Origin of the sequence: Halorubrum sp. Atlit-26R, assembly GCF_003666015.1 — an archaeon.
In the GTDB taxonomy this organism is placed as follows: Archaea; Halobacteriota; Halobacteria; order Halobacteriales; family Haloferacaceae; genus Halorubrum.
Genome location: NZ_QPLT01000001.1, coordinates 1 through 228396, shown reverse-complemented (window position 1 = coordinate 228396; position 228396 = coordinate 1). Strand labels below are relative to the sequence as shown.

Annotated in this window: 207 protein-coding genes, 6 tRNA genes and 2 pseudogenes (1 of these 215 only partly in view); 116 read left to right on the top strand and 99 right to left on the bottom strand. The window is 69.5% G+C overall.

All coding sequences use genetic code 11. The features are described from left to right. Positions 1–168: the 3' end of a 3,4-dihydroxy-2-butanone-4-phosphate synthase gene (gene ribB / locus DVK07_RS01060; RefSeq protein WP_121595315.1), read on the top strand. The gene continues 627 nt to the left of window position 1, outside the view; 168 of the gene's 795 nt are visible here — the last part of the coding sequence; its start codon lies beyond the left edge, outside the window; it ends in the stop codon at positions 166–168. A 665-nt stretch (positions 169–833) separates the two neighbouring features. Then, positions 834–1763, top strand: coding sequence for a branched-chain amino acid transaminase (locus DVK07_RS01055; protein ID WP_121595314.1), 930 nt, complete (start codon positions 834–836; stop codon positions 1761–1763). Positions 1764–1802: 39 nt separating this feature from the next. Here DVK07_RS01055 and DVK07_RS01050 read toward each other — a convergent pair whose 3' ends face one another. Further along, complete coding sequence (locus DVK07_RS01050) at positions 1803–2531, bottom strand: DUF502 domain-containing protein (protein WP_121595313.1); 729 nt, start codon at positions 2529–2531, stop codon at positions 1803–1805. An 86-nt stretch (positions 2532–2617) separates the two neighbouring features. Beyond that, the gene (locus DVK07_RS01045) at positions 2618–3457 is read right to left on the bottom strand and encodes a proline dehydrogenase family protein (RefSeq protein ID WP_121595312.1); all 840 of its coding nucleotides are present in this window, start codon (positions 3455–3457) and stop codon (positions 2618–2620) included. 105 nt (positions 3458–3562) lie between these two features. On the opposite strand from DVK07_RS01045, the gene DVK07_RS01040 reads away from it, so the two are divergent. The 6 genes from DVK07_RS01040 (at position 3563) to DVK07_RS01020 (ending at position 9123) form a co-directional block, all read left to right on the top strand. Further along, complete coding sequence (locus DVK07_RS01040) at positions 3563–4105, top strand: CDP-2,3-bis-(O-geranylgeranyl)-sn-glycerol synthase (RefSeq protein WP_121595311.1); 543 nt, start codon at positions 3563–3565, stop codon at positions 4103–4105. A gap of 152 nt (positions 4106–4257) precedes the next feature. Further along, positions 4258–4440, top strand: a complete 183-nt coding sequence (locus DVK07_RS01035) for an HVO_0416 family zinc finger protein (protein WP_017341975.1) — start codon at positions 4258–4260, stop codon at positions 4438–4440. Positions 4441–4526: 86 nt separating this feature from the next. Beyond that, on the top strand, positions 4527–4685 hold the full coding sequence (locus DVK07_RS23185; protein ID WP_004598729.1) for a hypothetical protein: 159 nt from the start codon (positions 4527–4529) through the stop codon (positions 4683–4685). Between the two features lie 139 nt (positions 4686–4824). Beyond that, the gene (locus tag DVK07_RS01030) at positions 4825–6669 is read left to right on the top strand and encodes a UvrD-helicase domain-containing protein (protein WP_121595310.1); all 1845 of its coding nucleotides are present in this window, start codon (positions 4825–4827) and stop codon (positions 6667–6669) included. After that, on the top strand, positions 6666–8030 hold the full coding sequence (locus DVK07_RS01025) for a Xaa-Pro peptidase family protein (protein WP_121595309.1): 1365 nt from the start codon (positions 6666–6668) through the stop codon (positions 8028–8030). Before DVK07_RS01030 ends, DVK07_RS01025 begins: the two co-directional genes overlap by 4 nt. 223 nt (positions 8031–8253) lie before the next feature. Then, positions 8254–9123 (top strand): BGTF surface domain-containing protein, encoded by an 870-nt coding sequence (locus tag DVK07_RS01020; protein WP_233565356.1) that lies wholly within the window; start codon positions 8254–8256, stop codon positions 9121–9123. Between the two features lie 82 nt (positions 9124–9205). Here the strand turns inward: DVK07_RS01020 and DVK07_RS01015 are convergent, their stop codons facing one another. Then, positions 9206–9505, bottom strand: a complete 300-nt coding sequence (locus tag DVK07_RS01015) for a hypothetical protein (protein WP_121595307.1) — start codon at positions 9503–9505, stop codon at positions 9206–9208. A 147-nt stretch (positions 9506–9652) separates the two neighbouring features. Here DVK07_RS01015 and DVK07_RS01010 point away from each other — a divergent pair, with 147 nt between their 5' ends. Further along, positions 9653–10279 (top strand): riboflavin synthase, encoded by a 627-nt coding sequence (locus DVK07_RS01010; protein WP_121595306.1) that lies wholly within the window; start codon positions 9653–9655, stop codon positions 10277–10279. A gap of 11 nt (positions 10280–10290) precedes the next feature. On the opposite strand, the gene DVK07_RS01005 is transcribed toward DVK07_RS01010, so the two are convergent. The 3 genes from DVK07_RS01005 to DVK07_RS00995 form a co-directional block, all read right to left on the bottom strand. Then, on the bottom strand, positions 10291–11574 hold the full coding sequence (locus tag DVK07_RS01005; RefSeq protein WP_121595305.1) for an RNA-guided endonuclease TnpB family protein: 1284 nt from the start codon (positions 11572–11574) through the stop codon (positions 10291–10293). Positions 11575–12477: 903 nt separating this feature from the next. Next, the gene (locus tag DVK07_RS01000; RefSeq protein WP_121595304.1) at positions 12478–13185 is read right to left on the bottom strand and encodes a phosphoglycerol geranylgeranyltransferase; all 708 of its coding nucleotides are present in this window, start codon (positions 13183–13185) and stop codon (positions 12478–12480) included. Positions 13186–13275: 90 nt separating this feature from the next. Beyond that, entirely contained in the window at positions 13276–14355 is a 1080-nt protein-coding gene (locus DVK07_RS00995) for a tubulin/FtsZ family protein (protein WP_121595303.1), read from the bottom strand. Between the two features lie 74 nt (positions 14356–14429). Here DVK07_RS00995 and DVK07_RS00990 point away from each other — a divergent pair, with 74 nt between their 5' ends. The 12 genes from DVK07_RS00990 to DVK07_RS24165 all read left to right on the top strand — a co-directional run bounded on the left by DVK07_RS00990 (position 14430) and on the right by DVK07_RS24165 (position 27264). Next, the gene (locus tag DVK07_RS00990) at positions 14430–15140 is read left to right on the top strand and encodes a hypothetical protein (protein WP_121595302.1); all 711 of its coding nucleotides are present in this window, start codon (positions 14430–14432) and stop codon (positions 15138–15140) included. A 7-nt stretch (positions 15141–15147) separates the two neighbouring features. Beyond that, positions 15148–15609, top strand: coding sequence for a hypothetical protein (locus DVK07_RS00985; protein ID WP_121595301.1), 462 nt, complete (start codon positions 15148–15150; stop codon positions 15607–15609). A gap of 74 nt (positions 15610–15683) precedes the next feature. Further along, positions 15684–17624 carry an ATPase, T2SS/T4P/T4SS family gene (locus DVK07_RS00980; protein WP_121595300.1) on the top strand — a complete coding sequence of 647 codons (1941 nt, stop codon included), beginning with the start codon at positions 15684–15686 and terminating at the stop codon, positions 17622–17624. Next, the gene (locus DVK07_RS00975) at positions 17621–19453 is read left to right on the top strand and encodes a type II secretion system F family protein (protein WP_121595299.1); all 1833 of its coding nucleotides are present in this window, start codon (positions 17621–17623) and stop codon (positions 19451–19453) included. The genes DVK07_RS00980 and DVK07_RS00975 overlap by 4 nt, the downstream gene beginning before the upstream one ends. An 84-nt stretch (positions 19454–19537) precedes the next feature. Next, positions 19538–20038: a hypothetical protein gene (locus tag DVK07_RS00970; protein ID WP_121595298.1), complete on the top strand. Its 501-nt coding sequence runs from the start codon at positions 19538–19540 to the stop codon at positions 20036–20038. A gap of 21 nt (positions 20039–20059) precedes the next feature. Continuing rightward, positions 20060–20518: a hypothetical protein gene (locus DVK07_RS00965; protein WP_121595297.1), complete on the top strand. Its 459-nt coding sequence runs from the start codon at positions 20060–20062 to the stop codon at positions 20516–20518. Beyond that, positions 20509–21105: a hypothetical protein gene (locus tag DVK07_RS00960; RefSeq protein WP_121595296.1), complete on the top strand. Its 597-nt coding sequence runs from the start codon at positions 20509–20511 to the stop codon at positions 21103–21105. The genes DVK07_RS00965 and DVK07_RS00960 overlap by 10 nt, the downstream gene beginning before the upstream one ends. Continuing rightward, on the top strand, positions 21099–24332 hold the full coding sequence (locus DVK07_RS00955) for a hypothetical protein (protein WP_121595295.1): 3234 nt from the start codon (positions 21099–21101) through the stop codon (positions 24330–24332). The genes DVK07_RS00960 and DVK07_RS00955 overlap by 7 nt, the downstream gene beginning before the upstream one ends. Positions 24333–24391: 59 nt before the next feature. Further along, the gene (locus DVK07_RS00950; RefSeq protein ID WP_121595294.1) at positions 24392–24844 is read left to right on the top strand and encodes a DUF5791 family protein; all 453 of its coding nucleotides are present in this window, start codon (positions 24392–24394) and stop codon (positions 24842–24844) included. Beyond that, complete coding sequence (locus tag DVK07_RS00945) at positions 24841–25743, top strand: NAD-dependent epimerase/dehydratase family protein (protein ID WP_121595293.1); 903 nt, start codon at positions 24841–24843, stop codon at positions 25741–25743. Before DVK07_RS00950 ends, DVK07_RS00945 begins: the two co-directional genes overlap by 4 nt. Before the next feature lie 124 nt (positions 25744–25867). Then, the gene (locus DVK07_RS00940; RefSeq protein WP_121595292.1) at positions 25868–27043 is read left to right on the top strand and encodes a bifunctional oligoribonuclease/PAP phosphatase NrnA; all 1176 of its coding nucleotides are present in this window, start codon (positions 25868–25870) and stop codon (positions 27041–27043) included. An 89-nt stretch (positions 27044–27132) separates the two neighbouring features. Further along, on the top strand, positions 27133–27264 hold the full coding sequence (locus DVK07_RS24165) for a hypothetical protein (protein WP_255410457.1): 132 nt from the start codon (positions 27133–27135) through the stop codon (positions 27262–27264). A gap of 61 nt (positions 27265–27325) precedes the next feature. Here DVK07_RS24165 and DVK07_RS00935 read toward each other — a convergent pair whose 3' ends face one another. Beyond that, the gene (locus DVK07_RS00935) at positions 27326–28543 is read right to left on the bottom strand and encodes a proteasome-activating nucleotidase (protein WP_007995214.1); all 1218 of its coding nucleotides are present in this window, start codon (positions 28541–28543) and stop codon (positions 27326–27328) included. 193 nt (positions 28544–28736) lie between these two features. Here DVK07_RS00935 and DVK07_RS00930 point away from each other — a divergent pair, with 193 nt between their 5' ends. From DVK07_RS00930 to rad50, 4 genes are all read left to right on the top strand, one after another. Further along, complete coding sequence (locus DVK07_RS00930; RefSeq protein ID WP_004598708.1) at positions 28737–29000, top strand: helix-turn-helix domain-containing protein; 264 nt, start codon at positions 28737–28739, stop codon at positions 28998–29000. Between the two features lie 82 nt (positions 29001–29082). Then, complete coding sequence (locus DVK07_RS00925) at positions 29083–29469, top strand: hypothetical protein (protein WP_121595291.1); 387 nt, start codon at positions 29083–29085, stop codon at positions 29467–29469. After that, positions 29466–30821 carry a DNA double-strand break repair protein Mre11 gene (gene mre11 / locus DVK07_RS00920; protein WP_121595290.1) on the top strand — a complete coding sequence of 452 codons (1356 nt, stop codon included), beginning with the start codon at positions 29466–29468 and terminating at the stop codon, positions 30819–30821. The genes DVK07_RS00925 and mre11 overlap by 4 nt, the downstream gene beginning before the upstream one ends. Further along, positions 30818–33511 (top strand): DNA double-strand break repair ATPase Rad50, encoded by a 2694-nt coding sequence (gene rad50 / locus DVK07_RS00915; protein ID WP_121595289.1) that lies wholly within the window; start codon positions 30818–30820, stop codon positions 33509–33511. Before mre11 ends, rad50 begins: the two co-directional genes overlap by 4 nt. Before the next feature lie 572 nt (positions 33512–34083). On the opposite strand, the gene DVK07_RS00910 is transcribed toward rad50, so the two are convergent. The 3 genes from DVK07_RS00910 to DVK07_RS23180 form a co-directional block, all read right to left on the bottom strand. Beyond that, positions 34084–34551 (bottom strand): hypothetical protein, encoded by a 468-nt coding sequence (locus DVK07_RS00910; protein WP_121595288.1) that lies wholly within the window; start codon positions 34549–34551, stop codon positions 34084–34086. A 26-nt stretch (positions 34552–34577) separates the two neighbouring features. Beyond that, the gene (locus tag DVK07_RS00905; protein ID WP_121595287.1) at positions 34578–35015 is read right to left on the bottom strand and encodes a hypothetical protein; all 438 of its coding nucleotides are present in this window, start codon (positions 35013–35015) and stop codon (positions 34578–34580) included. A 67-nt stretch (positions 35016–35082) separates the two neighbouring features. Beyond that, positions 35083–35256, bottom strand: coding sequence for a hypothetical protein (locus tag DVK07_RS23180; RefSeq protein ID WP_199719389.1), 174 nt, complete (start codon positions 35254–35256; stop codon positions 35083–35085). A gap of 102 nt (positions 35257–35358) precedes the next feature. Here DVK07_RS23180 and DVK07_RS00900 point away from each other — a divergent pair, with 102 nt between their 5' ends. From DVK07_RS00900 to DVK07_RS00875, 6 genes are all read left to right on the top strand, one after another. Next, complete coding sequence (locus DVK07_RS00900; protein WP_121595286.1) at positions 35359–39390, top strand: DNA polymerase domain-containing protein; 4032 nt, start codon at positions 35359–35361, stop codon at positions 39388–39390. 146 nt (positions 39391–39536) lie between these two features. Beyond that, positions 39537–40463 (top strand): ABC transporter ATP-binding protein, encoded by a 927-nt coding sequence (locus tag DVK07_RS00895; protein WP_121595285.1) that lies wholly within the window; start codon positions 39537–39539, stop codon positions 40461–40463. Between the two features lie 52 nt (positions 40464–40515). Then, on the top strand, positions 40516–41946 hold the full coding sequence (sufB, locus tag DVK07_RS00890; protein ID WP_121595284.1) for a Fe-S cluster assembly protein SufB: 1431 nt from the start codon (positions 40516–40518) through the stop codon (positions 41944–41946). Between the two features lies 1 nt (position 41947). Next, positions 41948–43162, top strand: a complete 1215-nt coding sequence (gene sufD, locus DVK07_RS00885; RefSeq protein WP_121595283.1) for a Fe-S cluster assembly protein SufD — start codon at positions 41948–41950, stop codon at positions 43160–43162. Between the two features lie 136 nt (positions 43163–43298). Continuing rightward, complete coding sequence (locus tag DVK07_RS00880) at positions 43299–43784, top strand: ferritin family protein (RefSeq protein ID WP_121595567.1); 486 nt, start codon at positions 43299–43301, stop codon at positions 43782–43784. 43 nt (positions 43785–43827) lie between these two features. Continuing rightward, complete coding sequence (locus DVK07_RS00875; RefSeq protein ID WP_121595282.1) at positions 43828–44271, top strand: metal-dependent transcriptional regulator; 444 nt, start codon at positions 43828–43830, stop codon at positions 44269–44271. A gap of 30 nt (positions 44272–44301) precedes the next feature. Here the strand turns inward: DVK07_RS00875 and prf1 are convergent, their stop codons facing one another. The 4 genes from prf1 to DVK07_RS00855 form a co-directional block, all read right to left on the bottom strand. Beyond that, entirely contained in the window at positions 44302–45552 is a 1251-nt protein-coding gene (prf1, locus tag DVK07_RS00870) for a peptide chain release factor aRF-1 (RefSeq protein ID WP_121595281.1), read from the bottom strand. A gap of 496 nt (positions 45553–46048) precedes the next feature. Next, a complete protein-coding gene (gene argS / locus DVK07_RS00865) occupies positions 46049–47857 on the bottom strand; it encodes an arginine--tRNA ligase (RefSeq protein ID WP_121595280.1) in 1809 nt (602 codons plus the stop codon). A 1047-nt stretch (positions 47858–48904) separates the two neighbouring features. Further along, positions 48905–49840, bottom strand: coding sequence for an NAD-dependent epimerase/dehydratase family protein (locus DVK07_RS00860; protein WP_121595279.1), 936 nt, complete (start codon positions 49838–49840; stop codon positions 48905–48907). Positions 49841–49906: 66 nt separating this feature from the next. Continuing rightward, positions 49907–50347 carry a DUF302 domain-containing protein gene (locus DVK07_RS00855; RefSeq protein ID WP_121595278.1) on the bottom strand — a complete coding sequence of 147 codons (441 nt, stop codon included), beginning with the start codon at positions 50345–50347 and terminating at the stop codon, positions 49907–49909. A gap of 160 nt (positions 50348–50507) precedes the next feature. Here DVK07_RS00855 and DVK07_RS00850 point away from each other — a divergent pair, with 160 nt between their 5' ends. The 7 genes from DVK07_RS00850 to DVK07_RS00825 all read left to right on the top strand — a co-directional run bounded on the left by DVK07_RS00850 (position 50508) and on the right by DVK07_RS00825 (position 55243). Continuing rightward, positions 50508–50927, top strand: coding sequence for a helix-turn-helix domain-containing protein (locus DVK07_RS00850; RefSeq protein ID WP_233565355.1), 420 nt, complete (start codon positions 50508–50510; stop codon positions 50925–50927). 82 nt (positions 50928–51009) lie between these two features. Next, positions 51010–52296: a M20 family metallopeptidase gene (locus tag DVK07_RS00845; protein ID WP_121595277.1), complete on the top strand. Its 1287-nt coding sequence runs from the start codon at positions 51010–51012 to the stop codon at positions 52294–52296. 84 nt (positions 52297–52380) lie between these two features. Next, positions 52381–52518, top strand: a complete 138-nt coding sequence (locus DVK07_RS22590; protein WP_158603120.1) for a hypothetical protein — start codon at positions 52381–52383, stop codon at positions 52516–52518. A gap of 2 nt (positions 52519–52520) precedes the next feature. After that, positions 52521–53114: a class I SAM-dependent methyltransferase gene (locus tag DVK07_RS00840; protein ID WP_121595276.1), complete on the top strand. Its 594-nt coding sequence runs from the start codon at positions 52521–52523 to the stop codon at positions 53112–53114. A 127-nt stretch (positions 53115–53241) separates the two neighbouring features. Next, entirely contained in the window at positions 53242–53478 is a 237-nt protein-coding gene (locus DVK07_RS00835; protein WP_121595275.1) for a sulfurtransferase TusA family protein, read from the top strand. Next, positions 53475–54620, top strand: coding sequence for an NAD(P)/FAD-dependent oxidoreductase (locus tag DVK07_RS00830; RefSeq protein WP_121595274.1), 1146 nt, complete (start codon positions 53475–53477; stop codon positions 54618–54620). Before DVK07_RS00835 ends, DVK07_RS00830 begins: the two co-directional genes overlap by 4 nt. 2 nt (positions 54621–54622) lie before the next feature. Next, on the top strand, positions 54623–55243 hold the full coding sequence (locus DVK07_RS00825) for a DUF1641 domain-containing protein (protein ID WP_121595273.1): 621 nt from the start codon (positions 54623–54625) through the stop codon (positions 55241–55243). Between the two features lie 67 nt (positions 55244–55310). Here the strand turns inward: DVK07_RS00825 and DVK07_RS00820 are convergent, their stop codons facing one another. Continuing rightward, positions 55311–55928 (bottom strand): DsrE/DsrF/DrsH-like family protein, encoded by a 618-nt coding sequence (locus DVK07_RS00820; RefSeq protein WP_233565354.1) that lies wholly within the window; start codon positions 55926–55928, stop codon positions 55311–55313. Between the two features lie 2 nt (positions 55929–55930). Next, positions 55931–56176: a sulfurtransferase TusA family protein gene (locus tag DVK07_RS00815; protein ID WP_121595272.1), complete on the bottom strand. Its 246-nt coding sequence runs from the start codon at positions 56174–56176 to the stop codon at positions 55931–55933. 248 nt (positions 56177–56424) lie between these two features. Here DVK07_RS00815 and DVK07_RS00810 point away from each other — a divergent pair, with 248 nt between their 5' ends. The 4 genes from DVK07_RS00810 to DVK07_RS00795 all read left to right on the top strand — a co-directional run bounded on the left by DVK07_RS00810 (position 56425) and on the right by DVK07_RS00795 (position 59955). Beyond that, the gene (locus DVK07_RS00810) at positions 56425–57618 is read left to right on the top strand and encodes an MBL fold metallo-hydrolase (RefSeq protein WP_121595271.1); all 1194 of its coding nucleotides are present in this window, start codon (positions 56425–56427) and stop codon (positions 57616–57618) included. 8 nt (positions 57619–57626) lie between these two features. Further along, positions 57627–58184: a YeeE/YedE family protein gene (locus DVK07_RS00805; RefSeq protein WP_121595270.1), complete on the top strand. Its 558-nt coding sequence runs from the start codon at positions 57627–57629 to the stop codon at positions 58182–58184. 121 nt (positions 58185–58305) lie between these two features. Next, complete coding sequence (locus tag DVK07_RS00800; protein ID WP_121595269.1) at positions 58306–58767, top strand: YeeE/YedE family protein; 462 nt, start codon at positions 58306–58308, stop codon at positions 58765–58767. 12 nt (positions 58768–58779) lie between these two features. Beyond that, positions 58780–59955, top strand: coding sequence for an inorganic phosphate transporter (locus DVK07_RS00795; protein ID WP_121595268.1), 1176 nt, complete (start codon positions 58780–58782; stop codon positions 59953–59955). Between the two features lie 653 nt (positions 59956–60608). Here the strand turns inward: DVK07_RS00795 and DVK07_RS00790 are convergent. Beyond that, positions 60609–61460, bottom strand: coding sequence for a universal stress protein (locus DVK07_RS00790; protein WP_121595267.1), 852 nt, complete (start codon positions 61458–61460; stop codon positions 60609–60611). 284 nt (positions 61461–61744) lie between these two features. On the opposite strand from DVK07_RS00790, the gene DVK07_RS23175 reads away from it, so the two are divergent. Both DVK07_RS23175 and DVK07_RS00785 read left to right on the top strand, forming a co-directional pair. Beyond that, a complete protein-coding gene (locus DVK07_RS23175; RefSeq protein WP_198945726.1) occupies positions 61745–61909 on the top strand; it encodes a hypothetical protein in 165 nt (54 codons plus the stop codon). Beyond that, the gene (locus tag DVK07_RS00785; RefSeq protein WP_121595266.1) at positions 61899–62957 is read left to right on the top strand and encodes a sulfite exporter TauE/SafE family protein; all 1059 of its coding nucleotides are present in this window, start codon (positions 61899–61901) and stop codon (positions 62955–62957) included. Before DVK07_RS23175 ends, DVK07_RS00785 begins: the two co-directional genes overlap by 11 nt. 77 nt (positions 62958–63034) lie before the next feature. On the opposite strand, the gene DVK07_RS00780 is transcribed toward DVK07_RS00785, so the two are convergent. After that, positions 63035–64645, bottom strand: a complete 1611-nt coding sequence (locus tag DVK07_RS00780) for an iron ABC transporter permease (protein WP_121595265.1) — start codon at positions 64643–64645, stop codon at positions 63035–63037. A 116-nt stretch (positions 64646–64761) separates the two neighbouring features. Here DVK07_RS00780 and DVK07_RS00775 point away from each other — a divergent pair, with 116 nt between their 5' ends. The 3 genes from DVK07_RS00775 (at position 64762) to DVK07_RS00765 (ending at position 67955) form a co-directional block, all read left to right on the top strand. Continuing rightward, complete coding sequence (locus tag DVK07_RS00775) at positions 64762–65337, top strand: gluconate 2-dehydrogenase subunit 3 family protein (protein WP_121595264.1); 576 nt, start codon at positions 64762–64764, stop codon at positions 65335–65337. Beyond that, positions 65334–66974, top strand: coding sequence for a GMC family oxidoreductase (locus DVK07_RS00770; RefSeq protein WP_121595263.1), 1641 nt, complete (start codon positions 65334–65336; stop codon positions 66972–66974). The genes DVK07_RS00775 and DVK07_RS00770 overlap by 4 nt, the downstream gene beginning before the upstream one ends. 327 nt (positions 66975–67301) lie before the next feature. Continuing rightward, a complete protein-coding gene (locus DVK07_RS00765; RefSeq protein ID WP_233565364.1) occupies positions 67302–67955 on the top strand; it encodes a dolichyl-phosphate hexose transferase in 654 nt (217 codons plus the stop codon). A gap of 176 nt (positions 67956–68131) precedes the next feature. Here the strand turns inward: DVK07_RS00765 and DVK07_RS00760 are convergent, their stop codons facing one another. The 5 genes from DVK07_RS00760 to DVK07_RS00740 form a co-directional block, all read right to left on the bottom strand. Then, complete coding sequence (locus DVK07_RS00760; protein ID WP_004598672.1) at positions 68132–68413, bottom strand: hypothetical protein; 282 nt, start codon at positions 68411–68413, stop codon at positions 68132–68134. Between the two features lie 182 nt (positions 68414–68595). Then, the gene (locus DVK07_RS00755) at positions 68596–71076 is read right to left on the bottom strand and encodes a glycosyltransferase family 39 protein (RefSeq protein WP_233565352.1); all 2481 of its coding nucleotides are present in this window, start codon (positions 71074–71076) and stop codon (positions 68596–68598) included. 49 nt (positions 71077–71125) lie between these two features. Further along, complete coding sequence (locus DVK07_RS00750) at positions 71126–72283, bottom strand: extracellular solute-binding protein (RefSeq protein ID WP_121595260.1); 1158 nt, start codon at positions 72281–72283, stop codon at positions 71126–71128. Between the two features lie 39 nt (positions 72284–72322). Then, positions 72323–73504, bottom strand: a complete 1182-nt coding sequence (locus DVK07_RS00745) for an alpha-1 4-glucan-protein synthase (protein WP_121595259.1) — start codon at positions 73502–73504, stop codon at positions 72323–72325. Between the two features lie 22 nt (positions 73505–73526). Further along, complete coding sequence (locus DVK07_RS00740; RefSeq protein ID WP_121595258.1) at positions 73527–74657, bottom strand: lysylphosphatidylglycerol synthase transmembrane domain-containing protein; 1131 nt, start codon at positions 74655–74657, stop codon at positions 73527–73529. A 131-nt stretch (positions 74658–74788) separates the two neighbouring features. Between DVK07_RS00740 and DVK07_RS00735 the strand changes: the two genes are divergently transcribed. Together DVK07_RS00735 and DVK07_RS00730 are read left to right on the top strand one after the other, a co-directional pair. Next, positions 74789–75091 carry a hypothetical protein gene (locus tag DVK07_RS00735; protein ID WP_121595257.1) on the top strand — a complete coding sequence of 101 codons (303 nt, stop codon included), beginning with the start codon at positions 74789–74791 and terminating at the stop codon, positions 75089–75091. 70 nt (positions 75092–75161) lie between these two features. After that, positions 75162–75722, top strand: coding sequence for a rhomboid family intramembrane serine protease (locus tag DVK07_RS00730; RefSeq protein ID WP_121595256.1), 561 nt, complete (start codon positions 75162–75164; stop codon positions 75720–75722). Between the two features lie 83 nt (positions 75723–75805). On the opposite strand, the gene rpsJ is transcribed toward DVK07_RS00730, so the two are convergent. The 4 genes from rpsJ to DVK07_RS00710 form a co-directional block, all read right to left on the bottom strand. Further along, the gene (gene rpsJ, locus DVK07_RS00725; RefSeq protein WP_004048854.1) at positions 75806–76114 is read right to left on the bottom strand and encodes a 30S ribosomal protein S10; all 309 of its coding nucleotides are present in this window, start codon (positions 76112–76114) and stop codon (positions 75806–75808) included. 3 nt (positions 76115–76117) lie between these two features. Beyond that, positions 76118–77383: a translation elongation factor EF-1 subunit alpha gene (gene tuf, locus DVK07_RS00720; RefSeq protein ID WP_121595255.1), complete on the bottom strand. Its 1266-nt coding sequence runs from the start codon at positions 77381–77383 to the stop codon at positions 76118–76120. Positions 77384–77603: 220 nt separating this feature from the next. Beyond that, positions 77604–78611 carry a homoserine dehydrogenase gene (locus DVK07_RS00715; RefSeq protein WP_121595254.1) on the bottom strand — a complete coding sequence of 336 codons (1008 nt, stop codon included), beginning with the start codon at positions 78609–78611 and terminating at the stop codon, positions 77604–77606. Further along, positions 78608–79234, bottom strand: coding sequence for an amino acid-binding protein (locus DVK07_RS00710; protein ID WP_121595253.1), 627 nt, complete (start codon positions 79232–79234; stop codon positions 78608–78610). Before DVK07_RS00710 ends, DVK07_RS00715 begins: the two co-directional genes overlap by 4 nt. Before the next feature lie 410 nt (positions 79235–79644). On the opposite strand from DVK07_RS00710, the gene DVK07_RS00705 reads away from it, so the two are divergent. Next, complete coding sequence (locus tag DVK07_RS00705) at positions 79645–80133, top strand: DUF3592 domain-containing protein (protein WP_121595252.1); 489 nt, start codon at positions 79645–79647, stop codon at positions 80131–80133. Between the two features lie 79 nt (positions 80134–80212). On the opposite strand, the gene DVK07_RS00700 is transcribed toward DVK07_RS00705, so the two are convergent. Further along, positions 80213–82402 carry an elongation factor EF-2 gene (locus tag DVK07_RS00700; protein WP_121595251.1) on the bottom strand — a complete coding sequence of 730 codons (2190 nt, stop codon included), beginning with the start codon at positions 82400–82402 and terminating at the stop codon, positions 80213–80215. Positions 82403–82641: 239 nt separating this feature from the next. On the opposite strand from DVK07_RS00700, the gene DVK07_RS00695 reads away from it, so the two are divergent. Then, positions 82642–83286: a bifunctional 4-hydroxy-2-oxoglutarate aldolase/2-dehydro-3-deoxy-phosphogluconate aldolase gene (locus DVK07_RS00695; protein ID WP_121595250.1), complete on the top strand. Its 645-nt coding sequence runs from the start codon at positions 82642–82644 to the stop codon at positions 83284–83286. Positions 83287–83753: 467 nt separating this feature from the next. Here the strand turns inward: DVK07_RS00695 and polC are convergent, their stop codons facing one another. The 13 genes from polC to rnz all read right to left on the bottom strand — a co-directional run bounded on the left by polC (position 83754) and on the right by rnz (position 102509). Then, positions 83754–88874 carry a DNA polymerase II large subunit gene (polC, locus tag DVK07_RS00685; RefSeq protein WP_121595248.1) on the bottom strand — a complete coding sequence of 1707 codons (5121 nt, stop codon included), beginning with the start codon at positions 88872–88874 and terminating at the stop codon, positions 83754–83756. Between the two features lie 37 nt (positions 88875–88911). Further along, positions 88912–89331 (bottom strand): PPC domain-containing DNA-binding protein, encoded by a 420-nt coding sequence (locus DVK07_RS00680; RefSeq protein ID WP_017341912.1) that lies wholly within the window; start codon positions 89329–89331, stop codon positions 88912–88914. 274 nt (positions 89332–89605) lie between these two features. Beyond that, positions 89606–89995, bottom strand: coding sequence for a NifU family protein (locus DVK07_RS00675; protein ID WP_007995326.1), 390 nt, complete (start codon positions 89993–89995; stop codon positions 89606–89608). Between the two features lie 89 nt (positions 89996–90084). Next, positions 90085–90414, bottom strand: a complete 330-nt coding sequence (locus DVK07_RS00670) for a DUF5783 family protein (RefSeq protein WP_121595247.1) — start codon at positions 90412–90414, stop codon at positions 90085–90087. 319 nt (positions 90415–90733) lie between these two features. Beyond that, positions 90734–92863, bottom strand: a complete 2130-nt coding sequence (gene katG, locus DVK07_RS00665) for a catalase/peroxidase HPI (RefSeq protein WP_121595246.1) — start codon at positions 92861–92863, stop codon at positions 90734–90736. 341 nt (positions 92864–93204) lie between these two features. Next, a complete protein-coding gene (gene lpdA, locus DVK07_RS00660) occupies positions 93205–94632 on the bottom strand; it encodes a dihydrolipoyl dehydrogenase (RefSeq protein ID WP_121595245.1) in 1428 nt (475 codons plus the stop codon). After that, positions 94632–96293: a 2-oxo acid dehydrogenase subunit E2 gene (locus DVK07_RS00655; RefSeq protein WP_121595244.1), complete on the bottom strand. Its 1662-nt coding sequence runs from the start codon at positions 96291–96293 to the stop codon at positions 94632–94634. The genes lpdA and DVK07_RS00655 overlap by 1 nt, the downstream gene beginning before the upstream one ends. Positions 96294–96338: 45 nt before the next feature. Beyond that, positions 96339–97325, bottom strand: coding sequence for an alpha-ketoacid dehydrogenase subunit beta (locus tag DVK07_RS00650; protein ID WP_121595243.1), 987 nt, complete (start codon positions 97323–97325; stop codon positions 96339–96341). Continuing rightward, complete coding sequence (gene pdhA, locus DVK07_RS00645) at positions 97326–98429, bottom strand: pyruvate dehydrogenase (acetyl-transferring) E1 component subunit alpha (RefSeq protein WP_121595564.1); 1104 nt, start codon at positions 98427–98429, stop codon at positions 97326–97328. It lies immediately after the preceding gene. A gap of 332 nt (positions 98430–98761) precedes the next feature. Further along, positions 98762–99166 (bottom strand): hypothetical protein, encoded by a 405-nt coding sequence (locus DVK07_RS00640; protein ID WP_004598641.1) that lies wholly within the window; start codon positions 99164–99166, stop codon positions 98762–98764. Between the two features lie 163 nt (positions 99167–99329). Further along, on the bottom strand, positions 99330–99995 hold the full coding sequence (locus DVK07_RS00635) for an RPA family protein (protein ID WP_121595242.1): 666 nt from the start codon (positions 99993–99995) through the stop codon (positions 99330–99332). After that, positions 99996–100922, bottom strand: coding sequence for a replication factor A (locus DVK07_RS00630; RefSeq protein WP_121595241.1), 927 nt, complete (start codon positions 100920–100922; stop codon positions 99996–99998). It lies immediately after the preceding gene. 654 nt (positions 100923–101576) lie between these two features. Continuing rightward, positions 101577–102509: a ribonuclease Z gene (gene rnz / locus DVK07_RS00625; protein WP_121595240.1), complete on the bottom strand. Its 933-nt coding sequence runs from the start codon at positions 102507–102509 to the stop codon at positions 101577–101579. A 116-nt stretch (positions 102510–102625) separates the two neighbouring features. On the opposite strand from rnz, the gene DVK07_RS00620 reads away from it, so the two are divergent. After that, positions 102626–102904 carry a hypothetical protein gene (locus DVK07_RS00620; protein ID WP_121595239.1) on the top strand — a complete coding sequence of 93 codons (279 nt, stop codon included), beginning with the start codon at positions 102626–102628 and terminating at the stop codon, positions 102902–102904. Positions 102905–103102: 198 nt separating this feature from the next. Next, a complete protein-coding gene (locus tag DVK07_RS00615) occupies positions 103103–105046 on the top strand; it encodes an ABC transporter ATP-binding protein (protein WP_121595238.1) in 1944 nt (647 codons plus the stop codon). 47 nt (positions 105047–105093) lie between these two features. Here the strand turns inward: DVK07_RS00615 and DVK07_RS00610 are convergent, their stop codons facing one another. Beyond that, on the bottom strand, positions 105094–105432 hold the full coding sequence (locus DVK07_RS00610) for a DUF5789 family protein (protein ID WP_199719387.1): 339 nt from the start codon (positions 105430–105432) through the stop codon (positions 105094–105096). A 107-nt stretch (positions 105433–105539) separates the two neighbouring features. Between DVK07_RS00610 and DVK07_RS00605 the strand changes: the two genes are divergently transcribed. Next, a complete protein-coding gene (locus tag DVK07_RS00605) occupies positions 105540–106304 on the top strand; it encodes a creatininase family protein (RefSeq protein ID WP_121595236.1) in 765 nt (254 codons plus the stop codon). 20 nt (positions 106305–106324) lie between these two features. Here DVK07_RS00605 and DVK07_RS00600 read toward each other — a convergent pair whose 3' ends face one another. The 5 genes and pseudogenes from DVK07_RS00600 to DVK07_RS00580 all read right to left on the bottom strand — a co-directional run. Further along, a complete protein-coding gene (locus tag DVK07_RS00600) occupies positions 106325–106741 on the bottom strand; it encodes a DUF5790 family protein (RefSeq protein WP_121595235.1) in 417 nt (138 codons plus the stop codon). Positions 106742–106899: 158 nt separating this feature from the next. Further along, a complete protein-coding gene (locus DVK07_RS00595) occupies positions 106900–107079 on the bottom strand; it encodes a hypothetical protein (RefSeq protein WP_121595234.1) in 180 nt (59 codons plus the stop codon). Positions 107080–107152: 73 nt separating this feature from the next. Further along, positions 107153–107686 (bottom strand): annotated as a pseudogene (locus tag DVK07_RS00590) (aldo/keto reductase); the annotation flags it as partial. Beyond that, entirely contained in the window at positions 107673–108929 is a 1257-nt protein-coding gene (locus DVK07_RS00585) for an RNA-guided endonuclease TnpB family protein (protein WP_121595233.1), read from the bottom strand. The gene DVK07_RS00585 and the pseudogene DVK07_RS00590, both read right to left, overlap by 14 nt. Before the next feature lie 126 nt (positions 108930–109055). Next, positions 109056–109367 (bottom strand): annotated as a pseudogene (locus tag DVK07_RS00580) (aldo/keto reductase); the annotation flags it as partial. A gap of 131 nt (positions 109368–109498) precedes the next feature. Between DVK07_RS00580 and DVK07_RS00575 the strand changes: the two are divergent. The 3 genes from DVK07_RS00575 (at position 109499) to DVK07_RS00565 (ending at position 112641) form a co-directional block, all read left to right on the top strand. After that, positions 109499–110053 carry a DoxX family protein gene (locus DVK07_RS00575; protein WP_121595232.1) on the top strand — a complete coding sequence of 185 codons (555 nt, stop codon included), beginning with the start codon at positions 109499–109501 and terminating at the stop codon, positions 110051–110053. A gap of 130 nt (positions 110054–110183) precedes the next feature. After that, complete coding sequence (locus DVK07_RS00570; RefSeq protein WP_121595231.1) at positions 110184–111869, top strand: methyl-accepting chemotaxis protein; 1686 nt, start codon at positions 110184–110186, stop codon at positions 111867–111869. 1 nt (position 111870) lies between these two features. Continuing rightward, entirely contained in the window at positions 111871–112641 is a 771-nt protein-coding gene (locus DVK07_RS00565; RefSeq protein ID WP_121595230.1) for a bacteriorhodopsin, read from the top strand. A gap of 32 nt (positions 112642–112673) precedes the next feature. Here the strand turns inward: DVK07_RS00565 and DVK07_RS00560 are convergent, their stop codons facing one another. The 3 genes from DVK07_RS00560 to DVK07_RS00555 form a co-directional block, all read right to left on the bottom strand. Next, the gene (locus tag DVK07_RS00560; protein WP_121595229.1) at positions 112674–113753 is read right to left on the bottom strand and encodes an Lrp/AsnC family transcriptional regulator; all 1080 of its coding nucleotides are present in this window, start codon (positions 113751–113753) and stop codon (positions 112674–112676) included. Between the two features lie 87 nt (positions 113754–113840). After that, positions 113841–113999: a hypothetical protein gene (locus DVK07_RS23170; RefSeq protein ID WP_199719385.1), complete on the bottom strand. Its 159-nt coding sequence runs from the start codon at positions 113997–113999 to the stop codon at positions 113841–113843. Between the two features lie 220 nt (positions 114000–114219). Then, positions 114220–114711, bottom strand: coding sequence for a hypothetical protein (locus DVK07_RS00555; protein ID WP_121595228.1), 492 nt, complete (start codon positions 114709–114711; stop codon positions 114220–114222). 127 nt (positions 114712–114838) lie between these two features. Between DVK07_RS00555 and DVK07_RS00550 the strand changes: the two genes are divergently transcribed. Then, entirely contained in the window at positions 114839–115960 is a 1122-nt protein-coding gene (locus DVK07_RS00550; RefSeq protein WP_121595227.1) for an anthranilate phosphoribosyltransferase, read from the top strand. 28 nt (positions 115961–115988) lie between these two features. Here DVK07_RS00550 and DVK07_RS00545 read toward each other — a convergent pair whose 3' ends face one another. From DVK07_RS00545 to DVK07_RS00520, 5 genes are all read right to left on the bottom strand, one after another. Continuing rightward, on the bottom strand, positions 115989–116342 hold the full coding sequence (locus tag DVK07_RS00545) for a type II toxin-antitoxin system PemK/MazF family toxin (protein ID WP_121595226.1): 354 nt from the start codon (positions 116340–116342) through the stop codon (positions 115989–115991). Next, the gene (locus DVK07_RS00540; protein WP_199719383.1) at positions 116343–116729 is read right to left on the bottom strand and encodes a winged helix-turn-helix domain-containing protein; all 387 of its coding nucleotides are present in this window, start codon (positions 116727–116729) and stop codon (positions 116343–116345) included. Positions 116730–117379: 650 nt separating this feature from the next. Further along, on the bottom strand, positions 117380–118219 hold the full coding sequence (locus DVK07_RS00530) for an NAD+ synthase (RefSeq protein ID WP_121595224.1): 840 nt from the start codon (positions 118217–118219) through the stop codon (positions 117380–117382). 69 nt (positions 118220–118288) lie between these two features. Then, positions 118289–118936, bottom strand: coding sequence for an NUDIX hydrolase (locus DVK07_RS00525; RefSeq protein ID WP_121595223.1), 648 nt, complete (start codon positions 118934–118936; stop codon positions 118289–118291). Then, positions 118933–119316, bottom strand: a complete 384-nt coding sequence (locus DVK07_RS00520) for a hypothetical protein (protein ID WP_121595222.1) — start codon at positions 119314–119316, stop codon at positions 118933–118935. Before DVK07_RS00520 ends, DVK07_RS00525 begins: the two co-directional genes overlap by 4 nt. Before the next feature lie 123 nt (positions 119317–119439). Between DVK07_RS00520 and DVK07_RS00515 the strand changes: the two genes are divergently transcribed. The 3 genes from DVK07_RS00515 to DVK07_RS00505 all read left to right on the top strand — a co-directional run bounded on the left by DVK07_RS00515 (position 119440) and on the right by DVK07_RS00505 (position 122324). Continuing rightward, a complete protein-coding gene (locus DVK07_RS00515; RefSeq protein WP_121595221.1) occupies positions 119440–120396 on the top strand; it encodes a DUF5787 family protein in 957 nt (318 codons plus the stop codon). 34 nt (positions 120397–120430) lie between these two features. Then, the gene (locus tag DVK07_RS00510; RefSeq protein ID WP_121595220.1) at positions 120431–120838 is read left to right on the top strand and encodes a cyclic nucleotide-binding/CBS domain-containing protein; all 408 of its coding nucleotides are present in this window, start codon (positions 120431–120433) and stop codon (positions 120836–120838) included. A gap of 121 nt (positions 120839–120959) precedes the next feature. Next, positions 120960–122324, top strand: a complete 1365-nt coding sequence (locus DVK07_RS00505) for an LLM class flavin-dependent oxidoreductase (RefSeq protein WP_121595219.1) — start codon at positions 120960–120962, stop codon at positions 122322–122324. 372 nt (positions 122325–122696) lie between these two features. Here DVK07_RS00505 and DVK07_RS00500 read toward each other — a convergent pair whose 3' ends face one another. Next, positions 122697–123170: a deoxyuridine 5'-triphosphate nucleotidohydrolase gene (locus DVK07_RS00500; RefSeq protein WP_121595218.1), complete on the bottom strand. Its 474-nt coding sequence runs from the start codon at positions 123168–123170 to the stop codon at positions 122697–122699. Between the two features lie 275 nt (positions 123171–123445). Here DVK07_RS00500 and DVK07_RS00495 point away from each other — a divergent pair, with 275 nt between their 5' ends. Beyond that, on the top strand, positions 123446–125431 hold the full coding sequence (locus tag DVK07_RS00495; RefSeq protein ID WP_121595217.1) for an aconitate hydratase: 1986 nt from the start codon (positions 123446–123448) through the stop codon (positions 125429–125431). 671 nt (positions 125432–126102) lie between these two features. On the opposite strand, the gene DVK07_RS00490 is transcribed toward DVK07_RS00495, so the two are convergent. The 9 genes from DVK07_RS00490 to DVK07_RS00450 form a co-directional block, all read right to left on the bottom strand. Next, positions 126103–126756, bottom strand: a complete 654-nt coding sequence (locus tag DVK07_RS00490) for a 30S ribosomal protein S7 (RefSeq protein WP_121595216.1) — start codon at positions 126754–126756, stop codon at positions 126103–126105. Beyond that, positions 126753–127181, bottom strand: a complete 429-nt coding sequence (locus DVK07_RS00485; RefSeq protein WP_004599087.1) for a 30S ribosomal protein S12 — start codon at positions 127179–127181, stop codon at positions 126753–126755. Before DVK07_RS00485 ends, DVK07_RS00490 begins: the two co-directional genes overlap by 4 nt. 212 nt (positions 127182–127393) lie before the next feature. Next, on the bottom strand, positions 127394–128206 hold the full coding sequence (locus tag DVK07_RS00480) for a hypothetical protein (RefSeq protein ID WP_121595215.1): 813 nt from the start codon (positions 128204–128206) through the stop codon (positions 127394–127396). 44 nt (positions 128207–128250) lie between these two features. Beyond that, the gene (locus tag DVK07_RS00475) at positions 128251–128670 is read right to left on the bottom strand and encodes a NusA-like transcription termination signal-binding factor (RefSeq protein ID WP_121595214.1); all 420 of its coding nucleotides are present in this window, start codon (positions 128668–128670) and stop codon (positions 128251–128253) included. Further along, complete coding sequence (locus tag DVK07_RS00470; RefSeq protein WP_233565363.1) at positions 128670–131324, bottom strand: DNA-directed RNA polymerase subunit A''; 2655 nt, start codon at positions 131322–131324, stop codon at positions 128670–128672. Before DVK07_RS00470 ends, DVK07_RS00475 begins: the two co-directional genes overlap by 1 nt. Before the next feature lie 22 nt (positions 131325–131346). Beyond that, positions 131347–134274 carry a DNA-directed RNA polymerase subunit A' gene (locus tag DVK07_RS00465; RefSeq protein ID WP_121595212.1) on the bottom strand — a complete coding sequence of 976 codons (2928 nt, stop codon included), beginning with the start codon at positions 134272–134274 and terminating at the stop codon, positions 131347–131349. 6 nt (positions 134275–134280) lie between these two features. Continuing rightward, positions 134281–136110 carry a DNA-directed RNA polymerase subunit B gene (rpoB, locus tag DVK07_RS00460; RefSeq protein WP_121595211.1) on the bottom strand — a complete coding sequence of 610 codons (1830 nt, stop codon included), beginning with the start codon at positions 136108–136110 and terminating at the stop codon, positions 134281–134283. 2 nt (positions 136111–136112) lie between these two features. Further along, a complete protein-coding gene (locus DVK07_RS00455; RefSeq protein ID WP_008444332.1) occupies positions 136113–137678 on the bottom strand; it encodes a DNA-directed RNA polymerase subunit B'' in 1566 nt (521 codons plus the stop codon). Next, complete coding sequence (locus DVK07_RS00450) at positions 137675–137905, bottom strand: DNA-directed RNA polymerase subunit H (protein WP_004599097.1); 231 nt, start codon at positions 137903–137905, stop codon at positions 137675–137677. Before DVK07_RS00450 ends, DVK07_RS00455 begins: the two co-directional genes overlap by 4 nt. 276 nt (positions 137906–138181) lie before the next feature. On the opposite strand from DVK07_RS00450, the gene DVK07_RS00445 reads away from it, so the two are divergent. Further along, positions 138182–138254, top strand: a tRNA-Asp gene (locus DVK07_RS00445). Between the two features lie 29 nt (positions 138255–138283). After that, positions 138284–138356, top strand: a tRNA-Asp gene (locus DVK07_RS00440). Positions 138357–138547: 191 nt separating this feature from the next. Here the strand turns inward: DVK07_RS00440 and DVK07_RS00435 are convergent. The 3 genes from DVK07_RS00435 to DVK07_RS00425 form a co-directional block, all read right to left on the bottom strand. After that, positions 138548–139552 (bottom strand): histone deacetylase, encoded by a 1005-nt coding sequence (locus tag DVK07_RS00435; protein WP_121595210.1) that lies wholly within the window; start codon positions 139550–139552, stop codon positions 138548–138550. Further along, positions 139553–139984 carry a histone family protein gene (locus DVK07_RS00430; protein ID WP_121595209.1) on the bottom strand — a complete coding sequence of 144 codons (432 nt, stop codon included), beginning with the start codon at positions 139982–139984 and terminating at the stop codon, positions 139553–139555. Positions 139985–140081: 97 nt separating this feature from the next. Then, positions 140082–141584: a single-stranded DNA binding protein gene (locus DVK07_RS00425; RefSeq protein ID WP_121595563.1), complete on the bottom strand. Its 1503-nt coding sequence runs from the start codon at positions 141582–141584 to the stop codon at positions 140082–140084. 248 nt (positions 141585–141832) lie between these two features. Here DVK07_RS00425 and DVK07_RS00420 point away from each other — a divergent pair. Next, positions 141833–141905, top strand: a tRNA-Arg gene (locus DVK07_RS00420). 539 nt (positions 141906–142444) lie between these two features. On the opposite strand, the gene DVK07_RS00415 is transcribed toward DVK07_RS00420, so the two are convergent. Beyond that, positions 142445–144280, bottom strand: a complete 1836-nt coding sequence (locus DVK07_RS00415; protein ID WP_121595208.1) for a cation:proton antiporter — start codon at positions 144278–144280, stop codon at positions 142445–142447. Positions 144281–144742: 462 nt separating this feature from the next. On the opposite strand from DVK07_RS00415, the gene DVK07_RS00410 reads away from it, so the two are divergent. After that, positions 144743–145021 carry a hypothetical protein gene (locus DVK07_RS00410; RefSeq protein ID WP_233565351.1) on the top strand — a complete coding sequence of 93 codons (279 nt, stop codon included), beginning with the start codon at positions 144743–144745 and terminating at the stop codon, positions 145019–145021. A 169-nt stretch (positions 145022–145190) separates the two neighbouring features. Then, the gene (locus DVK07_RS00405) at positions 145191–145877 is read left to right on the top strand and encodes a hypothetical protein (RefSeq protein WP_121595207.1); all 687 of its coding nucleotides are present in this window, start codon (positions 145191–145193) and stop codon (positions 145875–145877) included. 42 nt (positions 145878–145919) lie between these two features. Here the strand turns inward: DVK07_RS00405 and azf are convergent, their stop codons facing one another. The 4 genes from azf to DVK07_RS00385 all read right to left on the bottom strand — a co-directional run bounded on the left by azf (position 145920) and on the right by DVK07_RS00385 (position 150825). Further along, positions 145920–146822 (bottom strand): NAD-dependent glucose-6-phosphate dehydrogenase Azf, encoded by a 903-nt coding sequence (gene azf / locus DVK07_RS00400; RefSeq protein WP_121595206.1) that lies wholly within the window; start codon positions 146820–146822, stop codon positions 145920–145922. 169 nt (positions 146823–146991) lie between these two features. Further along, on the bottom strand, positions 146992–147342 hold the full coding sequence (sepF, locus tag DVK07_RS00395; RefSeq protein ID WP_121595205.1) for a cell division protein SepF: 351 nt from the start codon (positions 147340–147342) through the stop codon (positions 146992–146994). A 70-nt stretch (positions 147343–147412) separates the two neighbouring features. After that, positions 147413–150190: a DNA mismatch repair protein MutS gene (mutS, locus tag DVK07_RS00390; RefSeq protein ID WP_121595204.1), complete on the bottom strand. Its 2778-nt coding sequence runs from the start codon at positions 150188–150190 to the stop codon at positions 147413–147415. 80 nt (positions 150191–150270) lie between these two features. Beyond that, positions 150271–150825, bottom strand: a complete 555-nt coding sequence (locus DVK07_RS00385; RefSeq protein ID WP_121595203.1) for a hypothetical protein — start codon at positions 150823–150825, stop codon at positions 150271–150273. A 307-nt stretch (positions 150826–151132) separates the two neighbouring features. On the opposite strand from DVK07_RS00385, the gene DVK07_RS00380 reads away from it, so the two are divergent. After that, entirely contained in the window at positions 151133–152029 is an 897-nt protein-coding gene (locus DVK07_RS00380; protein WP_121595202.1) for a hypothetical protein, read from the top strand. A gap of 64 nt (positions 152030–152093) precedes the next feature. On the opposite strand, the gene DVK07_RS00375 is transcribed toward DVK07_RS00380, so the two are convergent. After that, on the bottom strand, positions 152094–152624 hold the full coding sequence (locus DVK07_RS00375) for a hypothetical protein (RefSeq protein WP_121595201.1): 531 nt from the start codon (positions 152622–152624) through the stop codon (positions 152094–152096). Positions 152625–153016: 392 nt separating this feature from the next. On the opposite strand from DVK07_RS00375, the gene DVK07_RS00370 reads away from it, so the two are divergent. The 9 genes from DVK07_RS00370 to DVK07_RS00335 all read left to right on the top strand — a co-directional run bounded on the left by DVK07_RS00370 (position 153017) and on the right by DVK07_RS00335 (position 162813). Continuing rightward, positions 153017–154516: a VWA domain-containing protein gene (locus tag DVK07_RS00370; RefSeq protein WP_121595200.1), complete on the top strand. Its 1500-nt coding sequence runs from the start codon at positions 153017–153019 to the stop codon at positions 154514–154516. Positions 154517–154637: 121 nt separating this feature from the next. Then, a complete protein-coding gene (locus DVK07_RS00365) occupies positions 154638–155963 on the top strand; it encodes a choice-of-anchor W domain-containing protein (protein WP_121595199.1) in 1326 nt (441 codons plus the stop codon). Positions 155964–156102: 139 nt separating this feature from the next. After that, positions 156103–157812, top strand: coding sequence for a SipW-dependent-type signal peptide-containing protein (locus DVK07_RS00360; protein ID WP_121595198.1), 1710 nt, complete (start codon positions 156103–156105; stop codon positions 157810–157812). 216 nt (positions 157813–158028) lie between these two features. After that, positions 158029–158817 carry a hypothetical protein gene (locus DVK07_RS00355; RefSeq protein ID WP_121595197.1) on the top strand — a complete coding sequence of 263 codons (789 nt, stop codon included), beginning with the start codon at positions 158029–158031 and terminating at the stop codon, positions 158815–158817. Beyond that, the gene (locus tag DVK07_RS00350) at positions 158814–160070 is read left to right on the top strand and encodes a SipW-dependent-type signal peptide-containing protein (RefSeq protein ID WP_121595196.1); all 1257 of its coding nucleotides are present in this window, start codon (positions 158814–158816) and stop codon (positions 160068–160070) included. Before DVK07_RS00355 ends, DVK07_RS00350 begins: the two co-directional genes overlap by 4 nt. Continuing rightward, entirely contained in the window at positions 160070–161173 is a 1104-nt protein-coding gene (locus DVK07_RS00345) for a signal peptidase I (RefSeq protein WP_121595195.1), read from the top strand. The genes DVK07_RS00350 and DVK07_RS00345 overlap by 1 nt, the downstream gene beginning before the upstream one ends. Beyond that, positions 161173–161769 carry a hypothetical protein gene (locus tag DVK07_RS00340; RefSeq protein ID WP_121595194.1) on the top strand — a complete coding sequence of 199 codons (597 nt, stop codon included), beginning with the start codon at positions 161173–161175 and terminating at the stop codon, positions 161767–161769. Before DVK07_RS00345 ends, DVK07_RS00340 begins: the two co-directional genes overlap by 1 nt. Further along, entirely contained in the window at positions 161766–161924 is a 159-nt protein-coding gene (locus tag DVK07_RS22585) for a hypothetical protein (protein WP_158603119.1), read from the top strand. Before DVK07_RS00340 ends, DVK07_RS22585 begins: the two co-directional genes overlap by 4 nt. Positions 161925–162015: 91 nt before the next feature. Continuing rightward, complete coding sequence (locus tag DVK07_RS00335; RefSeq protein ID WP_121595193.1) at positions 162016–162813, top strand: ZIP family metal transporter; 798 nt, start codon at positions 162016–162018, stop codon at positions 162811–162813. Between the two features lie 490 nt (positions 162814–163303). Here the strand turns inward: DVK07_RS00335 and thiD are convergent, their stop codons facing one another. Further along, positions 163304–164155, bottom strand: coding sequence for a bifunctional hydroxymethylpyrimidine kinase/phosphomethylpyrimidine kinase (gene thiD / locus DVK07_RS00330; RefSeq protein WP_121595192.1), 852 nt, complete (start codon positions 164153–164155; stop codon positions 163304–163306). A gap of 123 nt (positions 164156–164278) precedes the next feature. On the opposite strand from thiD, the gene DVK07_RS00325 reads away from it, so the two are divergent. Then, on the top strand, positions 164279–164938 hold the full coding sequence (locus DVK07_RS00325) for a DsbA family protein (protein WP_121595191.1): 660 nt from the start codon (positions 164279–164281) through the stop codon (positions 164936–164938). A gap of 24 nt (positions 164939–164962) precedes the next feature. Here DVK07_RS00325 and DVK07_RS00320 read toward each other — a convergent pair whose 3' ends face one another. From DVK07_RS00320 to DVK07_RS00305, 4 genes are all read right to left on the bottom strand, one after another. Beyond that, positions 164963–165823, bottom strand: coding sequence for a phosphatase PAP2 family protein (locus tag DVK07_RS00320; RefSeq protein ID WP_121595190.1), 861 nt, complete (start codon positions 165821–165823; stop codon positions 164963–164965). Then, positions 165820–167757 carry an ABC transporter substrate-binding protein gene (locus DVK07_RS00315; RefSeq protein WP_121595189.1) on the bottom strand — a complete coding sequence of 646 codons (1938 nt, stop codon included), beginning with the start codon at positions 167755–167757 and terminating at the stop codon, positions 165820–165822. The genes DVK07_RS00320 and DVK07_RS00315 overlap by 4 nt, the downstream gene beginning before the upstream one ends. Positions 167758–167869: 112 nt before the next feature. Then, entirely contained in the window at positions 167870–169060 is a 1191-nt protein-coding gene (locus DVK07_RS00310) for a hypothetical protein (RefSeq protein ID WP_121595188.1), read from the bottom strand. Between the two features lie 83 nt (positions 169061–169143). Further along, a complete protein-coding gene (locus tag DVK07_RS00305; protein WP_121595187.1) occupies positions 169144–169446 on the bottom strand; it encodes a hypothetical protein in 303 nt (100 codons plus the stop codon). 86 nt (positions 169447–169532) lie between these two features. Here DVK07_RS00305 and DVK07_RS00300 point away from each other — a divergent pair, with 86 nt between their 5' ends. Together DVK07_RS00300 and DVK07_RS00295 are read left to right on the top strand one after the other, a co-directional pair. Then, positions 169533–169964: an HIT family protein gene (locus DVK07_RS00300; protein ID WP_121595186.1), complete on the top strand. Its 432-nt coding sequence runs from the start codon at positions 169533–169535 to the stop codon at positions 169962–169964. 77 nt (positions 169965–170041) lie between these two features. After that, positions 170042–170896 (top strand): ParA family protein, encoded by an 855-nt coding sequence (locus tag DVK07_RS00295; protein WP_121595185.1) that lies wholly within the window; start codon positions 170042–170044, stop codon positions 170894–170896. Positions 170897–170920: 24 nt separating this feature from the next. Here the strand turns inward: DVK07_RS00295 and DVK07_RS00290 are convergent, their stop codons facing one another. Then, on the bottom strand, positions 170921–171442 hold the full coding sequence (locus tag DVK07_RS00290) for a hypothetical protein (RefSeq protein ID WP_121595184.1): 522 nt from the start codon (positions 171440–171442) through the stop codon (positions 170921–170923). A gap of 163 nt (positions 171443–171605) precedes the next feature. Between DVK07_RS00290 and DVK07_RS00285 the strand changes: the two genes are divergently transcribed. Next, positions 171606–172652, top strand: coding sequence for a transcription initiation factor IIB family protein (locus DVK07_RS00285; protein WP_121595183.1), 1047 nt, complete (start codon positions 171606–171608; stop codon positions 172650–172652). Positions 172653–172961: 309 nt separating this feature from the next. On the opposite strand, the gene DVK07_RS00280 is transcribed toward DVK07_RS00285, so the two are convergent. Next, the gene (locus DVK07_RS00280) at positions 172962–173807 is read right to left on the bottom strand and encodes a DUF6293 family protein (protein ID WP_121595182.1); all 846 of its coding nucleotides are present in this window, start codon (positions 173805–173807) and stop codon (positions 172962–172964) included. Between the two features lie 128 nt (positions 173808–173935). On the opposite strand from DVK07_RS00280, the gene DVK07_RS00275 reads away from it, so the two are divergent. The 6 genes from DVK07_RS00275 to DVK07_RS00250 all read left to right on the top strand — a co-directional run bounded on the left by DVK07_RS00275 (position 173936) and on the right by DVK07_RS00250 (position 182169). Continuing rightward, a complete protein-coding gene (locus DVK07_RS00275; RefSeq protein ID WP_121595181.1) occupies positions 173936–175591 on the top strand; it encodes a GTPBP1 family GTP-binding protein in 1656 nt (551 codons plus the stop codon). A 285-nt stretch (positions 175592–175876) separates the two neighbouring features. Continuing rightward, positions 175877–177526, top strand: coding sequence for an ABC transporter substrate-binding protein (locus DVK07_RS00270; RefSeq protein ID WP_121595180.1), 1650 nt, complete (start codon positions 175877–175879; stop codon positions 177524–177526). 174 nt (positions 177527–177700) lie between these two features. Further along, positions 177701–178696, top strand: a complete 996-nt coding sequence (locus DVK07_RS00265; RefSeq protein ID WP_255410454.1) for an ABC transporter permease — start codon at positions 177701–177703, stop codon at positions 178694–178696. Further along, positions 178696–179685 (top strand): ABC transporter permease, encoded by a 990-nt coding sequence (locus tag DVK07_RS00260; RefSeq protein ID WP_121595178.1) that lies wholly within the window; start codon positions 178696–178698, stop codon positions 179683–179685. The genes DVK07_RS00265 and DVK07_RS00260 overlap by 1 nt, the downstream gene beginning before the upstream one ends. A 1-nt stretch (position 179686) precedes the next feature. After that, the gene (locus tag DVK07_RS00255) at positions 179687–180808 is read left to right on the top strand and encodes an ABC transporter ATP-binding protein (protein ID WP_121595177.1); all 1122 of its coding nucleotides are present in this window, start codon (positions 179687–179689) and stop codon (positions 180806–180808) included. Continuing rightward, a complete protein-coding gene (locus DVK07_RS00250; protein WP_121595176.1) occupies positions 180805–182169 on the top strand; it encodes an ABC transporter ATP-binding protein in 1365 nt (454 codons plus the stop codon). The genes DVK07_RS00255 and DVK07_RS00250 overlap by 4 nt, the downstream gene beginning before the upstream one ends. Before the next feature lie 62 nt (positions 182170–182231). Here DVK07_RS00250 and DVK07_RS00245 read toward each other — a convergent pair whose 3' ends face one another. From DVK07_RS00245 to DVK07_RS00235, 3 genes are all read right to left on the bottom strand, one after another. After that, a complete protein-coding gene (locus DVK07_RS00245; RefSeq protein WP_121595175.1) occupies positions 182232–182729 on the bottom strand; it encodes a hypothetical protein in 498 nt (165 codons plus the stop codon). Between the two features lie 69 nt (positions 182730–182798). Next, positions 182799–183197: a dihydroneopterin aldolase family protein gene (locus DVK07_RS00240; RefSeq protein WP_121595174.1), complete on the bottom strand. Its 399-nt coding sequence runs from the start codon at positions 183195–183197 to the stop codon at positions 182799–182801. Between the two features lie 79 nt (positions 183198–183276). Continuing rightward, entirely contained in the window at positions 183277–184494 is a 1218-nt protein-coding gene (locus tag DVK07_RS00235; RefSeq protein ID WP_121595173.1) for an LEA type 2 family protein, read from the bottom strand. 152 nt (positions 184495–184646) lie between these two features. On the opposite strand from DVK07_RS00235, the gene DVK07_RS00230 reads away from it, so the two are divergent. From DVK07_RS00230 to DVK07_RS00170, 11 genes are all read left to right on the top strand, one after another. After that, complete coding sequence (locus DVK07_RS00230; protein WP_121595172.1) at positions 184647–185963, top strand: amidohydrolase; 1317 nt, start codon at positions 184647–184649, stop codon at positions 185961–185963. A gap of 731 nt (positions 185964–186694) precedes the next feature. Further along, on the top strand, positions 186695–188110 hold the full coding sequence (locus tag DVK07_RS00220; protein WP_199719382.1) for a DNA primase: 1416 nt from the start codon (positions 186695–186697) through the stop codon (positions 188108–188110). Positions 188111–188215: 105 nt separating this feature from the next. Further along, complete coding sequence (locus DVK07_RS00210) at positions 188216–189505, top strand: adenosylhomocysteinase (RefSeq protein WP_121595170.1); 1290 nt, start codon at positions 188216–188218, stop codon at positions 189503–189505. Positions 189506–189563: 58 nt separating this feature from the next. Beyond that, on the top strand, positions 189564–189800 hold the full coding sequence (locus tag DVK07_RS00205) for an antitoxin VapB family protein (protein WP_121595169.1): 237 nt from the start codon (positions 189564–189566) through the stop codon (positions 189798–189800). Between the two features lies 1 nt (position 189801). Continuing rightward, a complete protein-coding gene (locus DVK07_RS00200) occupies positions 189802–190191 on the top strand; it encodes a type II toxin-antitoxin system VapC family toxin (RefSeq protein ID WP_121595168.1) in 390 nt (129 codons plus the stop codon). 147 nt (positions 190192–190338) lie between these two features. Continuing rightward, a complete protein-coding gene (locus DVK07_RS23165; RefSeq protein WP_199719380.1) occupies positions 190339–190488 on the top strand; it encodes a hypothetical protein in 150 nt (49 codons plus the stop codon). A gap of 53 nt (positions 190489–190541) precedes the next feature. Continuing rightward, positions 190542–191303, top strand: a complete 762-nt coding sequence (nucS, locus tag DVK07_RS00195; protein WP_121595167.1) for an endonuclease NucS — start codon at positions 190542–190544, stop codon at positions 191301–191303. Between the two features lie 130 nt (positions 191304–191433). Beyond that, a complete protein-coding gene (locus DVK07_RS00190; protein WP_096394174.1) occupies positions 191434–191964 on the top strand; it encodes a 50S ribosomal protein L16 in 531 nt (176 codons plus the stop codon). Between the two features lie 141 nt (positions 191965–192105). After that, a complete protein-coding gene (locus DVK07_RS00185) occupies positions 192106–194160 on the top strand; it encodes a DEAD/DEAH box helicase (RefSeq protein WP_121595166.1) in 2055 nt (684 codons plus the stop codon). Between the two features lie 63 nt (positions 194161–194223). After that, positions 194224–194294: transfer RNA gene (locus DVK07_RS00180), tRNA-Pro, on the top strand. Between the two features lie 309 nt (positions 194295–194603). Then, positions 194604–195755 carry a group I intron-associated PD-(D/E)XK endonuclease gene (locus DVK07_RS00170; protein ID WP_147441067.1) on the top strand — a complete coding sequence of 384 codons (1152 nt, stop codon included), beginning with the start codon at positions 194604–194606 and terminating at the stop codon, positions 195753–195755. Positions 195756–195811: 56 nt separating this feature from the next. Here the strand turns inward: DVK07_RS00170 and DVK07_RS00165 are convergent, their stop codons facing one another. Further along, on the bottom strand, positions 195812–197014 hold the full coding sequence (locus DVK07_RS00165) for a DNA cytosine methyltransferase (protein ID WP_121595561.1): 1203 nt from the start codon (positions 197012–197014) through the stop codon (positions 195812–195814). Between the two features lie 172 nt (positions 197015–197186). Here DVK07_RS00165 and DVK07_RS00160 point away from each other — a divergent pair. Next, a tRNA-Phe gene (locus tag DVK07_RS00160) sits at positions 197187–197260 on the top strand. A gap of 180 nt (positions 197261–197440) precedes the next feature. Here the strand turns inward: DVK07_RS00160 and DVK07_RS00155 are convergent. Continuing rightward, positions 197441–197734 carry a zinc ribbon domain-containing protein gene (locus DVK07_RS00155; RefSeq protein ID WP_121595163.1) on the bottom strand — a complete coding sequence of 98 codons (294 nt, stop codon included), beginning with the start codon at positions 197732–197734 and terminating at the stop codon, positions 197441–197443. Between the two features lie 108 nt (positions 197735–197842). Next, positions 197843–198013 carry a hypothetical protein gene (locus DVK07_RS23160; protein WP_199719378.1) on the bottom strand — a complete coding sequence of 57 codons (171 nt, stop codon included), beginning with the start codon at positions 198011–198013 and terminating at the stop codon, positions 197843–197845. Positions 198014–198072: 59 nt separating this feature from the next. Here DVK07_RS23160 and DVK07_RS00150 point away from each other — a divergent pair, with 59 nt between their 5' ends. Together DVK07_RS00150 and DVK07_RS00145 are read left to right on the top strand one after the other, a co-directional pair. Beyond that, the gene (locus DVK07_RS00150; RefSeq protein ID WP_121595162.1) at positions 198073–198804 is read left to right on the top strand and encodes an HAD family hydrolase; all 732 of its coding nucleotides are present in this window, start codon (positions 198073–198075) and stop codon (positions 198802–198804) included. After that, positions 198801–199871 (top strand): phosphotransferase family protein, encoded by a 1071-nt coding sequence (locus DVK07_RS00145; protein ID WP_121595161.1) that lies wholly within the window; start codon positions 198801–198803, stop codon positions 199869–199871. The genes DVK07_RS00150 and DVK07_RS00145 overlap by 4 nt, the downstream gene beginning before the upstream one ends. A 53-nt stretch (positions 199872–199924) precedes the next feature. On the opposite strand, the gene DVK07_RS00140 is transcribed toward DVK07_RS00145, so the two are convergent. Continuing rightward, positions 199925–200515 (bottom strand): hypothetical protein, encoded by a 591-nt coding sequence (locus DVK07_RS00140; RefSeq protein WP_121595160.1) that lies wholly within the window; start codon positions 200513–200515, stop codon positions 199925–199927. 185 nt (positions 200516–200700) lie between these two features. Between DVK07_RS00140 and DVK07_RS00135 the strand changes: the two genes are divergently transcribed. Continuing rightward, positions 200701–200895, top strand: coding sequence for a cold-shock protein (locus DVK07_RS00135; RefSeq protein WP_004599158.1), 195 nt, complete (start codon positions 200701–200703; stop codon positions 200893–200895). Positions 200896–201081: 186 nt separating this feature from the next. On the opposite strand, the gene DVK07_RS00130 is transcribed toward DVK07_RS00135, so the two are convergent. After that, entirely contained in the window at positions 201082–201396 is a 315-nt protein-coding gene (locus DVK07_RS00130) for a 2Fe-2S iron-sulfur cluster-binding protein (RefSeq protein WP_121595159.1), read from the bottom strand. Positions 201397–201555: 159 nt separating this feature from the next. Here DVK07_RS00130 and DVK07_RS00125 point away from each other — a divergent pair, with 159 nt between their 5' ends. The 4 genes from DVK07_RS00125 (at position 201556) to DVK07_RS00110 (ending at position 204870) form a co-directional block, all read left to right on the top strand. Continuing rightward, entirely contained in the window at positions 201556–202686 is a 1131-nt protein-coding gene (locus DVK07_RS00125) for a hypothetical protein (protein ID WP_121595158.1), read from the top strand. A gap of 90 nt (positions 202687–202776) precedes the next feature. Beyond that, positions 202777–203160, top strand: a complete 384-nt coding sequence (locus DVK07_RS00120) for a DUF5611 family protein (protein WP_121595157.1) — start codon at positions 202777–202779, stop codon at positions 203158–203160. Positions 203161–203343: 183 nt separating this feature from the next. Continuing rightward, positions 203344–203802, top strand: coding sequence for a universal stress protein (locus tag DVK07_RS00115; protein ID WP_121595156.1), 459 nt, complete (start codon positions 203344–203346; stop codon positions 203800–203802). A 90-nt stretch (positions 203803–203892) separates the two neighbouring features. Further along, positions 203893–204870, top strand: a complete 978-nt coding sequence (locus tag DVK07_RS00110) for an ROK family protein (protein WP_121595155.1) — start codon at positions 203893–203895, stop codon at positions 204868–204870. 33 nt (positions 204871–204903) lie between these two features. On the opposite strand, the gene DVK07_RS00105 is transcribed toward DVK07_RS00110, so the two are convergent. Next, positions 204904–205914 (bottom strand): PrsW family intramembrane metalloprotease, encoded by a 1011-nt coding sequence (locus tag DVK07_RS00105; RefSeq protein ID WP_121595154.1) that lies wholly within the window; start codon positions 205912–205914, stop codon positions 204904–204906. 120 nt (positions 205915–206034) lie between these two features. Between DVK07_RS00105 and DVK07_RS00100 the strand changes: the two genes are divergently transcribed. From DVK07_RS00100 to DVK07_RS00090, 3 genes are all read left to right on the top strand, one after another. Next, positions 206035–206427: a hypothetical protein gene (locus DVK07_RS00100; RefSeq protein ID WP_121595153.1), complete on the top strand. Its 393-nt coding sequence runs from the start codon at positions 206035–206037 to the stop codon at positions 206425–206427. A gap of 2 nt (positions 206428–206429) precedes the next feature. Further along, complete coding sequence (locus DVK07_RS00095; RefSeq protein WP_121595152.1) at positions 206430–207884, top strand: DUF402 domain-containing protein; 1455 nt, start codon at positions 206430–206432, stop codon at positions 207882–207884. 182 nt (positions 207885–208066) lie between these two features. Continuing rightward, the gene (locus DVK07_RS00090; protein ID WP_121595560.1) at positions 208067–211945 is read left to right on the top strand and encodes a glycoside hydrolase family 97 catalytic domain-containing protein; all 3879 of its coding nucleotides are present in this window, start codon (positions 208067–208069) and stop codon (positions 211943–211945) included. 47 nt (positions 211946–211992) lie between these two features. On the opposite strand, the gene DVK07_RS00085 is transcribed toward DVK07_RS00090, so the two are convergent. The 3 genes from DVK07_RS00085 to DVK07_RS00075 form a co-directional block, all read right to left on the bottom strand. Next, positions 211993–212328, bottom strand: a complete 336-nt coding sequence (locus DVK07_RS00085; RefSeq protein WP_004599172.1) for a NifU family protein — start codon at positions 212326–212328, stop codon at positions 211993–211995. Positions 212329–212463: 135 nt separating this feature from the next. Continuing rightward, the gene (locus tag DVK07_RS00080; protein WP_121595151.1) at positions 212464–212802 is read right to left on the bottom strand and encodes a hypothetical protein; all 339 of its coding nucleotides are present in this window, start codon (positions 212800–212802) and stop codon (positions 212464–212466) included. 97 nt (positions 212803–212899) lie between these two features. After that, entirely contained in the window at positions 212900–213514 is a 615-nt protein-coding gene (locus DVK07_RS00075) for a 2Fe-2S iron-sulfur cluster-binding protein (RefSeq protein WP_121595150.1), read from the bottom strand. 145 nt (positions 213515–213659) lie between these two features. On the opposite strand from DVK07_RS00075, the gene DVK07_RS00070 reads away from it, so the two are divergent. Both DVK07_RS00070 and DVK07_RS00060 read left to right on the top strand, forming a co-directional pair. After that, complete coding sequence (locus DVK07_RS00070; protein ID WP_121595149.1) at positions 213660–214142, top strand: RNA-binding protein; 483 nt, start codon at positions 213660–213662, stop codon at positions 214140–214142. Positions 214143–214602: 460 nt separating this feature from the next. Then, positions 214603–215448 (top strand): endonuclease/exonuclease/phosphatase family protein, encoded by an 846-nt coding sequence (locus DVK07_RS00060; RefSeq protein WP_121595148.1) that lies wholly within the window; start codon positions 214603–214605, stop codon positions 215446–215448. A gap of 10 nt (positions 215449–215458) precedes the next feature. Here DVK07_RS00060 and DVK07_RS00055 read toward each other — a convergent pair whose 3' ends face one another. Further along, positions 215459–216205, bottom strand: a complete 747-nt coding sequence (locus tag DVK07_RS00055) for a DUF1028 domain-containing protein (protein WP_121595147.1) — start codon at positions 216203–216205, stop codon at positions 215459–215461. A 476-nt stretch (positions 216206–216681) separates the two neighbouring features. Here DVK07_RS00055 and DVK07_RS00050 point away from each other — a divergent pair, with 476 nt between their 5' ends. From DVK07_RS00050 to DVK07_RS00030, 5 genes are all read left to right on the top strand, one after another. Then, positions 216682–218754, top strand: coding sequence for a PrkA family serine protein kinase (locus tag DVK07_RS00050; RefSeq protein WP_121595146.1), 2073 nt, complete (start codon positions 216682–216684; stop codon positions 218752–218754). A gap of 1 nt (position 218755) precedes the next feature. Next, positions 218756–221185: a kinase anchor protein gene (locus tag DVK07_RS00045; RefSeq protein WP_121595145.1), complete on the top strand. Its 2430-nt coding sequence runs from the start codon at positions 218756–218758 to the stop codon at positions 221183–221185. Then, positions 221176–222564 carry a DUF444 family protein gene (locus DVK07_RS00040; RefSeq protein ID WP_121595144.1) on the top strand — a complete coding sequence of 463 codons (1389 nt, stop codon included), beginning with the start codon at positions 221176–221178 and terminating at the stop codon, positions 222562–222564. The genes DVK07_RS00045 and DVK07_RS00040 overlap by 10 nt, the downstream gene beginning before the upstream one ends. Further along, positions 222561–224645, top strand: a complete 2085-nt coding sequence (locus tag DVK07_RS00035; RefSeq protein WP_121595143.1) for a SpoVR family protein — start codon at positions 222561–222563, stop codon at positions 224643–224645. The genes DVK07_RS00040 and DVK07_RS00035 overlap by 4 nt, the downstream gene beginning before the upstream one ends. Before the next feature lie 82 nt (positions 224646–224727). Then, on the top strand, positions 224728–225441 hold the full coding sequence (locus DVK07_RS00030) for a hypothetical protein (RefSeq protein ID WP_121595142.1): 714 nt from the start codon (positions 224728–224730) through the stop codon (positions 225439–225441). Positions 225442–225473: 32 nt separating this feature from the next. Here the strand turns inward: DVK07_RS00030 and DVK07_RS00025 are convergent, their stop codons facing one another. The 5 genes from DVK07_RS00025 to DVK07_RS00005 form a co-directional block, all read right to left on the bottom strand. Continuing rightward, positions 225474–226196: an alpha/beta hydrolase gene (locus DVK07_RS00025; RefSeq protein ID WP_121595141.1), complete on the bottom strand. Its 723-nt coding sequence runs from the start codon at positions 226194–226196 to the stop codon at positions 225474–225476. Position 226197: 1 nt separating this feature from the next. Further along, a complete protein-coding gene (locus tag DVK07_RS00020; protein WP_121595140.1) occupies positions 226198–226812 on the bottom strand; it encodes a VOC family protein in 615 nt (204 codons plus the stop codon). Between the two features lie 124 nt (positions 226813–226936). Continuing rightward, positions 226937–227143: a hypothetical protein gene (locus tag DVK07_RS00015; protein WP_121595139.1), complete on the bottom strand. Its 207-nt coding sequence runs from the start codon at positions 227141–227143 to the stop codon at positions 226937–226939. A gap of 74 nt (positions 227144–227217) precedes the next feature. Next, entirely contained in the window at positions 227218–228042 is an 825-nt protein-coding gene (locus tag DVK07_RS00010) for a hypothetical protein (protein WP_121595559.1), read from the bottom strand. A gap of 104 nt (positions 228043–228146) precedes the next feature. Then, positions 228147–228222 (bottom strand) — tRNA-Cys (locus tag DVK07_RS00005). Positions 228223–228396: the final 174 nt, after the last annotated feature.

The window sequence follows — 228396 nt, the reverse complement described above, 5'->3', positions numbered from 1 at the left end:
GGCCTCGCGATGGCCGAGGCCGTCGGCGCCGCGCCCGCCGCCGTCGTCTGCGAGATGCTCGACGACGAGACCGGCGACGCGCTCTCGCCCGCGGACGCCGCCGCCTACGCGGCCCGCCGCGACATCCCCTACGTCGAGGGCGCAGCCCTCGTCGAGGCGCTGAAGTAGGACCTCCCACGCTGCTGTCGGCGCGCGCCTCCGAGCGGCCGTTTTTAAACGGCCGCGAGGAGCGCGTGCGAGGGAGTCGGCCGACCGGAGCGAAGCGGAGGGAGGCCGACAAGGCTGGGGAGGCGTGAGGTGCGGTGCGGTGCGGAGCGGTGCGGGGCGGGACTCAAAGGGGCAGTCGCGAGGACGGCGCAGGCGACGCAAGCACTGGAAGGAGCGAACGAAGTGAGCGACTGAAGCGCGCAGCGAGCGTGCGCCGTCCTCGCGACTGGGGCTTTGGAAGTGTTTTCCGCCGATCAGTGGTTGTGTATTTATAAATGAGCGACTGGGGCTTTGGAAGTGTTTTCCGCCGATCAGTGGTTGTGTATTTATAAATGAGCGACTGGGGCTTTGGAAGTGTTTTCCGCCGATCAGTGGTTGAATATTTATAAATGAGCGATTGGGGCTTTGAAGGTGTTCTCCGCCGATCAGTGGTCGTGTATTTATAAACGAGCGACTGGGGCTTCAACGGTGTCCGCCGTCGATCCGCAGTCTATTATTGATAAATGAGCGGCTGGAGCTTCGGAACGGTTCCCCGTCGCTCCGTCACCGGAGTCCGATCTCGCTTCCTCGCGGCAGTCCCCGACCGGTTGTCACAGTTTTAAGCCCGCCGGCCGCAACCACGCAGTATGGGATTCGATGAGATGGACGTCGACACGATCTGGAAGAACGGGGAGTTCCTCGACTGGGAGGACGCGACGACCCACGTTCTGACCCACGCGCTCCACTACGGGAGCGGCGTGTTCGAGGGCGTCCGCTGTTACGACACCGAGCAGGGGCCGGCGATCTTCCGGTGGGAGGAGCACCTCGACCGGCTGTTCGACTCCGCGAAGATGTACGACATGGAGATCGAGCACTCTCGGGAGGAGATCACCGAGGCCACCCTCGAACTGCTCGACCGGCAGGACCTCGACTCCGCGTACGTCCGGCCGATCGCCTACTACGGCTACGACTCGCTGGGCGTCTCCCCGAAGGACTGCCCGACCGACCTCGTCCTCGCCGCGTGGCCGTGGGGGGCGTACCTCGGCGAGGAGGCCCTCGAGGAGGGCGTCGACGTGATGGTCTCCTCGTGGCGGAAACACGCCTCCTCGCAGGTGCCGACGAACGTGAAGACGACCGGGCTCTACGTCAACTCCATGCTGGCGGGCGAGGAGGCGCGCCGGAACGGCTACGTCGAGGCCATCGTCCTCAACAAGGAGGGGAACGTCGCCGAGGGGCCGGGCGAGAACGTCTTCATGGTGAACGACGGCGAGATATACACCACCGGGCCGGCCCAGTCCATCCTCGAAGGGATCACCCGCGACACCGTGATCACGCTCGCCGAGGAGCGCGGCTACGAGGTCCACGACGAGGCCGTCATCTCCCGGGGCCAGCTGTACACCACCGACGAGCTGTTCTTCACCGGCTCCGCCGCGGAGGTCACCCCGATCCGCTCGGTCGACGACACGGAGATCGGCTCTGGGACGCGCGGCCCCGTCACCGAGGAGCTCCAGCAGGCCTTCTTCGACCTCGTCGAGCGGCGGACGGACGACCACGACGAGTGGTTCACGTACCTCTGAGCCGGGAGGCCTGACCGCGGGCGGACGCCTCGAACCGCCTCACTCGGCCGAACTGCTGCCCTCGGCCGCCGACCCGTCCCCGTCGCCGGGAGTCCCGTCGCCGGGAGTCCCGTCGGTCCGGACGCGTCCGAACCCGTCGGCGGTGTCCGCACCGTCGCCTCCGGCGGGCTCCTCCTCGTGGACGGGGACCTGGTGGGCCGACTCCGCGAACCCCGCCGAGAGGACCCGCGTCATCCCCTCCTCGACCGTCTCGCCGGTCTCCTCAATCCGCTCCGGCTCGACCTCGATAACGAAGCCGGTGGTGATGTTCGGCGCGGTCGGCATGAACAGGACGATCTTGCCGTCGCGGGTCTTCTTCCCGGTCCGGAACGCGGTCATCCGGATGCCGGGCCACGTCTCGATGTACACCGGGCTCTGCAGCTCGTCGGTACCGGAGATCGCCGTCTCGATCGCGAGCTTCGAGGCGTTGTACACCACCCGTAGCGCCGGGATCCGGTTTATCGTGTCGTCGACCGCCGACTCCGCCAAGCGACCGAGCGTGGTCCGCATGAAGTACCCGACCGCGAGGACGACGGTCGCGAACACCGCGAACGCGATCACCACCCGGGAGACGGGCTCTAACGGCGCCGGGATGACCTCGGGCTGGAGCCCCTCGATCAGCGGGATCGACGCGATGTACTGGTAGATCCAGCGGAGGACGAGCAGTAAAACGAGGAGCGGCGCCAGCACGATGAGCCCGCTGGCGAAGTCGCGTTTCCACGTGGACATCTATCGCGTTGGTATGTGTCGGCGACCCTTAAGAGGGCTTCTACGCACGGGGCCGGAACGGAGCGGAGTCGGCGGGGGCGACGCCGTCACCGACCGAGGACGGCCCGCACCGCGAACGTCAGGTTCTCCTTGCGCTCGCGGACGCGTCGGTAGAAGTACGAGAGCCACTTGTCGCCGTACGGCGCGTACTGGTACACGTCGACCCCCTGCGCGGCGAGGTCGCGCTGTGCGTCCTCGCGGACCCCCATCAGCATCTGGACCTCGTAGTCGGCGCCGTGCTCGCGCGCGATCCGGTCCGCCAGCGAGATCATCTCGGGGTCGTGGCTGCCGACGGCGATCCCTCGGTCGCGCCGCTCGAAGAGGAACCGGAGGTCGTCGCGGTACGCCTCGTCGACGCGCGCCTTGTCCGTGTACGCGATCGACGACGGCTCGTCGTACGCCCCCTTCACGAGCCGGATCTTGCCGGGGACGTCGACGAGACGGTCGAGGTCGTCCGCGGTCCGCTTGAGGTTCGACTGGATACACTGGCCGACGCTCCACGGGTAGTCGGCGGCGATGGACTCGAAGGCGTCGAGGGTGGCGTCGGTGGTGTCGGCGTCCTCCATGTCGCACCAGACGAACGCACCGAGTTCGTGGGCGCGGGCGACGATCTCGCGGTAGTGCTCCTCGAACAGGTCCGGCGAGACGTCCATCCCGATCTGGGAGGGCTTCACCGAAACGCAGGCGTCGAGGCCGCTGTCGGCGATGTCGTCGAGCAGTTGGAGGTAGGCGTCGGCGTCCGCGCGAGCGTCGTCGGGATCGCCGTAGTGCTCGCCGAGCAGGTTCAGGATGACCGCGACGCCGTCCTCGTTCGCGGCGCGGGCGTGGTCGAGGGCCGCCGGGACGCTCTCGCCGGCGACGAACCGCCGGGCGATAGGGGGGATCATATGACGACTTCCGGACGGAGCGAACTTTACCTTTGCCGACCCGGCGGCCGTGACCGGGAGCCCCGAACCGAGGTTTATAACACGCCGCGCGTCGCCCGTGAGGACATGATCGGTACGCTCGTTGCGACCGCGTTCTGGGCGATGCTCCCGGCGTACGTCCCGAACAACGCCGCGGTGTTGGCCGGCGGGGGGCGCCCCATCGACGGCGGCCGCGAGTGGCGCGGCGCGCGGCTGCTCGGCGACGGGAAGACGTGGCGCGGCACCGCGGTCGGCACCCTCGTCGGCGTGCTGCTCGCGCTCGCGCTCAACCGCCTCAACGACCCCGCGAGCGCCGCGCTGGGCGCCGAGCTGCCGACGTTCGCGCTCCCGGCGGCGTTCGCGCTCGCGTTCGGCGCGATGTGCGGCGACATCGGCGCCTCGTTCCTCAAGCGGCGGTCCGGGCGCGAGCGCGGCGCCGCGTTCCCCGGGCTCGACCAGCTCGACTTCGTCGTCGGCGCGCTGGGCCTCGTCTTCCTCGTCGACGCCGACTGGGCGCTCGCGGTGTTCAGGCCCCCCGTCCTCGCGGTCGTCCTCGTGATGACGCCCGTCCTCCACGTCGTCACGAACGTCGGCGCGTACGCGCTCGGCGTCAAAAACGAGCCCTGGTAAGCGGAGGCGGGAGTTCGCTCTCCGGTGCCGGCCGCGCTGTGAAGTTGTGTATCGAACTGATTTCTCGCAGAAACTGATCACTCGTCCGCGTAATTCGCAGCGACGAGAACGGCAGAAAGATATATATGCTGGTGTGACATACCATATCACGCATGTCCAGTAGTGCACCCAGCTCGGACGACGACGTGTTCGACGAGTTCCTCTCCGATCACGGCCACGAGACAGAGATCGTACGCTGGGAGCGATCCTATAACAAGCTCCAGTGTCCCGAGTGCGGTGCGCTCCACGAGGAAGGGTCCGCGCGGTGTTCCGTCTGCGACTGGCGGCCGAACTGACGCCCGGGTCGACGCCCGGTTCCGCGAATTTTCTTTCCGTCATACTCCCCGGTAGTATTATGTGGAATTACTCGATAGTGTGTACCATGCCGACCTGTCAGAACTGCGGTTCGTTCGTCACGACAGATTACGTTCGGGTGTTCACGCCGAACGAGGTCGATCGGCCCCGCGTCTGTCCGGCCTGCGAGGACATGGTCCGCGACGGCGCCGACGTCCGCGAAGCGCGCGCGACGCGGAGCAGTTGACGAGCCGACCGAGCGATGAAACGCCGCGCCGACGGGGCCGAACCGGGACTCGGGGTGGTCCAAGCGCCGCGGACCGGTGCCCGGAGTGGACGATCACCGAGCCACGGCGTTTAAGGAGAATGGGAATCTGGGGGTAATAATGACTGATACCACGGTGACGCGGCTGTTCGGGGGGCCCGGCAGCGGGAAGACGACCGCGCTCTTGGACCGCGTCGAGGAGATCCTCGAAAACGAGGACGCCGAGGTTCGCGACGTGCTCGTCGTCTCGTACACGCGCGCGGCCGCGGCGGAGATCCGCGAGCGGCTCGCCGAGCGGCTCGACATCTCGCCGCGCAGCCTTCAGGGGAACGTGAGCACGATGCACGCGAAGGCGTACGAGCTGCTCGACCTCTCTCGGGGCGACGTGGTCGGCGACGACGACAAGGAGGCGTTCTGCGAGGAGTACGGCATCGAGTTCGAGGACCAGCACGGCGGCGCGGGGCGTCGAACCGCCCGGTCGACGACCATCGGGAACAAGATCATCGCCACCTCGCAGTGGCTCCAGCGCACCGAGCGCGACGTGGCCGACTGGTACGACGTCCCCTTCCAGTGGAACGTCGAGGAGGTCCGGCTCCCGCCCGAGGAGGACCCCAACGCCCAGCAGGGGAACAAGTACACCCCGACGTGGCCCTCCGACGACGACCGGATCGACATCCCGGAGACGATTCGCGCGTGGCGGGCGTACAAGGGCGACAACGACCTCGTCGGCTTCGCGGACATGCTCGAACGCGTCGCGCAGCGCTCGCTCGTCCCCAGCGTCGACTACCTGATCATCGACGAGTTCCAGGACATCACGACGCTCCAGTACAACGTCTTCGAGGAGTGGCGGCCGCACATGGAGAAGGTGCTGATCGCCGGCGACGACGACCAGGTCGTCTACGCGTGGCAGGGCGCCGACCCCGACCTCCTCCTCGACACCGACGTCGACGAGGACGTGGTCCTCCCGAACTCCTACCGGCTCCCGTCGGAGATCCTCAACGTCGTCAACGCCGAGATCCGCCACATCGACAAGCGGCAGGAGAAGGACCTCCACCCGCGCAAGGAGGGCGGCACCGTCGAGGCGATCGAGTCGCCGTCGATGATCGAACTCGTCCGGAACGTCCGGTACACCGTCGAAGACGACGAGGGGAGCGTGATGTGTCTGTTCCGGGCGCGCTACCAGATGTTCGACTTCATCGACGAGTTCATCGACCACGGCATCCCGTTCACGATGCTCACCGACGGCCGGATGTGGACCGACCGGGTCCAAGACTACGTCAGCGCCATCGAGAAGGCCGAGGCCGACGAAGCCGTCACCGGCCTGGAGGCGCGCCGTCTCGCCGACATGCTCCAGGAGTCTGCGTTCGGCACCCACGACCGCGAGGAGTTCTACGACTTCCTCGACGACCGCGAGGAGGCGGCCGACGCCGACGACGTCTCCCTGATCGAGATCGCGGCCGACACGCTCGACGAGTATATCCCGTTCATGCCGGACACCGCCAGCGCCGACGACATGGTGCGGAAGGTGACGAGCTTCCAGCGCAAGTCGATGGGCGCGTACTTCGAGGGCGAGCATCAGGGCGCCGACCCGACCCGCGTCCGCGTCGGCACCATCCACTCCGCGAAGGGCCGCGAGGCCGACCACGTGTTCGTCGCCACCGACCTCACGGAGAAGGTGGTCGAGCAGATGGCGGCCTCCATCGACGACCCGACCGACGTCGACGGCGTCGAGGAGTTCACGAAGGCGACGAGCCCCGTGCCGGTCCTCACCGACAACGAGCGCCGCGTCTTCTACGTCGGGATGTCCCGCGCCCGCGAGCGGCTCGTGATAATGGAGAGCCTCATCAGCGGCGCGCCGACGCTCCCGATCAGCGTCCTCCTGTTCAACGAGCTCCGCGACGAGCCCGCCCAAGAGCTCGTCGAGGAGGTCCAGGCGGAGTTGGCGGTGCCCGAACCGGAGCCGTGAGCGGGGACGGCGCGGCGCCGGGAGACGCCGAGGAGAACCTCCGCCCTCTCCGGACCGATCTCCGACCGATCGTCGAGGCGGTCCGCGAGGCCGACGCGGGCGCGTTCGTCGCCGTCGGCGACCGCTTCGACGACGACCTGCGCTACCTGACGCGCTTCTCCGGCCCGGACCGTCCGTACGCGCTGGTCGTCGTGCCGGACGACGAGAACGCCGACCACGCCGGACGCGCCGTCCTCTGTGCCCCCGCGCTGTTCGGCGAGCAGGCGGAGCGGGAGTTCGTCGCGGCCGCCCGCGACGCCGACGCGGAACCGACCGACGACGCTGGCGCGGGACCGACCGACGACGCCGATGTGGAGTTTCACGACGGGGTCGCTCGCGAGGTCCGGACCGAAGGCGTCGGCGACCACGCCGGCGAGCGCGCGGCGGGGGTCGTGGACGACCTCGCCGACGGTGCGAACGCCGCGGCCGAGGGCGACGGTCCGACCGTCCTCGCCCCCGCTTCGATCCCTCACGACGCGGCGGTATACCTGGAACGCGCGGACAACGATCTGACTTCGACGGACGCGGTCGCCGACGCTCGGGCGCGCAAGACGCCGGCGGAGGCCGACCGGCTCCGGCGCGTCCAGCGCGCGGCGGTCGCCGGAATGGCTCGCGCCGAGGCGGTGCTCGCCGAGAGCGGTGTGACCGACACAACCGCCGAGAAGTCGGAGAGAGGCCGCCGACCCCCGCTCCGCTGGGAGGGCGAGCCGCTGACGACGGAGCGGCTCCGCCGCGAGGTGAATCAGGTCCTCGCCGCCCGCGGGGTCCGCGACGCGGGCAACACGGTGATCGGCGCCGGCCCGTCGGCCGCCGACCTCCACTACGTCGGCGACGACCCGATACGGCCGGGGGAGACGGTGCTGCTGGACGTCTCGCCGCGCGGCCCGGACGGGTACTACGGCGACGTGACGCGGACGTTCGTCGTCGACGGCGACGGCGGCTGGGAGCGCCGCGCGTACGTCGCGGTCGAGGCCGCCCGCGAGGCCGCGCTCGCGGAGATCGAGCCCGGCGTCCCGGCCAAGACGGTCCACGGTGAGGCCGCCGCGGAGCTGGCCGCGTACGGCTTCGACCCGAACGCGGACGAGGGCGAGGCCGGCTTCACTCACGGCACCGGCCACGGCGTCGGCGTGAGCCTCCACGAGGGGCCGTCGCTGTCGGGCGCGGGCGAGCTCCGCCCGGGCCACGTCGTGACGGTCGAGCCCGGCGTCTATGACCCCGAAATCGGCGGCGTCAGACTGGAGGACTTAGTCCTCGTCACCGACGACGGCTACGAGATACTGGCGGTGTACCCGTTCGGTATCGTGCCGAGCGAACGCGACTGAGCCGGCGAGCGGTGCGGGAGAATCAGGAGGCGGACCGGCGACCGAAGCGGAGAGGACCTAATTTGACGATGACTACAAGAACCGTTTGAGACACCGACGTTACTTTGATCGAACGGCGAGACCGTTGACGCGCATGCGATTCAGACCCTCCACCTCTGCGAGCCAAGCCGAACGGATCGAACGCGTCGCGAGACGACTACGCCGCGTTGGAACGGGAGCGTTCATGGCTGCTCTCGCCGCCGTCGGAGTCGTCGCTCTTACCGTCGCCGGCGCCGGCACCGTCGCCGCCGACGAACGCGTCGGCCTCAACGAGTCGACCGTCGCGGTGAACGACGGCGGGACCGGCGCGATCGTCGTCGAGTCCGACGGCGTCGAGTCGTTCGAGGTCGTGATCGGCGATGAAGAGGAGTCCGGATACGAACTCCGAGCGACGGTGACGCCGGACGGTGGCGGCGAGACCGCGCTGACGTACGACCACGGAGAAGCGGGGGTCGGCGGTGACCCGCTGACCGCCGACGGCGCCGAAGTTGAAATCGACGGCGAGACCGATCTCGGTGAATCCCCCGCTCCCGGGGCCTACGACGTGAAGCTGTTCGTCGGCGACGAGAGCGAACTGACCGACGTCGGTACGCTGACAATCGACACCAGCGGTGAGAGCGGCGATCACGGTGACGGGAGCGCGGTCGAAGCGGTCAGCGGTGCGGACGTCGAGGACGCGGACCTCCTCGTCGAGCCGCGCGCGACCGTCGTCGCGGTGCCCGTCGAACTCGATGACGGAGCGACCGTCGAGATGCGGCTTCGGTCGGCCGGCAACGCGAGCACGAACTTCATCAAGACCCGAGAGGCGACGGTGACCGACGGGGAGGCGACGGCGACGATCAACGCGAGCGTCGCCGAGGTCGGGGACAGGGCGACACTGACGGTCCGCGGGAACGAGGACCTCGGCGAGTCCGTGACGCAAGACGTGCTGGTAGTCGATGACGTGGATTCGCCCGAGACGGGCGACACCGGAGGCGAGGCTCCCGGATTCGGCTTCGTCGCCGCCGCACTGGGGCTTCTCGGCGCCGCGCTCGTCGCCCGGGTTCGGGGCTGACGACGCGACGACGCCAACGACTACTCGCAGTCAAGCCCGAGCCTCGGCCTTCGGTCGCCGCGGCCGCGGGAACGGCCCGCGGTCAGCGGTCGTCCGAGTCGCTCCCGACCGCGACGGACGGCGAGTCGTCTTCCGTCTCGGGAGCCGCCGCGTCGTCCCCCCGGAGCTGGGACGGGAGGAGTCCGGAGAGCAGCCGCCGGAGGATCTGCGCGGGATCGAGGAAGTACTGCGGGAGGACCACCATCGCGACGGCGACGACCAGCAGGCCGCCGCCGAGCGCTACCTCACCGGCGAGCAGCCGGAAGACGGCGTAGTTCCCGAGCGGGATGGCGAAGATCAGCGAGGCCGCCAGCCCGATCATATCGAGCAGTCCGAGTCGCATTGGTGACCCGTTGGCTGCCGGGGGTCAAAAGGAACGCGGCGCGCCGGCGGCGGTCGCGGTGTGTGCGGCGGGCTCGCACCCGGAACCCGGTCCGCGCCGGGCGCGTCGACCCAGAACCGATAACCGTCGCCCGCCCCCAGTTCCGGTATGTTCACCGGCATCGTCGAGGACACCGGCACGGTCCGCGAACGGACCGAGACGGACGACGGGCTCCGGCTGCGGATCGGCGTCGACGGGTTCGACGACCTCCACCACGGCCAGTCGATAAGCGTGAGCGGGGTCTGCCTGACCGTCGAGGAGTACGGAGAGTCGAACGACGCGGGCGACGACGACAGCGACGGCGGGGAGTGGTTCTCGGTGTTCCTCGCGAGCGAGACGGTCGCGAAGACGTACCTCGGCGACGTGCGCGAGGGCGACGCGGTCAACGTCGAGCGCGCGATGCCCGCGGACGGGCGCTTCGACGGCCACGTCGTTCAGGGCCACGTCGACACCGTCGCCGAGGTGACTGGGATCGAGCGCGTCGGCGAGGACTGGCGGTTCACCTTCGCGATCCCCGAGGGGCACGGCGACTACCTCGTCGATAAAGGATCAGTCACGCTCGACGGGATTTCGCTGACGGTCGCCGAGAAGCGTGACGGGGAGTTCGACGTCGCGATCATCCCGACCACCTACGACCTGACGACGCTCTCGGAGAAGTCGGTCGGGGACCCGGTTCACCTGGAGGTGGACGTGATCGCGAAGTACGTCGAGAACATGCTGGACGGGTACGCGTAAACTACCCCGCCCTACTCGCTCACGGCTTCGCCGTTCGCTTCGTTGAGGGCGGGGCTTTCGCGTGGACTCCCGTTCTGGCCATCGCTGGCAGGCTCGTAATCGCCGTTCACGTTCAACGTCCCGCGATTCAAGCGCACGTTTACGGGTGCGCCTCCACCCGACGACGTTTGCGCCGAGCGGAGATACTTCAGACCGATATTCTTCGCCGCGTTGTAGTCCGCGTGCGGTGAGTATCCACACTTCAGGCACTCGAATACCTCTTGGCCGTCCGAGATCGGGCGGTTGTCCTCATGAGTGAACCCGCACTTGGAACATCGCTGGGAGGTGTAGGCGGGACTCACCTGCTCGACCGAGATGCCGACGACTTCGGCTTTGTACTCGACGTACTCGAACAGGCGCCGAAACGCCCACGCGTGGAACTTCTTGGCGTTCGGCATCCGCTCACGAATTCCCGTCAGGTTCTCGAACGCGATCACGTCGCAGTCGTGTTCGAGGGCTTCTGCGACGAGTTCTTTCGAGACGGTGTGTAAAAAGTGGTCGTAGCGTCCCGTCTCCGTGCGCCCGACCGATTGGATGGTTTCGTGAGCGGCCCGCGTCCCGCGCTGTTGAAGCGACCCGCGTCGCTTCTCGAACTCGCGGCGCCAGTGGTTCAACTCCGACCCGTTCCAGAACGTGCCCGTTGACGTGACGGCGACGTTTTCGATGCCGAGGTCAACGCCGAGGACTGTACTGTGCTCGTCGTTGCCGTCGTCGGCAGTCTCGAACTCTACGTCCGCCTTTGTGCGGACGTGAAGGTAGAACTCGCCGTCTCGGTAGTGAAGTTCTCCGGCTGTCACTTCGTAGTCGTCGTTGAGAAGGTACTCCGAGTAGGGCGTCTCACGGTTACCGTCTGGCACGACGTACTCGGCGGTGATACGGCCTTCGACGGTCGAGAGCGTCGCGTGGTCTTCGTTAAACGTCGCACACCGCTTGTCGTAGACGAGAGTTGAGGCAGTGAAATGCGGCTTCCCTGCGTAGTCACCTTGTTTCCAGCGGGCGACGACGCCTTGGACAGCGTCGGCGGCCTTGTTACGGGCGTTCTGGACGAGATTCGCTTGAAGTCGCGTCTCGGCTCGCACGTCGTCGTAGGTCTCGCGTTGTAGCTCGGCCTTGCTTGTTGTTTTATACTCGCCTTGCCAGGCTTGGTCGACGACGTAGTTGGCGGCCCACAGGAACTCGGAGATAGTTTCATGGAGGAGGTCGGCGTCGCTGTCGGCCATATCGAGCTTGACTGGCACGGTGCGCCGTACCTCCATCCGTACTTCAGACGTATTTTTTACTTTTATATTAGTGACGATTCAGTGAGAAGTCGGCCGACGATCGAACGTGGCTGGTGTAGTGCCTGGTGGGTTTCCTCTCCGACCTACTCGCTCGCTTCGCTCGCTCTCTCCTCACGGGCCGCAGACCCGTTCGGATGGTCAGCGAGACCTACTCCCATACGACTTGAGGTCGGAGGCTCCAACTTGTATTATGCTGAACGCTGTTGCGGTGAGGCGCCGTCTCGCGATTTCTGGTTGCTCGGCTTTGTGACTCCGGAGACGAGACTACGAAATCCGTTTTTAAATTCCGGCTGTTCGCTTATAAATAGTTGACCGCGGATAGGCGACGAACACCTCCAGATTCCAGTCACTCTTTTATAAATTATTGACCGTTGCCGGCGGTGAACACCACCAAAGCCCCAGCCGCTCGCTTTTGAATAGTCAAATCCCGATCGACGGAGAACACCACCAAAGCCCCAGCCGCGAGGCGGGCGCACGCTCGCTGCGCTCCTCACTCGTTCGCTCCGCTCACTCGCTGCGGTGCTTGCGTCGCCTGCGCCCGCCTCGCGGCTGCCCCTTTGAGTCCTCCCCGACCGCACCGCAACCGCAGCCTCACACCTCCCCAGCCTCGCGGTTCGCGCTCTCCGAGCGCTCACCGCGTCCCTCGCGCGTGCTGCTCGGCCGCAAAGCGGCCTCGCAGGCACGCGCCGGCCGCACCGCCTGTCCGCTCAGCCCAACAGATCGACTATCTTCTCCGTACGGAGCGTCCGCGAGCGAAGCGAGCGGTTCACCGACGGCGAGGCGAACGCCGAGCCGTCGGATTTTTTCCCTCCAGGTTTTTCGAGGAGCGGTTCCCGGAGCGAACGAAGTGAGCGAGGGAACCCGACGAGAAAAAGGTGGTTAGGCGTCGTGCGCGTCCTTCGCGCCCTTCACCGTCTCGCGGACGGCGTCGACGCCCTCGTCGTGGAGCAGGTCGCCGACGACGATCACGTCGCTGTGGGCGGCCATCTCGTTGGCCGACTCGTAGTCGTGAATGCCGCCGCCGTAGAAGAGCGTGGCATCGTCGAGTGCGTCGTGGGCGGCCGCGACCTTCTCCGTGTCGCCGAAGGTGCCCGAGTACTCGACGTAGACTATCTCCTGACCGAACATGCGCTCCGCGATCTTCGCGTACGCCGCCACGTCGTCCGCGGCGAGGTCGCAGTCGGCCTCCGTCAGCTGGGCGACCGACGCCTCGGGGTTCATCACGATGTACGCCTCGGTGTGGGTCCGGCTCCAGTCGAGGTCGTCGATGCGGACCCACTCCTTGTGCGCGCCCGTGATCCAGAACGGGCCGCCGGCGTTGAACACGGTCGGGATCAGGTAGCCGTCGAGCGCCGGCGAGTCGATCACGACGCCCGGGTTCGACGGCTCCTGGTACAGCGGCACGTCGTACTCGGCCGCGGCGTCGACGACGCGCGTCATCTTCTCCGCAGTGACGTCGAGGGTCCCGCCGATCTCGATCGCGTCCGTCCCGGTCCGGCAGACGTCCTCGAAGGTCTCCCCCGACCGGAGGTCCTTGTCGGGGTCGACCTTCAGCACGTGGTCCCAGTCGTCCCACGGGTTGGTCATCGGGCGAGACTCCACCGGGCGAGAACAAAAAGGTGCGGAACCTGTCCCGTCGGCCGGGCGCGTCGCCCGGTTCCGGGCGGCGGAGCGCGCTCAGAGCAGGTCGTCGATCTCGTCGTTGTCGAACGCGGCCGCCGGGTCGGGCTTCTCCTCGCGCTCGTCGCGGACCGCCTGCCTGGCGCGCTCCAAGAACGCCTCGACGCGCTGCGAGCGCTCGACTCCCGCGAGGAGGACCAGGGCGGCGATCCGGTCGGAGTCGAGCGGGAAGTCGCCGCCGCGAACCTGCATCGACCCCGTCTCCTCTTGAAGCCACTTCCGGGCCTTCTCCGCGCCCTTCCGGGAGATCCGGTCCGGGTCGCCCGCGACCGCGACGAGGGCGGCGTCGGCGTCGGTCGCGTTCGGCAGCGAGAGGCCGGTCATCACCGCGCTGCGGACCGCGCTCGTCACCGTAGTGACGTTCTCCTCCGGGTCCTCGGCCGCTGGCGCCGAGGCGAACCCGACCGCGGCCATTCCGCCCGCGCGGAGCGTGTTGATCACCTCGCTCGTGTCGACGACGGACTCGCCGACGCCCTCGACCGCCTCGCCGGCGGCTAAGATTAGGCCGATCCGCTTCGCCATCGAGGCGTTGATCGCCTCGTAGCCGCCCTCCATGGACTCCCCCGAGGAGCGCCACGCGTCGTTGTCCAGCAGGATCGTCGCGTCCGCCTCACGGACGAGCGTCTTTAGCGACCGCCCGGCGTTCACCTGGTACATCGTCCCCTCGTCGCGGCCCGGGAGGATTCCGATCGCGTAGACGGGGACGTCGTACACACGGTTCAGCTCGCGGACGAGGACCGGCGCGCCGCCGGAGCCCGTGCCGCCGCCGAGGCCCGCGACGACGAACACCGCCTCGGCCTCCGCGGTGACCTTCGGCGCGAGGGCGTCGAGTACTTCGACGGCGTCCTCGTCCATCACTTCGGCACCCAGTTCGTTGTCGCCGCCGACGCCGTGGCCGTTGACGCGCGACTGCCCGACGAGGACCGTTTCGAGCGGGAGGGGGTCGAGGTCGGCCGCGGCCGTGTTGACGGCGAGCGCGTCGAGGACCGCGCCGTAGCCGGCGTCGGCGTCGAACTCCGCGATGGCTGTCGTCAGCTTGCCGCCCGCCTGTCCGACGCCGAGGAGGACTGCTTTCATGCGGGGACGTACCACTCCCGGCGACAATACCCTTTCCCCGAGATTTAAGAGTGGAGCCGCGGGCAACGGCGCGCATGACCGACAACACGCGGAGTGCGGAGCCGCCGAGCACGGGAGCGGAGGCGACGCGGACGGCGGCGGAAAACGAGGCGATGACCGGAACGAACGAGGCGATGACCGGAACGAACGAGGCGACGACCGGCACGAGCGAAGCGGACGACCGGATCGAGGCCCGCCTCAGCGCCGTCGAGCGCGCGGTGACCGGGAGCGACGCGCGTCCGGCGGACGCCGCCGCGGGGGCGGAGGCGACCGCCGAGCGCGAGCGGCTCGAATCGCGGCTCGACGACCTCGAGGAGCGCGTCGCGGAACTTGAGGCGGCGACGCAGGCGGTCCGCGGCTACGCGGGGGCAGTCAGGGCCGTCAACCGCGAGGTCGAGCGACGGGCCGACCTGGCGCTGGCGCGGGCGACGGAGGCCGGACGGGAGAGCGGCCGAGACGGCGGCGGCAACGGGGCCGGCCGGGGCGCTAGCGACGGGGGCGGTCGAGCCGCCAGCGGCGGGGCCGGGCGAGACGGCGGGAGCGGCGCGCCCGATCGAGGCGCGAGGGACCGGGATGGCCCCGACGGTGCGGTTCCGTCGGAGAGCGCCCTCGACGCCGCCCTGCCGGACGACCGGCCGACGTCCGGACCGCGTACCGGCGACAGCGAGCGCAACGAGGACGGAGGAGACGGCGACGACGGCGCGTGGGCGACGGACGCGCTGGACCGGCTCCGAGAGTCGCTGTGAGCGGCCCGTGATCCGCGTGGTTCTCACCGTGCTCGTGGCGGTCGCGCTGCTGGCGGCGTCGATGCCCGCGGTCGAGACGGCTCGAACCGCGACGACGGCGGAGCGGATCGGCGCGGAGGCGGACCGGTTAGAGCGGGCGATCGGCGTCGTCGTCGCCGGGTCGACGCCCGTGAGCGACCCCGCGATGGCGGCACAGACGACCGTCCTCCTCCGCGTTCCGACGGGGTTCGCCGCGGCCGAGGTTGACCGCGTCGCGCTCGTCGAGTCACCGGACCGATCGGACGGCGTCGCGCTCTCGTATCGGATCGACGACCGGCCGGAGCGCACGCTCCGCGTCGGCACGGGACCGGCGGAGACCGCCGTCGAACTCGTCGGCGGACCGATCGAGCTCCGCCGGGGAGCCAACCGGGTCCGGGTCCGGTACGTCGACGACGGGGGACCGACGGTTCGGATCGGTCGGATCGGGTGAAGCGGATCGGCCGCGGGTAGCGGAGACGAGTCGGGAGGCGATCGTTTATATATCGAACCGCGGCCACGCCCGTCATGAACCTCGACCTCACCGAACGGCTCGCCGGCGGCGACGGCGGGGCGCCCCTCCGACAGCTCCCGTGGGTCGACGACGGTTCCAGCGCGTGTCGGTGCGACCCGACGTTCCGCGAGCCCGTGGGGACGGGCGTCGAGGACCGGGTCGTCCTCGACGTCGACGCCGACGGCTGCCCGGGACGCGGTGACCTCGCCGCGAGCCCGGACTGCCTCGCGACCGTTATCGCGGCGCTCACCGACCGGGACGCGGACGTGATCAGGACTCGACACCGCGGGCGCGAGCGCTCCTACGCCGACCGCGCCGCCGATATTCTCATCGCCGCGGGACGGTTCCGCGAGCGGATCGAGTTCCACGAGGAGCGGCTCGCCGACCGGGTCGTCCGAGACCCGCTGGGCGCGGCGGCGGAGGCGGCCGGACGGGCGGGTCCCGCGAAGCGGATCGCGACCGAGACGGGGCTACTGTCGGCCGCCGAGGAGCTCGCGGGAGACGCGGACGGAGCGGAGAGCGACCTCGACCTGAACGAGCGCCTGCGGGCGCACGTCGGGCCGACGGCCGCGACCGCGCGCGTCGCGGCCGCGCCGCCGCCGGGCGCGACGCTGGTCGACCGCTGGACGGTCTCGACCGGGGCGACCGTCCGGCTCTACGAGGGCGACGGCTCCCTCAGGACGTACCACCTCACGCCGCCGAGCGCCGACTTAGACGCCGAGACCGTGGCGACGCTGGCCGCCGCGCGCGACCGGCTGCTCGACGATCCCCGCGGCGGCGACAGGGCGCCGGGGCGAGCGGTGCGGGCCGTGGCCGACGACGACGACCCGGTCGCGGACCTGACCGAAGTCCTGCGGCGACACACCCACGGCTACGGCGCGTTCGAACACGTCTTCGCCGACGATCGGGTGAGCGACGCGACGGTGACTGCGCCGGTCGCCGAGAACCCGCTTCGCGTGGTCCTCGACGGAGAACGGTGCCGGACGAACGTGCGTCTCCCGCCGGAGGGGGCCGCAACCCTCGCGTCGCGGCTCCGGCGAGAGAGCGGGCGGGCGTTCTCGCGGGCGACGCCGACGCTCGACGCGACGATCGGCTCCGAGACCGGGCGAGTCAGGGTCGCCGCCGCTACGGCGCCGGCGAGCGACGGCCTCTCGTTCACCTTCCGGCGCGGCGACCCGGAGACGTGGACGCTCGCACGGTTAGTGTCCGTCGACACCCTCACGACCGCGGCGGCAGGGCTGTTGTCGGTCGCCGTCGAGCGCGGCGTGACCGGGCTCGTCGCGGGGGGTCGAGCGGCCGGCAAGACGACCGCGCTCGGAGCGCTGCTGTGGGAACTGCCCCCCGAAACCCGGACGATCGTCATCGAGGACACGCCGGAACTCCCGGTGGACGCGCTCGCCGACGCCGGGCGAGACGCCCAGCGGCTCCGGGTGGGGGACGGCGCCGAGCTCGCGCCCGCGGACGCCGTGCGGACCGCGCTCCGCATGGGCGGCGGCGCGATAAGCGTCGGCGAGGTGCGCGGCGAGGAGGCGCGGGCGCTGTACGAGGCGATGCGCGTCGGGGCCGCCGGCGAGACGGTCCTCGGGACGATCCACGGCGAGGACCCGGCGGCCGTCGAGGAGCGCGTCGTCACCGACCTCGGGGTCGCCCGCTCGTCGTTCGCCGCGACCGACCTGATCGCGGTCCTCGACGACCACCGCGTCGAGTCGATCGTCGAGGTCGGCGACCACGGCGACGGGGTGAGCTTCGATCCGCTCTTCGAGCGGACCGAGCAGGGACTCGTCGCGACGGGGCGTATCGACCGCGGCGAGAGCCGACTGATCGAGGACCTCGCGGGATCGAGCGAATCCTACGCGGCGGTTCGAGAGGCCGTCGACCGGCGGAGCGACCGAGTCCGCGACGCGGTTCGAACGGGACGGATCGCGCCGGCGCGGTACGCCGGAGGCGACCGATGACGGGGCACCGGTCGACAGCGTCCGACGAATCCGGCCTTCGCTCGAACGGGGACGACGAATCGGACGTTTCGGAGGAGCTGCGCCGGGCAGTCGCGTTCCTCGGATGGGACGCCTCCGCCGAGCGCGTCGTGGCCGTGGGGTATCGGGTCGGCGCCGTCGCGGGCGCGATCGTCACTGTCGTCGCGGCGCTCCTCGCCGGCGCGGTCGCCGCCGCGCCGGCCGGTCTGGCCGCCTTCGTCGGCGGGGCTCACGCCGTCCACCGGGCGCCGGTCTGGCTCGCGTCGCTCCGGCGGACGCGCGCGCTCGGCGCGGCGCCGGGGCTCGTCGGGCGGCTCGTGTTGCGGATGCGGCTCGACCCCTCGACCGAGCGGGCGGTGCGGTTCGCCGGGCGGACGGGAGACGGACCGCTGGCGGCGGCGCTCTCCCGTCACGAGCGGGGGAGCGCCGACGGACCGACGAGCGGCCTCCAAGCGTTCGCCCGCGAGTGGCGCTCGTGGTTCCCGGCGATCGACCGCGCCGCGGCGCTCGTCCGGACGGCGGCGACCGCGCCGCCGGAACGCCGCGGGCGGTGTCTGGACCGTGCGCTCGACGCGACGCTCTCGGGGACGACCGACCGGCTCGCGTCGTTCGTCGGCGCGGTCCGCGGGCCGGTCTCCGCGCTGTACGCGTTCGGCGTGCTGCTCCCGCTGGCGCTGATCGCGCTGCTTCCCGCGGGCGCCGCCGCCGGCGTCGCCATCGGTCCCGGGCTCGTCGCCGGCCTGTACCTCGTCGCGCTCCCCGTCGGACTGGTGGCCGCCTCGGCGTGGCTGCTCTTCCGGCGACCGGTCGCGTTCCCGCCGCCGGAGATCGGCGGTGACCACCCGGACGTGCCGGATCGGCGCGGCCACGCCCTCCTCGTCGGGTGCGCCCTCGGGGCGGCGGCGGCCGTCGTCGCCGCGCAGGCCGTCGCGCCGTGGGCGTGGCCGGTCGCGGGGGTCGGCGTCGGCGTCGGGAGCGCGCTGTTCGTCGTTGCGAGACCCCGTCGGGCCGTGTTGTCGGACGTGCGCGACGTCGAGCGGGGGCTCCCGGACGCGATGACGGTGATCGGCGGCGACGTGGCGGAGGGCGTCGCGGTCGAGACCGCGGTCGCGAACGCCGGCGAGCGGCTGGACGGCGCGACCGGCGAGCTGTTCGAGCGCGCCGGGCGGCGGAGCGACACGCTGCGGGTCGGCGTCCGCGAGGCGTTCTTAGGACAGGGCGGACCGGCGGCCGCCGTCCCGTCGCCCCGGCTCCGGGGCGCGATCGCGCTGCTCGCCGTCGCCGCGCGCGAGGGCCGGCCGGCCGGAGACGTTCTGCTGGAACTCGCCGACCAGCTGGAGGAGCTGCGCGAGCTCGAACGCGACGCGCGCCGTCAGCTGGCGACCGTCACGGGGACGCTCTCGAACACCGCGGCGGTGTTCGCGCCGCTCGTCGGCGGGGCGACCGTCGCGCTCGCGACGGGGATCGACGCGGTCGACGTGGGCGGTCTCGGCGCCGGGGCGGCCGCGGGGGCCGACGCGCTCGGCGGGGGGCTGAGCGCCGGAGGCGGAGCGACCGCCGGCGCCGGCGGTGCGGCGGGCGGGAGCGGCGCGGCAGAGGCGAGCGGCGGCGCGGGGACCCTGTCGGTGCCGGTCCTCGGACGTATCGTCGGGACCTATGTGCTGCTGCTCGCCGCGCTCCTTACCGGACTTGCGACCGGCTTGGAGCGGGGGTTCGACCGGACGCTGGTGGCGTATCGGATCGGCATCGCGCTGCCGACGGCCACCGCGACGTTCCTCGTCGCGTTCGCCGGCGCCGGCCTCCTGTTTTGAAGTCGGCCGGCGGGGGAACGAGATCGCGTTCGGACCCGACGTCCGCGCCGATCATTTATATACCAAGCCGCGGCCAGCCGCGCCATGTTCGAGACGCACCTCGACGCCACGTACGCGTGGCTCGGTCTGGCCGTCGTGAGCGTCGCGGCCGTCGGCGTGGCCGCCTCGTTTCCGGCCTCGCCGCCGCCGGACGCCGACGGTGTAGCGCGCACGATCGACTCGGTCGCGGACGGGGAGTACCCGGCGACAGCAGAACACGGGATCGCCGCGGAGCGGCTCCGGCTCGCGGAGGGGTCCGTCTCGCTCGGCGACGATCGGGGGACGGCGCGGGCACCGCTCGACGCCCCGCGGATCACGCCGGTGATCCGGCCGGCGGCGGGGGTGAGCCCGGAGGCGACGACGGACGCACGGCTTCGGCGCGTCCTCGCCGGCGCTCCCCCGGACGCCGCGTTCGACGATCCGGCGGCGCTCGCGGCGGCGGCCGAGCGCGCGCGATCGGCGGACGCGGCGTGGACGCCCGCGCCGGAGCGGGTCACGGTTCGACGGGTCCACTACGGCGACGTCCGCGTCACGCTCGTGGGGTGATCTCGGGTGTTACATGCTCTCGTGAGGTCGGACAGATCGGAGACGCCGGATGCGCCGGAGCGATCTGGCGCGACGTTCTCGACCGCCGACCGCGCCGCCGTCGAACCGACCGCCGCGCTCGTTGCGGTTGTGGTCGTCGGCCTCGCGCTGGGGCTGTACGCCGGCGCGTTCGCGGACGCGGCGCCCGACGACGGTCGGTCGGCCGCGAGGGCGGCGCTCGACCGCGTCGAGGAGACGGTCACCGTCGGCGGCGTCGTCGATCCGAGCCGGATGCGGCGAGTCGAAGCGCCGGGGACCGAGACCGCGATCGAACTGGAGGCGGGCGGCGAGCGGTGGCTGGCCGCGTCGGGCCCGGACGCTCCCGGACCGCCGGAGGCCAGGTCTCCGGACGCGGTCGCGGTCGCCGAGCGGCGGGTGACGGTCCGGGTAGCGCCCGGCCGCAACGTCCGCGGGACGCTCCGGGCGGTGGTGTGGCGGTGACCAGCACCGTCCTCGACGTGACCGTGCTGCTGCTGTGCGTCTCCGCGAGCGTCGTCGCGCTCGGCGCGAGCGACGCCGGCGGCCCCGACGGCCCGACAGCGACCGACGCCGCGGACCGGCTCGTCTCCGAGACCGCGACCGTGACGTATCCCGACGACGACGCGCCGAACGGGACGCGACGGATCCACGCGACGCGCGCGGAGCTGCTCGCGCTGATCGCCGACGGGGCAGCCGAGGGAGACGCGAAGGGCGCGTTCGATCGCCGGGCGATCGGTGCGGTCCGAACCGGTGTCGGCCCGCGGACGCGCGTCGACGTTGCCGTCGACGAGCCGACGCGGACGGACGAGCGGATCGCCGGCGTCCCGGAGCGGTACCGGACGCGAGGGGAGTCATCGGCGACCGCCTCGGACGGGACGGCGGCGGATGAGGACCGATGGATAGTCGCCGTCGGACCGGAGCCACCGCGGGACGCCACCGTCGGCGTCGCAGTCGTCAGACAGCCGCTTCCGTCGGACGGGGACGGCGAATCGGCGTCCGATCCCGACGGTCCGGATCCCGTGGTTCGGATCGTCGTCCGGAGGTGGTGACCGTGGGGAGCCGGGACGATCGACGGTCGACGCTCGGTCGGCGGCCGCGGACGTTCGCCGTCGACGAGCGGGCGCGAGTGCCCTTCGCGCTGGTCGGCGTGCTGCTGCTCGTGACGAGTTCGGCGTACGCCGCCGGGCTCGCCCAGCAGGGACTGGTCGGCGAGGACCGCCGCGTCGAACGCGCGGTGGAGCGGGTCGACGCCGACGCCACCGCCGCGCTCAGGAGCGCCGCCCGCGAGGCCGCCCACGACGCGGCGGCGGAGCCGGTGACGCGCGCACCGAAGGGAGCGGGACCGGATGCCGAGGCGGTCCGCGAGGAGTCCGCGTTCGAGGACGCGTTCCGGATTCGGCTCGCGCTCGCCGGGGCCGAGGCGTTGCGCGCGGTCGAGAGCGACCGCGGTACCGTGACGGCGAACGTCTCGCTCCCGTCCGTCGACTCGGCGGAGGATCTCGTCGCCGCACGGGAGCGGGTCCGCGTCGAACCGGCCGCCAACGGGACCGCGACCCGAGTCACGTTCGAGGGCGTCGCGACGACCGCGACGCGGAACGGTCGGACGGTCGTGAACCGGACGCGACCGCGGACGGTCACGGTCCCCGTGCCGACGCTTGCCGCCCACGAGCGGACCGAGCGGTTCGAGCGCCGACTCAACCGCGGACCCGTCGAGGGGCCCGGACTCGGGCGACAGGTCACCGCCAGCCTCTACGCGATAGCGTGGGCACGGGGGTACGGCCAGTACGCCGGCGCCCCCGTCGAGAACGTCGTCGCGAACCGCCACGTCGAGCTGTCGACGAACGCCGGGATCGTCCGCGTCCAGCGGGACGTGTTCGGGACCAGCGACCCCGACGCGCGCGGCGGCGTCGCGCGAGCGACCGCCCGGACCGGCGTGACCGACCTGTTGTCTCCGACCGGCGTCCGCGAGGCCGCCTGGACGGACGCCGTCCTCGGAGCGCCGACCCCGACGGGGACGGGGGACGGCGAGGGGGGAACCTCAGCTTCGACCGGCGACGAGACGGCGAGCGAGGACGCCGCCTTCGATCCGGGCGCGGACGCGACGAGCGAGACCGCGTCGGTCGAGGTCGGGCACGCGGCCGACCGCGCGGCGACCCGCGTCCACGACGACCTCGAATCGATCGTGCGGGCGAGCCACCGCGTCGAGGCGACCGCGGAGACGGAGACGACCCGGGTGGCCGACGGCGGCCCCGTGACGCCGGACCGCCCCCGATCGCTGCTCGACGAGCCCTGGCGGCGGGTCGACACGTCGCGGACGGAGCGCGTCCGCGTGGTCGACGGGAGTGACCTCCGAACGGGGACCGACGGTGAGACGGTGTCGGCCGGCGAGTCCGTGTCGTTCGGCGGCGCAACCCGGGAGGTCCTCGTCGAGCGCGCCGCGACCGCGACGTGGGAGCGACGGGTCGTCGAGCGGGGACCGAACGGAACGGTACAGGACGTGCGCGTCGACCGCGCCGTGACGCGCGACGAGGCGACGGACCGGTACCGCGTCCGCGTGTCGGTGACCGGGACGTACGCGCCGCGCGACGACGCGCCCGACAGGCCGACGGCGACGTTCGGCGACGGTCGCGGCGTCGACGGCCCGGACCTCGCGGACACCCCGGCGGCCGCGAGGTCGGACCTGAACGTCGAGACGGACGGTGACGTGGATCGACTGGCGCGCGACGCCGTCGAAGGGGGCGACGAGACGCGGTCGACGGTCGTGTACGGCGACCGGTCGGACGCGGACGTAGACCGGATCGCGAGGGACGTCTCGTCGCTGTCGGAGCGCGTCCGCGAGATTGAGACCGAGGCGTCGATGGCGGACACCGCGGCCGGGAAGTCGACCCCGTACCGGGACCTCGCCGCGACCGTGCGCGACCGCCGGGACGCGCTCCGCGACGCCCCGTCGAGATACGACGGCGCGGTCGACCGAGGACGCGTCGCCGCCCGCGTCGCGTACCTCGACGCCGTGATCGCGGAGCTCGAATCGGCGTCCGAAGACAGGGAGGCGGCGACGGAGGGCGTGCTCGACCGCGTGAACGACGCGTTCGGGGGACCGCCCGTCGGCGAGGTGATCGCCAGCCGCGAGGCCGCCCGCGACCCGGGGACTTACAGCGTCGGCGACGAGGGGCCGGGCGGCGCCGTCACGTTCGCCCCGGAGGGGTCGCCGGGATACCTCCCGCGGACGGCGGTCGACGGCGAGCGCGTCGAGGGCGTCGACGGCACGACGACGCGACCGCTCGCGACCCGGAACGTGAACTACGTCACGCTCCCGTACAGCGACGTCTCGGGCGGCATCGCCGACCGGATCCTCGGCACCGACGACACGGTCCGCCTCGGCGTCGCCGGGCGGTCGCTCCTCGCGGCCGACGAGGCGCTCGCGGCGGCCGACGACGACGACTTGCGCGCCGACCGACGCGCGCTCGCCGGCCGGATCGACGCCTCGCTTGACCGCGTCAACGACGCGCTGGCGAACCGGCTCGCGGAGCGGACCGACCTCTCGCGCGAAGAGCGGAACGCGGTGTTGGAGAACACTGCGGCCGAGTACGACTCGCTCGGCGAGAGGGCCGTCGCAGTCGGCGACGGCGAGTACGCGAACCGCGTCGCGAGCGAGGCGGCCCGGATCGGGGCCCTTTCGTCGGCCGGGCGGCTCGGGCTCGCGGCGCACCTCCGGGTCGCGACGCGCGAGGAGGCGGGGCGGAACGCGGTCCGTGTTCCGGCCCGATTCGTCGACGAGACGACGGCCGCGTCCCGCGCGGTTCGCCGGAAGAAGGTCGAGTCGAAGATCGAATCCCGCGCTCAGAAGGCTGTCGCGTCGGTGCCGGACGAGCGTGTTCCGAAGCCCGTTCGGACCGTGGGGGCGGGACTTCCGGTCGCGCCCGTCCCCGGCTACTGGGTGGCGACGGTCAACGCGTGGAACGTGGAGGTGCGCGGGGAGTACCCGCGGTTCGTCCTCCGCGCGAACGTCGGGACGCCAGACCGCCCGTTCGAGTACGTCCGGGAACCCGGCGCGGTCAGCGTCGACGTGGACGGCGAGTCGGTCGCGCTCGGGAGGACCGAGCCGGTCGCGTTCGAGACGCGGACGGTCGTCGCCGTCGCCGTCCCCGCCGGGCCGCCGGGCGTCGGCGACGTCGGCGGAACGCGCGACGAGACCTCCGGCGGCTGGCCGTGCCCGGGGGCGCTGACCGCGTCGCCGGCGGAAAGCGACGACTGCGAGGCCGCGCAGGGGGACTGACGGGCGCCGTTGAGGCCGCCGACCGCAGGCGTTTTGAGACGCGGCGACCGAGTGGCGGTATGTTCCACGAGGTCGTCGACGGCCGCGGAGCCGGACCCGACGTCGACGCCGACGAACCGGCGGCGGCGGATCTGCTCGCCGCCTTCGAAACGATGGTCTCGGAGGCGGCGGCGAGCGTCGATGGCGACCGGCTCGTCGACGAGGTCGGACTGTCCGAGACGGACGCGAACGCCGTCCGCGACGGGGACGTCGCGGCGCTCTCGCTCGCGGACGCGGCGGCCGTCCTCGCGGCGGCAGACCCGGACCGCGACGCCGACGCGATGGTGGCAGAGGTGCGCGATCACCTGTTGATGGGGATGGCGACCGCCGTCCTCGACGTCGACGCGATCGCCGCGAAGATCGACGCCGACCTCACCGGTCAGGAGGTCCAGCAGGCGCTGGAAGGACGGACCGAGATGACGCTCGGACAGCTCGCTGAGATCCTCGCGGTCATCGAGCGCCGGAAGCCATGAGGGTCGTCGTCGTCGGCTGCGGCTACGTCGGGCTGGCGCTCGCGGGCCAGCTCGACTCCCGGGGGCACGCAGTGACGGGCGTTCGGCGGTCCGAGGCCGGGCTGGACACGGTCGACGCCGTCGCCGCCGACGTCGAGGCCGTCCGCGCGGACGCGACCGACCCGTCGTCGCTCTCGGCGCTGCCGGACGCGGACGCGGTCGTCTTCGCGGCCAGTTCCGGCGGGCGCGGCGCCGACGCGGCGCGGGAGGTGTACGTCGACGGGCTGGCGAACGTCGTCGACGAGTACGGCTCGCGGTCCGCTCCGCCGGACCGCTTAGTGTACACCTCCTCGACGGGCGTGTACGGCGACCACGGCGGCGGCTGGGTCGACGAGGAGACGCCGGTCGAGCCGACCACGGAGAAGACCGGGGTCCTCGCCGAGGCCGAGCGGATCGCGATCGAGCGCGCGGGCGACGCCGGAATCGACGGGACCGTGGTCCGGTTCGCGGGGCTGTACGGCCCGGATCGATACCGGCTGGAGCGCTACGTGGAGGGGCCGGTGACGGCCGGGTACTTGAACATGGTCCACCGCGCGGACGCCGCGGGGTCGGTCCGACACCTGCTGGAGACGGACCGGGCGCGCGACCGCGTCGTCCTCGTCGTCGACGACGAGCCGGTCGACAAGCACGCGTTCGCCGACTGGCTCGCGGACGCCTGCGGCGTCCCGCGCCCGGAGAAGCTGTCGAAGGACGAGCGGATCGCGGCCGGTGACCTCTCCGCGGCCGCGGAGCGCCGGATCCGAACGAGCAAGCGGTGTTCGAACGCGCTGCTCCGCGAGCTCGGCTACGAGTTCGTCCACCCGACGTTCCGGTCGGGGTACCGCGACGCCGTGCGCGCGTACCGGGCGCGGACCGAGTAGCTCGCCCCGGCCGGACCGCGGCCAGTTCGGTGTGTAACCGCCCGAAAACGGCCGATTTTCGTCGGTTCAACTCCGTCGGAACGGTAACGAACCTTCATGTGTCGGGAGCGATTCGCCACTACCCATGCGAGCGATGAGCGCGGTCGGCGACCGGTTCTCGCAGGCGGAGGCCATGGCCCGAGAGAATCCCGAACTCGCCGTCGCCGCGGCGCTCGTCGTCCTGATCGCCGTCGCGGCCGGGGTGGTAGTGCTGCGGTCCCGCCGCACGCCGGGAGTGCGGTTCCGCCGACTGCTGGCCGACGAAGACGAGATCACGGTGTTGATGCACCCGAACCCGGACCCCGACGCGATGTCGGCCGCGGTCGGAGTCGCCTCGCTCGCCGACCAGGTGGACGTCGACGCGACCGTTCAGTACCCCGGCCAGATCCGTCATCAGGAGAACCGGGCGTTTCGGACCGTCCTCGACCTCGACTTAGAGCCGATCGAACACGTGAGCGACCTCGCGGCGGAGTCGGTCGTCTTAGTCGACCACAACGAGCCGCGGGGGTTCGCCGGCGCCGACGGCGTGTTGCCGACGGCGGTCGTCGACCACCACCCCGGGGACGGCGGCGGCGAGTCGTTCACCGACGTGCGGACCGACTACGGCGCGACCGCGTCGGTCGTCTCCGAGTACTTCCAAGACAACGACGCCGTCCCCGTGCCCCCCGACAAGCACGCGAGCGAGACGGCGAGCGACCTCACGCTGTCGACGGACACGGCGACCGGGCTGCTGTACGGGATCTTGGCCGACACGAAACACCTCACCGTCGGCGCCAGCGAGCCCGACTTCGCGGCGGCCGCCTACCTCTACCCCGGCGTCGACCAGGACCGCCTCGACCGCATCGCGAACCCCGCGGTCGACGCGGAGGTGCTGGAGGTGAAGGCCCGGGCGATCGCGGGTCGGCGCGTCGAGGGGTCGTTCGGGGTCGCCGACGTCGGCGGCGTGAACAACGTCGACGCGATCCCGCAGGCGGCGGACGAGCTGATCCAGCTCGAAGGAGTCAGCGCCGTCGTGGTGATCGGCGAGCGGGACGGGACCGTCCACCTCTCGGGGCGGTCGCGCGACGACCGGGTCCACATGGGCAACGCGATAGCGGCGGTGTTAGGCGACGTCGACAACGGGAACGGCGGGGGCCACTCCCGGATGGGCGGCGGGACGATCGACCCGGAGGTCGACCCCACCGGGGAGGGAGAGCCGGAGACCGTCGACCGCGACGCCCTCGCCGACGGGCTGTTCCGGGCGATGGCGGGCGACGTGTGACCGGGACCGGCGCGGCGGAACGGGGAACCGAGGCGGCCACACCGGACGCGAGCGCCCGGATTTAAGTTCCGAGCCGCGGTTCTTCCGGTATGAACGTCGCTGACGCGCTCGACGACGGATGGCTCGCGCTCGCCGGCGTCGGCGCGGGCTACGCGCTCGCGGCCGGACTGGTGTTCCTGCTGGTTTTCGCGGTCCCGTCCCTCGCGATCGCGGCGCTGTGAGGACGGTCGAGAGAGAAATCGAGTCGACGGCGGCTTCCGGATCGGAGCGAAGACGACCGGATCAGGCGAACGCCAGCGAGTCGTCGGCGCTCGTCTCCTCGTCCTTGCTGAGCTTCTCGTGGGCCTCGAGGAAGTCGTCGAGGGTGACTTCCGTGCGGTCGTCGCGGATGGCGAACATCCCCGCCTCGGTACACATCGCCTTGATATCGGCGCCGGAGGCGTCCGGGGTCAGCTCGGCCAGCTCCGCGAAGTCGACGCCGTCGGCGAGGTTCATGTTGCGGGTGTGGATCTGGAAGATGATCTCGCGGCCCTCGGTCTCCGGCTTGGGCACCTCGATGAGGCGGTCGAAGCGGCCGGGGCGCAGGATGGCGGGGTCGAGCATGTCGAAGCGGTTGGTCGCGGCGATGATGCGGACCTCGCCGCGCTCGTCGAAGCCGTCCATCTCGGAGAGCAGCTGCATCATCGTCCGCTGGACCTCGGCGTCGCCCGAGGTCTTCGAGTCCGTCCGCTTCGAGGCGATGGCGTCGATCTCGTCGATGAAGAGGACGGCGGGCTGGTTCTCGCGGGCGACCTCGAAGAGGTCCCGGACCAGCTTCGCACCCTCGCCGATGAACTTGTGGACCAGCTCGGAGCCGGCCATCTTGATGAACGTCGCGTCCGTCTCGTTGGCGACGGCCTTCGCGAGCATCGTCTTCCCGGTGCCCGGCGGGCCGTACAGCAGCACGCCGCTCGGCGGCGTGATGCCCACGTCCTCGAACATGTCGGGGTGTTCCAGCGGCATCTCGACGGTCTCGCGGACCTCCTGCATCTGGTCTTCGAGCCCGCCGATGTCGGCGTAGGTGACGTCCGGGGAGTGCTCGACCTGCATGACGCGGGCGCGGACGTCGGTCTCCTTCTCCAGCTTCTTGACCACCGACAGCGAGTTGTTGACCGCGACGCGGTCGTCGGGGTCGAGCTTCTCGCGCATCTCGTCGGTGATCTCCGTGAGCGCCTCCTGGTTGTTCCCGTGCTGTTTGATCACGGCGCCGTCGGGCGTGATCTCCTGCACCGTCGCCACGAACAGCGGGGACTGCTTCAGCTTCTTGTTCTCGTGGGTGAGCCGCTCGAGCTTCTGCTGGTACTTGTTGTTCTCCGCGTTGGCGTCGAGGAGCTTGTCGCGCATCTCCTCGTTCTGGGACTCGAGGACGTCGAGCCGCTCCTGTAGGGAGTCGATCTTCTCCTGTTTCGACGCCGCTCCCTCGTCGTAGGGCATATCGACGTCGTCGACCGTGTCGCTCATTGTGTTTATTAAAGCGTCTCGCGGATAAGAGGCTTCGGGTGGGGGCACGAACGGGGCGTTCCGCCAACGAGACGCCGAACGGCGGCGGTCTGCGTCCGCGACTATCGGTATCGTTGGTTTTTGAGTTATAACCAAAAGTAATTGAAATGGATAGTAAATATTATCAGATAGCATGACGACGATCAGACCACGCATGAGCACGACCGACGCCGTCACCGCCGACGACGGGACCGCGGACCGCTGGGCGGCCGTCCGCGACCTACCGCCGAGCGCGAAGCTCGTCGCGAAGGTGTTAGATTACAACGACACGCTGACCCAGAGCGAGCTGGCCGAGGAGACGCTGCTCCCGCCGCGGACCGTCCGCTACGCGCTGTCGCGGCTCGAAGAGGAGGGCGTCGTCGACTCCCGGTTCTCCTTCACGGACGCGCGGAAGCGGCTGTACTCGCTGGGCATCTGAGCGTCGGACTCCGGGCATCAGAGCGTCGCGTCGGAGACGACCGTCCGCGACGATTTATATTCGATACCGCGCCAGTCGGCCCGTGGTCTCGACTACCGCCGTCAAGCGCGCCCTGGCCGCGCTCGCGACGCGCACCGACACCGCGAGACGCCCGTACGTCGCCGTGATCGACGAGGCGGACGCCGCGCGAACCGACCTGCGGCGCGCGGCCGGGTTCGTCGATGCCGTCGGCCTCGACCGGCTGGCGGACGCGGTCGACGCCGCGGAGCGCGCGGGCGATGAGGCCGCCGCCGAGCGCGGACGCGACGCGCTCGCGGCGTACCGAGGGTTTCGGCGGGCGGCCACGGGCGACATCGACGGAAGCGACAACGACAGCGACGGTGATGACGGCGCCAGCGCCGACCCCGACCACTTCCGCTCCGGCCCCGGAATCCCTAAGCCGGACACCGGCCAAGACGCGGACAGATGACACGGGTGATCCACACCGGCGACACCCACATCGGGTACTCGCAGTACCACTCGCCGGTCCGACGCCAGGACTTCCTCGACGCGTTCGAGGCCGTGGTCGACGACGCGGTCGACGGCGGCGTCGACGCCGTCGTCCACGCGGGCGACCTCTTTCACGACCGCCGGCCCGAACTGGGGGATCTGATGGGGACCATCTCCGTCCTCCGCCGGCTCGACGACGCCGGGATCCCCTTCCTCGCGGTCGTAGGGAACCACGAGTCGACCCGGGGCGGACAGTGGCTCGACCTCTTCGAGCGCCTCGGCCTCGCGACCCGGCTCGGCGACGAGCCGGTCGTCGTGGGCGACACCGCCTTCTACGGGCTCGACCACGTCCCCGTCTCGCGGCGCGACGACCTCGACTACGCGTTCGCCGACCACGACGCCGACTACGCCGCCCTGGTCGCGCACGGCCTCTTCGAGCCGTTCGGCTACGCCGACTGGGACACGGAGACCGTGCTGACCGAGAGCGACGTCGACTTCGACGCCATGCTGCTCGGCGACAACCACAAGCCCGACACCGCCGAGGTCGCCGACACGTGGGTCACGTACCCGGGCTCGACCGAGCGCGCGAGCGCGAGCGAGCGCGAGGGGCGCGGCTACAACCTCGTCGTCTTCGACGCCGACGCGGCAGGCGGCGACGATCGCGTGGAGATCCGGCGCCGCGCGCTGGAGACCCGGCCGTTCGTCTTCGTCTCCGTCGAGCTGCGCGAGGGCGAGGGCGAGTCGCGGGTCCGCGAGCGCGTGCGCGAGTACGACCTCGCGGAGGCGGTCGTCCACGTCGAGATAACCGGCGAGGGCGACCCGGTGACCCCGGCGGCCGTCGAGGAGTTCGCGACCGACGAGGGCGCGCTCATCGCGCGCGTCACGGACCGGCGCGAGGTCGACGCCGACGGCGAGGTCGACGTGAGCTTCGCCGACCCCGAGGACGCGGTCCGCGACCGCCTCGACGAGATGGCGCTGTCGACCGCCGCGCGCGACGTCGAAAGCGCCGTTCGCGAGGACACCGTCCCGGACGCCAACGTGCGCGAGACGGTGAAACGGCGGGTCGAGGACCGGCTCGACGAGGAGGAGGACCTCGGCGCGTTCGAGGCCGTCGAGACGGACGACGACGCCGGCGACGCCGATAGCGACGAACCAGAGGGCGAGACCGTCGATGGTGGTAGTGACAAATCGGCCGACGAAACGGTCGATGACGGGAGCGACGAACCGGACCCCGACGGGTCGAACACCGACGTCAAGTCCGACTCCGCGGAGGCGACGGACTCGGACTCGGCGTCGACCGACGGCCAGGTCTCCATGGAGGACTACCTGTGAAGTTCGACCGCGTCCGCCTCGCGAACTTCAAGCCGTACGGCGACGCCGACCTGCGGCTGACGGAGGGCGTCACGGTGATCCACGGGCTCAACGGCAGCGGGAAGTCGTCGCTGTTGGAGGCGTGCTTCTTCGCGCTGTACGGGTCGAAGGCGCTCGACGGCACCCTCGAAGACGTCATCACGAACGGCGAGGAGGAGACGGAAGTGGAGCTGTGGTTCACTCACGACAGCGCCTCCTACCGGGTCGAGCGGCGGCTCAAGTCCTACGACGGCCGGATCGACCACCAGTGTACGCTCGAATCGACAGACGGGAGCGACGTGACTCGCGACGGCGCCCGGGCGGTCCGCGAGTTCGTCACCGAGCTGCTGCGGATGGACGCCGAGGCGTTCGTCAACTGCGCGTACGTCCGGCAGGGGGAGGTGAACAAGCTCATCAACGCCACCCCGCGGGAGCGACAGGACACGATCGACGACCTGCTTCAGTTAGGGAAGCTCGAGGAGTACCGCGAGCGCGCCGGAGACGCCCGGCTCGGCGTCGAAGACGTGCTGGAGAACCGACGCGGGCGGCTCGACCAGCTCGACGAGCAGATCGCGGCGAAGGAGGACCGGGACCTCCACGGGCGGCTCAACGAACTGGAGGGCGAACTGGGCGACGTCACCGACGACATCGACCGGTACGAGACGCAGCGAGAGCAGGCGAAGGAGACGCGCGACGCGGCCGCCGAAACGCTCGAGACCCACGCCGAGAAGCGGGAAGAGTTGGAGTCGGTGGAGTCGGAGATCGACGAGATCGAGGCCGCGATCCGCGAGGCCGAGCGCGAGCGCGACGACCACCGGGACGCGATCCGCGAGGCCCGCGAGCGGATCGGAGAGATCGAAAGCGAGATCGACGACCGGCTCGACGACGCCGGCCTCGACGCGGCGAGCGAGGCGGCGATCGCCGACCGCCGCGAGGAACTCGACGACCGGGAGAAAGCGATCCGCGAGGAGCTCGACGACGAGCGGGTGAGCGCCGAGGCGTTCCGGAACCAGGCGACGAACCTCGCCGGGAAGGCGGACGACCGCACCGAGCGCGCCGCGGAGATCGAGTCCGAGGCCGACGACCTCGCCGACGAGGCGGAGGCGGCGGCCGAGGCGGCCGACGAACGCGAGGCCTCGATCGAGGAACTCTGCGAGGAGGCCGACGGACTCCGAGAGCGGTTCGCGGCCGCCGACGCGGACGTCGACCGCGACCGCGTCGCCGACGAGCGGGACGCGCTGCGCGACCAGCGGGGCGAGGTCCGCGAGCGGATCGCCGAACTGTCGGCGGAGCTGAAGAACGCCCGCGAGCGGGTCGAAGAGGCAGAGGAGCTGCTCGCGGCGGGAAAGTGTCCCGAGTGCGGGCAGCCGGTCGAGGACTCGCCGCACGCCAGCGGGATCGAGGAGGACCGCGAGCGGGTCGAAGAGCTCGAAGCGGAGCTGGAGGACGCCCGCGAGCGCGAGGACGACCTCGACGAGCGGATCGCGGAGCTGGACGGGCTCGCGAGCGCCGCGGACCGGCTGGACGAGATCGACGAGCGGGTCGAGACCCTCGAAGCGCGGGTCGAAGAGAAGCGCGAGGAGACCGAACGGAAGCGGGAGTCGGCCGAGGAGAAGCGCGAGCGCGCGGCCGACCTCAGGGAGGAGGCCGAAGAGACCCGCGAGGTCGCCGCGGAGAAGCGCGACGAGGCAGAGGAAGCCGCAGAGCGCGTCGAGGGGCTCGAGTCCGAACTCGCGGAGATCGACGACGCCCGCGAGGCGGTGACGGCGGTCGAGGAGCGCCTGTCCGCCGTCGCGGACGCGGAAGACGAGATCGAGCGCCGCCGCGAGAAGCGGGAGAACCTCGACGAGGTGAACGACGAGCGGCGCGATCGGCTCGCGGACAAGCGCGAGCGCCGCGACGAACTGGCCGAGGCCGTCGACGAGGCCGCGGTCGCGAACGCGAAGGAGCGGAAAGCCGACGCCGAGCAGTACCTCGAACAGGTCGCCGAGGAGCTCGACCGTCTCGGCGAACGGCGGGAAGAGCTTCAGAACGCGATCGGCGGGGTGAAAGGCGAGCTCAGCGAGTTAGAGGGGCTCCGCGAGGAGCGCGAGGCGCTCGGCGAGCGCGTCGAAGCGCTCGAAACGCTCCACGAGGAGACGAGCGAGCTGGAGTCGATGTACGGCGACCTGCGCGCGGAGCTCCGCCAGCGCAACGTGGCCGAGTTAGAGCGCACCCTCAACGAGACGTTCGAGCTCGTCTACGGCAACGACGCCTACTCGCACATCGAGCTCGACGGCGAGTACGTCCTCACCGTCTACCAGAAGGACGGCGAGCCGCTCGACCCCGAGCAGCTCTCCGGCGGCGAGCGCGCCCTGTTCAACCTCTCGCTGCGCTGCGCGATCTACCGGCTGCTCTCGGAGGGGATCGAGGGCGCGGCGCCGACCCCGCCGCTCATCCTCGACGAGCCGACGGTGTTCCTCGACTCCGGGCACGTCTCGCGACTCGTCCGGCTCGTCGAGGAGATGCGCGGGTTCGGCGTGCGCCAGATCGTCATCGTGAGCCACGACGACGAGCTGGTGGGCGCGGCCGACGAGCTGGTCACCGTCGAGAAGGACCCGCGCTCGAACCGCTCGACCGTCCGCCGGGAGGACGCGGCGGACCTCGACGTCGCGTCGCTCGCGGACGACTGAGCGTCACCGCCGCTGCGCCGGGTCTTTTTATAAATATCAGACGACGGCAGGAGCGGTAGAAGCCCGCGGCGACGCCGCCGCTGAGAGGGACGGCGACGTCAGACCGCCCCTCCATGTCGGCGCGTGCCTGCGAGCGGCCGCCACCGGCGGCCGCGAGGAGCACGCGCGAGGGACGCCGCGAGCGACGTGGGCGACCGAAGGGAGCCCCGAGCGAGCGGCAGCGAGGCGCGACGCGCCTCTGGCAGCCGGCGGCGAAGCCGCCGGCGACGAGGCTGGGGAGGTGTGAGGTGCGGTCGCTGTGCGGGTGGGACTCAAAGGGGCAGCCGGGAGGCGGGCGCAAGCGACGTAAGCACTGGAACGAGGGAGCGAACGAAGTGAGCGACCGAGTGAAGCGCGCAGCGAGCGTGCGCCCGCCTCCCGGCTGGGGCTTTGGAGGTGTTCGCTGTCGATATACGGTCAGTTATTTATAAACGAGCGGGTGGCGCTTTAGAAGTAGTCAACGGCGGTTTACTGTCAGCAATTTATAAGCGAACAGCCGCGGCCGACCGCAGATCGCGGTTATAAGTGAGGTATCAGTCGCCGTCGCCCTCGTCAACCCCGTCAGCCTCGTCCGCCGACCCGTCCCGCAACAGCCCCAGCGCCTCGACCGCGACCGCGGTCGCCTCGTAGCCGCGTCGCCCCGCGACCTCGGTCTCCTCGACCAGTCCGGCCGCGCGGAACTCCGTGATCGTCCCGTGGAGGTCGGACTCGCACATGTCGGCGGCGTCGAGGAGGTCGATCGCGGCGATCGGCCCCTCGTCGACGACGACCGCAAGCAGGCCGAGCGACCGGTCGTCGCGGACCGCGCCGAGCGTCCGCCGGACCGGCTCCGGCACGCCGGAGGCCGCGGTCGCGAGCGGCGACTCGCCGTCGACGACCGAGATCTGGTCGTTATCGACGTACCGCTCCGCGCCGGTCGCCGGGTCACGCACCCGGCTCGACTCGGCGGATCGCTTCACGAGGAGGTACGTCTCGCCGTCGGCGTCGCGGACCGTCTGCATGGTCGGAAAGGGGCGCTCGCCGGACATTACGTTTCCGGGGGCGTCGCGTCGGGGCCGAAGTCGCCCTCGTCGGTTTCGGCGTTTCCGTCGGTCTCGGCGACTTCAGCGTCTGCCTCGGCGTCTTCGTCCCGTGATCGCTCCCACGCCCGGTACGTCTGGTAGGTCCGGATGCCCGCCAGGAGACCGACGACGAACAGCGCCGGACCGATCCGCGACCAGCCCTCGAAGAACCACACCATCGGGCCGAGCGCGACGAGAAGGACGGCGGCGTTGGCGTAGATGACGGCGACGACGAACGCGCGGAGGGTCCCCCGGTCCACGTCGCTGGCGCCCTCGAAGTCGCCCCCGTCGTCGAACGACTTCACCGAGGGCGCCTGGGGGATGTCGGGCGTCATCTCCCGCTCGGCGTCGGAGCTCTCGCCGACGGAGATCTCGCCCTCGTCGTCCTCGTCGAGGCTGAACACGCCCGGGCGTACGCCGCGCCGGGGCAAAGGGGTTCCGTCCGGACGCGGCGGGAGCCGGCCCGCCGCCTCAGAGCGCGTCGGCGAGCCGCACGGTTCGGCTCGCTTCGACCCACGCGAGGGGGTTCGTGGCGTCGAAAAGCACCACGTTCCCGTCGTCTTCGTACGCCTCCACCTCGGCGTCGACCGCGTCGGAATCGGTCGGGCGAGTCCCCCGGGGTTCGGAACGTGGGTCCGAAGACATAGACCGTGGTAAGTAATCACACAATATATGCCTTTCCGTGCCGGGATACCTCGCCGCACCCGAAAGCCGAGTTTTTTAGCCGGGTGCCGCCGAAGGGCGGATATGACTCAGTCGGGGCTGTCGGACTTCTCGTCGACCGGGGACGCGGGCGACGGAACCGACGGCGACACGGAAACCGAACGGGAGGAGCTGGCCGCCCAGGAGGCGGCCGTCGTCGCCGGCGGCGGACGCGGGCACGTCAGCGACGTGGTCGATGTCGACGAGGCGAAGTTCCCGGAGTCGACCGGGACCGTCGAGCTGATGATCACCCAGATCGACTACGCCGTCGAGGGGTACGGCAGCGACGAGTACCCGGTGGTCCACGTGTTCGGCCGGCGACCGGCCGAGAACGTCGAGGACGCCGACCACGACGTCGTCGAACACCTCCGCGTGCTGGGGGTGGAGCCGTACTTCTACGTGCCCACGGCCGACCTCGACCGCGACCCCGTCGAGGAGTACGACGCGGTGATCGGGACCCGCGAAGAGAACCCGGACGGCGAGCCGTACGAGAGCATCCGCGGCGAGCCGCTCACCCGGATCGTCACCCGGACGCCCCGGGACGTGGGGAACATCCGCGACGACTTCGAGACCAGCTTCGAGGCGGACATCCTGTTCCCGAACCGATTCCTGATCGACAACGGGCTCAACGGCGGGATCCGCGTCGAGGAGCGGCGGCTCGACGACGGCGAGGGGACGATCCAGGTCCACGAGGGCCACCTCGAACCGGCCGAGGTCGACGCTGACATGCGGGTGAACACCTTCGACATCGAGGTGGACGACCGGCGCGGCTTCCCCGAGGACGGCGAGGAGCCGATCATCTGTCTCACGAGCCACGACTCCTACGACGACGAGTACGTCGTCTGGCTGTACGACGCGCCGGAGGCCGAGGTGCCGCCGCCCGAGGACCTCCCCGACTACGAGGGGATCGTCGACGGGGGGGACGAGGCGATCGACTTCCGGGTCCGCACCTTCGAGGAGGAGGCCGCGATGCTCGACGCGTTCGTCGAGTACATCCAGGAAACCGACGTAGATCTTATGACGGGGTGGAATTTCGAAGATTTCGACGCACCATATCTCCTCGATCGGATGGAGGTCCTCGACGACGGCAGTCAGTACGACCTCTCCGTCGACCGCCTCTCCCGGATCGGCGAGGTGTGGCGCTCCGGGTGGGGTGGCCCCGACGTGAAGGGCCGGGTCGTCTTCGACCTGCTGTACGCGTACAAGCGCACGATGTTCACCGAGCTGGAGTCGTACCGCCTCGACGCGGTCGGCGAGCGCGAGCTCGGCGTCGGCAAGGAGCGCTACACGGGCGACATCGGCGACCTCTGGGAGCAGGACCCCGAGCGCCTCTTGGAGTACAGCATTCGTGACGTGGAGCTGTGCGTCGAGATCGACCGGAAACAGGACGTGATCGCCTTCTGGGACGAGGTGCGCACCTTCGTCGGCTGCAAGATCGAGGACGCGCCGACGCCCGGCGACACCGTCGACATGTACGTCCTCCACAAGGCGTTCGGGAAGTTCGCGCTGCCGACGAAGGGCCAACAGGAGTCGGAAGACTTCGAGGGCGGCGCCGTCTTCGAGCCGATCACGGGCGTCAAGGAGATGGTGACGGTCCAGGACCTGAAGTCACTGTACCCGATGTGCATGGTGACGATCAACGCCGGGCCGGAGACGAAGGTCGACCCCGACGAGTACGACGGCGAGACGTACGTCGCGCCCAACGGGACCCACTTCCGGAAGCAGCCGGACGGGATCATGCGCGAGATGGTCGACGAGCTGCTCTCCGAGCGCGAGGAGAAGAAGGCGCTCCGGAACGACCACGACCCCGGGACCGAGCCGTACGAGCAGTACGACCGGCAGCAGGCTTCTGTCAAGGTTATTATGAACTGTTTCACGCCGGACACCGAGGTCGTAACCCCGGACGGCGTTCGGTCGATTACGGACTTGGAGGTCGGCGACGCCGTGTACTCGCTCGACCCCGACACGGAGGAGATGGCGGTCAAGACCGTCGAGGAGACCCACGCGTACCCGGACTACCGAGACGAACTCGTCGACATCGAAACGTCGAAGATCGACTTCCGGGTGACGCCGAACCACCGGATGCTCGTCCGAAAGAACGAGACGAACGGGATCACCGAAGACGGGTACAGTTTCGTGGAGGCGGGCGACCTCGACCGGGCGACGAACTACGAACTACCTCACGATTGGGACGGGCCGGACGGCGAACGGATCGACGAGGTCGATCTGACCGAACTCGTCGACGGCGAGTACGAGGTGTGGGTCCGGCCGAGCGTCCACGGTCACACGTTCACCGCCGAACTCGGCTGGACGCCGCGACGCGTGCCGAAGGCGGACGTCGGCGAGACCGGCTACGTGTTCACCGCCTCGGAGTTCGAGGAACACCGTGAGTACGTCGAGTCGGTGTGCGAGACGAGTTTCGTCCACCGCGAGTCCGGGCGGAAGTGGATCCCGCGGACGTTCGACGGCGACGACTTCCTCGAACTGCTCGCGTGGTACGTCACGGAAGGGAACGTATACACCTCCGAAGAGAAGCGGTTCGGCGACAATCTCCGCGGCTCCGCGACGATGATACAGATCGCACAGGACGCGGTAGCCGACGGCGGCGACTCCGACCACGAGACGATCGGCCAGCTCCTCGACCGGATGGGGCTGGACTACTACGTGGACGACCGCAGCTATCAGTTCACCTCGGCGCTGCTCGGGGACCTCCTCCGGGACCGCTGCGGCGACGGGAGCTTCGAGAAGCGGATCCCGGACCGCGTCTTCGAGGCGACGAGGGCGCAGAAACGCGCGTTCCTGGAGACGCTGATCGACGGCGATGGCGACCGGCAACCGGGGTCGTGGCGGTACACGACGTCGAGCGAGACGTTACGGGACGACGTGCTCCGTCTGTGTGCCCACCTCGGACTCACCGCGAGCTACAATCGCGACAGCGGGAGCTGGCGGATCTACGTCACGGAAAGCGCGAAGAACACGCTTCGAATGCACCGGAGCGGAAGCCGAAGCGAGGCCGAAGACGGCGTCTACTGCGTGACCGTCGAAGACAACCACACGCTCCTCGCGGGGCGGAACGGGAAGTTCCAGTTCGTCGGCCAATCACTCTATGGGGTGACAGGTTGGGATCGGTTCCGGCTTTACGACAAAGAGGGCGCAGCAGCTGTCACGGCGACCGGTCGCGAAGTTATCGACTTCACCGAGGAGGCCGCGGAGGAGCTTAATTATCAGGTAGCTTATGGTGATACCGACAGCGTTATGTTGTCATTATCTGACATGTCGAAGGAAGAGGCGATCGAGACTTCCTTCGAGATAGAGGACCACATCAACGAGCGCTACGACGACTTCGCGCGCGACGAATTAAACGCCGAGTTCCACCGCTTCGAGATCGAGTTCGAGAAGCTCTACCGCCGGTTCTTCCAAGCGGGCAAGAAGAAGCGGTACGCGGGTCACATCATCTGGAAGGAGGGGAAAGACGTCGACGACATCGACATCACCGGCTTCGAGTACAAGCGCTCGGACATCGCCGGCATCACGAAGGAGGTCCAGCAGAACGTCATCGAGACGATCGTCACGGGCGACGACATCGACGAGGACTTAGAGGAGGTGAAAGCGTACCTCGTCGACGTCATCGCCCGCGTGCTCGACGGCGACGTCGACCTCGACGAGATCGGGATTCCGGGCGGGATCGGCAAGAAGCTCGACGCCTACGACACGCCGACCGCGCAGGTCCGCGGCGCGAAGTACGCCAACCTCATGCTCGGGACGAACTTCGGGAGCGGGTCGAAGCCGAAGCGGCTCTACATCGAGAAGGTCCACCCCGACTTCTGGGCGCGGATGGAAGACGAGGAGGGGCTCGACCCGCAGCGGGACCACTTGTACGGGGAGTTCAAACGCGACCCCGACGTGATCTGCTTCGAGTACGCTGACCAAGTGCCCGAGGAGTTCGAGGTCGACTGGGAGAAGATGCTGGACAAGACGCTGAAGGGCCCCATCGAGCGCGTGATAGAGGCGCTCGGGATGTCGTGGGAGGAGGTCAAGACGGGCCAAGAGCAGACCGGCCTCGGCTCGTTCATGTGACCGACGGCGAGGCGAAACGCCGCTCGTCGAAAGCAGTTTTCGATTGGTAGAAAATTTCTTGGTCGATCTGCGATTTTTGACGGGGAGATTCGTAACCATTAACCCCCTCAACCCCCACCGTTAACGTACGAGGCACGAGAATACATATGGCTACTCTCGAAATCAACGATCTTCACGCACGAGTGGCGGAAGAGGGCGGCGAACGCATCCTTCTCGGGGTCGACCTGACCGTCGAGTCCGGCGACATCCACGCGCTGATGGGCCCCAACGGCTCGGGCAAGTCGACGCTGGCGAAGGTGATCGCCGGCCACCCGGCGTACGAGGTTACCGGCGGCGAGATCCTCCTCCACCTCAGCGAGGAGGACGTCGCCGACGTCGACGCCGACCTCGACGACGAGGACTACCACTGGGAGCTGCTCGAGCTGGAGCCGAACGAGCGCGCCGCGCTCGGCATCTTCCTCGGCTTCCAGTACCCCGCGGAGATCGAGGGCGTCACCATGACGAACTTCCTCCGCCAGGCCCTCAACGCGAAAGCGGACGAGCGCGAGGAGCTGTTCGAAGAGGAGGACGAGGAGGAGGAAGCCGAGGCCGACGACGAGGACGACGAGGGCTACGAGACCTCTCCGATGGAGGGCCCCGCGGACGACGGCGAGATCGGCGTCGCCGAGTTCCAGGAGATCCTCTCCGAGAAGATGGAGCTGCTCGACATGGACGAGAAGTTCATGCAGCGCTACCTCAACGCCGGCTTCTCCGGCGGGGAGAAGAAGCAGAACGAGGTCCTCCAGGCCGCGATGCTGGAGCCGAGCGTCGCCGTGCTCGACGAGATCGACTCCGGGCTCGACATCGACCGCCTGAAGGACGTCTCGAAGGGGATCAACGCGCTCCGCGACGAGCAGGGCACGGGCATCCTCCAGATCACCCACTACCAGCGCATCCTCGACTACGTCGAACCCGACCACGTTCACGTCATGCTCGACGGCGAAGTCGTCAAGAGCGGCGGCGCGGAGCTCGCCGAGAAGCTGGAGGACGAGGGGTACGACTGGGTCCGCGAGGACGCCTTCGAGGCGGCGTAACCGAATGCGGGCACGCGACACACCTAAACACGGAAATCCGTAACGATACACTATGAGTTCACAACAGGACGACCTCAAGGAGACAGACACCGAGGCCCGCTTCGAGTTCAAGAAGGAGGAGAAGTCCGCCTTCAAGAGCGAAAAGGGCCTCACCGAGGAGACGGTCCGCGTCATCTCGGAGGACAAGGACGAACCGGAGTGGATGCTGGAGCGGCGCCTGCGCGCGCTCGAGCAGTTCCAAGAGATGCCGATGCCGACCGACTGGCCCGGGCAGCCCGATCTCTCCGAGGTCGACGTCGAGGAGATCGTGCCGTACATCCGCCCGGACATCGACAAGCGCGGCGGCGCGGACAGCTGGGAGGACCTCCCGGAGGAGATCCAGGACACCTTCGACAAGCTGGGCATCCCGGAGGCCGAAAAGAACGCGCTCTCGGGCGTCGGCGCGCAGTACGAGTCCGAGATCGTCTACCAGAACATGCAGGAGCGCTGGGAGGAGAAGGGCGTCATCTTCTGTGACATGGACAAGGCCGTCCAGGAGCACGAGGAGATCGTCCGCGAGCACTTCATGACGAAGTGCGTCCCCCCGAGCGACAACAAGTTCGCGGCGCTTCACGGCGCCATCTGGTCCGGCGGCTCGTTCGTCTACGTCCCGGAGAACACCACCGTGGAGATGCCGGTCCAGGCGTACTTCCGGATGAATAGCGAGGGGATGGGCCAGTTCGAGCACACGCTCATCATCGCCGAGGAGGGCTCCGAGGTCCACTACATCGAGGGCTGTTCCGCCCCGAAGTACTCGGCGTTCAACCTCCACTCGGGCGGCGTGGAAGTGTTCGTCGGCGAGGACGCCCACGTCCAGTACTCGACCGTCCAGAACTGGTCGAAGAACACGTACAACCTGAACACCAAACGCGCCATCGCCGAGAAGGGCGGGCGCATGGAGTGGATCTCCGGCTCGATGGGGTCGAAGGCGACGATGCTGTACCCGTCGACGATCCTGAAGGGCCGCGGCGCCTCCGACAACCACATCACCATCGCCTTCGCGGGCGAGGGGCAGGACATCGACACCGGCGCGAAGGTGTACCACAACGCGCCGAACACGAAGTCCACCGTCGAGTCGAAGTCGATCGCGAAGGACGGCGGCCGCACCAACTACCGCGGCCTCGTCCACATCGCCGACGGCGCCGAGAACTCCTCGACGGCCGTGGAGTGCGACGCGCTGATGTTCGACAACGAGTCGACGTCGGACACGATGCCGTACATGGAGATCAACGAGTCGAAAGTCGACGTCGCCCACGAGGCGACCGTCGGCAAGATCGGCGACGAGGACATCTTCTACCTCCAGTCGCGCGGTCTCGACGACGACGACGCCAAACAGATGATCGTCTCCGGGTTCATCGAGCCGATCACGGAGGAGCTGCCGATCGAGTACGCCGTCGAGCTCAACCGGCTCGTCGAGCTGGAGATGGAGGGTTCGCTCGGATAACATGAGCACGCAAGCAATCGAGAGCCTCTCGGAGGACACGGTACGACGCATCGCCGACGAACGCGACGAGCCCGAGTGGCTCCGACAGACCCGACTCGACGCGCTGGCCGCGCTGGAGACCTCCGACCTACCCGACGTCATCCAGACGCCGGGCCGCCGCTGGACCGACCTGGAGGCGCTGGACTTCGAGGCGCTCGTCGACCCGCTGAACCAGGCCGACGAGACCGAGCGGACCGCGGGCGACGACGAGGTCGTCGTCCTGCCGTTCACCGAGGCGCTCGCCGAGTACGGCGACGTCATCGAGGCGAACTTCGGGTCCGTCCTCGACCCCGAGCACAACTACCTCACGGCGCTTTCCGTCGCGCTGTTCACCACCGGCACGTTCGTCTACGTCCCCGAGGGCGTCGACGTCGAGGACGTGACGGTGCGCGCGGAGATGAACTCCCGCTCGCTGTTCAGCCAGACGCTCGTCGTCGCCGAGGAGTCGTCCTCGGTGACGATCCTCGAGTCGATCACGTCCGGTGACGCCGACGTCGACGGCGACCGGTACTTCTCGAACCTCGTCGAGGTCGTCGCGGGCGAGAACGCGAACGTCCAGTTCGGCTCGCTCCAGAACCTCGACGACGACGCGTACACCTACTCGCTGAAGCGCGGCGTGACCGACACGTACGCGACGGTCGACTGGATCGAGAGCAACTTCGGCTCGAAGCTCACGCGCTCTGACATCGAGACCGAGCTCGACGGCGACGGCTCCGAGAGCCAGATCGTCGGGACGTTCTTCGGCACGGACGACCAGCACTTCGACATCAACGCCCGCGTGTGGCACCAGGCCGAGCAGACGACCGCCGACCTGGTCACCCGCGGCGTGCTCGACGACGTCGCCCGCTCCGTCTACGAGGGCGTTCAGGACGTCGGCGAGGACGCGTGGAACACCTCCAGCTACCAGCGAGAGAACACGCTGATGCTGTCGGACGACGCCGAGGCCGACGCGTCGCCGAAGCTGATCATCCACAACCACGACACCGAGGCCTCCCACTCCGCGACGGTCGGGCAGGTCGACGCCGAGGACCTGTTCTACCTCGAGAGCCGCTCGATCGACTCGCGGACGGCCCGGAACATGCTCGTCGAGGGCTTCTTCGTGCCCGTCTTAGAGGAGATCGCGGTCGACGAGTTCCGCGACGACGTCGAGGAGCTCGTCTTCGAGCGACTTCAGTAAGCCGTCCGAGCGGACGATTTTTTCGACCCCAGCGCGTTCTCGGAGCGACCGGCCCGCGAGGGGAATCTCTTAAGACCGACGACGCCCGAGTCGGAGGTATGCGAACCCGCGTATCGCGCCGTCTCGGGTGGTCGCGGTGAGCGTGAGCCAGCGGGTCGCCTCCGACGACCAGCTCGCGCGGCTGCTCCAGATCGGAATCGTGCTCGAAGAGGTCGTCGAAGCGCGAACGCACCGCCACTACCAGCAGCTGGACGCCGAGCTCGACGAGGAGGTGGAGACGCTGCTCGCGGACGCCGCCGAGGAGTCCGCCGACCACCGCGAGCGCTTAGAGGCGCTGATCGAGGGGCTCGGCGTCGACAGCGTCCCGTTCGACGAGATCGAGTCGCTGGTCGACGCCCGCTACGGGCGGACGCGGCCGGAGGACTTCGATGACGTGCTGTACGACCAGCTGTGCAACGAGGAGACGGCGTACAAGTTCTACGACGACCTCATCGAGGCGATCGAGGACTCCGAGGCGACGTTCTCGATCGACCGCGAGGAGCTGATCGCGACCCTGACGACGATCCGCGACGAGGAGGCCGAGGGAGTGCGCGAGGTCACGGAGGTCATGGAGCGCCGATGAACCGGGCAGACGAGTCGCCGACGAGCGCCGACGGAGGACAGCCGTGAACACCGCAGACCAGTACCTCAAGACGATATACGTCGTACAGGACAGCGAAGACGGCCCCGCCTCGACCGGGTCGATCGCCGACTCGCTCGGCGTCAGCCCGGCCAGCGCCAACGAGATGATCGGCAAGCTCGAGGAGCGCGGGCTCGCCGAACACGAGAAGTACAAGGGCGTCACGTTGACCGACGACGGCATCGTCCGGGCGCGGGACGCCCTCCAGACCTACTGTATCATCGAGCGCTTCCTCGCGAACGTCCTCGCGGTCGAGGACTTCCAGGCGGAGGCCCGCGAGCTGGAGGCCGTCATCGACGACACGGTCGCCGAGCGGCTCGACACGATCATCGACCGCCAGCCGGAGTGCCCGGACTGCTTCGACCCCGAGTCCGACGCCTGCGCGTGCCTGGAGGTCGCGGCCGCGCCGGTCGAGCCGGAACAGCAGTAGCGCGGCCGCAGAAATCCCCGTCAGCGGTCCTTAGACGCCGGTCGAGTAGCGTAGGATGCCGGCGATGCCGCCGAACGCGTCGAGCAGCTGCTCGCCCTTCTCGAAGTCCGTGGAGATGAACCGGGTCTCCGTGCCGCGCTGCTCGGCGATGGCCATCAGGTGTTCGATGACGTCCTCGCGCTCCTCGACCGCGGCCTCGTCGCCGCACTCGCTACACTCGTGGTCGGGCGTCGAGTGCCGGGCGTCGACCACCTCGTACTCCTCGTGGTCGTTCGGGCACTCGTAGACGACGACGTCGGAGCGGAGGTCCTCGGAGATGAGCAGCCGGTCGACGGAGCCCATGATCAGGTTCCGACGGGTCTGTTCGAACCCGTAGGTGGCTTCCTGCCCGGTGTTGAGCTTCTCGAAGAACTCCTCCATGTCGTTTTTGTCCTGGACGATCTCCTGGTCGGCGAGCGCCTCCTGGCCCGCGTCGACGAGGTCCTTCAGCCCGGACTCGTCGGTGTAGGCGACGTCGAACTTGCCCAGCACCTTGTCCTGGAGCTCGTGGTGGAGGTAGTCGCCGTCGAGGAACTCGTCTTTCGTCGGCGAGGGGCCGCCGACGAGGATGCCGTCGAGCTCGTGGCGCTTGTCGACGAACAGGTCGTTGGCCATTCCCGCGACCTCCTGGTAGAAGTTGTCGATCGCTTCGAGCCGGAGGCGGGCGAACCGCTGGGCGGACTGGCCACCCTTCCGCTGTTTGCCGGGGACGAGCGAGGAGGCGGACTTGACGGGCTCGACGCGTTTCCCCTTCAGCCAGCCGACGTTCGCCTCGCGGCGGTCCAAGACGATGAGCCCGAACAGCCCGGAGTCTTCGAGCATGTGTTCGAGCGGCTCGGTGAGGAACTCCGAGTCGCAGTGGTATCGGAACGACTCGACGGGCTGCGGGGGTGACTCCAGCGTCCGCGTGACCATGTCGGTCTGGCCGCCGCCGCTGTCGATCGCGCCCGAGAAGATCACGATCCCGTTGTCGGGCGGGAACGTGTCGTAGTAGCGCAGTCGGTCCTTGATCGACGTGAGCGCGTCCTGAACGGCGGTCCGGGTCTGCTTCGACTTGATGTTGGACGCCTCGCTGTGCTCTTGGGTGACGTGGGCCACCACGTCGGAGATCTGCTTGTCCTCGGGGATGTAGATGGTGACGAGCTGGGTGCCGGAGCCCTCGTAGTCTTTGAGCTCCTCGATGACCTTGCGGAACTCGTACTTCCGGCGGTCCTCGTTCGCCTCCTGTGCGTCGCTACTCATTGCCTGAAATACGGTCGCGTGCGTGTAAGTAAGCTTTGACCTCCCGGCCGGCGCGTCGGTAGCGGGTCGCACGGGTCGCTAAGCGCACGACCATTTATAAACACCGTGCGGTGGCGCGTGCCTCCGAGTGGCCGCCCTCGGCGGCCGCGAGGAGCACGCGCGAGGGAGTCGGGCGCTTCGAGGGCGACCGGAGGGAGCCCGAAGGATGCGCCCGACGAGGCTGGGGAGGCGTGAGGCGCGGGGCGGTGCTGTGTGGGGCGGGACTCAAAGGGGCAGCCGTGAGGACAGCGCAGGCGACGCAAGGACCACAGGGAGCGAGCAGGGCGAGCGACCGAGGACCGCAGCGAGCGTGCGCTGTCCTCGCGGCTGGGGCTTTGGAGGTGTTCGCCGCCGATCCGCGATCAGCCATTTATAAGCGAGCGACTGGGGCTTTGGAAGCACTCTCTACCGACCCCCGATCAGCACCCGAAGAAGGCCGAACTCGACAGCCCCGATCCTACATCGACTCCGGCGCCTCGACGCCCAGCACGTCGAGCGCGTTCGCCATCGTGTGCTTCGCGGCCGCGACGACCGCGACGCGGGCGTCCCGCAGCTCGTCGGTCTCGGCGGTCACGACCGGGCACTCGCGGTAGAAGGCGTTGTACGCGTCGGCGAACTCGCGGGTGAACGTCGCGATCGTGTGCGGTTCGAGGTCGTCCGCCGCCGCCTCGATCGCTGCGGGGAATCTGGCGACCTCACGGAGGAGCTCGCGGGCTTCCTCGGTTTCGAGAGCGCTCGCGTCCACGTCGAGCGCGTCGGGGTCGACACGCCCGTCGGCGTCGGCGGTCACGCCAGGCACGTCGACGCCCTCGGCCGCGGCCTCGTCGAGGATCCCGGCGCAGCGCGCGTGGACGTACTGGACGAACGGGGCCGACTGCGCCTCGAAGTCGAGCGCGTCCTCCCACTCGAAGGTGATCGCCTTCGCGGGCTGCTTGGAGACGATGTCGTACCGGACCGCGCCGATCCCCACCTGGTGGGCGATGCGCTCGACGTCCGCCTCGGTGAGGTCGTCGTCGCGGATGCGGTCGTCCATCCGGGACTCGACGGCGTCGCGGGCGCGGTCGATCGCCTCGTCGAGCAGGTCGTCGAGCATCACGCCGGTCCCCCGCCGAGTCGACATCTTCCCGTCGGGGAGGTTGACGTACGAGTAGATGACGTGGCCGAGCCGGTCGGTGTCGTTGCCGAGCAGCTCGAGGGTCGCGTCCAGCTGGTCGGCCTGGAGCTTGTGGTCCTCGCCGAGGACCGTGACCGCGCGGTCGTAGTTCGCGAACTTCCACTCGTGGTGGGCCAGGTCGCGGGTGGTGTAGAGGCTCGTGTCGTCCGAGCGCAGGAAGACGAGGTTCTTGTCGATCCCCCACTCGTCGAGCTCCAGCTGCCAGGCGTCCTCCTCGTAGACGGCCTGATCGGTCTCCTTGAGCCGCGCCGCGATGTCGTCGGTCGAGCCGTCGCGCATGAACCGCGTCTCCTTGACGAACTCGTCGAACTCCGCGGGGAGCCGCGCGAGGCACTCTTTCATCCCGCCGAGGACGGTGTCGACGACCTCGCCGACGCGCTCGTAGGTCGCCTCGTCGCCGGCTTCGAGCCCCTGAAGGATGTCCTGAATCTCCGCCTCCGCGGCCTCGACCGCGTCGGCGTCGGCCTCTTCGAGGAAGGCGTTCCCCTTCCGGTAGTAGCGCACGAGGTCGTACTCCGCGCGGTCGCGCGCGGGCTCGGCGTCGAGGTCGGCCTCGTCGAACCGCTCGTAGGCCCACGTGAACACCGCCATCTGGCGGCCGGCGTCGTTGACGTAGTAGTGACGGTCGACGTCGTACCCCGCGTACTCCATGAGGTTCGCGACGGCGTCGCCGACGATGGGGTTGCGCGCGCGGCCGACGTGGACCGGGCCGGTCGGGTTCGCGCTGGTGTGCTCGACCACGACCGACGCGTCCCGGTCGGGGAGCGCGCCGTAGTCGCCGTCGACGGCCGCCGAATCGAGCGTGTCCGCGAGGTAGCGCTCGTTGGCGTGGAAGTTCACGTACGGCCCGGCGGTGTCGACGCTCGCGATGTAGTCGGCGCCTTCGACCGATACCGCTTCGGCGACCTCGCCCGCCACCTGCGGCGGGGGCGCGCCGACCTCGCCCGCGAGCCGGAAGGCGACGCTGGAGGCGAGCGTCGCGTCCATGTCGTCGGGCGGGCGTTCGATGCCGAGGTCGTCGGTCGGGAGGTCGAGATCGGCGAGCGCGTCCGCGAGCGCCGCCTCGACCTCCGACCGGAACTGCCTGAACATACCGTCCGTTCGACGGGCGGGTTAAAAGGCCCTTCCGAACCGGCTCGAAACGGAAGACGGGAAATCGGTGGGGCGAAACGTGAGACTCTACGAACCGCGGTGGCGCGTGCCTGTGAGGCCGCATCGCGGCCGAACAGCACCGCGCGAGGGACGCCGCGAGCGACCGAAGGGAGCGAGCGGCGAGGCTGGGGAGGTGTGAGGTGCCGTGCGGAGCGGTACGGGGCGGGGCTCAAAGGGGCAGCCGCGAGGCGGGCGCAGGCGACGTAAGCACCGCAGGGAGCGAACCTGTGAGCGACCGAGGAGCGCAGCGAGCGTGCGCCCGCCTCGCGACTGGGGCTTTGGAAGTGTTCACCGCAGGTCTACAGACGATTATTTGCCGCTGTTGAAATCCTATTCTTCAGACAGAGTTCACCTGAAACGTCTAGTCGCTGAAGAGTGCTACCTAATCGGTAGCGGGAGTACGTGTAGTACGTCGTAAGTGAGGCCATTTATAAGTAGAATCTCGGTTTTGCCGTTGACTGTTTATAAATGCTTGAGGCTGGTGGGATGAGGATCTCCAAAGCCCCAGTCGCGACGGCTCGCGCGCCTTGCTGCGCTCCTCAGTCGCTCGTTTCACTCGCTCCTTGCGGTGCTTACTGCGGCGTGCTTCGCCCTCGCGACTGCCCCTTTGAGTCCCACCCTGCCCCGCACAGCGACCGCACCTCACACCTCCCCAGCCTCGTCAGTCGCCTCCGCTTCGCTCCGGCGACTGACTCCCTCGCGGGCTGGCTCGCGGCCTCCGCTTCGCTCCGGCCGCTCGCAGGCGCGCCACCGCCTGCCATTTATAAGCGACCGTCGGTGCCGCTGGCGACCATTTAAACACCGAATCGCTGCTACCGATCTGCGATACTCACTCCCGTTATCGCTCACCGCTAACCCCTGTATTGACCGTTGCTGGGGCAGAATATATCACTTGCTGAGAATTTCACCAGAGCCGACTATTTATAACCGAGCGGCCGGGAGTTCGGAAGCACCTCCCGCAGAACAGCCGAGCCCGGGGTCGTATTCTTACGAGACAATCTCGTCGATCAGCTCGCGCGCGCTGCGCCGCACGGCCGCGTCGCTCTCGATCGACGGCTCCCACCCGAGGTCCGTGAGCTTCTCGATCGACAGGCGCATCTTCGGCACGTCGCCGGTCCAGCCGCGATCGCCGCCGGTGTAGGCGTACTCCGGCTCCACGCCCAGCTCCTCGCTCACGATGTCGGCGATGTCGGTGACGGAGGTGGTCGTCCGCGTCCCGAGGTTGTACACGTTGTACGCGTCGTCCGCGTGCTCGACGACGTGCCGGATGGCGTCGACGCACTCGGAGACGTGCATGTACGACTTCTCCTGGCGGCCGTCGCCGAGGATCTCCAGCTCCGTCGGGTCCTCGTCCAACTTCTCGATGAAGTCGGGGATCACGTTGCCGCGCTGGCGCGGGCCGACGATGTTCGCGAAGCGGAACACCCACGACCGGACCCCGTAGGAGTGCGCGAACGTCGAGATCAGCGCCTCGTCGGCGAGCTTCGAGGAGCCGTAGATCGAGATGGGCTCCATCGGCGCGTAGTCCTCCGGCGTCGGCCGCGGCGCCTCGCCGTACACCGTCGAGGAGGAGGTGAACGCGAACCGGTCGACGCCGACCTCGCGCATCCGCTCCAAGACGTTGTACGTCATCTCGGTGTTCTCCTCGAACAGCTCGCGGTCGTCGTCGTAATTCGTGTCGGTGTACGCCGCGAAGTGGAAGACGATATCGAGGTCGTCGGTGACCGCGCGAGCGACGTCGTCGGCGTCGGTCACGTCCGCCTCGACGAACTCCGCGCCCTCGGGCACCCGATCTCGGGTCCCCTTCGAGAGGTCGTCGGCGACGCGCACGGTCGCGCCGCGGTCGAGCAGGTCGGCCGCGAGGTGGCTCCCGACGAGGCCGGCGCCCCCGGTGACGAGGACGCGCGAATCGGCGAGGTTCATACCGGTCGGTCGGCGGTCGCGGATAAGTACGTGTGGAATCGGGACGGGAACGGAGACGGAGCCCGACTACAGGTTCTCGAACGCCTCGTCGACGATTTCGCCGGTGTCGGCGATAATGTCCGCCATCACGTCGTCGTCCGGCGTCATCCCCACGAGCCGGGCGATGCGCATGATAGAGACGTGGTAGACGCGCTGGACGCCGGGCTCCTCCTCCCAGACCACGACGTTACACGGCATCAGCGCGCCGAGCTTGTTGTCGCTCGCGTCGAGCGCGCGGTCGGCGACCTCGGGGTTACACGCGCCCAGCACGTAGTAGGGGTCGCGACCCGCGTCGACCTTCTCGTTGAGCATCTCGGACGGCGAGAACTCGACGGGGACGCCGAACCCGGCGTCGGTGAACACCTCGCGGACGTGTTCGATCGCCTCCTCGTGGTCCATTTCGAGGGTGGCCTGCTGTTCGCCGATGTCGTCCGGGTCGATCTGCGTCGGGTCGATGGGAAGCGTCATTCGTGTACTGTCTTGGGCCTACGTAACAAAGGCTCTTCGGATGGCACGCGGAGAGAGCGGAGACGCGGCCAGCTGGGCATCGACCGCGCGGCTTCCGGGCGATACAGTATTGTGCTATTCGGGAACAACTTTAACCCGCTCTGCCGCCCTACTGTTCGATATGACGTCCGGTTCAGTGCGCGAGGACCTCGAACGCGACCTGGAGTGTCTGGACCTCTTAGAGTGCGTTCACGGGCTCAACGAGCGGGATCGGCGGGTCTTTCAGGAGCTCCACCAGACGGACGGGGCCCTCACCGTGGACGACGTGGCGGACCGACTGAACTGCGAGCGGTCGACGGCGTACCGGTCGATTTCGCGGCTCGTCGACGCCGACGTCGTCGTCCAGCGGCAGGAGAACTACGACCAGGGCGGGTACTACTACGTGTACCGACCGCGGACCTCGGAGGAGGCCGCTCGCGAGATGCAGCGGCTGCTCAACAGCTGGTACGCGACCGTCGGACAGCTCATTCAGGAGTTCGAAGACCGGTACGGCCGCGAGGCGGAGGAACGCGGGGATTGCCCGATTCGACCCGACCCCTGACGCGTGTACGGCCCCCCGCTCGTGTCGCAGTATTGTACAAAACATACAAATAAATAAATCGCTGGGGACCGAACGGGACACTATGGTCGACGACACGGGAACGGCCCGACCGACGACGGCCGGCGACGACGCTCCCGCCGAGTACGTGCGGGCCAACCGCGAGGCGCTGGTCTCGCTGGCCCTCGATCTGCTCGCGGTCGACACGTCGAATCCGCCCGGCGACACGCGCGAGATCGTCGCCGCGATCGAGCGGTACCTCGACCCGCTCCCGGTCGAGGTCGAGCGGTTCGCGGTCGACCCGGCGAAGCCGAACCTGCTCGTGCGGGTCCCGGGAGCGTCCGACCGCACGCTGCTGTACAACGGCCACCTCGACACCGTGCCGTTCGACGCCGACGCGTGGACGCGCGACCCGCTCGGCGAACGCGCCGACGGTCGTGTCTACGGCCGGGGGGCGACCGACATGAAGGGCGCCGTGGCGTCGCTGCTGTTCGCGGTCCGGGCCTTCGCGGCGACCGACACGGATCCCCCCGTCGACCTGCTGTTCGCGTTCGTGAGCGACGAGGAGGTGGGCGGCGACGCCGGGCTCCCGGCGCTGCTCGACGCGGGAGCGCTCGACGCGGACGCGTGCGTGATCGGCGAGCCGACCTGCGAGGAGGGGCGCCACTCCGTCACGGTCGCGGACCGGGGCAGCATCTGGCTGACGCTCGAGGCGTCGGGCGAGGCGGCGCACGGCTCCCGGCCGACGCTCGGCGTCAACGCCGTCGACCGGCTCTACGACGCCGTCAAGCGGTTGCGCCGGCGGTTCGGTTCCGAGCGGCTCGACATCGACGCCGAGATGGACCCGATCGTCGAGGAGTCGATCGAGTACTACGCCCCGTCGATGGGCGAGGCGACCGCGCGGGACCTGTTCCGGTACCCGTCGATCAACCTCGGCGTCTTCGAGGGCGGCGACGCGGTGAACGCCGTGCCTCAGTCGGCGCGCGCCGAACTCGACGTGCGCCTCACCGCCGGCGTCCACACGCCCGACGTGCTCGCGGGGATCCGCGAGTGCGTCGCCGACTGCGAGGGGATCACGGTCGCCGACGTCTCCTGGAGCATCGGCACCGCGGAGGACCCGGACGGCCCGCTCGTCGAGGCCGTCGCGTCGACGGCGACGGCCGTGACGGGGGACCGCGTCTTCAGGCGGAGCGCCACGGGCGGCGGCGACGCCAAGAAGCTCCGGAACGCCGGGATCTCGACCGTCGAGTTCGCGCTCGGGACCGACACGCTCCACGCCCCGGACGAGTACGTCCCGGTCGACGCGCTCGTCGACAACGCGGTCGTGTACACCCGGCTACCGGCGGCGTGGCGAGCTGAGATGGACGGTTAGCAGTCCGCAAGCGGGCGGGGCGTCTCGCCGCCGACCCGGAACGGGTGAGAAAGACGTATATACCGAAATGACCCAATTGTGGGCATGGTAGACAATATTAGCGTGGCGGACGGACGGCTCCGCGAGGGCGACGGACGTGGGTCTGCGGTCGTCGGGGGCGACCGACGCCGACGCCGAGGCCCGCACCGCCCGTTGGACGCCGACGCGCTCGACCCTCGCTGACGATGGAGCGGTTCCAGAACACCGGCCAGCCCGACTGGGACTGGTGGGGGAAGCTCTGGCCGACGCCGGGCGCGACGCTCCGAGACCTCGGGATCGGGGCCGGTCAGTCGGTGGCCGAGGTCGGCTGCGGGAGCGGCTACTTCGCGCTCCCGGCCGCCCGGATCGTCGAGCCCGCGCCGGTGTACGCGGTCGACTTGGACGAGTCGCTGCTCGGCGAGCTGGAGTCGCTCGCCGAGCGACAGGCGGTCGGGAACGTCGTCCCGGTCCACGGTGACGCCCGGAACCTGACCGAGCTCCTCCCGGAACGGGTCGACGCGCTCGTCGTGGCGAACACCTTCCACGGCGTCGACGACCGCGCCGAGTTCGTCGCGGAGGCGTTCGACGCGATCGAGCCCGGCGGCAGCCTGATCGTCGTCAACTGGCGCGACCGACCGCGCGAGGCGACGACCGTGGGGGGCGAGCCCCGAGGCCCGCCGACGGAGCTGCGGATGACCCCCGAGGAAACGGCGGAAGCCGTCACGCGAGCCGCGGCGTTCGAACTCGACCGGCGGATCGAGCTGCCGCCGTACCATTACGCGGTCGTGTTCCGACGGTAGCCCGCGGACGCCCCTCGCGCTCGGTCGCGGCCGACCCGTGTACACCGAACGACCAGATTATTAGAATAGTGGAATCCACGCACAAGTCTAATATGCCACGCGCGCAACTGCCGCACGTGAGACTGCCATGACCGACATCGAACCCGACGACACCGTCGACGCCAGAGGCGCAGCGTGTCCCGGCCCCCTGATGGACCTCATCGGAGCGATCCGAGGCGCCGAACCGGGAGACGTCGTCCGACTGCTGAGCGACAGCGACGGGTCGCTCACCGACGTCCCCGAGTGGGCCGAGGAGGCCGGCAACGAGCTGCTCGCCGTCGAGGAGCTCGACGACCACAACGCGTTCTACGTGGAGAAAGCATGACCGAGCGAATCGTCGTCCTCGGCGGCGGGACCGGCGGGTCGGTGCTCGCCAACGACCTCGCCGACCGGCTCGAACCCGAGCTCGACGCCGGCGACGTCGAGGTCACCCTGATCAACGACGGCCCCGACCACGTGTACAAGCCGGTCTGGCTGTACGTGCCGTTCGGCCAGCGCGAGCCGGCGGACGGTCGCCGCGCGCTCGACGAGCTCGTCGACGACGCGGTCGACCTCCGGATCGACCGCGTGTCCGAGGTCGACACCGACTCTCAGCGGCTCCGGTTCGACGGCGGCGGACCGCCGATGGAGTACGACTACCTCGTCTTGGCGACCGGGTCGACGCTGAAGCCCGAGCAGATCCCCGGCCTCGCGGAGGGCGGACACGACTACTACAGCGAGTCGGGCGCGACCGCCCTGCGCGAGGAGCTGCTGGAGTTCACTGAGGGCGAGATCGTGTTGAGCGTCATCGGGACGCCGCACATGTGTCCGGCGGCGCCGCTGGAGTTCGTCTTCATGGTCGACGACTGGTTCCGCGAGCGCGGCCTGCGCGAGGACGTCGAGGTCACCTACACGTACCCGATCCAGCGCGTTCACGGGAACCCCCACATCGCCGAGTGGGCCCGTCCCATCATGGAGGAGCGCGACATCAACGTGGAGACGTTCTTCAACGCCGAGTCGGTCGACCCCGACGCGGAGACGATCACGTCGATGGAGGGGACCGAGCTCGACTACGACCTCCTCGTGTCGATCCCGCCCCACGGCGGCGTCGACCTGATCGAGGAGGCCGGGCTCGGCGACGACGGCTGGGTCGACGTCGACAAGCACACGCTGGAGGCCGAGGCCGCGGAGAACGTCTACGCGCTCGGCGACACCGCCGACACCGGCGTCCCGAACGCGGGCAGCGTCGCCCACTATCAGGCCGGCGTCGTCGGGCAGCGCCTCGCGAGCGATGTCCGCGGTCGGCCGGCGACGGCGACGTACGACGGCAAGACGCTGTGTTTCATCGAGACCGGAATGGATTCGGCCTCGTTCGTCGAGTTCGACTACGAGAACCCGCCGTCGCCCGCGCCGCCCTCGGAGAAGCTCCACTGGTCGAAGCTGGCGTACAACGAGTCCTACTGGCTCACCGCGCGGGGGCTGCTCTGACCATGTCCGAGACGGAATCCTCCGAGTCGGCCGACCTCGAAGCGGCGATCGCGGAGAACCCGGAGGCGGTCGCCGCGTTCGTGGAGCGGCTCGACGCGGTCAACGAGCTGCTGGACGTGCTCTCCTTAGGGGAGAGCGCGCTGGACGACGAGATGGTCCGCGAGCTCTCGGCCACGGGGTCGACGCTCGCGGAGTCCGCCGACGGCCTCGCGACCGACGAGACCGTGGCGCTCGCCGAGGCGGTCGGCGAGAACGGCGACGAGCTGCGGGCGGCGCTCGACACGCTGGTCACGCTCCAGCGGAGCGGCACGCTCGACGAGATAGCCGAGATCGCCGAGGTCGGGTCGCTGGCGACCGCGGCCCTCGACGACGAGATGGTCGCGTCGCTGGCCGGGACCGGCGCCGCGCTCGGCGAGGTGGCACAGACCGCGGCCGACGACGACACCCGCGACGGCGTCGAGACGCTGCTGAAGGGCGTCGGCGAGGCGGAAAGCGAGTCGCCCGAGCGGGTCGGCGCCGTCGGGCTGCTCCGCGGCGTGCGCGACCCGGAGGTCCAGTACGGGTTGGGCTACCTGCTCGCGGTGGCGAGCGCGATCGGCCGCGAGCGGTCCGGCCGCGAGTGAACCGCCGCGGAGTCGCTGCGAGAGAACGAGCGTTCGAGAATCGGAACCGGAGTTCGGTCGGCGGCGGTCAGACGAGGAGCTGGATGTCCGCCTCGGCCATGTCCTGAATGGCGGTCGCGGCGCCGACGCCGGTGGTGACGCCGTCGTAGAAGTCGTCCTCGTCGTAGTCCATCAGCTCGATGGTCATCTGACAGGCCTGGAACTCCACGCCCATCTCCAGGCTCGTCTCGAGGAGCTCCTCGATCGTGGCGGTGTCGTTGTCCGTGATCCGCTTTTCCATCATCTTCGTCGTCACGCGGTCCATGCCGGGGAGCGCGGCGACGGCGTTGGGGACGGGCATGTTGGGGTTCCCGACGGAGCTGAGCTGGAGGTTCTTCGACCGCTCCTCGTGGAGCATGTCGAGCCCCCAGAAGGTGGTGAAGACGGTCACCTCGTAGCCGAACGCGGCCGCGGTGCTGGCGAGGATGAGCGGCGGGTACGCCATGTCCAGCGTCCCCTTCGTGGCGATGATGCTCATCTTCTTGCCGCCGTCCTCGGCGGTGGCCTCGGCGAGCGCCTCCTCGAGCTCGTCGACGCGCGCGGCCAGCTCCGCGCGCGAGGGCACTTCGTCGGCCGGCACGTCCTCGGTCGACGCGTCCTCGGTCTGCGCCTCCCCGGCCGACGCGTCGGGTGTGTCCGTGCTCATCGTTACTCCGTCTTGCGGACGTAGTGGTTGTACACGTCGTCGCCCTCCGTCTGGTCGACGAGCTCGACGCCCTCGGTGCCGTCGGCCCAGCCGTCGATGTCGCTCATGCTACCGGGGTCCGTCGCCACCACCTCGAGGACCTCGCCCGGGGCGAGGTCGTCGATGGCGGACTTCGTCTTCACCACTGGCATGGGGCACGATGCGCCTTTCACGTCGAGCGTCTCCGCGATGTCGAATTCGGCACTCATGGGATATCTGCTCCGGTTGTCTGTATTGGAGCTAGCGCACAATACCTCCCGGCACAGTAAAAGATTGTCGATTCTTGTGAAGATCGCCGACTACTGTATAAAGCCAAACCGGTTTAGACGACGTATAACCCGTGTTCGGGGACACCCGGGGCCCACCGGACAAAGATCTCCCTCCATAGTATTGTTTGAAATAGGAAATACTATGAAAATGCTTTTGTGCGTCGACCCGGTAGAACTGAGTGCGAAACATGAATGCCGACGACTTCCCGACTCCGGACGTCGACGTCGACTCCGTCGACCCGGAATCGCTCAAAGACCGAATCGACGCGGGCGAGGACGTCACGATCCTCGACGCGCGCATGCAGTCGGATTACGACGAGTGGCGCATCGACGGCGAGAACGTCACGTCGATCAACGTCCCGTACTTCGAGTTCCTCGAGGACGAGATCGACGACGACGTCCTCGATCGGATCCCCGACGACCGCGAGGTGACCGTCCTCTGCGCGAAGGGCGGCGCCAGCGAGTACGTCGCGGGCACGCTCGCGGAGCGCGGCTACGACGTCGACCACCTCGAAGACGGGATGAACGGCTGGGCGAGCATCTACGAGGCCGTCGAGGTCGACCGCTACGACGGCGCCGGCACGCTCCTCCAGTACCAGCGCCCCTCGTCAGGCTGTCTCGGCTACCTCCTCTACGACGACGGGGAGGCCGCGATCATCGACCCGCTCCGGGCCTTCACCGACCGCTACCTCGACGACGCCGACGACCTCGGCGTCGACCTGACGTACGCCATCGACACGCACGTCCACGCCGACCACATCTCGGGCGTGCGCGACCTCGACGCCGAAGGCGTGGAGGGCGTCATCCCCGACGCCGCCGTCGACCGCGGCGTCACCTACGCCGACGAGCTGACCACGGCCGAAGACGGCGACACCTTCGAAGTCGGCGACGCGGCGATCGAGACCGTCTACACGCCCGGCCACACGACCGGGATGACCTCCTACCTCGTCGACGAGAGCCTCCTCGCGACCGGCGACGGGCTGTTCATCGAGAGCGTCGCCCGTCCCGACCTCGAAGAGGGCGACGACGGCGCCCCCGACGCCGCGCGCATGCTGTACGAGTCGCTTCAGGAGCGGGTGCTGACGCTGCCCGACGACACCCTGATCGGCGGCGCGCACTTCAGCGACGCGGCCGTCCCGGCCGACGACGGCACCTACACGGCGCCGATCGGCGAGCTCGTCGAGGAGATGGACGCGCTCACGATGGAGGAGGACGACTTCGTCGAGCTGATCCTCTCGGACATGCCGCCGCGCCCGGCCAACTACGAGGACATCATCGCAACGAACCTCGGGCAGAACGCCGTCGACGACGAGGAGGCGTTCACCCTCGAGCTCGGGCCGAACAACTGCGCCGCCAGCCAAGACTCGCTCGCGGGTGACTGACGACGCAAATGGTCGCTGACCCAGTACTGCTTCAGGCCGTCGCCGAGCTGTTCCCCAACGGGATCAGCCGGTACGCCGTCGGCGGGCTGCTCGTCGGCCTCGGGACCGTCGTCATCTACGTCGGGACCGGCATCCCGGCCGGGGCGAGCACGTTCCTGGAGTCGACGCTGTCGTACGTCTCCGACCAGTCGCGGTTCCAGCGGTACGTCGGCTCGCGGGACTGGCGGCTCGTGTTCACGGCCGGGATCGTCCTGGGCGCGCTCGCGTTCGCCGCGACGGTCCAGTCCGGCGTGGTCACGACCTCGCTGTACGAGCCCGGAACGACCGGTCAGCTCTACGAGGTCGCCGGCGTGACGCTGTGGACGACGGACGTCCAGCCGTGGCGGCTGTTCCTCGGCGGGATCTTGGTCGGTATCGGGACCCGCGTCGGGAAGGGGTGTACGTCCGGACACGGCGTCTGCGGCGTCGGCTCGGCGTCGAAGACGTCGCTGGCCGGCGTCGCGACGTTCCTGACCGTGGCGATCGGGACCGCGCAGGTCGTCGCCGCGTTGGGGGTGAGTCCGTGATGCGCGAGACGCGAGGGGCGAACGGAGTGAGCGCCTCGGAGGGCGAACGGCGAACGGACGTGAGCCGTGAGCAGCGCGCGTCTCGAACTGCGCGAACGGGAGCGACCGGAGGGAGCGACACGTGAGCGACGACCGTCATCCCCTGTTCAAGCCGCTGGTGTTCGTCGGCGGGCTGATCTTCGGGTTCGGGCTCGGCTTCAGCCACATGGCGCGGCCGGAGGTCGTGGTGAACTTCCTGCTGTTCGAGGACCTCGGCCTGCCGTTCGTGATGTTCGGGGCTGCGATCGTCTCCGGGATCGCGTTCGCGCTGCTGCCGCGGATCCGGGACGCCGCGCCCCTCACGGGGAGCCCGTACGAGCGTCGGCTGAAACCGTTCGACCGGAACGTCCTCGTCGGCGGCGCCGTCTTCGGCGTCGGCTGGGGGCTCTCCGGGATCTGTCCGGGCGCGGCGTACGCGAGCCTCGGGGTCGGCAACGTCACCATCCTCTGGGCGCTCGGCGGGATGTTCGTCGGCGCGTACGCGCAGGGGTACTGGCGGAGCCGGAGCGAGGCCCGCGACGCCGCCCCGGCGGGCGCGGACTGACACGCCCCCTCCATGGACCCCGCTCTCATCGCCCTCTTCGTCGGCGCGGCGCTCGCCAGCCTGTTCATGGCGTGGGTGATCGGCGCCGGGTCGAGCGGCGCGACCCCGTTCGCCCCCGCCGTCGGCGCGAACGCCATCGGGACGATGCGGGCCGCCCTCCTGGTCGGCGTCTTCGGCTTCGTCGGCGCCGTCACGCAGGGCGGCAACGTCTCGGAGGCCGTCGGCAGCGGCCTCGTCGGCGGCATCAGTCTGCCCGTCGCCGGCGTCATCCTCGTGCTCTTGCTGGGCGCGGGGCTGATGGCGGTCGGCATCGTCACCGGGATCCCGATCGCGACCGCGTTCACCGTGACCGGCGCCGTCATCGGCGTCGGCCTCGCGCTGGGCGGGACGCCGGTCTGGGCGAAGTACCAACAGATCGGCGCCGTCTGGCTGCTGACGCCGTTCGTCGGCGGCGGCATCGCCTTCGGGATCGCCTCGGTCCTCCCGCGACCCGGGGTCGCCGAGCGGTACAGCGTCCCGGTCCTCGCCGGCCTCGTCGGCGCCGTCCTCGTGAACGTCCGGTTCAGCTTCCTCGGCGAGGGGGCCGCGCCGGGGACCGTCAGCGGACTCGCGCAGCGGACCCTCTCGGTCGACGGCCTCGCGTCGGCGGCCGCGATCACCGGCCTCGCCGCGCTGGCGATCGCGACCGTCGTCTGGTGGGACGTGAGCCGCGACGAAGCGGGCGGGCTGCGGCGCGTGCTGCTGGCGCTCGGGTCGCTCGTCGCCTTCTCCGCGGGCGGGAGTCAGGTCGGGTTAGCGGTCGGCCCGCTGCTCCCGCTGCTCGACGAAGTCGAGATGGTGTCGGCGACCGCCGTCCTCGTCGGCGGCGGGTTCGGGATGCTGGTCGGCTCGTGGACCGGCGCGCCGCGGATGATCAAGTCGCTCTCGCAGGACTACTCCTCGCTCGGGCCGCGGCGCTCCATCTCCGCGCTCGTCCCGTCGTTCCTGATCGCGCAGCTCGCGGTGCTGCTCGGGGTGCCGGTCTCGTTCAACGAGATCGTCGTCAGCGCCATCATCGGGAGCGGCGCGGCCGTCGGCGGCCGCGACGCGGTGGACGCCGAGAAGATCCTGACGACCGTGGGGGCGTGGGCCGGCTCGTTCGCCGTCTCGTTCGCGCTCGCGTACGCCGTCGCGGCGCTCGCTTTATAAGCGAGCCACGCCGCGGCGTCGTTTCTTTATAAATACCCGAAGCGGTAGCAGCGGCGCGTGCCTGCGAGCGGCCGGAGCGAAGCAGAGGCCGCGAGTCGCACGCGCGAGGGAGTCGCTGGCGGCCGGAGCGGAGCGAAGGCCGCCAGCGACGAGGCTGGGGAGGCGTGAGGTGCGGTCCCGCGAGCGACCGGAGGGAGCGAGCGGGGGCACGGAAGTCGCAGCCCGCGCAGCGAGCGAAGCGAGCGAGCAGGACCGTCTTCCGGCGGTCGCGGTGCCGTGCGGGGCGGGACTCAAAGGGGCAGTCGCGAGGACGAAGCACGACGACGCAAGCACTGGAACGAGGGAGCGAGCGCAGTGAGCGACCGAGTGAAGCGCACAGCGAGTCGCGCGAGTCCTCGCGGCTGGGGCTTTGGAGGAGTTCCCTGCTGATTCGTCACTGATGATTTATGAGCGAGCGACTGGGGCTTTGGCGGTGTCCGTCACCGAGCCGTCAGTAACTATTTATAAACGAGCGGCTGGGCTGTAGCGGTGTTCGCAGGCGACTCACCGGTATCCATTTATAAACAAACTGTAGGAGAGCTACCGAAGTAGCCGCCACGGCAGCGATCGCGTCACCGCGGCGTGACGATCTGCCCATCGAGACGCCTGCTTTTTTAAGTTGCTCGGGGCGGCGGGACGAGGAAGACGTTCCCCGTCGCCCGCGCGACGATCTCCCCGGAGACGCTGCCCAGCAGGAGCCGCCGGACGCGGCTCCGGCCCTTCGAGCCGACGAGGACCGTCGACGGGGCGGTCGCCGCTTCGACGGCGAGGATCTCCTCGGCGGGGTCGCCGCGGCGGACCTCGGTCCGCGTCTCGATCCCCCACTCCTCCAGCGTGCGCGCCCGCTCGGCCAGCCGCTCGGCCGGACCGGCGCCGGCGTCGCCGCCCGCGCCCTCGTCTTTCGGCGAGCGGACGTGGACGAGCGTCGCCTCGTCGGTCGCGTGACGGAGGTACGAGAACGCGTCGAACGCGCGGGCGGCGTGCTCGGAGAAGTCCGTCGCGAAGAGTATCCGCCGAAAGAGGTGCTCGCGGCGGACGTCGGGGTCGTCGACCGCCCGCTCGACGCGGTTGACTAACAGCGGGACGACGGTGGTCCGCGCGAGGTTGCGCGCGGTCGAGCCGACGACCCGGTTCTCCAGCGGGCTCCGTCCCCGCGACCCGACGACCGAGAGGTCGGCGTGGACGGTCTCGGCGATGTCGTTGAGACGGCGGTGCGGCGTCCCGCGGACGACGTGCGTCTCGACGTCGAACCCCGCGGCCTCGATCACCGCCCGGTACCTGTCGAGCCCCCGGCGCCGCCGCGCCTCGAAGTCGACGCCCGGCGTCGCGGCGTGGACGTTCCCCGGAACGACCGTGACGAGGTGGACCGTCCGAACGCCGATGCGGCCCAGACAGTCCAGACACGTCTCGTTCTCGATGGTCGCCTCGCTGGCGGCCGACAGGTCGGTCGCGCACAGGGCCCGCATGTCGACGCCTTGGGCGGGCGGCGACAACACGGTTGCGCTCGACTCGAAAGGCGGGCGGCCGAAGACGTGCGGCCGAAGACGTGGGGCGACCGCAACGCGGACGACGCACGGGGCCGCCGAGCGCGAAAACCTCTCCGTAAGTTATCGGTACTCCGACCGAGGTTACCGGAATATAGTATTGTACAGTCAGCCCAAAACCGTTATAGGCACGAAGCGGGTAGGAGAGAGTGAGCAGAAATGTGCCAAAAGCGAATTTCCGCGTTCGGAAGTCGGAGGGAGAGTCGATGGCAGGACTAGAGATACCCACCTGGGACCCGGAGACGGCCCTGCTTATCGGCGCGATCCTCCTCGAAGCGTTCGTGCTGTACGTGGGCTACGGCGGCCTCGAACGGCTCGTCGGGCCGTACCTAATGGACCTCATCGTCGGGGGTGACGCGAGTGCTCGGTAGCCTTCTCAGCGGGCCCGGATTCCTGGGGACGAGCCCCGAGATGCTCGCCCTGTTCGCCGGGTTCGGCCTCGTCGTCGGCGTCCTGTTCGGGTTCTTCGGCATGGGGGGGTCGTTCCTCGTCACGCCGGCCCTGCTCATGTTGGACTACCCGGCGCCCGTCGCGGTCGGGAGCGGGATGGCGTTCGTCTTCGGGACGGCCGTCATCGCGACGCTGAAACACCACGACCTCGGGCAGGTGGACTACAAGCTCGGCGTGATCATGATTACGGGGACGACCATCGGCATCGAGGCCGGCCGCGCCAGCGTCTACTACCTCGAATCGATGGGACTCGCCGGCGGCGTCATCAGCGTCGCCTACGTCGTCCTGCTCGGCGGCGTCGGGGCGATGGTCACCCGCGACGCCCTGAAGGGCGACGGCGGGGGCGGCGTCGACCACGAGGCCGCCGACAAGGACCTCGACGAGTACGAGATCCCCGAGATCGCGAAGAAGATCCAACGGACCGTCCGGATCCCGCCGATGGTGACGCTCCGCGGCGACGTCAGCGTCTCCGTGTGGGTCATCACGGCCGTCGCCTTCGCGACCGGCGTCCTGTCCGGATTCCTCGGCGTCGGCGGCGGGTTCATCCGGATGCCCGCGATGATCTACGCGATCGGCGTCCCGGTGCCCGTCGCGGTCGGGACCGACCTCTTCGAGATCGTCTTCTCCGGCGGGCTCGGGAGCTACCTCTACGGACAGGGCGGCGGCGTGAACCTCGGCATCGTCGCCCCGCTGCTGTTCGGGAGCGCGCTGGGCGCGCGCGTCGGCTCGGCCGCGACCGCCGTCGTCGACTCCGACGAGATCAAGGTGTACTTCGGCGGGATGCTGCTGGTCGGCTCCATCGCCGTAGGCATCGGCGAAGTGGGCTCGTACCTCGGCAACCCGACGCTCGAACTGATCGGATTAGTGCTCGTCATCGGCGCGGCGGTCGTCGTCGCGTTCGCGGTCCTCTACACGACGGTCACCTCGCTCCGCGTGACGCGGCAACAGCAGACGTCCACCGCGGACTGAAGGGCCCCGCCTCGGTCCGCGAGAGTGGGATTGTGTTTATTCTACAACAGTATCGCGAGTCCGGTCGCCGTCGTCTCTCACAGCCCCTCTTCGCCGCCCTCCTGCGTGAGGATGACGACCATCGAGAGCCCGGAGATGAGGAGTAGGATGAGCGTCGGCACGACCGCGTACTGATAGAGCGCGGTCGACTGCGCGCGCCAGATCTGGGTGACGATCGTGTCGAAGCCGGACGGGCGGAGGACGAGGGTGACCGGGAGCTCCTTCATCGTCGTGAGGAACACGAGCGCGGCGCCGGCGACGATCCCGGACCGGGTAAGCGGGAACGTGACGCGGCGGAACGCGCCGGTCGGCGACTCGCCGAGCGTGCGCCCGGCCTCGACGAGCCGCCGGTCGACCTGGAGGATCGACGTCCGGGTGGAGCCCACCGCCTGCGGGAGGAACCGGACGACGTACGCGAAGATCAGTAGCGGCAGCGTCTGGTAGATCCACGGCGCGTACCCGGAGCCGAAGTACACCAACGCGAGCGCTAACACGATGCCGGGGACCGCGAAGCCCACGTACGTCGCGCGCTCGAAGACGACCGCGAGCGGCGAGTCGTGGTTCGCGGCGAAGTACGCGATGGGGATGGCGGCGAGCGCGGCGACGACCGCGGCGGCCGCCGAGACCGACACCGAGTTGAGCACCTGTATCGGCTCGAACGCGAGCGAGGGACGGCGTCCGGCCTCCGAGTTGACCAGCCACAGCCCGAGGATCCACAGCGGCACTAAGAGCGCGAACGCGGACACGCCGGCGGGGAGCAGCGTCGCCGGCCACCGCCACCGCCCGAGCGACACGCGGTCCTCGGTCCGGCCCGCGTCGTCGCCGCTCGTCTCCCGGTCCGAGCGGACCGCCCATTCCAGCGCGAGCACGAGGACAACCACGACGAGCAGCTGGAGGGAGAGCAGCGCGGCGTAGTCGCGGCCGAACGCGTTGTACTCGACGTAGATCTGCCGGGTGAACACCGGGAGCCGCATGATCGACGGGGTGCCGAAGTCCGAGACCGCGTACAGCGCGGCGAGCAGCGAGCCCGCGGCGATCGCCGGCCGGATCGTCGGGAGCGTCACCCGGCGGAACGCCGCGAGCCGACCGTGGTTCAGCGTCCGAGCGGCCTCTAAGAGCGTCGTGTCGAACGACAGCAGCGCGGCCCGGGTCGTCAGGTAGACGTACGGGTACGTGTACAGCGTGATGACGAGGATCGACCCGGAGAGGCCGGAGACCTCCGGGACGCGCTCGACGCCGAGCGGCGCGAGAACCTCGTGGAACTCCCCCTGCGGCCCGAACGCGGAGACGAACGAGAAGGCGCCCACGTAGCTCGGGACGACGAGCGGGAGCGCGGCCGCGACCGACCAGAAGCGGCGGAAGGGGAGGTCCGTCCGGGCGGTGAGGTACGCGAGCGGGACGCCGATCAGGATCGACGCCGCCGTGACGCCGGCCATCAGGAGGAGGCTGTTGACGAGTACGTCCGCGGTCCCGGCGCTGAAGACGAGGTCGACGGCGCGATCGCGCTCGACGGCGACCGCCTCGATGACGAGCCAGGCGAGCGGGAACACGAGCGTGGCGGCGATCGCCGCGCAGAGCAGCGTGAGCCCGATCGGAAGCCTGTCGTCGCCGTCTGTCAGCCGGTCGCGGATCCGGGTTCCCAGAGACATTGTGCGGGGATGGAGTCGGGTTGTCGACGCGAGGGCGCGCCGAGCGTTAGGGGTTCCGATCGCCCGGCGAGCGCGCTCCGACGGATATATGAATTTAGGGCCACCTAAACCCTTCCATGGAACTGACGCGACGCGACGCGGCGGCCGCGCTGGCCGCGGTCGGCGCGACCGGCGGCGTCGCGCTCGGCGTCCGTCGGGCGGCGGACGAGGGGAGCGGCGGCGAGGGTGCGGAAGACGGCGACGCCGGCCCCGCGTGGGACGGAGACGGTCCCCCGGACGACGAGGCGGTCCGGACGGCGATGACCGCGGTGGCGCGGACCGTGTACCCGGAGGCGGTCTCCGGGATCGACGCGTTCGTCGAGGCGTTCCTCGGCGGCCGGCTCGACGGGTCGACCCACGGCGAGGGGATCCGCGCGGCGGTCGCCGAGGTCGAGTCGGCGGCGCGGTCGTGGTACGACGCGCCCGTCGCCGACCTCGCGCCCGCCGACCGGGACGCGCTGCTCCGCGAACTCGGCGCGGACGTGGCCGAGGAGAACCCGGACGGAACGACCGCGGAGCGGGTGCGCTACTACGTCGTGAACGAGCTGCTGCTCGCGCTGTACGCCTCGCCGACCGGCGGCGAGCTCGTCGGGATCGAGAACCCGCAGGGGTACGCGGGCGGCGCGGAGAGCTATCAGCGGGGCCCGCGATGAGCGGTGCCGAGAGCGTCGCCGACGGGCGATCGGGAGAGGCCGACATCGATCGGACTCCCGTCCCCGACGCCGACGTCTGCGTCGTGGGCGCGGGTCCCGCCGGGGCGCTCGTCGCCGACCGGCTCGCGGGCGACCGCGATGTCGTCGTCCTCGACGCCGGGCCGCGGTTCGACCCGGCGGACCGCCTCGCCAGACAGGAGCGGGCGATCCGTCCCTCCTACGGCCGGCCGGACGTGTGGGGCGTCGGCGGCGCGCGCGACGTCTACGAGACCGCAGGCGACCGCTCGTACCCCCTCAACCACGCCCGCGTGAAGGGCGTCGGCGGCTCGACGCTCCACTGGCAGGGGATGGTGATGCGGCTCCACGAGGACGACTTCAACTCCGCGAGCGAGCGAGGCGTCGGCGCCGACTGGCCGATAGAGTACGCGGACCTGCGGCCGTACTACGCCGAGGCGGAGAAGGAGCTGGGCGTCGCGGGCGCCTCTGATAACCCCTACGCGCCGCCGCGCGAGGAACCGCACCCGATGCCGGCGTTCGAGCCCTCCTACAGCGACTCGCTGTTCGCCGAGGCCTGCGAGGAGTTGGGGATCGACATGCACTCGGTTCCGAACGCGCGCAACTCCGAGCCGTACGAGGGCCGCTCGCCCTGCGTCGGCTACGGCACCTGCCAGCCCGTCTGCCCGAGCGGCGCGAAGTACGACGCGACGGTCCATATCGAGCGCGCGGAGGAGAAGGGCGCGACCGTGGTCGACCGCGCCCCGGTCGAGCGGCTGGAACACGACGGCGACGACCGGGTGACCGCCGCCGTCTACGCGACGCCGGACGGGGAGCGACACAGGCAGGCGGCGGACGCGTTCGTCGTCGCCGCCGGGGGCGTGGAGACGCCGCGGCTCCTCCTTTTGTCCGCGTCCGACCGCTACCCGGACGGGCTGGCGAACGGGAGCGGCCACGTCGGCGAGTTCTTCATGGACCACCTGTTCGCGGGCGCGGGCGGCACGCTCGACGAGGAGACGAGACAGAACCACGTCGGCTTCTACACCAGCGCCTGCGACCAGTTCTACGACGAGGCCGACGAGACGCAGGCGCCGTTCAAGCTGGAGTTCTTCAACTACGCCGGCCCCTCGCCGGTGGAGACGGCCCTCACCGGGGACGACTGGGGCGACGCGCTCCTCGACCGGCTCCGCGACGGGTACGGCAACCACGTCGCAATGGGCGGCCTCGTCGAGCAGCTCCCCGACGCCGAGAGCCGCGTGACGCTCGCCGACGACCGCACCGACGATCGCGGGAACCCGGTCCCGCGCGTCGAGTGGAGCGTCGGCGACCGCGCGCTCGACACGATCGAACGCGCGAACGAGATCCAAGTCGATATCTTAGAGGAGCTCGGCGCGGACGTGGAGTGGGTAGCCGGGCCTGACGCCACCGGCCCCGCCTACCACCACATGGGGACGACGCGGATGAGCGACGACCCCGATTCGGGCGTCGTCGACGCCGACTGTCGGACCCACGACCTCGACAACTGCTGGATCGCCTCGAGCTCCGTCTTCCCGACGAGCGGGGCGATGAACCCCACGCTCACCATCGCCGCGCTCGCGCTCCGCGTCGCGGACGACGTGGACGCCCGGCTCTCCGAGACGTGAGCGGGCGGCCCCGGGACGCGAGCCGGGAAGGCCCTCCGGCGGACGCGGGAACGAGCGCCCGTCGGCGGTGTGACGCCCGTTCACACCTGTTTTAGGTAAACCTAAAAGTTCAAGTGCGTGCGAGCGGAGAGACGGGTAATGAGCGACTCAGCACACGCGACGAACGGGTCCGCGACCGCGGTCGAGAACGGCAGCGAGGCGGCCGCAACGGACGACATCGACGCGACGGGCGACATCGACGCGACGGACGGCATCGACGCGACGGACGAGGCGGACGCCGCCGCCGACGCCTCGGGGCCGTACACCTTCGACGACCTCAGCGTCGTGATGGGGACGTACAACGAGGAGGAGGCGATCGCGACGGTCCTCGAAGACATCGACGAGGTGACCGACGGGAAGGCGGAGGTCGTCTGCGTCGACGGCTCCTCGGACCGAACCCCCGAGATCGCCCGCGAACACGGCGCGCAGGTCATCGAGCAGGAGCCGCAGGGGTACGGCGTCGCCGTCCGCGAGGCAATCTTGACCCCCGACCGCCCGGTCGTCGTCACGACCGACTGCGACGACACCTACCCGATGGAGGCGCTGCCGGAGTTCCTCGCGGAGGTCAACGACGGCGCCGACGTGGTGAGCGGCGACCGGCTCTACCACGGCGCCGAGGCGATGCCGGCGTTCAACCGCTTCGGCAACCACGCGTTCGCGGCGCTCGCGAGCCTGCTGATGGGCGAGCGCGTCCACGACACGACCACCGGGATGCGCGCGTACCGCCGCGACGTGGTCGAGGAGATCGGCTGGACCGAGAACACGGGCCTCTCCGCCGAGCTCCTCATCCGCCCGCTGATGCGCGGCTACGACGTGCGAGAGCGCCCGATCCGCTACGCCGAGCGCCTCGGCGAGACGAAGCTCGACCCGATCGGCGGCGGCGCCGCCATCGCGAAGTCGATCGTCACGGTCTGTCTCGAAGAGCAGCTGCGGCGGTTCTGAGCGAGCGAACCGGGGACGCAGTAGCGCGTCGCCGGTTCCGGACGGTGGAGAGGAACGGACCGCACGACGGTTCGACAGGAGTGGAGTCATAACTGCGCCGGACCGAGAGCGGCCACGAGACGGGTCGAGACGCGTCTCGGAAAAACAGCGAGGCGGGGTAGAGGGGTGGCCGGGGGTTAGAACGGTTGGATCTCCCCGTCCATCTCGCCGTTTAACTCTCCGACGAACTCGGTGCGGAACTCCCCCTCGAACTCACCTTCGAGAACGCCCTCGACCTGTCCCCGGAGGTGCGTCTCCTGACCGTCCAAGACTTCATTGCCGACCTCCGTCTGAATCTCGCCGTTACCCCGGAAGATACCGTCGAACTCTCCGGAGACCTCTCCGTGTATTTCGCCCCTGAACGGTTGGGCGGTAACGACGCCTTCGTACTCACCGCGGACCCTTCCTTGTTTTCTCATAACACATCTCGCGGTATACCTGGCATCCATTTATAATTAACCCAGTGTCACTTGTCGCGGAGAGGCGGTGACAGGCGACGGGCGGAGGTCCGTTGCCGGACCGATCGCGAGCGAGACAGGGATACCGATACTCGCACCGCATCAGCGGCCGGATTGGCCGCGTGCAGAGGAGCAGCGGCGGTTCAGCGGTCACCGGTCCCTGTGGCGTCCGTTTCGAAGACGACCCAGTCGGGGTGCGCGTCGGGCTCGTCGGGGAGGTACGTCCCCTCGTTGCCGCACTCCGTGACGAGCCGGCAGGTCGAGCGCTCGGGCGGCCAGACGGCCTCGACGCGCTCCTCGGCGGCGCCCGCCTCGCCACCCTCCGTCACCCGCACCGTCACCTCCTGCCGGTAGGTGAACGTCGCGCCCGTCGGATCGACGAGCGTCACGGTCACAGCGACCACGTCGCCCTCGGGGTCGAACGGCACGGGTTCGGCCGCGTCGGCGTCGCCCGTGGCCGCCGCGCCGGGCAGGCGGACGCCCTCGGGCGTCACCGCCCAGTCGACCGCGAGCGAGTCGCCGGGGTCGCTCACCGTGTAGGAGACGTGGTCGGGACCGCCCGCCGCGCCCCGGCGCGGGTCGACGCGGACCTGCGCGCGGGCGACGCGGTCGGGCACGCCGACGGTCGTCGTCGCGTCGAGCGTCGGCCCCGAACGGCGGTCGAGCGACTCCAGTTTCGGCGTGACGCGCGCCTCCGGGTCCGCGGTCCAGACCCCCTGATAGCCGTAGCGGTACAGGGTGCGGTCCGAGTACGCGTCCAGCACCGCGAAGTTCTCGACGGGGTCGCGGTCGAGCGCGTACACGACCTCGCCGTCGAGCCCCGGCCCGTTCCGGAGGTACTGGAACGGGTGGTTCTGCCACTCGCCGTACGGCGTGGGGACGAACACCAGCGCGTCCTCGAACGTCGCCTCGTCGATCGGCGCGTACGCGGCCTCGTGTTTCTCATCGACCGCGGCGTTGCGCTCCATCGGGTCCGCGGCCGCGTCGACGGCCGCGACGCCGCCGCCAGCGACCGCGAGCGCGACGACGACCGCCAGCGCCGCGCTCGCGACCATCGGCGAGACGCCGCGGGCCACGACCCGCTCGCGGGCCGCGGACAGCGCCCGGGCGCCGGCCGCGACGCCGAGGCCGCCGAAGACCGACAGCGGGACGAGCAGGTCGAAGTGGTAGAACGGCCCGAACAGCGACGCGAGCCCGTCGGTCGGGTCGGAGAGGTCGGCGAGCGCGTTGTGGGTTCCCCAGAAGTAGAGGTTCCCGACGGCGACGGAGACCGCGACGCCCACGAGGAGCAGCGTCGCCGTCCGCCGGAACGCGGGCGAGCCGGCGGGACCGGGCGAGGACCCGACCTCGTCGCCGCCGTCGACGGTGGCCGCGGCGTCGGCGTCAGCGTCGGCGGCCGCGGCGTCGGCGTCAGCGTCGGCGGCCGCGGCGTCGGCGTCAGCGTCGGCGGCCGCGGCGTCGGCGTCAGCATCGGCGGCGTCGCTGGCATCGGCGACGACAGGCGCGCACGGGTCGCCGCTCGCGCGCCAGCCCCACAGCGCGACCGTGCCGCCGACGAGCGCCGTGATCGTCCCGAGCGGACCGGCCGCGAACCACCGGGTCGCGATCTCCTGCAGCGCGTACCGGTTCGACTCCAGCGCTAAGCCGAGCGTGTAGTCGACCGAGTGGCCGAGGATGCGCCGCTCGCCGAAGCCGGGCCCGTCCATCGGCGCGAACACCTGGTACGGGAACGTGAGCGGCGACCCGGTCATCCGGACGTTGTACGCGAGCGTGACGCCGACGAACAGGGTGCCGAACAGCGCCGTCAGCCCCTGGCGCCGGATCGGGCCGGGGAGCTCGCCGGACCGGCCGACTCCAAGCGCGCGGCGGCCGAGGACTGCGAACGCGCGGGCCGTCGACTGACCCGTCTCAGCGCCGAAGCGGCGGACCGCCGACCACACCCGCCACAGCGCGTGGCAGATGAACGGCGCGGCGAACAGCACCGCGGTGTACGGCCGCGCGAAGAACGCGAGCCCGATCGCGACGCCCGCGACGCCGGCGGCCGGGAGCGACCGGTCCCTGACGCTCCGGAGGTACGCGACCGCGAAGACCAGGTTGAGGAACGTCGTCGGCGCGTACGGGAGGAACGCCGACGAGGTCGCGACCGCCATCGGGGACGCGGCGAAGCAGACGGTCGCGGCGAGGCCCGCCCGGCGGCCGACCGCCATCGACCCGATCAGGTACACGAGGGCGGCGTTGCCGGCGGCGATCACGGCGAGCGTGACGCGGGGCTCGCCGAACAGGGCCATCGAGACCGCGAAGGTCGCCGCCGGGACGGGGTTGTACTTCGGGTAGAGCCGCCCGCCGTCCTCGATGAAGAACCACGGGTGGACGGCGTCGGCGAGCGGGCCGGCGTGGAACTCGAGCTGGCCGCCCAAGAGGAGCGCCGCCTGCGTGAGGTAGACCCCCTCGTCGTGGTTCGCGGAGTGGTGCGAGAAGACGGTGGCGGCGATGACGAACGTCAGGAGGCCGGCCGCGACGGCCACCACCGCGGCCGCCACCGTCACCCGGTCGGCGCGGACGAGTCGCTGTCGGAGCCGGGCGGCGAGTCGGCGGGGACGGAGCGACGGTGGGAGAAGTGACACGGACGAGAGGCGGTGGTGACGTGGGCGTGGTGTGGAGCGCGTCGGCGGCTCAGAGCTGGACGCCGGCGTCGCGCATCAGGTCGATGGTCGGTTCGAGGTTGGACAGCTCCGAGAGGTCGATGTCCGGGACGTCCAGCTCGTCGATCGTCGGGAGGTCGCCGATCGGCTCGACGTCGGGGATCAGCGGGTACTCGAAGGTGGAGCGCGCGAAGTAGTCCTGCGCCTCCGCCGACAGCAGGTGCCGGACGAAGTTCGCGGCGAGGTCGGCGTCCGAGGCGGTGTCGACGACCGCGGCGCCCGCGACGTTGAACACCGCGCCCGCGTCGCCCTCGGTGAACGCGGTGGCGATCGGGGCCTCCGGGTTGCCGTCGAGGACGCGCTGAATGTAGTAGTGGTTCGTGAACGCGGCGTCGATCTCGCCGTCGGCGATCTCCTGACACGTGCGGAACTCGTCGGGGTAGGTCGCCGCGCCGCGCTCGACCATCGCCTCCAGCCACTCGCGGGTGGCGTCCTCGCCTTCGAGGATCCGCATCGCGGTGATGAACGCCTGCGCGGAGCCGTACGACGGCGCCCAGCCGAGGTCGCCCTCGAACTCCTCCGGGAACGCCATGATGTCGTCCGGGAGGTCGTCCTCGGAGAACGCCTCGGTGTTGTACGGGATCGTCCGGGCGCGCCCGGAGGTGCCGACCCACTGTTCGGTGCGGAACTCCTGGCGGACCTTCTCGGCCACGTCGTCGGGGAGCGCCTGCGCCCGTCCGGCGTCGGCGAGCGCGCCGAGCGCGCCGGCGTTCACCGAGTAGAACACGTCCGCCGGCGACCCCTCGCCCTCGTTGACGATCTGGTTCACGAGGTCGGTCGAGTTGTTGTACCGGACGGTCAGGTCGAAGTCGTCGTACAGGTCGTCGATGTAGCTGACGAGCTCGCCGACGAGGAACTCGCCGCGGCCGGAGTAGACGGTGAGCTCGCCTTCGAGCGCCGGCATCTCGGCCATCGGCGTGCCGCCGGGGGCGTCGCGGCCCGCGCGGCCGGAACCGATCTGGCCGACGGCGTCACCGACGCCGTCGCCGCCGTCGCCGCCGTCGCCGCCGGCGTCGCTCGTCCCGTTACAGCCGGCGATCCCCGCGACGCCGACCGAACCGGTGGCCGCGAGGAACTTCCGTCGTCGAACGTCGCGTCCGTCTCGTCCGTCGGATTCGTGGTTCGTCATGTGTTTTAGGCTTACCTAAATACTTTTAGTCGTGTCGGTTCAGTCGTCCGCGGGCGCCGGCGTCCGGCGGATCGCGTCGAGGCAGTCGAGCCAGTCGCGCATGTACTCGCCGCAGTGGTTGAGGAACGCGCCGTTGTTCCACTCGTCGAACTCGCCCTCCGCGAGCGCGTCGGCCATCTCGGCGAAGACCGCCGCGTACGAGTCGGCGTCGGCGCCCGCCCCGTCGACGACCTCCCAGACGTGCTCGTTCAGCTCTAACCCCGCCACCTCGTTCGCGAGGTCGTCGAACGTCGAGCGCGGGGCCTTGTTGTGTTCACACAGCGGGTCGCCGTTGTAGATCCGCTTGCCGAGCACGTCACAGGCGCGCTTCAAGAAGAGCCCCGACCAGATGTCGTCGAAGCGGCCCACGTCCCACTCGTTGTCGTCCATCGGCAGCTGGTAGAACGCGGGGATCACCTCGCGGCGGAACGCGAGGTTCATCGAGCAGACGGTGAGGTAGTTGCCGCGGGCGGCGACGAAGTCCTCTCCGAAGTCGTCGGCGGTCGTCCGGGTCTGGGCCTGCCCCTCCAAGTCGCCGTCCATCAGGATCCGGACCGCGTCGAGGTCGGGGACGTTCGTCCACAGCCCCTGCGAGGCGACGACCTCGCCGGCCTCGACGTCGACCGCGTCCGTCTCGACCGTCTCGTCCATCGCCGAGTACGGGTAGCCGCGCGGGTAGAGCCCGTGTTCGTCGGCGTTGTCGTAGAGGACGTTCACCCAGTCCTCGTCGGAGCCGACGCGCTCGATTTCGCCGCCGAAGGCGAGGTTCTCCATGTGGCGCCCGAAGTAGTCGACGTCGTCGTGCGGGAGCGTGTCGTCGTCGATGAAGACGCCGTAGTCGAACGACTCGTCGGCCCACATGTACAGCAGACCGAAGCTCGTCTCGGCGTGGCTCGCGGCCGGGACGACGTGGCCGTACTCCGCGACGCCGTTGGCCTCGTACCACTCCTCGCGGCGGCTGCCGTCGAACACCTCGCCGGAGACGCCGAGGTCGTCGAGCATGTCGCGCATCTCCTCGGTCTCACAGAAGTCCTCGGTGACTAAGAGGAAGTGGAGCCGCGAGACGTCGAACCCGTGGTCGCGGGCGTTCGCGACGTACGCGCGGAGGCACTCGTACTCTCGGATCGTCGGGACGATGACGCAGATGTCCGAATCGTCGGCGCTCGAGGCGGTGGTCGGCATACGCGATAATTTTTAGGCTGGCCTAAAAGCTTAGCGGTCCGTCGTCGGCCGCGTCGGGGTTCCGGTCCGTCTCGTCGGGAGTCCCCGTCAGCGAGAGGTCGAACGCGGCCGCCGCGGCCGCGCCGCCGGCGAGGGTGACGCCGTTCTTCAGCGCGTGGTCGAGCACCGCCGCGGCGAGCGCGACCTCGGGGGCGATCGGCGTCGTCGCGACGACGATCCCGGTGAACGCGGCCTCGTACAGGCCGATCCCGCCCTGCGAGAGCGGTAACACCTTCGCGAGGTTCCCGGCCGAGACCGCGAGGGTCCCGACGACGAGCAGCGTGACGGGGGCGACGCCGCCGCCGAACCCGCCGACGAGCGCCGCGAGCACGAGGACCGCGGTGGCCACGTCCAGCCCCCAGACGACGGCGCTGGCGAGGAACACCCGGGCGAGCGCGGCCCCGTCCGCGGCCACGACGCGGACGGCGGTCCCGAACCGGACCGCGGCGTCGGCGACGCGCGAGAGTCGACTGCCGTCGAACCGGTCGCGGAGCGCCGGCCCGAATCGGCGCTCGCTTCGGGCGACCGCGACGGTGAGCGCCGAGCCGAGCGCGGCCGCGACCGCGATCCCTCCGGCGGCGGCGACCGCCCGCCCCGACCCGTCCGGGGCCACGGCCCGCCCGTCGACGAGCAGGACCGCGAGCGCGGCGCCGCCGAGGACGCCGAGCGCGACTAAGTCGAAGGCGCGCTCGACCGCCAGCGACGCGACGCCGGTCGGGTACGGCACCTCACGGCGGTCGTTCAGCAGGTACGCGCGCACCCCGTCGCCGGCCCGCGCGGGGACGATCAGGTTCACGGTCTGGCTCGCGAACACCGCCGCCGTGAGGAACGCAGTCCGGCAGCGGTGGCCCATCGGGCCGAGCACGTCGCCGTACCGCCGTCCGCGGACCGGCCACGAGGCGACGTAGGCGGCGAGCGCCGCGGCGAGCAGCGTCGGGTCCGCGGTCGCGGCCGCGTCGACGACGGCTCCGACGTCGAGCGTCCGAGTCAACACCGCGCCGCCGACCCCGAGGACGAGGAGCGTGCCCGCGACCGCGAGGGTCCCCGGAGGAAGCCGCTCCCGAAATCGAATGAGGCGCTCGCGGAACCGAGCGGCGACGATGCGCGGGTTCATACACTCGTTTAGGTCGCCCTAAAGAATAAAACGCTGGCGGTTCGCGGAGGCGAGCGGAGCCGAGCGGCGGCGGCGCGATCCGACTTCGGACCGACGCAACACGTTTGTTCATGGAAATCGAAATACTACGCATGAACGTGGACGGGGCGGACGCCGACTCCGCGGGAGACGAGATCCGGATGTGGCTCGTCGAGCGCACCTACTCCGACGACGAGCAGAACATGGTGATCCTCACGTACGCGACGCCGGACGGCGAGCGCTACTTCCGGAAGGAGCGCGCGCTCACCTCCTTCACGGACGTGCGCGACACCACGGCCGCCGTCGACGCGGCGCCGTCGAACGTCGGGACCGTCGACGACCCCGCCGACCGCGAGCGCTACGCCGCCGAGGCGACGCGGATGGCGAACGCGCACGACCCCGACGACGTGATCTGAGTCGCGCGCCGGCCGGGGGACGAACCCGCCCCGCACACCCTTTTCACCGCGCGGTTCTAACCCTCACCTCATGCGCGCTACCCTCGAAACGCTCGGAATCACCCTCCTCGTCGGCGCCGCGCAGGCCCTCCTCAGTCTCGTCGGCCTCTTCGGGCTCCTCGCGCTGTCGACCCCCGTCTCCGTCGCCCCGTGGACGCTCGTCACCAGCGTGTACGCGCACGGCTCCGTCGGCCACCTGCTGGCGAACGCCCTCGCGCTGCTTCTCGTCGGCCCCCTCGTCGAGCGCCGGACGACCCGGCCGCGCTTCCACGCGTTCGTGGTCGCCACCGGCGCGCTCTCGGGCGTCGCGCAGGTGACGCTCGGAAGCCTGCTCGGTCCGCCGTCCGCCGTGCTGGGGATCAGCGGCGCGGTGTTCGCGCTCGGCGGCTACCTGCTCGCCGGCAACGTCGTGAGCGCGACGCTGTTCGACCGCCTGCGGCTCTCCCCGCGGGCCCAGTTCCTCCTGTTCGGGCTCGTCGCCGTCGTCCTCACGGCGACGACGGCCGCGCCGGGCGTCGCGCTGATCGCGCACGCGACCGGCGCGTTCTGCGGGCTCGTCGCCGGTCGCGTCGGGCTGCTCGACGCGAGATGAGCGGGAGGGGCGAGACGCAACCGACGACGCCGTCGCTAAACGCGGTGAAAAACGGAAGGGGTGAAAGAGAAACGCCCTAGCGCTCAGTCTTCGAGAACGATCTCGATGCTGACGTCGTTCGGCACTTGGACGCGCATCAGCTGGCGGAGCGCGCGTTCGTCGGCGTCGATGTCGATCAGACGCTTGTGGACGCGCATCTCCCAGTGCTCCCACGTCGCCGTCCCCTCACCGTCCGGGGACTTGCGCGACGGGATCTCGAGCGTCTTCGTCGGCAGCGGGATCGGGCCCGACAGGGCGACCCCCGTCGAGTCCGCGATCTCGCGGACGTCGTCGCAGATGTCGTCGAGGTCCTCGGGGCTCGTGCCGGCGAGGCGGACGCGTGCCTGCTGCATCGATTATCGCTCGTTGACTTCCAGCACCTTGCCGGCCGCGATGGTCTGCCCCATGTCGCGGATGGCGAAGCTGCCGAGCTCCGGAATCTCGCCGGACGGCTCGATGCTGAGCGGCTTCTGCGGGCGCACGGTGACGACCGCGGCGTCGCCGGACTTGATGAAGTCCGGGTTCTCCTCGGCGACCTCACCGGACGAGGGGTCGATCTTCTGATCGATGGACTCGATCGTACAGGCGACCTGCGCCGTGTGGGCGTGGAAGACCGGCGTGTAGCCGGCCGTGATCACCGACGGGTGCTGCATGACGACGACCTGCGCCTTGAACGTCTCGGCGACGCTCGGCGGGTCGTCGGCCGGGCCACAGACGTCGCCGCGGCGGATGTCGTCCTTGCCGATGCCGCGGACGTTGAACCCGACGTTGTCACCGGGCTCGGCCTTGGGCACCTCCTCGTGGTGCATCTCGACCGTCTTCACCTCGCCGCCCACGTCGGACGGCTGGAAGGAGACGTTGTCGCCGGTGTTGAGGATGCCGGTCTCGACGCGTCCCACGGGGACGGTCCCGATGCCGGAGATGGTGTAGACGTCCTGGATCGGCAGGCGGAGCGGCGCGTCCGTCGGCGGCTCGGCCTCCGGCAGGTCGTTGAGCGACTCCAGCAGAGTGGGGCCGTCGTACCACGGCGTGTTCTCGGACGCCTCGGCGACGTTGTCGCCCTCGAACGCCGAGATCGGCACGAACGTGGTGTCGTCGGTCGCGAAGCGGACCTGGTTGAGCAGGTCCTCGACCTCGCCGATGACCTCCTTGTAGGAGTCCTCGCTGTAGTCGACGAGGTCCATCTTGTTGACGCCGATGATGAGCTCGTTGATCCCGAGCGTGCGGGCCAGGAACACGTGCTCGCGGGTCTGGGGCGCGACGCCGTCGTCGGCCGCGACGACGAGCACCGCGTTGTCGGCCTGCGAGGCGCCCGTGATCATGTTCTTCACGAAGTCACGGTGGCCCGGACAGTCGACGATGGTGAAGTAGTACTCGTCGGTGTCGAACTCCTGGTGGGCGATGTCGATCGTGACGCCGCGCTCGCGCTCCTCGGCGAGGTTGTCCATCACGTAGGCGAACTCGAAGCCGCCCTTGCCCTTCTCTTCGGCTTCCTCGCGGTGCTGCTCGATTACGTGCTCGGGGACGCTCCCCGTCTCGAAGAGGAGGCGACCCACGAGCGTGCTCTTGCCGTGGTCGACGTGGCCGATAATGGCCAAGTTCTGGTGCGGTTTGTCACTCATGGGGTAATCACGCGCTAAGGCGCTCTGTGAGTAAGTTTCGGTTGATTCCACTAAAACGGTTTCGATACGGCCCACAGAGTATCGCGCCGCCGTCCGGCGATTGTCGACAACGCGGGACACGACAGAGCGACACACGCCCCGGTCCGCGGCGGCGGACTCGGCGGTCGAAGCCGCCTGCTCCGGTCGGACGGTCCGGCCCACTCCGGCCGGACGAGCCGACTTACTCCAGCCGCCCCACGTCGCCGAGGACCGCGCTCGCGGTCTCCGGGCCGCCCGCGCCGCGGCCGGAGATGTTGAGCCGGCCCGCGTGAGACGTCTCGATCTGGACGATGTTCTGCGTGCCGGAGACCGCGAGGGTCCCGTTCTCGGGGACGAGCCGCGGCGCGACGCGGACCGTCTCGCCGGTCGCCTCGCCGATCAGCCGCACCGTCCGCCCGTCCTCGGCCGCGAGCCGGAGCGCGGAGCCGGGCACGTCGCGGATCCCCGACACGTCGGCGTCGGCGAGCGTGAACTCCCGGGCGTCGGCGGGGTCGTCGACCGCGCCGAACGAGAGCACGTTCGCGAGGATGACGCACTTCAGCGCCGCGTCGGTGCCGTCCACGTCGAAGGAGGGGTCGGCCTCGGCGACGCCGAGGTCCTGGGCCTCCGCGAGCACGTGGTCGTAGTCGAGCCCCTCGGCGGCCATCCGCGTGAGGATGAAGTTCGCGGTCCCGTTGAGCACGCCCCGGACCGCGGTGACGTGACCGGGCTCGATGTCCTCGACGGTCGACACCGCGGGGATGGCGCCGCCCACCGTCGCCTCGAACCGGATCTCGCCATCGCTGTCGTCGACGGCCGCCCGCAGGTCGCCGAACCGCTCCGCGACCGGACCCTTGTTCGCGAGGACCGCGTGGCGGTCGCGCTCCAAGGCGGCCGTCACGTGCGTGAAGCCGGGCTCGGCGTCGCCCAGCGTCGTCGGCGTCGCCTCCACGAGGACGTCGTAGTCCGCCGAGAGGGCGTCGTCCGGGTCCGCGTCCCCGACGATCCCCCGCTCCGCCTTCCGCGCCACGACCGCGTCGGGGTCGACGCCGATCGCGTCGTCTCCGCCGGCGCCGGCCCGACCGCCGGTCCCGTCGGCGACCGTCGCGCTCGACGAGTCCGCGACCGCGACGACCTCGTGGCCGTACTCGCCCGCCAACTCGACGACGGAGCGCCCGACCGCGCCCGCGCCGATCACGGCGAGCCTCACGCGTCCACCCCCGTGAGCGGTTCGACGACGCGGAGCTCCTTCTCGTCGGCGAGCTCGCGGACCGCCGCGAGCGCCGCGTCCGTCTCGCCGGCGCGCGCTTCGAGCCGGAGCCGCGCGCTCGACACCTCCTCGGTTCCCTGCGGGGCCGCGAGCGACACGTCGGCGACCGACGCCGACTCGCAGGCCTCGATCCGCGAGAGCGTGTCGGAGAGGTCGGTGTCGATGAGGTGGCCGAACAGGAGGATCGTCACCTCCTCCGCGTACCGCTCCGTGCCCGCCTGCATCACGTTCACGCCCTCGCTGCGGAGCGCGTCGACGATCTCCTCGAACCGCTCGGGCGTCGCCTCGAAGTCGACCTCGACGGGGATCCGTCCGCGGGGCGTCTTGTTCCCGCGCTCGTGGTAGATCGACAGGAGGTTCCCGCCGTTGTCCGCGATCGGGTGGAGCGCGGCGAGCAGCTGGCCCGGCTCGTCGACGAGCTCCAGCCGGACCGTGTGCGTCGAGGGGGCCGTCGAGGCGTGGCCGCCGTCGGGCGACGCCCCGGAGTCGGCCGGGTCGGGCTCGCCCGCCGCGCCCTCGGCGTCGAGCGCGGTCTCCGGCGCCCCGTCGCGGCGATCGCTCACGCCGCCACCTCCGCCGCAGCGCGCAGCGGGGCCCGGTCGGGGGCGCGCGTTCGCAGACACGTCCCTGTCCCCGGCGTGGAGCGGTCCCTCGGTGGCTCCGTCGCGGTGCGTCGGGGGGGAGTCGTGCCCGTCTGCATACCCGAACGGAGTCGGACGATCCGGTATAAGCCTTCGGCGCTGGCAGGCGTTGCCTCGCCGCCTCGGTTGTCAACGTACCGCACGGATCGGGCGGAAATGTCCCGCAGAATTATGGGCGGTCGCGACCGATGGCCGGGCGTGTGTCACCCTCCACGCGGTTCGCCGAGCATGGCTGTGCGGCCCGACAGGTCGAATCGGCGTCTCTCGGACCTGACCCCGCCCAATCGCTCCTCCCCGGACCGAACTCCTTCGAACCGAGGTGCGAGCGCAGAATGAGCGGGCTCTCGATCGACGGTCCGAAGACCCTCAAGGGCGCGGTCGTCATGCTGTTGATCGGTCTCGCGGTGACCGGCTACGGGGCGTACGACTACACCCAGCAGTCGAGCGCGGTCGAGGACGCCGTCGCGGTCGACGCGACCGTCACCGACCTCAGCGTCGAGTCGACGTCGACCGGGAGTAGTCCCGGCGTGGACTACCGGCCGGCGGTGCGGTTCACCTACGAGTACGAGGGGACGGAGTACGCGAGCACCAACGTCTTCCCGTCGGCGATCACGTCGAACTACGACACCGAGTCGGCGGCGCGCGAGGTCGTCGCGGCGTACGCCGTCGGCGAGTCGACCACCGCGTACGTCGACCCCGCCGACCCCGACGGGGCGTTCCTGAAGGCGCAGACGTCGAACGCGCCGCTGTTCGCTGCCGTGCTCGGGCTGTTCCTCTCCCTCGGTGGGGCGCTCTCGACCGTCAGGCGAATCCGCGGCTGACGGCCGCGCCGCTTCGGGGAATCGGGCTCGAAGAGAGAGGAAAAAACGGGGACCGACTACCGCGAACCGCGCCGTCGACTCAGAAGTAGTCGATCGACTGCGGCAGTTCGAGCTTCATCCCCTTGCGCTCGCGGATCTCCATGATCTTCTCGCGCTGGAGGTTGTCGACGAGCACGCGGAAGCCCGCGTTCTCGGTGTTCCACGAGGCGCGGCCCTCGGTGGCCGAGCGGATGTCGGAGGAGAACCCGATCATCTCCTCGACGGGCGCGATGCCCTCGACGACCATGAGGTCGCCCTCCTGGTACATGTCGTCGACGCGGCCGCGGCGGCCCTGAATCTCGCCGGACGCGGCGCCCATGTGTTCGCTGGGCACGTCGATCCGGACGTCCTGGATCGGCTCCAGCAGGCGGACCTCGCCGTCGATCAGCGCGCGGTGGACCGCGTCGCGGACCGCCGGGATGACCTGTGCGGGACCGCGGTGGATGGTGTCCTCGTGGAGCTTCGCGTCGTGCAGGCGGAACAGCGACCCCTGGACCGGCTCGGCGGCCAGTGGCCCGTCGTCGAGCGCCTCCTGGAGGCCCTCAAGGACGAGCTCCATCGTCTCGTTGAGGTGCTGGATCCCCTTCGTGTCGTCGATGAGGATGTTGGTCCGGTGGATGTCCTCGACGTTCTGCGAGGTGTCCTTGTCCATGCCGGCGTCCTGCAGCGCCTCGCGGCGCTCCAGTTCGGGCATGTCCATCGAGACCTCGCCGAGCTGGATGGCGTCGACGATCTCCTGGTCCATCGGCTCGACGGTGATGTAGAACTTGTTGTGCCGGTTCGGCGACTGCCCCTCGACCTCGCGGGAGTTCTCCTGGGGCTGCTCGCGGAACACGACGATCGGCTCCCCGGTGATAACCGGGATGCCCTGGTTGTCGCGGATCCGCTGGGTGATCACTTCGAGGTGGAGCTCGCCCTGCCCGCTGATGAGGTGCTCGCCGGTGTCCTCGTTGATCTCGATCTGAATCGTCGGGTCCTCCTTGGCGACCTGCTGGAGCGTCTCGATGAGCTTCGGCAGGTCGTCCATGTTCTGGGCCTCGACGGACTTCGTGATGACCGGCTCGGAGATGTGCTCGATCGACTCGAACGGCGTCATCTCGACGGAGGAGACCGTCGAGCCGGCGATGGCGTCACGCAGGCCGGTGACCGACGCGATGTTCCCCGCCGGGACGCGGTCCACCTCCTCGCGCTCGGACCCCATGAAGAGGCCGACGCTCTGGATGCGGTTCTTGCCCGCGGTACCGGAGACGTACAGCTCCTGACCCTTCTCCAGCGTGCCGGAGAAGACGCGGCCCGTCGCGATCTCGCCCGCGTGCGGGTCCATGGAGATGTCGGTGACCATGAAGACGACCTCGCCGTCCTCGTCGACCAGCCGCATCGTGTCGGCCAGGTCGGACTCGGGGTCGCCGCGCCAGATGCGCGGGACGCGGCGGGGCTGCGCGTCAACCGGGTTCGGGAAGTGCTCGCAGACCATGTCGAGCACGACGTCCGACAGCGGCGTCCGCTCGTGGAGCTCCTGCCGCTTGTCGTTCTGCTCGAGCTCCATGATGTCGCCGAAGTCCATGCCGGTCCGCTGCATCGACGGCATCGAGACGCCCCACTTGTACAGCGCGGAGCCGAACCCGACCGTGCCGTCCTCGACGGAGACGGTCCAGTCCTCGGGGATGTCGTCCATGTTCTCGGCCATCCCGCGGATGAGCTCGTTGACGTCGGCGATGACGGACATCAGCCGTTCCTGCATCTCCTGGGGCCCCTCCTGGAGCTCGGAGATGAGGCGGTCGACCTTGTTGATGAACAGCGTCGGCTTCACGCCCTCGCGGAGCGCCTGCCGGAGCACCGTCTCCGTCTGGGGCATCGCGCCCTCGACGGCGTCGACGACCACTAAGGCGCCGTCGACCGCGCGCATCGCGCGGGTGACGTCGCCACCGAAGTCCACGTGGCCCGGGGTGTCGATGAGGTTGACGAGGTGGTTGGTGTCCTCGTACTCGTGGGTCATCGAGACGTTCGCCGCGTCGATGGTGATCCCGCGCTCCTGCTCGTCCTCCTTCGTGTCCATCGCGAGCTGCTCGCCCGCGGTGTCCTCGGAGATCATGCCGGCGCCCGCCAGCAGGTTGTCGGAGAGCGTCGTCTTCCCGTGGTCGACGTGGGCGGCGATGGCGATGTTCCGGATGTTCTCCGGGGTGTCCATCAGCCGCTCACATTCCTGAACGATCTTCTTGCGTCGGCCCATTATACCGAGTGTTACCGAAAGGAGGGTCAAAAGGGTAGTGTTTCGTCGCGGCCGTTTCGCGGGCGAGTACCCCCGATCGCCGCCGATTTCGTGTCGACCGGTGTCACGGGACAGGCGACTGAGAGTGGGCTCGCTCGCGGGCGACGGCAGCGTTCGCGGTCGGCGGCGGCGCTCGCGCCCGGACACACCGCCTGCGGTCATCGGGGCGGTTTTAAGTTCCGACTCGGGAAACGGGACGTATGAACGAGACGCTCTCACGGCTCGACGACAGCGGCGTCGTCGCGGTGTTACGCGGAGTCGAGGCCGACCAGCTGATCGAGATCACGGAGGCGCTGCGCGAGGGCGGGGTCACCGCCGTCGAGATAACCGCCGACACGCCGGACGTGGCCGAGAAGCTCGGCGAGGTCGCCGGCTCCTTCGACGACGAGGTCGTCGTCGGCACCGGAACGGTCCTCGACAGCGAGACGGCCCGGACCACGCTGATGGCGGGCGCGGAGTTCGTCGTCTCCCCGAGCCTCCACGAGGACGTGATCGAGACGTGTAACCGCTACGGCGCCGTCACCGCGCCGGGCGTGATGACGCCCACCGAGGCGGTCCGCGGCTACGAGGCCGGCGCCGACTTCGTGAAGGTGTTCCCCGCCAAGACCGTCGGCCCGGCCCACCTCGGCGCGATGAAGGGCCCGCTCGGGCAGATCCCGATGATGCCGACCGGCGGCGTGAGCCCGGACAACGCCGCCGACTACGTCGACGCGGGCGCGTTCGCGGTCGGCGCCGGCGGCGCGCTCGTCGACTACGACGCCGCCGAGCGCGGCGACTACGAGAGCATCACCGAGACCGCCCGCGAGTTCACGCGGGTGGTCGAGGAGGCGCGCGGCGACGAGTGAAACGGAGGCCATTATAAATGGATAGGACGGCAGGAGCGGTGGCGCGCGCCTCCGAGCGCCCCCCGGGGCGCTCGGAGCGCGTGCGAGGGAGTCGGCCGACCGCAGGGAGGCCGACGAGGCTGGGGAGGCGTGAGGTGCTGTGCGGGGTGGGACTCAAAGGGGCAGTCGTCGAGGACGGCGCAGGCGACGTGAGCACCGCAGGAGCGAGTGTAACGAGCGACGAGGAGCGCGACGAGCGTGCGCCGTCCTCGCGGCTGGGGCTTTGGAGGTGTTCGTCGTCGATCCGGTTTTAATTATTTATAAACGAGTGGCTGGGTGTTTGGAGGCGTACACCGGCAGAACAAGAACGATTGCGTATAGACGATCGACGACACCGGTCTCCATTTGAAAACCCGCAGAAAGGTCCTAATAAGCTCGATCTTCTACAGAAAAAAGGCGAATGCCTCGGGGCTTGACCCCGAGGCAGTTCACATGAAGTCCGCGATGCCGGACTGCTTGTTCGTGTCGTCCTCGAAGATCGACTCCAGCGACCCCTCTAACACCTTCAGCCGCTGTTTCGTGTAGGGGCGACAGTCGAACCGCTCGGCCACCTCGATGGCGGTGTCGACGTACTTGCTCACCGACCCCTCGTGGACGGTGAGGTTCACGCGGCCGCCGCACTCGCGGCACTCGCCCGTCAGGGGCATCCGGCGGTACTTCTCGCCGCAGTCGAGACAGCGCGTCTCCTGCCGCGAGAACGCCCGGAGGTTCCCGATGATGTCTGGCAGGAAGTGGTACTCGATCACGCGCTCGGCCACGTCGGTCTCGTCGACCGCGCGCAGCTTCCGGGCCAGCTCCAGCTGCGCGTCCATCTTCTCCATCATGTCGCCGAGCGTCTTGTACGCCGACAGGTCCGGCCCCATCGCGATGTCCGTCGTGTCGTGGGTGTGGTCGAACCCGTGGTACTCGTCGTCGGTGCCGAGCGTGTCCTCGCCGATCTGGATCAGCTCCTCGACCTCCTCCGGGTCGGCCAGCTTGCGCGACGCCTCGTACAGCTCCAGCGGGTACTCCCGCACGATGTCGACGTTGTGCGCCTCGTCGTCGATCTCCGAGGGGTCGATTCGCGAAGACATCACTAAGGGTGCATCCATCCGCCCGCCGCGTTGGTCCGGTAGGAATTCCTTCGAGAAGTTGAGCAGTCCGTCCATGAGCAGCATCACGCAGTCCTCGTCTCCGTCGCACTGATCGACCGACAGATCGTTCGCGACGAGAGAGTGCGTGTCCTCAACGGTGAGGCAGTACACGTGCTCAACGTCGCTCTCGACGGCCTCCACTTCGTCGACGTTCTCGACAAGGTACTCTCCGGATCCGCCGTCCGACACCTTCGGTGCGTACGGCTCAACGGACGAGACGTTCTCCATCAGCCGGTCGCGCTTCCGAGAGAGGTGGAAGCCTGCGATTTCAGAGAATCGAACGGCATCGTGTGACGAGACACTGAGGACGTACGTCTGCGCGGTCATCCGCGCATCGCTCTCGTCGTAGAATTCGGGGAACTTATCGTGGAGTTGGACCCTCTTCGGCTGGTCGACAGTCGCGTGGATGTCGAGCCGCCGCAGGAGACCGATCAAGTCCTCTCGAAGCTCCTCGCTCACCGTCGTCGCGGTGATTCGGAGCGACCCGTCGTCGACGCTGCCGTCGCCGCTGAAGTACCCGCTCAGATACGCTCCGACGACCTCGTCGGGTGCGTCGAATATTTGATCGGGGACGCGCTTCGTGTGTGCGTACACGCCGGAGTCGAGCACTGAGTCGAAGAACGCACGCAATAGGCGACCGGAGACGGTCACTTTCGCGTGGTTCTCTTCGTACGGGTCGACCCCGAACTCCTCCCGCAGAACGTCGAGGAAGAATTCCCTCGCTTCCGTTTCCGTCCCGCAGATCGTCGTCTGGTGGATAGTCCCCTTCGGCGTTTCCTGCTCGCGGGCGAACCCTTCCGCCGCGTAGTAGCCGAGTAGCGTCGCGACGCGCTCGTTGAGGTCGACGAACCGATCGATCTCCGTGCGATCGCGTTTCATTCCGAGGGTGACGTCGTCCGGGACGAACGCGAGCATCTCGTCAAGCGAGGAGAAACACTGTTGAAGATACGAGACAGGGAAGCTCTCCCGGTATAGGTAATTACTCAGCGTCTTCTTGTTCGTCTCGAACACTTCGGTCATGCTCTGGAGGGGATAGAACCGCCCGTCCCAGTCATCCGCGAAAGCGTCCTCGAAGAGATCGTACAGCCGGTCTTTGTCCAGCCCCTTGATCATGAGGCGGTCGGTCGGAACCGAATCAGACCGGACAAATTCGGCGAGTAGGTCAAACCGCTGCGGGTCCCGACTGGTGTCGTCGGACCCGATCGAGTCGGGGATCACCAGCCTGTCGTTCCCGTCGATTTCTCGCGCCTCCTTACCGACGACCGCATCCCGTTCGTCGTCGTACACGTGAACTCCGTGGTCTGGAGTGACGGTTATCGATCGGCCAGACTCAGTGCGAACCCGCACGAGGTGGTTCGGTGCGTCGTGCTTGCTGACCGCCTCTACCGGGCGAGAGACGCGATCGCCGTCCGCGGTCAGCGACGGAACACGGAGGTTGCCGTCGACACCCTCCAGTTCGCCGACGGCCGTTCCGAAGTCGTCGAACTCGACATCCGACTGCTCGAGGTACGTCTCGACGAACGCCGCGATTTCGTCGTATCGTAGCTGACCGGTCTCGTCCTCGTACCAGATCTTCGTCTCCGGATGGAAGCAGTTCCGCCGTTTCGCGGCGTGAAAGTACGGATGAGCGTATCCCACCGCGGCCGATGTGAATCCTACCACTCTCCCGACAGTCGCGGCGCTCGTGTGGGGGGCCATGCCGAAGACGAGCTCGCCGACGAGGTCGTCGCGTTCGTTCACCTCGTAGAAGCGGTCGAGCCCGTAGAACTGTTCGAGGAGGTCGTCGACGAAGTCCGCGGTCTTCAGCATGTGCTCGGCCGCGCCGTCCGAGAGGACGATGTCCTGGACGCGGAGCTCGACCACCTGATCGTCGTGGCGGAGCGGCTCGCCGTCGACGTCCGTCTCGTACCCCAGCTCGCGGAAGTGGTCCGCGGTGACGTCGAGCTCCGCGGGCTTGACCGCGGTGACCGGGAGGTCGGTCATGTCGTACCGGACCGTCCCGTCCTTGAACGACGTGACGCCGTTCTTCGCGCGGAGGACGCCCTTCTCGATCGGTTCGGGCGTCTTGTTCCGCGAGGTGAGCCCCTGGACCCCTTTCAGGATCTCGAAGGCGGACTCGCGCTCGCCGACCGTCTCCAGCGCGGAGCGGTACGCGTCGTTGACGTCGACCTCCTGGTAGGTCGCGGCCGTCACCTCCCACTCGCAGTTCGGGCACTCGACCCGGCCGGCCTCGTCGGGCTCGCAGACGGTGCCGCAGTCGTTACACTCGTAGTGCGGCTCCGTGTGCGTCTCGCAGTCGGGACAGAGCGCGGCGTAGGTGTGCTCGCCGCAGTCGGGGCAGACGCGGTCGGACACCTGGAGTTCGTGCCGGCCGCGGTGGCCCGTATCGTCCATGACGTTCGCGGCCTCGGCCACGTCGCGCTGGGGGCCGCCCGCCTCGTTGATCGGGAAGAGGGTGTGGACCGCGGGCGAGAGGTCGCGGCTCTCCGACTTCTCCGGCCGCCCCATCCGGTTGCCGATCCGGGTCGGCGCGCGCTCGCGCACCTCGAACGGGGCGACCTCGTTGACCGCGCGGATCGCGTTCTCGCCGTCGGCGTACCCGCGGGCCGCGGCCGAGAGGTCGTCCGCGTCCCACTCCTTCCGGAGCCCGTCGTCGATCCCGAGCGACCGCGCGAGCGGGCGCCACGTCGGGATCCGGAGCGCGTCCGGGGTCGCCCCGTGTTCGACCAACAGCGACTCCAGCGCGTCCCGAACCGCGTCGGTGCGCTCGATAGCGAGGACGCCCTCGACGATCTCGCCCGCGGCGACCGCGTCGGCCAGTGCCTCGAACGCCTCCACCGACACGTCGTGCCAGAGGTAGGTGTACTCGGGGTGGAGGGGACAGTCGTACTCGCGCGCCCACGCGAGCGCCTCGTCGACGTCCGGATGTTCGAGGTCGACGTGCGGGTCGTCGCCCATGGCCTGGACGTCGGCGCCGGCCGCCTCGAACTCCTGGACCCACCACTCGGGGGCGTACGACGCGGGAGCGAGCGGGTGGTTGTTCTCGACGAACTCCCCGTAGTTGACGAGGTACTCGCCCAGGTCGAGCACCTTCTCGATCCCGTTGCGGACCTCCTTGGCCTCCTCCGGGTCGTCGATCCGGCGCACCTCGCCGTTCGCCAGCCGGACCGTCGGCCCCTCGATGGAGTCGACGGGGACGACGCCGTGCGCCTTCCCGGGTCGCTCCGTCTTGATCTGCGTCCCGGCCGCGAGGAAGTCGTCGACGATGTGCATCGTCGCCGGGTGGACGCCGCCGGTCGCGAACCCGTGGTTGCGCGCGCGGCCGTAGCGGAGCCGGAATCCGCCCGCCTCGCTCGGGTGGGTGAACACGGGGCGACCCGCGATGAGGTCCCGGAGGAACTTCTGGGAGGGATCGGCTCGCGGCGGGCCGTCCGGCTCGTCGTCAGCGGGGTCGTCGGCCGCGGGGTCGCTCTCCGCCACGCCGGGTTCGGCGCCCTCCTCGGCGTCGCCGCCGCTCTCGCCGTCGCCGTCGGCGGCCTCGGACTCCGACGCGTCGCCGTCGCCCGCGCCGTCTTTTCCGATCGTCCCGTCGATGAGGTCCTGGAGCCACGGCCAGTCGACCTCCTCGAGGTCGCGGGTGTACCGCTGGATCTTCGGGGCCTTCAGCGCGATCCCCTCGGCCGCGACGAGGCACATCCCGCCGCGCGCGGAGTTGGTGTCGACGCGTTCGAGGTCGCGGAACCCCGACACCTCCTCGTCGCTCGTCGCCTCGCCGTCGAGCATGACGGGGATGTGCTTCGCGATGAACTTCGACTCCTTGTCCTTCGGGGTGTACTGGAGCCCGGTGTCCTTGTCGTAGAGGGCGATCTCCTCGGCGTAGCGTTCGACCTCGATGTCGCGGGGCTTGTACTCGTCGATGCCCAACAGCGACCGGGCGTAGTCGGCGACGAGCACCGACAGCGCCTGCGCGGTCCCGCCCGCCGAACGGATCGGACCGGCGTAGTAGACGTTGACGAACTCGGTGCCGTCGTCGTTCTCCAGCAGTTCGACGCGGTCGATCCCCTCGATCGGCGCGGCCACGACGCCCTCGGTGAGCAGCGCGACGGCGGTCCGGACCGCCCCCTCGATCTTCCCCTCGCGGGAGTCGTAGTCGCCGACGCTGCCGTCGACGAAGTCGGTGACCAGCTCCAAGGCCGCCTCCTCGCGGGACATCTCGCCCTCCAGGTCGCGGACGCGCTCCGCGACGCCGTCGATCCCGAGGATGTTCTCGACGCGGTCGGCCATGTCGCGGGCGACCGGGATCTCGATCTCCGGCTCCGGGTCCCGGCCCTGCTCTTTGGCCGCCTCCGCCACGTCCCACGCCTCGTCGAGGCGCTCTTCGATCCGCGCGAAGTAGCGCTCGTCGTCCGGTCTCATCGGGCCTCGCTGAGAGCCGCGCGGCGCGGTCGTCGGGTCACAGCCACAGGTCCAGATCGGTCGCCTCGTCGTGCGAGCGCTCCAAGGGCTCGGCGAACGCGCGCAGGTGGCACTCGCCGGCCCAGACGGTCGCCGAGTCGAGGTGGCCCGCGAGCGCCTGGCCGCTCGGCCGCGAGAGCACGACGTGCGTGTGTGCGAAGACGTCGCCCTCCAAGAGCGAGACGTTGCCCACGCAGGCGGCCACCTCCAGCGGCTCGTCGAAGGTGACCGAGCGGTACTCGGTCTCCTCCTGGTCGTAGAACCAGACGTCCGCGTCCTGGACCGCGCCGAGCGCCGTGAACCAGCCGGCCTCGACGTCCTCCTCGCGGGCGAGGCTCTCTATCTCCTCGCGCCAGTCGGCGCCCGTCTCGAACCGCGCGACGTACTCCGCCGTGGGTTCGACCTCGCGATGGTACATAGCAACTCCCCACGGCTGCCGGGGAGAAAAAGGCTTCAGTCGGTTCGGGTGAGGCCGGCGGTTCAGATTCGATATAGCTGTATGAGATTTATCAGGGGAAGACCGACGACAACAGTAATACATGAATTCGAGCCACGGAACGTCTCTCCCCGGCAAAACGATCGACTACCGGCGAACGCGGTGGACTACCGGCCAAAATGGTCGACTATCGGCGAACGGCGATGCGACTCGCGAGGCGGAAAGAGAGAGGAGAGTGTCGTGGAATCGACCCGACTCAGAACGGGGCCTGGGGGCCTTCGTCGTCGCCGCCGTCGTCGTCGGTCGTCTCGCCGGGGAAGGAGGGGGACATGCCGCCGCCGCTGCTGGTGCCGCCGAGGTCGCCGTCGGCACCGGCCGCTGCGCCGGTGTCGGCGTGGACGGTCTCGATCTCGGGGATCTCCTTGACCATCCGGGACTTGATCGCCTGGATCGTCATCGGGGAGATACCGCAGCCGGAGCAGGCGCCGCCGAGCTGGACCGTCACCTCTCCCTTCTCGCGGTCGAGGTGGGCGATGGCGGCGCTCCCGCCGTGCATCTGGATCTGCGGGAAGTTGCGCCGCAGGAAGTTCGTGATCCGCTCGCGGAGTTCGTTTTCCGCGTCAGCCGCGTCGGTGTCCGTGCTCATGCCCGCGAGTTGGCGGGCGGCGGGCTTATGCCTTTGGTTCGGGCGGATACGGGCCGCGACGCAGCCCCGTCGCGCCCCGTCGCGTCCGGTTACTCCGAGCGGTCGACGCCGAGGGTCCGGTACAGCTCGGACTCGATCCGCTCGACGTACTCGTCGAGCGCCTCCTCGAACGTCTCGTCGTCGACCGCGACGGCGCCGCGGATGCGCTCGCGCGGGTTCTCCGGCAGCTCGACGCGGAACTCGCCGTCCTCGTAGAAGGGCTCCGACTCGTTGAGCACGGTCTGGTCGATCCCGTGGATCAGCTCCGAGTCGTACCGGTCGTTCATCTGCTCGAACGCGTTCTTGTACGCCCGCTGGAGCTCGTTGAAGTAGTGGGCGTACTTGTCCTCGAACTTCTCCGGGTCGAACTCGTCGGCCATGTCCCGAGCGAGGGTCCGGCGGGAAAAAAGGCGGTCGATCGCCGCCGAGACGCCGGATCGGACGGGAAAAACGAACGTGCGGTAAGCTGTGGGATTCGAGCGGAACTGGCGTGATAAATCTTATATCGCGATATAGAATCAGTCACTCACGGCGATAGCCGGTACACCGGCGTCGCGCTACAGGTCGGACGCTGGGCAGCGCTGACGGGGAATTCGGGACGTCGGGGAGCGACCAGCGACAGACGGGCGGCGAACCGACGGCGCGCTACGGACTCGGTCCGGAACGATTCAAAAAGAAAACCGGCCGCGACGACGACCGTCAGTCGAGGTCGAAGCGGTCGAGCTTCATGACCTCGCTCCACGTCTCGGCGAAGTCCTCGACGAACCGCTCCTCGTCGCTCGCGTACACGTCGGCGACGGTGCGGAGCCGCGCGTTCGAGCCGAAGATGAGGTCGGCTCGCGTCGCCTCCCACGCGACCTCGCCGGTCTCGCGGTCGCGTACCTCGTAGACGTCCTCGTCGTCGGTGACCTCGTCCCACTCGTACTCCATGTCGAGCAGGTTCGCGAAGAACTCGTTGGTGAGCGTGCCGGGCTCGTCGGTGAACGCCGCGCGATCGCCGTAAGTCGCGCCGAGCGCGCGCAGACCGCCGGCCAGCACGGTCATCTCGCTGGCGGTCAGGTTCAGCAGGTCCGCCTTGTCGACCATGAGGTCCTCGACGTCCTCGTCGGCGTCGCCGAGGTAGTTACGGAAGCCGTCGGCCTCGGGCTTGAGCGCCTCGAAGGAGTCGACGTCGGTCTGGTCCGCGGCGGCGTCGACGCGGCCGGGCGCGAACGGCACCTCGACGTCGTAGCCGGCGTCGGCCGCGGCCTGCTCGACTGCCGCGGTCCCGCCCAGCACGATGAGGTCGGCGAGCGAGACGCGGACGTCGTCGGACCGCGACTCGTTGAACTCGGCCTGAACGTCTTCGAGCGTCGAGAGGATGTCGGCCAGCTGCTCGGGCTCGTTGGCCTCCCAGCTGCGCTGGGGTTCGAGGCGGATGCGGGCGCCGTTGGCGCCGCCGCGCTTGTCGCTGTCGCGGTAGGTGGACGCCGCCGCCCACGCGGTCTTGACGAGCTCGCCGGTCGAGAGCCCGGAGTCGAGGAGCGCCCCTTTGAGATCGGCGACCTCCGCGTCGCCGATCGTCTCGTAGTCGGCCTCCGGCAGCGGGTCCTGCCAGATCATCGTCTCCTCCGGGACCTCGGGGCCGAGGAAGCGCTCCGGCGGACCCATGTCGCGGTGGATGAGCTTGTACCACGCCTTCGCGAACGTCTCCTGGAACTCGTCGGGGTCGTCGCGGAACTCCTCTAAGACGGTCCGGAAGTCGTCGTCGTGTTTCAGGGCCACGTCCGTCGTGAGCATCATGACGTCCTCCTTGTCGGAGGCGTCCGCGACGCCGGGCGCGGCGTCGTCGAGCTCGTCGTTCTTCGTGGTCCACTGCCACGCGCCGCCGGGACCCTTCTCCGGCTCCCACTCGTAGGTGAGCAGGTTGTTGACGTAGCTCATGTCCCAGACGGTCGGGGTGGCGTTCCACGGTCCCTCGATGCCGCTGGTGATCGCGTCGGGGCCCATCCCCTCACCGAACTCGTTGTCCCAGCCGAGGCCCTGGAGGTCGATGGGGGCGTCCTCGGGCTCCGGACCGAGGTTATCGCCGTCGTCGGCGCCGTGGACCTTCCCGAACGTGTGACCGCCGGCGATGAGCGCGACGGTCTCCTTGTCGTTCATCGCCATCCGGCTGAACGACTGCCGGATGTTCTTCGCCGAGCCCTCCAAGTCGGGCTCGCCGTTCGGGCCCTCGGGGTTGACGTAGATGAGGCCCATCACGGTGTTGCCGAGCGGCGCCTTCAGGTCGCCCTCCTCGTCGAAGCGCTCCTCGGAGGTCATCTCCCACTCGCTTTCGGGGCCCCAGTCGACCGCGTCGTCGCCCCTGAAGTCGTCCTCGCGGCCGCCCGCGAAGCCGAACGTCTCGAAGCCCATCGACTCCAGCGCGACGTTGCCGGCGAGCACGATGAGGTCCGCCCACGAGAGCTTCTCGCCGTACTTCGTCTTGACCGGCTCCAGCAGCCGCCGGGCCTTGTCGAGGTTCACGTTGTCGGGCCAGCTGCTGATCGGCGGGAGGCGCTGGTGTCCGCCGGCGGCGCCCCCGCGCCCGTCGAGGGAGCGGTACGTGCCGGCGCTGTGCCACGCCATCCGGATGAACAGCGGGCCGTAGTGCCCGTAGTCGGCGGGCCACCACTCCTTCGAGTCGGTCATCACGTCTTCGAGGTCGGATTTGACCGCTTCGAGGTCGAGCTCCTCGAACGCCGCCGCGTAATCGAACCCCTCGTCGTAGGGACCGATGTTCGCGGAGTTCTGATCGAGCAGCTCCAGATCCAACTGATCCGGCCACCACTCTTGGGTGTTACTAGCCATCAAGAAATGATCGGCCCTCTTCGCTGATAATATTGTCTACTTCGGAGAGGGAATCATCGTTATAACGGAGAGTTTCTATCGAAATAATGAAGTTCTTTTCGTAAATCTTCGAAGTCGCTGGCAGGGGCCGCAGCGGCGCTCCGATGGGTTTACCGCGCGGTAAGTGCCTGCTACCGGCTCCGATAAGTAGCCGTTTCGACACTTCGACGGGCATGGATGAGAGTCTCACCCGAGGGTCCAGCGGCGCATCGGTTCGCTTCGTCGCGGGACCTCGGCGGGCGAGGACCGCGGCCGCACGGAAACACGGAGGGGTCGAGCGCGGTCAGCGGTGTCGAGCGCGCTCAGCGGTTCAGCGTGTGGATCGCCTGCCCGCGCGCGTTCTCGGCCGCCTCCATCACGGCCTCGGCGAGCGTCGGGTGGGTGTGGACGGTGGCGGCCACGTCCTCCAGCGTGGCGCCCATCTCGATCGCGAGCGCGATCTCGGCGACCAGCTCCGACGCCTCCGGGCCGACGATCTGTCCGCCGAGGACGAACCCGGTCTCCTCGTCGGCGACGATCCGGACGAACCCCTCGGTGTGACCGGTCGTCATCGCCCGCCCGGAGGCGTTGAACGGCATCTCGCCGACCGCGGGGTCGAAGCCGGCCTCTTCGGCCTCGCTTTCGGTCATGCCGACCGTGCCGATCTCGGGGTCGGTGAAGACGGCCGCGGGGATCGCCTGCTGATCCATCGCGGCGGGTTCGCCCGCGATCACCTCGGCGGCGACGATCCCCTCCTTCGAGGCCGCGTGCGCGAGCATCGGGTCGCCCGCGACGTCGCCGACGGCGTGGACGTGCTCGACCGCGGTTCGGGTGCGATCGTCGGTGTCGATGAACCCGCGCTCGTCGGTCTCGATCTCGGCCTCGTCCAGGTCGAGCCCGTCCGTGACCGGCTGGCGGCCGACCGCGACGAGGATCTTGTCGACGCCGTACGTCGACTCCTCGCCCTCCTCCGTCTCCGTGTGGAGCAGGTAGCCGCCGTCGGGCGCCTCCGACCACTCGCTCGCGCCCTCGCCGAAGTGGAACTCGACGCCCAGCTCCTCGGCGCGCGTGCGGACGATCCGCTTCACGTCGTCCTCGTAGGGGTCGAGGATGTCGTCGAGCATCTCGACGACCGTCACGTCGGCGCCGAGCTTGGCGTAGGTCGTCGCCAGCTCCATGCCGATGTAGCCGCCGCCGACGATCCCGAGCCGGTCCGGGACCGTCTCGGCGTCGAGCGCGTCGGCGGAGCTCCAGACGTGGTCCTCGCTGAACTCGAAGCCGGGGATCTGGATCGGCCGGGAGCCGGTCGCGACGATCGCGTGTTCGAACGAGAGCGTCTCGGAGCCCTGCCCGTCGCCGCCGTGCGCGACCCGGACGGTGTCCTCGCCGACGAACGAGGCGGTCCCCTCGATCAGGTTCACGCCGTTCGCCTTACAGAGCTTCTCGACGCCGCCCGTCAGTTGGTCGACGACGCCGTCCTTCCACTCGACCATCTTCCCCATGTCGACGGCGGGGTCCGCGTGGACGCCCATGAACTCCGCGTTGCCCGCCTCGTGGGCGAGCCCGCTCCCCGTGATCAGCGCCTTCGAGGGGATACAGCCGCGGTTGAGACAGGCGCCCCCGTAGGCGTCCTTCTCGACGAGGGTCGTGTCGAGCCCCTCCTGTGCGGCGCGGATGGCGGCGACGTAGCCGCCCGGCCCCGCGCCGATGACCAGTACCTCCGTTCCCGTGGTGACGTCTCCGACGACCATTATTCGTTGAGTAGCAGCAGGGGGTTTTCTAAGTGTTCCATGACGGTGTTGGCGAACTGAGCCGCGATTGCGCCGTCGACGACCCGGTGGTCGATCGACAGCGACAGCGGCAGCGTCGGCGCCGGGACCACCTCGCTCGCCCCGTCGGCGCCCTCGCGCACGACGGGTCGTTCCTCGATGGCGCCGAGCCCGAGGATCGCGGTCTCGGGGTAGTTGATGATCGGCGTGGCGTACTCGCCGCCGATGGCGCCGAAGTTGGTGATAGAGAAGGTACCGCCCTTCATCTCGGCGGGCTTCAGTTTCCGCTCACGGGCGCGGCTCGCGAGGTCGTTCACCTCGTCGGCTAACTCGAAGAGCCCCTTCTCGTCGACGTCCTCGACGACGGGGACCATGAGCCCGGCGTCGGTCGCGACCGCGATCCCGAGGTTGTACTCGCCCTTCAGGACGATCTCCTCGTCGTCCTCGCGGAGTTCGCTGTTGAGGTACGGGTACTCCTTCAGCCCGGCGACGATGGCCTTCATGACGAACGGCATGTACGTGAGCTTCACGCCCTTCGCCTCGGCCGTCGGCTTCAGCTCCTCGCGCGCCTCCACGAGCGAGTCGACCTCGGCGGTGTCGTGGTGGGTGACGTGCGGCGCCGTGTACTTCGACCGCTCCATCTGCTTGCCGATGGTGCGCCTGACGCCGCGGTAGGGGACGGTCTCGTCGCCGTCGGTCGCCGCGGGCGCGTCGGCGCCGTCGCCCGCGGAAGCGGCGTCCGTCGCGGCGGCCGCGCCGCCAGCGTCGACGTCGACCGGTTCCGGCTCCGGGGTCGACTCGGTCGACTCCAGCGCGTCGGCGTACGCGTTCACCGCTTCGGCCGTGACGAACGCCTCGCCGTCGCGGGTCTCGTCGGTCGGCACGTCGTCGAGGTCGACGCCGCGCTCGCGCGCGACCTTCCGCGTCGCGGGCGTCGCGAGCGTCGTCTCGCGGCCCGCGGGCTCGGGGGCGTCGCTGGCGGTCGTTGTCGACGCCGCATCTGCGGAGCCGCCGGAGCCGCGCTTGCTGACCGCGGACGTCCGCTCGCCCGATCCGGTGTCGGTCGGTGTCGGCGCGGGACGGGGCTCGGGCCCGTCGTCCGCGCTCTCCTCGGGAGCGGATCCGGCGTCGCCCTCGGCGTGCGCCCGCACGTCGGCCTCGCTCACGCGACCGCCGGGGCCGCTCCCGTCGACGGCCGCGACGTCGACGCCGAGTTCGCGGGCGAGCCGGCGGGCCGACGGGGGCGCGAAGGTGCGCCCGGAGGGCGTGTCGGGTTCGGCGGGCACCTCGTCGCCCTCAGCGGCGGTCGCGTCCGGTTCCGGCTCGGGCTCGTCGGCCGAGTCGGACGCCGGTTCGGCGTCGCCCTCCGCGTCGGTGCCGGCTGCCGCCTCGTCGCCGTCCTCGTCGACGCGGAACGAGATGATCACGTCGCCGACGGGGACCATGTCGCCCTCCTCGACGAACAGCTCCTCGACGGTGCCGTCGTAGCTCGACGGCACCTCGACGAGCGCCTTGTCGGTCTCGACCTCGGCGACGGGCTGGTCCTCCTCGACGCGGTCGCCGGGCGCGACCAGCCACGAGACCAGCTCGCCCTCCGCGACGCCCTCGCCGACGTCGGGGAGCTTGAACTCCTTGATCGTCATCGATCGGCCTCCTCCGTTGTCATGCGTGTATCTCCGGCGGACATGTTAAAATTCGACCGCCTCCAAGATCCCGTCCTCGATGCGCGCCGCGGACGGGAGGTAGTAGTCCTCCAACGCGTACAGCGGGTACGGCACGTCGAAGCCGGTGACGCGGCCGATCGGCGCCTCCTGGTAGAGGAGGGCCTCCTCCTGAAGGATCGCCGTGATCTCGCCCGCGAGCCCGCCCGTCTTCGGCGCCTCGTGGACGACGACCGCGCGGCCGGTCTTCTCGAACGCCTCCACGATCGCTTCGCGGTCGAGCGGCGATATCGTCCGGAGGTCGACGACCTCGCACTCGATCCCCTCCTCGCCGAGCGTCTCGGCGGCCTCCAGCGTGGGGCGGGTCATCGCGCCGTAGGTGAACACCGCGACGTCGTCGCCTTCGCGGCGCGTGGCCGCCTCGCCGATGGGCACCGTGTACGGCTCCTCGGGCACCTCCTCGCGGAACGCCCGGTAGATCAGCTTCGGTTCGAGGAAGATCACCGGGTCGGGGTCGCGGATCGACGCCGCGAGTAACCCCTTCGCCTCGTACGGCGTCGAGGGGATGACCACCTTCAGCCCCGCCTCGTGGGCGTAGAACGCCTCCTTCGACTCGGAGTGGTGTTCCGGGGCGCGGATGCCGCCGCCGTAGGGGGCCCGCAGCGTCATCGGGAGCGTGAACCGGCCGCGGCTGCGGGTTCGGAACCGCGCCATGTGCGAGACGATCTGGTCGAACCCGGGGTACATGAACCCGGAGAACTGGATCTCCGGGACCGGTCGCATCCCCATCGCGGCCATCCCGACGGCGGTGCCGACGATGCCCGACTCGGCGAGCGGCGTGTCGATCACCCGGTCGCCGCCGAACTCGTCGAAGAGGCCCTCGGTGGCGCGGAAGACGCCGCCGTTCTTCCCGACGTCCTGGCCCATCACGACCATGTCCTCGTCCTCGCGCAGTTCGGTGTGTAATCCGTCTCGTATCGCCTGTACCAGCGTGAGGTTCTGTGTCTCGGTCATTCAATCCTCCAGGAACGCCGCGTCGCCGCGCTCGTCGCGCAGCGCGGCGAACTCCTCGTACTGCCGCTCCAGTTCCGGCGGAAGCTCCGCGTAGGCGTGCTCGAACAGCTCTCGCGGGTCGGGCCGCGCCATCGACTCCGCCGCGTCGATCGCGTCCGCGACCTGCGCCTCGACCGACGACTCGATCTCCGCGACGCGCTCGTCGTCGAGGATCCCCTCGCCGCGGAGGTACGACTCCAGCCGGTCGATCGGGTCCTTGCGCTTCCAGCTTTCGACCTCGTCGTCGTCGCGGTAGACGGTCGGGTCGTCGGCGGTCGTGTGCGCGCCGAAGCGGTACTGGACCGCCTCGATGAGTGTCGGCCGCGGTCGATCGGCGTCCGGGTCGCGCGCCTTCTCCAAGGCCGCTTCCGTGACGCTGTACACCGCGAGCGGGTCCATCCCGTCGACCTGGACGCCGTCGATGCCGTACGCCTCCGCCTTCTGCGCCAAGGTCGCGCTCCGGGTCTGCCGCTCGCGGGGGACGGAGATGGCCCACTGGTTGTTGTTACAGAAGAAGACGGTCGGCGTGTCGAACACGCCGGCGAAGTTGACCCCCTCGTGGAAGTCGCCCTCGCTCGTCGCGCCGTCGCCGAAGTAGCAGACGAACGCGTCGTCCTCGCCGCGGAGCTTCGAGGCCCACGCGGCGCCCGTCGCGTGGGGCACCTGCGACGCGATGGGGACGGCGACCGGGAAGACGTTGACGTCGGGCGGCGCGTTGTTGCCGTCCTCGTGGCCCATCCAGTAGAGCAGCGTCTGTTTGAGCGGCAGGCCGTGGACGAGAGCGGCGCCGTGTTCGCGGTACGACGGAATCATCCAGTCGTCCGCGTCGAGCGCGTACGCCGACCCGATCTGGGCGCCCTCCTGCCCGGAGAGCGGGGGGTACGTCCCCATCCGGCCCTGCCGCTGGAGGCTCACCGCGCGGCCGTCGAAGTGGCGCGCCAGCCGCATGTGCCTGTACATCTCGACGAGCGAGTCGTCGTCGAGGTCTGGAACGTCGCCGACGACCTCGCCGTCCTCGTCGAGGACGCGAACCGTATCGTCGTACGCCCTGTCGAACACGGTCACGGTCGAACCCACCTTCGCATGTCCGATACGTCCACCGCCCGGGTAATATCGTTTTCGTAAATAATTTAGTATAATCAGAAATAGCGGCTTCGCGCTGAGAGACCGTCCATCAGATTCGGAGAGAATCGGACGTTTCTGAACAAACTCCGACTCGTTCGGCAATATTTTCGCCAAGATGGGCGTTTCGTCGGTCAGTAACGGACGAACAGGAAGGTTTTCGGGCAGGGGCCGGTCGTCCGACGCGGGAGTCTGACGTCGCGGCGCCGTGGCTCGGCGGTCGCGAGTGGCGCGAGAAGATCGGCGGCTGTGGCCGTCTGAAGCGGACCGGACCGCTACCCGAGGCGGAACGAGGGCTCGTCGGGCTCGCCGTCGAGGTCCTCCAGCTGGATCACTTCCTCGTCGCCGTCCTCCAGCTGCTCGCGGAGGTAGTTGACGTAGCGCTTGTGCTCTTCGAGCTGCTCGCGGAGGTGTTCGGCCTCGAGCTCTAACCGCTCGTGCTCGCGGACGAAGCTCTTCGGGACCTCGATCTTCGGGGGGAACGACTCCCCGCTGTCGCCCATGCTGTCCAGTTCGGCCTCCGGGATGACCCGGACCTGACCGTCGTGGGCAACGAGCGTGTCCACGTAGTCCCGGAAGACCGCCGACAGGGAGATGTCCCGCTCCTCGGCGATGTCGCGGAGGGTCTCGAACGCGTCCTCGTTGACGCGGAACGAGATCGTCTTGTTCTTGTTGCCCATTATCGGACCGTTCGTTCCGCGGATCACTTAAGCGTTTGTCAGACGATCGCAAGAACGAGAACCGCGTTCGGGGCAGAACCGCGCCGAACGCCGCGAAATCCGGTGTCGGGGCGTCAGCGTTCCGGCGCGCCGACCGCGTCAGAACGCCGAGATGCCGGCCGCGTCAGGGTTCGGGCGCGCCGGCCGGGTCGGTCTCGTCCGGGGCGTCGCCGAGCGCGGCGTCGTCGCTCCCGGACTCGTCGCCCGCGAGTTCGTCGCCGCTCTCGTCGAGGTCCTCAAGCGCCGACAGCGCGGCGGCCTTGTACGTCTGGGGGTCGAGGTCGTACTCCTCGCGCGCCATGCGCGCGTACTCGTTGCCCTCGTCGTCGAACGCGGCGACGCGCTCGACGGTGCGGCGGGCGGTCTCCGCGACCCAGCGGTCGCGGGTGGCGGCGTCGACCTCGGTGATCGACTCGGGGCGGACGGAGACCCGGACCGTGCCGTCGTCGGTCTCGTAGGTCCGGGGCTTCCCCACGACTGCGACGTAGGCCGGGGGCTCCAAGTCCCGGAGTTTGGAAGCGGCTTCCGGCTGGTACTGGCCGGCGTACACGAAGAACGTGCCCGTCGGGTCGACGATGCGGCCGCGCCAGTACTCGCTGTCCTCGCCGACGTCCTCCTTCTCCGTGAGGGTGCCGACGAAGAACACGCGGTTCGAGGACTCGCCGGTCGGTAACAGCGCGTAGACGGGGGCGCGCTCGTCGTCGGACTCGGTGAACGTGTAGCCGGCGTCGTTGAACTCGGTGGCGAACACGCGCCGGGCGACCTCTCGGGTGGGGGCTGACTGGCTCATTTAAATCGACCTCGCTTCGATCAGCGCGCTTTCAACGTCGACGGTGCCGGGATCCTCCATCTCATCGACCAGGACGTACCGGCGGAAGGTGGGGCCGGTGACGCGGTAGTAGCGCCCGAGCACGTCCTCGCCCATCTCCTCGGCGACGACGGTGGTGTCGAGCGCGTCCATCGCCATGTCCTTGGCCTCCTCGAGGGTCATCCCGGTGAGTTCCTCGGTGGCCTCGCGGTCGAAGATGACCTCGGTGACGGTTTCGCCGTCGTCGAGGACGCCCTTGATCCGCAGGTCGAACTCGCCCTCGACCTGACCGTGCTCCGAGCAGCGCCCGTTCTGGAGGACGCGCGTACAGTCCTCCTCGGGGCAGCGCTTGATCAGCCCGGAGCCGGACTGGATGTCCACGAGGGCGCCCTCGACGGTGTCGGCGTTGTCGCCGACCTCGATCTCCTCGTCGATCTCGGTGATGCCCGTCGTCCGGTTGAGCTTCACCGAGTAGCTCCCCTCGTACTCGTCGGTGACGACGTTCGAGAGCTCGTACGCCTGCCCCTCCGTCAGCTCGGGGAGGTCGGAGGTCTCGAAGGCGACGAACTTGATCGTGCCCGACTCGTCGCCGAGCAGGCCGACCTGCGAGATGGAGTCGCTGCGCGGCTCCCAGAGGTCGACCAGCGTCACGCGTAAGTCGACCCACTGCTCGTCCTCGTCGATGTCGTTGACGAGGACCTCCTCGCTGCCGCCGCGGCCGAGCTCGTCGCGCTCCATGCCGGCGTCTTCGAGGTAGCTGTTGGTGACGCTCCGGCTCGCCTCGTCGAGCGGCACGCGGTACTCGTCGACGAGCGTGGTCAGCCGCTCCTCGACGTCGTCGGGGTCGACGTCGGTGTGGTCCGAGAACTGTTCCGCTATCGCTTCCGCTTCCTGTCGCAGTTCGCTCATGGGGTGTCTCCGCCTCCGGTCTTGTTTTCAGTGGGAGGCGTACGACGGTTGGTTCCAGATGGTATTAAAATGTACGTGACCGCGGTGAAAGTGAAACGAAACGCCCGCTTGAGGGCCGCTGCGTGGTGTTCTTTCGATTCGCGGAGATCAGTCGACGGAACGACCTCGCTCGCGTCAGACGCACGTCAGCCGTGCGCGGGCTTCGTTTCGAGTGGAACGATCACACGGATCGGTGTCACACAGATGACGGTCCGACGGAGGTGACGAGGCGGAGCGGTGGCGCGTGCCTCCGAGTGGCCGCCGAAGGCGGCCGCGAGGAGCACGCGCGAGGGACGCCGCGAGCGACCGCAGGGAGCGAGCGGCGAGGCTGGGGAGGCGTGAGGTGTGGGGCGGTCGCGGGCGGGTGGGACTCGAAGGGGCAGTCGCGAGGCGGGCAGAGGCGACGGAAGCACCGCAGGGAGTGAGCGAAGCGAACGACCGAGGAGCGCAGCGAGCGTCTGCCCGCCTCGCGACTGGGGCTTCGGTGGTGTCCGTATCGATCGGCTGTTTATAAATAAAACAGCCATCGTACAGCCGAGCGACTGGGGCTTCGGCGGTCTCCGTGCCGGTCACAGAGTCATCCGAGTAGTACTGATCGGTCGAACCATCAAGCCCTCAGTCGTCGGCGTCGGGGAACGGCACCTCGATCAGGTCGCCGTCGTCGGGGAGGAGACACTTGCCGTCGAACGCCTCGCGAGCGTCTCGAAGGATCGGGCTCGGGTCGGCGGCGTAGCGCGAGGAGATGTGGACCAAGGCGAGCCGCTTCGCGTTCGCACGGTCAGCGATCGACCCCGCCTCGCGGCCGGTGGAGTGGGCCGTGTCGCGGGCGCGGTCGGCCATGTCGTCGGCGAAGGTGGCGTCGTGGATGAGCAGGTCGGCGTTCTCGGCGGCCTCGACCGTCGACTCTCGCGGGCGCGTGTCCGCGGTGTACACCAGCTTGCGGCCCGGCCGCGGCGGGCCGACGACCTGCTCGGGCTCGACGACCGTCCCGTCCTCGGCCTCGACGGGCTCGCCCTCGTGGAGGCGCCCGAACTTCGGGCCGACGGGGACGCCGAGCGCCTCCGCCTTCGGGCGGTCGAACCGGCCGGGACGGTCGTCCTCCGCCAAGACGTACCCCTGCGATATCGTGCGGTGTTCCGTTTCGAACGCGCGAACCGCGTACTCGTCGGTCTCGTAGGCGACCTCGCCGGGGGCGACCGGTTCGATCCGGACCGGGAACGCCGGGTCGTGGCCGACCGCGTGGACGAGGTCGCGGAGGTGGTCGTCGGTCCCCGGCGGGCAGTGGACCGTCAGCGGGTCGGTGCGGTCGTTGAACCCGAGCGTCTGGACGAGGCCAGGGAGGCCGAGGACGTGGTCGCCGTGGAGGTGCGAGACGAACACGCGGTCGACGGCGAACCCGGTGCCGCTGCGCATCATCTCGCGCTGGGTGCCCTCGCCGCAGTCGAAGAGGAAGCGGTCGCCCTCGCGGTTGACGAAGACGGCGCTCGCCGCGCGCTCGACGGTCGGGACGGCGCCGCCCGTCCCGAGGAAGGTGACGCGAAGAGACATGCCCGCTCGTCGGAGCGCCGTTTGTAAACCGGTGTCGATGCGGGAGAGCGGCGGTCGTCTCGGCCTCGCGGAGAGTCGGTCGACACCCACATGAGTCCGGCCGCCCGAGGGCGACCATGCGAGATCCGATCGCCGCCTTGGTCAGACAGGAGGGGTGGCGCGCGGAGGGCGCGGCCGCCCGCGTCCACTACGAGGGGGGTACCGACCGCTACGCGGTGGAGTTCTACGCCGAGACGGGCCACGTCCTCTACTGGGCCGTCCCGACCGACGACGACGAGGGCGGAACGGCCGCGCCGGTCCCGCGCGACGGCGTCCCGGATCCGCTCCGGCGGCGCGTCCGGGAGGACCTCGACGAGGCCGAGATCGATCCCGACGTGGAACGGCGCGACCTCTGAGGCCGTCCGGCGCGGAGGAGCCGGTCCGGTTCCGGTGCGCGCGCCGATCCTACCCCGACCCGACCGGAGACGTTTATGCCGTCGACCGCGCTCCGGAAGGCGATATCACCCGATCGACCGCCCGTTAGCGGCGTTTTCTGCCGATGTATTTCGGTTCGAAGGAAACCTATTTGCCGCCTTACCTGATACCACTTTGTGATGAGTGGCGTCGAATGGGAGGAAGACGATCCCTTCGAGGAGCAGCGGGACAAGATCGAGAATCCGATGAAGCGGCTGTTCTTCGAGTACGGCCGCGACTACGTCCCGCAGGTGACGGTGGGCGTCCTCGCCAGCGTCTTCGCCCGCCTGCTCGATCTGCTTCCCCCGCTGATGCTCGGGATCGCCCTCGACGCGATCTTCCGCGGCGAGGCCCAGTTCGCCGAACAGATCCCGCTCGTGCTGCTGCCCGACGCGTGGCTCCCGACGGAGCAGGCGGCGCAGTTCTGGTTCACGATCGCGGTGCTGGCCGGTGCGTTCGCCTTCGGCGCCGGCTTCCACTGGGTCCGGAACTGGGGATTCAACGCCTTCGCGCAGAACATCCAGCACGACGTCCGAACCGACACGTACGACCAGATGCAGCGGCTCAACATGGACTTCTTCTCGGACAAGCAGACCGGTGAGATGATGTCCATCCTCTCGAACGACGTGAACCGCTTGGAGCGGTTCCTCAACGACGGGATGAACTCCGTGTTCCGCCTGTCGGTGATGGTAATCGGGATCGGCGTCCTCCTCTTCTGGATCAACTGGCAGCTCGCCTTGGTCGCGCTGCTTCCCGTTCCCGTCATCGCCGGGTTCACCTACCTGTTCATCAAGATCATTCAGCCGAAGTACGCCGAGGTGCGGTCGACGGTCGGCAAGATGAACTCCCGGCTTGAGAACAACCTCGGCGGCATCCAGGTGATCAAGGCGGCCAACACCGAGTCCTACGAGTCCGACCGCGTCGACGACGTCTCCTTCGACTACTTCGACGCCAACTGGGACGCCATCGAGACGCGGATCAAGTTCTTCCCCGCGCTCCGCGTGCTCGCGGGCATCGGCTTCGTCCTCACGTTCATCGTCGGCGGGCTCTGGGTGTTCCAGGGGCCGCCCGGCCCGTTCACCGGCGAGCTCTCCGAGGGGATGTTCGTCGTGTTCATCCTCTACACGCAGCGGTTCATCTGGCCGATGGCGCAGTTCGGGCAGATCATCAACATGTACCAGCGCGCCCGCGCCTCCTCGGCGCGGATCTTCGGGCTGATGGACGAGCCCTCGAAGCTGGAGGAGGACCGCGACGCCGAGGAGCTCGTCGTCGACGAGGGGCACGTGGCCTACGACGACGTCTCCTTCGGCTACGACGACGAGACCATCGTCGAGGACATCGACTTCGAGGTCGAGGGCGGCGAGACGCTGGCCTTGGTCGGCCCCACCGGGGCCGGCAAGTCGACCGTGCTCAAGCTCCTCCTCCGGATGTACGACGTCGACGAGGGGGAGATCCGGATCGACGACCAGAACGTCGGCGACGTGACGCTACAGTCGCTGCGCCGGTCGATCGGCTACGTCGGGCAGTCGTCGTACCTGTTCTACGGCACCGTCCGCGAGAACATCACCTACGGCACGTTCGACGCGACCGACGAGGAGGTCCGCGAGGCCGCCGAGGCCGCCGAGGCCCACGACTTCATCCAGAACCTCCCGGACGGCTACGACACGATGGTCGGCGAGCGCGGCGTGAAGCTCTCCGGCGGCCAGCGCCAGCGGATCACCATCGCGCGCGCCGTGTTGACCGACCCGGACATCCTCATCCTCGACGAGGCGACCTCCGACGTCGACACCGAGACGGAGATGCTGATCCAGCGCTCGCTCGACCGGCTCACGGAGGATCGGACGACGTTCGCGATCGCCCACCGGCTCTCGACGATCAAGGACGCGGACACGATCCTCGTGTTGGAGGGCGGGAAGATCGCCGAGCGCGGCACCCACGACGAGCTGCTCGACAACGACGGGCTGTACGCGCACCTCTGGGGCGTTCAGGCCGGCGAGATCGACGAGCTCCCGCAGGAGTTCATCGACCGGGCGCAGGAGCGCACCGCCCGGATCGTCGAGGACGCGGAGAGCGACGACGACTGACCGCGACCGCGGTCGACCGGGCGGGACGATTCAGGAGCGCCCGAGCGTCACCGTGGAAGTTCGGTCCACTCGTCCGCGGGCGCCTCCGGAGACGCGTCGGCGTGGCCGAGCGCGTCGAGGACCGCCTCGCGGACCTCCGACGGGTCCCGGAACTGCCTCTCCTCGCTCCCTTCGAGCAGGCTGTCGAGCCGCGCCGTCCCCGTCGGAGTCTCCAGTGTCGCGGCGCCGTACTGCTCTATCAGCTCCGCCGCCGTCACCGGGTAGCGGTGTTCGCGGAGCGCCCGCTTCAGCGGGCCGAACGTCACGGCGGGAGCCGAACCGTGCGCCTCCGGGTCGTGTTCCGCGTTGTCACCGCTCATGCGGTCGCGATCCGCGGGGAGGGGCATAATACCTCGGGAGCGCCCGCGTGCCCGGCTACCCCCATTCGGGGTCGATCGGCCGCGGCGTCGACGGTGACCGCCGCCTATACGACGCCGGCCGCCGAGGCCTCGGTATGCGCCTCAGCGAGGTCACGTGGACCGACGTCCGCGACGCCGACGTCGACGTCGCGTTCCTCCCGGTCGGCAGCACGGAACAGCACGGGCCGCACGCCCCGCTCGGCACCGACGCGCTGAACGCCGTCGCGGTCGCGGAGGCGGGGGCCGACGCCTACGAGTCGGCGGCCTCGCTCGGGGCCGCCGACGCGGAGCGCGGCGAGGTTGCGGTCGCGCCGCCGGTCCCGGTCGGCGTCGCCGAGGAACACCGCGCGTTCGACGGGACGATGTGGGTCTCGCCGGAGACGTTCCGGGCGTACGTCCGGGAGGCCGCCGAGTCGCTGGTCACGCACGATGTCGATCGCGTCGTGTTCGTCAACGGCCACGGCGGGAACGTCGAGGCGCTCGCGGAGGTCGCCCGGCGGTTCTCGCGCGACGACGCCCACGCGGGGTACGGCGTCGCGTTCACCTGGTTCGAGGCGGTCGGCGAGCACGCGGGCGACATGGGTCACGCCGGCCCGCTGGAGACGGCGCTGCTTCGCGCGACGAACCCCGAGCTGGTCCGGGAAGAGCGGGTCGAGGCGGCGAGCGCGGGCGCCGCCGACCGGTGGGGCGAGTGGGTGTCCGGGGTGAACCTCGCGCACGACTCCGACGAGTTTACCGACAACGGCGTGGTCGGCGACCCGCGTGAGGGGGACGCAGAGCGCGGCGCGGAACTGCTCGACCGCGCGAGCGCGTCGCTCGCGGAGCTGGCGGCGGCCGTCGTCGACCGCGACGCCGCTTAAAAAGAAGCGCGGCGCGGGAGCTACTCCTCGTCCTCGTCGTCCGCGTCGTCCGCCGCGTCCTGAAGCGCCCCGCGGATCGCGGGGACGGTGCCGGTGAGCGAGGCCACCTCCTCGGCGGCGTCCTCGATGTCGCCGACGAGCGACTCCAGTTCCTCGATCTCTTCTTTTAAATCGTCGGCGTCCTCGAAGGCGTCCGCGCGCTCGCCGAGGACGTACGCCTTCTTCGCCGAGCGCACGCTGTCGACCGCGTCGCCGGCGTCGAGGGCGGACTTCAGCCCGTTGAGCGCGCCGAGGACGTTGTCCGCGTCCGTCTCCCACACCGCGTCGGGGTCGGGGAGCTGGTCGCGCGCCGCCGCGAGGTGCTCTTCGACCTCCGCGCGGGTCTCCTCGGCCGCCTCGCCGAACAGGTCGTCGTCGTCGAACGTGGACTGGCCCATACTCGGACCGTCGTGCCCGCACCTTTTAAAAACGTGCCCGAAAGCGGAAGTGAAATCGGCGGTGAGACGGAGTCCGTCGCCGGATCGGTTGGCTCTCACGTTCAGTTTCGGTCCGCCGGGGCGGCCGGCGGACCGGGGACCCGCGGTCACTCGGCGGCTCAGATCCGGACGAGCAGTTCCACCGCGATCAGCGTCACGAGGAGGCCGAGAACGCCCGCGAGGACGGCGAGCGTCCGAAGCCGTTCGGCCACCGCGTCGGCGTCGGGCGTCGCCGCGAGGAGGGCCGGGCGGTCGCGGGTGTCGGCGTCGCCGTCGGTGTGGGGGTCGGGGTTCGACACGGAGCGATCTCGGTCCGCGAGGGCCGTTAAACCGACTATGAGGGGGAAGTACCGCTATTGAGCGCTCCGGAGGTCATCCCCGGTTCCACGACGCCTCCTCGAAGTCGACGATCCGCTCGTCGCGGTCGAGCGCGTCGATCCGGGCGATCTGATCGTCGGTCAGGTCGAGCTCGCGGGCGGCCCAGTTCTCCTCGACGTGGCCGGAGTCGGCCGCCTTCGGGATCGGCGCGACGCGCTCCTTCGAGAGCAGCCACGCGAGGCTCACCTGCGCCGGGGTCGCGTCGTGGCTCGCCGCGATCTCTCGGAGGACGTCGACGTCGGCGACGCGGTTGCGCGCGATCGGCGAGTAGGCGACGAGCCAGTGGCCGTCGTCGACCGCATACTCGCAGAGCCGCTCCTGTTGGAGCAGGGGGTGACACTCCACCTGGTGAGCGAACACGTCGTGGTCCAGTCGGTCGATCGCCTCGTCGAGCTGGTCCGGTTCGAAGTTCGAGAGGCCGATCCGGTCTATCACGCCGTCGTCGACGAGGTCGTCGAGCGCGGGCAGCGTCTCCGCGGGGTCGTAGCTGGTCAACAACCCCACCCTACTTCGCTCACCCTGACGGGTTCGCTCGTTGAGGGAGGGGCTTGTCCGTGAACTCAGCCTCGAACCCGTCCGGGTGGGCGGTGAACCCGCCACTTGGCGTCACCGTTCCAGACTTCAGGGCGAGTTGACTGTCGCCCGTCCGCCGAGACGACTGTTGGCCTCGACGGACATACCGCATCCCGATGTTCTTCGCCGCGTTGTAATCCGCGTTCGCTTCCGACTCACACTTCACGCACCGGAACTCCGTGCGAGTTCGGCGGTTCTCGTCTGCCGTGAATCCACACTCGGCGCACCGTTGCGATGTGTACGCCGAACCAACTTGCTTCACGGAGATGCCGACTGCTCCGGCTTTGTACGCCACTTGCTCGTACAGCGTTCGGAACGCCCACTTGTGCCCCCACGACGCACCCGTTCGCTCGCGGATGTCAGTCAAGTCCTCGAACGCGATCACGTCGCACTCGTATCGAAGTGCTTCATCCACAATCGCGTTCGACGCTTGGTGAACCACGTCACGAACGTATCGTCGTTCGCGTCCACTTGATTGTTCGAGCGTTCTGTGGGCGCTTCGCGTGCCTGTCTGTTGGAGTCCCGCACGGACTTTCTCGAACTCGCGGAGGTTGTGTGAGAGTTCGCGCCCACTGATGAATCGTGCTGTGCTGGTGACGGCGAGGTTTTCAATACCGAGGTCGACCCCGAGAACCGTTCCGTCCTCGGCGATATCTTGCTCAGTGTCGGTCTTGGGTCGGCGGAAGCCGATGTGTAAAAAGTAGTCGCCGTCACGAGCGGTGAGTGTGCTTTCCGTGACGCTCCACTCATCGGCGTCGAGGTACTGCCGTTGGTAGCCATCCTCGGCTTCAGGGAGCGCAAGTTCACATCGGACGCGGCTCTCCGTCGTGGAGAGTGACACTGTATCGTCATCGAACAGCGTCATCGTTCGAGTGTCGTACGTTACCGTGGGTGCGGTGAACGTGGGTTTACTGGCCTGCTTGCCGTTCGAGTGGCGTTCGAGACAGCCGGTGATGGCTTGTGCGGCTTGGTGGGTGGCGAGAATCGCGTGCTGACTACCGAGGTCGGTTTCTTCGCGCACGTCGTCGTAAGCGAGGGGTTGGACGTCGCTCTTGGCGTTACACTTCCCCCACGCCATGTCCGTGGCGAGTTGGCACCCACGCTTCCACTCGGAGATGGTTTCCTCAAGCAACTCGCGTTGCTCATCGTCTACCGAGAGGCGAGTGATTGCCGTCCGACGCACGTAGTCGTCTGCCACGTATTCAATGTGTATTAGTGGCTATTTATAATCTGGTGGTTGTGACAGATACGAACGCGCTCCTCCTCTCCCTACTCGCTCCCTTCGGTCGCTCCTTGCGGAAGGGGACTCCGCGCTACCGCTTCAGTTGATCGGCCAGTGGACGTACAGCAGGTCGATCGAGTCGACGCCGAGCCGGTCGCGGCTGGCGCGCGCGGTCTCGACCGCGTCGTCGTACGAGAGGTTGTCCGTCGAGAGCTTCGTCGCGACGAACAGGTCCTCGCGGTCGACGTCGCCGCGGTCGATCCCCTCGCCGACCGAGGCCTCGTTGTCGTACCCCTGTGCGGTGTCGACGTGGCGATAGCCGGTCTCGATCGCGTGCGCGACGCCGGCCGTACACTCCTCGCCGTCCGCCAGTTTGTACGTCCCGTACCCGAGTCGGTCGAAGGTGCTCGCCATGTTGTCGCGTGCGGACGGCGACGCCCTCAACGTACCGGTCGCCGAGCGAACCGCGAGACCGACTTCGAACGGGTCGCTCCGCCCGAGAATCCTGCGTCGTTTTTAAGAACCCTCCGAGAGTCGGGAGACGTATGTCAACGAAAGAAGTCTCGCTGCGGAGCACGATCGGCGGCGTCTCGGTCGAGGGGAAGCTACACACGCTCAGCGTCTGGTTCATCCTCGCGCTGCGGCTGATGATCGGCCTCGCGTTCTTCCAGAGCGGGCTTAGCAAGGTCCTCAGCGGCGAGTTCAGCGCCGCGGGGTACCTCCAGAACGCGCCCGCCGCGAACGGGAGCCCGGCCGCCGGCCTGTTCGCCGCGATGGGGGAGAACGCGCTGTTCGTCGACTTCGTGAACGTCGCGGTGCCGTGGGGCGAGGTGCTCATCGGGCTCGGCGTGATCGTCGGCCTCCTCACGCGGCTCGCCGCGTTCTGGGGCGCGTTCATGATGCTCCTCTTCTACCTCGGCAACTGGGACATCTCGCACGGCTACATCAACGGCGACTTCGCGTACATGCTCGTGTTCCTCTCGGTCGCCGCCTTCGGCGCCGGGCGGATCCTCGGGCTCGACTCCTTCGTCGAGGAGTACGACGTCGGCGGCCGGCCCCTCGTCGAGCGGTACCCGTGGACGCGGTACCTCCTCGGGTAAGGGACCAGCTCCTCAGGTGAGGGGCCGTCCCCTCCCGCGCTGACGGCCGGTTCCGCCGCGCATCGTGTTATCAGACGTAATATTCGGGGAGCAGTTATTATCCCGATACGATCCCTGTCGATCGGTACACATGCAAGCGGGATCGTCCTCCGGCATCCGGTCGAGTTACGGCGCGAAGCTCGCGCTGTCGCTGATCGGGGTTATGGGGGTTTCAGTTTCATACGGTGTCATCGTCTACCTCCGCGCGGAGGAGGCCGGCGCCGCGGGCGCAACGGTGCGCTCGGGGCTCGTCGGGATGACGCTGTTGACGGTGATCGGGCTCGCGCTCATCGGCGTCACGGTCGGATCGAACACGGTCATCTCCCTGCGGCAGCTCACGGCCAAGGCCGAGCGGATGGCCGAGGGGGACCTCGACGTGCGACTGGAGACGGGCCGAACAGACGAGATCGGGCGGCTGTTCCGGGCGTTCGACGAGATGCGCGGCTCGCTGCGCTCGGAGATATCCGACGCGGAAGCGGCTCGCGAGGAGGCGGAGCGGGCGCGACGGGAGGCCGACGCGCGCGCCGAGACGGTCGAGCGGAAGGCGACCGAGTACGAGTCGGCGATGCGGGCGCTCGCCGACGGCGACCTGACCCAGCGGGTCGACTCCGACGTCGACAACGAGGCGATGGCGCGCGTCGGCGTCGCGTTCAACGAGATGGCCGACGAGTTAGAGGGGACCGTCGCGTCCGTCGCGACCGTCGCCGAGGACACCGCCGACGTGGCCGGGACCGTCGACGACCGCACGGAGGACCTGCGAGCGACGACCGGGACCGTGAGCGAGGCGGTCTCGGAGATCGCCGAGGGCGCGCGCACCCAGCGCGACGACCTCCAGGCGGCGACCGACGAGGCCGAGAACCTCGCGTCGTCGGCCGAGGAGGTCGCCTCCACCGTCACCGACGTGGCGGAGACCGCAGAGCACGCCGCCGAGGTGGGCGAGGAGGGCCGCGAGGCGGCCGAGGAGGCGCTGGCGGAGATGGACGCGGTCGAGGAGACGACCGCGGAGACGACCGCGGAGGTCGAGGCGCTCGCCGAGGAGGTCGAGGAGATCGGCGAGGTGGTCGACACCATCTCGGAGATCGCCGAGCAGACGAACCTGCTCGCGCTGAACGCCTCCATCGAGGCGGCCCGCTCCGGCGCCGACGGCGCCGGCTTCGCGGTCGTCGCCGAGGAGGTCAAGGCGCTGGCCGAAGAGACCCAGGAGTCGGCCAGCGAGATCGAAGCCCGGATCCGCTCCGTCCAGGAGCGGGCGGAGACGGGCGCGGACGCGATGGCGCGCACCGAACAGCGGATCTCCGCCGGCGTCGACACGGTCGAGACGTCGATCGACGCCCTCGAACGCCTCGCGGAGGCCTCCGAGCGCACCGACACGAGCATGACCGAGATCACCCGCGCGACCGAGACGCAGGCGGACTCCGTCGACGCGGTCGTCGGCCACGTCGAGGACGTCTCCGCGATCAGCGCGCAGACGGCCAGCGCGGCCGGCGACGTCACCGGCGCGGTCGACGAACAGGAGCAGACCCTCGGGGCGGTCGAAAACGCGGCCGGGTCGCTCTCCGACCGCGCGCTCGCGCTGCGCGACGCGGTCGACGACTTCGAGTTCGCGGCCGAGGACGGCCTCGGCGCCGCGAGCGGCGGAACTGGCCGGGGGACCGCGGGCGACGGTACGGCCGCGGTCTCCGACGGGGGGACCGCGGGCGGCGACGAGACCGAGTTCGACTTCTCACGCGCCGACGGGAGGGGCGACGACGCGGCCGCCGAGGAGGGGGTGAACTGAGATGCTCGTCGACACCGCCATTTGGGCGTGGATCGGCGCCCTCGCGATGGGCGCGGGCACGATACCCCCGCTGTGGGCGTGGGTCTCCCGGTCTTCGGAGGCCGACGAGTCGCACGCGGTCTACTACGGCACCCTCGCCGGGGTCACCGGTATCGCGGCGATCGCGTACCTCCTGATGGCGCTCGGGTTCGGCGCCGTCTCGCTGTCGGCCGGGGAGCTCGACGTCGCCCGGTACGTCGACTGGCTCCTGACGACGCCGCTGCTGCTCTTATACCTCGGCCTGCTCGCGCGGCCGTCGCGGCGCGTGCTCGCCGGGCTGATCGGCGTCGACGTGGTGATCATCGCCGGGGGTATCGCGGCCGCCGCGACGACCGGGACGGTCTCGTGGGTCGCCTTCGGCGTCGCCGGGGCCGCGTACGTCGCGCTCGTCTACGGGCTCCTCGTCTCGCTCCCGCGGTCGGCCTCGGCGGAGGGCGACCGGGTCCGCGCGGTCTTCGGCACCCTCCGGAACATCACGGTGGTGCTGTGGACGCTGTACCCGGTCGTGTGGCTGCTCGCGCCGACCGGCTTCGGCCTGCTGACGCCCGCGACGGAGATGCTCGTGTTCGTCTACCTCGACGTCGTCTCGAAGGTCGGCTTCGTCGTCGTCGCGGTCGCGGGCGCCGACGCGCTCGACCGCCTCGGCGCCGACAGCGGGCTGGGTGACGGAGACGCGTTCGTCGCCGCCGACTCCGGGACCGAAGAGCAGACGACCGTCCTCGGCGACGACTGAGCCGCGGGGCGGTCCCGTTCCCCGCTACTTCTTCACTCTCCGTCCGCGACCAGGTCCTCGTAGCGCGCGCCGGTCTGTTTCAGCGTCTCGGTCGAGTAGAGGCGCTCGTGGGCGAAGGGGAGGTGGTCGGCCGCCAGCTCGTCGATCTTCGCGTCGACGGCCTCGGCCTCGCGGCCGTGGATCATGGTGAACATGTTGTACTCCCAGTCCTGGTCGGGCCGGCGGGGGCGGTGGTAACAGAGGGTGACGTACGGGAGGCTCCCGACCGCCTCGCCGCGCTCGTCGAGCCGGTCGTCCGGGACGTTCCAGACCACCATACAGTTGTTCGTGAACCCGGTGACGACGTGGTTGACGATACAGCCGACCCGCTTGATACAGCCGTCCGCGAGCAGGCGCTCGACCGCCGCGAGCACCTCGTCGACGGTCGGGTCGACGCCGGATCCGCTCGCGCCGATCTCGCTCGCCACGTCGGCGTAGGGGGTCGCCGAGAGCGGGAAGCCGTCCTGAATCGCTAAGAGGAGGTCGGCTTCGAGGGGCGTGAGGTCGCCCCGGGCGTCCTCGGAGATGCGGGTGGCGGAGACGTCGGTCTCGTCGAGCGACTCGCGCGCGAACCGGTCCGCGTTGACCACGGGAAACTCTAAGTCGATGTAGTAGTCCGTCAGCATGGGGAGCGCCAGCACCTCGCAGCCGGTTCGCTCCTCGATCTCGTCGAGGATCTCGTCGCGCTTCTCGCGGGAGCCCGCGGTGACGACGAACCACTGGTTCCACTCGTGGTCGCGGCGGTAGTTGTGGTTCACCTGTCGGTAGCCGTTGATGACCTCGGCGACCTCGTCGAAGCGGTCGTCAGGGGCGCGCACGGCCGCCAGCGTCGAGGAGCCGATGACGGGCGGGTTGAGAACCGCTCCGAACCGGCGGAACACGCCGCGATCGCGCAGGTCGCGGACGCGGTCGAGGAGCTCGTCGGCGTCGACGTCGATCCCCGTCTCGGCGCTGATCTCGCGGGCGACCCGCTCGAACGGGCGCTCCTCGACGGGGAAGCCGCTCTGGTACTCGTCGATGAGGGCCGCGTCGACCGCGTCGACGTCGGCCCGCCAGTCGGCGTCCAGACTCATTACGCGGGTTAGGGGACCCGCGTACGTACGGGTTTCGGAGGGTCGTCGAGCGTCAGCGGGACGCGTGTCGTTCGGTAGGCCGTGGGGTCAGTTGTCCGCGGGAGCGTCGCCCGGCGTCGGGGCGAACGCCCGGGCGCTCTCTTCCAGCTGCGCCGTCGAGCAGCCGCCGACGGTCGCGGCCTGTTCGAGCGTCAGCGTGCGGGAGCGGTACAGCGTGAGCGCGGTGGCGACGGATTTGGACGTCATCGGGTACAACCAGTCAGTAGATGGACGAACATATAACTCTGACGCTATTTAGAGGGTGTTACAGAATATGAACAGCTCGGTTTTGTACGTTCGTATCTTATTCTGTGTCAAAAAGAGACGTTCGTCTTGTTAAGGTGTGTGATCGTGTGTCACGCAACCGGCGCGAGCCGCCGGCTAACCGGTGTTCGTCGCTCGCGCGCGCCGCGAACGGGGACGGAGGTCAGTCGCCTCGCTCGTAGTGCGCCACGGGAACGTGGTCCTCGTCGTCGCGGAGATGGTGTGTCAGGGTGAGATCGCGGACCGCGAACCCGAACTCGATCTCGCCCTCGTACGCGACGGCCGCGGGACCGTCACAGCCCGCTTCGGTCTCCGCGGCCGCGATCTCCACGACCGCGAGTCCCTCGTCGGGCGACGAGGTGAACACGCTCGCGTCGAGGGCGACGCAGTCGACCGGCGCGGCGAACCGCCCCTCGATCCGCGCGGTCCGGTCGGCCACCTCGACGGTCGCGTCGTGTTCGGGGTCGTCGACCCGCTCGGTCGACTGGACTGACACGGTCGCTGCCGGGAGGTCGTCGCGGAACGCTCGCCCGAGACAGCCGGAGGCGCCGCCGAGCGCGAGCGCGGAGCCGGCGAGGACCGCTCGCCTCGTCGCTCGGTATCGGCGTTCGACCGCGGGGCTTCGACCCGAGCCGTTCGGGGCTCGATCGGTCACGATCCGTCCCGCGGCGGGGCGAAATAAATATCTTCTGCGCCCGTACTCAGTCCGATCCGGTCCGTCCCCTTCCCAGCGCCCGGGAGCCGAACGGGGGACTTTTCGTTCGGAAGCCCGAACGAAACGTATGGCTCAGGCGACCCAGGAGTTCGGCGACTGGCCCCTCAAGCGGCTGATGACCGAGGTCTGCGGCTCCGGCCACAAGTCGGCCGACGACCTCACGCGCGCGCAGGCGACCGAGGCGTTCGAGCGGATCCTGGCGGGCGAGCCGGACCCGACCACGCTCGGGGCGTTCTGGCTCTCCAACCGCTGGAAGCGGAACACGCCCGAGGAGCTCGGCGCGTACGTCGACGTGATGTGCGAGCGCGTCGAGTACGCCGAACCGGACGTCGACCCCGTCGACTGCGGCGCCAACTACGACGGGAAGGGCCGGACCGCCATCCTCGGCGTCGCGGCCGGAGCGGTCGCGGCCGCCGCGGGCACGCCCGTCGTCGTCCACTCGGGCGACCGCGTCCCCACGCAGAAGCAGGACTCGTACAAGCACGTCCTCGACGAGTTGGGCGTCCACACCGAGCTGACGCCGTCGGACTCCGCCGACATGGTCGACGAGACCGGCTTCGGCTTCTACTACCAGCCCGCCTTTAACCCCGCCATCGACGACCTGTTCGACCGCCGCGACCAGATGGGCGTCCGGACCTTCGTCAACACGGTCGAGACGCTGGCGAACCCCGCGGGCGCCTCGACGCACCTCGGCTCCTTCTACCACCTCGCGTTCGCGAAGAAGGTGGTCGACACGTTCGTGGAGAGCGAGTTCCACGACCTCGACCGCGTCCTGATGTTCCAGGGCATGGAGGGGTACGACGACGTGCGCCCCGGCTACACGAAGGTCGCCGAGTGGGACGCGGCGGGCGGGGCTGATGGCGGCGCGAGCGAGGGCGATGCCGAGGCGGCCGGCAGCGAGGGCGCCTCCTTCACCGACTTCGAGATCGAGACCGCGGAGTACGGGATGGACCTCGAAGAGGCGGACCTCGCGGTCGACGACGTGGCGGCCGAGTCGGCCGAGATCACCGAGGCGGTGTTGGCCGGCGAGCGCGACGGCGCCTTCGCGGACGCGGTCGCGGTCAACGCCGCGCTCCGGATCTACGCGGGCGAGGACGCGGACTCCATCGAGGAGGGTCTCGACGCGGCTCGCGAAGCCATCGACGACGGCTCCGCGTACGAGGTTCTAGAGGAACTGCGGGAGTTCTGAGAACCGTCGCGTCTGCGGATATCTGTTTTTAATCGTCGCTCTCTGGTGACGGGTCGAGGTAAGCGATCAGGGCGCTCGCGACGCGCTTCGTGAACTCGTCCGTGACCGTTCCTTGTACACCGGCGACGTGAATATCGTCTTTCAGCGTCGCCACCGACCACGGCAGGACGTGGCTCTGCGCGTTCGGCTCGCCCCGGACCCACGCCTTGCTCGGGACCGAGAAACTATCGCGGTGGTGTGATTGCGTGGTGAACGCGACCGCGATCGATTCCTCGTTTCGATACGGCAGGCGCTCGGCCGACACGACCAGCCACGGTCTGGGGTTCCCATCGCCTTGCTTGAACGGGTCAGGGGCCCACACGACATCGCCTCGCGACGCCATCTACGCGTCCCCGTCGTCACGCTCTTCGATGGGGTCGACCGCGGCCTCCATCCACGCGTCGACCTCCTCGTCGGAGAAGCCGCCGTCTCGCGCGTCGGCCGCGGCGGCGCCGAGGCGAGCCGCGGATGCGGTCGCGTGTTCGGCGTCTGCGATCTTCCAGTATCGACCGCGGTGAGTGACGAGTCCGTGCCGTTCGAGGCGCTTGAGGGTGGGTCCGACGCTGCCCTTCGGGACGTCGACGCCATCGACGATCTCTCGCTGGCGGAACGCCTGATCGGCGTTTTCGAGGAGGAATCGGTGTATCTTCCCCTGCGTCGTATCCGGTTCGAGGTCCACTGTCTCCTCCTGCTCGTCGATCGTTTGGAAGTCGTCTGCCGAGATCGGCATCGTGTGTATCGGATTGTATCTGATTGTATTAAATCTCATCGGCCAATTGTGATCGAACCAGCCGATAGGTGAGAAGCGGGTAGTGCGAATCAACAGGGGAAATGTAGACGAATCCCAGCCGCTCATTTATAAAGGAGTGATAGCGGATCGGCGGCGAACACCGCCAAAGCCCCAGCCGCTCGTTTATAAATCGCTGCCGGTGGCTCCGTGACGAACTCCTCCAAAGCCCCAGTCGCGAGGCGGGCGCACGCTCGCTGTCGCCCGAAAATCGGAGATTTTCGGGATGACGAGAGAGCAAAGCTCTCTCGAACCACGCTCCTCGTCACTCGCTTCGCTCGTTCCTGCGGTGTCGCCGGCGGCGAAGCCGCCGGCTTTCCGTGGCGCGTAGCGCCACGCTACTTACGTCGCCTGCGTCCGCCTCGCGGCTGCCCCTTTGAGTCCCGCCCCGCACAGCACCGCCCCGCGCCTCACGCCTCCCCAGCCTCGTCGCTCACTGCGTTCGCGACTCCCTCGCGCGTGCTGTCGCCGGCGCTCCGCGCCGGCTTCCAGAGGGACCTTCGGTCCCTCGCGGCTCGGCCGCGGGGCGGCCTCGCAGGCACGCGCCACCGCATCAGTTCTTTATAAGTATTCGTCGAGACGCAGTCGATTCTTTATAAGTCGCGGTCGGGCGCCGGCGGCATCGCCCGCTTGTGGGCGCTGCGCTCGTAGAGGTCGACCACGCGGTCGACGGCTTCTGCCGGGACGTCGAGTTCGCGGACCGTCGCCGCCCGCGAGAGCCCGCCGTCGACGTGGACCGCGAGGATGGCGTCGACGGTGTCGTAGTCGAGCCCCATCTCCTCGGCGTCGGTCTGTCCCTCCCACATGCCCGCGGTCGGCTCCTGCATCACCAGATCGCGGTCGACGCCGACGTGCGCGGCCAGCTGGCGGACCTGCTGTTTGTAGAGGTTCCCGATGGGGTTGCAGTCGACCGCCTGGTCGCCGTACTTCGTGTAGTAGCCGGTCATCGCCTCCGCGCGGTTGCCGGTGCCGAGGACGACCCGGTTCTCCGCGTTGGCGACGAAGTAGTTCAACACGGCGCGGGTCCGGACGTAGACGTTTCCCGCGGCCGTGCGGTCGTCGGCCGCCCCCGGGACGGCGTCGAAGAAGGCCTCCGCGATCGGCTGGATCTCGACCACGTCGTACTCGATCCCGAGGTCCTCGGCGACGCGCTCCGCGTCGCTCATCACGTCCGGGTCGTTCACCGACGAGGGCATCGTGAGCCCGTGGAGGCCGTCCTCGCCGAGCGCCTCGACCGCGAGGTGGGCGGTGAGCGTCGAGTCGATCCCGCCCGAGAGGCCGAGGACCGCGCCCTCCGCGCCCGCGTCGTCGACGACGTCGCGGACGAACGAGACGACGCGCTCGCGGGTCGCCGCCAGCTCCTCGTCCGAGAGGCGGAGGTCGAGCGGGGGGTCGTCCGACAGCAACACCGACTGCTCCGAGCTCTGGCTCATGGGCGGATACAGGTGCCGAGGCGACTAATACCTCCCCGTCGGCGCCGGGAACTGGACGCGCGTCGGGTTCTACAGCAGTCCTTCCTCTTCGGCCAACAGCAGCCCTTCCAGCGTCGCGTCGTTCGTCGGCGGCTCGCGGGCGATTTCCAGCGCCTCGTCGACCGGGACCGACCGCGGGGCGAGGAACTCGTTGCTGTCGTGGTCGACGTCGACCGGTTCCAGCCCCTCCGCGAACACGTAGCCGCGCGTGTGACGCAACACGCCGGTCGAACACCACACCTCCTGGAGCAGCGACGTCGACGACGGCTCGAAGCCGGTCTCCTCGGCGAGTTCGCGCACGCCCGCCTCGGTGTAGGACTCCCCGGACTCGACGATCCCGGCCGGGAGCTCCAGCTGGGTGTTCCGGACGGTGGGCCGGTACTGCTCGACGAACAGCACCCGGTCGTCCGCGACCGCGACGATCACCGTCGCGGGCGACAGCTCGGCCCAGTAGTACTTCTTCTCCGTCCCGTCGGGCTGCTCGACGCGGTCGTAGCCGCCGACGAACCACCCCTCGTCGTACTCGACGACGACCTCCTTCACCGGCCACTCCGGCTCGCCCGGCAGCGAGTGGTTGCGGCCGTCCGAGAACGCCGGCAGGTCGCGGAGGTCGGCGGCGGGGCCACCGGGGTCGTCGGGGGCGTCGCGCGCGTCGGAGTCAGCGTTCTCGCGCGTCACGGGCGGACCACCTCCGCGTGGTACACCTGACCGTCGCGGCGCACCCGCACGCCGGTCTCCGTCGAGGCGTTCGGCACCTGCCGGGTGAGCGCGTCCACCTCGTCGAACGGGGTGTGCGTGAACCACTCCTTCATCCCGTACGGGCCGGTCTGGTACCCCGCGGAGCGCCCGTCCTCGCTCTCTATCGCGCCGATAAGGAACGGGTACCGCCGGTCGGAGACGTTGTTCACGTCGGCGGCGGTGCCGTTCGTCTCGATCGGCTCGACCGTGAGGTAGTACGGGTCGCCGCTGCCGAGGTAGCTTGGGAGGGCGCCGAGCGCGAGCAGCGCGACGACGACCAGGGCGATGGCGATGAAGACGTTCCGGGTGACCCGGCGCATAGTCGAAATTGGAGCCGGCGGGGAATACCGGTTTCGGCCGGCGGGAGCGCGGTCGGCGAAACGGCGGTCGGACACAGCGCAAGGCGGCGACGCGTTTTATACCGCGGCGCCCCTGCCGACGGTATGGAGTACCGGTTCGAGCTGGCGCTTTGCGCCGCGCTCGAATCCCCGGACCGCGTCGTCGCCCGGCAGCTCGGCGCGGGCGTCGAGACGCCGGGGACCCGCATCGTCGACGTCTGCCTGCTGTCGCCGGGCCCGGACTTCGACGACCGCGCCGCGATCAGCGCCGAGCGGATCCCGGACCCCGCCATCGAGGCCGCGGTCGGCCCCGGCGAGGCCGTCCCCGTCCGCGACGCGTTCGACCTCCCGCCGGACCGGGCAGCCGCCGTCGTCGAGCGTGCGGTCGAGGTCGGCTACCTCGAACGCGAGCGGCGGAACGGGCGGCCGGTCGTGCGCGCGACCGCGCGCTACCCCGAGGACTGGGTCGGCTCGCTCGTCGCCGTCGAGAACAAGCCCGACCTCGGGACGCCGGGCGACCTCGAGGCGCAGCTGCGGTACGACGCCGCGCTCGGCCTGTTCGACGAGGTCGTCCTCGCGACCGCCTCCTACGTCACCCGGGCGCACCTCAACCGGATCCCGGACGCGGTCGGCGTCTGGCGGTTCGATCCGGAGACGGGGGAGCGCGAGGTCGTCCGCGAGCCGACGCCGCTCGACCCGGACGCGCCCGGCGTCGAGATCCGCGCGGAGCGCCCCTCCCGCACGGACGTCGCCCTCGTCGACCCCGAGGCGAAGGCCCGCAAGCGGCGGCGGATCGCCGAGCGCGCGTACGGGAAGGGGTGGCGCCCGGAGCCGCCGGCCTGCGCGCACGGCGAGGCGACCGCCGACGGCCGGCCGCGCTGCGCGCAGTTCGACCGCGTGGTCGACCCCGGCCGCGAGTGCGGGAGCGGGTGTCCCGCCTTCGAGCCCGCCGACCCGCCGGCGGCGGACCGAGAGGGGCTTCGGGACGAGCGGACGGCGTGGGTCGCGGACCCCGACGGGGGCGGCCCGCGCCGGCAGTCCGGGCTCTCGGGGTACCTGTGAGAACGCTTATACGGCGAGGGCGGGTGTTTCGGGTATGGACGAGATCGAAGACGTCTTCGTCGCGCGGCTGATGTCGACGGACCTCCACACGGTGACGCCGGACACGCTGGTCGAGGACGCGGCCGCGGTGCTGCTCGAAGAGGACATCAGCTCGGTGCTGGTCGTCGACGACGACGGCGACCTCGTCGGGATCTTGACCTCGACGGACTTCGTCGACATCGTCGCGAAGAGCCGGCCGAAGGCCGAGACGACCGTCGAGCGGTACATGACGCGAGACCCGGTGACGGCGGGCGCGCAGGACGACGTCGCGGCTGTCGCCGCGACGATGCTCGAACGCGGGTTCCACCACGTCCCGGTCGTCGACGGGGAGACGCCCATCGGGATCATCACCACCTCCGACTTCGCCGCGTACGTCTCCTCGCCGGAGTCCGTCTCGGCGTAGCGCTCAGCGTCGGCGCGGTCGCGGCGGTGGTCGACGCTGCCGCGGCGTCCCTCCGTCCGCGACAGCGACAAGTCCCGCCACTTCCTGTGTCCGTATTACCCCGGAGCGCGTACCGAAGTCCGTGTCCGATCACCTACACCTCAACCTCTTCACCATGTCCTCGGTCGAGCACGTCTCGCCCGGGTCGTGGCGGTACCCCGGCGACCGGTCGGCGGACTACGCCGACCGCGAGTACTGGACCGAGGTCGCGCGGACCGCCGAGCGCGGCGGCTTCGACGCGGTGTTCTTCGCGGACGTGCGCGGGATCTACGACGTGTACGGCGACGATCGAGAGGTCGCCGTCGAGAAGGCGGTCCAGACGCCCGCGAACGACCCGCAGCTCGTCGTGCCGGCGATGGCGGAGGTCACGGACGACCTCGGCTTCGCGGTGACGCGCTCGACGACGTACACCCACCCCTACCAGCTCGCGCGGGAGTTCTCGACGCTCGATCACCTCACCGACGGGCGGGTCGCGATCAACGTCGTCACCTCCTACCTGGAGTCGGCCGCCGAGAACCTCGGGCTCGACGAGCGGATGGACAAGGAGACGCGCTACGACCGCGCCGACGAGTTCCTCGACGTCTGTTATCAGCTGTGGGAGGAGTCGTGGGACGACGACGCCGTCGAGGTCGACCGCGAGGCCGGGCGGTACTCGGACCCCGACAAGGTCTCAGCGATCGACCACGAGGGCGACCACTTCTCCGTGCCGGGCCCGCACGGCTGCGAGCCGTCCCCCCAGCGCACTCCGGTCATTTACCAGGCCGGCTCCTCCGATCACGGCCGGTCGTTCGCCGCGCGCAACGCCGAGGCCGTCTTCGCCAGCCAGCCGACCGAGGAGGGCGTCGTCGAGTACATGGACGACGTGAAGTCGCGCGCGGCCGACGCCGGCCGCGACCCCGAGAGCCTCCGCTTCTTCATCGGCGTGGTGCCGGTCGTCGGCGAGACGCAGGCGCTCGCGGAGGCGAAGCACGCGGAGTACAAGCGCCACGTCGACGTCGAGGCGACGCTCGCGCTCCTCTCCGGCTTCCTCGATATGGACCTCTCGGAGCTCGACCCCGACCAGAAGGTCGAGCACATCGAGACGGACGCGATCCAGGGGACGATGAACGCGTTCACGAAGGCCCAGCCCGACCGGGAGTGGACGGTCCGCGAGGTCGCGGAGTTCTGCGGGCTCGGCACCACCTCGCCGACGATCGTCGGGACCCCGGAGGTGATCGCGGACGAGCTCCAGCGCTGGCACGAGGAGGTCGGCATCCACGGGTTCAACGTCAAGGAGGTCGTCCGCCCCGACTCGCTCGTCGACTTCGTCGACCTCGTCGTCCCGGAGCTGCGCGAGCGCGGCCTCGTTCCCCCGGCCGACGCGGAGCCGCCGGGCGAGACGCTCCGCGAGCGGCTCCTCGGCGAGGGGCAGACGGGGCTCCGCGCGGACCACCCCGCCCGGCAGTAGCGCGCGGAGACCGCTCGGACACCGACTCGGCCGGACGCCTTCGCGTGGTTTCGCGGCTCGTATTAGCGAGCTGTTGTGAACGAATTGCCGCTAACTAATACGACAACGCTGCCGCCCCCGGCACGCTTAAGTGTCTACCACCGCTTGTCTCAGGTGACGCTTCGCTTGGAGGGCCGAAGCGTCAGCGGGGACCTACAGAACGACACGCCCATGCCACCTTTTCCCGGCACGGGCGTGCCGTTCGTTCCTTTACTCACCGAGCGATCCGCTCGCACAGCCGCGGGCAACGACCGTTCCGCGCCGACCGGGACTCAACGACCGTTCCGCGCCGACGGGGACTGTGCGTAGCCGGCCCGCAGAAGACGCCGTTCTTCAGAGGTTTTCCTCCTGGTACGCGCCGTCGTACGTCCCCTCGTGATCGGCCTCGGCGAGGACGAGCTGCGCGATCCGCGCGCCCGGTTCGATCTCGATCGGGTGGCCGACGTCGAGACGGCCCTCGCCGACCCCCTCGTAGCCGGCGTCCCACACCGCCGTGTCGAGGGTACAGGCGTTGCGCAGCAGCGTCGAGCGCGGGAGGACGAACCCGATCCGCTCCTCCGGGATCCGCACCGGCTCGCCGTAGCGGACGACGTAGCTCCCGCGTTCGAGCCGGTAGCAGTCGCCCCGAGGCTCCAGTTCCCGCCGCTCGCCCACGCGCTTCCCGTCGCGCCCGAGCCGGCCGGGTTCGGTCTGTGCGAACACCGCGTCGAGGGTGAGGTCGACGCCGTTCGGCTGTCGCTGCGCGTCGTCGAGGTCGGCGCCGGCCGCCTCCAGCGCCGCCGCGACCGCGGCTCCCGAGTCGAACATGCGCGTCCGGAACCGCGGGCGAGGCAAAACGGTGTCGCCCGCGGCGCGCGACGAGGAGGGGCGAATCAGCCGTTTTTGCCGCGACCGTTGAAACCCGCTATTTCGCCCGTTTCAGGCGATTAATGACCTAAAACACTCCGGACGGCTACGTATTTCACGGTGCGTGGTATCACGCGGAGATCACAGCGAGCGTTGCCGCATCGCGGGATCTAACACGGTCGATCTTCGGGAAACTCGCGGGTTTTATATCCACGGGACGGCCATCTTGGCGTGATATGGGACAAACGATTACGGAGAAGATCCTCGATGAGCATCTCGTCGAGGGCGAGCTGACGCCCGGCGAGGAGATCGGCATCGAGATCGATCAGGTGCTGACGCAGGACACGACGGGGACGATGGTGTGGCTGCAGTTCGAGGCGCTCGACTTGGACGAGGTCCAGACGGAGCTGGCCGCGCAGTACTGCGACCACCAGACGTATCAGTTCGACTTCAAGAACACCGACGACCACCGCTTCCTCCGCTCGGCGGCCGGCACGTACGGCGCGTACTTCTCCCGGCCCGGGAACGGCATCTGCCATCAGGTTCACAAGGAGAACTTCGCGGCGCCCGGCAAGACCCTGCTCGGCTCCGACTCGCACACGCCGACCCCCGGCGGGCTCGGCCAGCTCGCGATCGGCGCCGGCGGGCTCGACATCGCCGTCGCGATGGGCGGCGGCCCCTACTACGTCGAGATGCCGGAGGTCGTCAACGTCCACCTCGAAGGGGAGCTCCCCGAGTGGGCGACCGCGAAGGACATCGCGCTCCACCTGCTCGGCGAGCTGACCGTCAAGGGCGGCGTCGGCAAGATCTTCGAGTACACCGGCCCCGGCGCCGAGAAGCTCACGATCCCCGAGCGCACCACGATCACGAACCTCGGCACCGAACTCGGCGCCACCTCCTCGATCTTCGCGACCGACGAGAAGACGAAGGACTGGCTCGCGCGTCAGGACCGCGAGGAGGAGTACGTCGACCTCCAGCCCGACGACGACGCGGAGTACGCGGAGACGATCGAGGTCGACCTGAACGAGCTCGAGCCGCTCGTGGCCGCGCCCTCGATGCCCGACAACGTCGCCCCCGTCAGCGAGTACGAGGGCACCGACGTCGAGCAGGTCATCGTCGGCTCCTGTACCAACGGCGCCTACGAGGACATCCTCCCCAGCGCGAAGATGCTGGAGGACCGCGAGGTCTCCAAGGGGACCGAGATGATCGTCGCGCCCGGCTCGAAGCAGGCCTCCGAGATGCTGGCCCGCGAGGGCTGGACCGCGGAGATGATGGCGGCCGGCGTCAACTTCTCCGAGGCGACCTGCGGCGCGTGTATCGGCATCGGCCACGTGCCCGCCTCCGACTCCGTCTCGCTGCGCACCTTCAACCGCAACTTCGAGGGTCGCTCCGGCATCGAGGACGACTCCGTCTTCCTCTGCTCGCCCGAGGTCGCCACCGCGGCGGCCATCACCGGCGAGATCGTCGACCCGCGCGACCTCGCGGACGAGCTCGGCGACCTCGAGGCCCCCGGCCTCGAGATGGGGACGAAGTACGGCCCCGGCATGGGACAGGACGACTCCGACATCATCTCGCCCGACGAGGCGATCGACGACGGGCTCGTCAAGGGCCCGAACATCGGCGACGTGCCGCTGAAAGACGACATCGACGTGGACGGCGGTGAGGCCCTCCTCAAGATGGAGGACAACATCACCACCGACCACATCATCCCGGCGACGGCGGACATCCTCAAGTTCCGCTCGAACATCGAGAAGCTCTCCGAGTTCACGCTCTCGCGCGTCGACGACACGTTCGCCGAGCGCGCGCTCAACGCCGACGGCGGCGTCCTCGTGGCCGGCGAGAACTACGGGCAGGGCTCCTCGCGCGAACACGCCGCGCTCTGTCCGATGTACCTCGGCATCGAGGCCGTCTTCGCGCAGAGCTTCGCCCGCATCCACAAGGCGAACCTCTTCAACTTCGGGATCGTCCCGCTGGCGATCGACGAGGAGACGTACGAGAAGATCGACCAGGGCGACGACCTCGAGATCGTCGACGACGTGCCCGCGGGCGTCCGCTCCGGGCAGGAGGAGTTCACCGTGAGCGTCAACGGCGAGTGGGAGTTCACCGCCGACCTCGACGCCTCCGAGCGCGAGCGCGACATCCTCGCGGCCGGCGGCAAGCTCTCGTGGGTCAAACAGCAGCACGCCGACGGCGGCTCCGGCGCGGCGCCGGCCGACGACTGAGCGCGCTGTCCCGCGAGACTCAGCAACTCGATTTCCCGCATTTTTCGACGTGTTCGCTCTTTCAGCGGCGGCTGTGTGGATCGGCGGAGTGTCGTCAATTCCGATGAGAGCGAGAGCGGGAGTGGATGAGTCGATCGGCTAAGCGGTTGTTTATAAATTGAATCGTGGTGTTGCTGTCGTCTATTTATAAGTGATTAGTGATTCTACGGTGAACACCTCCAAAGCCCCACCCGCGAGGACTCGCGCGGCTCGCTGCGCTCCTCGTCACTCGCTGCGCTCGTTCCTGTGGTGCTTGCGTCGCCGTGCTTCGTCCTCGCGGCTGCCCCTTTGAGTCCCACCCCGCACAGCACCGCAGCCTCACGCCTCCCCAGCCTCGTCGGTGGTCCTCCGCTTCGCTCCGGACCACCGACTCCCTCGCGCGTGCTACTCGCGGCCTACGGCCCGCTCGCAGGCACGCGCCACCGCCTATCTTTTATAAGCGAACGTCGCTACCGCTCACGGCTATTTAAATAGCGTTTCACAGCAACCAGTCTGATTTACCCACTCCCCTAATAGCTCGCCACCCTCGCTCGATCCACACACCGCAACGCCGAACAGCACCACCGCTCCGCGGGTGGGATCAAAACGAAAAACCGCGAACGCGTCCCGTCGGTCCGAACGCCGAACCGGCGTTAGCGGGCCGCGGCCGCGACGCGTTCGCGCTCCTCCTTCTGCGAGATGGAGTAGGAGCCCTCGACGTCGTAGTCGGCGGCGGCGACGAGCTCGTTCGCGAGCGCCTCGGCGGCGGCGGTCGTCGACTTGTACGTCGCGCTGGCGACGGCGTCGGAGATGAACAGCAGCGCCTGGTCGACGCGGCGCTGGGGCGCGACGTCGACCGCCTTCGGGACGGAGATGCCGCCGTACTTCAGGCGGACGGTCTCCTCGCGGGGCGCCGCGTTCTCGACGGCCGTCACGAGCACCTGAACCGGGTTCTCCTCGGTCCGCTCGTGGACGATGTCGAAGGCGTCGCGGACGATCCGCGTCGCCTGCTGTTTCTTCCCCGTGTTCTCGTCGGTCTGCATCAGGCGGTTGATAAGCCGCTCGACCAGCGAGATTTCGGACTTCTTGAACTGCTTGGACGCGTGGCGACCCATGGTGTGCGCGATGGGCGTCACGGTCATGTAGCGCTTCGTCGAGGGGTCCTCGTAGGCGATCTCGGTGACGTCCCAGACGCCGAACAGCTGGGCGTTCTCGTTGGCGGCCTCGCTCGACGCGGGCGCGTCCGGATCCGGCTCGTCGGCGGCGACGTCCTCCTCGGACGGCGCCTCGGTCTCCTCGCCGCTCATCTGACCGGCTTCTCCGCGTTGCCGCGAACCAGTTCGATCATCGACACGCCGTTGACCTTCTCGACTTTGTAGTTGACGCCGGAGAGGTCGCCCATCGCGCGGCCCTTCGCACCGCCGATCCCGGCGATGGTGACCTCGTCGTGCTCGTCGATGAAGGAGATCGCGCCGTCACCGGGACAGAACGCGGTGACCTGCTTCCCGTTTTTGATGAGCTGAACCCGGACGCACTTCCGGATCGCCGAGTTCGGCTGCTTTGCCTCGATGCCGACCTTTTCGAGGACGATGCCGCGCGCCTGCGGGGCACCCTCCAGCGGGTCGGACTTCTTCTTGAGCCCGCGCTCTCGCCGAGCGTACTCGGAGTCGGACCAGCGGCGCTTCTGCCGGTCCTTTTTGAGCTTACGGGCCGCGTACTTGCCGTTCGCCATCGTACGCCTACTTCCGAACGGAGCTACTTAAGCGTCGTCTTTCTCCGCCGCGAAACGCCCTCAGATCCCCCGAGCGGTCCCTCTCGACGGATCTGAGGGTGTTTCACGGATCGGCTCGACCGAAAACGACGGGCGTTCGCTCCCGCTGAGCCGGTAAGCCGACGAGAGCGCCCGTCGTTTCGTGTGGAGACGCACCGCGACGCCGTGGGGCGTCAGCCGCTCGTCTCCTCGCGCGCCGTCTCGGCCCACGCCGGCTCCGACACCGTCGCGCCGAGGTCGCGGTAGTCGATGTCGACGTCGACGGACGCCTCCCCGCCGTCGTGTGGACCCGCCCACGACTGTTCGAGCCGCGGCACGACGCCGGACTCGTACACGTGGACGGTCGCGGACGCCGTCTCGACCGTTTCGGGCACGTCTCGGTCGCCCTCGAAGGCGTCGGCCGTGAACCGCGCGGTCTCCTCGCCGCGCACCTCGCCCGCCCCGTCGCTCGTCGGGTTCCACAGGTTCAGTCCCTCGTACTCCGTCTCGACGTCCGAGGCCCCGCCCTCGACGCGGATCCCGGTCGCCACCTCCGTGCGCATCGCCGACTCGAGCTCGCCCGACGACCGGTCGATCGACTGGCGGTCGTACTCGACGCCCGACTCCCGCTCGACGCGAAACAGCGCCTCGCCGTCGGCCGCGTACAGTTCGGAGACGTCCGGCGCGTCGGTCTCGGTCACCGACAGCCTGACGTACAACCGCTGGTTTTCGAGGTCGTACCGCGACTCGTACTCCTGCGAGGGGAGCCACGGCGTGGGCTCTTCGTCGCCGTCGTGGCTCGTCGCCGCCGTCGAGAACAGCGTGGCGCTCCCGGCGTCGACGAGCGCGTCGGCGTGCCGCTCCGCGAGGGTCGCGACGTCGAGGGCATCCTCCGCCCGCCAGTCGGCCTCGGGGAACGGTCGGTCCGCCGAGTCGCCGCCGAGACAGCCGGCGGCGCCGACCGCGGCTCCGGCGCCGATCCCGGCGAGGAAGCGTCTGCGGTCCATGCGGCGAGGAACGGGTGCGTCGGCAAAAAGGCGTGGGGTCGGCCTCAGGTCAGCTGGACGTCGTCGACGTCGTAGTGCCGCGCCGCGAGCCGGCGGGCGGTCTCGATGTTCGCGCCCTCCGCGCCGATGGCGACGCCGCGGTCCGCCTCCTCGACCTCGACGTACGCCACGCGGTCGTTCTGCTCGGAGATGGTGACGGCGTTGACGGCCGCCGGCGCGAGCGCGCTCGCGACGAACGCCTCGGCGGTGTCGGCGTCCTCGACCAGCTCGATCGACTTGTCGAGCCGCCGCTCCGCCTCCGCGACGGTCTCGCCGCCCTGGCCGATCGCGGCCGCCATCTCGCCGGCGGGCACCACGAACACGAGGCGGTCGCCCTCCACGAGGCAGTCGGTCGGCGTGACGCCGGTCAGCTCGTCGAACCGACCGATGTATTGCCGCGCCTCGTCGGAGAGCTCGACGTACATTAGTCGTCGCTCACGACGCGCGACCCCATCCGGAGGTCGACGTCGCCGGTCCCCATCGAGATGGGCTTGCCGGCGATGACGTTCTCGATGACGCCGTCGAGGTCGTCGTACTCGCCGTGGATCGCGGCGTCGAGCAGGTGGTTGACCGTCACCTCGAACGCCGCGCGCGCGAGCACCGAGTCCTTGTTGCCGGAGATGCCGTGCCGGCCGATCGACTCGATCTCGCCGTTGTTCGTCATGATGTCGGCGACGAGCATGAGGTGCCGGACGTTCACGTCGTCGAGCCCCTGCTCTTCGAGCGTGTTCTTCGTCTCGTCGATGATCGTCTCGCGGGCCGCCTCGACCCCGAGGTTGCGGTAGATCTCGTGGATGTTGTTACACGTCGTCCGCGAGGCGTCGACGCCCTCGATGTCGAGGGTGTCGCCGAACGCCGACCCCTCGGTGTAGAGGACGAACTCCTCGTCGCCGTCGATCTCCTCTTTGCGGATGACGACGCGCTCGATCTCCTCGATCCCCTTGAACACGATCTCGCGGAGCCGCTCGACGAGCTGGAGCAGCTCGCGGTAGCTCGGCTCGTTGGGGCCGAACTCGATGACCGTGCCGGCCTGCCGGGCGTCGACGCCCAGCGAGTCCTCGATCGTCTCGGCGATGATCTCCGCGACCTCCGTCGCGTCGGAGTGGGTGGGCCACCGCTCCAAGAGCGTGTCGTCGTTCAGGTCGATCCGGACCAGCATGTCCGCGACGTTGGTCGACACGTCCCCGAGCGCGAGGATGCGCGTCGCCTCGATCGACCAGACGACCTCGTGGGCCTTCTCGCGGTCGGTCGCGTACTCCCCGTCGAGGTGGACCGTCATCATCGGCGTGTCCGGCGTCTTCCGGGCGTCCACCAGCTCGATGAGCCGGGGGAGCCCCTGCGTGACGTCGATCTCCGCGACGCCCGCGTAGTGGAACGTGTTCATCGTGTTGTGCGTCACGACGCCTTCTGCCGTGGTGAACGTCTCCAGTCCCTCGACGGAGAAGTCGTACACGTGGTCGTGTTCCGTCGGTACGGCTTCGATCGACTCGATCCGGTCCCACACAACGTCGCCGGCGACCGCCTGACGGAGTTCGTCGAGCGCCTCCGAGTCGACGCCGGCCTCCTCCGCCTCGTCAACGAGCCGTCGGAGCCGAGAGCGGCCGATCCGCTGGCGGTTCGACGCCGCGTTTACCTGTCGGCTCGGAATGCCGGCGTCGGACGCGACCTCGCGGAGCGCGTCGCCGAAGTTCGGAACCTGATCGGTGGCGTCCGGTCCCGTCTCATCGATTTCGGCGGCCGCGGCGTCGAGTTCGTCCCCCCGCTCGCCGACCATCCCGATCCGGTCGGCGAAGCACTGGACGTGTTTCTTCGGCACGCGGAGCGTCCGCGACGCGTCCTGTTCGCCGAGCGTCGCGTACACGTCGAAGCGAGCGAGCAGCAGTGCGATTCCCGCGGTGAGCCGGTCGCTCGTCGAACTGGAACGGACCGCGCTTTCCGCGACGTTGCCGTCGCCGCTGAAGTACCCACGGAGCAGCCCCCGGACGAACTCGTCGTTCGCGCCGAACGCGAAGCCCGGAACGATCTTCCGCTCGTCTTCCGTACACGCAGCGCGCAGGAAGTCGGCGAGGATCGTCCCGTTCACGCGAACGTCGTAACCGCGGGCGAACCCGCTGTCGTTCTCGTACTCGTTCACCGAGAGGTCGAACCGGTCGGCGAACGCTCGAATCCCGTCTTGGAACGTCTCGTCGACGTTCGAGACGGAGACGTAGTGGTCTGTCAGCGACCCTTCCGCGAGCCACGCGCCGACGAAGAACCCGGTATCCGCGTCGAGCGGGAAGCGTTCCGGGAGACCGACCGTCCCGCCGGTCGGATAGACGGTCTCTTCGTCGAGGTCTCCCGCGTCGAGCGCGTCGCGCTTGTTGCGGAGCTGATCCGCCCCGACCGGAGCGGTGTCGACACCGCCGTCGGCGAGCGTCGAGGTGTACCAGTAATCGGTTGCTGGGAGGTACTTCCGGAGGTCGACCTCGTCATCGCCGTCACTTTCGTACGATCCGACGACCGGGAGCCAGTCGCCCGCTTCGAGGTCGTCGCCGGTGACCGGGACGACCTCGTTGTCGCGTCGAGTGACGAACGAGTGGGCCTTCGTCGCCCGAATCGTCCGACCGGACTCGAGTTCGAACCGAAGCAGCTCGTCCGGCGCGTCGTGGCGACTGACCTCTTCGACGGGCTTCCAGCGCACACCCTCGTCGCCGTCGAGGCTGAGCGTCTCCAGCCCGTCGGGCGCGAGCCCGACCTCGTGGTCGTCTACTGACCGGGACTCGCGGGAGGTCAGTATCTCGTCGACGAGCGGGCCGATCTCGACGATGTCGGTCGTTCCGTTCCGCCGAACCACGACGCGCTCGTCGTGCGGGACGCTCATCTGCGTCCCGGGCTCGCCGATCGACTGCGCCGAGACCGTTCCGACCGGATCGAGGGGGTCGACGCGCGTCTGCTCGTAGCGGTTCACGACGCCCTCGACGATATCGGTCGCCTGCTCGATGGTGACCTCGCCGGCCTCCTCGGCCTTGCGGTCGATGGCCTCGTACACCTTCGTCTTGAGCCGGCGGGGGAGCTCGGTCGCCTCCACGACCGCCTCCATGTCGTCGGTGACGTTGTCGTACTCAGTCATCGGACTCCACCCCCGGCCCGCCGGCCTTGTTAAGCCCCGGTCCGGCGTGCTCCGAGAGGTTCGTCGGCGGCTCGCGCTCGCCGAGGAACCGCTCCTTCTCCTCGTCGGAGGCGAACTCGGCGTCGACCACGCGGTCGACGATACCGTCGACGTCGATGCCGTCCTCCTCGCCCGAGGAGACCTTCACCGGCGAGGTGCCGTCCTCGCCGAACTCGAACTGGACGATGCGGCCCGAGGTGTCCCGGACCGTGCCGTCGTACTGCGCCTCTAACTCGGAGAGCGCGTTGATGAGCCGGCGCTGGAGGTAGCCGGACTTGGAGGTCCGGACCGCCGTGTCGACCAGCCCCTCGCGGCCGCCCATCGCGTGGAAGAAGAACTCCTGCGGGGTGAGCCCGCCGCGGTAGGAGTTCTCCACGAAGCCGTGCGCCTCCGAGGAGAGGTCGTTCGGCCGGTAGTGCGAGAGCGTCCGGTCCTCGTAGCCGCGGTTGATCCGCTCGCCGCGGACCGCCTGCTGGCCGACCGAGCCGGCCATCTGCGTCAGGTTCAGCATCGAGCCACGCGCGCCGGAACGGGCCATCACGACCGCCGGGTTGTCGTCGCCGAAGTGCTGGTCGGCGATCTCACCGGCCGAGTCGCGGGCCTTCCCGAGCGTCTGCATGATCTTCATCTCCAAGGTCTCGTCGACGCCGCGGCCCGGCAGCGACTCCAGCTCGCCGGCCTCGTACGTCGAGATCAGCTCCTGGACGCGGTCGTAGGCGCTCTCGATGGCGTCGTCGACCTGCTCTTCGGCCTCCGGCGGGATCGACTCGTCGTCGATCCCGATCGAGAACCCGAAGTTCATGATCGCGCGCATCGCCAGCGACGCGATCTCGTTGATGAACACGCGGGCGCGGGTCTCGCCGTACTCCTTCGTGAGCGTGTCGACGACCTCGCCGCCGAACGCGCCGACCGCGTCCTCGTCGATGGTCCCCTCGATCAGCTGGCCGTCCTCGATGACGACGCTGTCGCCGGCCGAAGAAGTGAACGAGAGGTCGAGGTCGTCCGGGAGCAGCTCCGAGAACAGCGTGCGACCGGTCCAGAACTCGCGGCCGTCGTCGCCGACGCCGTCGGCCTCGGGCAGCTCGTCCACGCGCGTGGCGCGGAGCAGGTCCAGCGCCTGCGTCTCCGTGAACTCGGGGTTCGAGTGGGTGAGCAGGTAGGTGCCGGAGATGTGGTCCTGAATGGCGCCGATGATGTTCCCGCCGAAGCGGGGCGAGAGGATCTGCTCTTGGACGCGCATGAGGACGCGCGCCTCGGCGCGGGCCTCCTCGTTTTGCAGCGCGTGCATGTTCATCTCGTCGCCGTCGAAGTCGGCGTTGTACGGCGGACAGACGACGGTGTTGAGCCGGAACGTCTTGTACGGCATCACCACGACCTCGTGGGCCATGATGGACATCCGGTGCAGCGAGGGCTGCCGGTTGAAGATCACGATGTCGCCGTCCACGAGGTGGCGGTTCACCTCCCAGTCGGCCTCGACCTTCTCGGCGAGCTCCTCGCAGTTCTTCTCGGTCACCTTCAGGCGGCGGCCGTCGGGGCGGCGCACGTAGTTCGCGCCGGGGTGGGCCTCGGGCCCGTTCCGGACGTACTGCCGCGCCTCCTCGACGTTGCGCTCGGTGACGTTGAGCGTCTGGGTCATCTCCTTCGCCACGCGGTCGGGCACGCCGACCTCGTTGAGCGAGAGGGTCGGGTCCGGCGAGATGACGGTCCGGGCGGAGAAGTTGACGCGCTTCCCCGAAAGCGAGCCGCGGAAGCGGCCCTCCTTCCCCTTCAGCCGCTGGCTGAGCGTCTTGAGGGGACGGCCGGAGCGGTGGCGGGCGGGCGGCGTCCCGCTGATCTCGTTGTCGACGAACGTGGTGACGTGGTACTGCAAGAGCTCCCAGAGGTCCTCGATGATCAGCTGCGGGGCGCCCGCCTCGCGGTTCTCCATGAACCGCTGGTTGATCCGGATGATGTCGACCAGCTTGTGCGTGAGGTCGTCCTCGGAGCGCTGGCCGTTGTCGAGCGTGATAGAGGGACGGGTGGTCACCGGCGGCACCGGCAGCACCGTCAGGATCATCCACTCCGGGCGGGAGTGCTCGGAGTCGATGCCGAGGACCTCGAGGTCCTCGTCCGGGATGTCCTCGAACCAGTCGCGGATGTCCGAGGGCATCAGCTTGTTCATGTCCTCCTCGGTGAGGTCGACGTCGAGCGCCTTCTCGATGGCGCGGCGGTCCTCCTTGCGCGGGCGGAACTCGCCGGCCATGATCTCGTTGATCCGGTCGACGGCGATGTCGGTCTCGTCGGCGAGCTCCTGCGGCGAGGTGCCGGGGTCGTCCTCCTCCTCGTCGGGCTGCATCGCGGCCGCGATGCGCTCGGAGTAGTCGCCCGAGAGCACGTCCTGGACCTCGTAGTAGGTGGTCGGCTTCTCGTGTTTGATGTCCGCCTGCGGCTCGCCGCAGAACGGACAGGTGGACGCCTTCCGGGCCTGCCGGACGGCGGCCTTCAGCACGTCGTGTTCGTCGTCGCCGAGCTCCTTCGCCCGCTCGTAGCGGTCGCGGAACTCGTCGCGCTGCGCGTCGTCCAAGGCGAGCCGCCCGCACTCGCGGCACGTCGAGCGGAGCAGCCGCCGGATGAGCTTCGTGAAGCCCACGTGGATGACGGGCGCCGCCAGCTCGATGTGGCCGAAGTGGCCGTTACAGGAGCCGGAGTGGGAGCCGCAGGTGCGGCACTCCAGGCCGGGGTCGATGACGCCCAGCCGCGGGTCCATCAGCCCCATGTCGATCGGATAGCCGTCGTCGTCGTACGTGTCGGCCGTGATCACCTTCGTCGCGGACATGTCCCGGTACGTCTCCGGGTCCATGAGGCCGAAGTCGATCCCGCCGAGCACTTTCGGTGTTTGCATTGACATCTAAATCGCGTCCTCCAGTTCGAGTTTCGGTCGGATGCCGAGGGCGATCATCTCGTCGAGCAGCAGCTTGAACGCGTAGCTGACCTCAAGCTCGTGGATGTCGTCCTCGTCGCCCGTCACCGGGTCGTACACGCGGCGCTGCTCGCGGTCCTCGACGGCGACGAGCCCGGTCTCCGCGGAGACGTGGACCGTCTCGGCGTCGGAAGACTCCAGCAGCCGCTCGTTGAGCACCATCGACGCGCCGTGACCGATGATCGTGTCGCGCTCCATCTCCCCGACGCGCAGCCCGCCCTCGCGGGCCCGCCCCTCGGTCGGCTGGCGCGTGAGCACCTGGACCGGCCCGCGCGAGCGGGCGTGGAGCTTGTTCGACACCATGTGGTACAGCTTGTGGTAGAAGATCGTCCCGACGAAGATCTCGGCGTCGATCTTCTCGCCGGTGACGCCGGAGTACATGACCTCCTTGCCGGAGGACTCGAAGCCGTGCTCCTCGAGCTGGTCGCGGAGCTCCTCCTCGTCTTCGCCCTGGAACGGCGTGCCGTCGACGCGCGAGCCGCGGAGCGAGCCGACCTTACCGCCGAGCATCTCCAGCACGTGGCCGACCGTCATCCGCGACGGCAGCGCGTGCGGGTTCATCACGAGGTCGGGGACGACCCCCTCCTCGGTGAACGGCATGTCCTCCTGGGGCGCGAGGTGGCCCACGACGCCCTTCTGGCCGTGTCGGGACGCGAACTTGTCGCCCAGCTCGGGGACGCGCTGGTCGCGCACCTTCACCTTCGAGAGCTTGGAGCCGTCCTCGCCCTCCATCAGCGTCACGGTGTCGACGACGCCCGACTCGCCCGAGCGCATCGTCACCGAGGTCTCGCGGCGCTTCTGCGGGGAGAGCCCGCCCATGTCGTCGGGCTCTTCGAGGAAGCGCGGCGGGCTGGTCTTGCCGAGCAGCACCGAGGACTCGTCCACCTTCGTCTCGGGGTTGACGAGGCCGTCCTCGTCGAGGTGGGTGTACGCGTCCTCGCCGCGGGCGCCGCGCACGTCCTGTTCGGGGATCTCGAAGCGGTCCTCCTGGCCGCCGGGGTAGCGGCGCTCCTCGCCCTCGTAGGTCCGGAAGAAGTGCGAGCGGGTGAGCGCGCGGTCGACGGAGCCCTGGTTCATCACCAAGGCGTCCTCGATGTTGAACCCCTCGTAGGACATCACGGCGACGACGAAGTTCTGCGCCGCCGGCCGCTCGTCGAAGCTGATCTGGTCGGACGTCTGCGTCTTCACCATCGCCAGCTGCGGGTAGTGGAGGAGGTGCTGACGCGTGTCCGGCCGGATCCGGTAGTTCGCGGAGGGGAGCCCGAGCGACTGCTTCATCATCCCCGCGCCCATCGTAATCCGGGGCGAGGCGTTGTGCTCGGGGTACGGGATCATCCCCGCGCCGATGCCGAAGACGAGCTGGGGGTCGATCTCGAGGTGCGTGTGGTCCTCGGTCACGTCCTCCTCGTCGACGGCGACGAGGATGTCCTCCTCCTCCTCGGCGTCGATGAACTCGACGTAGCCGCGCTCGACGAGGTCCTCGAACTCCACGTCGCCGCGTTCGAGGGCCTCGATCTCCTCGTCGCCGAGGAGCGGCTCGCCGTTCTCGACGACGATGAGCGGGCGCCGCGCCCGCCCCGCGTCGGCGTTGACGATGACCTCGCGGGTCCGGTCTTTCACCGAGACGTTCACCATCTCCGAGACGTCGCCGCGGCGGCGCGCCTCGCGTATCTGTTCGGCGAGCTCGTCCGGGTTCTCGTGGGTGCCCACGAGGCTCCCGTTGACGTACACCTTCGCTTCGCGTTCTGCTTGTGCCATGATCAGTCGTCCGCCGTCTGTCGTTCGACGCCCTCAATGCCGGGGATCCCCTCGACACCCATCGACGCCAGTTCTCGTTTCAGCCCCTGTTCGTCCTCGACCGTCTGCGACAGCTCCATCGCCTGCGCGAAGTTCTTCACGAGCCCGCAGTTCGGTCCCTCCGGCGTCTCGGAGGGACAGATGCGACCCCACTGGGTCGCGTGGAGGTCCCGCGCCTCGAAGTGCGGCTGCGACCGCGACAGCGGCGAGCGCAGGCGCCGGAGGTGCGAGAGCACGCCCATGTAGTCCGTCCGGTCGACGAGCTGGGAGACGCCCGAGCGGCCGCCCACCCAGTTCCCCGTCGCGATCGGGTGTTCGAGCCGCTCGGTCAGCACGTCGGAGCGGACCACGGTGTTCACCGTGAGCTGCCGGTTCCGCATGTTGGCGCGTTCGAGCTGGTACTTCACGTCGCGCGCTAACTTGTTCAGCGCGGTGCGGAACAGGTCGCGCATCAGGTCGCCGGAGACCTTCAGGCGCTTGTTCGCGTAGTGGTCCTTGTCGTCGGCCTCCCGGCGGTCGAGTGCGAGCTCGAAGCACGCCTCGGCCATCCGGCAGAGGTAGTACGCCTTGTTGATCCGCACGTCCTCCTCGTCGACGCCCTCCTCGTGGAGGTGCGGGAGCAGGTAGCGGTCGATGACGTAGTTCGCCCGCTTGAGCTGGTAGTTCTTCCCCTGGCCGCTCGCGACGCGCTCGCCGAGGGTCTCGATGGCGCCCTCGGTCGTCTGGACGTCCGCCTCCTCTAAGTTCTCCAGCATGAACTTCACGATCTCGGGGTCGTCCGAGACGCGGTGGACGATCTCCTCGTCGGATTCGAGCCCGAGCGCCCGGACGAGGGTCACGAAGTCGATGGAACCCGAGACGGACGGGAACGACACTTCGAGCAGCCCCTCGCGGTTGCGCTCGCAGAGCACCAAGGCGCGGTACCCGCGGCGCTGGGAGAACGTCTTGGCGACCTGAATCTCGTCGCCGTACTTCGAGTCGTACTCCGCGAGGATCTTGTTCGGCGCCAGGTCCTCCGAGGTCATCAGCACGCGCTCGGAGCCGTTGACGATGAAGTAGCCGCCGGGGTCGACGGGGTCCTCGCCGATGTCGATGAGCTCCTCGTCGGAGAATCCCGCCATGTTACACTTGTTCGAGCCGACCATGATCGGCATCCGGCCGACCTTGGTCTCGGTCGTGTCGACGACCTGTTCGGGCTCGTCCTCGCCGCCGCGCACGATGGACATCTCCATGAACACGGGCGCCGAGTAGGTGATGTTGCGGAGCCGCGCCTCCTGCGGGTAGAGCAGCTCCTCGGAGCCGTCGGCCTCGCGGACGCGCGGGGTGACCATCCGCACGTCGCCGAGCTCGACGTACACCGGCTCCTGTCCCTCCTTGTCGCCGATGTCCGTCTCGATGGTCTCCTTCTCGTCGACCACTTCCTGCATGCCGCGGTCCAGGAAGTTGTTGAACGAGCGGAAGTGGTGTTCGGCGAGCCGTTCGTCCGAGAAGTACTCGCGTGAAACCACGCGTCGGTCTTGCCTGTTCATGAGACGACTAATCGGTACACGACCGCCTCGTCGGTCGTTCGGGAGTCGCGGACGATCTTCACCACGTCGCCGACCTCGGCCTCGTCGGGGAGCGCGGGATCCGTGCGTTTGATCTTCGGTAAGTTCGTTTTCTTCACGTCGTACTCCGCCAGGACCTCCTCGACCTCCTCGGGGTCGTCGAGGAGGACGTGGTCCGGGACGAGTTCGTGTTGGCTTACGTCTACCATGGGTGCTGGTGGTGGGGAGAAGCTATCACGAGATACTACAGATACGTATATACGCCAGCGGCATAAGAGTTACCAAGCGCTGCCGCGCGCGGCTCACGGGCCGGGGCGTTCGACACTCCCACACACGCGAGGTCGACACAAAAGCATACCGGCCGCGACCCCGATTGCCCCCTCGGCGTCCCGGCTCGGACGTCCCGATTCCCTGTCACCGACCCGCACTCCCGTCAGGGATGACAAGCCTTATTTGCCAGACAGGGGTACGAACTGATGCGACAAGCCCGGATGGTGTAGTGGCCCATCATACGACCCTGTCACGGTCGTGACGCGGGTTCAAATCCCGCTCCGGGCGTCCCCTCTTTCGGGGCGCTGTCGCTGTTTGCCCGGATGGTGTAGTGGCCCATCATACGACCCTGTCACGGTCGTGACGCGGGTTCAAATCCCGCTCCGGGCGTTTTCGACGAACAACACGGTGAGCGGAGCGAGCCGTTCGTCGAAAACGGTCGCACAGGGATTTGAACCCTATCAGTCGCGCGCAGCGAACGGAGTGAGCGAGCACGTCTGATTTCGGTTCAAATCCCGCTCCGACCGTCTTTCACTGCCGCAAAACGAACGAGGAGCGACAGCGACGAGCGAGACCGCAGCCTACAGATCCAGTTCCGCCCGCAGGTCGTCGACGAGCGCCTCGGTCTTATCGTCCGGGTCCTCGTCGGTGTCGACGGGCGTCCGGCCGTCGTACGTCTCGTGAACCATCGAGACCCCCTCGGCGAGCGTGTCGAGGCCGTAGCCGCCCTCCAGCACGTACGCGTCGGCGGCGCCGACGTCGTCGGCGAGCGTCCGGATCCGGTCGGTCAGCAGCGCGTACCCCTCGGAGGAGACGCGCATCCGCGAGATGGGGTCGTGGCGGTGCGCGTCGAACCCCGCCGAGACGATCAGCAGGTCGGGGTCGAACCGGTCGACCGCGGGGGCGATCCCCTCGTCGACCGCGTACAGGTAGTCGGCGTCGCCGGCGCCGGCCGCCAGCGGGAGGTTCGCGGTGGTCCCCTCGCCGTCCCCCTCGCCGGTCTCGTCGAGGTCGCCCGTGTCCGGGTACAGTCCGTCCTCGTGGATCGACGCGTAGAGAACGTCGCCGCGGTCGTAGAAGATGTCCTGCGTGCCGTTGCCGTGGTGAACGTCCCAGTCGAAGATCGCGACGCGGTCGGCGAGGTCCTCGTCGAGCGCGGTCTGGGCCGCGACGGCGGCGTTGTTGAAAAAGCAGAACCCCATCGCGTCGTCGGTGACGGCGTGGTGGCCCGGCGGGCGGCCGATCGCGAACGGCGTCCGTCGGCCGGTCGAGCCGTCGAGCGCCTCGCGGGCGGCCCACTGTGCGAGTCCGGCGGAGGTGAGCGCGGCGTCCCACGTCCCGTCGCTGGCGACGGTGTCGGGGTCCCAGCTCCCGCCGCCGTCCGCCACGAACGACTCCAGCTCGTCGACGTAGTCGGCGTCGTGGACCGCCGTGACCGCCGACTTCTCCGCGGGGTCCGCCTCGACGTACTCGACGCCGTGGCGCTTCGTGAGCCCGCGGCGGATCGCGCGGAGCCGGTCCGGGTTCTCCGGGTGTCGCTCGCCGGTGTCGTGGTCGAGACACCGCTCGCTGTAGCCGAACCGCATCTACTCGAAGAGGGCGAAGTACGTCTCGATGTCCTCGGCCTGTACCGTTCGTCGGTCCGCGTGGCGGGCCAGCGTCGCGGCCGCGCTCGCGACGTTGTCGGCGTAGTCTTCTAAGATGTCGGCCAGCGCGACGCGCGCGTCGACGCCGACGCGATAGCGGTCGTCGATCCGGAGCCGAGCGATCCGGTCGATCGGCGCGACCGGCAGCGTGAGGTCCTCCCGGCTGACGACCTGCTCGACGCCGAAGTCCGCGGCCATCAGCGTCTTCCGGCCGTCCGCGGTCGCCTTCTCGGCCGCGTCGACGGCCAGGTCCGCGCCGTGCGACTGGATCCGTCGCGCGAGCTCCTCGGCGGCGTCCGCGCTGACCCGGAGTTCCCCCGCGTTCCGCCGGATGATCCCGTCGACCGGCGCGAACGGCAACTCGACACTCATACACACAGTCGCGTCCGTGTATCGTATAACGCTTTCCGTTAGCCGCATCGCCGCCGGATCCGGACGGCGACCGTCGGGGGCAGAAGACGCGTCCGCCTCAGAACACGTCGTCGGCGTCGATGGTGCCGTCGCGCTCCGGCCCGCGGACGGTTACCTCCTCGCCGAGCCGGAGGCTCGCGTCGGTTTCGACCGTCTTCGTCCGCTGCCCGTCGTCGAGGACGACCGGGTCGCCGGTCTGGACGACCGTCCCGGTGAACTCGACGTCCTCGCTCGAGCGCTCCGCCGTCGCGGCCGCGGCGCCGCCGCCCGCGCCGGCTCCCTCGTCGTCGCCGCTCTCGCCCGCGACGGCCTCCGCGGCCGCCTTCTGTCCGTCCTCGGCGAAGGCGCCCAGACCGGTCTCGCTCGCGTCGCGGTCGTCGTCTCCGGCGGCCCGGTCGCCCCCCGCGGCGCCGGATCCGGCCGCGCCGTCCGCGACGCCGGCCGCCGCGTCGCTCCCCTCGTCGAGGACGGTGACGGTCGAGCGCCAGTTCGCGGACGCCTCCAGGTCGTCCTGCCAACCGTCCTGGATCTCGACGTCGGTGAAGACGACGCGGTCGGCCAGCTCGATCTCGCGGTCGGCCTTGTCGCCCCACAGCGCGACGCGGATCTCGCCCGTCTCGTCTTTGATCCGGACGTTGCGGACCTGCCCCTCGCTGCCGTCGTCGCGGTCGAAGGTGCGCTTGGGGTCGGTCTCGATGACGCCGCCGCCGACGTCGACGGTTTCGCCGATCTCCAAGTCCGCGATGTCGGTCGTCTCCGGGACGTACTCGACGTCCTCGTCGACGCGCTCGACGGTGCCGCGGTCGCCGACGTGGAGCTCTAAGTCGCCGTCGCGCTCGCGGACGTAGCCGTCGCCGACCTCGACGACCTCGCCGGCGTCGAACTCCTCGGCGAGGTCGGCCTTGCCGTCCCACAGCGTGATGCGCACGCGTCCCGTCTCGTCGCCGACCGTGAGGTTCGCCACGCGCCCCTCGCTGCCGTCGTCGCGGTCGAACGTGCGGATCGAGTCGGTGTCGAGCACCTGCCCCACGAGGTCGACGTCGGACGCGCCGAGCGTCAGGTCCTCGACGCGGTACGTGTCGAGCACCTGAACGTCGACCTCGGCGTCCTCGTCGGGCTCGACCTTGTCGGCGCTCACTTCGAGGCCGCTGTACCCCTCCTTGGGACGGCCCATCACGCGGAGGACCTGGCCGACCTCCAGCTCCTCCTCGGCCGCCGCGGCCATGTCGTCCCACAGCGCGACCCGGACGGAGCCGGAGGTGTCGGCGACGTCGACGTTACACACGCGGCCCTCCTCGGCCTCCTCGTCGTCGCGCTCGAAGGTCCGGACCTCGCCGATGGCGGTCACCTTCCCGAGGAACTTCACGTCGTTCATCCCCGGCTCGATGTCGGCGATGGTGTCGGCCTCCTCGTCTCGCAGCTCGTGCGCGATGAGCATCGCGGCGGTCTCCTCGTCGGCGAGCCCGCCCATCTGCTCGACCTTGTCCTCGACGGCGGCCTCGAACTCCTCGAACTCGACGTCCGTGTCGAGGTCCTCGTACACCTCCTCTATGGCTCCCATACTCGTCCCTCCGTGGACGGCGAGTTCGCGGATACACGTTGCCGTTGCCCGGGGTTCGCGCCGGAAGCCGACCGGTCGCCGGAGCGACCGATTCGGGTCGCGCTCGCGGCTCGAAGGCGTCTCATAGAGGCGCATGGGGCCCGTCGGTACAAAAGGTGTTCATCCCGCGCGGGGAGTGCGTGCGACCCGCAGGCACGCGGCCGCCGGACCGTAACCGTCTTATGTTCCACCGCGGTACGATGAGATGAGTCCTGGTAGGGTAGTGGACTATCCTCTTGGCTTGCGGAGCCAGGGACCGGAGTTCAAATCTCCGTCAGGACGCTCACTTCTCGCAGGCGCTCCGCATCGCGGAGCGCCTGCTTCGGCGTTCGCGTCCTGACTTGCCCCACGCTCGCTTCGCTCGCGTGGGACTCCGTCAGGACGTTCTTTAATTACGACGTTACGACGGTTGCGAGCAGTGTGTGGGTCCTACGCGACACGTTCGGTGATACTTGGTTCTGCGGTGGCGCGTGCCGACGAGCAGCCGTCAGGCTGCGAGTCGCACGCGCGAGGGACGCGGCGAGCGAGGGCGACCGAAGGGAGCCCCGAGCGAGCCGCGAGGCTGGGGAGGCGTGAGGTGCGGTCGCTGTGCCGGGCGGGACTCAAAGGGGCAGTCGCGAGGACGAAGGCGCGCGAAGCAAGGACCGCAAGGAGGGAGCGTTAGCGACCGACTGAGGACCGCAGCGAGCGCACCGAGTCCTCGCGACTGGGGCTTTGGCGGTGTTCGCCGCGCCGTCGTCGGGAGTTTATAAACAGTCCAGCATCAGGTCATCTGCCTCATTCGTTCCTCCCCGGACGGTCCGAACGATATAGTTCACGTCTTAATCGTGCGGGTGGAAGCGGTCCATCGCGCGGCGGACCGCGTCGGTGTCGCCGATGAACGTCACGTGGTCGCCGATTTCGAGGACGGTGTCCGCCGAGGGGACGTGATTCTCGCCGTCGCGGCTGACGACGGCGACGAAGGTGCCGTCGGGGATCTGCGCGTTGAGGTCGCGGATGCTCTTGCCCGCGAGCTCCGCGGAGGTCACCTCCACCTCCTGAACGTCGTGGCTGTCGCCGAGCTCGTTCATCCAGTGGGTGAGCGCCGGCCGCTCGATCTCGTCGTCGATGGCGACCGCGGTCGCCGTCGTCGCGTCGATGCCGGTGACGCCGATGCTGTCGAAGGCGTCGACGTTGTCCGGGTCGTTCACCCGCGAGTACACCGAGGCGACGTCGAACTTGGTGATCGCGAGCTGGCACGCGAGGAGGTTGATGTCGTCGTCGCTCGTCGTCGTGATGAACCGCTTGGCGTCCTCGATGTGGGCGCCGCGCAGCGTCTCCGTGTCGCTGCCGTCCCCCTCGTAGACGGTGTACCCCTCCGAGCGCGCGCGCTCAACGACGTCCGGGTCCGACTCGACGATAACGACGTACTCGCTCCTGTTCTCCAGTCGCGTGGCGAGCGCCTGGCCGACCCGACCCCCGCCGATGATTATCGTGCGCATAGGTGACACTCCGAGGAACTCTCCGATCTGCCGCGCGAGCCCCGCCTCGACGAGGACCGTCGCGAAGATGACCGCGAACACCGTGCCGACGAGCAGCTCGCCGGCGGCGACGCTGCCCGCGAGCTCTAACTCGATGGCGAACAGCGTCGCCACGCTCGCCGGGATGATCCCCCGCGGCCCGACGCCCGCGATGAACAGCCGCTCCGGCCGGGTGAACCGCTCGACGCCGACGGTCGCGAGGAACGCCCCCAGCGGCCGGAGGACGAGCATGATGACGGCGACGAGCGCGACCACGCCGAGGCCGAGCCCCGCGATCGCCTCGACGTCGATCAGCGCCGCGAGCGAGATGAACACGAACGAGAGGACGATCGAAGTGGTGTTCTCCGCGAACTTCTCTATCTCCTCGCGGTTGTCGATACCGAGGTTGCCGAGGAGGATCCCGCTCGTCGCCGCCGCCGCGATGCCGGCCTCCGCTGCGACCGCCTCGGCGGCCGCGAACGACCCGATCGCGGCCGCCAGCACGAGGAACTGCGACGCCTGGACGTCGCGTTCGGGGACGAGGTCGCTGTCCAGCAACACGTAGATGATGACGGTGGCGAGCAGCCCCGCGGCGACGCCGACGCCGAACCGCTGGAGGAAGGACAGCACCGTCGCGGGGACGCCGAGGTCGTCGAGCAGCAGCGTCTCGAAGATGACGACCGCGACGATCGCGGCCGTCACGTCGTTGACGATCCCTTCCGTCTCCAGCGCGGTCGCGACGTGGTCCCGAACCCGGACCACGTTGAGGATCGGCGTGATGACGGTCGGGCCGGTCGCCACCAGCAGCGCGCCGATCAGCAGCGCGATCTCCCACGTACCGTCGGTGAACGCGCGGACCGCCGCCGCGGTGCCGAGGAACATCACGACCGCGCTGACCGTCACCAGCCGGAGCGACACCGTCGACGCGCGCCGGATCCGGTCGAACTGAAGGGCGAACGCCCCCTCGAAGACGATGATCGCGACGCTGAGCCCGACGATGATCTCCAGTCCGTCGCCGAAGGTCTCCAGCGTGACCAGCCCCAGCAGCTCGGGCCCCAACACCACCCCGATCGCGAGGTAGAAGATGACGCTCGGTACCCGGAGCCGGTGAGCGAGCAGCTGGACCGCGAGCCCCGACACGAGTATCACCGCGATCACCGGCAGCAGGCTACTGGACACGTCTATCGGGGATACGCGCCCCGTATCCCTTAGTGTACTGGTGGGCGCGCCGGTCGGCCGGACCGGGACGACAGGGAAAGCACGCTATTGTATCTCACACACAAACAACTATTAACTCGGTTCCGTCACTCGGTGGTACCACGCCCGGCCGGTCCCCCACCGCCGGGTCGAACCCATGACCGTCCGCGACCCCATCCCCACGTTCGCCCCCCGCCGGAGCGTCCGGAAACGGGCCCGCGGACCGGTCGCCGCTCTCCTCGGCGCCGTCGCCGCGTGACCCCGACGCGGGGACGGCCGGCTCGTCCACCGTGACGAGCGAGTCGTCTCCCGGACGCTCCCAGACTCCGCTTCGCCGCCCGGAGACCGCGCGGTGCGGTCGCCGGCGGCCGAACCGACGCAGACCGCGAGGCGCCCGCCTCGCGTCCCGATCCACATCCGACGATGAACCCAGACCGATCCCCCTCCAGACGCACCGACCACCCCGACCCGTACGCGGGCCCGCACCCGTCCGAACCGCTCCCGTCGCGCGGCGCGATGATCGCCTTCGCGGCGCTGCCGGTGGCGACGGTCGCGGTCCTCTCGTTCCCGACCGCCGCTGCGGTCGCGCTGGCGACCCTCTGCGGCGCCGTCGCCGGCGCGGTGATTCACCGACGGCACCCGAACGCGGTCGACCGGACGTTCCGCCTGCCGGACGACGACGGCGCCATCAGAGAGGCCTGACGTATCCGGCGCGGGCGAGTACCGCTGCGCCGCTCCACCTCCCCGCTGACGTTTCAGCCTCCACCTCCCCGCTGCCGTTTCAGCCTCCACCTCCCCGCTGCCGTTTCAGCCTCCGCTTCTCCGGTCGCGGAACTCGGCATTTATCAGTCGCCGCCGCCGACCGCGAGGCGTGACCGACCGCGACGCCGGGCAGAACGGAAACCCACGCGACGCGCCCTCCGCGTCAGTCGCGATCACCGCCGGGGCCGCGCTGTTCAACGATGGCCAATTCCTCGCGGCGCGCGACGTCTGGGAGGGTGAACGGCGACCGACCGACGACGGCGGCAGCGGCGCCGACGGTGACGCGCCCGACGACGGCGAGCGACTGCGTCGGGGGCTGGCCGCGACCGCGGCGGCGACGCACCGCGCGAGCGACGGCGACCGATCCGGAGCGGCGGAGCGCGCGGACGAGGCCGTCGCGGCGCTGGCGAATGTCTCCGATCCGCGCGGAGTCGAGCTAGGTCCCGTCCGGGAGTGGGCTGAGCGGCTCGCTTCGGCCCCCGAAAAGGCGGATTCGGCGACCGCGCCGCGGATCCGGATCGACGACGAGACGCCTGACTTCGACGGCCTGTCGCTCGCCGCGGCCGGCGTCGCGGCAACGGCGCTCGCGAGAGTGGGCGAACCGGGCGATCCGGAGGCCCTCGTGGCCGCGGCGGAGTTCGCTCGCGAGGAGCGGGGGACGGGACGGACCGAGTTCGCCGAACTGCTGTTCGCGTACCTCCGAACGCCGGACGCGCGGCCGCAGGTGGCCGCGCGGCTGGGCGATCACGTCGATCGCGAGGCGCGGAAGCGGCGCGACGTCGACGGCCTGTTTTAGCCGATTCGGCGCGGAAAGACGGGCAACGGCCCGTCGAGCCGGTCAGGCGTCGTCCGGGTCGGCGGGGAAGTTGGGTTCGGCGGGCGACTCGGGTGCGGGCCGATCGGCGTCCGACGCGAACGAGTCGTCGTCGTAGCGATCGCCGTCCGCCTCGGTGTCGCGGTCGGACTTGGGTTTGCCCTCGAAGGTGTAGTCGGCGGAGTTGTCGGCGGGGTCGTAGCCGAGCGCCTCGCGGGCGCGCTCGATGGAGTAGTAGCGACGGTCGTTGTTCGAGATGCCGTACACGATCTCGTAGCCGTACTCGGCTCGGAGACAGCGGTCGAACAGGTGCGCGCAGTCGCGGTGCGAGAGCCACATCGCCTGCCCCCGCTCGTACTCTCGGGGCGGGTGGTCCTTGGTGAGGTTCCCGATGCGGACGCAGACGACGCTCATGTCGTACTCGTCGTGGTAGAAGCGCCCGAGCGACTCGCCGGCCGCCTTCGAGACGCCGTAGAGGTTGCCGGGGCGGGGGAGCTCGCTGCCGTCGAGCCGGTAGTCGTCCTCGGGGCGGTACAGGTCCGGGGTCCGGTCCTCGGTCTCGTAGCCGCCGACGGCGTGGTTCGAGGAGGCGAACGCGAACCGCTCGACGCCGGCCTCGGCCGCGGCGCGCATCACGACCTGCGTCCCGTCGATGTTGTTCCGGAGGACGGAGTCCCACGGCGCCGTCTTCCGGGGGTCGCCGGCGAGGTGGATCACCGCGCCGACGTCGGCGACCGCCTCGCGGACGGCGCGCTCGTCGGTGATGTCGGCGACGTACCGGTCGGCGTCGGTGACCCCGTCGGGCACCTTCGCGGCCGGGAGCGGCTCGCGGTCGAGGAGCCGCCAGTCGTACTCGTCGCCGAGACCGCGGAGGATGGCCTGTCCCACCCGTCCGCCGGCGCCCGTCAGGAGGACCGGCTCGTCCATTCGACTCTACGTGGGCGGGAGAACGGCATATATGACACGGTTCGACCGGTGGGACCGAATCGAGTTCGGAAAAGCGGGACGGCAGACGGAGAGGCGGTGCGAGACCGCCGGAATGCGGCGCTTACGGAGAATCGAGGAGAAAGCCTCGCGCTTCAGCGCGGGGAGGATGTCAAAGTTTCTTCCGCGAGACCTTGACGCCGGTGGGGGCGACGATGATCTGGTCGTCGCCCTTCTGGACGATGTCGCCGTCGACCTCCTGGACCACCTGACGGAGCTCGTCGTAGACGTGTTCTATCGTCCGGTCCGACGTGGAGTGGCGGGTGATGTCCGCGATGACGAAGTCGCCGTCGTACACCGCGTCCTTGATCGGGATGACGTCGCTCTGGTCGCCGATCTCGGCGAAGTGTACCTGCGTGCCCGTCTCCGCGTGCGCGTCGGCGAAGTCGTCCGCGTCGAGCTCGACGTAATCGTCGACGGAGCGGCTCCCACCCCCGCCGAGGATCTTGCTCATGATGCCCATACACACCACACGACGAGGTTAGACATTAGTTCTTACGTCAGACACACCGGGCGGCCCGGCCGCGCTCGGCTCACTCCAGCTGCTCTTGCCACTCCTGGACCCGCGAGAGCAGCTCCACCGGAGGGGTCGCCGCGACGTCGACGTCGCGCAGCTCCTCGATCACGGCGCGGGTCTCGGGGTCGAGCCGCGCCGGCTCGGCGTCGGGGCCCGTCGCCCCCGGCGTCGACGCCGACTCGGCCGCGCCGCCCCCGTTCCGGGAGGGCGCGCTCGCCCCCTCGTCGGGGGCGGACGCCCCGTCGCCCGAGAACGACCCGGACGAGAGGTCGAAGACGACCTGCTGCGTGCCGCCCCCGCCGTCCCCCCCGGAGCCGGCTCCGTCGCCGGTCCCCCCGCTCCGCGAGCCGCGGGCCTCGATCGCCTTCTCTTCGCGGAGCCGGTCGAGGACCTCGTCCGCGCGGGAGACGACTGGGCCCGGGACCCCCGCGAGGTCGGCGACGTGGACCCCGTACGAGCGGTTCGTCGGCCCGTCGCGGACGGTCCTGAGGAACGTCACCTCGCCGTCGCGCTCGTCGACGGCGACGTGGACGTTCGCGACGCGGGGGAGGTGGTCCGCGAGCGTCGTCAGCTCGTGGTAGTGGGTGGCGAAGAGGGTCCGCGCGCGCACCTCGTTGTGGAGGTACTCGGTCGCGGCCCACGCGATGGAGATGCCGTCGTAGGTCGCGGTGCCGCGGCCGACCTCGTCGAGGATGACGAGCGAGTCCTCGGTCGCCGAGTGGAGGATGTTCGACAGCTCCTGCATCTCGACCATGAACGTCGACCGGCCCTGCGCCAGCTCGTCGAGCGCGCCGACGCGGGTGTAGATGCCGTCGACGAGCCCCACCTCGGCCGCGCGGGCGGGGACGAACGAGCCCGCCTGCGCGAGCAGCTGGATCAGCGCGGCCTGCCGCATGTACGTCGACTTCCCGCTCATGTTCGGGCCGGTGACGATGAGGAAGCCGCGCTCGGCGTCGAGCCGCAGGTCGTTCGGGACGAAGTCGGTCGTCCCCTCGACGACGGGGTGCCGGCCGGCCTCGACGTCGAGGCGGCGCTCCGCGGTCAGCTCCGGGCGCGTCCAGTTCCGGCGGGCCGCGTGGGTCGCGAGCGAGGCGAGCGCGTCGAGCTCGGCGACCGCCCGTCCGGCGTCCTGAAGCAGCTCGGCGCGCTCGGCGACCCGCTCGCGGAGCTCCTCGAACAGCTCGTACTCTAAGTCGCCGCGGGCCTCCTCCAAGCGGAGGACCTCCCGCTCCTTCTCGTCGAGCTCGTCGGTGACGAACCGCTTGGAGTTCTTCAGCGTCTTGATCTCTCGGTAGCCTTCCGGGACCTGGTCCGCCACCGACTTCCCGACCTGGATGTAGTAGCCGTCCGTCTTGTTGCGGTCGACCGTGACGTGGCTGAGCCCGTGCTCGCGCTTCTCGCGCTCCGCGAGCCCGTCGAGCCACGACTTCGCCGCCTCGTGGCGCTCGATCAGCTCGTCGAGCTCGTCGTCGTAGCCGGGTTTGAGGAGCCCGCCGCCCGTCTTCGCCTTCGGCGGGTCCTCGGCGAGGGCGTCCGCGAGTTCGGCCCGCAGGGCGGCCGCGGCGTCGCGGTCGACGCGATCGAGGACGGCGGCCGCGGGCGAGTCGGCGAGGGCGGTGTCGTCGACCGCGTCCGCGAGGTCGGGCAGCAGCGCGAGCGTGTCGCGGACGGAGAGCAGTTCCCGCGCGCCCGCACTCCCGCTCGTCGTGCGCGCCGCGAGCCGTTCGAGGTCGTAGGCGTCGCCGAGCACCTCGCGGATCCGGTCGCGGGCGAGCGCCGCGGACGCCAGCGCCTCGACCGCGTCGAGGCGGGCGGAGAGCGTCTCGCGGTCCCGGCGCGGGCGAGTGAGCCACTCCCGGAGCAGCCGGCCGCCCGCGGCGGTGACGGTGTGGTCGACCGTGTCGAACAGCGAGCCGTCGGCGTCGCCCCGCATCGTCTCCGTGATCTCCAGGTTGCGCTGGGTGGTCGCGTCCACGTCGACCCGGTCGTCGGCGCCGTAGGCGGTGAGGCGGGTCATCGAGGCCAGCACGCCCGCGCCCGTCTCCTCGACGTACGAGAGGACCGCGCCCGCGGCCCGGACCGCGAGCTCCGAGTCGAGCCCGACGCTGTCGGTCGTCTCGCGGCCGAACTGCTCGCGCACCGCGTGCTGCGCGCGGCCGGTCGCGAACGCCTCCGCGTCGAAGGCGGTCACGCGCCCAGAGAGGTCCTCGCGGACCGCTTCCAGCATCCCGTCGTCGTTACGGACACGGGGCCCCGGCAGCACCTCCGCCGGGTCGAACCGGTACAGCTCGGCGCGCAGGTCGCCGCCGTCGTCGACCGTCGTGGCGAGGAAGCGGCCGGTGGTCACGTCCGCGAACGCGAGCCCGTAGGGGCCGTCGGCGTCGGCGTCCGCGGTCGCGCCGGCGCCCCCGGCCGCGTCCGCTTCGCGGACCACGGCCGCGAGGTAGCGCGCGTCGTCGTCGCTCGTCTCGAGGACAGTACCGGGCGTGACGACCCGGACGATCTCGCGGGCGTGGTCGCCGCCGTCGGTCTCGTACTGGTCGGCGACCGCGACCCGGTAGCCGCGCTCGACGAGGGCGTTCACGTACGGCGTCAGCTCCGACAGCGGCACGCCCGCCATCGGGTACGACGAGCCGTGGGAGGACTTCTGCGAGATGCTCAGGTCGAGCTCGTCCGCGACTAACTCGGCGTCGTCCGCGAAGAACTCGTAGAAGTCGCCGCACTGCATCGCGAGGACGTCCGCGTCCGTCTCCGCCTTGAGATCGAGGAACTCCCCGACGATCCCCGTTGCCATATGTCCGTACTCCCGCCGTGCGCGGCTAAAACCCTGCGGGTGTCCGCGCGGTTTCGGACGTCCAGCGCGTCCGCGCGGAGTTACCTCAGCCGGTTCCGCCTCGTCGACGAACGGTGGACGATCCCGGAGACGCCGAACACGAGCGCGAACAGGACCGCGTACGCGTACCCCGGGACTCCGGCGAACGGGACGGTGCCCCCCCACGCCGCCGTCGCCAGCAGCCCGCACACGACCGCGAGCCCGACGTAGTACTCGCTCCAGAGGATCTCGTTGTCCGAGACGATCTCCAGGTACACCTCCAGCTGGCGGCTCTCCTCGGTGAGCGACACCAACCCCCGGTCGGACTCGTAGTCGATGAAGCCGCTGGCGGCCAGCTTCGGGAGGTGCGACTGGTGAAGCGCCGTGTACACTCGCTTGCGCTGCTTGTACGTCACCTCGGGGATCTCGAGGTCGTTCTCCCACGCCGCCAGCTGCTCGGCGATGTCGCGGACGCGCGCCTCGGTGCCGTTAGCCTTCAGATACTTGATCACGTTCCGGCGCCGTCGGTTGCTCAGGGCCGTGAACACCTCGTCGCGCGACGGACCGTCCGCGTCAGCGGGCGAGGGCTCGTCCGACCCGATAAGTTGTGGTGTCATGGCTCACCCGTTTGAACTGTGAATATATTAAGCCGACATTACATATCACTTTCTATTAATTCGCCGACTGGGATCGCAATAAAGTTCGATCGATAAAACACACACAAAAAGTTTGAAATCCGGTTTTGTGGCATTTTTGAAATGAGGGCTCGATTAATGAGCTGATTTTGTTCGATACCATAATTTTTCTGTAACGATTGGAGGGAGAGAGGCCCGCGGCGGCGGTGGCTAACCCGCGGCGTCGGTAGAGTGCGAACGCGGCGGTAGGCGGCGCATACATAGGTCGGTACGCGCCGTCCGAACCGATATGAACGCGTTACGAGACGCGGCCGCCGATCGCCTCCGACGACCCGCGCGCGTCGCCGTCGACCGACTCCGACAGCCCGAATACACCGGAGAGAACCGCTGTCTCCCCTGTACGATCGTTAACGTCGGGATCGCGGCGGGCGGGGCGGCCGCGGTGGCCGCGGTCGGCGCGCCGCTCCTCGGCGCGGCCGGGTTCGGCGCCGCGCTCGCGGCGGTCTGGCTTCGCGGCTACCTGGTGCCGGGCACGCCCGAGCTCACGAAGCGGTATCTCCCCGAGCGCGTCCTCGCGCTGTTCGGGAAAACGCCCGGTTCGAGGGGGATATCCCCCCGTCCGTCGGGAGAGGTCGATCCGGAGACGTACCTGCTCGACGCCGGCGTCCTCGTCGAGACGCCCGCCGGCGACGACTTCGCGTTCGCGCCCGAGTTCGCGTCGGCATGGCGGGCGGCAGCGACGGGCGAGCCGAGGGACACTGGCGTCGGCGGGGACCGAAGCGACCGCGATGACGTGGCGGCGCTCGCGACGCTCACCGGGATCGACGCCGACGAGCTGGCGATCGACTGGTACGAGGGCGTCGGGTTCGCGTACGCGGGCGACGAGAAGATCGGCCACTGGGAGTCGCGCGCGGCGTTCCGGGCGGACGTCGCGGCCGACCGAGTGCTGACGGCGACCCGCGGCGACTGGACGACGCTGGCGCTCGCGGACCGCAGCGCGGTGCTCGGCGCGCTCAGGCTGTTCGTCGACGAGTGTCCGAGCTGCGCCGGCGAAGTCGGGCTCGAAGAGCGCGTCGTCGAGTCCTGCTGTTCGAGCTACGACGTGGTCGCCGGACGATGCGCCGGCTGCGACGCGCGGCTGTTCGAACTGCGCCTCCCGGAGTCGGTCGCGGCCGCCGCCGAGTAGGGGAGACCGACGGTTCGGATACGAGAGCGGAGTACGACGGAGAAGGAGCCTTTTTCGAGCCCGGTCACCGGAGCCGAAGCTGCCGGAGCACCGAGAAGCGGTTGACCCACAGCTGGACCGCGCTGGCGGCGGCGAAGGCGCCGAGTCCGAGGCTGGTCCAGAGGATCGGGTCGACGGCCGACACGAGCGGGACGTCGAGGAGCGCCGCGAGCACGACGAGCAGCGAGCCCACGGCGAGCGCGCGGTAGAGTTCCGACCACGTCGCGCCGCCGGGCGCGAGAATCTCCGTGTAGAGCCGCACGTCGCGCGCGCGTCGCGAGAGATCGATGGTCTGCGTCTCGCGGTCGTACGTTATCACGCCCGCGTCCGCCAGCTTCGGCAAGTGCGTCTGGACCAGCGACGTGTACACGCTCTCGCGGCAGCGCTTCGGCGGCGGGCTCTCGCCCGTCTCGCGGCCCGCGACGAGCGTCGACAGCTCGTTGACCGAGACCGTCCCGCCGACGGCGCCGAGCTGTTCGATCGCGCGCCGTCGGCGCTCGTTCGCGAGGATGGAATACACTTGTTCGGCCGGTAACACGTCGTTTCGGAGTTTCATGAAGTGGCCTCCGGGCGGCCGCGCTCGCGGCGCCCGAGTTCTGTCGCCCACTGCGTCGGACGAGGGTATATGTATGGGCCGCCGGCCGCGACGACCGCCGATCGAGCAGAGAAAGTACGCGCTTCCTGTCGGATTCGACGCGACGGGTACGGCCCTCGTGCCGCGTTCGGGGACCGCGGTACGGGCGTCCTACCGCCAAAACCTACCGGGGTAGGAGCGTCGGACCGCCGGTCGAACGCGATCTTTGACCTGCGGCATGAGACCTTTTACCGTTTGGAATCGGCCGTTCGACGGTGGCGTGGGAGCGCGTAACTACGTCGGTATCCCTCGGAGGGGAGAGTAACCGATTCGGTCAGCCCAGCGCGGACGGGGGGCGGGTCGGGGGAGAAACCATGAGCCAAGACACAAACGACACAATCGGACTCTCGCGGCGCAAGGTGCTCGCCGGCCTCGGCGCCGTCGGCGTCGCGTCCGCGGGCGCGGGACTCGGTACCACGGCGTACTTCAACGACACCGAGTCGTTCACTAACAACACGCTCACCGCAGGCGAGCTGGACCTCAAGCTCGACTACAAGTCGACGTACCTCGGCGGCCCCGGCCGCCTGGACGACGTCGTCGACATGGGCTACCCGGACGCCGAGGACCTCGGTGACGGGCGGTACCTGCTCGATCAGGCGCCCAGCCCTGCGGACATGCAGGCGTGGGAGGACCTTGTTACGGGAGAGGAGTTCGACTTCTGTTCGCCCGATGCGGACGAGTTCCTCGTCAACGGCGACGGAATCCCGGTGTTCACCCTCGACGACGTGAAGCCCGGCGACTCCGGCGAAGTCACCATCAGCATCCACATCTGTGACAACCCCGCGTTCCTCTACCTCGCGGGCGAGCTGACCGAGAACTTAGAGAACGGCCAGTCCGAGCCCGAACTGGAAGACGAGGGTGAAGACGCCGACGGGATCGGCGAGCTCGCCGACGCCATCGAGGTCTGCGTCTGGTACGACGAGGACTGCGACAACGTGTACGAGCCCACGGGAACGGGCCAACAGCAGGAGCTGGAAGTCGCCTTGGTCAGTGACACCTCCGGCTCGATGAGCGGCGCGAACCTCTCGGCGCTGAAGGCGGCCGCGACGAGCTTCGTCGGAAACCTCTCCTCGCCGGACGAGGCGGCCGCGATCTCGTTCGCGAACGGCGCGTCGCTGGACCAAGAGCTGACGACGACCTACCAGGACGTCATCAACGCGATCAACAACTACACCGCGTCCGGCAGCACGAACGTCGCGGGCGGGATCAACGTCGCGCAGACGGAACTCACCAGCGGAACGAACGCGACGCCCGGCGCCTCGAAGGTCATGATCGTCTTGACCGACGGCTTCGAGAACATCGGCGACGCTCGGACGGCCGCCACCGCGGCCAAGAACGCCGGCACGCGTATCTTCGGGATCGGGCTCGGCAACAACGTCGACGCCAGCCTCGTTCAGGACATCTCGTCGTCACCGGACGACGCGTTCCTCGCGCCCGACCCGGCCGATCTCGACACCGTCTACGCCGAGATCGCGCAGATCGTCTTGGAGGGCGAACAGAAGATCCTCTCCGGCACGATGAGCGAGGTCTTCGCGGAGCTGGCCGACGGCGAGGCGCTCGACGGCAACCGCCAGGAGGAGGGTCGGCAGCCGTACCCCGGCGCGACCACCCAGTGCATCGGCTTCGAGTGGACGCTCCCGGCGGAGGTCGGCAACGAGATCCAGACCGACTCCGTGAGCTTCGATCTGGCCGTCTACGCCGAGCAGTCGCGGCACAACGACAACCCGGACGTCTCGTTCAACGGGACAGATGTCGAGAGCAACAGCCCCGGTCCCGCACCCAACGGCACCGGCAACGTGAGCAATTCGAACTAGCTTCACGGAGCAACGCGGCCCCGGACGACGAGACACGTCCGGTTCCCGGCTCGGCGCCTTCGGGCGGCCGACGCGGCGGTTCGCGACCGCCGCCGGGAGTTCCCTTCGGGGATGATACACAATGAACGACGACAAAATCGGACTATCGCGGCGCAAGATGCTGGTCGGACTCGGTGCGGTCGGCGTGGCCTCCGCTGGCGCGGGCCTCGGCACCACGGCGTACTTCAACGACACGGAGACGTTCGAGAACAACACCCTGACCGCGGGCTCGCTCGACTTGTTCGTCAACTACGAGGCCTCGTACGACAGCGACGGAACGGTAGTGAATCAGGCCGAGACGGCGGCCGGTGAGCAGGACGGCACCCCCGCGGGAATGTTCTACGACCTTGAAGACGTGAAGCCCGGCGACTCCGGCGAGGTGAAGTTCTGCTTCGAGATCGTCGACAACCCCTCGTACATGTGGGCGTGCGGTGACCTCTCGCAGGCGGAGAACGGCATTAACGAACCCGAATCGGCCGTCGACGACACGCCCGATCTCGGCGAACTCGGCGACTCGATCGTGGCGAGTCTCGCTTACTGTGACGAGGACGGCGAACCCCTCGCGGACGGGGAGATCGTCTCCGGCTCGCTCGTCGACGTCATCGCGGCGATCACCGGCGGCGCGCCGCTTGACGGCACCGGCATGCCGGGGATGGCGCCCGGCGACCAGGCGGAGTACTCCGAGGTCGTCGACCCCGAGGAAGGCGAGTCGTACATCACCGGCCCGTGTGTGTGCCTCTCGTGGGAGATCCCGACGACGGTCGGCAACGAGATCCAGTCGGACTCGCTGACGATGAACTTCGAGTTCCACGCGGTCCAGTCGCGCCACAACGACGGCACGGCGAACCCGTGCGTTCCCTCTATCACGACCCGCACCGGCGAGGGCTTCGCCAAGCAGCAGGAGTTCGCCACCCAGCAGGAGACCTCCTTCGCCCGCGGCCGCTTCGGGAACAACGGTCCCTCGGGTTCGTGGGAGGTCGCGGTCGGCCCCGACGTCGGCAGCGCGACCACGGCGAACTACGTCTGGACGCCCACGAACACCGTTCCGTTCAGCTTCTCGTACGACGGTAGCGGCAGCGCCTCGTTCACCCTCGACGGCGTGAACGTCGCGAGCGGGATCCCCGCACCCAGCGGGAAGCTCGCAATCACGACGAAGGCCGACGAGGCGTCGGTCTCGGTCGCGAATCTCGCGCTCGACCTCGACGGCACAGCTGTCGCCCTCAGCGGTCCCGACGCGGTCTCGGCGTCGAACGACGGGCCCGACCGCGAGGTCACCTACCTCGTGTTCGACACCGACGCCGCGGACGTCGCGAACACGTTCACGATCACCGGAGACGTGACCGTGGACGTACAGGGCGACTACTCCGGCAGCGACGAGGGCGTCGCGTTCGACATCAGCGTCGAATAAGCCCGGAACCGTACGCACGGCACCTGCCCGGGACTTCCGGGCAGTCCGTGGCGCACCCGACCGCGGCGACTGCGGTCCCCCACGTGGCGTACGACGGTTCGACTCCGTCGGTGGGACTCCCTTCGGGGACATTACACTCATGACAGACAACGAAAAAATAGACACGATCGGACTCTCGCGGCGGACCGTGCTGGCCGGCCTCGGCGCGGTCGGCGTGGCCTCGGCGGGCGCGGGCCTCGGCACCACGGCGTACTTCAACGACACCGAGTCGTTCGACGGGAACACCCTCACCGCGGGCCAGCTCGACCTGCTCGTCGACTGGCAACAGACCTACGACTTCGGCGAGGGCCGCCAGTTCGTCAGCGCGCACCCGGACCACGACGGCGACGGCGAGCAGTCCGTCGAGATCGACGGCGAGGTGTCCAAGTACAGCGACTTCCCGGACGAGACCGACGCGGACAGCAACGGCGCGAACCTCCCGGTGCTGACCTGCGACAACATCCCGCCGCTCTCGGAGGCGGACTTCGGGACGGATCCGGTCACGGGCGAGGAGATGGAGACGCTCGTTCAGCTCACCGACGTGAAGCCCGGCGACTCCGGCGAGATCACCTTCTCGCTCCACCTCTGTGACAACCCCGGCTACATCTGGATGCAGGCGGCCAACGTCGACGACGACGGCGGCACCGAAACCGAGCCCGAGCTGCTCGTCGATCCGGACAACCTCGGCGACCTCGGCGACGCCATCGAGGCGCGGCTCTGGTACGACGAGGACTGCGACAACGTCTACGATCCGGCCGAGCCGGTCGACATCATGCTGACGCTCGACTTCTCGGGCTCGATGCTGTACGACGGGTTCGGCGGCGTGGTGAGCGAAGACGACATCACGATCAACGGGAGCACCTACGACGAGACGACGAAGATCGACCTCGTCGAACTCGGCACCCGGCAGTTCATCGACTTCCTCCAGAGCTCGAACGCGGACGTTGAGGTCGGCGTCGCGTACTTCGACGGCGAGAAGAACGGCGACAACGAACCCCGGACCGGGATCTTACAGCCCCTGACCGACGACCTGTCCGTGGTCGACGGCGCGCTGACGAACCTGCGGCAGAAGCTCGCGAACGTCGTGAGCGGCGGCGCGGGCTCGACTCCGTTCGACGGCGACGGGAATCCCGACCCGTTCGTGGGCGGCGGCGGTATCGCAACCGGCACGTACATCGGCGAGGGCGTCGACGACGCGCAGGCCGAACTCGACGCGAACGGCCGGACCGGCGTCGCGAAGCAGAACATCGTCCTCTCGGACGGCGAGTCGTTCAACGGGACGGGCTCGACGACGTTCTCCTCGCCCACCGCGGCGGCCGACGACGCCCGCGCGGCGTCGCCGAGCCCCGCGACCGACCTGTTCACGATCAACGTCGACGGCAGCGCGAGCACGCTCCAATCGATGGCCGGCCCCGCCGGCGGGACGGGCGGCGATCCGCTGTTCTTCAACGACCTCGACGACCCGCTGAACATCCCGACGGTGTTCGGCAACCTCGCGGCGCAGGCCACGCAGGAGAAGGTCATCATGGAGGACACGCTCGCGAACGTCCTCGCCGAGCTCGCCGACGGGGACGGGATCCCGCTCGACGGCAACCGCGCGACGCTGTACGACGAGCTCGCGGACCCGGCGGACGACCCGGACCGCGACGCGTTCCGCGGCGACGGCGTGATGCACTGCGTCGCACTCGAGTGGGAGCTCCCGATCGGCGTGGGCAACGAGATCCAGGGCGACACGCTCGCCTTCGATCTGGGCTTCTACACCGAACAGGCGCGCCACAACGACGGCTCCGGGCCGTCGCTGCCGGCCTGATCGGGGGTTTCGGACCCATCGCGACGTGACGGTCGAAGCCGATCGACGGCGGGACCGATCGGGCGAGCGCGGTGGGGTACGGCGCCCGTACCGCCGGGTACGGTCACCGGACCGGTCGGGTATGACGCGTATACATACGACTACGGCGACGGTAGAGAGGGCAGAGACGAGGGATCACATCGACGACACGGCCGTTCGGAGCCGCGACGACACACAATGACACAGAAGGAATCAGGACTTACGCGGCGGGAGGCACTCGCGGGCGCCGGAGCCGTCGGCTTCGCGACCCTCGGAGCCGCCTCCGGACGGCCGACGGGAACGGACAGCTGGGGTGAGTACACGGACTACACCTACGCGCAGACCGACCGGCCGTGGGACCTGCTCGTCGGCTGGCGGCGGAGGGAGAACGGGACGGTCGTCGATTCGAGCCCGACGGACGCCGAAGACGACGTCGAGGCGGCCGGAATCCGTCTCGTCGACGTCGACAACGCCCTGCCCCACGACACCGGGACCGCGAGCGTGGGCCTCCGCTTGGAGGACCCCGCGGGCGTAGCGCCCGACGGCGTCCGGGTGTGGCTGAAGATCGGCCCGGCCCTCGACGGCCCCGACGTGAGCGCGGTCGACCGCGCGCTCGCCGACCGCATCCGGCTGGAGGTCCGGTACGACACCGGCCTCCTCGGGGTCGGCGCGTGCGCGGGCGCCGAGAGCGACTTCGCCGGCTACGGCGAGCTGATCGCCGCCGGCACGCTCGCGGAACTCAACGCCGACCCGGTGGCGACGGGGATCGAACTCGATCCCACGCTGCTCGGGAACGGCTGTCTCACGACCGAGGAGCGCCGCTGTCTGACCTTCACCTGGGAGTTCGACGGGGAGGGCGGTAACGCCGGACAGGGCGGCGCCGTCGACTTCGACGTGCGGTTCGCCGCCGACGACTGCTCGGCCGAGGGGAACCCCTTCGCGATGAGCGACGCGACCGGCGGCGACGCCACCGAGGTGGGACAATGACCCCCGGAGACGATTCGGGACGGCGCCCGAGCGGGCTGAGCCGCCGCCGGCTGCTCGCCGGGATCGGCGGCGTCGGCGCCGTCGGGATGGCGAGCGGGATGGGCACGGGCGCGTACCTCTCGGACCGGGAGACGTTCGCGAACAACGTCTTCGGCGCCGGCGAGGTCGGGCTGACGGTGAACGGCGAACCCACGGACGGGACCGTCACCGTCGATCCGTTCGGGGTCGATCGGACGACGTTCGACCGGCGCCCCGAGCCCGAGGGGTTCGAGATCGGGGCGTCGGCGAACCCCGTTCGGGTCTGGCTCGCGACGGAGTGCCCGGACGGCGACCGGCTCGGGAACGCGCTCGAAGTCAAGGTCGTCGTCGACGGCGAGTCGGTGACGGGCGGCTACCGGCCGCTCGTCGAGGTCGAGCGCCTCCTCGCGACCGGGGTGCGGATCGACGACGGCTGCCTCGCGGCCGCCCCCGACGGCGACCCGATCGTCGTCGAGGTCGCCCCCTATCTCCCGGCGGACTCGCCCGACGTGGGCGGAGAGACGACCGAGCTGACGTTCCGGCTGTACGCCGAGCAGTGTCGCCACGTCACGGAGGAGCAGGCGAACGCCCCGGGGGCGAACCCCTTCGCGGATGTCGTCTGCGGGGAGACGGAGACGGAGTGCCCCGAGTGCGTCGAGTTGGGCACGGCGAACTTCGGCGGGTCGACCGCGGTCGGCGACGTGCTCCAGTTTGATGAGGGGGGATCGTACGAGATCGAGATCACCGAGGTCGAGACGAAAGACGGCGGCGAGGTCGTCGGCGTCGCGTTCCGGCTTCGGGACGCCGACGGAAACCCGGGGCCGGACATGTGCTCCGTGGCTGTCAAGGGCGGACCGGACCGGAACCCCGATCCCGTCGATATCGATCCGGCGTCTCCGGAGACGGGTGAGATCGTGTTCGCGCCGCTGAACTCCGACAACGGCAAGCGGTACGGGGTCAGCAACGTCACCGTCAGCGTCTGCGCCGGCGACGGCGCCGGGGGCGGAGCCGACGACAGCGGCGGCGGAGAGGAGCACGGCGACGACCGCACCGGTGACGGCGACGGTAGCGGGACCGGCAACGGCGGCGGAAACGGCAACGGCGGTGGGACCGGCAACAGCGGCGGAAACGGCCGGAAGGGGAACGGAACGCCCGGGAAACCCGACGGCAAATCCGCGAACGCCGGCGTCGGCCGAGGCGAGGGGGGCGGAAACGACGACACGGAGGCGAACTGATGACAAACCTACTCACAGCACCACGGACGAAGCGCGCGGCGAACGTACTCGGGATCGTCCTGCTGATCGCGCTCGTCGCGCCGTTCGCCGCGTACGCGGCCCCCGAGGTCGTCGGCGCCGACGAGAGCTTCGTCGTGCTCACGGCGAGTATGACGCCCGCCATCGCGCCGGGTGACGTGGTGATCGTCGCCGACCGCGACCCGGCCGCGATCGCCGAGGGCGACGTGATCACGTTCATTCGGGGCACGAGCGACGTCCCGGTGACGCACCGCGTGATCGACGTGGTCGACGAGGGCGGGGCGCTCGCGTTCGAGACGATGGGCGACGCCAACGAGGGACCGGATCCGGGGCTCGTCCCGGCCGGGAGCCTCGTCGGCGTCGTGACGCTGACGATCCCGTACATCGGGTACGTGATCCAGTTCGCGGGCACCCGGGTCGGGTTCGTGGCGCTGGTGCTGCTCCCGTTCGGCCTGCTCGCGGTCACCGAGGTCTGGTCGATCGTCCGTGGCCGCGACGGCGCGGAGTCGCCGGCCACCGCGACCGCCGATCCGGACGGCGAGCCGGTCGGCGGAGGGGACGCCGAGACGGCGGCGTTCGAGTTCGCAGCCGAGCCCGAGCTCGCCCCGACGGCCGCAGCGACCGCCGCGAGCGGTTCCGGTGGCGTCTCGGTCGACGCGGTCGGCGGCGCGGCGGCGGTACTCGCCGTCTTCGCTCCGTACGCGGCGTACGTCGCGTTCGAGCTCCGGAGCGCCGCCGCGATCGCGGTCGCTGTGGCGACCGCGACGCTCCTGTTCGGCGCGCTCGCGATGTGGGTGCCGGCGAGCGGCGTACTCGACCGGAGCGTTCAGAGCGCCGCGTCGGAGTCGGAGGGCGACGCGTCGGAAACGGCCGCCGACGGCGGGGTCTCCGAGAGCAACGCAGAAGCCGACGAGAGCGACGAGGATTCCGGCGAGAGAGACGCGGATTCCGGCGAGAGCGACGCGGATTCCGGCGAGACGGACTCGGCGGCGGTCGCGACGGGCGAAGAGCGCGTGGAACCGGACGAGTCGGCACCGGTACGGACGCCGACAGCACGCCCCGACGCCGCCGGAGAGGTGGACTGATGCCCGCGAACCGCGGGCTCGTCGCGCTCGTCGCGCTGGCCGTGTTGGTGTGGAGCGTCGCGTTCGCCGGCGGGGCCACGGTCGCGGTCCTCTCGGCGAGCGTCGACGTGACGACGACGTTCGAGACGCCGGAGGAACTGGGCGAGGTCAACGAGTCGAGCGGGAGCGGGTTCACCGTGGCGACCGTGCCGGTCGAGAACGGGACGACCGCTGTGGGAGGGAACGGGACGTCGGCGGCGGCGAACGGCACGGAGACCGCCGGGAACGCCACGGTCCCGACCACTGAACAGAACACCACGGTCCCACAGACGGACGAAAACGACTCGGCGCTGGTGACGAACGAAACCGAGACGGACGAAAACGACTCGGCGCTGGTGACGAACGAAACCGAGACGGACGAAAACGATTCGACACCGACCGATCCGACGGGAGACCAGTCGAGCCGGCCGAGTGAGGGGACGGTGACGAACGAGTCGGCTCCGGCGGGGAACGCGACCGCCGAGGGGTCGACCGCGCCCGACGCGAACGACGTCGACGCGGTCGCGGTTCGTCACTCCCCGGATCCGTCGCGGTCCGGCCAGGGAGCGCGAACGTGACCGTACCGAGCCGGCAGCGGGAGCGTCTCGGGAAGGGCGACGCACGGTCCGACGGGCGCTGCTCCGGCCCCGGGGCGAAACTCACCGCGCTGTTGCTGCTCGTCGCGTTGCTTCTCCTCGTGTTCCTCGGCAGCGTCGTTCGGATGCTCGGGTGAACTCGTAAACGGCGCGGCCGGGAGGCGGTTCTCAGCCGGTGGCCGCGCCCGCCGGAGTTATGAGCGGTACCGGCGTACGATCAGCCGACGAATGATTGCCCTCGACGCCTACGCGTTCGTCTTCGTCGCCGGGCTGATCACGGCGCTGGCGACCGGGATCGGCGCGCTCCCGTTCTTCTTCTTCGAGACCATCAGCGACCGCGGGAACGTGGCGCTGTGGGGGTTCGCGTCGGGTATCATGCTCTCCGCATCGCTGTTCGGACTGGTCCAAGAGGGGCTCGCGGAGGGGACGCCCGTCGAGATCGGGGTCGGAATGCTCGCGGGCGTCGCGCTCGTCGTCGTCGCGCACGAGGTGCTGATGGACGCCGAGATCGATCCCAGGGAGTACGAGGAGGCCGACTTCAAGAAGCTAATTCTGATCCTCGGCGTGCTGACGGTCCACAGCTTCCCGGAGGGGATCGCGGTCGGCGTCTCCTTTGCGGACCTCGGGCTGTCGGGCGGCACCGCGCTGTTCGGCTTCACGGTCCCGCTGCTCGCCGTGTTCATGACGGTCGCCATCTCGATCCACAACGTCCCCGAGGGGACGGCCATCTCGATCCCGCTGCGGGCGATGGGCGTCTCGAAGTGGAAGATGGTGTGGTGGTCGATCTTCTCCAGCCTCCCGCAGCCGATCGGCGCCGTGATCGCCTTCGCGTTCGTGCGGTACGCCCGCGAGTTCCTCCCGTACGGCTTCGGCTTCGCCGCGGGCGCGATGATCTACCTCGTCCTCTCGGAGTTCGTCCCCGAGGCGCTCGAAACGGGCGAGGACCTCCCGCGCGGCGGCAAGCCGGTCCTCGTCGGCGGCGTCACGCTCGGCGTCGCGCTGATGATCCCGCTCGCGTATTTATAAGCGATCGACGGCAGCGACGAGGTATTTAAACGACCGAGACCGGCTGCGACGATCTTTTATAAATGAACGGCGCGGTGGCGCGTGCCTGCGAGCGGCCGACAGGCCGCGAGACAGCACGCGCGAGGGAGTCGGTGGTCCGGAGCGAAGCGGAGGACCACCGACGAGGCTGGGGAGGCGTGAGGTGCGGTGCTGTGCGGTGCGGGGTGGGACTCAAAGGGGCAGTCGCGAGGACGCCGTAGGCGACGTAAGCACCGCAGGGAGCGAGTGAAACGAGCGACTGAGGAGCACAGCGAGCGTACGGCGTCCTCGCGACTGGGGCTTTGGAAGCGTTCATCACGGATCTTCACGAAACTGTTTATAAATAAGCGGCTGGGGCTTTGGAAGCGTTCGTCACCGATCTTCCCAAAACCGTTTATAAATAAACGGCCGGGGCTTTGGAGGCGTTCACCCTGCCGTCATCCATTTATAAACAACCACCCGATTCGACGGCTCACTCGCCACCCAACACGGTCGGGTTGACCGCGCCCGGACCCTCGCCCACGTCGTAGCCGTGCCGGACCGCCTCGGTCATCTCCTCGACCGCGGCGCCGACCGCCTTGGGGATCGACTCCCCGCGCGCCAACCGCGCCGCGATCGCGCTCGACAACGCGCAGCCGGAGCCGTGCGTCGCCTCGGTGTCGATCCGGGGGGTCTCGAAGCGGTCGACGGTCGGCTCGCTCTCACCCCCTCCCGCGTCCCCCTCCGCGCGAACGAGCGTGTCGACGACGACGCCCTCCTCGACCGACTCGCCGTCGAGGTGCCCGCCCTTCACCAGCGCCGCGTCGGCGCCGAGCGCGACGAGCTCTCGCCCGGCCGCCTCGGCGTCGGCCGGGGTCTCGACCGGGTCGCCGGTCAGCACCGCGGCCTCGTCGGCGTTCGGCGTGACGAGCGTCGCGGCCGCGACTAGGTCCCCGTAGGCGTCCTCGGCGGCGGGCGAGAGCAGGCGGTCGCCCGTGGCCGCGACCATCACGGGGTCGACGACGAGGGGCGCGTCGGCGTCCCCCGCCAGTTCCGTCACGCGCGCGACGATCTCCGCGGTCGCCAGCATCCCCGTCTTGACCGCGCCGACGTCGAAGTCGTCGGCGACCGCCGCGTACTGGCTCGCGACGTGGTCGGCGGGGAGCGGGTGAACGTCCTCGACGCCGCGCGTGTGCTGTGCGGTCGTCCCCGTCACGACCGACGCGCCGAAGACGCCGTGGGCGCGCATCGCCGTCAGGTCCGCCTGAATCCCCGCCCCGCCGCCGCTGTCGCTGCCGGCGACCGTCAGCGCGACCGGCGGGTCGACCGGGTCGTACTCGGGCATACGCGGTGGTACAACCTTATAATATTAATTGGTGGTGGTCCGGCGCTTCGGCCGCGCAGATCGTCCCGCCAACCGCCTGCCGTCGCCGAACGACCTTTTCGGCTCCGCGGCGTAGCGGGCGGCATGGCAACCGACTCCGACGCCGCGTCCGGCGCCGACAAGCCCGAGGCGATCACCGTCTACTCCGACTACGTCTGTCCGTTCTGCTTCCTCGGGCGGCGGTCGCTCGCGAACTATCAGGAGACGCGCGAGGAGCCGCTCGACATCGACTGGCACCCGTTCGACCTCCGCGCCGGCCAGCGCGGGCCGGACGGCGAGATCGACGGGGACGCCGACACCGGCAAAGACGAGGAGTACTACGAGCAGGCGCGCGAGAACGTCCGCCGGCTTCAGGAGGAGTACGGCGCAGACGAGATGCAGCTCGAGCTCGCGACCGACGTCGACTCGCTGCCCGCGCAGGTCGTCTCGGTCCGCGTGCGCGAGACCGCGCCGGACGCGTGGCTCGCGTTCGACGAGGCCGTCTTCGACGCGCTCTGGCTTGAGGGGCGCGACATCGGGGACCGCGACGTGCTCGCCGACATCGCGGCGGACGTCGACGGGCTCGACCCCGCCGTCGTCGACGAGGCGCTCGGCGACGACGACCTCCGCGAGCGCGTGACCGACATGTTCGACGCCGCGCGGCGACAGGGCGTCACCGGCGTGCCGACGTTCGCGTACGAGGGCCACGCCGCCCGGGGCGCGGTCCCGCCGGAGCAGCTCGAACGGCTCGTCGAAGGGGTCTGATCGCGACACGGTCGAGAGCGCCTATCAGTCGTCCGCGCCGGGCTCGGGGCGCCCCCCTCCGGCGTCGCTCCTCGACGCGACGGCGTCGTCCCGCGGGTCGACGAACCGGTACGCGAGCGCGACGCAGCCGAACGCGAGCGCGAAGCCGGCGACGACATCGGTGAGCCAGTGGATGCCGAGGTACATCGTCGCGACGACGACCGACAACGAGAGCGGCACCGCGACCGCCGTCCACCGCGGGTACTCGTCGCGGGTCAGGACCGCGAACGTCCCGACGGTGACGGAAAGCGAGGTGTGGAGCGACGGGAAGACGTTCGAGTTCTCGTTCACCTCGCTCGCGAGCAGTATCACGTCCGGCTGGTTGGTGAACAGCAGCGGCGTCACCATGTCGGGCATCACGTTCCGCGGGCCGTGCGCGAACACCAGCGTGTAGAGGACCAGTCCGATCCCGTAGTTGAGCGCGTACGCGACGAGCAGCCGCCTGAGATCCGCGGTTCGAGGCAACGCGAGGTACGCGATCGCCGGGAACGCGACGAGGAACGCGTACCCGTACACGTACACCCGCGAGAAGTAGGCGGTCAACGCGGGGGACGCGAACGTCGCCTGGATCCACGCGACGAAGCCGCCCTCCAGCCCGTAGATGAACGCCGTCACCTGGATCCCGAAGAGCCTGGAGACGTTCAGCAGCGCCGGGCGGCCGACCGCGCTGGCGAGGAGCACCACGCAGACGAGCGCGACGACCCGGCGCGCGTCCCAGATCCGGTCGCGGAGGTCGGTCCACGTCTCACGGAGCCGGGCGGGACCGATCACCGCGACGCTCGCGACGACGAGCATCGCTCCGACCCACGCCACGACCGACGTGAGGACGGAGAGGAACGGACTCATTGCGCCCGCGAGAGCAGCCGCCCTTCGCTGTCGAAGCGATACCCGATGTCCCGCAGCGCCGTCCGAGCGGCCTCGACGTCCAGCGACCCCTCGTCGTCGAAGAAGGGGTGAACGGGATCGGTCCCGTCGGTCCACGCCAGCGAGTCGGGGACCGCGTCCGGCGACGCCGCGAGCGGGGAGGCCGCCGCCCGCGCGTACCCGTCGAACGCCTCGTCGACGACCGCGGACTTGTCGATCAGCCGCGCGATGACCGCCCGGAATCGCGGGTTCGACAGCGGGCTCCGCCGCACGTTGTAGCCGACGTGGTAGAACGCCGCCGACCGGCCGTTCACGAGCCGCGCGTCGTCCGAGCCGCCGATCCGCGGGACCGACTGGGGGCCGAGGTTCGAGACGGTCGCGTCCGCGAGCCCCTCGACGACCGACTCAACGGCCGAGATGTCCGACGGCAGCACCTCGACCCGGAGCCGGTCGAACGCCGGCTTCCCGTGGTACCGGGGCGGGACCCCCGCTCGCGGGTCCGTCGTCTCCCCCGAGCTCTCCGCGTCGGCGTCGGGGGCCGGACGGACGAGGAAGTGGTCGGGGTTGCGCTCGAAGACGACCGACTCCCCGGCGGTCGCCTCGACGAACCGCAGCGGGCCGCTCCCGACCGGTTCGGGGTTGTTCGTGACGACCGCCTCCGTCGTCTCGAAGTCGAACTCGAACCCCCCGATCGTCGCCGCGTCGGTCCGATCGGACCAGACGTGTTCCGGGAGGATCGGCACCCGGAGCGCCCGCGCGGCGACCGTCTCGTTGACGTCGGGCACGGTGAGCCGGACCGTCGAGTCGTCGAGGACCCGCTCGTCCTCGACGAGGGAGCTCCGCCCGCGGAACCGCGGCGTCGGCACCGACGTCTCGACGCTCCCCAGCGAGGTGTCTCGGAGGAACCGGTAGGTGAACGCGACGTCGCTCGCCGTCACGGGCTCGCCGTCGTGCCACCGGGCGTCGCGGAGCGCGACGTCGACGGTGTTCGCCCCGGGGCGCTCCCAGTCGGCCGCCAGCCACGGGACGGTCGACTCGCCGTCCGTGCGGACGAGCGGGTCGTACAACAGGCCGGTGAACGTGCCGTACCTCCGGTACTCGGCGGCGATCGGGTTCCAGTTCTCCGTGATGCGGTCGTCGGTCGTCACCAGCCGGAGGGCGGTTCCGGTCTCGCCGTCGGCGTCCGCGCCGCTCGCCGTCGCAGACGAGGTCGCGTTGCCGCCGTCCGCCGTCGCGTTGCCGTCGTCCCCCGTCGCGTTGCCGCCGTCCGACCCCCCGTCTCCCGCCGCGTCGGCGTCGGGGACGGCGTCGAGGCCGAGGAGTCCGGTGACCGACACCGGCTGGCGGTCTTGGGTCCACCCCTCGAACCGGGCCCCCTGGACGGCGGTGAGCGCGTCGGGGAACGCGACGACGGAGAAGGGCTGGAGGTCACACACCGTCTCCTGAAGCGCGTCGACGGCGTCGGACCGGTCGCTCCCGGCCGCCCGGCGCTGTCGCTCCAGCAGGTCGTCGACCGGCATCTCCGTGAGCCCGAAGGGGTTCTGCCACCCCGGCTCCGCGACGAACTGCGAGTGCGTCAGCCCGTACAGCGCGTCCGAATCGAACGGCTCCGTCTCCACGAACTGCCCGACGTAGAGGTCGAAGTTCTGGTTCACGAGCACCTTCCGCCACAGGTCGGTCTGTCCGACCGTGTTGAGTCGGACGTCGATGCCGACCGCGGTCAGGTGCTCTTCGAGCTGTCTCGCGATCCGGATCCCGTTGGGGTCGCCGTCGGCCGGCGTGGCGTTGATCTCCAGGGTCAGCTGCGAGTGCGGGTCCCGTCCGGCGATGTTCTCCGTACGACCGAGGCAGCCGGCGCTGGCGGCCGCGAGGCCGAGCCCTGCGAGCGCCGCTCGTCGACTGATCGGTCGCGTCATCCGTTCGTTTCCCCCTGTTTTCAGTCGCCGGATATATCTTTTCTGTGCCGTCGCCGCGCCGAGGGGTCCGTCGCGCCGACGCGATCCCTCGCACGCGGCCGGATCGACCGCATCAGATCACGTCCGCCAGCGGGAGCGCGAGCCCGATCGCCCACGCCAGCAGTCCGACGACGGCGATCGGTCGGTCCGCGGCCGCCCGCCCGATCGCGACGACGCCGAGCCCGGCGAGCAGCGCCACCCGGTGGACGATGAGGTCGGGCGGGACCGCCACCCCGAGCGCCGCGAAGTCGGCGACGAAGCCGCCGCCGAGGCCGACGACGACGGCGACCGAGGCCGCCCCCGGATCCGACCGCGGCGCGCGCCAGACGACCAGCGCGGGCAGCCCGATCGCGAGGACGAGGTACAGCGGCGCCGCGATCGCCTTCGGCGACACGCCCGGCAGCGCCGTCTCCAGCGTCACGCCCGCGAAGCGGACGCCGACGAGGACGACGCCGAGCGCGAGCCCCAGCGTCGCGGCCGCGGCGTGTCGCTCCGCGTCGGTCCGGAGCCGGCCGAGGAGGTCGGCGGCCGCCTCGCGGGTCCGTCGCCGGAGCAGCGCGCCGGCGAGCGCCGCGGTCGCCGCCAGTTCGATCACCGAGAGCCAGCCGTCGCTGCGGCCGCCGTCGATGCCGCGATACTCACGGCGGACGTCGGTCGCGCGGCCCGAATCGATGAAATCGTCCTCCAGCCGCGTCGCGGGCGCGTCGATGTCGGGGACGGTGTGTCGGAGCCGGAACCAGTCGTAGTACTCCTCGTGGGCCTGGACCGCAGTGTAGGCCCCGTCGGGGGACTCGTACGCGCGGAGGTGGTCGCGGACCCCGAGGTACGCCCCGTCGTGGAGCTCGAACGTCTCGGTCAGCCAGACCCCGCCGGTCGGCCCCTCGACGTACGAGTAGCGGAGCGAGCTGTGCGCGTCCCGCCAGTCGCGCCCGACGAACTCCCGGACCTGATCGTCGCCGGCGGTCGCCGCGGCCTCCCCTGGTTCGGTCTCCTCCCAGTCGGCGCCCGGGTCGCCCTCGATGGCCGCCCGCGTCGCCGCCGCGTCGGCGTGGAACACCACGTTGATCGCGAGCGTCCGCCCCTCGACGGTCCTGGTTCGGCTGGTGTACGGCCAGAGCCGGTAGTCGCCGTCGACCGCGATGAGGCGGTCGTCCGCCACGTCGTCGACCGTCGGCTCCTCGGCGACACCGGCGAAGAACCCGGAGAGGACGAGGCCGACCCCGACCACGAGGAGGAGGGCGACGACGACCGCGACCCGCTTCATGCGCCTCACCAGAGGGCCGGGAAACAAACGTGTTCGGGTGGAACCGCCGCGCTACCGCCGAAGTATCCCGCGGATCGCGGCGGTCACCACGTCTCGACGACCCCGTCGCGGACGTCCTCGGCGCACCCCTCGCAGTCGGGGTGACCCGACTCGAAGCAGGCCGGTCGCCCCTCGGCGTCGACCGGCACGGTCCGACGCTCGGCGTGGCGGCGGCAGACGATGCGGGCGCGCCCGGCGTCGTCGGTCGGGAGGTCGAACCGCGCCGCCGCGGCCGCGTCGCCCTCGGGGTCGTCGCGGCCCTCGGCGTAGGCGCGTCTGGCCTCCTCGAACTGCTTGCCCGCCTTCCGGAGCTGCTGGCGGATGACGCGTTCGAGCCGATCGTCCATACCGCCCGTTTCGGCGCGGCGGATATAGGTCCGTTGACGAAACGGCCCGGGAAACCTTGATGAGACGCCCGAGCGATCGCTCGGGTATGTCCGACGACTGTATCTTCTGTTCGATCGTCGCCGGGGACATCCCGGCGCGCACCGTCCACGAGACCGACGCCGTGCTGGCGTTCCTCGACGCGAACCCCCTCGCGCGCGGCCACACGCTGGTGATCCCCAAATCGCACGCGCGGCACGTCGGCGACCTCGACCCCGACCTCGCGAGCGACCTGTTCGACGCGGTCGCGTCGCTCACGCCGAAGGTTCAGGACGCCGTCGACGCCGACGGCGCCAACGTCGGCGTCAACGACGGCGAGGCGGCCGGCCAGGAGGTCCCGCACGTCCACGTCCACGTCGTCCCGCGGTTCGAGGGCGACGGCGGCGCGCCGATCCACGCGGTGGCGGGCGCTCGGCCGGACCTCTCGGACGACGAGCTCGACGCCGTCGCCGAAGACGTGGCGACCGCGATAGACGGGTAGGAAACGGGACGGCGCCGCGGCCCGCGCCGCCGCTCGGCTTCGCTCTTTTTAAGATACACCTCCGGCGAGGCCGGGACATGCAGGCGACGACGCTCGCGCTCGTCGGGGCGACCGGCGGCGCGGGAACGACGCGGACCGCTGTCGAACTGGCGGCGATGGGCGCGCGCGACGGCGACGACGTCGCGGTCGTCGACGCCGCGTTCACCACGCAGGGCCTCTCCGAGTACGTGGCCGGACGGATCGACCCCGACCTCACCGCGCTCCTCACCGAGGATCCGGACGCCGCGTTGTCGGCGGCGGCGTACCCCGTCGCCGGGACCGGTGCGAGCGCCGAGCGGCCGGGATTCGGGGGCGGGAGCGGCGGCGACGCGAGCGACCGCGACGCGAGCGACCGCGACGCGCCGGACCTCCCGGGACGCGTCGACGCGATACCCGCGAGGGCGCCCTTCGAGCGCGTCGGGCGGGCGAAGACCGCGGAGGCCGCCCGGAAGTTAGAGCGGCGGATCGACGAGGCGGCGACGACGTACGACGCGGTGGTCGTCGACGCCGCGCCGATGGGCTCGAACGAGGCGGTCGCGGCCGCGACGACCGTCGACCGCGCGGTCGCGGTCCGGCCGGCGACGGCCCACGGGCGCGACGCGGCCCAGCGGCTCCGCGGGCGGATCGCCGACGTCGGCGGGAGCCTCGACGCGACGCTCGCGGTCGAGCGAGCGGGGGCCGACGGCGGGAGTGACGAGGACGAGCGCGACGGCGACGGATCCGGCGTCGTCCGCGTCCCGGCGACGGATCCCGAGATCGCGGCCGCGCCGACCGCGGCGGCGGGAGACGACGCGTACGCGCGGGCGATCGCGGCCGCCTACGAGACCGCGTTCGACGCGTCGCTCGGCGTGGAGTTCCCGGAGCCGGGGCTCGTCGAGCGCTTCACGCCCTGAGACGGGTCGAGAGGCGATCGACGTTCAACGGAGGCCGTCGCCGGAGCCCAGCGCGTCGCCGAGCGGGTCGTCGGCGCCGAGTCCGTCACCGAGCGGCGCCGACCCGGCGACCTGCGCGTCGACCGCCTCCGCGACGGGTTCGACCGGGTCGTGCGTCTCGACGTACGTCGCGAGCGCGAAGTCGGCCTCGTCGCCGCCGGTGAGTTCGACAGCCTCGCTGCGAGCGATCCGGCCCGCGAGCCAGTCGCGAACGACGTCGCGGCCGGTGGGCGAGAGCGGGCAGACGCCCGCGACGCCGCACCGGTGGAGCGCCTTCGCGGCCGTCATCGGGGAGACGCCCGCCTCGCGGCCCGCGTCGCCCACGCTCCGTCCGGCGGTGTAGGCGTCGACGAGCGTGGCGGTCGCCTCGGGCGTACACGGGAGCGACTCGGCGTGATCCGACAGGCGATCGACGAGCGGCGTGTCCGTGTCGTCCGCGAGCGCGACCCCCTGATCGCGCTGGCGCGAGGTCACCTCGACCCCCGCCGCGATCTCCGACAGCGTCATGCGAACCGATGGCCCGGCAGGAGGGTTAAAACCACCGTACTGCGGCGACCTCACTCGCCGGATCACCGACCGATAACCGGTCGGTTCGCGCGCCGCGATCCGGCCGATCGACCGCCGATCCGCCCGGGTTTAAGTAAGGCATCGGGCCGGAGTTCGACGTGTGATGAGTGACGCACGCTCGACCCGCGTTCGTTCGCCCCGGACCGAGACCGACGACGCCGCGACCGCCGACCGCGCCGCGACCGCTGACGGCGCCGCGACCGCAGAACACGCCGCGACCGCCGACCGCGCCGCGACCGCGGAGCAGGTCCCGGCGGGCGAGGAGTCCGAGACGCCGGGCGCCGAGGAGACCGGCGACCGCGAGACGTGTCCCGAGTGCGGCGGCCGCACGCGCGTCGACGGCGCGGAGCGCGTCTGCGCCGACTGCGGGCTCGTCGTCGAGGCCGATCGGATCGACCACGGCCCGGAGTGGCGGTCGTTCGACGACGACGACACGAATCCGAAGCGGACCGGCGCCCCGCTGACGCGCTCGCGCCACGACCGCGGGCTCTCGACGGAGATCGGCCGCTCGACGAAGGTGAAGGGCCGCAAGCGGCGGCGGCTCGCCCGGATGCGGACCCAGCACAACCGCGCGCAGATCTCGACGAAGCGCGACCGCAACAAGGTGTACGCCTACACGGAGATCCGGCGGCTCACCGGCGTCATGGGGTTACCCGACAGCGTCCGCGACGCCGCCTGCGCGCTGTTCGACTCCGCGCAGGAGGAGAGCCTGCTCCGCGGGCGCTCGCTCGAAGGGTTCGCCGCGGCCTGCGTCTACGTCGCCTGCCGCACCGCCGACGTGGCCCGCACCGTCGGCGAGGTGTGCGCCGAGGCGAAGGCGACGGAGGACGAGCATCGGGCCGCCTTCGACGCGATGAACCGCGAGCTGGGCCTCCCGATCGCGCCGAGCGGCCCCGCGGAGTACCTCCCGCGGTTCGCCAGCGACCTCGGCTGCGACCCGGCCGTCGAGCGCCGCGCCGGCGAGCTGGCCGAGCGCGCGGTCGAGGAGGGGATCGCGAACGGCCGCAACCCGGTCGGCGTCGCCGCCGCCTGCCTCTACACCGCGGCCCGCGAGCTCGACGCGGAGTGTACCCAACAGGAGGCCGCGGACGTCGCCGACGTGACGCCGGTGACCGTCCGGCGGACGTACGTCGACCTGACGGACGAGTGAGTCGGAGGAAGCGAGCGACGGCGGGGCCGTCGCCTCGTGACGATCCGTCGGACGGCCGCGGCGGCGTCAGCGGGGGCCGGTCGCCGCGAGAGGGAGCGGCGGCGACCGGCGACCGATAGCGGACAGGGGGTGCGGAGGGCGGAGAGGGCTCCCCGACCGCCCGGCGGGCGTCACGCATCTAAGTCGAGGTGCGGGGGATAATTCTACGTTAGCCGTCGATAGTACGGACGGACCGAACAGCGCGTTCGAATCGGACGAGTCGCGTCGTGCGTGTCGACCGGTCACCGCTCGGCGACCGAGAGAAGCCCGCTACTCGCCGATCTTGTGCTTGAACGCGAAGAAGACGCGGCGGCCGGTCTCGGTGAGCCGGACGGTGTCGGAGCGGCCGATGTCCTCTAATTCGACGTAGCCGCGGTCGCGCAGCGGTGAGAGCACGTGCGTTTCCAAGGCGCGGTACTTGGCGGTCCGGCTCTCGCCCGCCTCGCGCAGGAACGCGAGGTCGCGCTCGCGCGCCCACTCGATGAGGTTCCACTTGTCGGTGGTCAGGTTCTCCTCGGCGCGCTCGTGGAGGCGGCCGAGGACGGCGACCTGGTCGGTGGTCGGGGCGTCCATCGGGTAGATCGGGAGGTCGACGGTGCGCTCGACCCCCTCGGTGAGCGGTTCCTCGCGCCGGTCGTGGCGGTGGCGCTCGGGCTCGACGCTGTACGGGCGCGCGCCGACGATCATACAGGCCAGCGCGACGCCGACCGCGGCGATCCGCGGGCCCGTGGAGACGTTCCCGAAGAGGCGGTCGCCGTCCGTCGCGCTCGCCTGATGGCGGGCGGCGACCGTCGTCGTCACGCCGAGCACGTCGTACACGTCCGCGAGCGCGACGGGGATCGGTCGGACCGCGGCGAACTCGGCGGCGGCCGTCCACGCGTCGCGCTGGTAGTCCGTGAGCCCGTCGGGGTCGACGCGGGTGTCCGCGGGGTCGGCGGCGCCGGCCGCGTCGAAGTCCACGTCTCCGCGGGCCCCCTCGCGGTCGGGGGCGTCGACGAGGAGGTAGGCGACGTCGGCGCCGTGGCGGCGGAGGGGTTCGACGATCCGGTCGCGCTCGTAGCCGAGCGGGACCACGTGGACGCGGCGTTCGGCGACGCTGGGGACCGAGGTGTCCATACCGTCGTTGTCCGCGGCGGTCGGTTAAATAGCCCGCCGGAGCGCTCCCGAGGAGTCAGGGACGGTCACGTGCCGTGGGGGCACGTACCACGAAAACCGTTAAGCCGAGTCCTCGCCTACGACGGGACATGAGCGCTGACCGGTCCGCCCTCAGGCGGGCCATCGAGCGCGGCGAACGGGACGGCGGCGCCATCGAGTTCAAGGAGCGGCTGACGCGCGAGGTCCACCTCGCCGACGGGCGCATGGAGTCGCTCGTGGCCCAGCTCCGCCACCGCGTCCTCTCCGGGGACGGCGAGGCGACCTACGTCCTCGGCGTCACCGACGACGGGGGGCTCGCCGGGATCTCTCCCGAGACCTTCTCCGAGACGATGGACGTGCTCTCGCTTTTGGCCGACGAGGCGGACGCCCACATCGCCGACGTCGAGACGTGGAGCGCCGGCTCCGGGGGCGACGGCGACGAGGCGGGGCTGGTGGGACTCGCGACGCTCCGCGACGGCGGCGTGTTCGAGGCCGACGAGGACCACCTCGTGGTCGGCACCGCGGGCCACGTCGACCACGGGAAGTCGACGCTCGTCGGCACGCTCGTCACCGGCCGCGCCGACGACGGGCAGGGCGGCACGCGCGGCTTCCTCGACGTCCAGCCCCACGAGGTCGAGCGGGGGCTCTCCGCCGACCTCTCGTACGCGGTGTACGGCTTCGCCGACGAGGCCGACGAGCCGGTCCGGATGGACAACCCCAACCGCAAGGCCGACCGCGCCGGCGTCGTCGAGGCGGCCGACCGGCTCGTCTCCTTCGTCGACACCGTCGGCCACGAGCCGTGGCTCCGGACGACGATCCGCGGGCTCGTGGGCCAGAAGCTCGACTACGGGCTGCTCGTCGTCGCCGCCGACGACGGCCCGACGAAGACCACCCGCGAGCACCTCGGGATCCTCCTCGCGACCGAGCTGCCGACCGTCGTCGCGATTACGAAGGCGGACGCCGTGAGCGACGAGCGGCTCACCGAGGTGGAACGCGAGGTCGAGGCGATGCTCCGAGACGCGGGACAGACTCCCCTCCTCGTCGACCGGCACGGCGTCGACACCGCGGTCGCGGAGGTCGGCGACGGGGTCGTCCCCCTGCTGCGGACCAGCGCGGTGACGAAGGACGGCGTCGAGACGCTCGACCGCCTGTTCGAGCGCCTCCCGAAGCGCGCGACGCCCAACCGCGAGGCCTTCCGGATGTACGTCGACCGCAGCTACAAGGTGACGGGCGTGGGCGCGGTCGCGTCCGGTACGGTGAACTCGGGCACCGTCGAGACGGGCGACGAGCTCCTGCTCGGCCCCATGCCCGACGGCTCCTTCCGCGAGGTGGAGGCGCGGTCGATCGAGATGCACTATCACCGAGTCGACAAGGCGACCGCCGGCCGGATCGTCGGCATCGCGCTGAAGGGCGTCGACGAGGCCGAGATCGAGCGCGGGATGGCCCTGGTTCCCCGCGGGAGCGAGCCGGAACCGGTCCGCGAGTTCAACGCCGAGGTGATGGTCCTGAACCACCCGACCCGAATACAGGAGGGGTACGAGCCGGTCGTCCACCTCGAGACCGTCTCCGAGGCGGCCGCGTTCTTCCCGGAGAACGGCCGGCTGCTCCCGGGCGACACGGGTGAAGCACGCGTCCGGTTCAAGTTCCGCTCGTACCTGATCGAGGAGGGACAGCGGTTCGTCTTCCGCGAGGGGTCGAGCAAGGGGGTCGGGACCGTGACGGGGACCGGAGACGCGGCCGAGGACCCGCCGCCGCGCGGTCGCTGACCCGCGACCCGCCGCAACTTCGCGACTCACTGGTGGCCCGCGACTCGCCGGTAACTCGCGGCCCGGCGGTCCGACGGCTCGGCGCGCGAGAGCAGCAGGTCTTTTATTGTAGGATTTCGACCGCGGATCGATCGGTGAATTTCGGATCGCGGCAGTCGTCGCTCCCTGATTCGGACGACATTCGGCGGGATCGAGATGTACAAAAAGACAGCGAAGCGAACAGAGGTGACCATACGAACAGAGCGACCCAAAATACTTATTAGATAGAAACAAGAGGTCCGCTGTATGCGTCGACAACACACACAACGCATTTCGCGACGGAAGGTCCTCGCCGGCGGAGCGGCCGGCACCTCCCTCCTGCTCGCCGGGTGTACCGGCGGGGGGGACGGCGGCGACGGCTCCGACGGCTCCGACGGCAGCGACGGTTCGGACGGCTCCGACGGCGGCGACGGCGGTAGCGCTCCGACCCTGTACTTCTCGCAGGCGAAGGGTCCGCTCGACATGGACCCGATCGTCGTGAACGACGTCCCGTCCGCGCAGATCACGGGCCAGCTGTTCGACGGCCTCTACGAGTACGGCGACGGCGTCGGCATCGAGCCGAAGATCGCCGCGGACATGCCCACGGTCGAGCGCGAGGGAACGCGCTTCATCGTCCCGATTCGGGAGGACGCCGAGTTCCAGAACGGCGACCCCGTCACCGCGGAGGACGTCGTCCACACGATGCTCGCTCCCGTCGAGGAGCAGACCGAGAACGCCCCCGAGGTCAACATGATCGACTCCGGGGAGGTCGTCGACGAGACCACGGCGCAGTTCGACCTGTCGTACCCGTACGGCGCGTTCACGATCGCCATGGTCCGCAGCGTCGTCAACGCCTCCGTCCGTCAGGAGGACACCGAGGCGTACAACCAGAACCCGGTCGGCTCCGGGCCGTTCCAGCTCGTCGAGTGGGAGCCCGAGGACTACGCGACCGTCGAGCGGTGGGACGACTACTGGGACAGCGACAACCTCCCGGAGATCGGCACGATCGAGTTCGACCCGATCGAAGAGCAGACGACCCGCGTTACGGAGCTGGAGACGGGCAACGTCGACATCATCGAGACGATCCCGCCGCAGCTGTACGAGACGGTCGAGGGCAACCAGAACGCCTCGATCACGGAAACGCCGGGTGTCGGGTACTTCTACCTCGCGTTCAACTGCGCCAACGGGCCGACGAGCGACCCGCTCGTCCGCGAGGCGGTCGACTACTGCTTCTCGATGGACCAGGCGGTCGAGAACTTCGTCGAGCCGTCCGGCGTGCGCCAGTACGCGCCGTACCCGTCGTCCATCTCCGAGGAGTGGGACTTCCCCGTCGACGAGTGGTCGGAGATCTCTCACGGACAGGACCTCGAGGAGGCTCGGGCGCTGTTCGACGAGGCGGGTATCGGCATGGACTACAACTGGCGGATCATCGTTCCGCCGGACGACAAGCGCGAACAGATCGGGATCTCGATCGGCGACGGGCTCCAGAACGCCGGCTTCGAGAACGTTCAGGTCCAGCGGCTCGACTGGGGGACGTTCACCGAGGCGTACCAGAGCGACGACGGGCCGAACAGCGCCGACGAGTACAACATGTACACCCTCGGCTGGTCCGGCGCCCCCGACCCGGACGCGTTCGTGTACAACCTGCTGAGCCAGGAGACGAACGGCGTGACCAACGGGACGTTCCACGGGTACGACGAGGCCTCCGAGAAGCTGTCTCAGGCCCGCGAGTCCGCCGACCGCGAGGAGCGGCGGCGGCTCTACATCGAGGCGACGACGACGCTGCTCGAAGAGCGCGTCCACATCCCGGCGTACAACCTGAACAACTCCTACGGCGTTCGTAACGTCGTGGAAGGGTTCAGCGCGCACCCGATCTCGTCGGAGATCCAACTGACCGGCGCCACGGTGAACCGGTAATCGGACCGGCCAAGCGGACTCGCGCTCGCGGTATCGAATCGTAAACCCGGCCCTTCCGGGCGTTCGGCCTCGCGGTCGACCGTCCGTCCGCGGCTAGCGAGTTGATGTGTCGGCGGGAGCGAAACGGATAAGCGACAGCAAAAACCGAATCGAAGCAACGAGGAATCCACGACAGTGAGTTTACTTCGGTACACACTCCGGCGGTTCGCACAGGCGATACCCGTACTGATAGGTATCGTGACGATAACGTTCTTCCTGGCCAACCAGATCCCCGGCGACCCGGTCGAGATCATGCTGGGGCCGACGCCGGCACAGGAGCAAGTGGAGGCGATCCGCGCCCAGTACGGGCTCGACCGACCGATACACGTGCGGTACTTCACGTACCTCAGCGGCGTTGCGACGGGTGACCTGGGCCTCAGCATCTACTACGACCGCCCCGTCCTCGAGATGATCCTGCTCCGGCTGCCGGTGACGCTGCTGCTCATGCTGTCGGCGTTCGCGTTCGCGGTCGTCACCGCGATCCCGCTCGGCGTGATCTCGGCGAAGCGGCGGAACGAGCCGGCCGACCACGTCTCCCGTATCGTCTCGCTCATCGGCGTCTCGACGCCGTCGTTCTGGATCGGCCTGGTGTTGATCATCGTCTTCGCGTTCTACCTCGGGTGGTTCCCCGCGCGGGGGCTCGTCCTCCCGTGGGCCGACCCGGCGGACGTCAGGGGGGCGGCGACGCGGGTCGAGGTGCTCCGCCAAGCGGTGCATCACCTCTTCTTACCGATGATCGCGCTCGGGACGCTCCAGATGGCGCAGATCACGCGGATCGAACGCTCGTCGATGGTCGACTCGCTCCAGGGCGAGTACGTGAAGCTCGCTCGGGCGTACGGCGTGCCAGAGTCGACGATCGTCCGCAAGCACGCGTTCCAGGTCGCGCAGCTCCCGGTGATCACCATCATCGGACTCGGGCTGTCGACCGCGCTCGGCGGCGCCGTCCTCACGGAGACCGTCTTCGAGATCCAGGGGATGGGCCGGCTGATCATCACGGCGATCAACAACCAGGACTACCAGCTGATCATGGGGACGACGCTCGTGTTCGGGTTCGTCTACGTGATCGGCGTGATCGTCACGGACATCACGTACAGCTACCTCGACCCGCGAGTCACCTACGGTGAAGACTGATGTCGATTAACAGCGCAACTTCGGACGACGACACGCCGGACGACGGCGACGAGAGCGGCGGCGGGCCCGACGAGGTCGAGGCCCGCGTCGGCCTGCGATACACGCTGAAACAGGTCAAACAGGACACGACGGCGCGGATCGGGACCTACATCGTCGGGTTCATGACCTTCGTCGCGGTGTTCGCCGCGTTCGACTACTACGTCCTCGATTACGCGATCGCGGAGGCGGTGCTGTACAATCCGGAGACCGACCCGCAGAACGTCCGGCGGCTGCTCCCGCCGGTCGGCATGGAGAACCAGTTCGGGCAGGGCGTACTCGAACACCCGCTCGGCACCGACCACCGGGGTCGCGACCTGCTCTCCCGGACCATCTACGGGACGCGGATCGCGATGACCGTCGGGTTCCTCGCGACCGCCATCGGTCTCGGCGGCGGCACCGTCATCGGCGCGGTCTCCGGCTACTACGGCGGCTGGATCGACGACGTGCTCCAGCGGGTCACCGAGACGATCTACGCGATCCCGTTCCTCGTCTTGGTCATCGCCTTCATGACCGCGTTCGGACGCGACCTCACGTTCGCGATGATCGGCGTCGGGATCACGGCGATACCCGTGTTCAACCGGCTCATCCGCTCGCGGGTCGTCTCCATCCGCGAGGAGGACTACGTCGAAGCGGCTCGGGCCGCCGGGGTGAAAGACCGGAACATCATCTTCCGGCACATCATCCCGAACAGCTTCGCGCCGGTGCTGGTCCAGGCGACGCTTCAGGTCGGGGTGAGCATCCTCATCGTGGCCGGCCTCTCGTTCCTCGGCTTCGGCGCGCAGCCGCCGACGCCGTCGTGGGGACAGATGCTGTCGGCCTCGCGCGGGTACATGCTCCCCGCCCCGACGTTCAGCATCTTCCCCGGTATCGCCATTCTGATCACCGTCATCGGCTTCAACATCCTCGGCGACGGTCTGCAGGACGCCCTCGATCCGCGGATCAACAACTGATATGAGCGAACCACTACTCAGCGTACGCGATCTCAAGACACAGTTCTTCACCGAGGACGGCACGGTCCGCGCCGTCGACGGGATCTCCTTCGACGTTCACGAGGGGGAGATCGTCGGGCTCGTCGGTGAGTCGGGCGCCGGAAAGTCCGTCGCGACCTCCAGTATCCTCCGGCTCGTCGACAGCCCCGGCGAGATCGTCGGCGGGGAGATCGAGTTCAAAGGCGAGACGATCTTCGGGCTCGAGGAGGGCGACGACGGCGAGCTCCGCCCCCGCGACGAGATGCTCACCGAAGAGGAGATGCGCCAGCGGATCCGCGGCCGCGAGATCGCGATCATCTTCCAGGACCCGATGGAGTCGCTGAACCCCGTGTTCACCGTCGGGGGGCAGCTCCGGGAGTTCATCGAGATCAACCGCGACCTCGACGCCGACGAGGCGAAAGAGGAGGCGATCGACATGCTCAGGGAGGTCGGCATTCCGGCGCCGGAGTCGCGGTACGACGAGTACCCGCACCAGTTCTCCGGCGGGATGCGACAGCGCGTGCTGATCGCGATGGCGCTCGCCTGCCAGCCCGACCTGATCATCGCCGACGAGCCGACGACCGCGCTCGACGTCACCGTCGAGGGCGAAATCCTCGAGATGGTGACCGAGCTCCAAGAGAAGTACGACACGTCGTTCATCTGGGTCACCCACGACATGAGCGTCGTCGCGGAGATCTGCGACCGCGTCAACGTGATGTACCTCGGCGAGATCATCGAGCAGGCGGAGGTGGACGACCTGTTCTACGACACGAAACACCCGTACACGTCGGCGCTGCTCGACTCGATGCCCCGTCCCGACCGGACGGTCGACGAGCTCAGGCCGATCCAGGGGGTGATGCCGGAGGCGATCGACCCGCCCGCCGGCTGTCGGTTCCACTCGCGGTGTCCCGAGGCCCGGGAGGTGTGCCGCGAGGTCCACCCCGAGCCGCGGGAGCTGAGCGAAGACGGCGAGGCGCCGCACACGGCCGCGTGCGTGAAACACGACGCGTTCGACGTGGGGTACGACGAGAGCCCGCCCATCGAGACGCAGGCCACCGGCGGGTTCTCCGCCGGGTTCACCGAGACCGGGGGTGAGGCGGAATGACCGAGGTCGGCCCGCCGGAGTCGGACCCCGAGGCGCTGTTACAGGTCCGGGACCTGTGCAAGTACTTCGACAACGAGAGCGGACTCCTCGCCGGCGTCCAGCTCGACGACGAGTTCCCGTACGTCTCCCGGTCGACCTCCGACGTGCGCGCCGTCGACGGCGTGAGCTTCGACATCAAGGAGGGGGAGACCCTCGGGCTCGTCGGCGAGTCCGGCTGCGGGAAGTCGACGCTCGCGCGCACCGTCCTCCGGCTGCTCGAACCGACCAGCGGGAGCGTCTACTTCCAGGGCGAGGACCTCGCCGAGCTGTCCGGCGAGCCGCTGCGGCGGATGCGGAAGAACATGCAGATGATCTTCCAAGACCCCCAGTCGTCGCTCGACCCGCGGATGAAGGTCGGGCCCATCGTCGAGGAGCCGATGAAGGCCCACGACATGCTCGACGAGGAGGGCCGGGAGGCCCGCGCGAAGGAGCTGTTGGAGAAGGTCGGGCTCGACCCGCAACACTACAACCGGTACCCGCACGCGTTCTCCGGCGGGCAGCGCCAGCGCGTGAACCTCGCGCGGGCGCTGTCGGTGAACCCCGACTTCATCGTCTGCGACGAGCCCGTGTCGGCGCTCGACGTGTCGATCCAGGCGCAGGTGCTCAACACGATGGAGGAGCTCCAAGAGGAGTTCGACCTCACGTACCTGTTCATCGCGCACGACCTGAGCGTCATCCGCCACATCTCCGACCGCGTGGCGGTGATGTACCTCGGGAACGTCGTCGAGCTGGCCGACAAAGAGGAGCTGTTCGAGAACCCGAAACACCCGTACACCCGGGCGCTGCTCGACGCGATTCCGGTCCCGGACCCGCGGAGCGGCGGGCGGACGGCGCTCCTGTCCGGCGACGTGCCGTCGCCGATCGACCCGCCCTCGGGCTGCCGGTTCCGGACGCGGTGCCCGGAGGTGATCCAGCCGGACGAGTACGACATGACGGAGGACGCCTGGCGGAACGTCGTCGAGTTCCAGCGGGCGGTCGAGCGCCGGGCGTTCGAGGAGACCGACCCCGACGCCCTCCGGTCGCGGTACTTCGACGACGCGGTACCGAGCGGCGACGCCGGCACCCTGCTCGACGAGGCGCTCGGGCACATCGAACGCGACGAGTTCGAGGACGCGGAGCGGATCCTCGTCGAGCGGTTCGCGGACCAGAGCGTCTGCGCGACGACGACGCCCGCCTACGAGGTGCCGTCCGACCTCACCGACGGCCGTCACTACTCGGCGTGTCACCTGCGTCGCGACGAGGCGCTCGCGAGCGCCGTCGACGAGCCCGCGGTCGACGACGCGGCCCGCCCCGGCGCGGGAGCGACAGAAGCGGACGACTGACCGCACTCGTTTTTCGCCGCTCGGTTCGGCGGAGAAACTGACGGCGGACCGGCGAGCGCCGGCTACCGGATCCGGATCTGCGTGGCGTCCTCGTGGCGCTCGTCGGCGTCGGGAACCGGGACGAACACGGAGATCGTGTGGTCGCCGCGCTCGGCCCGGACGGACCGATCGAGGCCGTCGCCGTCGGAGCGGCGGAACCGCCCGTTCCACGTGACCGTCGCGCGCTTCGTCTCGCCGGCGCGGAGCGACAGCGAGGACTCCTCGGCGGACACGTAGCGCCGCTCGTCGGTGGCCTCTAAGACGCCGTCGACAGCCCACCCCCACAGGCGGCGGGTCGTCGTGGGGACCTCGACCGGGACGGGCAGGCGGTTGCGGATCGCGACGGTGATCGCGACCGGCTCGTCGGGCGCGTACTCGGCGGCGTCCGTGCTGACGGTCACCTCGATCGCTCGTCGCGCCACCGACCGCGGCACGACGCGGCCGAGGGCCTCGGAGAGGTAGTTCTTCGTCTCGTCGAAGCCGGTTCGGTCCGTCCGACCGTCGTGTCGTCTGTCGACCATGTGGGTCTCTGAAAGCGGGAGATCGGGAGCGTCGACCGCCGTTCGGCTCGCCGTAGGCGATTCGCGGTACTAAGCGTTCGGGTCGGCGCCGGGCGACGAGTCCGCGTCGAGCGAGGAGTCGGCGCCGCCGTCGACCACCTTGACGAGCTTCATCAGGGGGTAGCCGTCCTCCATCTCCATGCGCGTGCGGACCGTGACGCCCTCGTAGGCGATCCGCATCCGGACGTCCATCAGCGAGCCGGTGAGCTCGGTGTAGCCGTTCTCGTGGTCGATGGCGTCCGCGACGCGGTCGTCGTGGACCGTCACCTCGACCGCCTCGCAGTGCGGCTGGTTCTCGATCGCCTCCGCCATCGCGGCCTCCAGGCTCCGCGTGCTCGCCGGGCTGACGGGCGTGCCGGCGAACTGGTGGTACAGCGAGCCGAACTTGATCCCCGCCTCGAAACACGCCTGCTGGGCGTCGGTTGCCATGCCGGAACGCGGCCGCGGGCGGGCAAGAAGGTTCGGACGGCGGGCGGAGGAACGAGCCGAGGTGCGGGACGGCCCGCGGTCAGCGGCCGACGATCAGCGGAAGCAGGCCGTCGTCGTCTCCGGAATCGTCGCCGGTCGTGTTGTCGTCACCGGAGCCGCCGTCGCTCGTGTTGTCGTCACCGGAGTCGCTCGTGCTGCCGTCGCTGTCGCTGGTGTTCCCATCGTCGTCCGTCGTCCCGTCGTCGGTCGCGTTTCCGCCCTCGTCAGATGCGTCGGAGTCGGTCGAACCGTCGTCAGCGTCGTCACCCGTTCCCTCCCCCTGATGGAGCCCCTCGTCGAAGATGTCCGTCTCGATCGTCTCCTCGTAGGTCAGCGCGTCCAGCGGGACGGTGAGCTCCTCGCCGGAAGGGAGCTCGACCACCGCGTAGAACTCGATCCGGAGGTCGCTCACCTGGTGGCCGTTGACGGACTCATTGAGGTGGGTTGCCCACCACTCGTCGAGGCGCTCGTTGCGGAGCGCGGCGGACAGTTCGACCGTCTGGGAGCCGTACGAGGGAATGACGTACTCCGACTCGGTCGATCCGGATCCCATCTCGACGTCGTTCATCGTCACGTCGTAGCCGATCTCGGTGACGACGTACGGTTCGAGGTTGGGGTTGTAGACGTCGAACTCCATCTCGATCGGGGTCTCCTCCTCGCTCACGGTCCCCCAGCGGCCGCGCGTCTCGTTGACGTAGAGGACCGGGTCGTCGACCAGCGGCGCGTCGGCGTTCACGGGTCGCGTCTCCTCGGAGCTGAACGCGCCGATGAGGTCCGTCTCGACCTGCCGAGTGCGAGTGAGATTCGCGCTCCGGCCGAGGAGATCGGAGGTAACCGTCGCGTCGATGGCGACGGTCGTCCGCTCGTCGTTCCGGACGTGGCTGGTCCACCACGGCGGGATCGCGTCGTTGTCGAGGGCGGTCTCGAACGCGATAGAGGAGTTCCCCGAGGCGACGCCGACGCCCTCGCGGCCGCCGCGCGCCATCTCGACGTCGTTCATCGAGACGGTGTAGTTTATCGAGACGCCGTCGAGGCCGACGCCGATCGGGTTCGGGTTCGAGACGACCAAGTCGGTCTCGACGACCGTGGTCTCGTTCGTCACGTCGCCGAAGGAGTTGTTCACGGCGGCGACGCTCGGGACGCCGACGACGCCGAGGGCGAACGCCCCGCCGACCGCGGCGGCGACGACCGCCAGCGCGAATACGGCGATCCGGAGCTTCCCCGCGGTGAGCGCCGAGACGATGCGGTCCAGAGCCATGTCCGTTCGTTTCGATCGGCAGATAAAATCGTATCGTTCGCGAAAAACGGGCTCGACGAGCGGATCGGTCGGCAGGAACGGTCGACGCGCGCGGTCGACGAACCGGGACGAGGAACCGAAGGCGTTTGGTGCGGCGGGCGGAACGGGCGGACATGAACCAGCTCCGCGTGGGCGGCGGACGAGTGCTCCGGCCGGACGGTCGGGTCGAGCGGGCGGACGTCGCGGTCGACCGGGACGAGGGAACGATCCGGGCCGTGGGGTCGCCGGACGAGGTCGACGAGGCCGTCGGGGCGGCCGCCGAGACGCTCGACGCGAGCGACTCGCTCGTGATCCCGGGGCTCGTCAACGCCCACACGCACGTCGCGATGACGCTGCTCCGCGGCTACGCCGACGACAAGCCGCTCGACCCGTGGCTGCGCGAGGACATCTGGCCGGCGGAGGCCGAGCTGACGCCGGACGACGTCGAGGCGGGCGCCGAGCTCGGCGCCGTCGAGATGATTCGGTCGGGGACGACCGCGTTCGCGGACATGTACTTCGCGATGGACCGGGTGGCGGACGTCGTCGACCGCGCCGGACTGCGCGCGCGGCTCGGCCACGGCGTCGTGACGGTCGGGAAGGACGACGCGGACGCCCGCGCGGACGTCGAGGAGAGCCTCGCGGTCGCCCGGGAACTCGACGGCGCCGCGGACGGCCGGATCCGGACCGCGTTCATGCCGCACTCGCTGACGACCGTCGGCGAGGAGTACCTGCGCGAGGGCGTCTCCGAGGCGCGCGAGGCAGGGATCCCCGTCCACCTCCACGCGAACGAGACGGAAGACGAGGTCGACCCGATCGTCGACGAGCGCGGCGAGCGACCGATCGCGTACGCCGCCGAGATCGACGCGCTCGGCCCGGACGACTTCTTCGCGCACGGCGTCCACGTGGACGGCTCGGAGATCGACCGGCTCGCCGAGGCGGGGACCGCGGTCGTCCACTGCCCGGCCTCGAACATGAAGCTCGCCAGCGGGATGGCCCCGGTCCAGCGCCTGCGCGAGGCGGGCGTGACGGTCGCGCTCGGCACCGACGGCGCGGCCTCGAACAACGACCTCGACGTGTTCGACGAGATGCGCGACGCCGCGATGCTGGGGAAACTCGCCGCGGACGACGCGAGCGCGGTCCCCGCCGAGGCCGTCGTGGAGATGGCGACGCGGGGCGGCGCGGACGCCCTGAACCTCCCCGGCGGGCGGATCGAGGCGGGCGCGGCCGCCGACCTCGCCGTGGTCGACCTCGACGCCCCGCACCTCACGCCGGACCACGACCCGGTCTCGCACCTCGCGTACGCGGCCCGCGGGAGCGACGTGCGTCACACCGTCTGCGACGGCGACGTCCTCATGCGCGACCGCGAGGTGCTGACGCTCGACGCCGAAGCGGTCCAGAAGCGCGCAGCGGACGCCGCGATCGACCTCGTCGAGCGGGTCAAGTCTGCGTAGCGAGAGGTGCGAGCGCGACCGAACGCGACGCGCAAAGCCGACCCACGTCGGCAGTATTTAAATGTCGAACCGGGGTTCGCGTCCTATTTATAAATGAACGTGCGGTGGCGCGTGCCTGCGAGCGGCCGCCTCCAGCGGCCGCGAGCAGCACGCGCGAGGGACGCGGTGAGCGCTCGAAGAGTGCGAACCGCGAGGCTGGGGAGGTGTGAGGTGCTGTGCTGTGCGGGGCGGGACTCAAAGGGGCAGCCGCGAGGGCGGCGCAGGTGACGCAAGGACCGCAAGGAGGGAGCGGTAGCGACCGACTGAGGACCGTGGTTCGAAACGGCGAAGCCGTTTCGTCATCACGAGACGCCGGAGGCGTCTCGAACGACAACGAGCGTGCGCCGCCCTCGCGGCTGGGGCTTTGGAGGCGTTCGCTGTCGATCCGCTATCAACCGTTTATAAGCGAACAGCTGAGGCTTTGGAGGTCATCGCCGCGAGATGGTCGCCTGCTTATAAACGAGGGAACACAACTCGGTCGAGCGCGACAGTCCCGGAGACGTATCGCGCGCGAGCGATGTCCGACCCGAAATCGGGAACGAACCCGGCACCGATCACCGTCGAAACCGCGGCGGAATCCCTGATCCACCAAAACAAACGTCTCAGAGCCGTTAAACCGGATACAAACCGAATTAAACCGCGTTAAGGGACTTCTCTTTTTACAGGGAAACAGGCAGTGGACCCGAGTGGACATGAGCGAACGCACGACAGCCATCCTCCTGATCGCGGTCGTCGCGCTGGGCGCGATGACCGGCGTCGCGGCCGCCGACGGACAGCTCGACGTGGCCGTCGACACGGACGCGGACGGGACGTCGACGGTCACGGTGACCGAGAACGACACCGCGGTCGAGAACGCCACGGTCGTCGTGAGCGTCGTCGACGCGGAGAACGAGTCGTACGCGGGAGCGGGCGAGTACGAGACGGACGCGAACGGCACCGTCGACCTCGAAGCGCCCGAGGAGGACGTGACGGTCGAGGTCACGGCCGCTTCGGGTAACGACACCGCCGCGACGACGGTCGAGCTCGAGGCGCCCGACGGCCTCGAACTCGACGTCGCGGACACCGACGGCGAACCGATCGTCACGGTCACCGACAACGACACCGCGGTCGAGAACGCCTCGGTCAACGTCACGACCGCCGACGAGAACGCCTCTTACGCCGGCACGGGCGACTACGAGACCGACGAGAACGGCACCGTCGACCTCCCCGCCGCCGAGGAGGACGTGACGGTCGACGTCACCGCCGAGTACGAGAACGAGAACGTCTCCGAGACGGTCGACATCGAGGCGCCCGACGGCCTCGAACTCGACGTGGAGAACACCGACGGCGAGCCGGTCGTCACGGTGACGGACGACGACGAGGCGGCCGAGAACGCCTCGGTCACCGTCGAGCTCGCCGACGACGCGGACGAAAACGCCTCCTACGGCGGGACGGGCGAGTACGAGACCGGCGAGAACGGCACCGTCGACCTCCCCGCCGCCGAGGAAGACGTCACGGTCGACGTCACCGCCGAGTACGAGAACGAGAGCGTCTCGACGACCGCCGACCTCACCGTCGGCGGCGAGGGCGACGAGGCCGACGAGCAGGCGTTCGGCCAGCTCGTCCAGGAGTTCGTCGAGAGCCTCGAGGACCGCGACGGCGGCATCGGCAGCGCGGTCTCGGACTTCGTGACGGAGAACAACCCCGGTAACGCCCCGGACCACGCGGGCGGCCCCGGCGGCCCGGACGAGGCGGACGATGACGACGATGAAAACGAGAGCGACGCGCCGGGCAACGGGAACGCCCCGGACCACGCCGGCGGCCCCGACGGCGAGGACGACGGCGAGCGCGGCCCGCCGGCCCACGCCGGCCCGGGCGGTGACGACGCGGACGACGACGACGCGGACGACGACGACGCGGACGACGACGACGCGGACGACGAGGAGGAATCCGAGGAGGACGACGCCGACGAGGACGAGACGGAGGACGACGAGGCCGAAGAAGACGAAGCCGAAGCGGAAGATGACGATGACGAGGACGGCGAAGACGACGACGATGACGACGAAGACGACGAGGACGACGGCGAGAGCGGCCCGCCGGACCACGCGGGCGGCCCCGGCGGTAACTGACGACGCGGTCGGTAACCCGAGCGTCGGTCGCTGACGACCGACTTCTCTTTTCCGGGCGCACTCCGTGTCGGCAGGGTTTAGTGCGCCGTGAGCGAACCGATCGGTATGAGCGAGACCGCGTATCCGCCGGTGTCACAGCACCTCTCGGACGTCGAAGCCGCCCGAGAGGAGGGGCGCCGGAAGATGGACTGGGCGCTCCAGCACATGCCGATTCTCAACGCCCTCCGCGACGAGTTCGCCGACGAGCAGCCGCTCGCCGGCGAGACGATCGCGATGGCGATGCACGTGGAGGCGAAGACCGCGAACCTCGTCGAGCTGCTCGCCGAGGGCGGCGCCGAGGTGGCGATCACCGGCTGTAACCCCCTCTCGACGCACGACGACGTGTCGGCGGCGCTCGACGCCCACGAGTCGATCACCTCCTACGCGGTCCGCGGCGTCGACGACGAGGAGTACTACGACGCGATGCACGCCTGCATCGCCCACGAGCCCACCATCACCGTCGACGACGGGATGGACATGGTGAAGCTCGTCCACGAGGAGTACCCCGACCTGATCGACTCCATCGTCGGCGGCGCCGAGGAGACGACCACCGGCGTCGACCGCCTGCGCGCGATGGACGCCGACGGCGAGCTACACTACCCCGTCTTCGCAGTGAACGACACCCCGATGAAGCAGCTGTTCGACAACGTCCACGGGACGGGCGAGTCGTCGCTCGCGACCATCGCGATGACGACGAACCTCTCGTGGGCCGGGAAGAACGTCGTCGTCGGCGGCTACGGCCAGTGCGGGAAGGGCGTCGCGAAGAAGGCCTCGGGTCAGAACGCGAACGTCATCGTCTGCGAGGTCGACCCCCGGAAGGCCTTAGAGGCGCACATGGAGGGGTACGAGGTGCTCCCGATGACGGAGGCCGCGAAGAAAGGCGACGTGTTCATCACGACGACGGGCAACCGAGACGTGATCACCCGCGAGCACTTCGAGGAGATGGACGACGGCGTCCTCCTCGCGAACGCCGGCCACTTCGACGTGGAGGTGAACCTCGACGACCTCGACGACCTCGCGGTCGACCGCTACGAGGTCCGCGACGGCGTCGAGGGGTTCGAGATGGAGGACGGCCGCGTCCTGAACGTCATCGCGGAGGGCCGGCTCGTCAACCTCGCCGCGCCCATCGCCCTCGGCCACCCGGTCGAAGTGATGGACCAGAGCTTCGGCGTCCAGGCGGTCGTCGTGCGCGAGCTCGCCGCCAACGGCGACGCGTACGACGCCGGCGTCCACGACGTGCCCGACGGGCTCGACTGCGAGGTCGCGGACATCAAGCTCGCCGCCGAGGGCGTCGAGTACGACGAGCTCAGCGACGAGCAGCGCGAGTACATGGGCAGCTGGGAGCACGGGACGTAAGCGTTCAGCGCCGATCCCTGAGAAAAGCCTTTGTGAGTCTGCATACAACCGTATGCACATGTCGAAAAGCATCCGCCTCTCCGAGGAGGCCTACGACCGGCTCGCCGCTCACAAGCGAGATGACGAGACGTTCTCCGACGTCGTTCTCCGGCTCGCCGGCGAGCGATCGCTGCTGGAACTTGCTGGGGTTCTGAGCGACGACGAAGCCGACGCGCTCCGTGAAGCCGTCGAGGAGCGGCGTAATCGACGCTCCGCCGAGCTAGAGGACACCGCCGACCGGCTTCGAGAGGCGTAGCGTGCTGCTGGACACGCCGTTCCTCATCGACTTGATGAACGGAGACGAGGATGCCGTGGAAAAGGCTCGGGAACTGGAGACGGAACTGATCCAGCAGCGCATCTCCTCAATGACGCTGTTCGAGCTGTACTACGGTATCGCCCGAGCGACCGAGTCAGAGGACGAGCGTCAAAAGGTCGAGAATATTCTCGCCTCGAAGCCGGTCCATCCGGCCGACACCGCCGTCATGCGGAAGGCCGGCCGACTCGCAGGTGAGCTACAGAACGAAGGGACGCCTGTGGGCGACGGCGACGTGATCATCGCCGCCACTGCCGAGGTCGTCGATGAACCGGTCCTGACCCGAAACGTCGACGACTTCGAGCGACTAGACGTCGAGATCGAACGCTACTGAGGACAGAATTTCGACACTGAACACGCTTCACAGATCCACACGGTGTCGTGAGCGCCTGTGACGGCGTCAACGCGCGCACGAAGCGATTGGATCGGCGCGATGGCAAGGGGTCGACCCGTTTTTGTGCCGCGCGACCGTACCGATCCCATGAACCTGACCGCGGTGTTACACACCGGGTTCGGCGTATCAGTTCTGGCCGGAATCCTCGTCTCAGACACGACGCTCCGAATTGCCGCCTTCGCGTTCGGCGTCGTCCTCTTCGTCGCCGGCATCGTCATGTCGCGGCGGGGCGACTGAAACCGCACGCCCGGCGCGCGCCCTTTTTCAGCCGCGACCGCCTACGAACCTCAGTGACAGTCACGAGCGTCCACGACCCGAGCCACCGCGAGGCCCTCTGGGAGCTGGAGGACGCCTTCGAGCGCGGCGATCTCGTCAGCCTCTTCGGCCGCTGTACGGTCTCATACGAGGGGCGCGCGGCCTCCGACCTCGGCGCCGGCGACCGGCTGCTCGTGTTGAAGCCCGACGGCGCGGCCCTCGTCCACACCGACGAGGGGCGCCAGCCGGTCAACTGGCAGCCCCCGGGGTCGGAACACCGCGCCGCGGTGCGGGAGGGGCGGCTCCGCGTGCGCTCGACCAGGAGCAACCCCGACGAGACCCTGACGGTTCGCTTTTCGGACGTCCACCAGCTCTCCGGGATGGCCGTCACGGGCGGCCGCGACCTCACCCTCCACGGCAGCGAGGAGGACCTCCGGACCCGAATCTTAGAGCGCCCGGAGCTCGTCGAAGACGGGTTCGAGCCCCGCGAGACCGAGCGCCCCTCCAGCGCCGGCCCGATGGACGTTTTCGGCGTCGACGCGGACGGCACGCCGGTCGTCGTCGAACTGAAGCGCCGCCGCGTCGGGCCGGACGCCGTGGGGCAGCTGGCGCGCTACGTCCGGGCGCTGCGGAAGGAACTGGGGGTCGATGACACCGCGGGAGGCGACGATGCCGACGACGACGCCCCCGCAGTCCGCGGCGTCCTCGTCGCGCCGTCGGTCACCGACCGCGCCGCGGAGCGGCTCGCGGACCGCGGGTTCGACCACGTCGCGCTCGACCCGACGCCGGAGGAGTGAGTCGAACGGTGTGTCAACGCGGACCGCGATTCGAGGCGGAACGCCGCCGCTGCCCGCCGAGGAGCCGACGAAACCGCCTCGCTATCGAAGGGTTTATCGCCGCAGCGGGGGCTACATCGGACAAGTAGCCATGTCTGACAAACCCGCCTCTATGTATCGGACGATCGACAAGCCGTCGTACACCCGCCGCGAGTACATCACGGGCATCCCCGGCTCGAAGATCGCCCAGCACAACATGGGCGACCTCTCCGCGGAGCCGGACGACTACCCCGTCCAGATCAGCCTCCGCGTCGAGGAGGAGCTCCAGGTCCGACACGGCTCGCTGGAGAGCGCGCGCCTGTCGGCGAACCGCCACCTGATCAAGGAGCTCGGCGAGGGCAACTACAAGATGACCCTCCGCAAGTTCCCCCACCAGGTCATCCGGGAGAACAAGCAGGCGACCGGCGCCGGCGCGGACCGCGTCTCCGACGGGATGCGGCAGGCGTTCGGCAAGCCGGTCGGCACCGCCGCGCGGCTCGACAAGGACGACGTCGTCTTCACGGCCTACTGCGACGTCGAGCAGGCGTCCGTCGTGAAGGAGGCGTTCCGCCGCGCCTACAACAAGCTCTCGCCGCCGTGCCGGATCACGGTCGACCGCGGCGAGAAGCTGCTCGTCTCGTAGATCCCTCGACCCCGACCCCGTCCGTGAGGCGGGTTCTTCTCCGCGCGTCCGCGTGACGCAGCCGCGGCGCCGCGCGTCTCCGAACCGGTTCCGATCCCCGAGCCGAACACCTGAAATACCTCGCTCGCGTACCGCAGGCCAGTGTCACAGCAGCTGGCCGAGGTCGAGACGCTGTTCCTCCACGAGGCGCGGAGCGACTACACCGTGGTCGCGAACCGCGACGGAAAGCGCGTGCTCCGCGGGCGGCTCGAACTCAAGGAGACCTCCGCGGGCCCGCGCCCGGGGAAGTTCCGGGTGATCCGCGACGGCGAGGACCACCCCCGCCAGCCGGACGAGTTCGTGGACCTCGCGCGCGCGGCCGGCCGGATTCGCATCTCCGAGCAGACCTCTCCCGAGAACCGAGCGCGGCTGAAGGAGATGCTGGACGGCTACCAGCTGGAGGCGGCGGCGGTCCGGACCTGCCGGCGCTGTGCGAGCGACGGGCGATACGGACCGATCACCTCGGAGGACGCGGTCGAACACAACGGCGAGCTGATCTGCCGAGACTGCGCCCGCCGGGAGCTAGAGCGGGAGCTGTCGTACAAGGGGGAGTTCACGGGCGCCGCCGAGGAGCGCTTAGAGGAACTGCTGTACGAGTCGGGCGATCTGGACCGTATCGTCAACCTCCTTCAGGGCGGGCTCGACCCCGACCTCACGAAGTACGACGAGGTGTCCGCGAACGTCGACGACGTGAGCCCCGTCCGCACCGAGGACCTCGATCTCCACCCCGACCTGTCCTCGCACCTTCAGGGGCGGTTCGAGGAGCTGCTCCCCGTTCAGAGCCTCTCCGTGCGGAACGGCCTGCTCGACGGCGACGACCAGCTGGTCGTGAGCGCGACCGCGACGGGGAAGACGCTCGTCGGCGAGCTGACCGGGATCGACCGCGCGCTGAAGGGCGACGGGAAGCTGCTCTTCTTGGTCCCGCTCGTCGCGCTCGCCAACCAGAAGCACGAGGACTTCGAGGACCGCTACGGCGACGTGCTCGACGTCTCCATCCGCGTCGGCTCCTCGCGGGTGAACGACGACGGCAACCGGTTCGACCCGGGCGCCGACGTGATCGTCGGCACCTACGAGGGGATCGACCACGCGCTGCGGATGGGCAAGGACCTCGGCGACGTGGGGACGGTCGTCATCGACGAGGTCCACACGCTGAAGGAGGGCGAGCGCGGCCACCGGCTCGACGGGCTCATCTCGCGGCTGAAGTACTACAGCGAGAACCGGATGGAGACGCATCCGGGCTACGACGGCACCCAGTTCGTCTACCTCTCGGCGACCGTCGGGAACCCCGAGTGGCTCGCGGAGAAGCTGCGCGCGACCCTCATCGAGTACGAGGAGCGCCCCGTCCCCATCGAGCGGCACGTCACGTTCGCCGACGGCCGCGAGAAGGCGCAGATCGCCGACAAGCTCGTCAAACGCGAGTTCGACACGAAGTCGTCGAAGGGGTACCGCGGGCAGACGATCATCTTCACGAACTCGCGGCGCCGCTGCCACGAGATCAGCCGCAAGCTCCGGTACGACTCCGCGCCGTACCACGCCGGCCTCGACTACGGGCGCCGGAAGAAGGTCGAGCGCATGTTCGGGAACCAGGACCTCTCGGCGGTCGTCACCACCGCGGCGCTGGCGGCCGGCGTCGACTTCCCCGCCTCGCAGGTGATCTTCGACTCGCTGGCGATGGGGATCGAGTGGCTCTCCGTCCAGGAGTTCTCGCAGATGCTCGGCCGCGCCGGCCGCCCCGACTACCACGACCGCGGGCGCGTCTACCTCCTCGTCGAGCCCGACGGCGTCTACCACGGCTCGATGGACCGCACCGAGGACGAGGTGGCGTTCACCCTCTTAAAAGGCGAGATGGAGGACGTGGCGACCCACTACGACGAGACCGCGGCCGCCGAGGAGACGCTCGCGAACGTCGTCGTCGCCGGCAAGAAGGCCAAGCGGCTCAACGACCGCATGATCGGCGAGGTCCCGACGAAGCACGCGCTCGGCAAACTGCTGGAGTGGAACTTCATCGACGGCTTCGAGCCGACGCCGCTCGGCCGGGGCGTCACCAGACACTTCCTCGCGCCCGACGAGGCGTTCTTCATCCTCGACTCGGTCCGGAAGGGGACCGACCCCTACGACATCGTCGCGGACCTCGAACTTCGCGACGACGAGGAGTGAGGACGGTCGCGGCGCGGAGCGCAACGAAACCCTTTAGCGCCCGATGCGGGTACGTATAGGCGTGGGGCCGTGGGGTAGTGGTATCCTCGCTGCCTTGGGTGCAGTGGACCTGAGTTCGACTCTCAGCGGCCCCATATTCATTCTGGTTCGTTACAGACCGTTTCTCGCAACTCCTCGTATAACTCTGGGTGATGCTTTCGAAGAATGTCGACATCAGTAGCCAGCTCATCATCAATGCGATTTCGAATCCGCGAAATCGCCTGATACTGTTGTGAATTGGCATCCTCCGAGCGAAGATGATTCCTCTCAGTTTCCGTGAGCAGGGCGCGGGTCCGGGCCATACATTTCATGAAGATTGAAAGAGTATCTATCTACTGTAATTCCGCTGTGGTTTGTGAATATACAAATGTTATTAAGATAGGATATAGTAGAATACAGTATTCATGGAATCGCACCGGCGGGGCGATTTAACAGAACAGATTGTCATTACCGAACTAAAGAGACAGGAGATTAGTGTCTCCACGCCGGTTGGAGACAACGAGCGATACGATGTCGTTATCGAACAGCCAAGAGGAGATCTGTTGAGAGTACAGGTCAAAACAGGTCGGCTGAAAGACGGAACGATCCGATTCAGCGGACTGAGTCAGCACACGAACGCATCAGGTCACACATATGAGAGATACGGAGAGGATATCGATTGTTTTGCCGTCTACTGCTATGATACAGATCAGACGTATCTGATACCTGCTGCCGAGGTGGGAACCTCGATGTATCTGCGAATCGATGCCCCTGACAAGGAGACGAGACAGGTCAACTGGGCCGAAAAGAACCGACTGGAAGAACAATGGCCGATCGAAGGGAATGACGACTCAGATACGATAGACTCGGAAGTCATCGAAATGCTTCGGCAGGAGGACGTGTCGGTGTACCTTGATCCAGAAGACGAAAATCGGAGAACTGTCTTTGTAGAAGACACAGTTGGAGACGTTACGAAGGTCGGTATCCAAAGAGGTTGGCGAGTTGAGAGCCGGATCAGGTGTACCTTAGAGGTAGAGGCGGACTACTACCTGATCTACTGCGAATCGCTTGATGAGACATTCTCTGTCCACGCAGCAGAGTTTGGCGAGTCGGTCTCTCTCCGGACAAAAGAGGGTTGTGAGAATCCGTCAAGGGCAAAGTTGGCGGGCGACTACGCGTTTGAAGACAATTGGCCGCCAGTGGTGGATCCGTCTGGGACATCCACCACTGCCTCACTTGTATCGAGAGCAGTTGAGATGGTGGAGTCAGATAGATATACTCCAAGAATATCAAATGACTGTGACGATGGGCGGACGATCATCGCGAACGGGGAAAACAGCGAGTTTCGTCTCCGCGTTGAGTCCGCCTGGCTCGAAGGCGGTTTATTACGGTTCGACGTTACAGAGCCGGCAGACTTCTACGTAATCGAGCATCCCGAAGAAGGAGAGACGTATCTCGTACCAGATGACGAGTTCGAGAAGTCGATATCTTTGAGGGTTGAGCCGCCCAAAAAGAGCAGTCCACGGATAAATTACGCGGAGGAGTTTAGATTTGAGGAGAGGTGGCCACCACAGTAGTTCAATACCCGAGTTAGAGAACACCGAGTACTCAGGGGCACGGAAGGACAGCAGCCTCAGGCCAAATCAGTCAGCGACTGCTGTTCGTACACGTCGGGGTCGGCGGGAGGCGCGTCCCGGACCTCGGGGTAATACTCCCGGATCTGATTCGCCAGCTCCTCGCCCAGCCGGACTGGAACCGCGTTGCCGATCTGTTTCATCACGTCGGTCTTCGTCCCCTCGAAGACGAACTCGTCGGGGAACGTCTGGAGCCGCGCCATCTCGCGGGGCGTGAGGTAGCGGTCCTCGGTCGGGTGGATGAAGACGTTGGTGCTCACCGTCAGCGACGGCTCCTCGGGGTCAAGCCGGCGGAGGTACGTCCCGTAGCGCTTGACGATCTCCGGCTCGTGGGGGCAGGTGTCGGTGTCCTCGCAGTCGCACTGGTACTTCTTCGTCTTCAGCCGGTCGGGGAGGTCGCGGTAATAGCCGCCCGGCGGGACGTGGCGGATGCGTTCGAGCGTCTTCTCGCCGGTGTCCGCGTACGTCATGTTCGGCAGGTCGTCGGTCGCGTCCGCGAGCGCCTCGCCCGCGGTGCGCCACTGGCCCTCGGGCGTGGTCGGCTCCGGGAAGCGGATCGGCACGTCGCGGTCGGTGCCGATGAAGAAGATCCGGCGGCGCTTCTGGGGGACGCCGTACTGCTCGGCCTCCAGCACCCGGTACTCGCACTTGTAGCCGTGCGCCGCGAACTCGTCGACGATGAGGTCCTTCACGTACCGGTCGTCGCTGGTCTGTCTGTTGATCAGGTCGCGGACGTTCTCCATCAACACCAACTGCGGCTCCAGCACCGAGACGACCCGGAGGAACTCCTCGAACAGCGTGTTCCGGCGGTCCTTCTCCATCTCGTCGAGCTCGATCTGCTCGTTGTTGAGGCGGCTGAACCCCTGACAGGGGGGCCCGCCGATCACCACGTCGACGCCGTCGGGGTCGTAGCCGGCGCCCGCGACGGCCTCGCGGATCGCCGGGGCGTCGAGCTCGCGGACGTCGCCGTCGAGGAACTCGGTGTCGTCGAAGTTCCGGCGGTACGTCTCGGCGGCCGGCTCCCATTGGTCGCTCCCGAGCGCGACGTCGAAGCCGGCGCGCTCGAAGCCTAAGTCGAGGCCGCCGCAGCCGGAGAAGAAGCCGGCGACGACCGGCGCGTCGGCGTCGTCGCTCGCGGCGCGCGAGCCGCCCGCGTCGCTCGCGTCCTCGGACTCGGAGCCAGCGTCGCCGTCAGCGCCCACCGACACCACCTCGCCCGACCGCGGGCGCGCGTACTCGGTCCATTCGTGACCGGCTTCGCCGCGGGCGCATAAAAACGTCACACCTCGGGTTGCGGGGCGAGCGAGCGGAAACCGATCGGCGCGCCGCCTTTCGAAATCCTTTTGTCTCGAATCGGCGTTGATGCGAGTGCGAGCCGCCTTAGCTCAGACTGGGAGAGCACTCGACTGAAGATCGAGCTGTCCCCCGTTCAAATCGGGGAGGCGGCATATTCTGAACCCGCGAGCGACAGCGAGCGGGTGAAGAAACGACGCCGACCCGATTTGAGCAGACGAGTCGCGAGCCCGAGCGGAGCGAGGGCGAGCGTCTCGGCGAGTTCAAATCGGGGAGGCGGCATGTATTTTCCACGCGGTCTACATTCGTGAGCGTCGACTGGACTGAGACGCCGGTCACTGATTCGGCCCTAACGGCGACGCACACTCGCGACAGTAAACGAATCCGGCCGCGTTTTCGGCGCCGCACTGCGGACAGGTCGAGGGCGTCGCTCCGCCGGCCTCCGGGTCCGCCGGGTCGCGGTCGTAGACGGGGTCCTCGGTGTATCGCTCGATCTCGTCCTCGCGCCGCTTGCGACTGCGCTCGCGCCCCTCGCGGAAGATCGCGACGAGGGCCCGAGCCCCGACCCCCAGCGCGACGAGCAGCAGCGCGCCGATCGCGACGAGGTAGGCCGTGCCGACGTCGAGCATGAGGGCTACTACGCGCCGGAGACGTAGATACTGTGGGGTGCCAACACGGAACGCGAGAGACGGGGGATCCCGGCGGACGAGCCTCGGTCCCGGGCGATCGACCGCGGCTCACTCGTCGCCGACGAAGACGGTCGCGAGCCGGTCGCCGCAGTGCGGGCAGTTCAGCGTCTGCCACGTGCCGGGGTCGAGGTCGCCGAACGGCTCGGAGCGGCGGGCGTCCGCGACGGCGACGCTCGCGCCGCACGTCTCGCAGTCGTAGGTGTCCTCGGAGTCGGCCATCGTCGGGGGTACGGACTCGGCGCCGAAACCGACTTCGCCGCGCGGCGCCACCCGTTCACATGAGCCGGTTCGCGGCGGTCGCGTTCGACCTCGACGACACGCTGTGCCGCCACGACCACGACGTGGATGCCCTCTATCGACGGGCCTTCGAACGGGCGGGCGTCGAGCCGTTCGGCGAGCCCGACGAGCTGTGGCCCCTCCTCGACGGCCCGCCGGACCCGAACGACCGGGTGGGCTACCTCGGCGCGGGGTTCGCGCGGCTGGCGGCCCAGCACGGCCGGGACGTCGACCCCGTCGCCCTCGCGGCGGCGTTCGAGGCGGTCGCGGACGAGTCGCGGGTGGCGTACCTGCCGGGCGCGCTCGGCGCGCTGGCGGCCGCGGCGGCGGCGGGCCCCGTGGGCGTGCTCACGAACGGCCCCGAGGAACGCCAGCGGGCGAAGATCGAGGCGCTCGGGCTGGCCGACCGGGTCGACGCGATCGTGTACGCCGGCGACCTCCCGCGCCGGAAGCCCCACGCGGAGCCGTTCGAGCGGCTGGCGGCGGCGCTGTCAGTCGACCCGCGCGAGATGCTGTACGTCGGGAACTCACTGGCGTACGACGTCGCCGGCGCGCACAACGCCGGCCTCCGGTCCGCGTGGCTCCGGGCGGACCCCGACGACGCGGCGGCCCCGTATCGCCCGGACTACGTCCTCGACTCGCTGGGCGAGGTCGCCGCGCTGCTGAGAGCGGGGTGCGGGCCCGCCGGGGAGACCGAGAGCGGTCCCGCGACCGAGACGGAGGGAGACGGGTGAGCGACGCGGTCCGCGAGCGGGCCCTCGCGGCGACGCGGCCGGGCGCGACGCCCGTGAGCGTCGAACCGCTGCGGCGAGGGAACCGCAAGCGGACGGAAGTGGTGCGGTTCGATGCCGCCGCGCCGGTCGTCGTCCAGTACTCGGAGACGCCGGGGGCGACCCGGACGGAGGCGGCGCTGCTTTCGGCGATCGACGCGCGGACCGACGTGCCCGTCCCCCGGCCCCTCGGCGCGGGCACCGCCGACGGCACCGGGTGGCTGGTCACGCCGCTGGTCGAGGGGCGCGACCTCCACGAGGCGTTCGTCGAACTCGACCCGGCGGAGCGGCGCGGCGTCGCCCGCGCGTTCGGTCGGTTCCTCGCGACGCTCCACGAGGCGTTCCGGTTCTCCGGGTGCGGGCCGTTGACGATCGAGGAAGCGGCGAGCGACGGAGCGACGACCGAGGAAACGGGAAGCGACGGAGCGACGACCGGGGAAACGGGAAGCGACAGGGGGGCGACGGACGAGGCGACCGGGTCGGAGTCGGTCCGCGGACGCGACCCGTCGCTGTCCGTCAGCGACCCCGTCGACGCCGCGGAGTGGGTGCGGCGGTTCGGCGGGCGGCACGCGGCGCGGCTCCCGGCCGACTTCGACGACCTCCGCGAGCGGATCCGCGACGCGCTCCGCGGACCGATCGAGGGCGACGGCGAGCCGCGGCTGTTCCCGTGGGACTTCCGCCCCGGCAACGCCCTCGTCGCGGACGGCGCGGTGACGGCCGTCCTCGACTGGGAGGCGCCGCTGGCCGCTCCGCGGGGCGTGTCGGTCGCGAAAGCGGAGCACCTGGTCGCCGACTGGTACGTGCCGGCGAGCGAGGCCGAGTCGCTCCGGCGGTCGTTCCGCGACGGCTACGAGTCGGTCGCCCCGCTCCCCCCGAACGAGCGCGCACATCGCGCGGCCGCCGTCGCGAGCGCGGTCGTCGACAGCGGGGGGACGGTGACGAACCCGCGGTACCCGCCGGTCGCCCGCGACGCGGCAGTTGCGTTCCACCGAGCGGCGCTCCGGCGGGCGCTCGACGGGACCGGCGGGTGAGCGGAGAGGAAAAGATGAGCGGAGAGGTAAGGGTGAGGCGTCGCGGCGGCCGGTCAGTACAGCGCGGTCGCCGCGAGGATGCCCGCGGTCTGCCCGGCGCCGACGAGTGCGATTCCCGCGACGGTACCGGTCTGAGAGCCCGCGAGCGCGGCGACGGCCGCGCCCGCGACCGAACACGCGGCGGCGACGTGGTGGACGGTCGAGCGCGGGACCGTCGGGTCGCGCAGGCCCGTGTAGACGAACGCGGGCGCGGGCAGCAGCATCCAGCCGTAGAAGGCGACGGCGAGGAGCGCGTCGGCCGGGACTGCGCCCGCGAGCGCCGGCACGGTCCCGTCGCGCGCGAGGAACCCGACGACGCCCGCGAGCGTGACCGGCGTGCCCGCGAGGATGGCCAGCTTCCACGCGCGGAGGACGCCCGACGCCATGTCGCGCCACGAGGCGACGACGAAGGCGACGAGCAGGACGCTCATGACGACGTGGGCGACGAACAGCGCGTGCGAAGAGACGACGCCGAGGACCGCTCCGGCGGCGACGCCCCAGGCTGCCGGGACCAACAGCGCGGGACCGTTCTCGCGGAGCGTTAAGCCGGGGCCGCCCGCTCGGTGCGCGTGAGACACACGCGTCGCTTTCGCGGCCGGAACCATAAACGTCGGCGTCGGACGGGACGAGAGGGAACTCGACGGAGCGACTAAGATCTCGGCTCGAATCCGTCGTGCGGTCAGTTGTCTCCCATGAGACTGGTGCTTTTCGAAGACAAGCGTTCGTCGAGCGTCGTGGTAACTGTACACTCGCAATTCTTATCCCCGGTCGGGGTCTCTCTATGAACGCAATGGCGACCGGAAAGGTTGATTTCTTCAACGACACTGGCGGCTACGGATTTATTGAGACTGACGACGCGGACGACGACGTGTTCTTCCACATGGAAGACGTCGGCGGCCCGGACCTCGAAGAGGGCCAGGAGCTCGAGTTCGACATCGAGTCCTCCGAGAAGGGCCCCCGCGCGACCAACGTCGTTCGGCAGTAAGCCGATCCGAGAAGGTGGGTCGGTCCGGCTGACGCCGAACGCGACTCTGACACACGGTACCAAACGTTTTCGTCCGCGTCGCGGGCTCACGTCCGCCGCGGCCGTATTTTATTCCCGACCAGCGCGCCGCTCGTCGCGCGTGCGCCGTCGGTCTACAGAAAGTCGGCGAGAGCGTCGCGTCCGCGCTCAGATGTGCTGTCCGAAGAGCCCGCGGCCCTTCGTCACCTCGGCGTCGCCCTCGACTTTCGTCTGACAGGCGAGGCGGACGTCGTGGTTCGGGTGGTGGGGCGGGAGCCAGAGGCGGGCGCGCTCTTTCTTGCTCGGCTCGCTCACCTCGCCGTCGACCTGGACCGCACAGGAGCCGCACGATCCGGCGCCGCGGCAGTTGAGCTGCTCCATCTTGCCGTTGTAGACGGAGAGACCGGCCTCCTTGAGCACGTCGCGGAGGTTGGCGCCCTTCTCGCACTCGATTTCCTCGCCCTTGTAGGATACGGTAGGCATGTGGGTACACGGTACGCGAGCGATCCACAAAGAGTCTGTGTCCGCGGCGCGCGGCGCGAAACCGAGCGCGGCGACGGCGTCGTCCCGCGATACCGGTCGTGTGCCGAGCGTCGGACGCCGACGGGGCGTTTTTTACCCTCGGCACCGCAGGGTGGCACAATGGGACTCAGGTGTCTGCTCGGACACGACTTCGGCGAACCCGAACTCCAGCGGGAGCGCGAGGAGGACGGCGACGAGGTCGTCACGACCGTCAAGGAGGTGAAGACCTGCGCTCGCTGCGGCGAGACGCAGATCGTCAGCGAAAACACCGAGGTGACGACGATGGAGCAGCTCGCGGACGAGGCCGCAGCGAACGCGGCCGGCGGGAGCGACGCGGGCGCGGCCGCGACGCCGGAAGGCGGCAGCGGGCCGGCCCCCACCGAAGGCTCGACGCCGGGCGCGGCGCCGGGGACCGTCGACGCGGACGACGCCGCGAGCGGCACGGGAGGGCTGACCCTCGACGAGGAGCCCGGAGCCGGGAGCGACGACGCGGTGATCCTCGACGACGACGCGGACGACGCGGGCGACGAGGCGCCCGAAACGGCCGCCGGAGCGTCCCCGGAAGGGAGCGACGCGCCGGCGAGCGCGTCGGAGCGCCCCGACGCCGCGGGCGGGTCGGACGCGGCGGGCGGACCGGACCCGGCGGACGAGGACGCGGAGCTGTTGGACTCGGGCGAGGAGTCGGCGTCGGCCTCGTCCGCCTCCGGCGCGGCGTCCCCGACGGACGCCGCGCCGGAATCGGTGGAGAGCGACGAGACCGACGCGGAGAGCGACGACGGCGTGATACTCGACGAGGAGGAGGAGTCGGCCGACGACAGGGAGCGCGGCGCGTGGCCCGAGGTTGACGAGGACGACGCCGACGGCGACGGGTCGACCGCCTGGCCCGACCACGGCGGCGAGGACGAGGGGTTCAGCGCGGAGGTCGGCGAGGGCGGCGACGCCGGCGTCGAGTTCGGCGGCGGGCTCACCCCGGAGGCCGCGGACCGGCAGGAGGAGGAAGGCGGGGAGGGGACGGAGTACGTCGAGGCCCCCGACGACGCGGAGAGCGTCGCGTTCGACGCCGGCGACGAGGGCGAGACGGGCATCACCCGCGGCGAGAGCCCCGAGCTGGAGACGATAGGAGACGACGGGCCGACGGAGTACTACTGTCCCGAGTGCGGGATGGTCCGGGCCGCGGACGGGAGCTCGATGCGCGCGGGCGACATCTGTCCCGAGTGCAAGCGCGGGTACGTCGACGAGCGGCCGCGGTAGTCGAGCGTAAAAAGGCGCCGCGTTCCCGGTCGAACGGGGCCAGCGACCGTGACGAAACTGGTTTACGCCGGCCTGTCGAACGGTCGCGGCATGAAGGAGTACAAGATGCGCCGCGGCGAGCATCTGGACGACCGCATGCCGGACCTGAAGGGTTCCATCGAGGAGTACTTCGGCGAGGTCACGGGCACCGAGGAGTGGCAGGGCCACGAACTGTACGTCGTCGCGGACCCCGAGAACCCCGTCTTCGAGCGAATCGTCGCGGGCGCCGCCGAGTACGGGAGCAAGAAGGACAAGCTCGCGGTCCACTTCGAGGAGCGCCCCGCCGAGGACGTCATCGCCGAAGGTAACGCCGACGCCGCCGCGGACGCCGTCGACGCGAAAAACGAGTTCCTCTTAGAAGCGACCGGCCGCGACGCGAAGTCCCGCCGCGACTCGCTGAAGCGCGAAGTCGAGGACGACGCGCCCGACTACTGATCGGATCCGCCACCGTTTTGCCGCCGTGAGCCGCTCTCGGAGCCGATAGTCTCTCGGTCGACCGAACGCCGAGGAGCGACTGCTCGCGCCCCGCGAGAGTGTCAGGATCGATCGATAAAATATTTATTCAGATTTGAGTTAATACTCCGCCAGAGTTAAATTGGTCGGAGGCGAAAGGCGTGTATGAGCATCGAAACGGTCGTGTTAGCGGTCGGCAGCGAAGACGAGAAACGGACCGAGCGGCTCGCGGAGGAGATCATCGCGCTCGCCGAGCCGGCGGACGCCGAGGTCGTGTTGACCCACGTGTTCGGCGAGGAGGAGTTCGACGAGACTCGCGCGAAGTTGGGCTTCGACCCGGACAGCGAGAACTCGACGCCCGACGAGGTCGCGGAGCGACACCGGACCACCCGAGATCTCTCGAAGGCGCTGTCGGCGGCCGGGGTGCGGCACTCCGTCCGCGGCGCGGTCGGCGACCTCGCGGACGAGGTCGTCGAGACCGCCGAGGGACTTCAGGCCGACCGCGTCGTCGTCGGCGGCCGCCGCCGCTCGCCGACCGGGAAGGCCGTCTTCGGCAGCGCGGCGCAGGAGGTCATGCTCTCGTCGCCGTGTCCGGTGACGTTCGTCCGCGAGACCGCCTCGTAACGCGATTTCGCTGAAACGGCTCGGTTCTTTACCACCGCTCGACCGCCCGAAGCGTCCCGCTTAAGTGAGACGGGTCCGCGCTTACACCCGATGTACTACGTGGGCGTCGATCTCGGGGCGACGAACGTCCGAGCGGTCGTCGGCGACGAGACCGCGGCGGTCCTCGGCTCTGCGTCGCGAGGCACCCCGCGGGGACCGAACGGCATCGCCGTCACGGAGGCCGTCTTGGAGGTGGTCCGGGGAGCCTGTACCGACGCGGGAATCGCGCCGAGCGAGGCGGTCGCGGCCGGGATCGGCTCGATCGGCCCGCTCGACCTCGCGGAAGGGGTCGTCCAGGGGCCGGCGAACCTCCCGGACACCGTCGAGCGCATTCCGCTCGTCGGGCCGGTCGGTCGGCTACTCGACACCGACGAGGTGTACCTTCACAACGACACCATCGCGGGCGTCATCGGCGAGCGATTCCACTCCGAGCGGAACCCCGACGACATGGTGTACCTCACCATCTCCTCGGGGATCGGCGCGGGGGTCGCCGTCGACGGCAACGTACTCTCGGGGTGGGACGGCAACGCCGGCGAGGTCGGCCACATGACCGTCGACCCGCACGGGTTCATGACTTGCGGGTGCGGGCTCGACGGCCACTGGGAGGGGTACTGCTCCGGGAACAACATCCCGAAGTACGCCCGCGAGCTGTACGAGGAGGACCCGATCGAGACGAGCCTCCCGATCGAGGACCCCGACTTCTCCGCGGTCGACGTGTTCGAGGCCGCGGGCGAGGACACCTTCGCCGACCACGTGATCGACCAGGTCGCCCACTGGAACGCCATGGGGATCGCCAACGTCATCCACGCGTACGCCCCGCTCGTCGTGAGCGTCGGGGGCGCGGTCGCGCTCAACAACCCCGACCGCGTCCTCGACCCGATCCGCGAGAAGCTCCCGGAGATGGTGTTCATCAACGTCCCGGAGGTGCGGCTCACCGACCTCGGCGACGACGTGGTGGTGAAAGGCGCCCTCGCGAGCGCGCTGACGGGCGGCACCGGCGACCGCTCGCGCGTCGAGAAGGCCCCCTGACGGCGGAATACAGAACCGGGAGCGGGTCGGTCTCTACTGCTCGAACTCGTCGAGCTCCGGCTCGACGTCCTCGCCCACCGCGTCGCGCGTGTCGAGGTACGCGTCGCGGTACCGCCAGATCTTCCGGAGGAGGACGTACCCGAACGCGCCCTGGAAGACCACGACGAAGCCGAACAGCGCGACGACCTGCGGGAGGCCGAGCAGCTGCGAGGCGACGCCCGTCACCGGACCGACGAGCGTGTTGTACAGCGCGTGGATCGCCGCCGCGAGGACGAGCCCCTTGACGATGATGGGGCCGCGATTTCCGGGGTTGAACTTGGCGAGCCCGAGGTAGTAGCCCGCGAACGCCGAGTAGACGACGTGGCCGGGGCCGGCGAGCGCCCGGAGCGCGGCGATGCCGTCGCCGGCGCCGAGCGCCGCGATCCCGACCGTCAGCTCCGCCATGTCGACGTTCTGCGCGATGTACACGAAGTTCTCGATGACGACGAAGCCGAGCCCCGCGATGGCGCCGTAGACGGCGCCGTCGATGACGGCGTCGAACCGGGCGTCGGTGTACGCGTACAGCCGCACCGCGAGCAGCTTCACGGACTCCTCTATCGGGCCCACGACGACGAAGAAGAACACGACGAGCCCGAGGAAGCCGAACGGTCGGAAGTACGGCTGGAGCACGCTGTTCAGTATCGCCGCGAACGTCGCCGTGAGGATCGAGAGCAGGAACGTCGCCACGAGCAGCGACAGCGGTTCGGCGGTCGTCACGTCCGAGACGTACACATATGCGGCGAGGCCGAGCGCGGGCACGGCGGAGAGGCCGAGGAGGATCGCGATGGCCGGGTCGAAGACGAGCCCCAGCCCGAACGATCCGAGGATCGCGAGGAGCCCGAGGAAGGCGACGAAGACGACGCCGGCCTTCGCCGAGCGCGTGAGTAGCCAGTACAGCGCGACCGACAGCCCGTCGAGGGAGGTCCGTTCCTCCCAGGTCGCGACGTCGTAGAGGTCGCGGTCGTCGTCGGCCCGGGACGCGATCGGGTCCTCGTCGGATGGCATGGGTCCCGTTTGCTCCCCGGGTGACTTAATTAATGGGCGGCGTCCGAGCGGCGCCCGGCGGTAAGCGGGCGCCCTCGGCGCAGCCGACAGCGTTGAAACGGCGGCGCCCGAAGGCGGGGTATGCACTTCGATCCACGGGTCCAGCGCGCCCTCCGAGAGGCCGGGCTGGACGCGGACGCCGTCGCCGACGCCTCGGACCGCGTCGCCGAGCTCGTCGCCCGCGACGCCGACCGCCTCCGAGCGTTCTTCGGCGCGGACGGTCCCTACTACTCGAACATGGAGATGGCCCACAGCGCCTCGGAGACGCAGGAACACGCGACCGCCGACGTCGACCTGTTCACCCACGGGAGCGACCTCCGCGGCTACCTTTCCCTCGACGGGTGGGGCGTTCCGGTCGAGGGCGGACGGATCCTCAGCGAGGACGACGGCGGCGACCCGGTCGTCGTCGAGCTCTCGCTCGGCGATACGGTGAACGACCGGGTGCGGTTCGCGCGCGAGCGCGGGGACCTCTGAGGATGGCCCGAGCCCGCGTCCGCGGCATCTACGCGACGGCGCTCACCGCGCGCCTGCTCGACGCCGGCCACGAGGTCGTCGACGCCTCGCCGCCGATCCGTCGGCGCTTCGACGCCGCGTTCGGAACCGACCCGCCGGAGGTCCGGATCGAGACGAGCGGCGACCGACAGGGGGTCGGCGCGCACGGCGACCCAGACGCGCTCGGCGCAGTCCGGGACCTCCTCACCGACGCCGGCCGCGACGCGCTCGCGTGGGCGGACCCGACGCCGCCCGGCGCGGTCCTCGACGGGAAAGTGACGGAGACGCTCGGCGGCGGCGCGGTGGTACGGCTCCGCACCGCCGACGATACCGCCGAGGGGTACCTCCCGTACGGGAGCGTCGAGGACCGGGTGGAGACGGGGGACCGGGTCCGGGTTCAGGTGCGCGAGTCGGCGGCGCCGTGGACGGATCGGCGCCCGGAACTCGCCGGGGAGCTGCGGGTCGGCGGCGATCTCGTCGCGCTCGAACCGGGCTCCGGGACGCGGGTCGACGTGCGGGACGACGAGGCCGCCCGCGAGCTGTCGGGGATGCTCGACCTGCTCGACCTCGACCCGCCGGACGGGTGGCGCGCGGTGTGGCGGCCGGCCGCGGTCGACGCCGACACCGAGGCGCTGACCGCGGGGCTCGACGCGGCGGTCGACGCCGCCGAGGAGCTGCGCGCGGCGGTCGCGACGGAGGACCGGCGGGAGTCCGGGCTCGGCGTGCTCGACGATTCGAGCCGGCTCCGCGACGCGCCGGTCGCCGCGCCGAACGCCGGCTTCTGGGTCTGGCTCGGTCGCGAGAGCCGGTTCGGGCTCGACGACGCGCGCCGGACCGCGACCGCGACGATGCCGGGCCACCACCGCGTGAAGGCGGGCGCCGCGGACGCCTCGGCCGGCGTCGACCTCGCGGAGGCGCTCTGCGAGCCCGCCGCCGACGCCGAGTTCCCGTTCGCGGTCGTGACCGATGCGTTCGGCCCGAGCGAGGGCGACGCGCTCCGAATCGACCACGGGAAGCCGGACGGCCGGCTGATCACCCTCGGCGAGGGGACCGTGACGGGAATCGACTCCGACGGGACCGTTGCCGTCGAGCGGGAGATGACCGGCGGCGGGACCTACGATGGGCTCGGCGTCGACCGGAAGGCGGGCGACGTCGCCGAGACGAGCCTGAAGGAGGGTCGGTGGTGGTACCCGACGACGTACCGCGGCCGCGACGGGACCGTCCGCGGGACGTACGTCAACGTCTGTACGCCCGTCGAGGTGTTCCCCGACGCCGCCCGGTACGTGGACCTCCACGTCGACGTGGTGAAGCGGCCGGACGGGGAGGTCGAGCGCGTCGACGACGACGAACTCGACGCGGCGGTCGCGGCCGGAACGGTCCCCGAGCCGCTGGCGGAGAAGGCTCGAAGCGTCGCGTCCGCGCTGGAGAACGCGCTGTAGGGCCGATCCGCGGACTACGGGACGCCCGCCGGGGGCCGTCGACTCGGTCGTTTCGAAATTCAATCACTTCGATTCGTTACAATAGCATTATTATTCATCGTATACACGGCCTTGACGGAATGAGTGAAAAACGATCACAGCAATCGTTCGACGGATCGACGCGGCGGGGGTTCCTCGGGAGCGTGGGAGCGCTGGTCGCCGCGGCCGCCTACTCGCGCGACGTGTCGGCGGACGACGCCGCGCCGGTGGCGAACGGCGAGGACGACCCGGTCCAGCGGGTCGAGTCGCCGGACGGATCGATCGCGGTCACGGTCGATGTCTCGGACGGGGTGCCGACCTACGAGGTCGCGCGCGACGGGACGACGTACGTCGAGCCGTCGACGCTCGGGTTCGACTTCCGGAACCAGCCGGCGTTCGGCGCGAGTGCCGAGAGCGAGGACGGGTCGGTGGCAGTCACGGGTACCGAACGCGAGGCGGCGACCGAGGCGTGGAAACCGGTGTGGGGGGCCTACGACGAGGTCTCAGCCGAGTACAACGCCCTGAGCGTCGGCCTCGCGGACGCGGGGTCGGACGGGGGCACCACCGAGGACGCCCGGACCGCGACCCTCCAGATCCGCGTGTTCGACGACGGGCTCGGACTCCGGCTCGTCCTCGGCGAGGGGTTCGCGAGCAACTCGGAGAAGGCGGTGGTCGCCTCGGAGAACACCGGCGTCGACTTCGCGGACGACTACGACGCCTGGTGGATCGCGAACGCGGTGACGAACCCGCGGTTCGAACAGGAGTACGCCGAGACGCCGCTCTCGGAGATTCCCGGCGGGAGCGACGACCGACGGCCGAACGACACCGGGATGCGCGGCGGGGCGCACACGCCGCTCACGGTCGACGCGGGCGACGCGTACCTCAGCGTCCACGAGGCGAACCTCGACGACTACGCGGCCGCGACGCTCGCGCCCCGCAGCGACGACGGCGGGACGACGTTCGCGACGGAACTCACGCCGCTGCCCGAGGGGTCGCGGGCCTCGCTGGACCTGCCGGCGGCGACGCCGTGGCGGACGATTCAGGTCGTCGACCGGCCGGGCGAGCTGATCGAGTCGCAGCTCGTGCCGCTGCTCGCGGACTCGCTCGACGAGTCGGCGCTCCCGACCGCGGGGAACGGCCCCGACACCGACTGGATCGAGCCGCGGAAGTACGTCGGCATCTGGTGGACGATGATCGCGGGGCAGGCGAACTGGGAGTACCGGGCCGACGAGTCGTTCGACAGTCCGACGGACGCGGCCGGCTACGTCCACGGCGCGCGGACGGAGCGGATGAAGCGCTACATGCGGTTCGCGAGCGAGAACGGCATCGACAGCGTGCTCGTCGAGGGGTGGAACGAGGGGTGGGACACCTATCCCGGGGACGGCTCCGGGCTGAAGTTCGGCGTCGACGACTCCTACCCCGACTTCGACGTGCGGGAGGTGACCGACTTCGGCGCGTCGCTGCCGGAGCCCGTCGAGATGACAGCTCACAACGAGACCGCCGGAAACATCCCGAACTACGAGGAGGCGGTCCTCGACGGGGACGCCTTCGCCGAGTACGACTCGGTCGGCATCAGCTCGATCAAGAACGGCTACGTGGCGGACTCGGGGCTCGGAATCACCGGCGACGGGACCGATGCGACCCACAATCACCACAACCAGCTCGCGGTGAACCACCACCGACGCGTGATCCGCGAGGCGGCCGCGAACCGCCAGCTGCTGGAGATCCACGAAGGGATCAAGCCGACGGGCGAGATCCGCACCTACCCGAACGTGGCGAACCGCGAGGTCGTCAAGGCCCAGGAGTACGACGGGTTCGGCCAGCTCGGCTCGAACGTCGGCCGCGACCACCACGTCACGCTCCCGTTCACGCGGAACCTCGCCGGCCCGGTGAGCTACCAGCCGGGCATCTTCGACATCACGTTCGGCGACGAGCGCGGCGACCAGATCCAGACGACCCGCGCCAAGCAGCTCGCGATGTACCCGACGTACCTCAGCGGCCTCCAGATGGCCGCCGACCGGATCGAGGGGTACGTCGACGAGACGTTCGCGGTCGGCGAGGCGCTCCAGGCCGCGGCCGGCGACCTCGGCGGCCTCGTCACCGACGACTCCTACCGGGACGCGTTCGGCACCAACTTCGTCGCCGTCGACCCCAACCGCGCGCCCAGCGGGTCGTCGGTCTCCTTTACCGTCGAGGACGTGCCCAGCGCCGGGACGTACGACCTCCACCTGCGCTACGCGAGCGACGCAGAGGAGAACGCGGGCCGCGTGATCGACGCCGGCACGCCGCGTGCGACCCTCCGCGTCAACGACGCGCGGGAGACCATCGAACCCGACTTCACCGACTACTGGGACGACTGGCAGGTGTTCACGACCTCGGTCGAGCTCGACGCGGGCGACAACGAGGTCGCGATCGAGCTCGACTACGAGCAGGGCGACGGCGGCTTCACCGGCGACGTCGGCGGCTTCAATCTCAACACCGTCGCCGTCACCGAGTCGGGCGAGCCGTCGCCGGTCCCGGCCGAGTACGAGGGGTACGTCCCCGAAAACGAGAACTTCGACGCCGAACCGGAGTTCGGCTTCATCGAGTCGGTCCCGGCGGCCGGCTGGGACGAGACGCGCGTCGTCGGCGCCGCGATCGGTGACTACCTCGCGATCGCCCGCCGCAGCGGCGACGAATGGTACGTCGGCGTCATGACCGACGGCGACGGCCGCGCGGTCGACGTGCCGCTCGACTTCCTCGCGCCCGGTAACTCGGGGAACGCACCCGGCAACTCCGGCGGCGCGCCGGGGCGCGAGAACGGTCGCGGCAAGGGCAACGGCAAAGGGAAGGGTCGCGGCAAGGGCAACGGAAACGGCCGCGGCAACGGCCGCGGCGGCCGGAACGGACCGAGGTACGTCGCGGAGATCTACTCGGACGCGGTCGGCGCGGGCGTCGACCTCGACCCGACCGGAGTCCGCATCGACGAGGCGATCGTCACGCCGAGCACGACGCTGCTCGCGTCGCTCGCGTCGAGCGGGGGGACCGCGGTCAAACTGCGTCCGGCGCGGGGCCGCGAGATCAGCCGGCTTCCGGAGTACGAGCGCCCGGAGCAGACGATCTCGGTGTCGGTCGCGGACGAGGCCGACCTCGGCGAGTCGTTCATCACCGCGACCGGCTCGAACGACGCCGCCTTCGTCGGCTCGACCGCTGTCGAGATCGTCGTCGACGGTGAGGTCGCCTCGCGCGACACCGTCCGGCTCCCGCCGAACGCGACGGACGAGACGGTCGAGCTCGGCTTCAGTGTCTCGCGGATCGGCACTTTCGACGTCGTCGTCCGCGGGGCCGACGGCGGGACCGAGCTCGGCTCCGGGACCGTCACGGTCGCGCCCGGCGAGCTCGTGGGGCAGCTGACCGATCCCGCGGGCGACGACGACGGACCCGGCGAGTACGTCTACCCGACCGACGGGGCGTTCCAAGACGGCGCGTTCGACCTGCGCTCGTTCCGCGTGCTGGAGACGGACGAGGAGTACCGGTTCGCGTTCGAGGTCGAGAAGCTATACAACACGTTCGACAGCGAAACGTTCGCGCCGCAGTACTTCATCGTCTACTTGCGCGATCCGTCGGCCGACGGAGGGAGGACGACGGAGATCGGTGACTTGAATGTCACCGCCGAGTTCGCCGATCCGTGGCAGTATCGGGTCGGTTCAGACGGGTATGGTGGTAGCATCGTCGTCGACGACGAGGGCACTAACCTCGGAACTGTGGAGCGGTTTGCCGACTTCGCGTCGAACGTGGCCGTCGTCTCGATCCCGAAGACGGCGCTCGGCGGAGCCGACATCTCCGACTGGGAGGTCCTCCCGATCGTCGGCTCGGAGAACTTCGGTTCGTTCCGTGGCGTTCAGGTCGAGGCCGGCGGGTTCGTCTTCGGCGGCGCCAAGGAGGACGCCGTCGGCAACGCGCCTCGGGTGATCGACATGATCACGCCGGAGGGCGTCTCGCAGGCGGACGCGCTCGCCTACGACGACGACACGCTCGCGTCGCTGCCGTTCACGCCGTTGTAGAGAAGAGAAGAGTAGAGACGCGGCGGACGCCCTCCGCCGCACCGGATTCAGAAGTGGTTCGCGGACTCGGTCTCGTGTTTGAGTTCGCCGCCGCGGCCGCCCTCGACGGTCGAGGCGCCGTTGTCGCCGGAGGAGGCGGTCCGCACGGTGACGTTGTCGACCTCCTCGAAGTCCATGATGAGGTCGCGGCGGATGTTGTCGGCGGTGATGTTCGAGATGCCGCACCCGGAGCAGGTGCCGCCGAGCTCGACGACGACCTCGCCGGTCTCGGGGTCCGCCTCGCGCACGACGCTCGTGCCGCCGTGCATCTGGATGATCGGCATCTGTCCGACCATCCACTGCTCCACTCGGTCCGCGAGGCTTTCGTCGCTCTCGTCGCTCATTGCCCCTCGTTCGCTCCCGACGGTATGGAAAGTTGCGGTTTGGGAGCCGCGAGCCACGGCGAAAGGAACTGTGTCATCGTCGATGAGACGGAACGGGACCGCGAGGACCGCGTATCCGTCGCCGGCGTGGAGACGTTACCGGTCCGAGTCGTCGCTCCCGTCGGCCGCGTCCCCGGACTGACTCGGGAGGTGCGTGGGGTCGGCCGCGTCGTCGCCGTTCATGGAATCGTCGCGTTCGAGCAGGTAGAGGAGGGGGCCGAGCGCGGTCAACACGAGGACGCCGGGAAGCGGGGCATCGGGGACGAGAACGAAGGTGACAACGCTCGCGCCGCCGGTGAGGACGACGAGGGCGGCCCACGATCCCGGCGACCCGAGGTCGACGCCGACGCGAGCGGCGTCGCGGTAGACGGCCGCGGCGATCAGCGCGACGGCGACGCCCCCGCCGCCGGCGACGAGCGCCGTGGTGACGGACATACGGTGGGTTGGAGCGAGACGCGAAAAAGGGTGTCGCGAGCGAGCGCGACCGGAAAAAGCGGAGGGAGGGTGGGAGAGCGCGAACGCGAGCGGGAAGCTACGGCGCCTCGCCGGTCTCGATGCTGAAGGAGTCGCGCGGGTAGGCGACGCAGGTGAGCGTGTAGCCGTCGTCGATCTCGGCCTCCTCGAGCATCTGCTGGTTGTCGTGCTCGACGAAGTCCTCCGAGGGGCCGTCGGCGATCCGGCCGGCACAGGAGACGCACTGGCCCTGCCGGCAGGCGTACGGGAGGTCCCACCCCTCGTCTTCGCCCTGTTCGAGGATGGGCTGGTCGTTGGAGAGCTCGACCGTCTCGCCCTGCTTGACGAACTCGACCTCGAAGTACTCCACCTCGTCTTCGGGGATGTCACCGGGGCCGGAGCTTCCGGTGCCGCCCTCTTCGAGCTCGCCCTCCTCGCCGTCGCCGCCGGCCGGGATGGCGCCGCCGCCGCCACCGCCGCCGCCGATCGCGCGGTTGCCCGGCTCCGGGAACTCCGTCTCGGGGACCGCGGACGCGCGGTGTTCGAGGACTTCGTCCGAGATGTCGGTCGTGGGTTCCCACCCCGTCCCTCGCACCGAGGTGACGAGGACCATGAGCAGCGTCGCGACCGCCGCGAGCACGATCGCGGGCGGGTTCACGATCGCCGCGAGCACGATCGCCAGTGGGTTGAGCATACGAGGGGATATGAAGAGGTGGATTAAGACCGTTTTGATCGGTCCAACCGGACGAGATCGGCGTGAGGCCGAAACCACGGCGCGATCTCCCGCTACCACGCCGCGGAGCGGTCCATTTATCGGCCGAGCGGCCGACTGGACGCCCATGGAAGTGAAATCCCGGCACCACCTCCGGAGCGACGAGATCACGGCGATCCAAGACGCGGTCGCCGACCACCTCGGGGTCGACATCGACGGGGAGGCCTTCGAGTTCGTCGAGTTCGTCGACGCCGGCTACGAGCTCGTCTTAGTCGACGGCGACCCCGCCGTCTTCTACGTCGACGACGACGAGCCGTTCCTCACCGTCCGGGGCGCGAACGACTACGACCCGGAGACCGGCGTCGTCACGGTCGACTCCGGCGCGATATCCTTCGTCTCCGACGGCGCCGACGTGATGCGCCCGGGGATCGTCGAGGCCGACGAGGCGATCCGCGAGGGCGACCTCGTCGTCGTCGCCGAGGAGACCCACGGGAAGGTGCTGGCGGTGGGCCGCGCGATGGTCGACGGCGACGAGATGGTCGGCGACAGCGGGAAAGTGGTCGAGTCGATCCACCACGTCGGCGACGACCTCTACGAGTTCTCGGTGTGAGCGCGGGCGACGACGCTATTTATAAATAGAACTGCGGTGGCGCGTGCCTCCGAGCGCCCAACGGGCGCGAGGAGCACGCGCGAGGTCGCCGGCGCTACGCGCCGGCTGCCAGAGGGACCTTCGGTCCCTCGCTGGAGTCGGTCGCCGAGCGAAGCGACGGCGACCGACGAGGCTGGGGAGGTGTGAGGTGCTGTGCGGTTGCGGTCGGGTGGGGCTTTGGAGCTGTTCGCTGTCGATCCTCAGCAGCCAGTTATAAGCGAGCGGCTGGGACTTTGGCGGTGTTCGCCGCCGATTCATAGACGGCTGTTTATAAGCGAGCGGCTGGGGCTTTGGAAGTATTCGCCGCCGAGCCGCAGTCAACGATTTATAAACAGAGGCCGGAAGCGGCGTTGACGTCCCGATCGACTCCGTCCCATTCGCTCCGCGCCTTTTAATCGCCTCGCCCGCGACCCCAGACGTAATGACCGGGATCCGGGTGCTCAGCTACAACGTCCGCTACGCCAACCGCGGCGACCACCACGACGCCTGGCACGACCGCCGCGACGCCGTCGCGCGACTCGTCCGGTTCCACCGCCCCGACGTCGCCGCGTTTCAGGAGCCGCTCCCCGAGCAGCGCGAGGACCTCCGCGAGCGGCTCCCGGCGTACGAGTTCGTCGGACGCGGCCGCGGCGCCGACGGCGAGGGCGAGGGGTGCCCGATAGCGGTCCGGAGCGACCGCTGGGAGGTCGTCGACAGCGACACGTTCTGGCTCTCGGAGACCCCGGGAGAGCCCTCGACCGGCTGGGACGCATCTCACCCGCGGATCGCGACGTGGGCTCGGGTGCGCGCCCGCGACGGCGACGCGAGGCTCCTCGTCGTCAACACGCACTTCGACCACGTGAGCGCGCACGCGCGACGCGAGTCCGCCCGCCTGCTCCGCGAGCGACTCCCGGCGGTAGCGACGGCAGATGGGGGCGACTCCGACGAGACGCCCCCGGTCGTCCTCGTCGGCGATCTCAACTGTACGCCGGGGTCGGAGCCGCACCGGATCCTCGTCGGCGACGATCCGGAACACGACGGGGAGGACTCCGCGACGCCGCCCGAAGACGCTCTCGCGCTCCGCGACGCCGCGGCCGAGGCCGACCTCCGGCACGGCCCGGAGACGAGCCTCACCGACTTCGCTCGCCTCATCGACGGCCGCCGGATCGACCACGCGCTCGTCTCGCCCGCGGTGTCGGTTGAGGCGTTCGCGACGCTCGCGGACCGGGACGACCGCGGCCGCTACCCCTCCGACCACCTGCCGATTCTGGCGCGGCTGTCGATATAGGGAGGGGCCGCTACTCGTCGGCCGCGTCGGGCTCCTCGTCGTCGTCGGCCGCTTCCTCGTCCTCCGCCCCGTCCTCCTCCTCCTCGGCGTACTTCTCCAAGATCGTCTCGTAGCCGCGTTTCGCGGTCTCGTACGTCTCGCGGAGGTCGGCGACCGGGGTCTCGCTCGCGTCGACCCGGAGGTCGTTGTAGTAGGGGTCGTCCGCGTCCTCCTCGGTGTTACGCACGAGCAGCGCGGCGGACTGGACCTCGAGGTCCTCGCGCTTGTCGCCGCCCGCCGCGTGGCCCGCCGCGAGGGCGTCGATCAGCCGCTCGGCGAGCGGCGCGTCGCCGTGCGCGTCGGACTCGTAGGCGGCCGCGGTATCCTCGATCACGTCCTCGCCGGTCAGGAGGTTACCCGCGACGGTGTAGTTCTGCCCCTCGCGGTGGCCGTACCAGTCGTTACACTCGTCGCCGGAGAACGCGAACGTCCCGTCGGCGTCGACGCCGTGGAGCTGGCGCTGGGCGCTCCCCTCGTCGGCGTTCAACAGGTCCTCCAAGGCGTCGTCGACCGCGAGCCCGTCGCCGAGGTACTCGATCCCCTTCCGCCCCAACTCGACGTTGACGAGCGACTGGGTCGCCACCGCGCCGTCGGACGACGCGAAGGGACACAGCGTGCCGACGCCGGGCAACCGGGTGGTCACCGCCACGCCGAACCGGACCTGGTCGCCGCCGTCCTCGTCGGTGTACCGCTCGCGAACGCAGATGCTGAACGTCACATCGGGTCTGCGGCGGCGACTCGCAAAAGGGTGCGCTCCGGGGCCGATGGTTCCGGTTCTCGACTGGCGAACGGCGACCGCGCCCGCGACGCGCGGCGTGCCCGGACCGCGCGCGACGGCGACCGAACGCGCGCGATGGCTCCAGAGGGGGACGCCGACCCGCTCCCGTCGTCGATCTCACGCGGCGCTGATAAGAGCGACTGACGGACCGTCGGCGGACCGGCCGGATCCGGCGAGGGCGACGGCGCCGAGTCGATCCTGTTGGGTGTCAACTGGCGACATACTTATCCGTGGCAATCCCTCCCACATATATAGCCTCGGATACGGGCGAGGCGTTCACCGGCACCGACGCGCACCCCGACGACGCGCCGCTCGCGGCTCGACGAGTTGCCGATACGCGCACGGAGAGCGACAGCTCCGTGCGGCGCGACCCGCGCCGGCGACGCCGACCCCGCTATCCGAGCGAACGTGATACGATGGCAGACCGACACACGCTCGAACGGCTCAGCGAGGAGTACCGGACGGCGGTCCCCGACGACCTCAGAGCCGCGCGCTCGTTCGACTGGTACCTCGACGCGCTGTACGACGACCCCGAGATCGCGCGGAACGCGCACCAGCGCGTCGCGGACATGTTCGACCACTACGGGACGCGCTACGACGAGGAACGCGGCGTCGTCGAGTACGCGCTCGCCGCCGAGGACCCGCTCCACGACGGCGAGAACGTCTTCTACGGCCGCGAGGTACACGAGGCGATCCACGAGTTCGTCAACAAGGTGAAGTCCGGGGCCCGCGGACTGGGTCCCGAAAAGCGGATCAAGCTCCTGCTCGGTCCGGTCGGCTCCGGCAAGTCGCACTTCGACTGGCTGGTCCGCCGCTACTTCGAGGCGTACACCCGCGAGGACGCCGGCCGGATGTACACCTTCCGGTGGGTCGACCTCTGTTCGGTGATCGACGACCAGGACCCGGACGACGACGCGGTCCGCTCGCCGATGAGCCAGGACCCGCTCGTCCTCCTCCCGAAGCCGCAGCGGCAGGCGGTGATCGACGACCTCAACGAGCGGCTCGACGCCCCCTACACGCTCCGGAACGACCAGCACCCGGACCCGGCCTCGGAGTTCTACCTGAACGAGCTGCTCGCGCACTACGACGACGACCTCCAGCGCGTCCTCGACGAGCACGTCGAGGTCGTCCGGCTCGTCGCCGACGAGAACCGCCGCCAGAGCATCGAGACGTTCGAGCCGAAGGACAAGAAGAACCAGGACGAGACGGAGCTCACCGGCGACGTCAACTACGCGAAGCTCGCCGTCTACGGCGAGTCGGACCCGCGCGCGTTCGACTACGCCGGCGCGTTCTGCAACGCGAACCGCGGCCTCTTCTCCGGCGAGGAGCTGTTGAAGCTCCAGCGGGAGTTCCTCTACGACTTCCTCCACGCCTCCCAGGAGTCGACGATCAAGCCGAAGAACAACCCGCGGATCGACATCGACCAGGTGATCGTCGGCCGGACGAACATGCCCGAGTACCGCGAGAAGACCGGGGACGAGAAGATGGAGGCGTTCAACGACCGCACCAAGCGGATCGACTACCCGTACGTGTTGGAGTACGAGAGCGAGGCGAAGATCTACGAGAAGATGCTCGACAACGCCGACGTGCCCAACGTCCACGTCGAGCCCCACGCCTTGGAGATGGCCGGGCTCTTCGGCGTCTTGACCCGCTTAGAGGAGCCGACCGACGAGACGGTGGCGCTCGTGGAGAAGGCGAAGGCGTACAACGGGGAGTTGGAAGACGAGGAGATCGACCGGCGGAAGCTCCGGGAGGACGCCGCCGAGTCCGCCGACGTCGGCGAGGGAATGGACGGCATCTCCGCGCGGTTCGTCGGCGACGAGATCGCGGAGGCGATCATGGACGCCACCCACCGCGACCGTGGGTACCTCTCGCCGCTGTCCGTCTTCGACCACTTCGAGGCGAACCTCGGCGGCCACGGCTCGATCGCGGCCGACGACCTCGACCGCTACGAGCGCCTGCTCGACCGCGTCCGCGAGGAGTACCGCGAGCGCGCCATCGAAGACGTGCGCCACGCGTTAGCGTACGACGTCGACGAGCTGCGCCGGCAGGGCGAGAAGTACATGGACCACGTGATGGCGTACATCGACGACGACACCGTCGACGACGAGCTGACCGGGCGGGAGACGGAGCCGGACGAGACGTTCTTACGCGCCGTCGAAGAGCAGCTCGACGTCCCCTCCGACCGGAAGGACGACTTCCGACAGGAGGTGTCGAACTGGGTGTCGCGGCGCGCCCGCGAGGGGCGCGGCTTCGACCCGCAAGAGAACGACCGGCTCCGGCGCGCCCTCGAACGGAAGCTGTGGGAGGACAAGAAGCACAACATCAACTTCTCGGCGCTGGTGTCCGCGACCGACCTCGACGACGAGGACCGGAGCGCGTGGGTTTCGGCCTTGGTCGACCGCGGCTACTCCGAGGACGGCGCCGCCGAGGTGTTGGAGTACGCGGGCGCGGCGGTCGCGCGCTCGGAGATCGAAGACGGTGGCTGAGATGAGCGACCGCACCCGATCGGACGGCGAGGGGTTCCTCGACGCGGCCGACGAGGCGCTCCGGGGGGCGTACGACCCGCCGATGAGCCTCGCCGCCTACGTCGACCGCGTGCTGGAGAACCCGACCGCGGCCGCCTCCGGCGCGGGATACGTCCTCGCGGCCGTCGAGTCGTTCGGGACCCGCGAGGTCCGCGAGCGCGGCGAGACGCTCGACCGGTACCGCTTCTTCGACGACCCGGCGAACGACGGCGAACACGCCGTGTTGGGGAACACCCGCGCGCTCAACGAGTTCGTCGACGACCTCCGCGCGGCCGCGACCGGGCGGGGGAACGACGAGACCATCGTCTGGATCGACGGGCCGACCGCGACGGGGAAGTCGGAGTTCAAGCGGTGTCTTATCAACGGGCTCCGGGCGTTCTCGAAGACGGAGGCCGGCAGGCGGTACACCGTCGAGTGGAACGTCGCGGGCGCCGGGGCCGGCGTCGGCGGGGGCGGCGGCGCGGGCGCGGCGTCGCTCTCGTACGGCGACGGCGGCGACGCCGGGGAGTGGTACCGCAGCCCGGTCCAGTCGCATCCGCTGTCGGTGTTCCCCGAGGCGGTCCGGGAGTCGATCGCGGACGCGGTCGACGGCGACGCCTACCCGATCGCCGCCGACGTGGAGCTCGACCCGTTCAGCCGCGAGGCGTACGACCACTTGGAGTCGACGTACCGCGAGCGGGGCCGCCGGGACCTCTTCTCGGCGATCACCGACCGCGACCACCTCCGCGTCACGAGCTACGTCGTCGACGTGGGGCGCGGGATCGGTGTCCTCCACGCCGAGGACGACGGGACCGCGAAGGAGCGGCTCGTCGGCTCGTGGATGGGCGGCATGCTGCGCGAGCTCGACTCGCGCGGCCGGAAGAACCCGCAGGCGTTCAGCTACGACGGCGTGCTCTCGCAGGGAAACGGCGTCGCCACGGTCGTCGAGGACGCGAGCCAGCACGCGGACCTGCTCCGCCGGCTGCTCAACGTCCCCGACGAGCGCCGCGTGAAGCTCGACAAGGGGATCGGGATGGACCTCGACACCCAGCTGATCGTCATCTCGAACCCCGACCTCGACGCGGAGCTGGACCGACACGCCGAGCGCGGCGACGCCGACCCGCTGAAGGCGCTGAAGCGCCGGCTCTCGAAACACGAGTTCCGCTACCTCACGAACCGCCGGTTAGAGGCGCGGCTCCTGCGCAGAGAGATCGCCGGCGCGACGGCGGTGGAGGGGGCGGGCGACGCGGACGAAGCGGCGGTCGGAGCGCGCGCCACCGCGGGGGGCGACAGCGGCGACGTCGCGGCGGGCGCGCGCGCCGACCCCGGCGCGGCGCCGCTGTCGATCGAGGTTCGGGAGCCGGACGGCGCGACCGTCGAACGCGAGATCGCGCCCCACGCGGTCGGAGCCGCCGCGCTGTACGCGGTCGTCACGCGGCTCGACCCCGACGACTCGCCGGGCGACCTCGACCTGATCGAGACGGCGGAGCTATATGAGACGGGAGAGGTCCGGCGCGGCGACGACGCGGTCACCGTCGACGACGTCGCCCTCGCAGAGGGGGACGGCCGCAACGGGATCCCGGTCACCTACGCCCGCGACGCGGTCGCCGACCTGCTCGCGACGACCGCCGACCGGAGCCATCCGGACCTCCCGGTCGAGCGCGTCGTCACCCCGACCGACGTGCTCGACGCGATGGCCGACGGGCTCGCCGACGCCCCCGTCTTCTCGCGGGCCGAGGCCGCGGAGTTCGAGGGGCGCCGCGGGCCGGTCGCGGCGCGGATCCGCGAGCGGCAGCGCGAGGACGTGGTCGACGCGATGCTCGCCGAGGAGACCGTCCCGACGGAGACCGTCGCCGAGTACGTCGAGCACGTGTACGCGTGGGACGAGGACGACCCGACGCGGCGCGAGCGCGAGGACGCGGCGCCGGACCCGCTCGCGATGAAGGTGTTCGAGACGGAGACGCTCGGCCGGTTCGACGAGGGCGACTACCGCGGGACCGACCCCGGGCGCGCCGTCGAGCGCTTCCGGCGCGAGCGGGTGATCCGCGGGCTCACGCGGTACGCGTGGCGCAACCGCGGCGAGGGGTTCAGCGTCGACGAGGTCGACCTCGGGGAGGTGCCGGAGCTGAAGGCGGTGATCGACGCGAACGACCTCGCCGACGTGAAGCGCCGGTTCCCCGACCTCGACCCCGCCGCGTGGCCCGACCCGCCCGCCGACACCGAGACGGACCGCGTGAAACGCGAGACGATAGCGCGACTCCGCGAGCGCGGGTACAGTCCGGCGTCCGCGGAGTTGGCGAGCCGGGCCGTGATGGAGGACGTCCGCGAGGAGTGGCCCGACGTCGACGGGGCGGCGGGCGACGACCCGGACGCCGACGGCGGTCGAAACGGGGGTGAGAGCCCGTGGGACTGACCGAGGACCGCGAGCGGTTCCGCGAGGTCGGCGAGACGCGCCGGGCGGACCTCGCCGAGTTCATCAGTCACGGCGACCTCGGCGGCTCCGGCGCCGACCGGGTCCGGATCCCGATCAAGGTGATCGACCTCCCCGCCTTCGAGTACGATCAGCGTTCGGCCGGCGGAGTCGGACAGGGCGGCGACGGGCAGCCGCAGCCCGGCCAGCCGGTCGACCCCGAGCCCGGCGACGGCGACGAGGACGGCGACCCGGGCGAGGAGGGCGGCGACCACGAGTACTACGAGATGGACCCCGAGGAGTTCGCGCGCGAGCTCGACGAGGCGCTCGGGCTGGACCTCGAACCGAAGGGGAAGCGGGTGGTCGAGGAGGTGGAGGGCGACTTCACCGACACCGCCCGGGCGGGACCGCGCGGCACCCTCGACGTCGACGAGTTCTTCAAGCGCGGGCTGAAGCGGCACCTCGCGACCGACTTCGACGGGGCGTACGTCCGGGAGGGACTGTTCGTCGCCGGCGCCGATGTCGACGACGTCTTCGCGTGGGCGCGCGGGCAGGGGATCCCCGTCTCCCGGGCGTGGATCGCCGACGCCGCAGCGACCCTCGCGGACGAGCGCGGCGAGCCGGTCTCGGCGCTCGACCGCTGGGAGAGCTTCGACGCGCTCGACGACGAGGTCGACCGCGAGCCCGTCACGCACCGGATCCGCCGGGAGGGGCTCGACAGCGTCCCGTTCCGCCGAGAGGACGAGCGGTTCCGCCACCCGGAGGTGATAGAGAAGCGCGAGCGCAACGTCGTCGTGATCAACGTGCGCGACGCCTCCGGCTCGATGCGGGAGACGAAGCGCGAGCTGGTCGAGCGGGTGTTCACCCCGATGGACTGGTACCTGACCGGGAAGTACGACGCCGCCGAGTTCCGGTACGTCGTCCACGACGCGGAGGCGTGGGAGGTCGACCGCGAGGAGTTCTTCGGAATCCAGTCCGGCGGCGGCACCCGGATCTCCAGCGCGTACGACCTCGTCGAGGAGATCCTCGAGGAGTACCCGTACAGCGAGTGGAACCGGTACGTGTTCGCCGCGGGCGACTCCGAGAACGCCGGCAGCGACACCACCGAGCGCGTGATCCCGCTGATGGAGTCGATCGACGCCAACCTCCACGCGTACGTGGAGACCCAGCCCGGCGACGGCGCGGCGAACGCCCGCCACGCCGACGAGGTCGAGGCGGCGTTCGGCGACGCCGACGACGTGGCGGTCGCGCGCGTCTCGGAGCCGGACGACGTGACGGAGGCCATCTACGAGATCCTCAGCACGGAGTCGTCGGGCGACGGCGGCGCGGGCCGCGGCGAGTCCGCCGCCCGCGGGCGGACCGACGGGGGTGATCGCCGATGAGGGACGACCGCGTCGAGGCGAAACGCGAGGCGGACGCCCTCGACGAGCCGGCCCGTGAGGCCCGCGAGCTGGCGGAGCGGCTCGGGTTAGCGCCGTATCCGGTGCGGTACTGGGTGGTCGACCACGACCAGATGAACGAGCTGATCGCCTACGGCGGCTTCCAGCGGCGGTACCCGCACTGGCGGTGGGGGATGAACTACGAGCGACAGAAAAAGAAGGACCGCCACGGGCTCGGGAAGGCGTTCGAGATCGTCAACAACGACGACCCGGCCCACGCGTTCCTCCAGGAGTCGAACTCGGCGGCCGACCAGAAGGCCGTCATCACCCACGTTGAGGCGCACGCCGACTTCTTCGCGAACAACGAGTGGTTCGGGCTGTACGCCGACCGCGGCGAGGACGGGCCGAACGCGGCGGCGCGGTTAGAGCGCAACGCCGACCGGATCGCGGCGATCGCCGACCGCCCCGACGTCGACCGCGACGAGGTCGAGCGGCTGGTCGACGCCGTGAGCGCGCTGGAGGACACGATCGACCAGCACAGCCCGGTCGACGCCGCCCGGTCGGTCGAGGAGCCGGGCGTCGCGGCCGACGTGAGCGACGGGGACGACGACCCGCTCGCGGCGATCGAAGCGCGGATCGACGACCTCGACCTCTCCGAGGAGGTGCGTCGCGACGTGTTCGACGACGAGTGGCTCGAAGCGCGGGGCGAGGGGATCGAGCCCGAGGAGCCGCGCCCGGACGTGCTCGCGTTCCTGCGCGACCACGGGAAGCGGTACGACCCCGACAGCGGGAAGGCGGTCGACCGCGAGCCGTGGGAGACGACCGTCATCGACGCGGTCCGCGAGGAGGCGTACTACTTCGCCGGGCAGAAGCAGACGAAGGTGATGAACGAGGGGTGGGCGACGTACTGGGAGTCGGTGATGATGGGCGGCGAGGGGTTCGCCGGCCCCGACGAGTTCCTGACGTACGCCGACCACATGTCCCGGGTACTCGGCTCGCCCGGACTCAACCCGTACAAGCTCGGCTTCGAGCTGTGGACGCACGTGGAGCTGCGGGCGGCCCGCCGAGAGGTGATCGACAAGCTGCTCCGCGTCGAGGGGGTGACCCCCGAGAACTTCCACTCGCGGGTCGACCTCGACGAGGTCGCCGACCTGCTCGAACCCCACCCGGCGATCGCGGGCGCCGGCCCGGCGACGCTGGACGAGCTCGCCGACCTCGCGGCTGCGGGCGACCCGCGCGTCGACGCCGAGGCGGTCGACCGGGCGCTGTCCGTCCGGGACGGCTCCGGCGGCGGTCCCGGTGAGGGCGAGACGGGCGGCGACGGCGACGAGATGGACGTCGAGCGCTACCCGTGGAAGCTGCTCACGCGCGATGGGCTCGCCGAGCGCCACTACGTCCTCTCGCGGCCGGAACACCGCGGCGCGCTCCGGAACGTCTCCCGCGAGGCGCTCGAAGAACAGGCGCGGTACCTGTTCGACGTGGACCGGTACGAGACGGTCGCGGCGGCGGTCGACGACGTCGACCGCGCGGCCGGCTGGGAGCGCATGTTCGAGGTCCGCGAGAGCCACAACGACGTGACGTTCATCGACGCGTACCTCACCGACGAGTTCGTCCGCGAGGGGAACTACTTCACCTACGAGTACAGCCGAGCAGCCGGGGAACACCGCGTCGCCAGCGTCGACGCCGACGACGTGCGCAAGAAGCTGCTCCTCCGGTTCACGAACTTCGGGAAGCCGACGGTCGTCGTGTTAGACGGCAATTTCCGGAACCGCGGCGAGCTCCTCTTAGGCCACCGGTACAACGGCGTCGCGCTCGACGAGGAGAGCGCCCGGGAGACGCTGAAGCGGGTCTTCGAGCTGTGGGGGCGGCCGGTGAACCTCGCGACGATCCGCGTCGAGTACGACGACGGGGAGGTCCGGCGGGCCAAGCGGCGCGGCGAGGAGCCCGAGGGCACCGAGGTCGGCGTGCGCTTCCAGTACGACGGCGGTGAGGTGACCGAACACGACCTCGATGCCGAGACGGAAGCGCGCATCGCCGCCGACGGGGTCGACTACGACACCAAGCCCGACGACTGGCTGGCGTGAGACGGGGGCGCCGCCGACCGGCATCCCGGCGCCGCGGGCCGCCCGGACCGACACTTATACTCGCCGAGCGATAACGATACCCATGGACGCTCCCGAGGCGGCGGCCGACGGGCGCGGGGACGAGCCGTCGGGACCGGGCTCCGAGGAGCCGTCGCTCGCCTTCGCGGCGCGGGATCCGGCGGCCCTCGACGACGCGACCGAGCTGTACCTGCTGGACCGGCACGCCGCCGAGGACGGCACCGTCCGGGTCCAGTTACTCGGGTGGGAGCGCGACGGCGACGTCGTCCGCGTCGCGTACGCCCTCCCGACCGGTGAGCGGCGACGCGACCGTTACCGCTGGCCGACCGCGGGGCGCTACGAGGAGAGCGACTTTCTCGCGTTGATCCGCGGGCTCGGCTATTCCCCGGCCGCCGCCGACCTCGTCGCCGGGGAGTTCGCCCGCGCGCGCAGCGAGAACGGCCGCTGGCGGATCGTGACCGGGCGGCGAGGGAGCGGACGCCGCGGTCCGAGAACGGTGCGGGACTCGGGGGGCGCTCGGACGATCGACGCCCGGACCGAAGAAGGCGAACGGGTCGCGGAGCCGGAGATCGCCGCCGACCTGCGGCGGCGCGTTCGGCGCGTCGGTCCGATGGCGACGGGGAGCGCGTCGGTCGTCCTCTTCGTCCTCGCGGTCGGCGCTCCGGCGTCGCTCGCGGCATTGACTGGGGGACTCACGGCCGCTTCGGCCGCGCTGGGGGGCGTGCTGTTCGCCGCGGCGGTAGCGACGCTGGGCCTGTCGGTCGCGGCGGTGTCGTGACGGGCCGTCGACGGACGGGACCCGGCGAACGGCTACGCCAGCGACGCGACCAGTTCCGACACGGCCGCGACCTCGTCGTCGTTGATCCCGTGGTCCATCCCCTCGTAGATCCGCTCGTCGACGTCGGCACCGAGCGCCTCCAACACCGCGGTCGTCTCGTGGACGCGCTCCTCGGGAATATGGGGGTCGACGTCGCTACAGCCGACGAACGCGGGAGTCCCGGCGAGCGGCTCCTCGGCGTCGACGTCCACTCCGCCCTCGGCATCCCCCTCCGCTCCGCCCTCGACATCGCCAGCCGCGTCCGGGAGGTAGTCGTCGACGGCGACCGCCTCGCCGATCAGCCCGCCGCTGAAGACGGCGAGCCCGCCGTAGCGGGTCGGGTTGCGGGCGACGAACTCGCTCGCGAGGCAGGCGCCCTGCGAGAAGCCGCCGACGAGGACGCGATCGCGAGCGACCCCGGCGTCGACCGCGCGGTCGACCGCCGCTCCGACCGCCCGGAGCCCCGAGGTCCGACCGGGCTCGTTGTCCGCAATCGGCGCGAGGAAGGAGTTCGGATACCAGGTGTTGCCCGCGGCCGCGGGTGCGATAATCGCGACGTCGCGGTCGCCGGCTAACTGCTCGCCTAAGTCGACGACGCTGCGGGCGGTCGCGCCGCGGCCGTGAACGAGCACGAGCGCCGCGTCGGCGTCCGCGACGGGCGTCCCCGCCGTGACCAGCGGCTCGTCGCCGTGCGGGTCCGGAGCGCTGCCGGTCATCTCAGACCCCCACGCCGGCGTCGGCGTCGGGCAGGTCGTGTTTGTTCACCGGGAGGCCGAGCTCCTCGAGGGCGCCCTCCATGTGGCGGTCCTGCGCGAAGTCGGCGCCGTCCTCCTCGCGGAGGCGCTGCGCGGTCGCGAACACCTCGCCCTTCCGGTCGTCGGGAATCTCGTACTTGTCGGCCGACAGCTCGATGACGAGCCCGTTGTTGTCCTGGGTGTAAATCGAGTGGAAGATGCCGCGGTCGAACACGTTGTACCCCTTCCCCGCCTCCTCGAGCGCCGCCATGATATCCTCGTACTCGTCGGGCTCGACGCTGAAACACAGGTGGTGGACGGCGCCCGTGTTGACGCGCTGGCCGCGCGCGGACGACCGCTCGTCGCTCACGAACACCGTGAGGATCCGGCCGTCGCCGGTGTCGAAGAAGAGGTGCGTCTGCGAGGGGTCGTCGAGGTTCGGCTGGCGCAACACGAGCGGCATCCCGAGCAGGTCGCGGTAGAAGGCGAGCGTGTCCTCCTCGTTGCTGCCCCAGACCGTGATGTGATCGGTGCCGCTGGTGTGGAACGGTGCGTCAGGGAGTTCCGACGTGACCGGAGCCGGCTTCTCGTCGCTCATATCGATCGAAAGGCGACCGAGGCGTATAAAAGCGAGAGGGACGGGACGGTGACCGGCTGACACCGGTGTTATCTGACCGACTTCCTCCGAGGAGGTAGCCGTCGGACTCCCCTCGGGAGCGCCGTCACCGCTGCCAGACGGGCGGGGCGACGCCGAGCGCCCGAACGACGACAGGATACGCGACGGCGATAGCCAAGACGATCAGCAGCGACGCCGCGAGCCCGAGTCCGCCGACGACGCGCTCCACAACGGCCAGCGCGACGAACATGGCGACGAACATCACCGCCCAGTGGGGTGCGAGCTGTCGCACCTTCTCCGTTGCCGAACTCATGGTCTCGGTAGCGGTTCCGACAGGTAGTGACTGTCGGTTGAACGGAGCGGAACAACGAAAACGCCGGGCTGCGGTCAGTACCGCGACGGGATGAACGCCATCCCGGCGAGCATGATCGACGACAGGATCGAGAGGACGAGGACGCGCGAGAGACCGCTGTTGTACTGGTTGAACCGTTCTATCTCGGTGACCTGCGCCTCGTACGCCTCGACGTCGGTCGACATCCGAAGCGTCGACGCGTCGGGGAAGTGCGCGACGTACTCCGTGTCGCCGATCGTCACCGTCGACTCCTGAGCGAGTTCGACCGTCTCCGTCTCGGTGGTCTCCCACACGAGGACGGCCCCGTCGGCCGTCACGTCGTCGATTGTGACCGTCTGCCCGTCGTACTCGAGCGTCTCGCCCGTCGCGTACGACCGCTCTTCGGGCGCGGGGAAGTACTCGTCGACGGGCACCAGCGTCCGGTCGCCGTTCTCGTCGGTCACCGCGACGTACTCGCCGTCCTCGAGGGTAACCGTCTCGTTTTCGGCCGCGTCGTCGGCCTCGAGGATCGCCTGTCGGTCGAGTACCTCAACAAGCGTGAACTCGGTCGCGTTCTCCCCGGGGATCTCCACGCGCCACTCGCGGTCGTCGACCGAGACGGTCGACTCGTTCGCCCATGTTTCGGAGGTCTCCGCCGTGAACTCGCGTTCGAGCGTGCCCGAGATGACCATCTGTCCCGCGTCATTCTCGTTTTCAGAGATGTCGGCCACGACGTACGTCTCGCCGCCGACCTCGACCGAGTCGTCTTGCGAGGCGTCAATTTCCGGATTTTCGAGCGCTATCTCCGGACTCTCGGCCGTCGCGGTCAGCGCACCCGCCACGCCCGCAACGGCGAGGAACAGCGCGACAAACACGGCCACAGCGCGTCGTTGCATAGTTCACGCATGGGTCACCCGGTGTTTAACGGTTACTAAGCGGGTCAGTTCGTGGGACCGAACGGCCGGTCCGTCTCGAAAAAATCGAAAGCCAAGGGCCGGATTTGAACCGGCGTTGGGCGGCTCTGCAGGCCGCTGCGTCTGACCAGACTCTGCCACCTTGGCGCCAAGCGAAGGTACCGCTGTCGAGCGTTTAAGTTTAGCGGTCGGATGCGAGCGCGGTGGGTCGCTGGATATGAAAAAAGCCCACGGACGCGCTGTCCGTGGGCTTGGTGGGAATACTCCCGTATGAGTGGGCAGGCGGCGACTCGTGGTTCCCAGAGGATCGCTCACTCCAGT

What these genes read in the sequence shown, in the direction of transcription:
- DVK07_RS01055 (WP_121595314.1), top strand. Translation starts at nt 834, where the DNA reads ATGGGATTCGATGAGATGGACGTCGACACGATCTGGAAGAACGGGGAG.
- DVK07_RS01050 (WP_121595313.1), bottom strand. Translation starts at nt 2,531, where the DNA reads ATGTCCACGTGGAAACGCGACTTCGCCAGCGGGCTCATCGTGCTGGCG.
- DVK07_RS01045 (WP_121595312.1), bottom strand. Translation starts at nt 3,457, where the DNA reads ATGATCCCCCCTATCGCCCGGCGGTTCGTCGCCGGCGAGAGCGTCCCG.
- DVK07_RS01040 (WP_121595311.1), top strand. Translation starts at nt 3,563, where the DNA reads ATGATCGGTACGCTCGTTGCGACCGCGTTCTGGGCGATGCTCCCGGCG.
- DVK07_RS01035 (WP_017341975.1), top strand. Translation starts at nt 4,258, where the DNA reads ATGTCCAGTAGTGCACCCAGCTCGGACGACGACGTGTTCGACGAGTTC.
- DVK07_RS23185 (WP_004598729.1), top strand. Translation starts at nt 4,527, where the DNA reads ATGCCGACCTGTCAGAACTGCGGTTCGTTCGTCACGACAGATTACGTT.
- DVK07_RS01030 (WP_121595310.1), top strand. Translation starts at nt 4,825, where the DNA reads ATGACTGATACCACGGTGACGCGGCTGTTCGGGGGGCCCGGCAGCGGG.
- DVK07_RS01020 (WP_233565356.1), top strand. Translation starts at nt 8,254, where the DNA reads ATGGCTGCTCTCGCCGCCGTCGGAGTCGTCGCTCTTACCGTCGCCGGC.
- DVK07_RS01015 (WP_121595307.1), bottom strand. Translation starts at nt 9,505, where the DNA reads ATGCGACTCGGACTGCTCGATATGATCGGGCTGGCGGCCTCGCTGATC.
- DVK07_RS01010 (WP_121595306.1), top strand. Translation starts at nt 9,653, where the DNA reads ATGTTCACCGGCATCGTCGAGGACACCGGCACGGTCCGCGAACGGACC.
- DVK07_RS01005 (WP_121595305.1), bottom strand. Translation starts at nt 11,574, where the DNA reads ATGGAGGTACGGCGCACCGTGCCAGTCAAGCTCGATATGGCCGACAGC.
- DVK07_RS01000 (WP_121595304.1), bottom strand. Translation starts at nt 13,185, where the DNA reads ATGACCAACCCGTGGGACGACTGGGACCACGTGCTGAAGGTCGACCCC.
- DVK07_RS00995 (WP_121595303.1), bottom strand. Translation starts at nt 14,355, where the DNA reads ATGAAAGCAGTCCTCCTCGGCGTCGGACAGGCGGGCGGCAAGCTGACG.
- DVK07_RS00990 (WP_121595302.1), top strand. Translation starts at nt 14,430, where the DNA reads ATGACCGACAACACGCGGAGTGCGGAGCCGCCGAGCACGGGAGCGGAG.
- DVK07_RS00980 (WP_121595300.1), top strand. Translation starts at nt 15,684, where the DNA reads ATGAACCTCGACCTCACCGAACGGCTCGCCGGCGGCGACGGCGGGGCG.
- DVK07_RS00975 (WP_121595299.1), top strand. Translation starts at nt 17,621, where the DNA reads ATGACGGGGCACCGGTCGACAGCGTCCGACGAATCCGGCCTTCGCTCG.
- DVK07_RS00970 (WP_121595298.1), top strand. Translation starts at nt 19,538, where the DNA reads ATGTTCGAGACGCACCTCGACGCCACGTACGCGTGGCTCGGTCTGGCC.
- DVK07_RS00950 (WP_121595294.1), top strand. Translation starts at nt 24,392, where the DNA reads ATGTTCCACGAGGTCGTCGACGGCCGCGGAGCCGGACCCGACGTCGAC.
- DVK07_RS00945 (WP_121595293.1), top strand. Translation starts at nt 24,841, where the DNA reads ATGAGGGTCGTCGTCGTCGGCTGCGGCTACGTCGGGCTGGCGCTCGCG.
- DVK07_RS00940 (WP_121595292.1), top strand. Translation starts at nt 25,868, where the DNA reads ATGCGAGCGATGAGCGCGGTCGGCGACCGGTTCTCGCAGGCGGAGGCC.
- DVK07_RS24165 (WP_255410457.1), top strand. Translation starts at nt 27,133, where the DNA reads ATGAACGTCGCTGACGCGCTCGACGACGGATGGCTCGCGCTCGCCGGC.
- DVK07_RS00935 (WP_007995214.1), bottom strand. Translation starts at nt 28,543, where the DNA reads ATGAGCGACACGGTCGACGACGTCGATATGCCCTACGACGAGGGAGCG.
- DVK07_RS00930 (WP_004598708.1), top strand. Translation starts at nt 28,737, where the DNA reads ATGAGCACGACCGACGCCGTCACCGCCGACGACGGGACCGCGGACCGC.
- mre11 (WP_121595290.1), top strand. Translation starts at nt 29,466, where the DNA reads ATGACACGGGTGATCCACACCGGCGACACCCACATCGGGTACTCGCAG.
- DVK07_RS00910 (WP_121595288.1), bottom strand. Translation starts at nt 34,551, where the DNA reads ATGCAGACGGTCCGCGACGCCGACGGCGAGACGTACCTCCTCGTGAAG.
- DVK07_RS23180 (WP_199719389.1), bottom strand. Translation starts at nt 35,256, where the DNA reads ATGTCTTCGGACCCACGTTCCGAACCCCGGGGGACTCGCCCGACCGAT.
- DVK07_RS00900 (WP_121595286.1), top strand. Translation starts at nt 35,359, where the DNA reads ATGACTCAGTCGGGGCTGTCGGACTTCTCGTCGACCGGGGACGCGGGC.
- DVK07_RS00895 (WP_121595285.1), top strand. Translation starts at nt 39,537, where the DNA reads ATGGCTACTCTCGAAATCAACGATCTTCACGCACGAGTGGCGGAAGAG.
- sufB (WP_121595284.1), top strand. Translation starts at nt 40,516, where the DNA reads ATGAGTTCACAACAGGACGACCTCAAGGAGACAGACACCGAGGCCCGC.
- sufD (WP_121595283.1), top strand. Translation starts at nt 41,948, where the DNA reads ATGAGCACGCAAGCAATCGAGAGCCTCTCGGAGGACACGGTACGACGC.
- prf1 (WP_121595281.1), bottom strand. Translation starts at nt 45,552, where the DNA reads ATGAGTAGCGACGCACAGGAGGCGAACGAGGACCGCCGGAAGTACGAG.
- argS (WP_121595280.1), bottom strand. Translation starts at nt 47,857, where the DNA reads ATGTTCAGGCAGTTCCGGTCGGAGGTCGAGGCGGCGCTCGCGGACGCG.
- DVK07_RS00860 (WP_121595279.1), bottom strand. Translation starts at nt 49,840, where the DNA reads ATGAACCTCGCCGATTCGCGCGTCCTCGTCACCGGGGGCGCCGGCCTC.
- DVK07_RS00855 (WP_121595278.1), bottom strand. Translation starts at nt 50,347, where the DNA reads ATGACGCTTCCCATCGACCCGACGCAGATCGACCCGGACGACATCGGC.
- DVK07_RS00850 (WP_233565355.1), top strand. Translation starts at nt 50,508, where the DNA reads ATGACGTCCGGTTCAGTGCGCGAGGACCTCGAACGCGACCTGGAGTGT.
- DVK07_RS00845 (WP_121595277.1), top strand. Translation starts at nt 51,010, where the DNA reads ATGGTCGACGACACGGGAACGGCCCGACCGACGACGGCCGGCGACGAC.
- DVK07_RS22590 (WP_158603120.1), top strand. Translation starts at nt 52,381, where the DNA reads ATGGTAGACAATATTAGCGTGGCGGACGGACGGCTCCGCGAGGGCGAC.
- DVK07_RS00840 (WP_121595276.1), top strand. Translation starts at nt 52,521, where the DNA reads ATGGAGCGGTTCCAGAACACCGGCCAGCCCGACTGGGACTGGTGGGGG.
- DVK07_RS00835 (WP_121595275.1), top strand. Translation starts at nt 53,242, where the DNA reads ATGACCGACATCGAACCCGACGACACCGTCGACGCCAGAGGCGCAGCG.
- DVK07_RS00830 (WP_121595274.1), top strand. Translation starts at nt 53,475, where the DNA reads ATGACCGAGCGAATCGTCGTCCTCGGCGGCGGGACCGGCGGGTCGGTG.
- DVK07_RS00825 (WP_121595273.1), top strand. Translation starts at nt 54,623, where the DNA reads ATGTCCGAGACGGAATCCTCCGAGTCGGCCGACCTCGAAGCGGCGATC.
- DVK07_RS00820 (WP_233565354.1), bottom strand. Translation starts at nt 55,928, where the DNA reads ATGAGCACGGACACACCCGACGCGTCGGCCGGGGAGGCGCAGACCGAG.
- DVK07_RS00815 (WP_121595272.1), bottom strand. Translation starts at nt 56,176, where the DNA reads ATGAGTGCCGAATTCGACATCGCGGAGACGCTCGACGTGAAAGGCGCA.
- DVK07_RS00810 (WP_121595271.1), top strand. Translation starts at nt 56,425, where the DNA reads ATGAATGCCGACGACTTCCCGACTCCGGACGTCGACGTCGACTCCGTC.
- DVK07_RS00805 (WP_121595270.1), top strand. Translation starts at nt 57,627, where the DNA reads ATGGTCGCTGACCCAGTACTGCTTCAGGCCGTCGCCGAGCTGTTCCCC.
- DVK07_RS00795 (WP_121595268.1), top strand. Translation starts at nt 58,780, where the DNA reads ATGGACCCCGCTCTCATCGCCCTCTTCGTCGGCGCGGCGCTCGCCAGC.
- DVK07_RS00790 (WP_121595267.1), bottom strand. Translation starts at nt 61,460, where the DNA reads ATGCGGGCCCTGTGCGCGACCGACCTGTCGGCCGCCAGCGAGGCGACC.
- DVK07_RS23175 (WP_198945726.1), top strand. Translation starts at nt 61,745, where the DNA reads ATGGCAGGACTAGAGATACCCACCTGGGACCCGGAGACGGCCCTGCTT.
- DVK07_RS00780 (WP_121595265.1), bottom strand. Translation starts at nt 64,645, where the DNA reads ATGTCTCTGGGAACCCGGATCCGCGACCGGCTGACAGACGGCGACGAC.
- DVK07_RS00775 (WP_121595264.1), top strand. Translation starts at nt 64,762, where the DNA reads ATGGAACTGACGCGACGCGACGCGGCGGCCGCGCTGGCCGCGGTCGGC.
- DVK07_RS00770 (WP_121595263.1), top strand. Translation starts at nt 65,334, where the DNA reads ATGAGCGGTGCCGAGAGCGTCGCCGACGGGCGATCGGGAGAGGCCGAC.
- DVK07_RS00765 (WP_233565364.1), top strand. Translation starts at nt 67,302, where the DNA reads ATGGGGACGTACAACGAGGAGGAGGCGATCGCGACGGTCCTCGAAGAC.
- DVK07_RS00760 (WP_004598672.1), bottom strand. Translation starts at nt 68,413, where the DNA reads ATGAGAAAACAAGGAAGGGTCCGCGGTGAGTACGAAGGCGTCGTTACC.
- DVK07_RS00750 (WP_121595260.1), bottom strand. Translation starts at nt 72,283, where the DNA reads ATGACGAACCACGAATCCGACGGACGAGACGGACGCGACGTTCGACGA.
- DVK07_RS00745 (WP_121595259.1), bottom strand. Translation starts at nt 73,504, where the DNA reads ATGCCGACCACCGCCTCGAGCGCCGACGATTCGGACATCTGCGTCATC.
- DVK07_RS00740 (WP_121595258.1), bottom strand. Translation starts at nt 74,657, where the DNA reads ATGAACCCGCGCATCGTCGCCGCTCGGTTCCGCGAGCGCCTCATTCGA.
- DVK07_RS00735 (WP_121595257.1), top strand. Translation starts at nt 74,789, where the DNA reads ATGAACGTGGACGGGGCGGACGCCGACTCCGCGGGAGACGAGATCCGG.
- DVK07_RS00730 (WP_121595256.1), top strand. Translation starts at nt 75,162, where the DNA reads ATGCGCGCTACCCTCGAAACGCTCGGAATCACCCTCCTCGTCGGCGCC.
- rpsJ (WP_004048854.1), bottom strand. Translation starts at nt 76,114, where the DNA reads ATGCAGCAGGCACGCGTCCGCCTCGCCGGCACGAGCCCCGAGGACCTC.
- tuf (WP_121595255.1), bottom strand. Translation starts at nt 77,383, where the DNA reads ATGAGTGACAAACCGCACCAGAACTTGGCCATTATCGGCCACGTCGAC.
- DVK07_RS00705 (WP_121595252.1), top strand. Translation starts at nt 79,645, where the DNA reads ATGAGCGGGCTCTCGATCGACGGTCCGAAGACCCTCAAGGGCGCGGTC.
- DVK07_RS00700 (WP_121595251.1), bottom strand. Translation starts at nt 82,402, where the DNA reads ATGGGCCGACGCAAGAAGATCGTTCAGGAATGTGAGCGGCTGATGGAC.
- DVK07_RS00695 (WP_121595250.1), top strand. Translation starts at nt 82,642, where the DNA reads ATGAACGAGACGCTCTCACGGCTCGACGACAGCGGCGTCGTCGCGGTG.
- polC (WP_121595248.1), bottom strand. Translation starts at nt 88,874, where the DNA reads ATGAGACCGGACGACGAGCGCTACTTCGCGCGGATCGAAGAGCGCCTC.
- DVK07_RS00680 (WP_017341912.1), bottom strand. Translation starts at nt 89,331, where the DNA reads ATGTACCATCGCGAGGTCGAACCCACGGCGGAGTACGTCGCGCGGTTC.
- DVK07_RS00675 (WP_007995326.1), bottom strand. Translation starts at nt 89,995, where the DNA reads ATGAGCACGGACACCGACGCGGCTGACGCGGAAAACGAACTCCGCGAG.
- DVK07_RS00670 (WP_121595247.1), bottom strand. Translation starts at nt 90,414, where the DNA reads ATGGCCGACGAGTTCGACCCGGAGAAGTTCGAGGACAAGTACGCCCAC.
- katG (WP_121595246.1), bottom strand. Translation starts at nt 92,863, where the DNA reads ATGGCTAGTAACACCCAAGAGTGGTGGCCGGATCAGTTGGATCTGGAG.
- lpdA (WP_121595245.1), bottom strand. Translation starts at nt 94,632, where the DNA reads ATGGTCGTCGGAGACGTCACCACGGGAACGGAGGTACTGGTCATCGGC.
- DVK07_RS00655 (WP_121595244.1), bottom strand. Translation starts at nt 96,293, where the DNA reads ATGACGATCAAGGAGTTCAAGCTCCCCGACGTCGGCGAGGGCGTCGCG.
- DVK07_RS00650 (WP_121595243.1), bottom strand. Translation starts at nt 97,325, where the DNA reads ATGACCGAGACACAGAACCTCACGCTGGTACAGGCGATACGAGACGGA.
- DVK07_RS00640 (WP_004598641.1), bottom strand. Translation starts at nt 99,166, where the DNA reads ATGGGCAACAAGAACAAGACGATCTCGTTCCGCGTCAACGAGGACGCG.
- DVK07_RS00635 (WP_121595242.1), bottom strand. Translation starts at nt 99,995, where the DNA reads ATGAGCCAGTCAGCCCCCACCCGAGAGGTCGCCCGGCGCGTGTTCGCC.
- DVK07_RS00630 (WP_121595241.1), bottom strand. Translation starts at nt 100,922, where the DNA reads ATGAGCGAACTGCGACAGGAAGCGGAAGCGATAGCGGAACAGTTCTCG.
- rnz (WP_121595240.1), bottom strand. Translation starts at nt 102,509, where the DNA reads ATGTCTCTTCGCGTCACCTTCCTCGGGACGGGCGGCGCCGTCCCGACC.
- DVK07_RS00620 (WP_121595239.1), top strand. Translation starts at nt 102,626, where the DNA reads ATGCGAGATCCGATCGCCGCCTTGGTCAGACAGGAGGGGTGGCGCGCG.
- DVK07_RS00615 (WP_121595238.1), top strand. Translation starts at nt 103,103, where the DNA reads ATGAGTGGCGTCGAATGGGAGGAAGACGATCCCTTCGAGGAGCAGCGG.
- DVK07_RS00610 (WP_199719387.1), bottom strand. Translation starts at nt 105,432, where the DNA reads ATGCCCCTCCCCGCGGATCGCGACCGCATGAGCGGTGACAACGCGGAA.
- DVK07_RS00605 (WP_121595236.1), top strand. Translation starts at nt 105,540, where the DNA reads ATGCGCCTCAGCGAGGTCACGTGGACCGACGTCCGCGACGCCGACGTC.
- DVK07_RS00600 (WP_121595235.1), bottom strand. Translation starts at nt 106,741, where the DNA reads ATGGGCCAGTCCACGTTCGACGACGACGACCTGTTCGGCGAGGCGGCC.
- DVK07_RS00575 (WP_121595232.1), top strand. Translation starts at nt 109,499, where the DNA reads ATGTCAACGAAAGAAGTCTCGCTGCGGAGCACGATCGGCGGCGTCTCG.
- DVK07_RS00570 (WP_121595231.1), top strand. Translation starts at nt 110,184, where the DNA reads ATGCAAGCGGGATCGTCCTCCGGCATCCGGTCGAGTTACGGCGCGAAG.
- DVK07_RS00565 (WP_121595230.1), top strand. Translation starts at nt 111,871, where the DNA reads ATGCTCGTCGACACCGCCATTTGGGCGTGGATCGGCGCCCTCGCGATG.
- DVK07_RS00560 (WP_121595229.1), bottom strand. Translation starts at nt 113,753, where the DNA reads ATGAGTCTGGACGCCGACTGGCGGGCCGACGTCGACGCGGTCGACGCG.
- DVK07_RS23170 (WP_199719385.1), bottom strand. Translation starts at nt 113,999, where the DNA reads ATGACGTCCAAATCCGTCGCCACCGCGCTCACGCTGTACCGCTCCCGC.
- DVK07_RS00550 (WP_121595227.1), top strand. Translation starts at nt 114,839, where the DNA reads ATGGCTCAGGCGACCCAGGAGTTCGGCGACTGGCCCCTCAAGCGGCTG.
- DVK07_RS00545 (WP_121595226.1), bottom strand. Translation starts at nt 116,342, where the DNA reads ATGGCGTCGCGAGGCGATGTCGTGTGGGCCCCTGACCCGTTCAAGCAA.
- DVK07_RS00540 (WP_199719383.1), bottom strand. Translation starts at nt 116,729, where the DNA reads ATGCCGATCTCGGCAGACGACTTCCAAACGATCGACGAGCAGGAGGAG.
- DVK07_RS00530 (WP_121595224.1), bottom strand. Translation starts at nt 118,219, where the DNA reads ATGAGCCAGAGCTCGGAGCAGTCGGTGTTGCTGTCGGACGACCCCCCG.
- DVK07_RS00520 (WP_121595222.1), bottom strand. Translation starts at nt 119,316, where the DNA reads ATGCGCCGGGTCACCCGGAACGTCTTCATCGCCATCGCCCTGGTCGTC.
- DVK07_RS00515 (WP_121595221.1), top strand. Translation starts at nt 119,440, where the DNA reads ATGGAGTACCGGTTCGAGCTGGCGCTTTGCGCCGCGCTCGAATCCCCG.
- DVK07_RS00510 (WP_121595220.1), top strand. Translation starts at nt 120,431, where the DNA reads ATGGACGAGATCGAAGACGTCTTCGTCGCGCGGCTGATGTCGACGGAC.
- DVK07_RS00500 (WP_121595218.1), bottom strand. Translation starts at nt 123,170, where the DNA reads ATGTTCGACTCGGGAGCCGCGGTCGCGGCGGCGCTGGAGGCGGCCGGC.
- DVK07_RS00495 (WP_121595217.1), top strand. Translation starts at nt 123,446, where the DNA reads ATGGGACAAACGATTACGGAGAAGATCCTCGATGAGCATCTCGTCGAG.
- DVK07_RS00490 (WP_121595216.1), bottom strand. Translation starts at nt 126,756, where the DNA reads ATGAGCGGCGAGGAGACCGAGGCGCCGTCCGAGGAGGACGTCGCCGCC.
- DVK07_RS00485 (WP_004599087.1), bottom strand. Translation starts at nt 127,181, where the DNA reads ATGGCGAACGGCAAGTACGCGGCCCGTAAGCTCAAAAAGGACCGGCAG.
- DVK07_RS00480 (WP_121595215.1), bottom strand. Translation starts at nt 128,206, where the DNA reads ATGGACCGCAGACGCTTCCTCGCCGGGATCGGCGCCGGAGCCGCGGTC.
- DVK07_RS00475 (WP_121595214.1), bottom strand. Translation starts at nt 128,670, where the DNA reads ATGTACGTCGAGCTCTCCGACGAGGCGCGGCAATACATCGGTCGGTTC.
- DVK07_RS00470 (WP_233565363.1), bottom strand. Translation starts at nt 131,324, where the DNA reads ATGGAGGCGGTCGTGGAGGCGACCGAGCTCCCCCGCCGGCTCAAGACG.
- DVK07_RS00465 (WP_121595212.1), bottom strand. Translation starts at nt 134,274, where the DNA reads ATGCAAACACCGAAAGTGCTCGGCGGGATCGACTTCGGCCTCATGGAC.
- rpoB (WP_121595211.1), bottom strand. Translation starts at nt 136,110, where the DNA reads ATGGCACAAGCAGAACGCGAAGCGAAGGTGTACGTCAACGGGAGCCTC.
- DVK07_RS00455 (WP_008444332.1), bottom strand. Translation starts at nt 137,678, where the DNA reads ATGAACAGGCAAGACCGACGCGTGGTTTCACGCGAGTACTTCTCGGAC.
- DVK07_RS00450 (WP_004599097.1), bottom strand. Translation starts at nt 137,905, where the DNA reads ATGGTAGACGTAAGCCAACACGAACTCGTCCCGGACCACGTCCTCCTC.
- DVK07_RS00435 (WP_121595210.1), bottom strand. Translation starts at nt 139,552, where the DNA reads ATGCGGTTCGGCTACAGCGAGCGGTGTCTCGACCACGACACCGGCGAG.
- DVK07_RS00430 (WP_121595209.1), bottom strand. Translation starts at nt 139,984, where the DNA reads ATGAGTGTCGAGTTGCCGTTCGCGCCGGTCGACGGGATCATCCGGCGG.
- DVK07_RS00425 (WP_121595563.1), bottom strand. Translation starts at nt 141,584, where the DNA reads ATGGGAGCCATAGAGGAGGTGTACGAGGACCTCGACACGGACGTCGAG.
- DVK07_RS00410 (WP_233565351.1), top strand. Translation starts at nt 144,743, where the DNA reads ATGAACCCAGACCGATCCCCCTCCAGACGCACCGACCACCCCGACCCG.
- azf (WP_121595206.1), bottom strand. Translation starts at nt 146,822, where the DNA reads ATGGACGAGCCGGTCCTCCTGACGGGCGCCGGCGGACGGGTGGGACAG.
- sepF (WP_121595205.1), bottom strand. Translation starts at nt 147,342, where the DNA reads ATGGGCATCATGAGCAAGATCCTCGGCGGGGGTGGGAGCCGCTCCGTC.
- mutS (WP_121595204.1), bottom strand. Translation starts at nt 150,190, where the DNA reads ATGGCAACGGGGATCGTCGGGGAGTTCCTCGATCTCAAGGCGGAGACG.
- DVK07_RS00385 (WP_121595203.1), bottom strand. Translation starts at nt 150,825, where the DNA reads ATGACACCACAACTTATCGGGTCGGACGAGCCCTCGCCCGCTGACGCG.
- DVK07_RS00380 (WP_121595202.1), top strand. Translation starts at nt 151,133, where the DNA reads ATGAACGCGTTACGAGACGCGGCCGCCGATCGCCTCCGACGACCCGCG.
- DVK07_RS00375 (WP_121595201.1), bottom strand. Translation starts at nt 152,624, where the DNA reads ATGAAACTCCGAAACGACGTGTTACCGGCCGAACAAGTGTATTCCATC.
- DVK07_RS00370 (WP_121595200.1), top strand. Translation starts at nt 153,017, where the DNA reads ATGAGCCAAGACACAAACGACACAATCGGACTCTCGCGGCGCAAGGTG.
- DVK07_RS00365 (WP_121595199.1), top strand. Translation starts at nt 154,638, where the DNA reads ATGAACGACGACAAAATCGGACTATCGCGGCGCAAGATGCTGGTCGGA.
- DVK07_RS00360 (WP_121595198.1), top strand. Translation starts at nt 156,103, where the DNA reads ATGACAGACAACGAAAAAATAGACACGATCGGACTCTCGCGGCGGACC.
- DVK07_RS00355 (WP_121595197.1), top strand. Translation starts at nt 158,029, where the DNA reads ATGACACAGAAGGAATCAGGACTTACGCGGCGGGAGGCACTCGCGGGC.
- DVK07_RS00350 (WP_121595196.1), top strand. Translation starts at nt 158,814, where the DNA reads ATGACCCCCGGAGACGATTCGGGACGGCGCCCGAGCGGGCTGAGCCGC.
- DVK07_RS00345 (WP_121595195.1), top strand. Translation starts at nt 160,070, where the DNA reads ATGACAAACCTACTCACAGCACCACGGACGAAGCGCGCGGCGAACGTA.
- DVK07_RS00340 (WP_121595194.1), top strand. Translation starts at nt 161,173, where the DNA reads ATGCCCGCGAACCGCGGGCTCGTCGCGCTCGTCGCGCTGGCCGTGTTG.
- DVK07_RS00335 (WP_121595193.1), top strand. Translation starts at nt 162,016, where the DNA reads ATGATTGCCCTCGACGCCTACGCGTTCGTCTTCGTCGCCGGGCTGATC.
- thiD (WP_121595192.1), bottom strand. Translation starts at nt 164,155, where the DNA reads ATGCCCGAGTACGACCCGGTCGACCCGCCGGTCGCGCTGACGGTCGCC.
- DVK07_RS00325 (WP_121595191.1), top strand. Translation starts at nt 164,279, where the DNA reads ATGGCAACCGACTCCGACGCCGCGTCCGGCGCCGACAAGCCCGAGGCG.
- DVK07_RS00320 (WP_121595190.1), bottom strand. Translation starts at nt 165,823, where the DNA reads ATGAGTCCGTTCCTCTCCGTCCTCACGTCGGTCGTGGCGTGGGTCGGA.
- DVK07_RS00315 (WP_121595189.1), bottom strand. Translation starts at nt 167,757, where the DNA reads ATGACGCGACCGATCAGTCGACGAGCGGCGCTCGCAGGGCTCGGCCTC.
- DVK07_RS00310 (WP_121595188.1), bottom strand. Translation starts at nt 169,060, where the DNA reads ATGAAGCGGGTCGCGGTCGTCGTCGCCCTCCTCCTCGTGGTCGGGGTC.
- DVK07_RS00305 (WP_121595187.1), bottom strand. Translation starts at nt 169,446, where the DNA reads ATGGACGATCGGCTCGAACGCGTCATCCGCCAGCAGCTCCGGAAGGCG.
- DVK07_RS00300 (WP_121595186.1), top strand. Translation starts at nt 169,533, where the DNA reads ATGTCCGACGACTGTATCTTCTGTTCGATCGTCGCCGGGGACATCCCG.
- DVK07_RS00295 (WP_121595185.1), top strand. Translation starts at nt 170,042, where the DNA reads ATGCAGGCGACGACGCTCGCGCTCGTCGGGGCGACCGGCGGCGCGGGA.
- DVK07_RS00290 (WP_121595184.1), bottom strand. Translation starts at nt 171,442, where the DNA reads ATGACGCTGTCGGAGATCGCGGCGGGGGTCGAGGTGACCTCGCGCCAG.
- DVK07_RS00285 (WP_121595183.1), top strand. Translation starts at nt 171,606, where the DNA reads ATGAGTGACGCACGCTCGACCCGCGTTCGTTCGCCCCGGACCGAGACC.
- DVK07_RS00280 (WP_121595182.1), bottom strand. Translation starts at nt 173,807, where the DNA reads ATGGACACCTCGGTCCCCAGCGTCGCCGAACGCCGCGTCCACGTGGTC.
- DVK07_RS00275 (WP_121595181.1), top strand. Translation starts at nt 173,936, where the DNA reads ATGAGCGCTGACCGGTCCGCCCTCAGGCGGGCCATCGAGCGCGGCGAA.
- DVK07_RS00270 (WP_121595180.1), top strand. Translation starts at nt 175,877, where the DNA reads ATGCGTCGACAACACACACAACGCATTTCGCGACGGAAGGTCCTCGCC.
- DVK07_RS00260 (WP_121595178.1), top strand. Translation starts at nt 178,696, where the DNA reads ATGTCGATTAACAGCGCAACTTCGGACGACGACACGCCGGACGACGGC.
- DVK07_RS00255 (WP_121595177.1), top strand. Translation starts at nt 179,687, where the DNA reads ATGAGCGAACCACTACTCAGCGTACGCGATCTCAAGACACAGTTCTTC.
- DVK07_RS00250 (WP_121595176.1), top strand. Translation starts at nt 180,805, where the DNA reads ATGACCGAGGTCGGCCCGCCGGAGTCGGACCCCGAGGCGCTGTTACAG.
- DVK07_RS00245 (WP_121595175.1), bottom strand. Translation starts at nt 182,729, where the DNA reads ATGGTCGACAGACGACACGACGGTCGGACGGACCGAACCGGCTTCGAC.
- DVK07_RS00240 (WP_121595174.1), bottom strand. Translation starts at nt 183,197, where the DNA reads ATGGCAACCGACGCCCAGCAGGCGTGTTTCGAGGCGGGGATCAAGTTC.
- DVK07_RS00235 (WP_121595173.1), bottom strand. Translation starts at nt 184,494, where the DNA reads ATGGCTCTGGACCGCATCGTCTCGGCGCTCACCGCGGGGAAGCTCCGG.
- DVK07_RS00230 (WP_121595172.1), top strand. Translation starts at nt 184,647, where the DNA reads ATGAACCAGCTCCGCGTGGGCGGCGGACGAGTGCTCCGGCCGGACGGT.
- DVK07_RS00220 (WP_199719382.1), top strand. Translation starts at nt 186,695, where the DNA reads ATGAGCGAACGCACGACAGCCATCCTCCTGATCGCGGTCGTCGCGCTG.
- DVK07_RS00210 (WP_121595170.1), top strand. Translation starts at nt 188,216, where the DNA reads ATGAGCGAGACCGCGTATCCGCCGGTGTCACAGCACCTCTCGGACGTC.
- DVK07_RS00205 (WP_121595169.1), top strand. Translation starts at nt 189,564, where the DNA reads ATGTCGAAAAGCATCCGCCTCTCCGAGGAGGCCTACGACCGGCTCGCC.
- DVK07_RS23165 (WP_199719380.1), top strand. Translation starts at nt 190,339, where the DNA reads ATGAACCTGACCGCGGTGTTACACACCGGGTTCGGCGTATCAGTTCTG.
- DVK07_RS00190 (WP_096394174.1), top strand. Translation starts at nt 191,434, where the DNA reads ATGTCTGACAAACCCGCCTCTATGTATCGGACGATCGACAAGCCGTCG.
- DVK07_RS00170 (WP_147441067.1), top strand. Translation starts at nt 194,604, where the DNA reads ATGGAATCGCACCGGCGGGGCGATTTAACAGAACAGATTGTCATTACC.
- DVK07_RS00155 (WP_121595163.1), bottom strand. Translation starts at nt 197,734, where the DNA reads ATGCTCGACGTCGGCACGGCCTACCTCGTCGCGATCGGCGCGCTGCTG.
- DVK07_RS23160 (WP_199719378.1), bottom strand. Translation starts at nt 198,013, where the DNA reads ATGGCCGACTCCGAGGACACCTACGACTGCGAGACGTGCGGCGCGAGC.
- DVK07_RS00150 (WP_121595162.1), top strand. Translation starts at nt 198,073, where the DNA reads ATGAGCCGGTTCGCGGCGGTCGCGTTCGACCTCGACGACACGCTGTGC.
- DVK07_RS00140 (WP_121595160.1), bottom strand. Translation starts at nt 200,515, where the DNA reads ATGGTTCCGGCCGCGAAAGCGACGCGTGTGTCTCACGCGCACCGAGCG.
- DVK07_RS00135 (WP_004599158.1), top strand. Translation starts at nt 200,701, where the DNA reads ATGGCGACCGGAAAGGTTGATTTCTTCAACGACACTGGCGGCTACGGA.
- DVK07_RS00130 (WP_121595159.1), bottom strand. Translation starts at nt 201,396, where the DNA reads ATGCCTACCGTATCCTACAAGGGCGAGGAAATCGAGTGCGAGAAGGGC.
- DVK07_RS00125 (WP_121595158.1), top strand. Translation starts at nt 201,556, where the DNA reads ATGGGACTCAGGTGTCTGCTCGGACACGACTTCGGCGAACCCGAACTC.
- DVK07_RS00120 (WP_121595157.1), top strand. Translation starts at nt 202,777, where the DNA reads ATGAAGGAGTACAAGATGCGCCGCGGCGAGCATCTGGACGACCGCATG.
- DVK07_RS00115 (WP_121595156.1), top strand. Translation starts at nt 203,344, where the DNA reads ATGAGCATCGAAACGGTCGTGTTAGCGGTCGGCAGCGAAGACGAGAAA.
- DVK07_RS00110 (WP_121595155.1), top strand. Translation starts at nt 203,893, where the DNA reads ATGTACTACGTGGGCGTCGATCTCGGGGCGACGAACGTCCGAGCGGTC.
- DVK07_RS00105 (WP_121595154.1), bottom strand. Translation starts at nt 205,914, where the DNA reads ATGCCATCCGACGAGGACCCGATCGCGTCCCGGGCCGACGACGACCGC.
- DVK07_RS00100 (WP_121595153.1), top strand. Translation starts at nt 206,035, where the DNA reads ATGCACTTCGATCCACGGGTCCAGCGCGCCCTCCGAGAGGCCGGGCTG.
- DVK07_RS00095 (WP_121595152.1), top strand. Translation starts at nt 206,430, where the DNA reads ATGGCCCGAGCCCGCGTCCGCGGCATCTACGCGACGGCGCTCACCGCG.
- DVK07_RS00085 (WP_004599172.1), bottom strand. Translation starts at nt 212,328, where the DNA reads ATGAGCGACGAGAGCGACGAAAGCCTCGCGGACCGAGTGGAGCAGTGG.
- DVK07_RS00080 (WP_121595151.1), bottom strand. Translation starts at nt 212,802, where the DNA reads ATGTCCGTCACCACGGCGCTCGTCGCCGGCGGCGGGGGCGTCGCCGTC.
- DVK07_RS00075 (WP_121595150.1), bottom strand. Translation starts at nt 213,514, where the DNA reads ATGCTCAACCCACTGGCGATCGTGCTCGCGGCGATCGTGAACCCGCCC.
- DVK07_RS00070 (WP_121595149.1), top strand. Translation starts at nt 213,660, where the DNA reads ATGGAAGTGAAATCCCGGCACCACCTCCGGAGCGACGAGATCACGGCG.
- DVK07_RS00060 (WP_121595148.1), top strand. Translation starts at nt 214,603, where the DNA reads ATGACCGGGATCCGGGTGCTCAGCTACAACGTCCGCTACGCCAACCGC.
- DVK07_RS00050 (WP_121595146.1), top strand. Translation starts at nt 216,682, where the DNA reads ATGGCAGACCGACACACGCTCGAACGGCTCAGCGAGGAGTACCGGACG.
- DVK07_RS00045 (WP_121595145.1), top strand. Translation starts at nt 218,756, where the DNA reads ATGAGCGACCGCACCCGATCGGACGGCGAGGGGTTCCTCGACGCGGCC.
- DVK07_RS00035 (WP_121595143.1), top strand. Translation starts at nt 222,561, where the DNA reads ATGAGGGACGACCGCGTCGAGGCGAAACGCGAGGCGGACGCCCTCGAC.
- DVK07_RS00030 (WP_121595142.1), top strand. Translation starts at nt 224,728, where the DNA reads ATGGACGCTCCCGAGGCGGCGGCCGACGGGCGCGGGGACGAGCCGTCG.
- DVK07_RS00025 (WP_121595141.1), bottom strand. Translation starts at nt 226,196, where the DNA reads ATGACCGGCAGCGCTCCGGACCCGCACGGCGACGAGCCGCTGGTCACG.
- DVK07_RS00020 (WP_121595140.1), bottom strand. Translation starts at nt 226,812, where the DNA reads ATGAGCGACGAGAAGCCGGCTCCGGTCACGTCGGAACTCCCTGACGCA.
- DVK07_RS00015 (WP_121595139.1), bottom strand. Translation starts at nt 227,143, where the DNA reads ATGAGTTCGGCAACGGAGAAGGTGCGACAGCTCGCACCCCACTGGGCG.